Consider the following 227,926-nt stretch of genomic DNA (forward strand, 5'->3'; position numbering starts at 1 on the left):
GCAAGCCGCTGCGCGAGACCATGGCGGCAGATATCCCGCTGGCAGTCGACCATTTCCGCTATTTCGCCGGCGCAATCCGGGCGCAGGAGGGCTCGATCGGGCAGATCGACGATGACACCGTCGCCTATCACTTCCACGAGCCACTGGGCGTTGTGGGCCAGATCATCCCCTGGAACTTCCCGATCCTGATGGCGGCCTGGAAACTGGCACCGGCGCTCGCGGCGGGGAACTGTGTCGTGCTGAAACCGGCAGAGCAGACCCCGGCTTCGATCCTGTTCCTGCTTTCATTCATCGAAGACCTGCTGCCGCCGGGTGTGCTGAACATCGTCAACGGCACCGGTGCCGAGGCCGGTGCGGCGCTGGCATCGAGCCCGCGCATCGCGAAAATCGCCTTCACCGGCTCGACCCCGGTGGGCAAGTCGATCATGCGGGCCGCAGCCGACAATCTGACCAATATCACGCTGGAACTTGGCGGCAAATCGCCGAACATCTTCTTTGAAGACGTGATGGATGAGGATGACGATTATTTCGACAAGGCGCTGGAAGGCTTCACCCTTTTCGCGCTGAACCAGGGCGAGGTCTGCACCTGCCCGTCGCGCGCCCTGATTCAGGAATCGATCTATGACCGGTTCATGGAACGCGCGCTGAAAAGGGTCGAGGCCATCGTGGCAGGCGACCCGCGTCAGGCGAATACGATGATCGGCGCTCAGGCTTCGAAACAGCAATTCGATAAGATCTCGTCCTATCTGGAACTCGGCCCGAAGGAAGGCGCGAAAGTGCTGACCGGCGGCCAGGCGAACCATTTCAACGGCGATATCTCGAAAGGCTTCTATATCCAGCCGACTGTCTTTGAAGGCACCAACAAGATGCGGGTCTTCCAGGAGGAGATCTTCGGGCCGGTCGTGTCGGTGACCACCTTCAAGACCCAGGACGAGGCGATCGAGATCGCCAATGACACCGTCTTCGGTCTGGGCGCCGGGGTCTGGTCGCGTAATGCGAACACCGCCTACCGCGCCGGTCGCGCGATCGAAGCGGGCCGGGTCTGGACCAATTGCTACCATCTTTATCCGGCCGGCGCGGCCTTTGGCGGGTACAAACAGTCGGGGATCGGGCGCGAGAACCATAAGATGATGCTCGACCATTATCAGGAAACCAAGAACCTGCTGGTCTCCTACAATCCGAAGAAGCTCGGCTTCTTCTGAGCCTCAGCGTTTCCGGACAAAGCCGGGGAGAGTACTCTCCCCCGGACCCCCTCTTGCTCTCCCTGTCGGAGGGTGCATCGGGTTCCGGCCCGGGCAGCCTCTGGCCCTCCGGCCCGCCCTGGCCCGGGGACTGCCCTTTCCCGCTTTTCCGGGGCGGGCAGGACCTCAGATCCGGGGCGGGTTCTTTTCCGGCCAGCGGGTGGCGCGGTGCCAGGCTTCGCCCATGGCGAGAATCGCGGCGTCGGATCCGTGGCGGCCCGCGATCTGGATACCCGTCGGCAGGCCGTTTGCGCCGAATCCCACCGGAACCGCCAAAGCGGGCAGGCCGATCAGCGAGACCGGCACCACCACCTCCATCCAGCGGTGATAGGTGTCCATCCTTTGGCCATTGATGCTTTCGGGATAGCGCCAGTCGGCCGGGAAGGGCCAGACCTGCGCCACCGGCATCACCAGCGCATCGTAATCCGCCAGCAGCTGATGCGCGCGCGCATACCAGGCGGAGCGGATTTTCGACGCCTGGTAGAGCGCCTCTGCCGTCACGCCTGCGCCGGTCTCGACCTCCCATTGCGTTTCGGGTTTGAGCCGGGCCCAGCGGGCGGGCGTTTGGCGCTCGGCCCCTTTGCCCCCGAAATTCAGGAAGCTGCGGATCGTGACCCAGGCCTGCCAGAGATCGGCCATCGGCAGAGGGAGCGGCACCGGCACCACTTCGGCACCGAGGCTTTCAAAGGTCTTCAGCCCGGCCTCACAGGCGGCGATGATGCCTGGCTCAAACGGGATCTGACCGTTGAAATCACCAAACCAGGCAATGCGCTTCCCGTTGAGATCATCCGGCGCAGCCCTGACCGCACCGAGGTAATCCTGCACGGGCTGACCAAAGGGGGTCAGCGGGTTGGCCCCGGCCTGAACGCCCAAAAGCAGCGCGAGATCGGCGATATCGCGGGCCATCGGGCCTTCCGTCGCCATCGTGTCAAGGAAAGTCTCGGCCCCGGCATCGGTCGGGACAAGCCCCCAGCTCGGACGAAACCCGTAGACATTACAAAAGGCTGCGGGGTTTCTGAGGCTGCCCATCATATCCGAACCATCCGCCAGCGGCACCATCCGCGCGGCCAGCGCCGCCGCCGCGCCCCCCGATGACCCGCCGGCGCTTCGCGTCAGGTCATAGGGATTGCGCGTCACGCCATGCACCGGGTTGAAACTGTGGCTGCCATGCCCCCATTCCGGCGTATTGGTCTTGCCGATCACGACCGCCCCTGCCGCCCGCATCCGTGCAACGATCAGATCATCGGCCTCGGGTATGTGATCGGCGTAAAGCGGCGAGCCATAGGTTGTCCGGATGCCTTTGGTGTTCAGGAGATCTTTCACCGCCAGCGGCAGGCCAAACAGCGCGCCTTCAGGTGCCACATCGTCCAGCGCCCGCGCCTCTGCCATGATCTGGTCGGGATCGCGCAGCGAGATCACCGCATTCACCTGCGGGTTCACCGAAGCGATGCGGGCCAGATGCGCCTCCATCACCTCAGACGGTTTCACCTCGCGCCGGGTGATCAGCTGCGAGAGATCGAGAGCGGAGCAAGCGGTGAGATCCATGGCAGTCCCGTGACAATGCATTCGCCCGAAGGCTAGCAGAGGCAGCGACCCGGGTGAAAGCCCCTCAGGACAGGAAAGCACCCCCTGCAAAACCGGCATACGGGCCTGCATTTTGCGCTCTGGATTGCGGGGCGGCGCAGGCGTATATGGGGCGCATGACACAGGGCCCTGACCGCAGCGGCCTGCCCTTCATCAAGATGCATGGGGCGGGCAATGATTTCGTGGTGATCGACTCGCGGGCACGCGGCGAGGCGATGGTAACGGCTGCGCTGGCGCGCGCGCTTGGCGACCGCAACCGGGGCGTGGGCTTTGATCAGCTGGCCGAGATCCGTCCGGCGCCCGAAGGTCAGGACGGCGTGGATTTCACGCTGGATTTCTGGAACACCGATGGCAGCCGCGCCGGGGCCTGCGGCAATGCCACGCGCTGCGTCTCGGATTACGTGATGCGCGATCTGGGCAAAGATGCGGTGACGCTGATCACCCAACGCGGAACCCTGCGGGCCGAGCGGCTGAAAGATGGCCGGGTCAATGTGAATATGGGCCAGCCGCAGCTGGACTGGGCCGAGGTGCCGCTGTCACATGCTGTCGATACCGCGCATCTGCCGCTGGATGGTGCGCCGGTGGCGGTTGGCATGGGCAACCCGCATTGCGTGTTCTTTGTGCCCGATGCCGATACGGCGGATGTCGCTGGCCGCGGCCCGCGGGTCGAACATGCCCCCCTGTTCCCCGAACGCACCAATGTCGAATTCGCCAGCCTGACTGGCCCCGACAGGTTGCGCATGCGGGTCTGGGAGCGCGGCGCCGGCATCACGCTCGCCTGCGGCTCGGGCGCCTGTGCCGCGGCCGTCGCGGCGCATCTGCGCGGACTGACCGGGCGGCGCGTGACGCTCGACCTTGACGGCGGCGCGCTGGAGATAGACTGGCGCGAGGATGGCGTCTGGATGGCCGGACCGGTAGCGCTGGTCTTCGAGGGCCGTATCCCGCCCGCCTTCCTGGCGTCCCTGACATGAACGCGCCTGTTTTCGCCACCCTGGGCTGCCGCCTGAACGCCTATGAGACCGAGGCGATGAAGGAACTCGCCGCCGCCGCCGGGGTCAATGGTGCGGTCGTGGTCAATACCTGCGCGGTGACGGCCGAGGCCGTGCGCAAGGCCAAGCAGGAAATCCGTCGTCTGGCGCGGGAAAACCCCGGCGCCCCGGTGATCGTCACCGGCTGCGCGGCACAGACCGAACCCGAGACCTTTGCAGCGATGCCCGAGGTGACGAAAGTCATCGGCAATCACGAAAAGATGCAGGCCGAGACCTGGACAGGGCTGCGCGCGCCCCTCCTGGCCCCGGACCTGATCGGCGTGACCGAGAAGACGCTGGTCAATGACATCATGTCGGTGAAAGAAACCGCCGGCCATCTGATCGACGGCTTCGGCCGCCATCGCGCCTATGTCCAGGTGCAGAATGGCTGCGACCATCGCTGCACCTTCTGTATCATCCCTTATGGGCGTGGCAATTCGCGCTCGGTCCCCGCCGGCGTGGTGATCGAACAGATCAAACGTCTGGTCGACAAGGGATTTCAGGAAGTTGTCCTGACCGGTGTCGATCTCACCTCCTGGGGGGCAGACCTGCCCGCGACGCCGCGCCTTGGCGATCTGGTGATGCGGATCCTGCGGCTGGTGCCGGATCTGGCACGGCTCAGGATCTCGTCGATTGACAGCATCGAAGCCGATGAGAACCTGATGCAGGCGATCGCGACCGAAAGCCGCCTGATGCCGCATCTGCATCTCAGCCTGCAAGCAGGCGACGACATGATCCTGAAACGGATGAAGCGCCGCCATCTGCGCGATGACGCGATCCGGTTCTGCGAAGAGGCCCGCAGCCTGCGCCCCGACCTGATCTTTGGCGCCGATATCATTGCCGGCTTCCCGACCGAGACCGACGAGATGTTTGAAAACAGTCTGAAGCTGGTCTCGGATTGCGACCTGACCTTCCTGCATGTCTTCCCCTATTCGCCCCGAAAAGGTACCCCCGCCGCGCGGATGCCACAGGTGAAAGGCCCGCTGATCCGCGACCGCGCCGCCCGGCTTCGCACCGCGGGGGAAAGCGCGCTCATCCGCCATCTGGAAAGCCAGCAGGGCGCCCTGCATCAGGTCCTGACCGAAGGTGCGCATAACGGCCGCACCGGCCAGTTCACCGAAGTGAGCTTTGCCGCGCCGCAGCCCGAGGGCCGCATCATCCCGGCCCGGATCACCGGCCAGGACGGCGCGCGCCTGATCGCCACCCCGCTCTGACATCCCCGGCTGCGTCTCGGGCCGGCCCGCATCGGCTGCTCCCCGCACAGGTTCCCCTTGATGGGCCTGCGGGCGCCAGGGTCTGGTTTTCCTGAACAAATCACTTTTGATCTGGGTCTCATCACCTGTCTGTGACAGCTTGCTCAAAATTCACGCTGAGTTATGAGTCCGATGTCTTATACAAACCTGACCCTCCCCGACCGCCCGCTGAAGCTCACCCCCGGCAGCATTTCTCCTCCCGGTGCCACCCTTTTCGCGGTGATTGTCATGCTGATCGTCGGCGGCTTTCTGGCCTGGTGGCAGGGTCCGGATATCTGGCGCGACTGGCAAATCAGCCAGAACCCGGTGACGGTTGAAGACAGCGATGTCCAGAACGGCCAATGCACGACCCGCAAAGCCTTTTTCACCGATTGCGAGGCTCACGTCGCCTATAAGTACCAGGGCCAGCATTACGAATCCGATATCAGGCTGATGTTCGTCGATTTCCATAGCGGCGATTACTGGGTCGATGTGGTGATCTCGGGCGACAAGCCGCATCTGGCGACGCTGAGCCTTGGCGTGGAAAAGATCTGGAACCGGATCCTGATGCTGGCGGCCTTCGCGCTGCTGTTCTTTGGCGGCGCGGCTGCGATCCTCTGGCAACGCCTCCGGGCAGCCAGGGCGTCGCGCGCCCTCGCGCAACCCTCACGCCTGGCGCTGCTGCCGCTTGTGATCACCAATATGCAGAACCTGCGCGGCAAAACGCAGATCAGCTATCATGACAAGGACCAGCCCAAACCCGTGCTGACCACGACCCTGCGCAAGGGCGACGATCCTCTGATGGTCTGGGATGATCAGGGCAATGGTTATGGCCTTGGTGTAAAGGGCACCGGCTCCCGTCTCGCGGCCTTGCTGGACCGGGGCCTGACGCGGATCGATCTGACCGATCAGGAACGCCGTGAGGCGCTGGCCCTGCTGGACCGCGAGGAGGCCGAAAAATTCGGCCAGCCGCAGCACAGCGAAACCCCGGCCAAGAAACGCGGCGGCGGGGCCCTGCGCAATGTTCTGGCCGGGCTGGGGGTGATCCTCTTCTTCGTTCTGGCGGCGCTTGGCTGGTGGCTCTGGTATGTGACCGGCAGCCCGGACTCCCACGATCCGCTGGGAATGGAGATCAATGCGATGATGCCGGCCCCGATCAACAGCTGGGCCTGTGGCAAGCTGGAGGAGCGGTTCGGGGACCAGAATGCCCCCTATGGCTGTACTGCGGATGACTACGTCAGCTGGAAATGATCAGCGCCCCGCCGGTGGCACCCTGGGAAGCCTCCGGCGGGGATACTTAAGGACAGAAAATGATGCAGTTTTTCAACTCATTTTCTGTCTCTAAATATCCCGGGGGAGTCTCCGCAAGGAGACGGGGGCAGCGCCCCCTGCCCGGTTGCCAGTTCTCACAGGTTTCGTATGGTATCGCCGGGTTGCAGCTTCGGCTCGAACTCGATGACCTCGCCACCGATAACGCCGCTGGAGCGTTTGCCGGCAATGATCTCGGCCGCGGCGACCCCGGTTTCCAGCCGGCAGGCATCCATCGTCGCCAGCCGGCGCGGCAGACCGTCGAGCAGTTCGACCCCGTTGAACCCGGCAAGCCCGATCCGGCCCGGCACATCCAATCCCTGCTCAAGACACCATAGCAGCCCACCTGCGCCGATCATATCGTTGGAATAATACAGGAAATCGACGTCCGGGCGGCGCTTCAGCAGCGTCTCGGTCATCTCGCGCCCCTTGGCAAGCGCCGAGCCGCCGGAATAGAATTCGCGGTCCACCAGCGAGAGGCCGGCAGCGGCCAGCGCCTCTTCAAACCCTTCCAGTCGCTTCCTCGCACGGTGGTCATTCGTCGGCATATGGGTGCCGAGAAAGGCAATCTTGCGATAGCCCGCCGCGATGATCGCCTCGGCCATCTTGCGACCGGCGCGGCGATGCGAGATCCCCACCATACTGTCGACCGGTGTGCCGTCGATATCCATGATCTCGACAATCGGGATACCGGCCTGCGCCAGCATCGCCTTTGACGCCTCGGAATGTTCCAGCCCCGCCACGATCAGCCCCGAGGGCCGCCAGGACAGCATCTCATAGATGACCTGTTCTTCGCGATCGACCTGATAATTCGAGACGCCCACCACCGGCTGCAAACCGGTATCTTCCAGCGTCTTCGAAATTCCGGTCATCACCTCGGGAAAGACCATATTCGACAAAGACGGGATCACCACTCCGACCAGATTGACCCGCTGGCTCGCCAGTGCGCCCGCGATTTTATTGGGCACATAGCCCAGACGGCGCGCGGCCTCGAGGACCCTGGCCCGCGTCGTCTCTGACACATCGCCGCGATTGCGCAACACCCGGCTGACCGTCATTTCGCTGACCCCTGAAGCCTCTGACACATCGCGGAGGGTCAGGGCGCGGTGGGGTTCGGGCGGCGTAGCTTTGGTCAATGGGTGGTCCTCTGGCGGGATCTGAAACGGGCGGGCAGATCGGGGCGGGTCATGAAACAGCGCTTTCCTGATTGTTAGCGCCTCAGGAGGGGCTTGAACAGGCAGTAATCCCCTGCTAATGATAGCGCTAACAGTGAAAACTGTGATCCGGATGCTCTGTGCAAGCTCTCTATATGAGCCTCCGGACCCCTGAGGGGGGTGGTGGGCCAAATTCACCCCCCTTCACATCTTCCCCACACAGCTTTATTTTCATAAATATATCAGTAGGTTGGCGGGCTTATCGCCCAGATCACCTCGGTCTCAGCCGGGCCCGGATTGCGATAACGATGCGGCTCACGTGAGGCGAAGGAAAAGCTGTCCCCCGCCTCCAGCCGGAAATGACGGTCACCGACCCAGAGCTCCAGCTGCCCCGACAGCACCAGACCGACCTCGTCACCGTCATGACTATAGGCATCCTGTGCTTCGGCGCCGGGCGGCAGGCGCGAGCGGATCATCTCCAGCGCCATCGACATGCGCGGCGTCAGCAATTCATCGACCGCGCCGCCCTGATAGGCGACCTGGAGGCGGTTGGCCTGGCGGATGACATAGCCCTGCTCGGCTTCGGGCACCGCTTGCTCGTCGCCGGCGAAAAACCATTGCACCGTCACACCCAGATGCTGCGCAATGGAAACCAGCGCGTTGATCGAGGGTTCGGCAAGATCCCGTTCGATCTGGCTCAGATAGCCGATAGAAAGCCCTGCCCCTTCGGCCAGCTGCGCCAGCGTCTGTTTGCGCCGCTTGCGCAGCTCACGCAGCCTTTCGCCCAGGACGCGGCCCTCGGCGGCAGGCGCAGCCTTCAGGCGCGGCTCATCCGGCTTCATCCTGCATCCCCCCTCCGTCAGTAAAAAATACTATTGATTTTTTTACTTGCCCTGTCAAACCTGCCGCATCCGCCACCCAGGGAGCCCGGGCAGCCATGACCGACGCGATGTTTCCGCACCTGTTCCGCCCATTGACCATCCGGGGGCGCGAGATCCGCAACCGCATCGTCTCGACCGGGCATGACACCTGCCTGCCGGACCATGGGTTGGTGAACGAGGCCTATATCGCCTATCAGGAAACCCGCGCCAAAGGCGGCGCCGGGCTGATCGTGACCCAGGTGGCGGGCGTACATGAGACAGCGCGCTATACATCGCATCTGATCATGGCGACGACAGATGACTGTATACCGGGCTATGCCGAACTGGCGCGGCGCTGCCACAGGCATGGTGCGCGGGTGGTTTCGCAACTGTTCCATCCCGGGCGCGAAATCATGGAAAGCGCGAATGGGATGCTGGCGGTGGCATATTCCGCATCCGGCACCCCGAATGAGCGGTTCCGCAATATGCCGCGCGAAATGGATGCCGCGATGATCGCCGAAATCACGCAAGGCTATGCCGATGCGGCGCAGCGGATGTACAGGGCCGGCCTTGACGGCGTCGAACTGGTCGCCTCGCATGGCTATCTGCCGGCGCAATTCCTCAACCCCCGCGTCAACCGACGCCAGGATGACTATGGCGGGTCAGAGGGCAACCGTCTGAAATTCATGGCGGATGTGCTGGAAGCCATGCGCGCGGCAACGGGCGATGATTTCATCATCGGGCTCAGGATCTCGGCCAGTGAGAAAGACGAGGCCGGGCTGACCAATGCCGAGACGCTGGCGGCGGCAAAAGGGCTTGGCACGCGGATCGACTATCTTTCCGTCACCATTGGCACCTCGGCGACCATCAGAGGCGCGGTCCATATCGCGCCGCCGATGAACTTCCCGGCCGCCTATACGGCGCCCGAGGCCTGCGCATTCAAGGCTGCGCTGGACGTGCCGGTGTTCATCACCGGCCGCATAAACCAGCCGCAAGAGGCCGAACTGGTGATCGCGCGCGGCGAGGCCGATGGCTGTGGCATGACCCGCGCGCTGATCTGTGACCCCGAAATGCCGGTCAAAGCGGATCAGGGGCGGTTCGATGACATCCGCGCCTGTATCGGCTGCAATCAGGCTTGTATTCACCACTTCCACCGGGGCCTGCCGATTTCCTGCATCCAGCATCCCGAAACCGGGCGCGAGACGGTGTTCGGCCTTCATCCCGCAACCGCGCGACCGCGCAGGATAATGGTGATCGGCGGCGGCCCGGCCGGGCTGAAAGCGGCAGCGGTGGCGGCAGAGCGCGGTCATCACGTGACGCTTTTCGAGGCGGAACCACGCCTGGGCGGCCAGGCATTGCTGGCGCAGCTTTTGCCGCATCGCGCAGAGTTTGGCGGCATCGTGACCAATCTCACCCGCGAATGCGCGCTTGCGGGCGTCACAATCCGCAAGAATACCCGCGTCGATGCAAGCCTGTTGCGCGATTTCGCGCCGGATGCGGTGGTGCTCGCGACCGGGGCCACGCCCTATTTGCCGCCGTTTGAGACGGATGGCGAGATCAGGGTCGCCACCGCCTGGCAGATCCTGAAGCGCGAGGTGAAACCCGGTGCGCGGGTGGTGGTGGTCGACTGGCGCGCCGACTGGATAGGGCCGGGCGTGGCTGAGGCCCTGGCGCGGGACGGCGCCGGGGTCGATCTGGCGGTGAACGGGCTTTATATGGGCGAGGCCATGCCCTTCTACGTCCGCGATGCGACGGCGGCCTCGCTGCACCGGCTTGGTGTGCGGGTCACGCCCTATGCGCGGCTGATCGGCACCTTTGGCGATACGGTCTTCCTGCAGCATACCGCATCAGAGCTGCCGATTGAAATCGAAGGCGTGGATATGCTGGTTCTGTCGTCCGGGCATCTGCCCTTTGACGGGCTCAGGTCTGAGATTACGGCCCTGGGCATCGAATGTCATGGCATCGGCGATTGCGAGACCCCCCGCACCGCGGAAGAGGCGGTCTATGAGGGGATGCTGGCCGGTCGCGCCCTCTGACCTTCGCGTCAAGTCCCGCCCGGGCCTGCGCCCGGGCGGCAAGGAAGGATCAGCGCTCTGCCGCCGCCAGCGCCTCGGCTTTCGGCACAGACAGCCAGACCGCGAGGATAAAGCCCGCCACACCGCCGAGGAGCTTGCCCAGGATCAGCGGCGCAATCAGCGTCGGCTGGAAATTCGCGGTGAAAGCCAGGTGATCGCCGAAGGTAAAGGCCGCGCAAACCGCAAAGGCAATCGCCACCACCTTGTCACGCGGGCGCATCTTTTCCACCAGCCGGAACATGGCAAGGATATTGGCGCAGGCCGCGAGCAGCCCCGCCGCGCCTTCGGGCGCCACGCCGATTTTCGCGCCCAGCACCTCCATCGGTTTCGCGAGGTATTTGGTCAGAAGGTAGACCATCGGGAAGGCCCCGGCGAGCATGATGCCGATATAGCCCGCCACTTCCAGCGCGCGGAACTGGTCGGCCTCATCCGCGATGATCGGGTCAAAGCCCCAATGGCCAAAGACATTGGTAAAGAACCCGGTGAAATATTCGACGATCGAGGCCACCAGCACCAGTGTGATGCCCGCATACATGATCTTTCCGAACCACAGAAAGCCGGTGATCATTGCATCCGGCGCGAACCGCAGACCGAGCGCGATTGCGACGCAGAAGATGATCAGCGGCAGGAGGTTGCGGAATATCTCGCCAAAACCGAGCGTCAGGGCGAAATTCGCATCGGACGCGGTCGAGACCTCCGGGCGGATATCCAGCCCCGAAAGTGCGATCACCGTGCAGGAGATCAGCACCCCGACCGGCACCGAGAGAATGCCGGACATGATGCCCAGCGCCATATATTTATGGTCGGCCTTCTTCAGCATCGCGAGGCCGACCGGGATCGAGAAGATGATCGTCGCGCCCGACATGAAACCGACAACGGTCGCAATCGCCCATGCCTCGCGCGTCTGGGCAATTTTGTCGGCCAGCTGGTAGCCCCCATATCGCCCGCAATCACCGTGGTCGCGGCAATCGAAGGGTCAGCGCCCACAAGGGCGAAAAGCGGCCCGGCCGCGAATTCGATAAAATGCGAGAGATAAGGAATCGCGGCCATGATCCCGGCCACAGGAATGAAAATCGGACCGATGGAATGCAGACCCTCGGTGAACTCTTTGCCAAGCCCCTTTTCAGGATCGCGGATCGCGGCGATCGCGCCCGCGACGGCGCAGACCATGATCAGCCAGATAATATATGTTCCAATGGAAGCCATTGCTGTCCCTCCTGTTGATTATTGTTTTCATTGATAAAAGGCCGGGCCATTTCGGGCCCGGCCTGCAGTCACCTATGCTTTCACCCGCAGCGAGCCCGGATCGTAAAGCGGATCGAGATGCAGTTTCGCGGGCCGGATCTCATTGGCGACGACCAGTTCATACCGCCCCGATTGCAGGAACGCGTCGCTGACGCCCGCCTCATTACGCACATAGCCAAAGCCGATCGGGCTTTGCAGGCTGTAGCCATAGCCTCCGCTCGTCAGATAGCCGACCGGCTCGCCGTCTCTGAGGATCGTTTCACGCCCCAGCAGCACCACATCGGCATCGTCAGTGGTGAACCCGGCAAGCCGTTTGACCAGGGCGGCGCCCGCCGCAGCCTCGCAGGCTTTGCGCCCGATGAAATCGGTATCGCGTTTCAGCTTGACCGCCCAGCCAAGGCCCGCCTCGAACGGATTGTCATTCGGGGTGATGTCGGATCCCCAGGCGCGGTACCCTTTTTCCAGCCGCAGGCTTTCAATCGCGCGGTAGCCGGTCGGACTAATGCCATGCGGGGCGCCTGCCGCCATCAGCGCATCGAACACATCGCCTGTACCGGAAAGAGGCACATGCAACTCCCATCCGAGCTCGCCGACATAGGTGACCCGCAGCGCGCGGACCTGATGGCCGGCGATCTCCAGCGCACGAACCGCGCCAAAGGGGAAGGCCGCATTCGACACATCCGCCTTTGTGACCGAAGTGAGCACCTCGCGCGCTTTCGGCCCCATCAAAGACAGGGTACCATAATCCTCGGTCACATCCCGGATAGCCACATCGCCGGCAGGCAAGTGATCGGCAATCCAGGCAAAGTCATGGGTGCGCGACCCCGTCCCGCTCACGAGGTAAAATCGGTCATCGGCCAGCCGCGCCACGGTCAGATCGCATTCAATGCCGCCGCGCGAGTTCAGGATCTGGGTATACGTCAGGCGGCCCGGCGCTTTCGCCACATGGTTCGCACAGATCAGCTCCAGCGCCTCGGCCGCCCCTGCCCCGGCCACCTCATATTTCGCGAAAGACGACTGGTCGAAGACGCCAACCCCGTCGCGCACCAGACGATGTTCCCGGCCCACCGCATCAAACCAGTTCTGGCGCCCCATCGAACAGATATCACGCGGCTCTTCGCCCGGGCCGGCAAACCAGTTCGGCCGTTCCCATCCGAGTTTCGATCCGAACACCGCGCCATGGTCTTTCAGCCGCGTGTAAAGCGGCGAGGTGATGCGCGGGCGCCCGCTTTCATATTCCTCATGCGGGAAGCCGATGGTGTAATGCTTGCCGTAAGCCTCAAGCGTGCGTTCCTCAACCCAGGCGCGGTCGCGGTGCAGGCCCGAAAAGCGGCGGATATCGACCGACCAGAGATCCAGCGGCGCCTCGCCCCGCATCACCCATTCCGCCAGCGCCCAGCCCGCCCCGCCGCCCGAGGCGATGCCAAAGGCGTTGAACCCGGCGCCTACAAACATATTGGCGCATTCCGGCGCGAGACCGAGGATGAAGTTCCCATCCGGGGTGAAGCTTTCCGGCCCGTTGATCATCTGCTTGAGGCCGGTTTCCGCGAGCTTTGGCACCCGGGCGATGGCCTCTTTCATATGCTGCTCGAAATGGTCGAAATCATCATCGAAGAGCTGGAATTCCCATTGATCGGGCACATCACCACCAGGAAGCCCCGTGCGCCAGCTCTGCGGGTTCGGCTCATAGCCCCCCATCACGAGACCGCCGACCTCTTCCTTGAAATAGGTGCGCCGGTCGGGGTCGCGCAAAGTCGGCGCATCAGACGCGAGACCCTCGATCTTTTCCGTCACGATATACTGGTGTTTGACGGGTTGCAGCGGCACATTGACACCCGCTTTCGCCCCCACCTGCCGCGCCCATTGCCCGCCGCAATTCACCACCTTTTCACAGGCAATCACGCCCTGATCGGTCTCGACCGCTGTGATACGGTTCCCCTCCATCACGAATCCGGTGACGCGGACATGTTCCACCAGCTTCGCACCATGCATCCGCGCGCCTTTGGCCAACGACTGCGTGATGTCCGAAGGGCTGGCCTGCCCGTCCGTCGGCAGCCAGGAGGCACCGACCAGATCCGAAACATCCATCAGCGGCCACATCCGTTTGACCTCTTCGGGCGAGACGAGATGCATCTCCATTCCGAAGCTTCTCGCGGTGGTGGCGAGGCGGCGATACTCGGTCCAGCGATCCTCATTGGTCGCAAGCCGCAGACAGCCGGTCATCTTCCAGCCGGTTTCAAGCCCGGTCTCGGCGGCGAGTGATTTATACAGATCAACGGAATATTTCAGAACCCTGGTGATCGAGGCCGAAGAGCGCAACTGCCCCACCAGCCCCGCCGCGTGCCAGGTCGACCCCGATGTGATCTTGCCCTGTTCCAGCAGGATCACATCCGCCTTGTGATCGCGCGCCAGGTGATAGGCGGTCGAGCAGCCGATAATACCGCCCCCGATCACCACGATCTGGGCATGTGCGGGAGGGTCTGCGACATCAGGTTTTCTTTCCGTAAGCTGAGCGGTAATGGTCGAGCGCGATCTCAAACCGCGCGAGGTTTTCTTCGGTATAGGCCGGGTAATCGGTGCCGGGCGCGTTCAGATACAGCTCGGACGCCATGCTCCACATCGCCTCACGCAAAAGGCTGGCGCATTGCATCGCCGCCATAGCGCGCAAGAGGTCGCGGGACGGCGCCTCGCCGAAATAGGCGCGCAACAGCGTGTTCGTCTCGGTCACCGAAAAGCCCGCATTCGATGACACGCCGGCCAGGTCGAACATGGCCGTCGAGAATCCGGCATATTCAAAATCGATCAGCCAGAGCCGGTTGCCATCATCGAGAAAATTCGCCGGAAGCAGGTCATTGTGGCTGAAAATGATCGGCAGCGGGATCTGCGCTTCCTCCAGCTCATCAGCCAATGCGAGGTAGCGTGGCAGATCCGCCAGTTTGCGGCTGCCGCCCGTCCGCAAAGTGCGGGCATAATCGCGAATCACATGGAAGGGCCAGAAGATGAATCCCGGCCCCGAGACATGGCGCCCCATCTCGCGGTGGAAATCGCGGATCAGCCGTGCCAGCCCGTCGATATTGCCCCGCACATCACCGGCGTTGAACGTATGCGCGCTCAGGTGGCGGCTGACCATGACACCCGGCCCGGCGAATTCGACCGCCGGGGCGAAACCGGCCGCTTCAGCGGCGCGGGCGGTCATGATCTCGCGCTCGCGGATCACGTGGTGGAACGGATAATCCTTGCCAAAGCGCACCACATGGCCGCCCTGCTCATCGCGCACCAGCCAGCTTTCATTGCTGATACCGCCCAGAAGCGGCGCAATGCTGATGTCGCCCTGCCAAACTGGCAGCGCCCCGATGATCGCCGCCTTCTCTGGCGGAACTCTTGTCTCTCCGGTCATAGCCCCCCCTGCAGTCTGTCGCCGCATGTTGCGTAAGACTGGCGGTGGCTTTGGGATTGCGTCAACAAAAATGTGGATTTATGACCGATCTTGACCGGTTATTGTGGAATCGGTCATTATTTCGCGCCAAAGCTGCGCAAACGGTCACGACAACAGGGCTTTCATGGATCACTCTCCGCGTCACGGCCAGATTCTCGCGATACTGTCCGGCCAGGGAACAGCCGGAATCAACGAGCTTGCCGAACGGCTGCGTGTCTCGGCCGAGACCATTCGTCGCGATGTGAAGACACTCGCCGCGCAGGGTGAGATCGTGCGGATGCATGGCATGATCGGGCTGGCGTCGACGCTGCGTGAGGCCCCGTTCGAGCGGCGGATGCGCGAAAACCGCGCGGCGAAAGACATCATCGTGCGGCGCGCCGCCGCGACGATCCGTGACGGGGATTCGGTGATGCTGGATACCGGAACAACGACGAGCCTGCTGGCACGCGCGCTTTTGCAGCATCATCGGCTGGTGGTGGTGACGAATTCTTCAGACATTGCCCGCACACTGGCCACGGTGAACGGCAACCAGGTCTATATGGCGGGCGGCAGGCTGCGGAGCGACAGTGGCGCGTCCTTCGGGGTCTCGGCGATAGATTTTGTCAGCCGGTTCAGCGTTGATCATGCGGTGATTTCGGTCGGGGCGATCGATGCCCTGACCGGGGTGATGGATTACGATCTGGAGGAGGCGGAATTCGCCCTCGCCGTTCTGCGCTGCGGCCGCAGGCGGGTGGTGGTGACGGATGCGACGAAATTCGGGGTGCAGGGTCTGGTGCAGGTCTGCGGCTTTGACGCGATTGACGAGGTGATCTGTGACCAGCCGCCGCCGCCGGATCTCGAGGCCGCGCTGCAGGCCGGAGGCGTGCTGATCCGCGCCAGCGACTGAACCGGCGCCGCGCCCTCAGTCCCCGAGAAATTCGCGCCAGCGCCGGATCAGATAATTATGTTCGGGCATGATGGTCGACCAGACGGCGATGCGGGCGACACGGTCCTGATAGCTGCCGCCTTCGCGCCGCTCGCCGCGCCGGACCACGATCTGCCCGTCACTGCCCGCAAGATCTTCGCAGGCAGGCTCGCCCGCATACCAGAAGGCCCATTCGGCCGGCGTCAGCGTGTCGCGAAGCGGCTGGACCACCGACATGTAATAGCCCTGCCGCGCCATGATCGCCCCGGGCACACCATCGAGCCACCAGTTGAGCCAGGCATAGGCCATCTCAAGCCGCTCGCCCGACAGTGCCGCCGAAAGGCAAAGCCCGGAATGCCAGCCACGATATCCCTCGCCCGGCACCGCGTAATGCAGATCGCGCCCCATGGCCCGCATCGCGTAATAGGCGGGCGACCACAAAGCCGAGATCACCGGCCCGCCACCGCTGCCCTGTGGCGTCATCAGCCGCACCGCATCATCAGATGTCGCCCAGAAGCGTGTAAAATGACCCGACCGGCGCAGGGGCATCAGCACGGCGAAAAGTGCGTCGATCTCTTCGATGGTCAGATCGCCCGGATCGGCGATGTCGACCAGCCCGGCCGCCCGCGCCGCCAGCGCAAGCTCTACCACGCTTGCAGCCGGATCAGCGGCGAGGGCCGCGCGCCCATGCCAGCGCCCATCGAGAAGCCAGGCCCAGCTTTCGGCCTCTCCCGCGCGGCGCAACGCCGACATCTCTGGCGTCCAGACGAAGCTGTCCACGTTGTAAGTTGTTGGCAACATGGATATTTGCGGGCCTCTCCGGGCTGCGGCCAGGCTGCAAGGCTGCGATCAGATTGCGCATAAAGGAGGCTTCCGGGCCAGCTGCCAGGCTGCCGCCCATTGGCGCCGGGGCGCGTTCCGGCGATGGTCACCTCATCCCACCGCGCGAGCCGCGTCGTGTCGATCGGGCGGATCGAGGCCGCCGTCCATAAAAGATCCAGCGAATGGAACCACTGATCATAAACATCGAAGCTCTCGGGCGCCATCACGCCGCGGCGTTGGCAATCGAGCCCGTCCAGCACCTCGAACTGAATGCCGAACGGCAAATCTGCCGCCGCCCGCGCGCGCAGTTCAGGCGTCAGGGTCGCAGGTGTTCCGATCACGCGCAGTACGGTATCCGTCATAGGCCCCCCTGATGCGCCGGAATCAGCCAGGCCACCCGGCGCGGCGGCGGCAGGAGCGACAGCACCCTGAGGCGCGCCAGCGTAAGCCTCCCGATCCGCAGCAGATGGCTGCGCATCAGAACCTGCGCCGCCTCGGCTTCGTCCCGGCCCAGGTGATGCAGGATCCGCGCGTAATCGAGCAAGGCGGCCAGGTCATCGGTCAGCGGAAAATGGTGACGGAAGAGATGCGGCACCACCAACGAGATCTGATTGCGCCGGATCGAGGCCAGAAGGCGCGAATTCCGCAGACCGGCGAACATCTCCTGAAACATCGCCTGGTCGATCTGATCCAGGGCCTGGGGCTCGACCTGCGGGAAGGCGCGGATCAGCGCCGCGATCCGCGCCTCGAGCCGCGCGAGCCAGGCCCGGTCAAGGCCAGGCAGCACCTGGTCCAGCGCCGCCGGTTCCATCAGCGCCCGCATTTCCAGCGTCTCGCGCAGATCGCGCGCGGTCATCTGGCCGACGATCCAATGCGATTTGCTGTCCTTGTCGACCAAGCGCCGGTCCATCAGCCGCCAGAGCACCTCGCGCGCGACGGTCCGGCTGACATTGAAATGGTCGCCAAGCGCCGCCTCCTGAATGCGCCAGGAGCCAAAGGGCATGGCGGCGGTGATTTCCTCGCGCACCTCGTCGAAAATCCGCTCCCAGGAGGGCGAGCGGTCGATTTCCTCCGGCTCGCCGGTGAGAATCTGGTGGAGCTGGCGCAGCGCCAGCTGCACCGGCGCGGCCTGACCGACCTTAAAGCCCTGACCACCGGCCTCGAAGATCAGCCCGGCCTCGGCCAGAAGGGCCAGCGCACGGCGCACCGGGGCCCGGCTGACGCCGAGCTGCCCGGCAACCGGCGCTTCTTTCAGCACTGTCCCGGGCGGCAGCTCCCCGCTGCTGATCTTTCGGGACAGGAGGTCGCGAATCGAGACATAGAGAAAGGCCGGCCGTGACCCCGCCGCCCCCATCGACATCGCCGGCCGGGCGATCATCGGGGCAGATTCGGCAGTGTTTTGGCTCAACCGTCCGATCTTTCTGTCCATCGCATACAAAGGCCGCCCACACCCCGGCAAATACAGGGCAATTTGCCCAAAAAAGTGGCACATCCGGCACTGAGCCCGAAGTATGCGACCATGCTTTACATCTTTCCAGATATAAATTGTGCATTGCATCCCAAGAACACTTTGCTAGCGTACTTGTCAGAGTGATATCCGCTCCGGATAGTTCCCATCAGCGCCCGACCGGTCAGAAGACCCGGCAGGCCACCTCCAGCAACAGGGAGAATGACCATGACGACCAGCAAGAAACCGGGCCTCAGCCGCCGGGGCTTTATGAAAGCCTCAGCCGCCGGAGCCGGCGCGGCAGTGGGTTCGGGGATTCTCGGCGCGCCGATGATCTGGGCCCAGACGATCAAGGACATCACGCTCAACCAGGTGGGGCCCTCTTATTCGGTGATCGCCGATATCTGCGAAAAAGCCTCAGCCGATCTCGGCTTCAAAATCGTGCCCCAAACCGCTGACAGCACCTCGCTGATGGCCAAGGTGGTGAACCAGCCCGAGACCATCGACATTGCCGATCTGGAATTCTGGGCGATGCAGAAGGTCTGGCGCTCGGGCCAGCTGCAGCCGGTCGAAGTGGCGAAGATCGCGAAATGGGGCGATATCACGCCGGTGATGAAGGACGGCAAGAATTTCGACGGTTCCGCCCAGTCGATGCAGGGCACCACACCGGTCAAGGTGATGTATACCGGCGGCCCGGGCGACACCGCCTTTTCTGCCAGCCCGACCGATTTTGCCACCACGATGCCGACCATCTTCAATGCTGACACGGTCGGCATCCGCCCGGACCTGATCGGGCGCCCGGTGGAAAGCTGGGGCGAGCTGTTCAACCCGGAATTCAAGGGCAAGACCGCGCTGGTGAACATCCCGCAGATCGGCATCATGGACGCCGCCATGGCGATGGAGGCTCTGGGCGAGCTGACCTATGGCGACAAGGGCAACATGACGAAGGAAGAGATCGACACCACGATCAACCGCCTGATCGAGCTGAAGAAAGCCGGTCAGTTCCGGGCTTTCTGGTCGACCTTTGACGAATCGGTCAACCTGATGGCGGGCGGCGAGGTGGTGATCCAGTCGATGTGGTCGCCCGCCGTGACGGCGGTGAAATCGCGCGGCACCGCCTGCGTCTATCAGGGGCTGAAAGAGGGCTATCGCGGCTGGGGCCTTGGCATGGGGCTGATGAACCATCTCGAAGGCATCAAACTTGAAGCCGCCTATGAATATCTGAACTGGTATCTCTCGGGCTGGCAGGGCGCATTCATCGCGCGTCAGGGCTATTATTCCTCGGTGCCGACCACGGCAAAGGAACAGCTGACCGCGAATGAATGGGGCTATTGGTACGAAGGCCAGGCCGCGCAAGAGGACATCCTCGACCCTTATGGCGCGGTGATGGACAAGGCGGGCGCGGTGCGCGATGGCGGCTCGTTCGAGGCCCGTATGGGCAATGTCGCCTGCTGGAACACTGTGATGGATGAAGAGCGCTACATGGTGCAGCGCTGGAACGAATTCGTCTCGGCCTGATCCATTTTCCGGCGGGGTCACAGCCCCGCCGGCACTCTCACGAGGTTCATCAATGTCGCGTTCTTCCGGGCGGTCTTCGCCGCTGACGCCCTATCTCCAGGTCGCGCCGCTGGCGCTGATCATGCTGGCGATGGTGGGCATTCCGCTGATCACAGTGTTGCTTTTAAGCTTCTGGCAGACCGATGGCATCACGATCTACCCGGAATTCACCTGGGACAACTACGCTCAGGTGCTGACCTCGCCGGTCACGCTGACGCTGTTCCTGAACACGCTGAAATATGCCGCGCTGACCCTGATCGCGACCATGCTGATCGGCTTTACCTGTTCGTATTTCCTGGTGTTCCATGTGCGGAACCTGAAATGGCAGATCGGGTTGTTCTTGCTCTGCACGATTCCATTCTGGACGTCGAACGTCATCCGCATGGTGTCCTGGATCCCGTTTCTGGGCCGCGAAGGCGTCTTCAACCAGGCGCTGATATCAGCCGGGGTGATCGATCAACCGCTTGATATCCTGCTTTATTCCGACTTTGCAGTGGTCCTGACCTATATCCATCTGTTCACGCTGTTCATGATCGTGCCGATCTTCAACTCGATGGCCAAGATCAACCCGAACCTGATCGAGGCCGCCCGCGATGCCGGCGCCTCGGGCTGGCAGATCCTCTGGACGGTGATCGTACCGCTGTCTCGCACCGGGATCGCACTTGGCTCGATCTTCGTCGTCACGCTGGTGATGGGCGACTTCTTCGTCGTCCGTGTCATGAGCGGCGGACAAAGCGCATCGGTCGTCTCGGCGATGAAGAACCAGATCGACCAGTTGTTCTACCCGGAAGCTGCCGCGATGGCGGTCCTGCTGATCGTGGTCGTGTTGCTGATGGTCTCGGCGATTCTGAGGATCGTCGATATCCGCTCTGAACTGGCGAAGTGAGGGTCGAATGTCACAGGCAACCCAAAAACGCGGGCTCGGATTTTACCTGCTGGCGGCGTTTTTCGCGCTTTTCGTAATCTTCCTTTACGGCCCGATGCTGGTGATCTTCATCCTCAGCTTCCAGGGGCCAACGGGCGGGCTGACCTTTCCGTTGCGTGGCGTCTCAACCCATTGGTTCAACGACCTCTGGACCTCGACGCGCTACGGTGATCTTGGCGGCGCCTTCCGGCGGTCGATGGTTCTGGGCGCCATGTCGCTGGCCATTACCGCGATCGTCTGCCTTTTCGCCGGGCTCGCCTTCCGCAAGCGGTTCATGGGTGCAGGACCGCTGTTTTACCTGGCGATCACCAGCCTCGTGGTGCCGGGGATCCTGCTCGGCCTTGGGATTTCACAACTGTTCCAGCTGCTTGGCTTCCGGTTGAACTGGTGGCTCTCGGGCCTAGGCGCGCATCTGAGCTGGACGCTGCCTTTTGGCCTCCTGATCATGTTCGCGGTTCTGAACCGGTTCGACAGTTCCTGGGAAGAGGCGGCCCGCGATGCCGGCGCCAGCCCCTGGCAGACGCTGCGCTATGTGACCGTGCCGATCCTGTTCCCCGGTCTGATCGCGGTGGCGCTGTTCGGCTTTACCCTGTCTTACGATGAAATGCCGCGCTCGCTGCTGACGGTCGGCGGCAGGAATACCCTGCCCATCGAGATCTCAAATATGACGACGAATGTGACCACACCCGCGCTTTACGCGATTGGCACCGTGACCTCGGTGCTGAGCTTCGCTGTCATCGCGCTGGCCTTCGCCGGCATCGCCCTAATCCAGAAACGCCGTGCCCGCGCGAAGTGAGGAACTGACCATGTCTGATATAAGCCGTATTGATATCAAGGGCGTAACCAAGCTTTACGGGTCGGTGAAGGCGGTCAACAATGTTGATCTGGTGATCGAAGGCGGGTCTTATTGCTGCATGATCGGCCCCTCTGGCTGCGGCAAGACCACACTTTTGCGGATGATTGCCGGGCATGAGACCCCCTCCTCCGGCACTATTTCCATCGGGGGGCAGGACGTCACCCATGCGAAAACAGGCAGCCGAGGCACGGCGCTGATGTTCCAGAATTACGCCCTCTTCCCGCATCTTTCGCTGACCGACAACGTCGCCTTTTCGCTGCGCGTGAAAGGTGAGGCAACCGAGGCCCGCCGTGCGAAGGCGCGCGAGATGCTGGACCGCGTGCAGCTGCGCCACCTCGCGGACCGCCTGCCCTCGGAACTGTCGGGCGGACAGCAACAGCGAGTGGCGCTGGCGCGCGCCCTGATCACCAATCCAAAGGTCCTCCTGCTGGATGAGCCGCTTTCCGCGCTTGACGAATTCCTGCGCTTGCGGATGCGGGTTGAACTGAAACGGCTGCAAAACGAGCTCGGGATCACCTTCATCCACGTCACCCATACCCAACCTGAGGCCATCGCACTGGCCGACCAGGTCGTCGTGATGGATCACGGGCTGATCGAACAGGCCGCCTCACCGCGCGAAATCTACAACCACCCGCACAGCCCCTATGTCGCCCGGTTTATGGGCGGTCAGAATGTGCTGGCAGGCAAGGTCGAAAGCACCTCGGGCGATTCGGCAAGCGTCACCACCGCGGATGGGCACCGCTATGACCTGCCCTCCGCGCCCGGAGTGACCCCGGGCGCAGAAATTCGTTTCTCGGTCCGCCGCGACCGTATTCACCTCTCGCCCGATACGCCCGCGAGAAACGGGCTTACCGGCAAGGTCATCAACACCGAATACCAGGGCACTTTCGTCAAAGTCGCCCTAGATACCGGATCGCGCGAAGAATTCATCATCTACCTGCCCGATGAAGCCTGGTTCGCGCGGCCCATCACGGTCGGAGAAACTATCCATGCCAGATGGGAGCCCACCGCAAGCCACCATCTGAAAGGCACGAACAATTCCGCCGGAGCGCCTCTGGAAGACTGAGGCAAATCCGTTAACAGGAGAATAACATGGCCAAGAAAATCTACTGCGCCTTCGGCACCGATATCGATTCGGTTGCGGGCTGGATCGGGTCTTATGGCGGCGGCGACAGCCCGTCAGACATCCAGCGCGGCATCTTCGCGACAGAGGTCGGCATCCCGCGGCTGCTGCGTCTGTTCAAAAAATACGACCTCCAGACCAGTTTTTTCATCCCCGGCCACTCGCTGGAAACCTTTCCGAAAGAAATGCGGATGATTGTGGATGCAGGCCATGAGGTGGGCGCCCATGGTTACCTGCATGAAAACCCGATCGCAATGACGCCACAACAAGAGGAGGATGTTCTCGTCAAGTCTATCGAGCTGATCGACAAGCTGACAGGCCGCCCGCCGCGCGGCTATGTGGCGCCCTGGTGGGAAATGTCGAACTCGACGGCAGCTTTGCTGCAGAAATACAATTTCAGCTATGATCACAGCCAGGGCTATCGGGATTTTCAGCCCTTCTATGCGCGTGTCGGCGATGAATGGAATGTCATCGATTATACGAAACAGGCCAAAGACTGGATGCATCCGCTGAAACACGGGCGCGAGATCGATCTCGTCGATATCGCGGCCAACTGGTATGTCGACGATCTGCCGCCGATGATGTTCATGAAGAAGTCGCCCAACAGCCACGGCTTCGTCAATCCGCGCGATATCGAAGAGCTGTGGCGCGACCAGTTCGACTGGGTCTACCGCGAAATGGATTATGCGGTCTTTGCCTTCACCATCCACCCGGATGTGGCCGGGCGCCCGCAGGTTCTGCTGATGCTGGAACGGCTTATCGAATACATTAATGGCCATGATGGCGTCGAATGGGCGACGTTTGAACAGATCACCGATGACTTCCGCAAACGCTATCCGTTTGAAAGCGGTAAGCGGCCAGAGGTGATCTGAAACGGGGGCGATATGTGTTCCGCCTGTGGGTTTCCAAGCCGGCCCGGGCATTGGACTGATGCCGGGGGCTCTACCCCCGGCGACAGGTTGCGACTGCGCTTCATCCGGGTGGCCGCGATCAACCGGCTGCTCGCGCCCTGGGGGTTAAAGGCCTATGATGACGGTGTGACGCCCGGGCTGCAGCTCTTTGCACCCGGCGGCGCAAGGGAACTTGTGGCCGATCTCGACAACCTCTGGGCGGTGGCTTCCCGTATGGCCGGAACACCGGTGGACCCGCTTTCGCTGACCGTTCTCAACAATGACTGAGGCTTCCATCCAGGGGCAGAACGCCAAAGGCGATGGCCTTTTGCCACTGACTATCCTTGGCGGTTTTCTCGGGGCCGGGAAAAGCAGCTGGCTGCGCCATCAGCTGCATCAGGGTCTCCCCAGCGATCAGCATATTATCGTCAACGAGGCTGCGGGAACGCCGGTAGACAATCTGCTCCTGGGCAAGGCTACGCGGCTTACGGTCCTCGCCGGGGGCTGCGCCTGTTGCGAAGGCCTGACCATACTGATTGCGACGCTGCGCGACATCTGCGATCAGGCCAGCGGTCTGCACGCAGGAAAAACGACCGGCATCCTGCTCGAGACCAGTGGCCTCGCCGATCCGGGCGTCATCGCAAGTGCCATTGCGGCAGACCCCATTCTCGCCCGCCGACTCCGTCTGTCAGAAATAATCGTGCTCGCCGATGCGCAGCACGGGACATCGCAGCTTATGGAAGAGCCGCTGGCGCGTGCCCAGGCTGAGACAGCCGACCGCATCATAATGACCAAAACCGCATCGGCCCCGCCGGATCAGACCGCCCGTCTGCTGGCGACGCTGCGACTGCTGAACCCCGGTGCCCGGATCGAAGCGGCAGAGCTCGGGATCCCTCGTGATCTGCCCGAGCCGGGTCAGCCCTATGCGCTGCCAGCCTCCAGGGCCGACACACCGGACGCACCGATCCGGCCCTTCCGCCTGACGATCGGAGGAGCGTCGCGCGATGATGACGTTCTCGGTTGGGTGGCGCTTTCGACCTGGCTTTCCGCGCTCCTCTTCGCGCGGGGCAAAGATGTCATCCGCGTCAAGGGCGTGGTGCGGACGCCGGCGGGGCGTCTCCTGCTGCAATCCGTGCGCCATGTGATGCAGCCGCCCGAGATCCTGCCAGATATCATGCCCGAGAGCTTCGCCGGGCCGCAGCCCGAGGAAGGTGTCATCGTGCTGATAGGGCGCAATTTTGATGCCGGTCTTATCGCGCAGTCATGGGCCCGCTTTGGCGGCTGACCCGCCGGCTTTCTCCAGGGCGCGTTTCGCTTTCAGCTGACCGGATTCGAACAGCGCGACCAGCACGAGGCCCAGAACCAGCGGCAACATCAGATAGAAAAGCCGGAACACCAACAGCGCCGCCAGCACCGTCTCGGGCGGAAATTCCGGCAGGCCGGTGATCACCGCCAGCTCGAACACCCCGATCCCACCCGGCGCATGCGACAGCAGCGCCAGCGAGAAGCCGACCACGAACACCCCCATGACCACCATATATCCAGGGTTATTCGCCTCAGGCAGCGCGAAATAAAGGATACCGGCAGCAAAAAGCAGCTCCACCGGTGCAATCGTCACCTGCTTCAGCGCGATGGAAAACCGCGGGTAAGAAATGCGGAAATTACGGATCTTCAGATCCGGCAGACCAAGCGCCGAAGAAGCCAGATAGGCCACCACAATCGCCAGCGTGACCAGCGCCGCCCATTGCACCACATGCGGCGAGATATGGGTGGATACGCGCTCGCCCAGACCCGGCGTCAGGAGAAAGGCAAAGCCCAGAACGATCATCACGGCAAGGCTGAAGGTCAGCGAGCAGAAAGTGACCAGCACCCCTACTTCGGGCCCCGAAAGCCCCCTGGTCGTATAGGCGCGGTAGCGGATCACGGCGCCGGAAAAGGCAGAGGCACCAATGGTATGGGCAAGCGAATAGGTGGTCAGGGCACAGCCGACAACAAAGGGAAAGCTCACCTTTTTGCGCAGATGCTGCAGCGCGATCACGTCATAAAAGGCAAGATTGATATAACAGGCGAGCGTGCAGAGAACGATCAGCAGCCAGTGCCAGGAATTGATCGCCCCGAAGCCGGCCCAGAGCGCCTCCCAGGACATATCTTTCAGCTCATGGGTCAGAAACCAGAAAGATATCCCGATTGCCAACAGGCCGATCACCGGCCAGATGAATTTCTTCCACTTCGCGCCGCCTGACGTCGTACCTGCCACGTGCCATTGTCCTGTTGTTTTTGGCCCCGCCGGCAACAAAATAATCCCCGGCAGGTTGCCACTATTGGAACCGCATTCCATGACAAGGGCAATTCCGGTGCCCGGGAAAAATGCAGAAAATCACGAAATTCTGTTTGGCTGTCACAGCATCGCGGGCCCCGGCCAGGCCGGCGCCGCCCGAACCTGCCGCCAGGGTTGCGTGGCTTGCCACCATTGCGCGCGCTGAGCCAGCTCAGCCGGTGGTTTCCGGGCGCCTGCGAGATGTAGTACGGTGGTCAGGGGCCTGCTCAGCCCATCCTGCCCTGGTTCAGACGCACCACCCGGTCCATACGCGCGGCCAGTTCAAGGTTATGCGTCGCGATCAGCGCCCCCATCCCGGTCGAGCGCACCAGATCCATCAGCGCGCCGAAGACCTGATCCGAGGTTCCGGGGTCAAGGTTGCCGGTCGGCTCGTCGGCCAGCAAAAGCCCCGGCCCATTGGCCAGCGCGCGGCAAAAGGCCACCCGCTGCTGCTCGCCCCCCGAAAGCGCCGCAGGGCGGTGACCGGCTCTTGCTGACAGGCCGACCTTCTCAAGCAGATTGAGCGCCCGCGCGGATGCCTCCGCTTTCGACACGCCATTCGCCAGCTGCGGGATCACAACATTTTCCAGCGCGGTGAATTCGGGCAGCAGATGGTGGAACTGGTAGATGAAGCCGACATCGCCGCGCCGCGCCTCGGTCCGGAGCCTGTCAGACAGCCCGCCCATCTCGCGCCCGCCCATCACGACCCGGCCCTGATCCGGCGTATCGAGCAGGCCCGCAATATGCAAAAGCGTCGATTTCCCCGCCCCCGAAGGTGCGACCAGCGCCACGACCTCGCCTTTCGCGATCGACAGATCGACGCCGCGCAACACCTGGACTTCCGAGGGTTTCCCCTTGTTATAGCCCTTGGTGATCCCCTCGAGAACCAATGCCTCACTCATTGCGCAATGCCTCCACCGGGTCCATGCGGGCGGCGCGACGCGCCGGCAAAATCGTCACGCTGAACGACAGGCCCAAAGCCAGCGCCACCGCCGAGATCACGTCATTTGCCTGCAGTTTCGCAGGCAGAGAATAGATACCCCGGACCGAGGCATCCCAGACCGGGCTGCCATTGATCCAGGCGATCCCTGCCATGACCTGATCGACATTCAGCGCCACAAGGCAGCCAAGGCCGAGGCCCGCGATGGTGCCGATCACGCCGGTCACCGCGCCGCAGATGAAGAACACCCGCAGGATCGAGCCCTGGCTCAGCCCCATGGTGCGCAGGATGCCGATATCGCGCCCCTTGTTTTTCACCAGCATGATCAGCCCCGATACGATGTTCAGTGATGCGATCAGCACCAGGATCGACAGGATCAGGAACATCACATTGTCTTCGATATCCAGCGCGCGCAGGAACGACCCGGCTGAATCGCGCCAGGTCCAGGGATTGGCCTCCGGCCCGGCAGCATTCAGGATCGGCAGCACATAATCGTCAACCTTCTCCGGGTTTTTCACGATGATCTCGATCTCATCGGCAAATCCCTCGCGGTTCAGAAAGCTCTGCGCCTCGGTAAAGGGCATATACATCCGCACCTTGTCGATATCGTAGCGCCCGGCGGTGAAGATGTAGACGACCTCATAGGCCTTGGTACGCGGGCTGACCCCCATCGCCGTTTTGGGGCCGTTCAGCGTGATCACCCGCACCTTGTCGCCGACGATGACACCCAGATCACGCGCCAGAACCGAGCCAAGCGCGATGCCGTCGGGAAACCGGTCGATATCACCGATGGAATCGGAACCGATCCCAATTCGCGGGATCTTTGCCAGTTCCCCGGGCGAGATGCCGTAAAGATCGGCGCCGACGCTGCGCTCCCCATCCGAGACCATGACCTGGCCCCGGATCAGCGGTGCCGCACGCTCTACCCCCGGCACCCCGGCCACGCGGGCGGCGAGCGCCTCATAATCCGCGAAGCCCCGGATCTTCGCCCCGGCCTCATCGGTGCGCTCCGAAGACCAGAGCGTCACATGCGCATTGGCGCCAAGGATCGTATCGACGAATTCCTCGCGGAAGCCCGCCCGGACGGCGAGGGTCACGATCAGCGCCGCGACCGCGAGCGTAATGCCGATCAGCGAGATCCAGGTCATCACCGAGACCCCGCCCTCGGCACGGCGCGCGCGCAGATAGCGCCAGGCGATCAGCCACTCAAAAGCGGCGAAAGGTGCGGTCTTTTCAGCCATATGCCCGGTCCTCATGCCCGTTTCTTCGGTCTTGCCGGGCCGGTGCCCGTTCATTGGCGCGGAAAGTGGCCTTTGAGGCGCGAAAGGTCAAGAAAGGCTCTCGTGATCGGCGGCTGCGACAGGGGAGGTGCCAAAGCGATCCGCCAGCGCCTCGGCCCGCCGCATGTGCATCGTGGCATGGGTATAGGCCCGCGCAGTCTCCAGTGCAGCGGGGGCCAGCGCGGCCAGCGCCCTTACGTCGCCCGCCAGCGCCGCCGCCAGCGCCTCCGGCGCGCCGGGTGCGACGAGGCGGCCATTCACGCCGTCCTGTACCACTTCGCGATTGCCGGTCGTCGCGGTCGACACCACCGGCACACCTTGCGAAAAGGCGTCAAACAGGATGCGCGGCTGTTCATCGCCGGTCGTCGGCACCACCACCGCATGATAGAGGCGCAGCAGCGCCATAAAGGGCGCGCCATACTCCACCGGCTCAAGCAGCCCAAGCCGGACATGCCGCGCCTGCGCCGCGAAAGACGCGAGATCCGCGCGCATCGGCCCCTCGCCGATCACATCGACCGCCAGGGCAATACCCCGCATTTCCAGCTGCTCCAGCGCTGCCAGAAACAGCCCGATGCCCTTTTCCGGCACCAGTCGCGAGGCCATCAGAAAGCGCGGAACATCGCTTTTCGCGGCCCAGGCGGCCTGCATCTGCGCTTCGCTCAGGATCAACTCCTCCGAGATCCAGCTCGCCGGCAATACCAGCGCCCTGCCCTGCGGGCCAACGGGCAGGCTCTCGCGGTAAGCTTCACTCGTATAGACCCCCAGCCGGGCGCGGCGCATCGACCAGCGCGCGAAACTTTCCGTCAACCAGGCGCGCAGTCGCGCCTTGCGCCCCGCGCGGGCCGGATCGGGCAACCGCCAGAAGGCGCTTTCGATCACAATGACAAGCGGGCGGCGGCGCAAAACCGCAACCGGGTTGATCACCAGCCCGGGCGGCAGAGGCCATCCCGCGACGCCGGAATGCACGATCCCGGCCGCACCCACCGCGCGCCAGGCCGCCAGCACCATGCCCGGCAGGGCAAAAGCTGCACGCAGCATGCCCCCTTCCGAGCGCCCGAAAGGGCGAAACCGCAGCCGGCGTCCCGGTGGCACCACCACCCGCACCATATCCGGCCCCGGCGCGGTGATCCGCTCCTCCGGCGCCAGCACGGTCAGATCGGCAATATAGTCAAGATGTGCCCGCAGGTCATGCGCCCAGAGCCGGCCGAGCCAGACCTCCCCCTGCAGGTCGCGGTAAAACGGGATCAGGACCGAGAGCAGATAGCGCTGCGAGATCAGCGGCAGCGGTGCAGGATCGGGGGAGTCTTCGGTCATGATCTCCCCCTTTTCTCTGTGTCAGTTGGCAACGGCCCGGGCCAGAGACCCGGGCCGCGCGCGCCCTCAGCGATGGGGGGCGTAGATTTCTTCGATCCGGGCGACGGCGGCCTCCGGCGTCAGCTCTTCGCTTTCGCCGGTGCGGCGCGAGGTCAGCTCGACCACACCATTCGCCAGACCGCGCGGACCGACGGTGATCCGCCAGGGCAGGCCGATCATATCCATCGTGGCAAATTTTGCCCCTGCCCGCTCGTCGCGGTCGTCGTAAAGCGGCTCCAGCCCCTTCGCGAGCAGCGCCTTTTCAAGGCTGGCACAGGCTGCATCCGCTGCCGCATCGCCTTGCTTGAGGTTCACGATCCCGACCGGGAAGGGCGTCACGCCTTCCGGCCAGATGATGCCCTTGTCATCATGGCTGGCCTCGATGATCGCGCCCAGCAGGCGCGAGACGCCAATCCCGTGCGAGCCCATCTCGACCGGCACTTTCGTTCCGTCTTTGGTCACGACGGTCGCGCCCATCGCTTCGGAATATTTGGTGCCGAAATAGAAGATCTGGCCGACCTCGATGCCGCGCCCGACCTTGCGGTGTTCTTCCGGGATCTGATCGAAAAGAGCCGCATCATGGGTCTCATCGGTGCGGGCATAAAGCGTGGTGAACTCTTTGCAGACGCCCTCAACCTGCGTGCGGTCATCAAAATCGACCTCGCGATTGCCCAGTTTCAGCCGGGTCACGCGGTCATCATAAAAGACCTCGCTTTCGCCGGTATTCGCGAGCACCAGGAATTCATGCGTGTTGTCGCCGCCGATCGGGCCAGAATCGGCGCGCATCGGGATCGCGGTCAGGCCCATCCGCTCATAGGTGCGCAGATAGCTGACCATATGGCGGTTATAGGCATGCAGCGCGGCGTCCTTGTCGACGTCGAAATTATAGCCGTCCTTCATGTAGAATTCGCGGCCGCGCATGACGCCGAAGCGCGGGCGGACCTCGTCGCGGAACTTCCACTGGATGTGGTAGAGCGTCAGCGGCAGGTCTTTGTAGCTGTTCACATGGGCGCGGAAGATGTCGGTGATCATCTCCTCATTGGTCGGCCCGTAAAGCATATCGCGGTCATGGCGGTCCTTGATGCGCAGCATCTCGGCGCCATAGGCCTCATAGCGACCGGATTCGCGCCACAGGTCTGCGGGCTGCAGCGTCGGCATCAGCAGCGGGATGTGACCGGCGCGGATCTGCTCCTCATGGACGATCTGCTCGATGCGTTTGAGCACCCGGAACCCCAGAGGCAGCCAGGAATAGATGCCGGCGGCCTGCTGCTTGATCATGCCCGCGCGCAACATATAGCGGTGCGAGACGATCTGGGCCTCTTTGGGGTCATCTTTCAGAACGGGCAGAAAGTAGCGCGACAGACGCATGGCGGCCTCTTTGGCTCAGATGTGGCGGCAGGTATTCGCCCCCGTTCCTAGCGGCTGGCCCCTGTGCGGGCAAGAGAGCGCAGAACCTGCACATCGACACATTTCCCGCAGTGTAGAGCCATTGAAGCCGGAGATTGCATGACCAACGTCCTTTTCACCCTCTCTTTCACCGGGGAGATGCTGCTCCTGCTGGCTGGCACCGGCGCACTGATCGTGGCGCTGCTGAGCTGCCCCAGACTGTATCCTTCCTGAAAGAGGGCCATATGACCGACTGCATCAGCAAGGCGGTAGAGCAGCCAGGTGCGGAAAAGACGATGAAGGCCGTGGCCCGAGAACTCTCTTCAGATCATTGGCAACATTGACACAAAGTTGCCGAACGCTCGCGTCCAAAGGCAGATCTCGCCTTTAAGTTACTATCCTCGCAGGAAACTGCGTCAGGAACGCTCGGGCAGGCGCCGAGGATTTCATGCGCTGATACCCGAAACGTCCTTCAAAGGACGCTGAGGCCTTTATCACTTCTGGAGAAATTGGCACCGTAAGAGGAACCGAACCAGCTGGCCCCATGAGGACTGACCTCCAACTGCCCTACCGTCCTTCCCCTTGCGCCCGCAGCGTTCCACGGCAATATCTCTCCTCGTAACGAGGGAAAGGTCTGCCATGTCACTGCCGATCCAGACACAGGCGAAATACTGGGCGATCGCGGGGCTGGTGCTGATCGTCCTCCTCTGGCTGCTTGGCGATGTACTTTTGCCCTTCGTCCTCGGGGCAGCGCTGGCCTATTTCCTCGACCCGGTCGCCGACCGCCTGGAGCGGCTGGGGCTAAGCCGCGTGGCGGCGACTTCGGTGATTGCGCTGGTCGCGGTGCTGATCTTCGTGCTTCTCGTCCTGTCGATCATCCCGACCCTGATCCAGCAACTGATGGCGCTGATCGAATCCGCGCCCGAGATGTCCAAAAAGCTGCAGGGCTTCCTTGTGGACCGTTTCCCCGAACTGGCCGACCGCACCTCGACCCTGCGCCAGACGCTTGCCGAACTGGGCGAGACGGTGAAGGCCCAGGGCGGCAAAGTCGTGGGGGGCTGATCCAGACCGCATTCGGCGCGGTGTCGATCGTACTTGTCCTGCTGGTGGCGCCGGTCGTGACCTTTTATCTGCTGCTGGACTGGGACCGGATGATTGCCCGCGCCGATGCGCTGCTGCCGCGCCAGCATATCGACAGCATCCGTCAGATCGCGTCCGAGATCGACATGACACTGGCGGGGTTCCTGCGCGGACAGGTCATGGTCTGTCTGATCCTTGGCGCATTCTACGCCATCGCGCTGATGGCGGCGGGGCTGCAATATGGGCTGATCGTCGGCGCACTGGCCGGGGCGATCACTTTCATCCCCTATATCGGCGCGCTGTTTGGCGGTGTTCTCGCCATCGGCCTTGCGCTTTTCCAGTTCTGGGGCGATTGGTTTTCGATCGGCATCGTCGTGGCCATTTTCGCGGTGGGCCAGTTTGCCGAAGGCAATATCCTGTCGCCCAAGCTGGTGGGGCAATCGGTCGGGCTGCACCCTGTCTGGCTTTTGCTGGCGCTTTCGGCTTTTGGCTCGCTCTTTGGCTTTGTGGGTATGCTGGTGGCCGTTCCGGTTGCAGCGGTGATCGGGGTGCTGGTGCGCTTTGGCGTCGCGCAATACCAGAACAGCCCGCTTTTCATCGGAGAGCCGCCCGTAACACCAGCGCTGGCAAAACCGGCGCGCAGCCGCAGATCCCCCCTTAAACGCGCCGGAGACCGCGCGGAAAGCGGAGACGAGGCGTGAGCAGACAACTCGCCTTTCACCTGCCGCCCCAGGAGAATCTCGGTCGCGAGGATTACATCGTCACCCCCGCGACCGCATTGGCGCTTTGCGCGGTTGACCGCTGGCGCGACTGGCCGGGCGGCAAGATGCTGCTGATCGGGCCGGAGGGCTCGGGGAAGTCGCATCTCGCCGCGATCTGGGCCGGATCGACCGGCGCGCCGCGCATGGCCGCGCGTGATCTGGCGCAGCTGCAATCCGATCAGGATCTGCCAGAACTCGCCGCGTCAGGCGCGGTCGCGATCGAGGACGCGGACCAGATCGCCGGCGACCGCGCGGCCGAGACGGCGCTGTTCCACCTGCACAACCTGCTTTTGCCGGAAGGAAGGCTCCTTGTGACCGGCAAGACCCCGCCGCGTGACTGGGGCCTGACGCTGCCGGATCTGCTCTCGCGGCTCCAGGCCGCGGCGGTGACGCGGATTGAGGCACCTGATGATGCGCTGCTGAACGGGGTGCTGGTAAAGCTCTTTGCCGACCGGCAATTGCAGCCGCCGGCGAACCTGATCCCCTGGGCCATCGCGCGGATGCCGCGCTCGATCCGGGCGGCGCGTGTACTGGTCAGCCGAATGGACGAGCTGGCGCTGGAGCGCGGCTGCGCCCCGGGCCTGCGGCTTGCGGCCGAGATCCTGGGCGAAACGCTGCCGGAATAATCCTCTGACCATATCCGGATGACATTATTCGGTTACATATAAGTTGCATAAACTTCACAACCCTTCCCGGAAGCGCCGACATATAAGCCGCGAAATGACACAGGCAGATTTTCTCAAAACAACCGCCCCCGCGATTGTCACCCTCCCGGATGACGAGATTCATGGGCCGAAGCGCTTTTTCAACCGCGAGCTCAGCTGGCTCGCGTTCAACTGGCGCGTGCTGGAAGAGGCGGCGAACCCAGCCGTGCCGCTGCTGGAGCGGCTGCGGTTTCTGTCTATCTCTGCGACCAATCTTGATGAATTCTACACCGTCCGCGTGGCGGGGCTGCGCGCGCTGAAACGCACCGGCAATAACGTTTTTTCCGAAGACGGCCGCACCCCCGCCGAACAGCTGGAGCTGATCAGCGCCGATGCGCGGCGCCTGATGCAGGTGCAACAGACCACCTTCAAGAAACTGCGCGCCGAGATGGAAGAGGTCGGGATCATCCTGCTGACCCGGTCGAAGCTGAATGTGCGCGATCTGAAATTCCTTGAGGAATACTTCCTCTCGAATGTATTTCCGGTGCTGTCGCCCCTGGCCATCGACCCGGCGCACCCTTTCCCCTTCATCCCCAATACCGGCTTTTCGCTGGCGCTGGAGCTGGAACGGACCTCGGACCGGCGCCGGCTGAACGCGCTGCTTCCGATCCCGCAACAGGTCTCGCGCTTTATCCAGCTGCCGGGAAATCCGGGCCAGGACCGGTTCCTGCCGCTGGAAGAGCTGCTGCTTTTGCATCTCGACATGCTGTTCCCTGGCTTCTCGGATCGCGGGCATTGCACCTTCCGCGTGCTCAGGGACAGTGATCTCGAGGTCGAGGAAGAGGCCGAAGACCTTGTCCGCGAATTCGAGACCGCGCTGAAACGCCGCCGCCGCGGCGAGGTGATCCGGCTGAAAATGTCGGCGGGCGCCCCCCCCGAACTGCGACAGCTGATCATGCAGGAGATCGACGCCGACGAGGATGAGGTGATCGAAGTGCGCGGCATGATCGGTGTCGCCGATCTGAAAGCGCTGGTGCTGAATTCGCGCCCTGAACTTTTGTGGCCGCCCTTCACCCCTCGCGTGCCGGAACGGGTACGCGACCATGAGGGAAATATTTTCGCCGCGATCAAGCAAAAGGATATGCTGCTGCATCATCCTTACGAGACCTTTGACACGGTGATCCGCTTTCTGGAACAGGCGGCGCGCGACCCGAATGTGGTGGCGATCAAACAGACGCTGTATCGCACCTCCTGGGACAGCCCCATCGTCTCGGCTCTGTGCGAGGCGGCCGAGGCCGGCAAATCTGTCACCGCGCTGGTCGAGCTGAAAGCACGTTTTGACGAGGCCGCGAATATCCGGCAGTCGAGGCGGCTGGAACGGTCAGGCGCCCATGTGGTTTACGGGTTCATGAACCTGAAAACCCACGCAAAAATCTCGACCGTGGTGCGGCGCGAGGGCGACAGCCTGGTCACCTATACCCATTACGGCACCGGCAATTACCATCCGATCACTGCCAAGATCTATACCGATCTCTCGCTTTTCACCTGTGATGCGGCACTCGGGCGCGATGCGACCAAGGTGTTCAATTACCTCTCGGGCTATGTTCAGCCTCAGGGGCTGGAAAACCTCTCGATCTCGCCGATCTCGCTGAAACCGCGCCTGATCGAGCTGATCGCCGCCGAGGCCGATCACGCCCGCGCTGGCCGCCCCGCCGGATCTGGGCCAAGATGAATTCGGTGATCGATGCCGATGTGATCGACGCGCTTTGTGCTGCCTCCCAGGCGGGCGTGAAGATCAGCCTTGTGATCCGCGGCATCTGCGGGCTCAGGCCCGGCGTCAAAGGCCTGTCGGAAAACATCCGGGTGAAATCCATCGTCGGGCGTTTCCTTGAACACTCGCGCATCGTCTGTTTTGGCAATGGCTCTGGCCTGCCGTCGCAGAAGGCACGGGTCTTCATCTCTTCCGCCGACTGGATGGGCCGCAACCTCACCCGCCGCGTTGAGACCCTTGTCGAAGCGATCAACCCGACGGTCAAAAGCCAGATCCTGTCGCAGATCATGGCGGCAAACCTTGCGGATGAGGCGCAAAGCTGGGTGCTCTCCGCCGATGGCCGCTACCGTCGCGATCTGGGGGCGGCAGATGGATCCCTCTTCAACTGCCACCGCTTTTTCATGGAGAACCCGTCGCTTTCGGGCCGGGGCACCGCCGGGGCCAAGGATGCGCCCCGGATCCTGTGCGGACGCGACGACGAAACCGGGCCTGCCGCGAAAACCAGCACCGGCTGAGGCCTGATCCGGGGCCCGCGGCAGACTGATGGTTGACCTGGCCCCGCTGAGGCGCAAAACAGAAGACCTGATGATCCGTGAGATGCGATGAGCCCTGACAGCCAGACCCGCCCCGCCGCCGCACAGCATGAGGAAGAATGGGCCCCCTTTGGCCGCCCGCTCTTTCTGGACGATGGCGCGCGGGCGCTGTCCAGGGTCGGCGTGGTGGATGTGGGTCGAACTCGGTCCGGATGGTGGTCTTTGATGGCGCAGCCCGCAGCCCGGCCTATTTCTACAATGAAAAAATCATGTGCGGGCTTGGCAAAGGTCTGGTGCAAACCGGCTATCTGAACCCCGAGGGCCGGGTCCGGGCATTGAAGGCGCTCAAACGCTTTGCGCTTCTGGCCAAAGGGATGGAGATCGGCCCCCTGACCGTGGTCGCCACCGCCGCCACCCGCGAGGCGAAAGACGGGCCCGAATTCCAGGCCGATGTGCTGCGCGAAACCGGACTGAAGCTGCATGTGGTAGATGGCCCCGAAGAGGCGCGGCTTTCGGCCCAGGGCGTGCTTTTGGGCTGGCCCGATGCCAAGGGCTTGTCTGCGATATCGGCGGCAATTCGATGGAACTGGCGCGGATCGGCGATGGCAAGGTCGGCAAGCGCGTCTCGACCCAGCTTGGCCCGTTCCGGCTTTTGCAGGTGGAAGGGGCGGCGAAAAAGCGCGAGGCCCATATCGACCGCGTGCTGAAAGACGTGCAGGCGCAGCTGAAATCCGAGGGTGAGCGGATCTACCTTGTCGGGGGCTCCTGGCGGGTGATCGCGCGCCTCGATATGGAGCGGCGGAACTACCCGCTGCTTGTGCTGCATGAGTACCGCATGACGCCGGAAAGCCTTCTGGACACGCTGGACTGGATCGCGGCCTCGGATCTGGCGGTGTTGCGCGCCCGCACCGGCACCTCGGTCGAACGGATGGAACTGGTGCCGATCGCCTGCGAGGTGCTGCGCGAACTGATCAAGGTGCTGAAGCCGCGCGAGATCGACATTTCCGCCTATGGCATCCGCGAGGGGCTTTTGTATGAGCAGATGCCCGAACGGCTGCGCGAACGGGATCCGCTGATCGAGGCGGCGCGGCTGACCGAACGCAACCAGGCCCGCATTCCGGGTCTGGGCAAGAAACTTTACGAGTTCCTGCTGCCGCTGTTCAAAAGTGAAAGCGCCGAGCGGATGCGGCTGATCAAGGCCGCCTGTCTCCTGCATGACACCACCTGGCGCGCGCATCCCGATTACCGCGCCGAGGCCTGTTTCGACAATGCGACCCGCGCCAATCTGGGCGGCCTCGACCATCCGGGCCGCGTCTTCCTCGGGCTCGCACTTTTGCATCGCTATAAGAACAGCCGCGCCGGCAACCGGATGGAGGCGTTGTTCCGGCTCCTGAATGACGAGGAACTGCGCCTCGCCGAGGTGCTGGGCAAGGCGTTGCGCTTTGGGGCGATGTTTGCGGCGGATGATCCGGCCCAGGCCGGGCGCCTGACCTGGTCGCCGAAAAAGCGGCTTCTCGGGCTGGACCTGACCCAGGACGGCGTGGATCTCTTTGGTGAAGTCGCCCAGGCGCGGTTTGCCTCGCTGACCACGGCGCTGAAGGCAAAATCAAAGATCACCCCGGCCGTCAGGGACTGAGCGATGCCAGAAACCGCGCCAGACGCGCCGCCCGCAGATCTGCGCATTCTGGAGGCGGCGCCCGAAGACAGCGCCGGTATCGCCGCGCTCTGGGCGCCGTGGATCCGCGATACCGCGATCACTTTCGCCCCGACCCCGCGCAGCGCCCCGAGGTCGCGACCCTGATCCGCGACCGCAGCGCTGCCGGATACGGCTTTTTTGTCGCCCGTGACAGCGGTGGCGATCTCATTGGCTTTGCAAGCTACAGCCAGTTTCGCGCCGGGGCCGGCTATGCCCGCAGCATGGAACACACGGTGATCCTCGCCCCAAAAGCCCGCGGGCGCGGGGCGGGCCGCGCCCTGATGGCTGCGGTGGAAACCCATGCGAAAGCGCGGGGCGCGCATCTGATGGTAGCGGCGGTCTCGGGAGAGAACCCCCAGGCGCGGCTATTCCACGAGGCGCTTGGCTACCGCCATTGCGGCACCATCCCCGGCGCAGGGTTCAAATTCGGCCGCTATCTCGACCTGATTCTGCTGGCAAAGGAATTGTAAACCTCTGGTCCGTAAGCTTTGTCGGTCCACGATATGAGAATGTCGTGATGGCGCATTATTCTGACCGGACATTCTCTTTTCCCCGCGATATCGTGATTGCATGTCAATCTGGACCCGCATTGCCGAAGCCCTTGCCGCCCTAGTCCGGGGCGAGCCACTTTCCGTGGTCTTTGAACGCCTGCGCGGCGAAACCAGCCCCGAGAAATCCATCGGATTCACCATCGCTGTGATCGCGCTTGGTGCCAAAATGGCCAAGGCGGATGGCGAGGTCTCACGCGAGGAGGTCACTGCCTTCCGCCGCATCTTCACGGTTCCCGATGGGGAAGAGGCTCATGCCGCCCGCGTCTTCAACCTCGCGCGTGAGGATATCGCGGGCTTTGACGCTTACGCCCGCAAAATCGCGCGCCTCTTCAACCCCGAAGCGCGCAGGCTTTGCGCCGATGACCACCATGTGCTGCTTGATGTGCTTGAGGCGCTGTTTCAGATCGCGCTGGCCGATGGCAATTACCATCCGGGCGAAGATGATTTCCTGCGCCATGTCGCGGGCATATTCGGGCTGGATGACGGCTGTTTCAACGCGGTCCGCGCGCGTCTGGTCGAAGGCGCGCCGCGTGATCCGCATGATGTGCTGGGGATCCCGCATGGTGCCAGTATCGACATGGCCCGCAGCGCCTGGAAACGGCTGGTCCGCGACACCCATCCCGATGTGATGACCGCGCGCGGCGTGCCGCCCGAAGCGGTGCATCTGGCCGAACGCCGGCTTATCGCCATCAATGCCGCCTGGGAGGAACTTTCCGGGCGCGAAGCGGCCTGAGCGATGCCAGACGCCGCCCCCTTCCTGCCAGGCGTCCGGGTCTGCGCATCGCCACCTGGAATGTCGAATGGTTCGACCGGCTCTTTGACGATTCCGGGCGCGGCTATGAGGATCTTCAGCCCTCGGCCCGCTACGGCATCAGCCGCGGCGCGCAGCTGGGCGCGCTCGGGCTCGTGTTCACCGCGCTGGACGCCGACGGGATCATGATCATCGAGGGGCCGGACACCACGTCGAAACGGTCGACCCTGCGCGCGCTGGAATGGTTCGCGCAGAAATACGGGCTCCGGGCGCGCCGCGTGGTGCATGGGTTTTCATCGGAAACCGAACAGGAAATCGCCTTTCTCTACGACCCAGACCGCATGAAGGCGCATCATGACCCGATCGGCGAGCCGACCGGCAAGCGTGGCCCCATGGGCGAGACCACGGAAGCGCCGCGCTTTGACGGCACGTTCCGCTATGATCTCGACACCGATCATACGCCCGACACCATCCGGTTTGCCAAACCGCCGCTGGAACTGGTGCTGACCCTGCCCAACGGGCGCAGTCTGCGGCTGATCGGCGTCCATGCGAAATCGAAAAACCCGCATGGTGCGACGAACGAGGCCTCGCGCATCCGCATCTCGATCGAGAATCGCCGCAAGCAGCTGGCGCAATGTATCTGGATCCGCGAACGCGTCACCGAACATCTGACGCGGGGCGAGGACATCATCGTATTGGGCGATTTCAACGATGGCCCGGGGCTCGATGAATTTGAAAAGCTCTTTGGCCGCAGCGGGGTCGAGATCGTGCTGGGCCAGGACCGCGATCCTTCGCAGCGGCTCTTTGACCCCAATGCCGATATGGCGCTGTGTTCTCGCTTTGGCTTTTGCCCGACCACGGCGCGGTTTTACCTCGCGCCGCAAAAGCGCTGGTTCGAGGCGCTGCTGGATTTCGTCATGGTCTCACCGGGGCTGATGGTGCCGGAGCCGGAATGGCGGATCTGGCACCCGTTCCAGGATCCCCGCATCATGGCCCTCCCGGAGCTGCGCGAGGCGCTGCTTCAGGCCTCGGATCATTTTCCTGTCACCGTTGATCTGGCATTCTGAGCAGGCGGCAGCCCGCCGCCGCAGCGAGTTGTGAATTGCGCGACCGGCAAGCTGCGCGCGATACTCATCCTGTCCCTGTTCGCGCCCCTCAGGAAAGGACCCGCTATGGCCAGTATTTTCAGGCGCATCTTCGTCCGGCACAGGGCGCGCAGTATCGGGCTGAGAGCCGTCGGGCTGCGCAACATCGGTCTCGCGCTTTTCCTGCTGGCCGTGGCGCCACTGCCCTTGCCGCATCTGCGCCCGGCTCATGCCGAGGCAGAAACCGGGACCGGCCCGCGCGAGGCGGAAACCGAAAAGGGCTTTTCGCTGATCGAAGAGGGGGCGAAGCTCCTTTTGCGCGGGCTGATGAGCGAGATGGAGCCCTCTATCACCGAGCTTGAAGGCGCCGTCCGCGAGATCGTGCCGGAGCTTGAGGCGCAGATTGGTGCGCTCGGCCCGCAGCTGCGCGAGCTGGCGCAGCTGATGAAGGACGTCAGGAATTACGAGATGCCGGTAATGCTCGACAACGGTGATATCCTGATCCGCCGCAAGGATCCTCTGCCCCCTCGCCAGCGCGACAGCACCCGGCCCGAAGCGACGTCGCCGGAGACACCTCAGGAGACGCCACGGCCTCGCACCTGGCCGCCATTGCCCGGCCCGAACGGCGAGACGGAGCTCTGAGCCAGCGGCTGTCGGCGGCACTCCATCCGGTCAGAATTCTGCCGTTGATCGAATCACCGAAAAAATTAATCATCAAAAAATTAACTATGCCGGTGCTTCATTCCGATGCCGATGTTGAGCAAGGTGCCAAACGGATGCCTCCCGCCTGTTGCGTATCAAATCAAGCCCTGCACCCTCGTTCGTCAGCCCTGAAAGGTCGCGCCAGGCTTGCCGTGATATTCGGAATATTCGGACTGGCAATCCCGCTTACGGTATTTTCAGGTGCCGCCCAGACCGCAGACATGGTCAAAGACAATATGGTGCACAAGGTGGCGGCGGATTCCATGACCACGACGACCTCGGTTTACTGCACCATCGCGGGGCGGACAGATGGAGACGCAGGCCGTATCGCCTGCACAGAGCTGCTGGCCCTGCTGCAGACCATGCATCCGCAATATGGCTTTACCCTTGCGGCCGGTGCCAGCCCGCCGCCAGCCCTCGAGATCCGGATCCTGCTTGCGACGGATAATAATCTCAGCCTGGTCCTCAGCCTGACCGGCGCGGATGGCACGAGACTGGAAACAGAAAATTTCGCCGTTTCCGCCATGGATCGCAAACTTACGCCACAATTGAGAAACAACGTCTACCGCCGTGCCATCGCAGATATTTTGCCGGCGGGTTGACGCAGTTCATTTTTTTCGGAGATGAGAATGTGCTTTTTGTGCTCAACCCAATCCGACACTCCGGCAGACCTGTTATCCATCTTTGACAGTCATACCGGCGGATCTGCCGGCGGCACTCTGCCGGCCTCCCCCGCCGGCAACAGCAGTTCGGCGCCCTATACACTTGACCAGATCTCCGGCTATCTGACCGACGGATACTGGGGCTTTAACGGCGGGTCCTGGCGCGCCTTTGACATCGGCGCCTCGCGCACCATCACCTATAATACGTCAATGCTCTCGCCGCTGGCGGCGGCAATTGTCGAATATTCGCTGGATGTCTGGGCCGCAGCGACCGGGATCAGTTTCATTAATGTCGGCGTGACGCCGTCGGCTTTCACCGAAACCAGCGACGTGGGCGGCAGCACGGGGACGGCCACCGCAGTCAGCACCAATACCATCATCCAGGGCACCATCGGATCAGTCGGCGATAACGATTATTATCGGGTTACGCTGGTCGCCGGCCAGACCTACATGATCTCGCTGTCGCGGTCCGGCGGGTCCACGCTTGATCCCTATCTGGAACTTCGCAACAGCACTGGTGCTCTGGTCAGCAGTTCCGACGATCCCTCTTCCGCCGCGGCAGGTGAGTATATCACCTTCACCGCGTCCACCACGGGCACCTATTATCTTGTGGCCCGGGATTACAGCACGCGCACGGGGTCTTATGAGCTGACGATTCAGGTGGCGGCCGACCTGACCTTTAACGATGCCGATGCCAGCGGGGCCTATGCCTGGTCCGATATGACGGGCAATACGATCATCAATTCCTTTATCAACGTCCATGACAGCTGGGATACTCTGAACCTCAACGGATATATGCTGCAGACCTATATCCACGAGATCGGCCATGCTCTCGGCCTCGGACATGCCGGGCCCTATAACGGGGACGCAACCTGGGGCACTCACAACCTTTACGACAATGACAGCTGGTCGGCCACGATCATGTCTTATTTCGATCAGGCGGATAACCCGAATGATCCGGCGGCTTACGCCTTTCTCGCGACGATCATGCCGGCCGATATCATCGCAATCCAGAACCTATATGGCGCGGGATCTCTGGGCTATCAATCGGGCAACACGATCTGGGGGCCGGGCGGCAATGTCGGCGGTTACTTCCAGCAATTGCTGAACATGTGGGGCGGTCTGACAGCGGCAGACCCCCTGATCTATGCGGGGAACGACTTTGCCTTCACCGTTTATGACACTGGCGGAAATGACACGCTTAATTTCGCGGTGTTCGGCCAGAACCAGTTTATCTCTCTCGTCGAGCTGCAATATTCAAGTGTTGGCGGCGGCAGCGGCAATGTGGTGATCGCACGCGGCACTGTGATCGAAAACGCTGTTGGCGGCAGCGGAAATGATGCCATCATCGGCAACGCAGCGGCCAACCGGCTTGACGGCGGATCGGGCAACGATCTCCTGAATGCGGGGGCCGGAAATGATACGGTCATCGGCGGCGCGGGCACCGATACAGCAGTGATGGGCGTGGCCTCGGGCTCGATCACTGTCACCGGCAACGCGTCCCAGGTGGTGATCACCTCCTCTATGGGGGTCGACACTTTTATCGGGGTCGAGAATTTTCAGTTCACGAACACAACGCTGACCCTGGCACAGGTTCTGGCCCTTATCGGAAGCGGCGGGCCCAACACGCCAACGCCGGGGAATGACACACTCACCGGCACAGCCAGCAATGACACGATTAATGGTCTTGCCGGGAATGACATCATTTACGGGCTTGGTGGGACAGATGTGCTCTACGGCGATCTCGGCAATGACAGTCTCTACGGTGGTGACGGCGACGACTGGCTTTACGGCGGCGCAGGCGCTGACCACCTTTACGGCGGCGCAGGCCGTGACCGCGCCCATTACGGCGAAGCCACTGCGGCGGTGCGGGCCGATCTGCAGATCCCGACAAGCAACAGCGGCGCTGCGGCCGGCGATTGGTATTTCAGCATCGAGGATCTGGTCGGATCTGCCTTCAACGACACGCTGCTGGGTGATGCATCGGGCAATGTGATCCAGGGCGCGGGCGGCGTCGACGTGATCTATGGCCGCGACGGCAATGACACGCTTTACGGCGGCGATGGCGATGACTGGCTTTATGGTGGAGCAGGGGGTGACTGGCTCTATGGCGGTGCCGGGCGCGACCGCGTGCTGTATGCCGATGCGACAGCCGGATTGCGGGTGGATCTGCAAGCGCCCGGGACCAATACCGGCATCGCCGCCGGCGACCGTTTTTTCGAAATCGAGGATCTCATCGGATCTGCCTTCAACGACACGCTGCTGGGCGATGCATCGGGCAATATGATCCAGGGCGCGGGCGGCGTCGACGTGATCTATGGCCGCGATGGCAATGACACGCTTTACGGCGGCGATGGCGATGACTGGCTTTATGGTGGGATCGGAGCTGACTGGCTCTATGGCGGTGCCGGGCGCGACCGCGTGCTTTATGGCGATGCGACAGCCGGATTGCGGGTCGATCTGCAAGCGCCCGGGAACAATACCGGCATCGCCGCCGGCGACCGTTTTTTCGAAATCGAGGATCTGATCGGATCGGCCTTCAACGACACGCTGCTGGGCGATGCATCCGGCAATATGATCCAGGGCGCGGGCGGCAATGACGTGATCTATGGCCGCGACGGCAATGACACGCTTTACGGCGGCGATGGCGATGACTGGTTTTACGGCGGCGAGGGGGCGGATTGGCTCTATGGCGGCGCGGGTCGCGACCGCGTGCTGTATGGCGATGCGACAGCCGGGGTGCGGGTGGATCTGCAAGCGCCCGGGACCAATACCGGCATCGCCGCCGGCGACCGTTTCTTCGAAATCGAGGATCTGATCGGATCTGCCTTCAATGACACGCTGCTGGGCGATGCATCGGGCAATGTGATCCAGGGCGCGGGCGGCAATGACGTGCTCTATGGCCGCGATGGCAATGACACGCTTTACGGCGGCGATGGCAATGACTGGCTTTATGGCGGTGACGGGGTCGACTGGCTCTATGGCGGCGCCGGGCGTGATGTCTTTCTGTTTCTCTCTGCACCAGGCGCCGCAAATGCCGACCGAATCGCCGATTTCAACCCGGCCGAGGATATGATCCGGCTCGATGACGCGGTCTATTCCAGCCTGAGTGTCGGTACACTGGACGCGTCGCGCTTTGCGGTTGGAACGGCAGCCACGACTGCGGCCCATCGCATCGTCTACAGTCAGAGCTCCGGCGCGATCTTTTACGATGCGGATGGATCTGGCGCGGGTGAAATGGTGCTGATCGCAACCGTGACGGCAAACACTGCCCTTACTGCCGGTAACTTCCTGATCATCTGATCCACAGACAGAGCGCGCCCCGATGGTCACATTTCCAGCCCGACCATCGGGGCCCGGCAAACCCGAACACCTTCCGACAGCACCGCCTGACAAAACCGGGCACTTACCACATTCAACACCGCGCATTGCCCCGGGCGGCAGGTGCAGCGTCGGAGCATTGCGCGACATCGTTGTTGCGAAAATGTCGGGACCACCAGCAAAGCTTTGCTCAGGTCAAGATCCCCAGGGTGGCGGAGACAGCGCAGAGAGTATAATGGCCGGAAAGGCAGCTTTTTGGCTCCACACTGCTCCTGCGCAGCCGCTCCGGATCTTACGGAATTGGGCCGGGTGTGCTGGTAGCAGGGCCACCGACAGGTAGAGTTTAATGATCCAGAACCTAGTAGATAGTATCGCGAACCATCGGGCGAAAATCGGCATCCTCGGCCTCGGCTATGTCGGGATCCCGCTCGCGCAGCGCATCAATGAAGTCGGCTTTCCGGTATTGGGTCTTGATGTTTCAGCCGAGCGGATTGAGCAGCTGAACAGCGGCCAGAGCCCGATAAAGCATATCCCGCATCAGGCGATTGCCGCCATGCGCAACAGCGGCTTCGAAGCGACAGGTGACTTTTCCCGCGCCGCGGAATGCGATGCGCTGATCATCTGTGTCCCGACCCCGCTCAACAAATTCCGCGAGCCGGATCTGAGCTTTGTGACAGCCACGATGGACAGCATCGCGCCGTATCTGCGGGCGGGCCAGCTTCTCTCACTCGAAAGCACCACCTGGCCCGGCACCACCGACGAAGTTCTGCTGCCCTATGTCACCGATGCCGGCCTGACCCCGGGTCGTGATTTCTTCCTGGTCTATTCGCCCGAGCGCGAAGATCCCGGCAATCCCAACTTCCACACCCGGACCATTCCGAAAGTGGTCGGCGGCCATACACAGGCCTGTCTTGATGTCGGCAGTGTCCTTTACAGCGCCTTCATTGACCGCGTCGTGCCGGTCAGCTCGACCCGCGCCGCTGAGATGGTCAAGCTGCTGGAGAATATCCACCGCTCGGTCAATATCGGCCTTGCCAATGAGATGAAGATCGTCGCCGAACGAATGGGGCTCGATATTTTCGAGGTCGTCGACGCGGCGGCGACCAAACCCTTCGGCTTCACCCCCTTCTATCCCGGCCCCGGCATCGGCGGTCACTGCATCCCGATCGACCCTTTCTACCTGACCTGGAAGGCGCGGGAATACGGGCTGCATACCCGTTTCATCGAGCTGGCCGGCGAAATCAATGCTGCGATGCCCGACTATGTCATCTCGCGGCTGGTTTCGGCGCTGAACGCGCGGCAGAAATCGCTGGCAGGGGCAAAGGTGCTGGCGCTCGGGATCGCCTATAAGCGCGACGTGGACGACATGCGTGAGAGCCCTTCGGTTTTCGTGATGGAACGGCTGCGCGAATGGGGGGCTCTGGTCGATTACTCCGACAGCAATGTGCCTGTCTTCCCCAGGATGCGGGAGCATCAGTTCGACCTGAAATCTGTGTCGCTGAGCCCGGAGGTGATCGCATCATATGACGCGGTTGTCCTGCTGACCGATCACAGCGATTTTGATTATGAGATGATCCGCGACAATGCGCGCCTTCTGATTGATACCAGGGGCAAATATCGTGGTCAGGTCGCCGAGAATATCAGCCGGGCGTAAGGGGACATCGATGTCGGATGTGAAAATAGCGCAGATCGGCTGCGGCTACTGGGGCAAGAACCTTGCCCGGAATTTCGCCGAAATCGGCGCGCTCGGCGCAATCGTCGATGACCACCCGGCCACGGCAACGGCGATCTCGGCCCAGCACGGCGTGCCCGCGAGAACGCTTGACGAGGTTCTGGCTGATCCGGAAATCCACGGCCTTTCCTTTGCCACCCCGGCTGAAACCCATGCCGGCCTTGCCGCAAGGGCGCTGGCGGCCGGTAAGCATGTCTATGTTGAAAAGCCGATGGCCCTGACGGCTGCGGAATGCCGGCAGATGATCGCAGCGGCAGAGCAGGCTGACCGCGTGCTTATGGTGGGTCACCTTCTGCAATACCACCCGATCTTCGTGGCGCTGCGCGAACGCGTCCATTCAGGTGATCTGGGTGAGCTGCGCTATATCTATTCGAACCGGCTTTCCCTGGGGAAGTTCCGCGTCGAAGAGGATGTGCTCTGGTCCTTTGCGCCGCATGACATCTCGATGATCCTCGCGCTGGCGAACCGGCCGGTCGCGCAGGTATCGGCCCAGGCGGCGGCCTTCGTCAGCCCCGGAATTGCTGATATGGCCACCTGTCAGATCGGTTTCGGCGATGGGCTGCGGGCGCATGTCTTCACATCCTGGAGCCATCCGTTCAAGGAACAGCGCCTGGTGGTCGTTGGCAGCACCGGCATGGCGGTGTTTGAGGACAGCCAGCCCGACTGGGACCGCAAACTTGCCCTCTACCGCCACCGGATCGACACCAGCGGCCCGGTGCCGATCCCTGAATCGGTGCCGGCAGAATATGTCGCGGTGCCGAAGGGCGAGCCGCTGAAGGATGAATGCCGCGAATTTGTCGCAGCTATCGCGCAGGGCCGTGCCGCTCGCACCGACGGGGCGGAAGGCCTTGCAGTGATCGACGTGCTGGAGCGCGCCTCGCAAGCGATCAAAGCCGGTCACTGAGATGTTTACCGGCAATCGCATCAGGCTTTCGCGCATCGCTGCGGATCTGGGGCTTACTCTCTGGCGTGACGGCGAAATCGCCTGTGTCGGCAAAGTGCCGACGCGGCTCGACGCCCGGCTGGTGCCCGCCGGCAAAGCCGTCCATCTGGCAGATGCGGCCCGCGCAAGCGGCATCGCAGCCTATGTCGTGCCGGAAGATCTCGCCGCTTCCGTGCCGGAGGCCGCCGGGGTTATCCTCTCGGATCAGCCCGTTGCCACCGCGATGGCTGTGCATGAATATCTCTGCGATCTGCCTGGCTTTCTCTGGACCGATTTTTCCAGCGAAATCGACCCGACCGCCATCATCATGCCCGGAGCCTTCGTCGCGCCGAAGAATGTGCGGATCGGCGCAGGAACAGTCATCGGCCCGAATGCCGTCATTCTGGAGCGCAGCCTGATCGGCGCAAACTGCCAGATCGGCGCGACCGTGGTGATCGGGATGGAGGCCTTTGAGCAAAAGGCGGGCGTCAGCCCGAAAGCGCTTTTGCGCCAGGCGGGCGGCGTCAGGATCGGCGACAATGTAAGCCTCCTGCCCGGCTGCACCATCGCGCGGTCGACTTTTGGCGGCTTTAACCACATCGGGACCGAAACCAAGATCGACGCCCAGACCTATATCGCGCATGACTGTGTCATCGGCGAGCGGGTGACGATCTGCGCCTGTTGCGATATTTCGGGCCGGGTCGAAATCGGCGATGAAGCCTATCTTGGGCCGAACTGCACCATATCCAACGGCCTGCGCATCGGCCGCAAAGCAACAATCAGCCTTGGCGCTGTGGTCACCCGCGATGTCGAAGACGGCACCAGGGTCACCGGAAATTTCGCCATGCCGCATGACAACTGGCTGAAACTCATTCGCGATTACAGATAGACAGGGGCTCACCATGCAGTTCATCGACCTCGCCGCGCAGCAGGCACGGATCAAGGACAGGATCGACAGCCGGATCCAGGCTGTGCTGGCACATGGCGGCTATATTATGGGCCCGGAAGTGAAAGAACTGGAGTCGCAGCTCGCCGCCTTTTCGGGGGTCAGACACGCACTTGGCTGCGCCAATGGCACCGATGCGCTGCAACTGGCCCTGATGGCGCTCGGGGCTTCGGCCGGGGACGCGGTCTTCTGCCCGACATTCACCTTCGCCGCCACCGCCGAGATCGTGCCGCTTTTCGGGGCGAAGCCAGTCTTTGTCGATGTGCTGGAGACGAGCTTCAATATTGACCCGGCCAGCCTTGAGCGCGCCATAGCCGAAGCAAAACGTCAGGGTCTGCGCCCCGCCGGCATTATCCCGGTCGACCTTTTCGGCCTGCCCGCCGATTACGACGGGATCGAGGCGATTGCCGAACGCGAGGGCCTCTGGATCGTGGCCGACAGCGCCCAGGGGTATGGCGGTCTTTATAAGGGGCGCCGTACCGGCTCCATCGGGACCATCGCGACCACCTCTTTCTTCCCGGCGAAACCGCTGGGCTGCTATGGCGATGGTGGCGCGGTGTTCACCAATGACGATGACCTCGCGAAGCTGCTCGACTCGCTCCGGGTTCATGGCAAAGGCAGCGACAAATATGACAATGTGCGCATCGGCCTGAACTCGCGACTCGACACATTGCAGGCCGCCATTCTGCTGGAAAAGCTGGCGATCTATAAGGATGAAATCGAAAGCCGGCAGCGGGTGGCGCAGCGCTATAGCAATGCGCTGGCCAATCACTTTGCGGTTCCGGTGGTGCCAGAGGGCATGGTCTCGGTCTGGGCCCAATATACGCTGCTGGCAAAAGACACAGCCGAACGCGATGCGGCGCTTGCTGCACTCAAAGCGGCCGGCATTCCCGGCATGGTTTACTATCCCCGCCCTCTGCACACCCAGACGGCCTATCAGGATTTTCCGAAAGACCCAAAAGGCCTGCCGGTCGCCGAAAGCCTTGCCGGCCGCGTTTTCAGCCTTCCCATGCATCCCTATCTGACCGAAGCTGATCAGGATCGCGTCATTAACGCGCTTCGCGAGGCGTCATAATCTGGCGCCGGCGGTCCGGCAGGGAATGGGAAAGGGGATACGGATGGCAGATGATGTCTTCACCATCTCGGACGGTGATACGACTTATAAGCATTACTTGCCGGATCATGAACTGGACTACGTACAGAAGTTTGTACGCCAGAACGCAACCCCATATGAGCTGGAAATGCTCCGGGATATGGCAACAAGGCTGCATCCCGGAGATATTGTCTTCGACATCGGCGCGAATGTCGGCAATCACACGCTGTATCTGGCGAGCCGGGTTGGCTGCCATGTTGTGGCATTCGAACCGAATACCCATCTGGCAGAGGCCATCAGCCAAAGCGCCAGGCTGAACAACCTCTCCGAGCTGATTACTGTTAAAAATGTCGGTGTCGGCGACCGGCGCGGCAATGCACATTTCGTAAAGGAAATTCCCGAAAATCTCGGCGGTCAGAGCATTGAGATGGGGGCCGGCACGATCTCGGTGATCCCGCTCGACTCACTGAAAAAGCCCGCGCCAGTGCGTATGCTGAAGATTGATGTCGAAGGGTTCGAGATCCCGGTTTTGCGCGGCGCGAGGAAGCTGATTGCCCGTGACCGGCCGGTTATCTATGCCGAATGTCAGAATGAGGCGCAGTTCCGTGAAGTATCGGCGCTGCTTCTCGACATGGAATACCTCGTGCATTCGCAATTCAACGCCACGCCGACTCATCTCTTCATTCCGGCGGAGCAGACCAGCCTGTCCGCCTATTCGCGTGAGGTTGTAACTGAAAAGACTGGCGAGATTTACAGGCTGAACGAGCGCTACACGGAAACGCGGGGCTCACTCGACGCGGCCAGCAAAAAGTATTACAATCTCGGCCTGCGTATGAATGAGGCCACCGAAGCCGCGAAGCAAAAAGATGCGAAGATCGCGAAGGTGGAGCAGGAGATCGTTTCGCTTGGCAAAATTGCAAGCGAGCGCGACCTGAAAATTGCCAGCCTTGCGCAGGACTCCGGCAAGCTGGCGGACCAGCTGAAAGTGGCGGCGAAAGAGGCAGGCGAGACGCGGCAACTGCTGCAGATCGCCGAGGCGGCGAAGCTTGCGACCGAGCAGAAACTCGACGCAGAGCGTACCATTGCGTTGACGGAACGCAGCGCTGCCCTTGCCGAGCGCAATGCGGCAGCGGCGGAGCGCAATGCGGCCCTGGCAGAGGGCATCGTCGCGCTGGAGCGGCAGAACGCCCTTCACAGAAAGCTGGAGACCGCCGAGGCGGCTTATGCAGCTGCCCAGTCCCGCCTCTCTGCGCTCGGATCCGAGCGCGATGCGGCGCGGGCGCAAGCGGATGCTTTCCGGCAGGAGCGTGATGACGCGCAGGCCGAAATCGACATCCTGGCAAAGAAAAGCGAGGCCCAGCGTGACGCGCTGCGCAAGATCGAAGACCGTCTGACAGCGGTGCAGGCGCAAGCCGCTGAAGACCTCAGCGCGGCCCGCGCCTATGCCGTGAAGCGCGAAAATGTTGCACTCGGCCTGAAGCGCCGCATGGAGCTGGAGCTTCAGGCCGCACATGCCATAACCCGCAAAGAGCTTAACGGTGCCCGCAAAGACCTGGAAACCCGGCAGACGGCGCTTGTCGGTTCCCAGAAAGCCCTGGCTTCAACCCGCAAGGCACTCTCGGAACGCGCATCGCTGCGGCGCCACTTCAGGCTTGTTCTGCGCAAGCGTCTTGGTCTCGGCAGCGAAAAACCCGCACCGGCCACGGGCGGCAGCGCTTTCGCAGAAGGGGTGCTCAGATTTCACGACACACGTGTCATGCGCGCGCTCTCGGACACTCTTGCCCCCGCGGGCTGCGCCGCAAATTCGGCAACTGGTTGCGCCACAGGGCAAAGCCGCGCCCGCCGACGCTGCGCAACCCGATCGCACAGCAGCCCTCTGCGGCCGGTCTGCCGGGCAGCGTGGTCCCGGCCACCGCGTCTGTTTTCGCCATGACAGCCTCCGAGGCACTAGCGCCGGATCTTGCGCTGTCCTCCGCGAAGCAGCAGTCGGCCGCACTTGGCGAAGCGCTGGCGAAAGCGGATTTCATCGTGCTGGTTAACGCCTATCCCGCAGGCGATGGCGCTTATGGCGGAGAATTTATCCGGACCCGTGTCGATGCCTATGCCGAAGCGGGGCTGCTGGGATGTGTGATAGAGTTGAACGCGCGCAACCGCGACCTGCAGCAGGATCCGACCGGAACGGTTCCGGTTTTCCGGATCCCCGCTCATGAGGCAGAAGCGCTCGCCCGCAGGCTGGGCACGGTCAGGGGCACTGTCCTGGTTCATTCACCATCGCCCCAGACGCAGCAGCTGCTGCCGCAGCATATTGATGGCAAGCGGCTGGTCTACTGGTTCCACGGTTTTGAGCTGCGCGATATCCGCCGGCTGTCTTACAACTTCACCACCGAGGAACGTGAGACGCGGCGCGCAAGCCTTGATCTGACCAACCGGCAACGCTGGGAGGCGGCGCGCGCGACCTTCGCCAATCCCGATATACGGGTGATCTTCGTATCAGATTACCTGCGTGGCATCGCCGGTCGCGATGTCGGCAGTCTGCCCACGCGCTCCTCCGTGATCCACAATTTCATCGATGGGGATTATTACAGTTTCGTACCGGCCGCCCAGCGCGGCAGCGGCAGGATCCTGCTCCTGCGCCCGTTCAAGCAGCGCAATTATGCCGGCGACATTGCGACCCGGGCCGTAAAGCTTCTGGCTGATCGCCCTGGATTCGAGCGCCTCAGCTTCACCATTCGTGGCTTTGGTCCACTTTACGCCGAGAATACCGAATTCCTTCGCGGCATGAGCAATGTCACCTTGCAGGAGCAATACAGCAGCCGCGAAGAAATGAAGGCGCTTTACGCGAGCCACGATATTGCGCTTTGCCCGACGCGGCATGACACCCAGGGCGTGAGCCTCGGAGAGGCGATGGCCAGGGGCATGGCCTGTATCTCAAACGATGTCACAGGTATTCCGGAATTTGCCGGTCAGGGAGCCGCTGTTCTGGTGCGCCCGGACGATGTGCGCAGCTATGCGGATGCGATCTGGGATCTGGCGCATGACAGGCAGCGGATCGGCAGAATTGGCGCTGCCGGCGCGGAGCGTGTTCGCAGGCAATGCGGCCTGGATGCCACTATCCGCCGTGAAATCGCATTGCTCAGGGAATAATGCAAAGATGAGCATGACCTAGTCATCCCCTGATACGGCCCGGGCGACCACGTCAGACGCCGGTGTCGGGCAGCTCTTTTTTCTGGTGGAACATACAGATACCAGAGACCTGCCATTCGACAGTGCAGCGCAGATCCTGCGCCGCAGGCCCAGGCTGAGCTCTGCGACAGGCAGTATCCGGCTGCCGTCCGAACGCTTCGAGATGGATAGCTTCATCCGTGACGGAAGGCTGGCCGAGTGGCAGCCGGTGCTTTGCTGGCTTGCCGGGAAATGTGGGCCGACAGGGATCCTCGTCTGCGCCTCCGACGACCCTCTGCGCGAGTTGGGATTGTTTGGCACGGCGCTTAGGTGTGCTGGCCTATGCGGTCAGCTTTGAACAGGCACACCAGCGGATCACGCAGCGCGACTTTCCGGTCTATGGCAGTGCCCCTGTACTCATTCTTCCCGACGAGGCGGCCGATAAGGCTTTTTCCCGGGCCTCTGTGCCCTGGTATAATGGCATTCTGGCCGCTGCCGACGCCGGAAGCCTGCACACCTGGGGCCAGATCTTTCTGGTAACCGAGAAGAATGTGGTGAAGAGTACCACGACCCTTGCGAATTGCTGGCGCATCGGGCCGAAGACCTGGTTCAGCCAGGCCGAAGATCAGTTTGGCGTGGTGATCATCTCCGGCAATCCGTTTAGTGTTTTCGATTTCGCGGCCTTTGCAAAGCGCAAATGGTCGGCACGGGTGCTCCCCGATCATCGCGCCCCCTTCGCCAACACTCCGCGCATGGGGTATAAGCCCGAGGCCCGGCTATGGGCGCGCTATAGCGAAAAGGCCTACAATCTTCAGGCTGATCTGGTGACGGTCATGAATGATGACTGCGCGCTGATGGTCGGGGGCCGCGAGGATGTTCCGGTCGCGGCAGTGATGAATGGCTTTGATGACTGCAGCCTGCCCCTGCGCCGTCCGCGCCTCAGTGAAACCGATGGCCTGTTGAATTTCGTGAATGCGGGCAGGCTCTGTCCCGGCCGAAGCCCGGTTCCTCTGATCAGCGAACTGCACAGGCTGGGGCATAAATTCTGCCATGTCGGCAACCCTTCCGCACCTGAGGCCGCGTCCTTGCCCGACGGAACCATTGAAATACTGCGGCACCCGCCCCTGCCGCGAAACGCTTGAAATCACTTCCGGCGCGGATTGCGCGGTCGTTTTCGTCCATGACAACGGATTCGACACGCCGACGAAACTGTTCGATTACATGGCTTATGGGCTGGCTGTGCGATCCTGACCGATGGCGAACACGGTGCCGGCGCGACCGGTCAGATGGTCAAAGGTGTCGGGCGGGTGTTCTGGGCAAACAACCCCCCCGACGCGATTAAAGTGTTTCTCAGGGATTATCGACCCTTACCCGAGCGGCATGCACGCGAAGTCTCGGACGCGTTCAGTCGCCCGGCGAGCACGCGAAAACTGCCCGAGGATATGGCGGCTTTACTGGCAGAGGCCCGGCCCGCCAGCCGGTAGCGGCGGGCCCCGCGCACATCATCAGGCCCTGCGGCGGATCCAGTGGCGCAGCTTTGGCAGCAGGTGTGTCTTGAATGCGTAAAGCCAGGATGTGGAATTGGCCAGCATCATTGCCCTGTCGATCCGGCTCAGCCCGCCGACGAAAAGAACCGACAGCCACCTTCCGCGGCTGCGGAGCTCTTCTGCGCGGATGATGGCCTCAAGCCGGTGTCGCCCGGACGCGGTGATCTCGCGGTCAAAGCGTTCCAGAGCGAGCGCATAGGCGGCATTCCTCTCGCGCAGATTGCGGTCGGCTTCGGCAAAGCTGCGCAGCGGACCCACGGAATTTCCGGCATGAATGCGGTAATGCAGCCCGAGGCAATCCAGCGGAACCACCTGCAAATCCAGCGCTATCGCCAATGCCCGCAGCCAGCTGTCCTCGTTCGGCAGCTGTTCGGGGATAGGGAAGTAGCGTCCGGCGAAGGCGCGGTTGAAACTGATCGCGCCGCCCGCGATGTGATCCTCCATTCCCGGGCGCGGAAAGAGGATACCCGCCAGCCCGGGATGTGTGTCGGAAAAGCTGCGGTAGCGACATTGAGCCACAGAGGGAGATCCCTCTGTCATGCTGGCTGTCACGGCCGCCAGACGCGCCGGCAGGGCGCTGCCGACAAGCAGGTCATCGCCGGCAAAGAAAATAAAGGCGTCCCCCCTTGCGGCGAGAAATGCCTGATTGAGCGCCGCCGCCTTCCCCCGGCGGCCATTGCGGATCACCTGCATCGGAATGGCCGACCCGGCTGCGAAATCAGCCGCTATCGCCGCGCTCTCATCCTCGGAGCCGTCATCGACCAGCACAATCTCACATTTCAGGCCCGATGGGGGCTCTATGGATGCGAGACAGGATTTCAGAAAGGCGGCCTCATTGCGCACCGGCATGAGTATCGTAAGCAATGGCTCATCTTCGAAAGAGGCGTGCTGGGCTGCCTTCGTCATCGGTGCTATGTCCAACTGCACCCGGATCAGACCACCGGACGCGCCTGCATGTTACGATTGTGATGCGCGATCGCGTCATCCACATCATCGTAATAGGTCAGGATACCGCGCTCCAACACCGCACCGGCGCTGCACATGTTGCGCAACATCGTATCATTGTGGGAGACTACGATGGCCCCGGCATTGCTCAGCCGATCTTCCATGACTTCGTTGCATTTCGCCCGGAAGGAGGCGTCACCGACGGATGTGACCTCGTCGATCAGGTAGTAGCTGAAGGGGATGCTCATCGAGACACCAAAAGCGAAACGGGCACGCATCCCCGAACTGTATGTCCGGAATGGCATGTCAAAACTGTCGCCAAGCTCGGCGAAATCCGCGACGCTGCGCGCCAGACTGTCGCTGTCGACCCCATAGATCCGGGCGATGAAGCGGGTATTCTGTGTACCGGTCAGATCCGGGTGAAAACTGCCGGCAAAGCCGATCTGCCAGGAAATCCGGCCGCTGCTCATAACCTTGCCGCTGTCGGGCCGCATGGTGCCGCCGATAACTTTGAGCAATGTGGATTTTCCGGCGCCATTGCGGCCCAGGAGCGCAACCGAAGTGCGCGAGGGGAAGACTGCGTTGATGTTGCGGGCCACGTAATTCAGCCTGTGTCCGCGACGGAACGCCTTTGTCACCCCTTTGAGAACGATCATCCCCGATCCCGCAGGGAATAGCCGATCATCACCAGCAACGCCCATCCCAGAAGACAGATCGCGGCAAAAATTCCGGTGGTCATCGCCCGACGCGGATACAGAGGACTGTCGGCAAAAGTCGGCTCGATATGGACGGCAACATAGCGGCTGCGGCGTTCGGCTTCTGCGCGCGCGATATCATAGGCCGCAGTGGCGGAGAGAAACGCCTTCTCGGCGAATTCCCGCTCAACCGTCAGCGCCTCGAAGGTTCCCACGATCTGCACAAGGCTTGACGTGTCGCCATCGCTTACCGAGTTGCGCTCTTCGTCGATCCGCTTGCGAATGGCCGCGATACGGGAATCTGACTGGCCGATCCGCGGATCGCTCTCTGGGGGATTGTTGGAAAGCAGCATGTCCTTGGCCAGCAGCGCCTCTACCAGCTGCTGCTGCAAGATGCCCATGACGCCGCCATTGCTCGCGAGATCCAGCGTCGGGTCGATGATATTGGTTGTTGCGCGGAAAGTGCTCAGATTGCCGCGTGCCTTCTTCAGCCGCTCCCGTGACTCTTCGAGGTCAACCTCGGCATAACGCAAGGCATCTTCACGGGCAATCAGGCTCAGCCGGTCGGTCAGCGCCTGGGTTTCGCGCAGAATGGCGCCGTTGATGGCCTGGGCCTCCTGGGGCGTGAATGCGAGGCTTTCGATTCGCAGGACACCGCTGCCCTTTTCCAGTCGCACTTGCACCATGCGCTTCCAGTAATCCCGCATCTCCTCGATGCTGGCACCGTCACGAAGGGTGAAATATGTATCTCCCCGATCACGGCCAAAAATCGCCCGAAGATCCAGCTCTTTGTTGATGTCTTCGACGATTTTCTGACTGCTTAGATATTCGTGAACGATCTCAGCATCAGACGAAGAGCCGGTCGCGATCTGCCCGAGACCACTGAGCGCCTCAAGCGGATTCACGTGCTGCTCCGAACGCAGCGAGAAAGACATATGGGAGGAATACTGATCCGCCGCGATCAGATACAGATACCCTGCAACGAGTGTCACCGGCAGCAGAACAATCGCGAAAAAGGCGACAAGCACTGCCAGATGCCGCCGCCGCAGTCGGGCGGGCTGTGCCGTGGCCATGACTTTTGGCTTTTTCACCACCGTTGGCGACGCGCCTGGCGTGGGCGATTGACCCGGCGCAGGCACCACGGCCGGGATCGGCCTTACAGCGCGAATAACCGGGTCATTGACCGGAGCATGAACCGGCGCCGGGAGAGCGGGATTTTCCGTAAGTACCCGAAGCGGGGCACGGATAACAGGTTCCGCAGCCACAGCTGTCCCTTCCTCAATACCATCCGCGGGGCGTTGACTGCACCCACTTGCCTGATCTACCCTTGTAAACGTTCCAGGGGCCTGTTAGCAAGTCTGGACATCAGGATCGAGAAAATCGAGATGACCGACCAGCCAAATTCGGGCATGGTTCCGCTTACCAAAACTCCAGAACTTCACGAAAGTGGCGACTTTCGCCTCAGATTTCAAAGTCTGCGTGTTATTCTGGCGTTGCTCATCCGGGAAATGATCACGACTTTCGGGAGATCCCGGCTGGGTTACCTCTGGGCCGTGCTGGAGCCGGTTGGCGGTATCGTCGTGCTGACGCTTGGCTTTTCAATCCTGTTCAAACAGCCGCCGGTAGGAACCAGTTTCTCTTTGTTTTACGCGACAGGGTTCATTCCCTTTGCGTGTTACACAAACAGTTATGCCCAGATATCCACGGCGCTGAAAGCAAACCGGATGCTGCTTTTCTATCCGGCGGTCACTTTCATGGATGTGGTTTTCGCCCGTCTCATCCTGCTGCTCATGACCCAGTTTACCGTGGCTTTCCTCGTCTTTACCGGCATCGTGCTGCTTGAGGATACCGGAAGCCAGATTAATTTCGGCAGGGCCGTTGGCTCCCTCCTGATGGCGGTAGGGTCGGCACGGGAATCGGCCTGATCAACGCAGTTCTGTTCGAGGTGGCACCCTCCTGGCAAAACCTGTGGAGTATCCTTAACCGTCCGATTTTCTTCCTGTCCTGCGTTTTTTACTCTTTCGATGCGATGCCCGAACAGGTGCAGGTATTTCTCTGGTGGAATCCGCTGGTTCATGTGGTGGGTGAGATGAGGATGGCGTTCTACCCCGAATACCAGGGTGACTATCTCTCTCCACTCTATGTCGTCTGCCTTATGATGCTGCTCATTGCGATTGGCCTTCTGAACATGCGCGCAATGAGAAAGTTCATCATGAATAACTAGATGCTACGAATGCGCGGTAAACACGTCCGGATTTCACCGATGCCCTGCGCCTGCGATCGCGCCCCGAAGCGGTTGGGTTGAATCAGGCCATGCGTGTCTCGATGATCGTCCCCAACCCCTGCGCGCCGGATTTTCGCGTGATGAAAGAGGCCGAAAGTCTCGCGGCGGCGGGGCATGAGGTAAGTGTTTTCTGTGTTGCCGTGCCCGGACTGCCTCGGGACGAAGTGAGGGCCGGAGTGCGCTACCAGCGCCTCGAATGGAAAGGTGCATCACCGAGGCAGGCTCTTGAACAGCTTTTCCGGTGGCGCAAACAGGCCCCGACCACGACAGAGCCCAGGGCGCAGCAAGCCTCTGTGCCGTCCTCCGGGCCGCCGAACCCCGCCTCCGGTGGCTGCGTGCCGAACCCCGCGCCGAATTCCGGCAGGCTCGCAAAACTTTTGGGCGCAGAACGTGCGGCAGTCGTTCGCGCCTGGCTGCGCGACCGCAGCCAGACATTGCATCAGCCCTGGCTCGCGGCCAGTTTCGGCCGTTCTTTCGAGGCTGCGCTGATCGCCTCCCGGGCCGATGTGATCCATGCGCATGATCTGCCCGCCTTGCCGGTTGCCTCCCGGGTGGCGATGAAAACCGGCGCGGCCTTCATCTTCGACAGCCATGAACTGGAAACCCATCGCAATCCCCCGCTCAGTCCGGCCCGCAGACGGCAGGTGGAGCGCCTGGAGGCCCGGCTGTTGCCCAAAGCCGCTGCCGTGATCACGGTCGGGGACTGCATCGCCGACCACCTTGCGACGCGCTACGCCATCCCCCGCCCACTGGTGCTTTACAACACCCCGCGGGCAGCTGATCAAAGCCCTCGTTGCGACCAAGATCCCGGGTTGCGGATGCGAGCGGGCATGCCGGAGGACAGCTTCCTTCTGGTTTACACCGGAAATGTTGCGATCAATCGCGGGCTGGAAACCGTTGTCGCCGCGCTTGGCCAGTTGCGGCAAAACGCGCCGGAGCACGGTTTCGGGCGCCCTGTCTGCCTTGTCACGGTTGGACGCAGCCCGCCATCGGTGGCCGCCCGCCTCTCCCGCCTTGCGCAAGAGGCCGGTGTTATTGACAGGCTGGCAATGCTGCCCCCGGTCCCACCGGAAGATGTCTCCTGCGTGATCGCCTCCGCTGATGCCGCGATCATTCCGATCATCCCTGTGGCTTTGTCCTATCAATACGCCATGCCGAACAAATTGTTCGAGGCGCTGATGGCCGGCCTGCCGGTAATCGGCTCCGATCTCGCCGAAATGGGGCCTTTTCTGCGGGACCGGCAGCTTGGCCTGACCTTCCCTGCGGGAGACGCATCCGCGCTGGCGGAGACAATACTGACAATGGCCCGGGCGAGGCCTGGCACCTTCCGGAAGCTCGCAGCCGAAAGCATCGGCTGGGAAGCACAGGCAGAGCGTCTGGTTGAGTTCTATCAGCATCTCGACCAGGAACAGCGCGATTAAGCCACTGGCCGCTCGATATGGCCCCCTCCACGCTTGACCGGAATGTCAAAAGGGTGAAGCAATGGGCGCAATCGCAGGAGATGCAGCATGGCACAAGATCGGAGCGTTTTCATCCTGGGCTCATGCGTCACACGCGACGCTTTTGAGCTGGTGCCACATGGCTACAAGCTTGCAGGCTACATCTGCCGCACCTCTTTCGGCAGCGGCTTTGCGGCAAAACCTTTCAGCCTCTCTCTGGAAGAAATCGATCCCGCAAATGAAATGGTCAGCCAGTTCCAGCGCGCGATGGTGCACACGGATCTGACCAAGGCGCTGACACAAACGCTCCGCGACCTGCCTGCAGACACCACGATCATCGTCGACCTGATCGACGAGAGGTTTCAGTTGCTGGAACGCGAAGGAACCATCGCAACCAATTCAGTCGAGATGCAGCGTCCAAAGCCGCTGGCGCGCTACCCCGATATCAGGGTGATCAAGGCAAACACAGATGAGCATTTCGCCCTGTGGTCAAAGGGGGCGGACGAGTTCGCCGCGCTGGTGGCCGAACAGAAGCTCCGCGTTGTTCTCAACAAGGTCCACTGGTCGGCAGGCGATACGGGGGGCGGACGCTTCGATGCCACCCATGTGCAGACCCACAATGCCCATCTTGACCGGATGTATGCCTATCTTGAAAGCCGGATGGCCGTTGCTTCCGTCTCTTACCCCATGCCGTTTTCGTCCGATCATCAGCATAAATGGGCCCTCTCTCCCTTCCACTATACCCGCGACATTTACGAGAACATGATCGGAGAGCTGGACCAGATCACGCTTGCTGTCTGACATTTCGCGGCTCAGATAATCAGAAAGTGATCGGCGGTGAGCTGCGTTCCGGGCGTGACAGTTGCAAAAATCAGCATCTCGGCTGCCCCGCTGCCATCCGGGTCATAGTAAATCTGCCCAGTCGCCTGATTATAGACAATCCGGTGCGCGTCTGTGGTCGCGCCTGCGCCGATGGAAAATTGCGCGGCCCCGAGAAACCCCAGGCCCAGTGCCGTGAAGACCGCGTCATCGAGCCGGATCATATCCTCGACCGGGTTGAAATCGGCGATCCGGTCGGCATTTGCGGCGCCTGGCGCAGAGAGAAACAGAAAGACATCACGCCCGGCGCCGCCATAGAGCCAGTCGACCCCGTCACCGCCGTAAAGCCAGTCATTGCCGTCGCCGCCGTAAAGCGTGTCATTGCCATCGCGGCCATAGAGCACGTCATTGCCGCCCGCGCCCTGGATCATATTGCCCGATGCATCGCCCAGCAGCGTGTCATTGAAGGCCGATCCGACGAGATCCTCGATTTCGAAAAAACGGTCGCCGGCGGCGATGCCGGTATTGGTCCCGGGCGCTTGCAGATCCACCCGCAATCCGGCTGTCGCATCGCCATACAGCACGCGGTCGCGACCCGCGCCGCCATAGAGCCAGTCACCCCCTGCTCCACCATAAAGCCAGTCATCGCCATCACCACCGTAAAGCGTGTCATTGCCATCGCGGCCATAGATCACGTCATTGCCGCCCGCGCCCTGGATCATATTGCCCGATGCATCGCCCAGCAGCGTGTCGTTGAAGGCCGATCCGATGAGATCCTCGATTTCGAAAAAACGGTCGCCGGCGGCGATGCCGGTATTGGTCCCGGGCGCTTGCAGATCCACCCGCAATCCGGCTGGCGCATCGCCATACAGCACGCGGTCGCGACCCGCGCCGCCATAGAGCCAGTCACCCCCTGCTCCACCATAAAGCCAGTCATCGCCATCGCCGCCGTAAAGCGTGTCATTGCCATCGCGGCCATAGATCACGTCATTGCCGCCCGCGCCCTGGATCATATTGCCCGATGCATCGCCCAGCAGCGTGTCGTTGAAGGCCGATCCGATGAGATCCTCGATTTCGAAAAAACGGTCGCCGGCGGCGATGCCGGTATTGGTCCCGGGCGCTTGCAGATCCACCCGCAATCCGGCTGGCGCATCGCCATACAGCACGCGGTCGCGCCCGGCACCGCCATAGAGCCAGTCAGCTCCGATCCCACCATAAAGCCAGTCATCGCCATCGCCGCCGTAAAGCGTGTCATTGCCATCGCGGCCATAGATCACGTCGACGCCGCCCGCGCCCTGGATCATATTGCCCGATGCATCACCCAGCAGCGTGTCGTTGAAGCCCGATCCGACCAGATCCTCGATTTCGAAAAAACGGTCGCCGGCGGCGATGCCGGTATTGGTCCCGGGCGCTAGCAGATCCACCCGCAACCCGGCTGGCGCATCGCCATAATGTGCGCGGTCGCGACCCGCGCCGCCATAGAGCCAATCCGCCCCCTCGCCGCCGTAAAACCAGTCATCGCCATCGCCGCCGTAAAGCGTGTCATTGCCGCCGCGGCCATAGATCACATCGGCGCCGGCGCCGCCGTAGATCAGGTTGCCGGCCCCATCCCCCAGCAGCGTGTCGTTATAGGCCGTTCCGGTCAGCGCCTCTATGGACAGATAGACCTGCCCCTGCACCGGCCCGCCAACACCGGCGCGTATCTGCAGATCGACCCTGATCGCGGCATTGATTTCGGAAAAATCAATGTGATCGAAACCATTGCCGCCCTGGATCGTGTCCTGGCCACCACTGGCGAGGAACAGATCATTTCCGTCCGTTCCGACCAGATAATCCGCACCGGGAGTGCCTGAGATCATGCCATTCGGTGTGAGCAGAGTGTAATCGCCATGCCAGAGGTCGAAGAGCCCGGCGCTTGCAAAGCTGGCGGCCGTCAGGGGAAGACCATTGGCGGAATAGACGATCAGTTCCTCATTGCCGTAGCGGATCCTGGCACCACCTGCGATCGAGGTTATGGTCAGATCGCTCAGACTGTAGAACCTGCCCCAGGCGCTCAGATTAAGCCGGTCGATACCGGCTGGTAGTCGTGAATGTAATCCAGCGCCCCGTCGGACGAAAGCACGAAGAGATCCGCGCCAGCGCCACCATAAAGGCGGTCGACGCCCGCCCCGTCCATCAGGATGTCATCTCCGGCGCCACCATAAAGGACGTCATTGCCGGCACCGCCCGAGATCAGATCATGCCCCGCGCCCCCGGTGAGCGTGTCAGCCGCGCCCGTCCCCATCAGCGGGCCGGAAGCGCGCCGGTCTCGACATAGAGCCGGGTGACGCCTGTGCCTTCGCCGGCCACGTAGATCCAGAAGCCGGTCGCCCCTGGCTGCAAGGCCAGCGCTGCGATGTTTTGCAATGCCAGCCCGTCCTGCTGCAACATGGTGGCGGTGATGACGAAACGCCCCCCGGCAGAATCTCGAAAACATGCAGACCGCCATCGCCGCCGCCGGCAACCAGAAAGCTCCGCCCGTTGATGGTGATGGTCTCAAGCGTCACCACGGCCCGGAACCGTGTATCAAGCGTATCTATGATCTGATCCGCTACCGTCATCGTGCCTCTCGACGAAAGCGTCAGCAGCGTGATCGACGAACTGCTGCCCGAGGCGACCGCCAGATAAGCGCTGCCATGCACTTCACAAAAACGCACCGCCGAGGGGGCGCTGATGCCCAGCCCGTCGCTGGCGCCAATGCTCCCCGCAACGGTCGGCAAGCCGTTTGCCGCGAGACGCAATATGTCGACCCGGTCGGCGGACTGCGATGTCACCGCGATGAATTGCGTGGACCCGATGCCGAAGACCGCCATGCCCGATATATTGATGCCGGCCAGATCCGGCCCAAGCTGCAATGTCCCGATCCGCGTCATCACGCCATTGGTGGCCGAAACAGAATAGGTCGTGATCAGCCCGCTGCCGGTGGTGGCGGCATAGAGCAAAGTCTGATTGCCCGATGTGACCAGGGCCTGGGCCGAGATGATCCCCGCCGGCCCCCCGGCCGGGCGCGACGATCCGCGCAGCGTCCCGTCCGCATTCAGCCTGAACGAGACAAGCGTGCTGTCCTCAAGCCCCGAATAGATCAGATGCTGCGTCGCGCCGAGCTGATAGAGATCGAGCGTCGGCGGAGCAGAGAGCGTCCCGCGCGCGGCGATCTGGCCCTGGCTGGTAAGCAGCATCCCGCCCGCGCCGATCTCGAAGCTGAGCAGTCCGCCGCCCGCTCGTGTCGTCGTATACAGCATCAGCCGCGATCCGACCGTCGCCAGCAACATGTCTCCGATGCCCGAAATCAGATTCAATGGCGCATCGACAAAGGTTTGCAGTGCTCTCACCTGAAACATAGACACACACCCGTTCTTCCCCGGGCACCATCTTCACAAGGCGGGCTTTCTGCTTCCTTTTGACATTCGGGCGATATCAGGGCTTTGGTGAATGGTTTTAGACAAACTATATCAACACGCCAGGATCAGATCTGCGGGGCCGCGACCGGAACCGAGGCCGGCATTGCCTCCGGTGCCTCTTTGGGCGAAAGATAGCGAAAGGCAGGCGCGTTGCAGACCGGGGCCGCGCGTCTCCTGCCACCGGGAAGACGATGCGCCAGAGAGACGATCATGTGACCATCGTGATGGCCACCCGCAACGGGGCGGCCTGGCTGGCTGAACAGCTGAACAGTTTCGTTACGCAAAGCCATGGAAGATGGTCGCTTTTCGTCTCCGATGACGGATCAACCGATGGCACCCGCGAGATTCTCGCTGCTTTCGGCCGCAAACATCCGCTGACCCTGGTGGAGGGGCCGCGCAAAGGGGCGGCGGCGAACTTCCTCTCTGCGCTTTGCCATCCGGAGCTGCCGCAGGGGATCATCGCGCTGGCCGACCAGGACGATGTCTGGCTTAAGGGAAAGCTCGCACGCGGGCTGCGACGGATCGCGGCGGCAGAGGGACTGATGGGCGGGGCGGCACCAGTGCTTTATGCAGGCGAGAGCATGCTGGCCGACGGGGCGCTGAACACGCTCAGCCAATCGCGATCGGGACGGACCAGACCGGGTTTTGCGCCCTCGCTCGTGCAAAACCTTTTTGCCGGCCATTCGATCATGTTCACGCCAGAGGCGCTTGCGCTGGTGCGCAAGGCGGGGGTTCCCGACAGCGTCAGCTGGCATGACTGGTGGCTTTACCAGCTGATCGCGGGATGCGGCGGCGGGCTGGCACTCGACCCGACGCCGGTGGTGATCTACCGCCAGCATGGCCAGAACGCGCTTGGGGGTGCGCGGGGCACCGCGGCCGGCAAGCGTCGACTGGCGATGCTGCTGAGCGGCGAATGGGGCCGCATGATGCAGGGCCAGGCGGTCGCGCTGAGGGCGCGTGAGGCCATGCTGACAGCCGAGGCGCGCGCCACGCTGGCCGGATTTCTCGACGCACCGGCTTTTGGACCAGCGCGCGCGCTGGCCTTCCGCCGCCTCGGTATTCAGCGCAGCTCGCGTTCCGGCGATGCGGCGATGGCGATGGCGGCGATGCTGGGCCGGCTTTAGCACCAGCGCCCCACGGCCATCGTCCTGACGCCGATTGCGCCGCTCTTCGTGACCATGGCCAGCACCCGGAGCGAAACCGAGCCTTCCACCGGCGTCGCAGCCGTGAGCCAACACTCCACCGCATCCGCCAAGCCCGTGACCACAGGGGGCGATCCGACAAGGAACGTCTGCGGAAAGGTCCAGGTCAGAGCCGCTGAGGTAAAGCCCGACCCAAGCGCGGTGGAGGCATTGGTCACGGTAAGGTCCGTCTTCCAGCAGATCTGGGTGCCATCGGCAAAGCGGATAAAATCGCCATTCGCATTCGACCCGTGCTCGATCACCGCGCCGGTCGGCACGCCGCCGGTCTGACTGACGGTGCCGAGGATGTTGCTGCGCGCAAAGACCGGTGAACCGGCGCGGGTCAGGCCCTGGGGGAAATCGGGCACACCGGTTGCCGCCGCAACCTGCAACCCGGTGAACCACGTGGACCCATTGGCGCTGACCTTGACCGAGAAATCGCTGCCGCCCGCCGTCCCCATCTCGGCCCGCCCGGACCAGGCGGTCTGGAAGAGGAGGCTCGCGGTATCCCCCGCTGCAGCCTTGTTCAGCTTGAGCTGTACGCCCGCGCCCTGATGGGTCATCAGCACCGCCTCAGAGGCCACCGCAAACCGGTTCACCGCATCGGGCGCCGTGCTGACGCCCAGCCGGGCATAGCCACCCTCGATCTCGTTCGGGGTCTTCCAGGTGAGGCCGTCATAGACAGCCTCGCGCGCCTCGCCCAGCACCCAGGCCCGCCAGCCGGGCTGCGGCGCGTGGAACTGCCAGCCCGTTCCGGTCAGGACCGCAATCCGCCCCTCCTGTCCGACCCAGAGCCCGGTCGCAGTGCCTGCCACAAGGTGCCGGTCGCCAGGGGTCGCCGTCACCGGAGGCGCGGTGCGGTTGCGGTCCAGCACGGCAAGCTGCACCACGGCATCCAGCGCCAGCAGCGCCTCGTTATGGGTCACATGTTTCTGCGCCTGGGCAGGCAGGATCAGCGGCAGGCCAAGAATATCGGTGGTATCGGACATAGTTGCCTCCATGCGGGGTCAGAGCCGCAGTTAACCGCGAGGCATGTCGCGCACCGCGGGGCAGAGGCTATGAAGGCAGGGTTTAACAGAGCCTGGCCGGGCGCGCGCCGGATCCGCGCCGCGCGCAACAATTCAGGTCGCGGGGCCGCTGGTGCCGGCGCCATCTGCCGCCCGGATCACCCGGCGCGCATTGGCTTCGGCGCGGATGTTGAAGCTGATCGCCCCGATAATCACCGCGCCGCCCAGGATCACAAACGGGTCGATCCCCTCATGGAAGAAGACCGCCCCCATCAGCGCCGCCCAGATGATCTGCAGAAAGCTCACCGGCTGCGTCACCGCCAGCGGGGCCGCGGCAAAGGCCCGCGTCATCGCATAATGCCCCAGCGTCGCAAACCCTGCCCCAAGCGCCAGCGCCGCGATCTGCCACAGTGCGACCGGCTGCCAGTCGATCAGCGCCAGCGGCAGGAGCCCGATCGCCGATGTATAGGTCATCATCGCCACAATGACCCCTGCCGGCGCAAGCGCACTCAGCCGTTTCGCAATGACATAGCCGCCCGCGAACAGAAACGCCGCCCCAGCTGCGCCCAATGACCCAGGGCAATCTCGCGCAGCCCGGGGCGCAGCACGATCAGCGCCCCGGCAAAGGCCACCAATGCCACGAGGATGCGCCGCAGGCTCAGCCCCTCGCCCAGCAAGAGCCCGCCCACGATCAGCACGATCACCGGGTTGAGAAAGCCGATGGCAGAAACCTCGGCCACCGGGATCCTGGCCATGGCATAGAACCACAGGATCACCGCGCCGACATGGAAGATCCCGCGATAGCCGAAGAGCTGCCAGACCTGCGCCGGATAGCCCGCGCGCAGGATTGCGGGCAGCATCGGCAGGAAGAACACCAGCCCGACGGCAAAGCGCAGAAATGCCGATTGTGTCGCCGGCAGCGAGGTGCCGACATATTTCACTGCCCCGTTCACGCCAACCATGGCAATGCCCGAAACCAGCATCCAGATGATCCCCGCAACCGGGCGGTCGGCCTGTCTGTTCCACATCGGTCCCGGTTGCGCCGGTTTTCACGAAAAGGCAAGGGAGAGCGCTATGGCCCACATCACAAGGCCCACGCTGATCTCCAGCACGACCCAGGCGCGGGGCTTTGCGAAGACCGGTGCAAGAAAGCGCGCGCCAAAGCCAAGCGCCGAGAAAAAGCTGAACGACCCCGCCGCCGCCGCGATCCCGAAGGCAAGGCGGTGACCGTCATGCTGCGCCGAAACCGAGCCGAGCAGCAGCACCGTGTCAAGATAGACATGCGGATTGGCCCAGGTCAGCAACAGGACCGTACTCACCACCTTGCCGCGCGACACCCTGCCCGCTGCCGAGGGCACCAGGGCTTCGCCGCCCTGCATCGCGGCGCGAAATCTCAGCGCGCCGTAAACCACCAGAAAGGCCACGCCGCCCCATTTCATCACCGGCAATGCCCAGGGCGCGGCGCGGCTCATGGCACCGAAACCGGCCACGCCCAGCGTGATCAGAAGCGCATCCGAGATCGCACAGATCGCCACCACCAGGCCGACATATTCCCGCCGGAGCCCCTGGCGCAGCACAAAGGCATTCTGCGCCCCGATGGCGAGGATCAGGCTCAGCGCCGTGAAATAGCCTGACAACAGCGCCTCGAACATCTGCATCCTCCCCGGGTTTCCCAGGCCTCGCTACCGCTTGCGGGTGACATAAATCCAGTTAATGTTTCTTTGTCTGATTAAGATTGGCTTATCCCGATGCTCGACCCCGGCTGGCTTGCCGCCCTCTCTGCCATTCACCGGCGCGGCGCTTTCGACCTCGCCGCGGCGGAGCTTTCGGTGACACCCCCGGCGATCTCGCAACGTATCCGCGCGCTGGAAGAACGGGTCGGCATGCGGCTGATCCGGCGCGGCCAGCCCTGCGAGGCGACGCCGGAAGGCCTGCGGCTGATCCGCCATTTCGACGAGATCAGCCTGCTGGAGCGGCAATTGGCCCGGGATCTGCCGGCCCTTTCCGCCGGGCCGGCGCCGCTCAGGATCGCGGTCAATGCCGACAGCCTGGCGACCTGGGTGCTGCCGGCGCTGCGCGCCTGCGAGGGCGATTTTCTCTTCGATCTCGTGATTGACGACCAGGATGTCAGCCAGGACTGGCTCAGGCGCGGCGAGGTGATGGCGGCGGTGACAGCCCATCCCGGCCCCTTGCAGGGCTGTGACACGGTGGCGCTCGGGTCGCTGCGCTACCTCGCCACCGCGAGCCCGGATTTCATGGCGCGCTGGTTTGCCGGCGGCGTCACGGCGGAGGCGCTCGCCCGCGCGCCCTCGCTGATCTATTCCGGCAAGGACAGGCTGCAACAGACCTGGGCCGCGCGGATGGCCGGCCCGGTGACGCTGCCCTGCCACCGGATCGGCGCGAGCCAGGCCTTTGTCGATGCCGCGCTGCTGGGGCTGGGCTGGGCAATGAACCCGGAAACCCTGGCGCGCGCCCATATCAACGCCGGCAGGTTGCAGGAGGTAGTCGCAGATTCGGCGCTGGACGTGGCGCTTTACTGGCAGTTCCCGCGTCTGGTCGCCCCGGCCCTTGCGCCGCTGACCCGCGCGATCCGGCAGGCGGCTGCCGAAGTCCTTGTGCCCCCCTCTGCCGCCTGAGGCGCCCTTACCATCTGATCCGCGAAGGGAAGATGAATTCCTCCTCGGGCTTTGGCCCCTTCACCCCTGCCAGCCCGAAGGTGAGGCGCCTGAGCTCACCGGTGGCGGCCGATTTCAGCCCCGGATCCAGTGTTACCGGTGCGCCGATGGCGATGCGCAACGGCTTTTTCGCGCGCCTCAGAGTCTCGCGGAAGATCAGCGCCACGCGGAGCGGGTAGGAATAATGGCTCGCGATCTGGAAGAGGCGGGAATTCTGGCCATGGAACCAGACCGGCAGCACCCGGACCCCGGGCCGCGTCGCAAGGCGCGAGACGAAAGGATGCCAGGCCGGGTCCGCCGCGCGGCGCGAAAGCGGCTTTGGCGCGGTCGAGACGCCGCCCGCCGGGAAGATCACGAGCACATGCCCCGCCTCAAGCCAGTCGCTCGCCGCGCGCCGCGTCTCGGCCGAGCTGCGCCGCGCCTCCGGCCCATGGCTGAAATCGACAGGCAGCACCAGGTCCTTCGCTTCGGGCGCGTGGGCCAGCGCGGCATGAACCATCAGCTTCACATCCGGGCGGATCCGGGTGATCAGATCGCCGATCGCCAGCCCGTCCGCGATGCCGAAAGGGTGGTTCGCCACCACCAGCAGCCCGCCGGTTTTCGGGATCAGCCCCTCATCCCCGGCGGTATACTCGGTTCGCAGGCCCAGCACGCGCATCGCCTCGGCAAAAACCGGTGCCTGCGCATCGCGGCCCGGATCACTGCGCCAGTCGCGATAGAGCCGCTCGATCCGGGTCTGGCCCGAAAGGCGCTCCACCGCGCGGATCAGCCGGCGGCGCAGCGGGCTTTGATCAGGATGCGAATAGGTGAAGACCGGGCCCGCAGGGAGTGCGCCGGGAAGCCTGTTCTGCAGATCATCACAGACCCTGCCGGAGGGGTGCATTGGCAAGGCCGTAAAGCTGTCATCCCCATGCACCATCTGCCCCATGCGCCTGTCCCGTTTTGCACCGGACGCGGGTAGCGCGCCCTTCTGGCACCGCAAATTACAACCGCGAGGTGACACAGAGGTGACGGTGGCGATCATGGGAACGCGGGCAAGAAAAAACCCCGGCACGATGGCCGGGGTTCTGATCGTCGGAAAAGACGAATCTCAGAGCTGTGCGGCGACGTCGTCGGGCACGTCGAAATTATGGGTGACGGTCTGGACGTCGTCATCCTCTTCCAACAGATCCACCAGCTTCATCAGCTTTTGCGCGGTGTCGAGATCGACCTCGGTGCGCGATTGCGGGCGCCAGACAAGTTTGGCCTCGGTCGATTCGCCAAGCGTGGCCTCCAGCGCGTCCGAGACGGAGGAGAGGTCTTCGACCTTGCAATAGATCCAGTGGCTCTCGTCATCGGTCTCGACATCTTCGGCGCCGGCCTCGATTGCGGCCATCATCACCGAATCGGCATCGCCGGCCGAAAGCGGGTAAGAGATCTCGCCCAGACGGTCAAAGCTGTGCGACACCGAACCGGTCTGGCCCATATTGCCGCCCGCCTTGGTGAAATAGCTGCGCACATTCGAGGCGGTGCGGTTGAGATTGTCGGTCAGAGCCTCGACGATGATGGCGATGCCGCCCGCGCCGTAGCCTTCATAGCGGATTTCAGAATAATCCGCCGCATCGCCCATCTGCGATTTCTTGATGGCGCGGTCGATCACGTCTTTCGGCATCGAGACCGCTTTGGCGGCTTTCACCGCGAGACGCAGACGCGGGTTCTTGTCGGGATCCGGGTCACCCATTTTCGCGGCGACAGTGATCTCTTTCGAGAGCTTTGAGAACATCTTCGAGCGGATGCCATCCTGCTTGCCCTTGCGGTGCTGGATGTTCGCCCATTTCGAATGGCCTGCCATAGGGGCCTCATTCCTTCGATTTCGGTGGTGGAGTTCCTTACACCGCCATCCGGGCTTGCGGCAAGAGCCGGGGGACCAGTCCCCCGGACCCCCGGGATATTTTCAGACAGAAAATGAAGAAAACGGCTCAGAGCGGCCAGAAAATGGGGATCAGAGCCGAGCAGAGGAACATCAGGATGATGTTGAGCGGCAGGCCTACCCGCATGTAATCAGAGAAACGGTAGCCGCCGGGGCCGTAAACCATCATATTCGTCTGGTAGCCAACGGGCGTGGCGAAGGCGAGCGTGGCCGAGAACATCACCGCCACCACCAGCGGGCGCGGGTCGATGCCGAGATTGTTGGCGAGCTCAATCGCGACGGGGGTGTAGATCACGGCGACGGCGTTGTTCGAGAGGAACTCGGTCAGCACGAGGCCGAGGAAATAGACCGCAAGGATCAGGAAGAAGGGCGACAGACCCTGGAGCCAGGGCGCGGCAGCATTGACGATCATTTCGACCGCGCCGGAACGGTCGAGCCCCTCGCCCACCGCCAGCATGGCGAAGATCATCGCGAGGAGACGCCCGTCGACAAAGCTGAAAGCCTCGTCACTGTCGACACAGCGGCTGACGAGGATCACCGCGACCGCAAGGAAGGCCAGCAGCTGGATCGGCGCCACGTCAAAGGCCGAGAGAATGACGATGAAGGCCAGTGCCCCTACCGCGATGGGGGCTTTCGCGCGGCGATAGGGCTTTTCACGCGGGCGGGTGATGTCGACGAGGTCCATATCGGCGGCAAGGCGCTGGATGTCTTCGATGGCACCTTCGAGAAGCAGTGTATCGCCGACCCGTACAACCAGATCATCCAGCTGGCGCCCGATATTCTGGTTGCGGCGATGTGCGGCCAGCACATAGACGCCGTAGCGGCGGCGCAGCCGCAGGTCGCCGAGGCGCTGGCCCTCCATCCGGCAGCCGGGGCCGATCAGCACCTCGACCGTCTCGGTTTTGACCGATGACAGCTTATCAACCAGATGCACTTCGCGCCGGCGGTCGAACTCCATCAGGTCAGCCATTTCGGCGCGCAGCACCACGCGGTCGCCGGGTTCGAGCCGGACCGGCGCGAGGTCACGGCGGAGCGAGGCGTCGCCGCGCAGAACGTCGATCAGCCGCACGCCATTCCTGCGAAACAGATCAACCTCCAGCGGGGCCTGGCCAACCAGCGGGCTGTCTTCCGGGATCGCGACTTCGGTGAAATATTTCATCTTGCGCCGGTCGGTCAGCAGCATCCCCATCGACTGGCGCACCGGCAACAGGCGATTGGCAAAAAGCCCGAGGAAGACCGCGCCGACACCCGTAACCGCAAGCCCCAGCGGCAGGATCTCGAACAGCGTGAAATGCGCCATGCCCGCCTTCACCGCGACCCCGTCCACCAGCAGGTTGGTCGAGGTGCCGATCAGCGTCATCATCCCCGCCATCACTGTCATATAAGACAGCGGGATCAGAAGCTTGGACGGAGCCGTGCCAATTTTCAGCGCCAGTTGCATGACCACGGGGATCATCACCGCCACCAGAGGCGTGTTGTTCATAAAGGCCGAAGCCACCGCGATAAAGCTGAAAAGCGCCACAATGGTCAGGCGCGGCCGCCCCTCGACCGACTTCTCGGCGGTATGGATCACCTGCTCGATGGCGCCGGTGCGCACCAGCCCGCCCATCACCAGAAACATCAGCGCAATCGTCCAGGGCGCCGGGTTCGACAGCACCGATTGTGCCTCGGACAAGGGCAGGAAGCCAAGCACCATCATCACCGCTGCGGCCGCAATGGCGGTAACCTCGACCGGGATGATCTCCGAGACAAAGAGGCCGAACATCACGACAAGAACGGCCAGCGCCACCCAGGGCTGCGCGGCGGCGGAGATTTCAAACCAGAGCATCATGACCTTCAACTGAACTGACGGCCTTATAGGATGCGCCCCCTGTTCGGGGAAGAAAATTCTACAAAGCCGGTCGTCTTTGGGTCAGACTTGGTGTCGTCCCGGCCCGAACAGGGCCGAACACGCTCTGAGCGAAGAAAGTGCCGCCTGCGACGGCAGAAGGCCAGGGGCGCTCGATCAGGGGCCGGATTGCTGCAGGCGGCCGCCCTGGCGGACCATCACCACCCGGGTGGCAAGGCCGGTCCGGTCATCGGTCTCGACATAGGCCCCCGACAGCGTCGCCTCGCCCGCAGCCGGCTCGAACCGGGTCTTCGACATGCCGGTGACGAAACGGCGCATTGGCTCCAGCTTTTCCATGCCGATCACCGAATCGTAATCGCCGCACATCCCGGCATCGGACAGATAGGCGGTGCCGCCCTTCAGGATCTGCGCGTCGCCGGTGGGCACATGGGTATGGGTGCCGACAACAAGGCTCGCCTGACCATCACACCAATGCCCGAGCCCCATCTTTTCGGACGTCGCCTCGGCATGGACATCGATGATCGCGGCCTGGACACTGACGCCCAGCCGATGCGCTTTCAGCACCGGATCCACGGCGGAAAACGGATCGTCAAAGGGTTGCTTCATGAAGACCCGGCCCAGCACCTGCGCCACCAGCACCTTGCGCCCGCCCGGCGCATCAAACACCCGCGCGCCCCGCCCCGGAGCGATCCTGGAATAGTTCAGCGGCCGGATCACCCGCGGCTCAACTTCCAGAAATTGCGCCATATCCTTCTGGTCAAAGGCGTGATCCCCCAGCGTGACCACATCGGCCCCCGCCGCCAGGATCCCCTTCGCATGCTCAGCCGAAAGCCCCATGCCGCCTGTCGCGTTCTCGCCGTTCACCACGACAAAATCGAGACCCCAATCCGCACGCAACTTTGGCAGGCCGGCCGTTATTGCCGCCCGCCCGCTGCGCCCCATCACATCGCCAAGAAAAAGCAGTTTCATGACAATCCGCCTTATGCCTCTGCCCCCAGTCCTGCAAGCCCCCTTCCTGCTGACTTCGAATACTCCCGGCAGAGGTATCCGCAGCCAATCAGCAGCACCCTGTTGAGCCCCCGGGCGGAACCCGCTAACCAAAGGCCATGTCGCCAGATCAGATCCAGACGCTCTTCACCCGCCGCGATGGCAGCTTCCTCTGCGCCCGCTGGGGCCGCCCCATCGTGCCGGTGATCTTCGGCACCGATGATGCGACGCTTGCGACCGTCAAGGGTGCCATAGAGGCGATCGTCGCTCTTGCCGGCCACCGTATGGCGGAAACCGACCCCGAGCTCGGCGCCAATCTTATGGTGTTTTTTTTCCGCGACTGGGCGGAACTGCCGCAGGTGCCAAAGCTCGACCATATGATCCCCGGCCTCGGGCCGCTTTGCGAGCGGCTCAGCGCCGAGGGCGCCAACCGCTACCGTACCTTCCGTTTCGACGAGACCGGCGCGATCAAGGCAGTCTTCCTGTTTCTCAGGATGGATGAGCACCTCTCCGACATGCCCGCCCAGGACCTCGCGCTGGCCCAGGGGCAGAGGCGATGCTCTCCTTCGCCGATGGCGCCTTCAGCCAGATTTCGCCGCTGGCCCGCAGCGAGGGCAATGTGATCCTGCATCCCGATCTCGCGCTCCTGATCCGCGCCGCCTATGATCCGATCCTGCCTGCGGTGGCCCAGGATTCCGGGCATGCGCTGCGGCTGATGGCAAGAATGCTCCCCTCCCCTGACAGCAACGCAGCCCCCGATGCATGAATTCAGCCTCCGCGTCTGGTATGAGGACACCGACCTCGCCGGCATCGTCTATTACGCCAATTACCTGAAATTCATCGAGCGCGGCCGCAGTGACTGGGTCGCCGCCCGCGGCATCGACCAGATCGCTTTGCGCGACCAGCAGGACATCGTCTTCGCCGTCCGCCGGGTCGAGGCCGATTACCTGCGCCCTGCGAAATTCCAGGACGCCCTGACCGTCACCACCACCCTCACCTCGGTCACCGGTGCGCGCATCGTGCTGGACCAGGAGGTCCGGCGCCAGGACGAGACGCTGTTTCGCGCCACTGTCACGCTGGTCTGCCTGACCGGCGCCGGCCAGGCCAGCCGCATCCCGGCAGAAATCCGCGCGCGGCTCGCCCCTTCGCTGCACTGAGCCGCCGCAAAGCCGCAACTGGTGCCCTGCTCACGCCACATTCGCTAAGATGTGTTGGCATTCCCCTTGTAACGCTGCTAGAATCAGGTCTAACGACCGGCGAATACTGACCGGCGATCTTAAACGAGCAGGCGCAATGGACCCCACAACCCTCGCGACAGCCGCGCAGGAGATTGACTTCTCGCTGCTGGCCCTCTTTGCCCGTGCGACCTTTACGGTCAAACTGGTGATGATCCTTCTGATCGGCATGTCTTTCTGGGCATGGGCAATCATCATCCAAAAACACATCCTCTTCCGCAAATCCCGCGCCGAAGCCGCAGCTTTCGACCAGGCCTTCTGGTCGGGCGAGCCGCTGGACGAGCTTTACGAGCGGATCGGGCCGGAACCCCAGGGCGCCTCTGAGCGGGTCTTCGCGGCCGGCATGCTGGAATGGCGCCGCAGCCACAAGCAGGACGGCGCGCTGATCGCCGGCGCCCAGGCCCGGATCGACCGCGCCATGGATGTCGCCATCGCCCGCGAAAGCGAAAAGCTGAACAAGGGCCTGTCCTTCCTCGCGACCACCGGCTCGACCGCGCCTTTCATCGGGCTTTTCGGCACGATCTGGGGGATCAAACACTCGTTCGAGGAAATCGCGATCTCGCAGAACACCTCGCTCGCCGTCGTGGCCCCCGGCATCGCCGAGGCGCTGCTCGCAACCGGCATCGGCCTGATCGCCGCTATTCCTGCGGTGGTGTTCTACAACAAACTGAACGCAGACAGCGAACATATCCAGGGCAACTGGGAAAGCTTTGCCGATGAATTCGCGACCATCCTGTCGCGCCAGCTGGATTCCTGATCCATGGGCGCCGGGGTGATGAAAAAGTCCGGAGGCGGGGGCCGCCGTGGCCGCCGTCGCGGCTCTTCCGCCGCGATGAGCGAGATCAACGTTACGCCTTTCGTCGACGTGATGCTGGTTTTGCTGATCATCTTCATGGTGGCCGCGCCCCTGATGACCGTGGGCGTGCCGATCAAACTGCCGGAAACCGCCGCCAAAGCGATGGCCGAAGAAAAGGAAGAGCCGCTTTCCATCACCTTGACCGCCGATGGCCTGGTGATGATCATGAACAGCGAAGTCGACCCGAACGAGCTGATCCCCCGCCTCAAGGCGATCGCGGCGGAACGCACCTCGAACAAGGTCTATCTGCGCGCGGACGGCAATCTGGCCTATGAGCGCGTGGCCCAGGTGATGGGCGCGCTGAATGCCGGCGGTTTCAATGATATCGGTCTGGTGACCGACAGCCAGGGCCCGAGTTTCGGCGCCGGCGCGGCCAACTGAGGCGGATCAGCAACATGGAAGGGCGCTTCAAATCAGGCACCATCCTCTCCGGGGCAGGCCATGCCGGTCTGATCCTCTGGGTGATGATTGGCGACTGGTTCTTCTCGCCCTCCGAGCCGACGGAGCCGATGAGCGTACAGGTTACGATGGTGTCGCCGGACGACCTGGCGGACCTTGAAGCAGCGGCTGGCAAATCCTCTGCCGAACCAGCGGAGAGCAGCGAGACCATCTCCTCCCCCGATCCGGTGGAGCCTTCGGTGGACGAGCCGGTGTCGGAGCCGACGCCCGAACCCACGCCCCAGCCAGAGCCTGAGCCGCAACCGCAGCCCGAGCCGACACCCGAGCCCGCGCCGCAGCCTCAGCCGGAGCCGACCCCGGAACCCACGCCTGAACCCGAGCCGGTGATCTCAGATCCCGCGCCGCCCGATGCCGTCTTCGCGCCCGAAGAGCAGCCGATCCCGACCATGAGCACCTCGCCCCGTCCGAAACCCCGGCCGGCAGAGCGCGTCGCCCCGAACCCGGTGGTCGCGCCCGAGGACACCCTGACCGCCGAACGGCCGCAGGACCAGGTCACCACGTCGGAGGAGCCAACCCCCGAGCCCCCGCGTGAGGACCAGCAGGCGACCACCGAGGTAAACAGCGGCGATGTGCTGATCACCGAGGCGAACCAGCAGGACCGAGATGCGGAACCGCTTGGTCCGACCACTTCGCCCCGGCCGAAACCCCGGCCGAACCGCACGGCTGCAACGCCGGAGCCGACTCCCACGCCGGAACCTGCAGGCGAGACCCAGGACCAGCGCGATGCCCGCATCGCGGCCGAGGTCGCCGCAGCCGACCGCGCACAGGCAGAGGCCGAAGCCAAAGCGCGCCGCGAGGCAGCCGCCCGCGAACAGGCCGCCGCAGAAGCCGAAGCGGCAGCGATCGCCGCCGCACTCGCCGCAGCCAATACCGGTTCGGGCGGCCAGGGCCGGGCCGCCAGCGGCCCGCCGCTGAGTGGCGGCGAGATGGGCGATATCGCCGCCGCGATCGGGTCGAAATGGAATGTCGGAACGCTGAGCGCGGATGCGATGGATGCCGTGGTCGTGCTGCGCGTGACCTTTGACGAAAGCGGCAGACCCGGCAGCGATATGCCGCTGATCGAATCGCGCGGCCCCAGCCAGCAGGCGATCCAGGCCGCCTATAACGCGGCCCGCAGTGCGATTGCCCGCGCCTATCAGTCTGGCGGCATTCCGCTGCCGCCTGGGAAATATGAGACCTGGAAAGTCCTCGAATTCGAATTCGATGGCAGCGGGATGAGGCTGCGGTGATGGGCATTGCCGCAGCCCCGCAAACGCGCCCGGCTTTGCTGGGCCCTGCGGCTCTTTTCGCGCTGGCGACATTGTCAGGCGGCCCGGCCCTGGCCGATCGCGCCCTCCGCAGCAATGCAGTGGTCGAAATCTTTACCTGTGCCAATCTTCTGCCCGATAATGACACCAACCCCGAAGCGATGCATCAGATCGGCCGCGCGGTGGCGCTGGTCCATAACAGGGGCGCGCTGCCCCCCGGGTCTGAACGCGCCCGCGTCGTGCTGCGGCTTTGCTTTAACAAAAACCTCGGGCAGCCGATCATCGAAGTGACGGATTATTCCGGCCCTGTCGGAGAGGTGGCCGATGCCACACAAAAGGCCGCGATGCGCAGTCTGGAGCGGGCCCTCGCAGCAGGCACCCTGACCAAAGCACTTGGCGCGCTGGCCGGGGGCAGACCCGAGGCTGCGGTGGTCGATCTTGTCTTTGGTCCGGCTCAGGCGGAAGATCCCCGGCGGAAGATCAATGACAGACGGGCCAATGACACAGATGTCAGATGACACCGGAACCCTTTTACGCCGTGATGGGTTTACGGCGGAAGTTTTAACCAGGAGCCGCAAACCCGGCACCAGACCGGACGAGATCGGAGCGAGAGGCAGATGACCTTCACCAGAAGAAGCTTTGCGACCACCCTGCTGGCCGGGGCCGTGATGGTCCCCGCCATGGTGCGCGCCCAGAACAGTCCGACCCGGATCAGGATCGGCACCGGCGTGATAGAGCCGATGCCGATCGCTGTGCCGGCCTTCGTCGATGAAGGCGGTGCCGGGGATCTCGCGCGCAATCTCGCGCAGGTGGTGACATCGGATCTGGACGGCACCGGCCTTTTCCGCACCATCAACCGGGATGCCTATATTTCGCGCATCCAGGGTTTTGACGGCGCGATCGCCTATGAAGACTGGCGCGTGATCAAATCGGAAGTCCTGGTCGTTGGCGCGGTTTCCGCAGCCGGAGACCGCATCACCGTCAAGGTCCGCGCTTATGATATCGCGAATGGCCAGCAGTTCGAAGGTGCCGCGATGCAATTCGCCGGGACCAAAGCCGGCTGGCGCCGCATGGCGCATAAGGTTGCCGACCTGGTCTATTCGACCCTGACCGGCGAAGGTCCCTATTTCGACAGCCGTGTCGTCTATGTCGCTGAATCCGGCCCGAAAAACGCCCGCCTCAAACGCCTTGCAGTGATGGATTATGACGGCGCCAATGTGCAATATCTGACCGACAGCTCGGCCATCGTGCTGGCGCCCCGGTTCTCGCCCTCGGGCGACCGGCTGCTTTACACCAGCTATGAGACCGGCTTTCCGCGCATCACGCTGCTGAACCTTGCCAATCTCAAGCGCCAGACGCTGGCGGAACAGCCCGGCACCATGACCTTCGCGCCGCGCTTCTCGCCCGATGGCGGCTCGGTGGTGTTCAGCCTGGAACGCGGCGGCAATACCGATATCTACAAGATGAGCCTGTCCTCGGGGCAGACCCAGCAGCTGACCAATGCGCCCTCGATCGAAACCGCACCGTCCTATTCCCCGGATGGCAGCAAGATCTGTTTCGAGAGCGACCGCACCGGTGGCAGCCAGATCTATGTCATGAATGCGAGCGGTGGCGAGGGGCAGCGGATCTCGGGCGGCGCGGGGCGCAACAGCACCCCGGTCTGGAGCCCGCGCGGTGATCTGATCGCCTTCACCAAACAGAATGCCGGCCGTTTCCACATCGGCGTCATGCGCACGGACGGATCGGAAGAGCGCCTGCTGACCGCGTCCTTCCTTGATGAAGGCCCGACCTGGTCGCCCAATGGCCGCGTGATCATGTTCACCCGCGAGACCGAGGGCGGCGGCGGTCAGGCCTCGCTCTGGTCGGTCGATACCTTTGGCAGAAACCTGAAACAAATCCCGACCGAAGGCGCGGCGTCCGACCCGGCATGGTCGCCCCTGTTGCCGTAAACCGCCATTTTCGGGCCTGGGCGATCCTGCCGGATTCCCCAGCCCCCCGGAACCTGCTAACCTGGGCGGCGAAACACTGATCCGCGCTGGCCCGAGAGCCGAATTATAAGGACGAACCGATGAGCTTTATCCCCAAAGCCCTTCTTCTTGTGGCTTCGCTTGGCCTCGCAGCCTGTCAGAACCCGGACCGTTACGGTGCGGGTGGCCCAGGTGGTACGGGCGGCACCGGTGGCACCGGCGGGACGGGCTATATCGACACCAACGGGCTCGGCGATCCGAGTGATCCGCGCTCCATCGCCTATTTCAACCAGACCGTTGGTGACCGCGTGCTCTTTGCGGTTGACCAGTCCACCGTCTCGGATCAGGGCCGCCAGGTGCTGAACGGCCAGGCCAACTGGCTGAACCAGAACCCGGGCTATGCGATCATCGTCGAAGGCCATGCCGACGAACAGGGCACCCGTGAATATAACCTCGCGCTTGGCGCGCGCCGTGCGGCATCGGTGCAGCAATATCTGCTGTCGCAAGGCGTTGCAGGCTCGCGGATGCGCACGATCTCTTACGGCAAGGAACGCCCGATCGAAGTCTGCTCGACCGAGAGCTGCTATTCCAAGAACCGCCGCTCTGTGACGGTTCTCTCGGTCGGCGCCGGGTCGTAATATGATGCGGGCGAGGTTCCTTCTTCCCCTGCTGGCCCTTGGTCTTGCCACACCGGCGGCGGCGGAAAGCCTCGCCGATGTGCGGGCCGAGCTGGGCCAGCTTGCCGCTGAATTCAACGCGCTCAAAGGCGAACTCACCACCACCGGCGCTTCGGCGCGGGTGGGCGGTGTGGATGCGCTGGCGCGGATGGACACGCTTGAGGCCGAGCTGATGCGGCTGACCTCACGCACCGAAGAAATCGAGCTGCGGCTGAACCGTGTCGTCCAGGACGGCACCAACCGTATCGGCGATATCGAATTCCGCGTCTGTGACGCGGATCCGTCCTGCGATCCGATGAATATGGGCGCGACCGCGCCACTTGGCGGTGGCAGCTCTGCCGCAGCCGCCCCCGCTACACCCGCTGCCCCGTCTCAGGGCAGCACCTCCTCCGCACCAGCGCTTGCCGTCGCAGAACAGGCAGATTTTGACCGGGCCAAGGGGGTGCTCGGTCAGGGTGACTTTCATGGTGCTGCGGCGCTCTTTGAGACCTATGCCAAATCCTATCCTGGCGGGCCGCTGATCCCCGAAGCGCATTACCTGCGCGGGGAAGCCCTGCGCCAGGCCGGCCAGACCGCACCGGCCGCGCGCGCCTATCTGACCGCCTATAACACGGCGCCGGATGGGGCAATTGCCCCGGATGCGCTGCTGAAGCTCGGCGAGGCTTTCGGCCAGCTGGGCGAACGCGACCAGGCCTGCGTCACGCTGCAACAGGTGCCGCTGAACTTCCCGACCAGCCAGGCTTCGGCCCAGGCCAGTATCGCCATGCAGGGGCTCGGTTGCCCCTGAGCCCGCAGTATCGCTGGCTTGAACAGCATGAGCCGGCCGACCGTGGCCTGCTCAGATCATGCCTGTCCTTCGAGTTCCGGCAAAACGCCGGTGCTTCGAAAATCGGGGTCGCAGTCTCTGGCGGTGGCGATTCCGTAGCGCTTTTGCATCTGGTCGCCCGCGCCGCGCCGCATTGGGGCCTGAGCGCCGAAGCCGCGACCGTCAATCACCACCTGCGCCCTGAAGCCGCTGATGAGGCCGATTTTGTATCGCAGGTGGCGGCGGGCCTTGGGCTGGCGCATCAGACACTTGACTGGACCAGTCATCCGGCCACCGGCAATCTGATGCAGGCTGCCGGGCAAGCGCGGCTTGATCTGCTGGCAGCCTGGGCGAAATCGCGGGGGATCACGGATGTCCTCCTCGGCCACACCGCCGATGACCAGGCCGAGACCTTTGTCATGGGCCTCGGCCGCGCCGCAGGCCTCGACGGGCTGACCGGGATGCGCGCGCGCTTTGATCACAATGCTGTCAGCTTCTGGCGGCCCCTCTTGGGCTGGTCACGGGCCGGGATGCGCGCCTTCCTGAACCGTCATGACCTCGCCTGGTGCGATGACCCGACAAATGAAGATGACACCTATACCCGCGCGCGTATCCGCAAGGCGTTGCCCGGGCTGGCACCGCTTGGTCTGACGCTTTCCAGCCTCAGCGAGACCATCAGAAATCTGGCCGATGTGCAGGATCTGCTTCGCCACACCACCGCTGATGCCTTCGCCCGCTTTGGCCGCGAAGAGGCCGGGGCGCTGCATTTCGCCCATCTCCCCTTCACCGACAGCCCCTTCGAGCTGCAGCGCCGTCTGATCATCGCCGCAATCCGCTGGATTTCCGGCACCCGCCACCCGCCCCGCGCCGATTCCGTGCATCAGGTGCTCAGCGAGCTCTGGCGTCACCGTGGCACCACACTGGGAGGCTGCCTGATCCGTGTCGGTCCTCAGGAAATCCGTGTGACCCGCGAACCGCGGGCCGTTGCGGGTCCGCTCACCTGGCATCCCGGCGCGACCTGGGATCATCGCTGGCAGGTAACCGGCCCGTCCCTGCCCGATGCAACCCTGCGCGCGCTTGGCGCAGATGGGCTTGCGCAGATGCCGGACTGGCGCAAATCCGGCATCCGGAGGGATGCGGCCCTTGTCTCGCCCGCGCTGTGGCAGGGTGACCGGCTGGTTTCCGCCCCCCTTTTCCCGCAATTTGCCGCCAAATGGCAGGCCAGCCTTTACCCAACCTTTGGAAGTTTCATCTTATCGCATTGAACCCAGGGCCTGGATTGCTAAATTAGTATCAAATGCGGCCCTGCCCCTCTGGCTCAGCTGGCCGCCTGTCGGGAGAAATACGTGAACAACGCGCGCAACATCGCATTCTGGGTGGTCCTGCTCTTGCTGGTCCTTGCGCTTTTCCAGGTCTTCTCTGGCGGCCAGTCAAATATGGGCGCCCGTTCGCTGAGCTGGTCTGAGTTCATCACCCAAGTGGATCAGGGCCGGATTGCCTCGGTGACCCTTGACGGCGAGCGGGTGACGGTACGCACCAAGGATGGTGGCGCCTTTTCGACCATCAAGCCCGGTGACGAACAGGTGACCGACAAGCTGATCGCGAAAGGGGTCGAGGTTCAGGCCAGCCCGCAGCAACAGGGCTTCCTGTCCTCGCTGCTGGTGACCTTCCTGCCCTTCATCCTGCTGATCGGCATCTGGATCTTCTTCATGAACCGGATGCAGGGCGGCGGCAAAGGTGGCGCGATGGGCTTTGGCAAATCGCGGGCGAAACTGCTGACCGAAAAGCAGGGCCGCGTCACCTTTGACGACGTGGCCGGCATCGACGAGGCCAAGGAAGAGCTGGAAGAGATCGTTGAATTCCTGCGCAACCCGCAGAAATTCTCGCGCCTTGGCGGGAAGATCCCGAAAGGCGCGCTGCTGGTCGGCCCGCCCGGCACCGGTAAGACGCTGCTCGCCCGCGCCATTGCAGGCGAAGCAGGCGTGCCCTTCTTCACCATCTCGGGCTCTGACTTTGTCGAGATGTTCGTGGGCGTCGGCGCGTCGCGCGTGCGTGACATGTTCGAACAGGCGAAGAAAAACGCCCCCTGTATCGTCTTTATCGACGAGATCGACGCCGTTGGCCGCGCCCGTGGCGTCGGCATGGGGGGCGGCAATGATGAACGCGAACAGACGCTGAACCAGCTTCTGGTCGAGATGGACGGGTTCGAGGCCAATGAAGGGGTGATCATCGTCGCGGCCACCAACCGCAAGGATGTGCTCGACCCCGCGCTGCTGCGTCCGGGCCGCTTTGACCGTCAAATCAATGTGTCGAACCCCGATATCAAAGGCCGTGAAAAGATCCTCAACGTCCATGCCCGCAAGATCCCGCTGGGCGCCGATGTCGATCTGCGCACCATCGCGCGCGGCTCACCAGGCTTCTCGGGGGCTGACCTTGCGAACCTCGTCAATGAGGCGGCGCTGACCGCCGCCCGTGTGGGCCGCCGTTTCGTCACCATGGCCGATTTCGAACATGCGAAAGACAAGGTCATGATGGGACCCGAGCGCCGCTCGATGGTCATGTCGCAGGAAGACAAGGAAATGACCGCCTATCACGAGGCTGGCCATGCGATTGTCGGGATCAAACTGCCGAAATGCGACCCGGTCTATAAGGCGACGATCATGCCACGCGGCGGTGCGCTTGGCATGGTGATGAGCCTGCCCGAGATGGACCGCAACTCCTGGCACAAGGACCAGATGAAGGACCGGATCGCCATGGGAATGGCTGGCAAGGCCGCCGAGATCAAGAAATGGGGCGAAGACCGCGTTTCCTCGGGGGCTTCGGGCGATATCCAGAACGTCTCGGCCGTGGCGCGTGCCATGGTCATGCGGTGGGGCATGTCGGACAAGATCGGCAATATCGACTATTCCGAAGCGCATGAGGGCTATAACGGCAATACCGGCGGGTTCTCGGTTTCGGCTGAAACCAAAAGGCTGATCGAGGATGAGGTGAAAGCTATCGTCGATGAGGGCTATGCCCGCGCGATGCAGATCCTCACCGAGAATGAGGAAGAGTTCGAGCGCCTGGCCCAGGGCCTTCTGGAATATGAGACCCTGACCGGCGACGAGATCCGCAAGGTTCTCGCGGGCCAGAAACCCGGCGATGATGACGGTGCCGAAGACGCCGGCGAGGCTGCGGCTTCGGTGCTGGCGATCCCGAAAACCCGCACCTCGCGGGGGCCAAAGCCCGGAGATGCCGAACCCTCGCCGACCTGATCCTATGGATCTGTTTTTCATCAGCCGGGAAGCGCCGATCGCGCCTCCCGGCTTTTGCATATCCGCTTTACGGCAGGTGAAGGTGCCTGAGGCGAAGAGATGATTGGAAATGACATATCACTCGTTTAAGGGTGAACCATTCTGGTGGGGAGATAGCCATGTCGAGCGGAATGCAGGATGAAGCAGCCCAGGCAGCGCGTCAGGCGGCGCTGAATTATCACGAATTCCCCAAGCCGGGTAAGCTGGAGATCCGCGCAACCAAGCCGCTTGCGACCGGTCGTGACCTGTCGCGCGCCTATTCGCCCGGCGTGGCCGAGGCCTGCCTCGAAATCAAGGCCGATCCCTCCACCGCCTCGCGCTACACCGCACGCGCCAACCTGGTCGCCGTGATTACCAATGGTACAGCGGTGCTGGGGCTGGGAAATATCGGGGCACTGGCGTCAAAGCCCGTGATGGAAGGCAAGGCCGTCCTCTTCAAGAAATTCGCCAATATCGACTGCTTTGACATCGAGGTGAATGAAAACGACCCGGTCAAACTGGCGGAAATTGTCTGCGCGCTGGAACCATCCTTCGGCGCGATCAACCTTGAAGACATCAAGGCACCCGATTGTTTCATCGTTGAACGACTTTGCCGCGAGCGGATGAACATCCCTGTCTTCCACGACGACCAGCATGGAACAGCAATCGTTGTCGGCGCGGCTGCGACCAATGCGATGATCGTGGCCGGCAAGAAATTCGAAGATATCAAACTGGTGTCCACCGGTGGCGGCGCGGCAGGGATCGCCTGCCTCGAAATGCTGGTGAAGCTAGGGGTCAGACGCGAGAACATCTGGCTTTGCGATCTTGAGGGTCTCGTCTACCAGGGCCGCGAGACACAGATGACCCCGCAAAAGGCCGCCTTCGCACAGGGCAGCACCCCGGCGACGCTCGCCGAGGTCATCAGGGGCGCCGATATGTTCCTTGGCCTTTCCGGCCCCGGCGTGCTGACGGCGGACATGGTCGCCACAATGACCGCAAAGCCGGTGATCTTCGCGCTGGCGAACCCGACGCCCGAGATCCTTCCCGCCGAAGCCCGCGCCGTCGCCCCGGACGCGATCATCGCCACGGGGCGGTCGGATTTCCCCAACCAGGTCAATAACGTCCTGTGCTTCCCCTTCATCTTTCGGGGGGCGCTGGATGTCGGCGCCACCACGATCAATGACGAGATGGAGCTCGCCTGTATCGAAGGCATCGCCGCGCTGGCGCGCCAGACCACATCGGCAGAGGCTGCCGCCGCCTATCAGGGGGAACAGCTGACCTTCGGACCGGATTACCTGATCCCGAAGCCGTTTGACCCCCGCCTGATTGGCGTTGTCGCCTCAGCTGTGGCCACTGCCGCGACCAGTTCCGGCGTAGCGGCGCGGCCGCTGACCGACCCCGAAGCCTATAAGCGCAAGCTCGACGGCTCGGTCTTCCGCTCGGCACTGCTGATGCGCCCGGTTTTCGAAGCTGCCCGCACCGTCACCCGCCGCATTGTCTTTGCCGAAGGCGAAGATGAGCGTGTGTTGCGCGCAGCAAATGCGATGCTGGAGGAAACCACCGACGTTCCGATCCTGATTGGCCGCCCCGAAGTGATCGAGGCACGCTGCGAACGCTATGGCCTCGCCATTCGCCCGGGTCGCGATTTCCATCTTGTGAACCCGGAAAACGACCCGCGCTACCGCGATTATTGGGGCACATATCACGAACTGATGGCGCGGCGCGGCGTCTCGCCCGACATCGCGCGCGCGGTGATGCGCACCAATACGACCGCCATCGCCGCCGTCATGGTGCATCGGGACGAAGCCGACAGCCTGATCTGCGGCACCTTCGGGCAATATCACTGGCATCTCAACTATATACGCCAGGTGCTCGCCCGTGACGGCCGTCACGCAGTGGCTGCACTTTCGATGATGATCCTCGAAGATGGCCCGCTTTTTGTCGCCGATACCCATGTGAATGCCGAGCCCACCGCGCAGCAGATCATGGAAACCGCGATGGGCGCCGCCCGCCATCTGCGCCGCTTCGGCATCGCGCCGAAGATCGCTTTCTGCTCGCAAAGCCAGTTCGGCAATATGGACAATCGCTCGGGCCGGGTGATGCGCGAGGCACTGGAACTGCTCGACGCGCGCGAGCCCGATTTCGCCTATGAGGGCGAGATGAATGTCGACACCGCGCTCGACCAGGAGTTGCGCGAGCGGTTGCTGCCGGGCGCTCGGTTCGAAGGCGCGGCGAATGTGCTGCTCTTCGCCTCGGCCGATACGGCGTCGGGGGTGCGCAACATCCTCAAGATGCGCGCCGGTGGCCTGGAGGTCGGGCCGATCCTGATCGGGATGGGCAATAAGGCGCATGTGGTGACGCCGGCAATCACCGCGCGGGGCCTTCTGAACATGTCGGCCATCGCCGGCACGCCGGTTTCGCATTACGGCTGAGCCGGCGCGGGCAAGGACAGCGGAGAGAGAATCACCTCTCCGCTGCAAGCCGCGCCCCACTGCGAGGCTTTGCAAACTTCGCGAGATTGCGCGTCACTTATGCGGGCAAATCAGATTTTGCAAATATTTCGCAACCCAGCATCGCGAATTCTGCAAACTTAGGCTGTTCCGGCACCACTGTTGCCGGTAACAAAGTTGCGCCCTTCGACACCCTGGCATAACAAACGCTTAAGTCAGGAGGAGGACCAGGGATGGGGTATCGCGACGTCTACGCGCATTGGAAGTCCGACCCGGAAGGGTTCTGGATGGAGCAGGCCCAGGGCATCGACTGGGAAAAACAGCCCACCCGCGCGCTGAATGCCGACAACGCACCGAGTTATGAATGGTTCGCTGACGGGCTGGTCAATACCTGCTGGAATGCGGTTGACCGCCATGTCGAAGCCGGGCGCGGCGACCAGCTGGCGATCATCCATGACAGCCCGGTCACGCATCTGAAAAAGGGCATCACTTACCGCGAATTGCAAAAACGCGTGGCCAGCCTTGCCGGCGCGCTCAGGGCGAAAGGCGTGACCAGGGGCGACCGGGTCATCATCTATATGCCGATGATCCCCGAGGCGCTGGAGGCAATGCTGGCCTGCGGCCGGCTTGGCGCGATCCATTCGGTCGTCTTCGGCGGGTTCGCGGCCAATGAGCTGGCGGTGCGCATCAATGACTGCACGCCCAAGGCGATCATCGCGGCGTCCTGCGGCATCGAACCCTCACGCATCGTGCATTACAAACCGCTGCTGGATGCCGCCATCGATCAGGCCAGCCACAAACCTGAATTCTGTGTGATTTTTCAGCGCGAACAAGAGGTTGCCCAACTTATCGAGGGCCGCGACGTCGCCTGGCACAGTTTTCAGTATGGCGTTGAGCCCGCCGAATGCGTGCCCGTCGAGGGCAATCACCCGGCCTATATTCTTTATACCTCCGGCACCACCGGCGCACCGAAGGGCGTGATCCGCGCCACTGGCGGCCATCTCGTCGCGCTGAACTGGACCATGAAAGCGATCTATGACATGGCGCCTGGCGAGGTCTTCTGGGCCGCGTCAGACGTGGGCTGGGTCGTCGGCCACAGCTATATCTGCTATGCGCCGCTGATCAGCGGCTGCACCACCATCGTGTTCGAAGGGAAACCCGTCGGCACGCCGGATGCCGGCACGTTCTGGCGGGTGATCGCGGAAAACAAGGTGAAGAGTTTCTTTACCGCACCGACTGCGCTTCGGGCCATCAAGCGCGACGACCCTGCCGGGGAATTCGTCAAAGATTACAATATGAAGCATCTGAAATACTGCTTCCTCGCCGGCGAGCGCGCCGATCCCGACACCATCGCCTGGGCGGCGCGGCATCTGAACGTGCCGGTAATCGACCATTGGTGGCAGACCGAGACCGGCTGGGCCATTGCTGCCAATCCAATGGGGATTGAAGCGCTGCCCATCAAACCCGGCAGCCCTTCGGTGCCGATGCCCGGCTATGATATCCAGGTGCTGGACGAAGGCGGGCACCCGGTCGCCCCCGGCACGCTTGGCGCGATCGCCGTGAAACTACCGCTGCCTCCCGGCAACCTGCCCGGGCTGTGGAATGCCGAAGACCGTTTCAGAAAAAGCTACCTCTCTCATTTCCCCGGCTTTTACGAGACAGGAGATGCCGGTTACATCGACGAGGACGGCTATCTCTACATCATGGCCCGCACTGATGATGTGATCAATGTGGCAGGCCACCGCCTTTCGACCGGCGCGATGGAAGAGGTACTGGCCTCGCATCCGGATGTCGCCGAATGTGCGGTGATCGGGGTGGCAGACACGCTGAAAGGTCAGTCCCCCCTGGGCTTTTTGTGCCTGAACAAGGGCACCAGCCGCGCACATGGCGATGTGGTGAAGGAATGCGTGAAACTGATGCGCGACCGCATCGGCCCGGTTGCTGATTTCAAACGCGCACTGGTGATCGACCGCCTGCCGAAGACCCGCTCGGGCAAGATCCTGCGCGGCACCATGGTGAAAATCGCCGATGGCACCGAATGGAAAATGCCCGCCACCATCGACGACCCCGTGATCCTTGACGAAATCACGATTGCGCTGAAATCCATCGGCCTCGCCGGCTGATCCCGGCAGATTTGCGAGTTGCGGCGCTGTGTCCTGACCGGCACGGCGCCCTTCTCACGTCGGAACCAGGCGGGAATCCGTCCTTGACGCCGGGTCCGACAGCCTGAATGACGCGAGGCACTGGACCTGACACTCTGGTCGTGCCAGCTTACGCCATTGTGGAAGAAAGAAATTTCACTCCATGAATATTATTTCCCTGGCCTGTTTGATGGCTGAATTGATGTGCTCCCTGCCAGATTGGCAGACAGTCCGGGTGTGAGTCAGATGCGGATACCTGTTCTGCTGGTTGAAGATACGCCGTCTTTGCAATTCGTTTACCGTTCCGTCCTGACCGCAGCCGGAATGAACGTGCATCCCGCCGGCAGCGCGTCAGAGGCGCTGCAGTTGCTGCATCAGGTCAAACCCGGAGTGGTCATTCTTGATCTCATGCTGCCGGATCGTGATGGTCTGGCGCTGATGTCCGAGATGCTGGCCATTAACCCTGACCTGTGCGTTGTGGTCATGTCGGCGCAGGGATCGGTCGACCGGGCCGTAGCGGCGATGCGGGCGGGGGCCTTTGACTTCCTGCTTAAGCCCTTCGAAGAAAACCGGTTTCTCGCGGCGGTCCGGGCCGCAGTTCTGGCCGCCGAGGAAACCACCCCCGGCCAGCCGGCGCCGAAACGGCGCGCGGAGACCGCCGCCAGCAGCGATCCCGCTGCCAGCATCGGCTCCTCCGAGGCGATGAAACAGGTGCATCGGGTGATTTCATCGGTCGCGGGCTCCATCGCCACCGTCTTCATCACGGGCGAAAGTGGCACCGGCAAAGAGCTCGCGGCCATCGCCCTGCACACCCAATCCCCCCGCGCGCGCGGCCCGTTTATCGCTCTGAACTGCGGCGCAATCCCACATGACCTGCTGGAATCCGAGGTATTCGGCCATCTGAAAGGCAGTTTCACCGGCGCCATCGCCGATAAGCCCGGTGCAGCAATGGCGGCGGATGGTGGTACGCTGTTCCTCGACGAGGTTTGCGAGATGGCGCCTGCCCTGCAGACCAAGCTTCTGCGCTTCCTGCAAACCTCGATGGTGCAGCCGCTCGGTGCAACGCGACCGCAAAAGGTTGATGTCCGGATCATCTGCGCCACAAACCAAGACCCACTCGATGCGGTGCGGCGCGGGCAGTTCCGCGAAGACCTCTATTACCGCCTTCATGTGGTGCCGCTTCATATGCCACCTTTGCGGGATCGCGGCCGCGACGCTGCCGAAATCGCCGAGGTCGCGCTGCGCCGCTTTGGTGGTGAAGAGGGCAAGGGGTTCGCGGGGTTCGCGCCCGAGACGCAGCGGATCCTGTTGCGGCATCGCTGGCCAGGAAATGTGCGCCAGCTTTTGAATGTTGTGCGCAATATCGCGGTGATGCAGCCGGGTGGCCTTGTAACGCCGGATATGCTGCCCGGCGACATGCTGCGCGAAGACCCCGGTCAGAACCGGGGGGCCTCACAGCCAGATGCGCCGTCCGGGACCGCCGGGCCGCAGAGAACAGGCTTTGCGCCGGTTGCTACGGGGCTTGACTCCGCCGAGACCGCTTTCGCAGGCAAAACCCTGGCCGAGATCGAACGCATGGCCATCGAAGCGGCGCTTGCGCGACATCAGGGCTCGGTGCCCAAAGCTGCACATGACCTCGACATCTCGGTCTCGACACTCTACCGCCGGATCGAAGCCTGGAAGTCAGATCAGAGCTGACACCACGTAACCAACTGTAATATCATACAAACTGCTCTCGGATCAGCCGTTCCTCAAGGCCATGCCCCGGGTCGAACAACAGACGATAGCTGATTGCGGAATTTGAACGGACCACGACCGAGATCACATCGCGCACCGAATTGCGGCTATCCGCATCGGCCATGACCGGGCGCTTATCCGGGTCGAGCACATCGAAGCGCACCTCGGCTGTTTTCGGCAAAAGCGCACCACGCCAGCGGCGCGGGCGGAAGGCCGACATCGCCGTCAGGGCCAGAACATCGGCGCCGATTGGCAGAATCGCCCCATGCGCCGAATAGTTATAGGCGGTCGACCCGGCCGGTGTCGCCACCAGCGCGCCGTCGCAGACCAGCTCCGCCATCCGTTCGCGACCATCAATCGAAACCCGCAACCGCGCCGCCTGGGGACCCTGCCGCAAGAGCGACACTTCATTGACCGCAAGCGCGTTGGTGACCTTGCCTCGCACATTCTCGGCCTGCATCGAGAGCGGATTGAGCAGCGCCTCTTCGGCCAGTTGCAGGCGTTCGGGCAGCCCGTCATCGATATAGGCATTCATCAGAAAGCCAATGGTGCCGCAATTCATGCCATAGACCGGCAGATCGCGCCCCGATTGCGCGTGCAGCGTCTCAAGCATGAATCCGTCACCACCCAGGGCGACCACAACCGAGGCACGCCGCAGATCGATCTGACCGTAGCGGGCCGTCAGCCGCGCCAGTGCCGCTTGCGCCGCCGGGGCCTTCGACGCCGTAAACCTGATTTTTGGCTGCATCCCACCTCTCCGTCAGGTCGCAACCCTGACCCCGGCGGGGCGGAAACTCAAGGGCCGGCGCGCCCTGTCTGTCTCCCGGCAGGCGCTTCATTTGCCGCCCGGGCACCATTGCCCCCACCGCGCAATTCTCGGGGCACGCAGGGGGCGCCCGGAAAAGGCGGCGACGCCAGTCGTGACCGGCCCGGATTTCGCCGCCATATCGCAACGGGTCGCTTTCCGGCCTTTCCCTGGCAGGGTACGTGTTCTAAACAACCGGCAACCAAAAATACCATCCCGCATGGCCCAACGGAGACGAGTATGACCGCCCAGACCCGCGATTCCGGCTTTTTCACCGAATCTCTTTCCTCGCGCGACCCCGAGCTTTTCGGGGCTGTGCGCTCTGAACTTGGCCGCCAGCGCGATGAGATCGAGCTGATCGCGAGCGAGAACATCGTCTCCCTCGCGGTTCTGGAAGCCCAGGGCTCGGTGCTGACGAACAAATATGCCGAGGGGTATCCGGGCAAGCGCTATTACGGCGGCTGCCAGTATGTCGACATCGCCGAAACCCTCGCGATCGAGCGCGCGAAAGAGCTTTTTGGCTGCAAATTCGCCAATGTGCAGCCGAATTCCGGCAGCCAGATGAACCAGGCCGTCTTCCTCGCGCTTTTGCAGCCGGGCGACACCTTCATGGGGCTCGACCTGAATTCGGGCGGACACCTCACCCATGGCTCGCCGGTCAATATGTCGGGCAAGTGGTTCAAGGTCATATCTTACGGCGTGCGCCAGCAGGACCAGCGCCTCGATATGGACGAGGTGCGCAAGAAAGCCCTCGAGCACAGACCAAAGCTGATCCTGGCGGGGGGCACCGCCTATAGCCGCGAATGGGACTGGGCCGCCTTCCGGGCGATTGCTGATGAGATCGGCGCTTACCTCCATGTTGATATGGCACATATCGCGGGCCTTGTGGCCGGCGGCGTGCATGCCTCGCCGCTGCCGCATGCCCATGTGGTGACCACCACGACCCACAAGAGCCTGCGCGGCCCGCGTGGGGGTATGGTGCTCACAAATGATGAAGACATCGCTAAGAAAATCAATTCGGCGGTCTTCCCCGGCCTGCAGGGCGGCCCGCTGATGCATGTGATCGCCGCCAAAGCGGTCGCATTCGGCGAAGCGCTGCGCCCCGAGTTCAAGGCCTATGCAGCCCAGGTGAAAACCAATGCGGCAGCCATGGCGGATGAGCTGATGAAGGGCGGGATCGATATCGTCTCGGGCGGTACCGACAACCATCTTTGCCTCGCCGATCTGCGGCCCAAGAAAGTGACCGGCAAGGCGGCCGAGGCGGCGCTTGGCCGCGCCCATATCACCTGCAACAAGAACGGCGTGCCGTTTGATCCGGAAAAGCCGTTTGTGACCTCGGGCATCCGTCTGGGCGCGCCGGCAGGCACCACGCGCGGGTTCGGCGAGGCCGAATTCCGCCAGATCTCGCGCTGGATCGTCGAAGTGGTTGATGGGCTCGCCGCCAATGGCGAAGACGGCAACGGGGAGGTCGAGGCCAAAGTGAAGGCCGAGGTCCAGGCCCTGTGCGACAGGTTCCCGCTTTACCCGACCCTCTGACCACAAATGATAAACAAAAAGCGCCGAGAAACCCGGCGCTTTTTTTGTGGTGATATGAGGTCTAACTGAGGTCAGGCGCGACCGACTTGCGGGGTCGCCGCAACCGGGTGCCCGGTATAGGTGCGGTCATCCACCCGGATCACTACCGTACCATCCGCATTCTGGCTGACCATCAAACCCTGCACCGAAATGCAACTGCCGATTGAGATTGTGCGCAACATTCCTAACCTTCTCCCCCACAGGAATTTAATTAAGTTTCACTCAACATGCTCGATTTTGAAATAGATAATTTAAAGAAACGGAAACAGAAGCCGCAGAAAAGTCACAATTGTCACGGCGGCTCTTACAGCCAGTCGCGCAAAATCGGGATCAGGGGCAGGTCAGCAGGCGGCATCGGGTAGTCACGCAGCCTGTCAGGCGCAACCCAGGCGAGAACCTGACCCTCCCGCGCCACCGGAATGCCATCCCATTTGCGGCAGGCGAAAAGTGGCATCAACAGGTGGAAATCATCATAGCTGTGGCTGGCGAAGGTCAGCGGCGCAAGGCAGCTTTTCCAGGTATCGATGCCGATTTCTTCTTTCAGTTCGCGGATCAGGCAGGCCTCCGGGGTTTCACCCGGTTCGACCTTGCCACCGGGAAACTCCCACAGACCGGCGAGGCTTTTGCCTGGCGGGCGCTGTGCGAGAAGAATGCGGCCATCAGCATCAATCAGTGCGACGGCGGAAACGAGCAGGGTTTTCATATGGCTCTCAGTCTGGCCGGAGCCGGGGGCGCTGCCCCCGGCGACTGTCGGTTGGTTGAACCGGTGGCGCAAAAAATGTTCGCACCCCCGGGGTATTTACGGACAGAAAACTGTCAGGAACGATAGTCGGCGTTGATCGCGACATAGCGGTCGGTCAGATCGCAGGTCCAGACCGTGCGCCTTGCGCGGCCCATGCCAAGGCCGACATCGATCACCAGCTCCTGGCCCTTCATATAGCTGGCGCCGGCATCTTCGCTGTAGCCCGGTGATTTCCAGCCTTTTTCCGCCACAAGGATATCTCCGAAACGGATGGTAAGCCGGTCACGCTCGGCCTGGGCGCCCGATTTACCGACCGCCATCACGATGCGGCCCCAGTTAGGATCCTCGCCGGCGACCGCAGTTTTCACCAGCGGCGAATTTGCGATGGCGAAGGCCACCTTTGCCGCATCCGCATCAGTCGCGGCGCCCGAGACCCGCACCTCGATCAGCTTGGTCGCGCCCTCGCCGTCGCGCACGACCTGAAGCGCGAGATCCTGCATCACCTGGGCCAGCGCGGCATCGAATGCCTTAAGCACTGCACCTTTCAGCGGTGCGGCCTCTGACTGGCCGGTTGCGGCGACCAGCAGCGTGTCAGACGTCGAGGTGTCACTGTCGACGGTGATCGAGTTGAAACTGTCATCGACATGGCGCGAGACCAGTTTCTGCAGGCCCGCCTGGCTGATCTTTGCATCGGTGAAAATATAGACCAGCATCGTCGCCATATCGGGCGCGATCATGCCCGAGCCCTTGGCGATGCCGGCGATATGGATCGGGCCACCTTCGCCTTCGATCGTCGCGGTGGCGCCTTTGGGGAAGGTGTCGGTGGTCATGATCGCCTGAGCGGCGCCTTCAATCGCGGCCTCGGTCAGACCCTCGGTGAGATCACCGATCACGGCGGTGATCTTCTCCGCCGGCAGCGGCTCGCCGATCACGCCGGTCGAGGAAGAGAACACGCGCGTGGCCGGGATGCCGAGCGCTTTCGCGACAGCCCCCGTCACATCCGCCACCGCCTTATCGCCGATCTTGCCGGTGAAAGCGTTGGAATTGCCCGAGTTCACGATGATCGCCGCACCGTTGCCGGGCGCCGCCTTCAGAGCCAGTTTCGCCTCGCAATCCCGCACACAGCCCGAACGGGTGGTCGAACGGGTGAAGGCCCCGGCCATCACCGTGCCCGGGGCAAGCCGCACGAGCATCACATCCTTGCGGTTGCGATATTTGATCCCGGCCCCGATCGAGGCAAATTCTGCCCCCCGGATCACAGGCAGTGCCGGGAAACTGGCCGGAGCCAGCGGCGACACCGGATGCGCGGCCTTATGGACCACCGCCGCGACCTCGTTCAGCGCGCCCGAGGCCGCGCCGGAGACCGCTTCGGTCACGCGGTCTTTCAGCTTGCGCACCTTCTTCTTCAGGTTCTTCGCTTCGGCTTTCCAGTCAGTCTTTGCCATTCTATCCCCCGCCGCTCAATCAATCAGAGCGTTATTCTTCAAAAGAGCCGGATCGATGCCCTCACCCGGCTTTGTGATTGTCGCCGCGCCTGTCAGCTCGGTGATCTTCGCCGCGATTGCACGTTCCTCGACTTCGCCCGCGAGCACATCGCGCACCTCGTCCAGCGTCGGAGCCGGGCGGTCGCGGCTTTTATGAACCAGGATCAGGTGCCAGCCGAAATCGCTCTGCACCGGATCGGTCACTTTGCCTTGGGTCGCAGCCGCCACCCCATCCGCGAAGGGCTTCACCATGCGGTCCAGCGTGAACCAGCCCAGTTCGCCCCCCTGCTCTCCCGACCCCGGATCATTCGATGCTTCCTTCGCGAGGGCCGCGAAATCCGCGCCGCCATCCAGTTCGGCCTTCAGCTCCTTCGCCTCGGTCTCGGTCTCAACCAGAATATGCGCCGCACTGTATTCCTTTTGTGGCACGTAATCAGCGTATTTCTCATCCCAGGCCTTTTGCAGGGCTGCATCGGTCACCGCTGCACTGGCCACATCCGAAATCACAATACCCGAGAAATAGCCGCGCTCGGTATTGACGATCACCGCCTTGTCGCGCGGACTTTTCTGGCTATGAGCCTGGGCCAGGGCCTCCTGCTGGATCAGCTGTTCCAGAATGCCGTTGAAGAGAACGTCATCGGCGAGGCTCAGATACTGGTCGGGCAGGCTTTCCCGCAGGGCGATCATCTGGCCGAGGGTGATCTCGGTTCCGTTCACGGTTGCAACCACGGTCGCAGCGGTTTCCCCCTCTGCCAGGGCCGGCCCGTTCGCAAGCCCGGTCGCGAGCCCGGCGAAAGCAGCGGCCACCCAGAAAACGGCAGCCCCCAGACGCTTTTCTATGGCCATTTCAGCTTCTCCCGATCTGCCGCAGAGCCTGCGAACGTTGACTATGATCCTTGCAGCCCTTACATCGCGACAGTCGCGTGATCGGGGCGCAAATACGGACCTACCCGGCTTTTCTATGGAAGGCGTTAAGGGCGGGCAAGTCACAGCCTCACGAGATCACGCAGGAACGACCGCACGGAGAGATCATGCTGGGTCTGGGAACGCTCGCGAAAAAGGTCTTTGGCACCGCCAATGACCGCAAGGTCAAGGCCACTCGGTCGCTGGTCTCCAAAATCAACGCGCTCGAGCCGGAATTTGCCGCGCTGAGCGATGAGGGCCTTGTCGCGAAGACCCGGGACTTTCAAAAGCGTGTGCAGGAAGGTGGCGAGAGCCTCGACGATATCCTGCCCGAAGCTTTCGCGAATTGCCGCGAAGGGGCGAAACGTTCGCTGGGGCTGCGCGCCTTTGATGTGCAGCTGATGGGCGGGATCTTCCTGCATCAGGGCAATATCGCCGAGATGCGGACCGGCGAAGGCAAGACGCTCGTCGCGGCTTTTCCGGCCTATCTCAACGCCCTGACTGGCAAGGGCGTGCATGTCGTGACCGTCAACGACTATCTCGCGAAGCGCGATGCTGACACAATCGGCAAGGTTCATGCCAAACTCGGCCTGACGACCGGCGTGATCTACCCCTGGCAGCCCGACCCGGAAAAGCGCGCCGCCTATGCCGCCGATGTCACCTATGCGACCAATAACGAGCTCGGCTTCGACTACCTTCGCGACAATATGAAGGGCTCGATTGAAGAGATGATGCAGCGCGGCCATAATTTCGCGATTGTGGACGAGGTCGACTCGATCCTGATCGACGAAGCCCGCACGCCGCTGATCATCTCGGGGCCGAGCCAGGACCGCAGCGACCTTTATCTCTCGGTCGACCGACTGATCCCTTCGCTGGTCGAAGAGGATTTCACCCTCGACGAAAAAGCCCGCAACGTCACCTATACCGAAGCCGGCAACGACCATATCGAAGAGCTTTTGCGTGAAGCGGGCGTGCTGCCGGAAGGCCAGCACCTTTTCGCACCGGAATCGACCTCGATCGTTCACCATATGAACCAGGCGCTGCGCGCTCATAAGATGTTCCACCGCGACCAGCAGTATATTGTCCGTGACGATGAAATCGTACTGATCGACGAGTTCACCGGCCGCATGATGAAGGGCCGCCGGTTGTCGGACGGCCTGCATCAGTCCATCGAGGCGAAAGAGGGCGTGACGATCCAGCCCGAAAACGTGACGCTCGCCTCGGTGACCTTCCAAAATTACTTCCGCCTTTACAACAAGCTGGCCGGCATGACCGGCACTGCCGCGACCGAGGCGGAAGAGTTCATGCAGATCTACGGGCTGGGTGTGGTCGAAGTGCCCACCAACCGCCCCGTGGCGCGCAAGGACGAACACGATCAGGTCTACCGCACCGCCCGCGAGAAATTCCAGGGCATCGTCGAGACCATCCGCGAGGCGCATGAGATCGGTCAGCCGCTGTTGGTCGGCACCACCTCGATCGAGAAATCCGAAGAGCTTTCGGCCATGCTGAAAGCTGAAGGCATCGCGCATAACGTGCTGAACGCCCGCCAGCATGAGCAGGAGGCGAAGATTGTCGCCGATGCCGGCCGTCTGGGTGCGGTGACCATTGCGACCAATATGGCCGGACGCGGCACCGATATTCAGCTCGGCGGCAATGTCGAGATGAAGGTGATCGAAGAGCTTGACGCCAATCCGGATGCAGATCCGGTGGCGCTGCGCGCCCGGATCGAGGCGGAACATGCCGATGAAAAGGCGAAGGTGCTCGACGCCGGCGGGCTTTTCGTGCTTGCCACCGAACGCCATGAATCGCGCCGTATCGACAATCAGCTGCGCGGACGGTCGGGCCGTCAGGGTGACCCGGGGCGGTCCTCGTTCTTCCTGTCGCTGGAAGATGACCTGATGCGGATCTTCGGGTCCGAACGGCTCGACAAGATCCTCTCGACGCTGGGGATGAAGGAAGGCGAGGCGATTGTTCACCCCTGGGTCAACAAATCGCTGGAAAAGGCCCAGGCGAAAGTCGAAGGTCGCAATTTTGACGTGCGCAAGTCGCTCTTGCGGTTTGACGATGTGATGAATGACCAGCGCAAGGCCGTGTTCAGCCAGCGCCAGGACATCCTCAGGGCTGAACATGTCTCGGAAATTGCCGAGGATATGCGCCACCATGTGATCGACGACATGGTCGATGAATTCATGCCGCCGAAAACCTATCCCGACGCCTGGAACCTTGAGGGCCTGCGCGAGGCCGGCCGCCAGCGGCTGAACATGGATATGCCCATCGAGACATGGGCCGCCGAAGAGGGTGTCGATCAGGCCGCGATGGCCGAGCGCATCATCGAACACTCCGACCGCTATATGGCTGAAAAGCTTGAAGCTTTTGGCTCCACAACCATGGTGCAGATCGAAAAGCAGGTGCTTTTGCAGGCCATCGACGGCAAATGGCGCGATCATCTTCTGCGGCTGGAACACCTGCGGTCGGTGATCCATTTCCGCCAATATGCGCAGCGCGATCCGCTGAACGAATACAAGACCGAGGCGTTCCAGCTGTTCGAGACCATGCTTGGCAGCCTGCGTCTGCAGGTGACGGAACAGCTGTCGCGCATCCGCCCGCTCTCGAAAGAAGAGCAGGATGCGATGATGGCGCAATTGCTGGCGCAGCAACAGGCCGCCGCCGGGATCGAGGTCGGGCCGGCCGCTGCGCCTGCAGACCCCGCGCCCGCCGAACCCGCGCCGGCAGCCCCGCTTGCGTCAGGCTTTGACGAATCGGACCCTGCCAGCTGGGGCAATCCTGGCCGCAATGATCCCTGCCCCTGCGGATCGGGCGAGAAATTCAAACATTGCCACGGCAAGCTGGTCTGAAAATCCGGAAAAAATGACATAAAAGGGGCGGCATTAACCGCCCCTTTTCAATTCGGTGGTTCCCTTATGGGAAACATTCCACAGGCTCGCCACGGGATTGCCGCGATCTCTCGCGATATTGGCACCAATGCGGGCGATTCCGGGTATGCTGACTATGGGTACGAAACGCACTATTTTGCGCGTGACGGTGGTTCTCTTCCTTGCTCTGGGGGCGGGGCATCTTGTGCAGACGATGCATAAGAACCAGCCCGGGCAGGTGGCAAAGTCTGGTTCACTCGGTGGGCTGCAACAGGTTGTCGCCGGGGCAGAGCACCGGATCCGTCCGAAATCCGGGGATGACGCGCGCTCTGCCGTGACAGTCATCCATCCCCCGCAGATCCAGGATGAGCCCGTGGCCGCCCCTGCCCGACCTGTGCGCAGCGATGATCAGTCCGCACTGACCGGTGGCACTGACAGATTTGCAAATGTTGCGCTGCCGAGGCCTCTGGCCGCCATCACAGATCCTGGCGTCTGAGCATCACACCGCTGTGCCTGGCTCAGCTGAGGCCGGTTCCCTCCATTAAGGTGTTGAAGAATCCGGCATCGCAGCAGAAAATGGCGGTGGTGAATTAATCCCGGTGGGAAAAGATGCTAACGCGGCCAGGCGCGGCGATTTTCTTCGCTGTGCTGTCTTTCCTGTCTCACTCGCCTGTCGTGCAGCCCGCCCAGGCGCAGGATATCACGCTGATCTCGCGTGAGGGGAGTATCGTCCTGCCCGGCAGCCTTCAGGGCTATGACGGCGAGTTTTACCGGATCGAAACCGCCTGGGGGCTGCTGACCGTCGATGGCCAGGGCGTGATCTGCGAGGGACCCGCCTGTCCGGATCTGACCACCCCTCATGCCGATATCCGCGTGGTCGGCGCCCCGGATGCCGGGGCAAGGCTGTTGCCCGGCCTTTTCAGCAGCTTTGCCGCCGTGCGCGGATTGGCCTTTCGCGAAGTGGCACCGCAGAATGGTGCCTCCTGGGCGGCGCAAATCTACAAGGCACAGGATGAAACCGTCCTTGCCGATGTCTCTTTCTCGCCAATGCTGCCCGGCCAGGCCCAGGCGGCGCTGGCAAGTGGTGCCGCGGAAATGGAACTCTCCGCTTCGCCCTCGCGTGCTTCGGGAGCGCGCCCGATAGCGCTGGACGCCCTGGTGCCGGTTATGGCCCCGGGCAATCCGACGCCGAAGATCTCGACCGTAAATCTGGCGAAAGTTCTCGCCGGTCAGCTGAAGAACTGGCGCGATCTCGGCGGGCCGGACATGCCGATCGTCCTGCACGCGCTGGAGCCCGATACCGACATGACGCGCGCCCTGTCGGAACGCCTCGGCGCGCCGATAAAGGCCGATATAGTTCACCCCGATATGAAGAGCCTCGCCGAGGCGGTGGCGAAAGACCCTTGGGCCCTGGCAATCACCGGCCGTGCCGAGATGGCCCCCGCGATTCCCGCCCCGCTAGTCGACAGCTGCGGCTTTCCACTGCTGCCGCTGCCGATTTCTGTCAAAGCCGAGGACTATCCCCTGGCTTTGCCACAATTCCTGATCCCCGCCCCGCGTCGCATTCCGGTCTTCGCGCGCGAGTTCCTGGAGTTCACCGCCACCCCCCGCGCGGGCCATGTCGTATCCGCGGCCGGCTTTATCGACCGCTCGGTCGAAGCCGCGCCGATGACCCAGGACGGTCTGCGGCTGATCAATGCGATCCTCGGCGCCGGCGATGATGTGACGCTTGGCGATCTGAAACGGCTCGCCGAAGTGATGAACGGCGCTGACCGGCTGTCGCTGACCTTCCGCTTTGAAGAAAACACCTCCATTCTGGATGCGACCAGCCAGGAGAACCTGGCCCAGCTGGCGCGGATGATCGCGTCCGAGAGCTTCCCCTCCAAGACGCTGATTCTTGCCGGCTTTTCTGACGGCAAGGGCGAAGCAAGTGCCAATAAGGCGCTTTCGGCGGAACGCGCCGAACGGGTGGCCCAGGATCTGGCGGATCTCGCACCGGATCTGCGGGCGGATCAGATACCGGTGACCGAGGGCTTTGGCGAGGCGCTGCCGATGGCCTGCGATGAGACCGTCATTGGCCGCCGGCTGAACCGCCGTGTCGAATTGTGGATCGTGCCGAATTTTACGCCTGAACCGCTCTGATCAGAGATAGCCCTGCGAGCGGAAGCTCATTTCCCTTCCCTTGCCGATAACCAGATGGTCGTGAAGCGTGATGTTCAGCGCACGGCAGGCATCCTGAACCCGAAGTGTCATGGTGACATCGCAATCCGAAGGCGTCGGGTCGCCCGACGGGTGGTTGTGGACCAGGATCAGCGCCGAAGCGTTCAGTTCCAGCGCCCGTTTCACAACCTCGCGCGGATAGACCGGGACGTGATCGACAGTGCCCCGCGCCTGTTCCTCATCTGCGATCAGCACATTCTTGCGGTCGAGAAACAGGATGCGGAACTGTTCGGTCTCTCGATGCGCCATCACCGTATGACAATAATCCAGCAGCGCATCCCAGGAGGAAAGCACTGGCTGGTTGATCACCCGCGCCCGCATCATCCTCTGCGCCGCCGCGCCGACGATATGCAGCTCCAGCGCCACTGCCTCGCCAACGCCCTTCACCTGCATCAGCCGGACCAGCGGCGCCGTGACCACGCGGTTGAAATCGCCAAAGGTCTCGAGCAGCAGACGCGCCAACGGCTTTACATCCTGCCGGGGGATCGCCCGGAACAACAGCAGTTCCAAAAGCTCGTAATCGGGCATCGCCACCGCCCCGCCTTCGAGAAAACGGGTGCGTAACCTTCGGCGGTGGTCCTGGATATAGCTGGGAAGCCGTCCACCAGGCGCAGTTGCCACCGGCGTGGCAAGGGCCTCATCCCCGAAAGGGAGGAAGGGCGGCAGGGGTGATTCTGCGAAGGAATGATGCTGTGCCATGACAGCAGATTGCGGCCCAGCGGTTTAGAAAGACTTAACAACACAGTTAACCACGGAAATATCCACAACCTCATTGCAGGCAGCAAAAAGGCCGGCCCCGCCTGCGGAACCGGCCCTATATCATCAGGACTGAACGGCTCAGCCCTTCATCCCATCCCAGAAGCCTTTGACTTTCGAGAAGAAATTTGACCCCTCCGGGTTATTTTCTTCTGAGAGCTTCTCGAATTCGGTCAGCAGCTCTTTCTGGCGCGACGTCAGATTGACCGGCGTTTCGACCCGCAGCTCGATCACCATATCGCCAACCCCGCCGCCGCGCAGCGCCGGCATCCCCTTGCCCCTGAGCCGCATCTGTTTCCCGGATTGCGCTCCGGCGGGGACCTTCACGCGGCTGCGTCCGCCGTCGATGGTCGGCACTTCGACCTCGCCGCCAAGGGCGGCGCGAGCCATGGAAATCGGCACCGGGAAGAAAAGATGCACGCTGTCGCGCTGGAAGAGTGCGTGCTCTTTCACCTCGATAAAGATGTAAAGATCGCCGGAAGGTCCGCCGCGCAGCCCCGCCTCGCCCTCACCGGCGAGCCGGATGCGGGTGCCGGTCTCGACACCGGCCGGGATATTCACCGACAACTGGCGGTCTTTTTCAAGCCGCCCTGCCCCGTGGCAGTTTTTGCAGGGGTTCTTAATGATCTGACCGGTGCCCGAGCAGTTCGGACAGGTGCGCTCGACGGTAAAAAAGCCCTGCTGCGCCCGCACTTTGCCCATGCCCGAACAGGTCGGGCAGGTCTGCGGCTCGGCGCCGCCTTCTGCGCCCGACCCGTGACAAATATCGCATTGCACCGAGCCCGGCACCGAGATCGTCTTATGGACGCCCTTCCAGGCTTCCTCCAGCGACACCCGCAGGTTATAGCGCAGGTCGGATCCGCGCTGCGCCCGTTGCCGGCCACCACCGCCGCCGCCGCCCTGGCCTCGCCCGCCCATAAAGTCGCCAAAGAGATCCTCGAACACATCCGAGAACGCGCTCGCGAAATCGCCCTGCTGGTTAAAGCCGCCGCGCTGGCCACCGCCACCCATGCCGCCCTCGAACGCCGCGTGACCAAAGCGGTCATAAGCGGCCTTCTTCTCGGCATCCTTCAGAACGTCATAGGCCTCGTTCGCTTCTTTGAACTGAGCCTCGGCCTCTGGATTGTCAGAGTTGCGGTCGGGATGAAGCTCTTTCGCCTTCTGGCGATAGGCTTTCTTCAACTCATCAGCGCTGGCCCCGCGGGATACCCCGAGAACCTCGTAGTAGTCGCGTTTTGCCATAGCAAAAGCCCTCTCCTGACCGGCGAAGGGCGACCCATTGGGCCGCCCCCGTTTCCGGTCAAATCGGAATTACTTCCGCTTGTTGTCGCCAAGATCCTCGAAGTCGGCATCGACGATGGTGTCGTCATCGACCGGACGCGCCGCGTCGCCATCATCGTCGCTGGCCTCGCCGGCCTGCGCCTTGTAGATCGCTTCGCCAAGCCGCATTGCCGCCTCGGTGAGGTTCTGGATCCCCGATTTGATCTTGCCGGGATCTTCGCCTTTCAGCGCCTCTTCCAGCGGGACCATGGCGAATTCAATCGCCTCAACCGTCGACGGATCGACTTTCTCGCCGTGTTCCTTCAGCGATTTCTTCGTGGAATCGAGCAGACTCTCGCCCTGGTTCTTCGCCTCGACCAGCTCACGCCGTGCCTTATCGGCATCGGCATTGGCCTCGGCGTCGCGGACCATTTTCTCGATATCCTCATCCGAGAGACCGCCCGAGGCCTGGATGGTGATCTTATGCTCGCGATTGGTGCCCTTGTCTTTCGCCGACACCGACACGATGCCGTTGGCATCGATGTCGAAGGTCACTTCGATCTGCGGCACACCGCGCGGCGCGGGCGGGATCTGTTCCAGGTTGAACTGGCCGAGGATCTTGTTATCCGCCGCCATTTCGCGCTCGCCCTGGAAGACGCGGATCGTCACAGCCGACTGGTTGTCCTCGGCGGTCGAGAAGACCTGCGATTTCTTGGTCGGGATCGTGGTATTGCGGTCGATCAGGCGGGTGAAGACACCGCCCAGCGTCTCGATGCCCAGCGAAAGCGGGGTCACGTCGAGCAGAACCACGTCTTTCACGTCGCCCTGCAACACGCCGGCCTGAACGGCTGCGCCCATCGCCACGACTTCGTCCGGGTTCACGCCTTTATGCGGCTCTTTGCCGAAGAACTTGGTGACCTCTTCGATCACGCGCGGCATCCGGGTCATACCGCCGACCAGAACCACCTCGTCGATATCGTCCTTCGACAGGCCCGCATCTTTCAGCGCGGCCGCACAGGGCTTCATCGACTTGACGATCAGGTCGCCAACCAGGTTTTCCAGCTTCGCACGGGTCAGCTTGACCACAAGGTGGAGCGGCTGGCCCGTGTTCTTGTCCATCGAGATGAACGGCTGGTTGATCTCGGTCTGGCTTGCGCTGGACAGTTCGATCTTGGCCTTTTCAGCCGCTTCTTTCAGACGCTGCAGCGCCATTTTATCCAGCGTCAGATCGACGCCGTTGTCCTTTTTGAACTCATCGGCCAGATACTGGACGATGCGCATGTCGAAATCTTCGCCACCGAGGAAAGTGTCGCCATTGGTCGATTTGACCTCGAACAGGCCGTCATCGATTTCCAGAATGGTGATGTCGAAGGTACCGCCGCCAAGGTCATAGACCGCGATGGTCTTGGTCTCTTTCTTATCGAGACCATAAGCCAGCGCAGCTGCGGTCGGCTCGTTGATGATGCGCAGCACTTCGAGACCCGCGATCTTGCCGGCGTCTTTGGTGGCCTGACGCTGAGCGTCGTTGAAATAGGCGGGAACCGTGATCACGGCCTGGGTGACGGTTTCACCCAGATAGGATTCAGCGGTTTCCTTCATCTTTTGCAGGATGAAAGCAGAAATCTGCGAGGGCGAATATTTCTCGCCGCGCACCTCGACCCAGGCGTCGCCATTGCCCGAATCGACAATATCATAGGAGACGAGCTTCTTGTCTTTTTCGACTTCGGCATCGCCGATGCGGCGGCCGATCAGACGCTTCACCGCGAAAACGGTGTTCGAGGCATTGGTCACAGCCTGGCGCTTGGCGGCCTGGCCGACCAGACGCTCGGTCTCGGTGAAGCCGACGATGGACGGGGTGGTACGGGCGCCTTCCGCGTTTTCGATGACGCGCGGTTGCGAGCCATCCATGATGGCGACGCAGGAGTTGGTGGTGCCGAGGTCGATACCGATGACTTTGGCCATATTTGTATCCCTTTCTTCAGGCGATCTCCCCTGTCGCTGCCCGGAAACTTCGGCACAGGATCAGGGTTATGGATTGGAACGGGTGACGCATCACCCTTTGACTGGCCGTATATAGGCAGGGGCAATTCCGCCTGCAACGGGACATGGGCGGAGTCTGCGGCGATTTTTCACGATCCTGTGCCTGATCTGCACGCAATCGGGCGCCTCACAGGGCAAGGCTCAGCGCGCGTCAAGGGTGCAGCAGCCCTGGAAGGCCCGCGCCTCGCCCTTCGTCTGGCGCGCGACAAACGCTTCGAAGCCGTAAACCCGGTCGGACATGCCGTCAGAACAGGTGCCGCGCGTTACAGTCAGGCTGAAGATCTCGGCCGCCCCGCCTGCGGTTTTTCCGGCAAGGGTCACGAACCAGACCATATCCCCCGAAGGTGTGGCGAAGCGGGGTTCGGACAGATCCAGCGCCGACAGCACCGCGAGGGGTTGCGGCCTCGCCTCCGGTGCGGCCCATGCGCCGCTTTGCGTGCCGGTCCCGGCGCCACTGTTCAGGCTCCAGAACGGTTCCGTTCCGTGACAGAGGAAGGGGCGCGGAGTCGCGCGGGTCGCCACCGGCAGCGGGCGCAGATAGCGCATCGCAACCCAGCCATTGCCCTCAGCGGTGCCAACCTGACCCCATTTACCGCTTTCGCTCAGCCGGATCACTTCGACCCCTTCGGTGCCTGGCGCGATGGTGCCAAGGATCGCCGCCCCCGCCTCAGGCGCGGCCCGGATGTTCAGCACATCATCAGCGGCCACGCCCTCAACAGAATAGAGCGCGGGCAGGGTCTCGGCCCGCAAAACCGCGCCCGCAGACAGAGCGATAATGGCCAGGGCGGCAGCGGCGAGACCCGTGAGAAAGCGTCGGATCACCGGCGTTTCCCCCAGCTTGCCGAAGCATATTTGCGGGTGAAGAACTGGCCCATCAGCCCGATCATCAGACAGATCATCACCGCCCAGATCGGATATTCAATATTGGTGTAGCGCGGCTGATAATTCAGGAAAATATCGCCACGCGCCTGGTCAATCGTGTGATAGAGCGGGTTCCAGTCGAACTTGCTGCGCAGCCAGGACGAGGCCTGATTGGCCACGAACATCTTGCCCGAAGCGATCATATTCGCACGCTGATAGATCGTCGACAGAATGCCCACCAGATCCGGTTGCCAGGGCTTTGCAGCGTAGAAGATCAGCCCGATCGCCGCGCCCGAGGCCCAGGACAGGATGAACATTCCCATAGTGCCGATCGGGTCGAAGATTGTGATCGGCCGCATCACCGCATGATAGACGAACAGGATGACCCCGGCGGCGAATGTCTGCTTATACAGCGCCGCCAGCGCGGCTGAGACCACCGCGATGATCGGGTTCATCGGCGCATGCATCATCATCGCCGAAGCCGGGCTGTCCGCCGCCGCCACGGCGCCAAGCGCCTTCACATGGGTCAGGAACATGAAGACGCCCGACATCACGTAAAGGATGAAATCGCCGCGCAGCGCCAGCCGCCGCATCCCCAGCAGATCGAACATCACCACAAACAGCACCAGCACCAGCACCGCCTGCAGCACATTCATCACCAAAGCGACCACCGCATTGGAATGCGAGCCGCGCAGCTGGCGCACGGTGGCGTGGTAGATCACCTCGATAAGTTCGAAGCCGGTCCGCATATGCGAGATCCGTTGCGCCTCTGGTCGGAACATGGATGGTGCCCTTGCTGCCTCTGGCCGTCGCGCCGTGCTTCGCTACCGAACCGCGGGCAGCGCCCCCTGCGGTCGGCCGACTATCCCCTGGAAAAGCGTCTGAAACGGGGCAGTTCCTGGAAATCTCGCAGCGATTGCTTGCCGATCCCTTCCTGCGCGAGGATAAAGGGCTGCAAACCCTGTGGCAACAGGCGCCATTTCGCGCCCCATCAGACCCGACCGGAGCATTTAATGGACTTTGACCGCCTCGTCACCGTCATCCGCCGCCTCGCGCTCGAGGCCGGCGACCGGATCATGGAAGTCTATAACGGCCCGGATTTCGAGGTTAAGGCCAAGGGCGATTCGAGCCCGGTGACCGAGGCCGACGAGGCCGCCGATGCACTGATCTCGGCCGGGCTGCGCGCGGAGTTTCCGGACCTGGTGCTGATCACCGAGGAACAGGCCGCAAGCCATGCCCTGACCGCCTCGACCTTCCTGATCGTCGATCCGCTGGACGGGACCAAGGAATTCGTGCAGCGCCGCGGGGATTTCACCGTCAATATCGCCTATGTAGAAAATGGCGTGCCGCGCCATGGTGTCGTCTATGCGCCTGCAAAGGAACGGCTTTTCTATACCCTGGCCGATGGCACCGCCGTCGAGGAGGCCGGCCCCTTCAACAAAGACCTGGCCGGCGCACTGACGCCGCTGCGGGTCAATGCGGCGCCGGATAACGGCGCGCTGATGGTCGTGGCCTCGAAATCACACCGCGATGCAGCAACGGATGCTTACATCGGTCACTATGCGGTCAGGGATTCGAAAAGCGCAGGCTCCAGCCTGAAATTCTGCCTGGTCGCGACCGGTGAGGCCGATCTCTATCCGCGTCTGGGCCGTACCATGGAATGGGACACTGCCGCAGGAGATGCCGTATTGCGCGGGGCCGGCGGCGAGGTGCTGCATTTCGACAGCCACATGCCCCTGACCTACGGCAAACCCGGCTGGGACAATCCTTTCTTCATTGCCCGCGCGCCCGCAGTCTCACTTAAGGATCCGGGCTGAACCCCATTGGCTAAGGTTTGCCCAATTCAACCTGAGGCAGAATTCGCCTCACGCTTTCGCGCTGTACTTTAGCAGAATCTCGCCTAGAAACACGTTGGCGCCAAATTCAGGACAAATTGTTCTGGGAAGAGCTCAAATTGAGGTGCACATGCTGCGCCGGAATAAACACGAGTGCGATCATGAAGCCCCAAAAAGTCACTAAAGCCGTCTTCCCTGTCGCTGGCCTCGGTACCCGTTTCCTTCCTGCCACCAAGTCGGTGCCCAAAGAGATCATGACCCTCGTCGACCGCCCGCTGATCCAATATGCGATCGACGAAGCGCGGGCTGCAGGGATTACCGAGTTCATTTTCGTGACCTCGCGCGGAAAATCCGCGCTTGAGGATTATTTCGACCGCGCCCCCGAGCTTGAAAGCGAGCTGAACCGCAAGGGCAAGACCGAGCTGCTGAAGGTGCTGGAAGACACCAATATGGATTCCGGCGCCATCGCCTATGTTCGCCAGAACCGCCCGCTTGGCCTTGGTCACGCCGTCTGGTGTGCCCGCCGCCTGATCGGGGATGAGCCTTTCGCCGTGCTTCTGCCCGATGACGTGATCGCGGCAGAGCAATCCTGCCTCGCGCAGATGGTCGAGGCCTATCAGGAAACCGGCGGCAATATGGTTGCGGCGATGGAAGTCCCGCCGGAGAAAGCATCGTCCTATGGCATGCTCGATATTGCCGAGGACCGGGGCTCTATCGTGCGTGCAAAGGGGATGGTCGAGAAACCGAAGGCCGAGGATGCACCTTCGAACCTCGCAGTGATCGGACGTTACATCCTTGACCCGAAAGTGCTGCACAACCTGCATGAAACCAAGCTTGGCACCGGCGGCGAGATCCAGCTGACCGATGCCATCGCGGAAGAGGCAGGCTGGGGCGGCACCGGGGTTTACGGCTACCGCTTCCGGGGTATGCGCTATGACTGCGGCTCGAAAGCGGGCTTCCTGCAGGCAACCGTGGCTTTCGGCATGTCGCGCCCCGACCTGCGCGATGAGTTCACCGCCTATCTCAATGACATGATGGCGCAGCTGAAGGCGGCTGAGTAACCGCATGATGGCGGGCGCAGCCCCCCGCCTGACATATGCGTTCGGCGAATTGCCGGCCGCTGAAGACAGCCGCCAGAGCCTGATCGTGGCCTGGCGGTTGCGCAACCGGCGCCGCATGTTGCTGGCGCGGGCGCTGCGCAAAAGGCGCGAACTCACCCGGCTGACCGATCGCACCGGAGCGATCCGGAAAGGCGCCATCCTCTGTGCGATGGTGGTCAGGAACGAGGCGGCGCGGCTGCCCTGGTTTCTGGCACATCACCGCCGGCTCGGCGTGGATCATTTCCTGATCATAGACAATGCCAGCACGGATGGCAGCGAAGCCCTGCTGCGCGACCAGCCGGATGTCTCGCTCTGGTCCACCGCCGGCTCTTATCGCAAATCGCGCTTTGGGCTGGACTGGCTGAACTGGGTGCTGATGCGGCACGGGAATGGCCATTGGTGCCTCGTGCTCGATGCCGATGAACTGCTGGTCTACCCCTGGCACGAGACCCGGCCTCTGCCCGCGCTGACCGCCTGGCTCGAAGGCAAGGGCCACCGGTCGATGCCCGCCATGATGCTGGATCTCTACCCCGAAGACCGGTTGGGAGAGCGGCCCTATACCCCCGGCACCGACCCGCTTGATCTGTTGCAATGGTTTGATTCCGGCAATTACAGCCTCCAGGTGCAACAGCCGCTGCGCAATCTCTGGATCCAGGGGGGCCCCGCGCGCGGGCATTTTTCGCCGATGATCCCCGCCGTGCGCCAACCCTGAACAAGATACCGCTGGTGAAATGGTCCTGGCGCTATGCCTGGAACAACTCGACCCATTCACTGCTGCCGGCGCCGCTTAACCATGTCTTCGACGAGACCGGAGGCGAGATGACCTCGGGCGTTTTGCTCCACACCAAATTCCTGCCTGAAATCATTGAAAAATCCGGTGAGGAGAAAGAGCGCCGCCAGCATTTCGCCGATCCCACCCGCTTTGGCAGCTATTATGACGGGCTGATCGCCGCGCCACTGCTGAAGACCGCGCAATCACGCCGCTATACCGGCTGGCGGCAGCTGGAGGCACTTGGCCTCATGTCACGGGGGGGCTGGGTATGAGCCACCGCCCGCGGCTATCTTTCAGCCTGGTGAAATGTTTACTTTGTGACGGCATTTCTCTAGCTATCAACACAGCAATTTCCATAATGGAAACAATGCCAGAAGACAAAAGCAAGGCTATGGTGCCGGTTCATGTGAAACGCAGCCCGGGCCGTCAAGCTGCGGGACGAATACAGGCCCGACGCCCGGCGTTCGGGGGCAGCACTTCCGGCTGCGACCGGAGGCCCGCATGAGCCTGACCGGATCCTACCGTCTGCGCCTGCGCCGCAAGCGGCTCATCGGCCGCGCGATGTTGCGGAGCCGCGAGCTGCGCCCGATTGCGCTGCGCACCGATACGATCCGCAGCGGCGCCGTCCTGCTTTTTTGCACGCTGAGAAACGAACGGATTCGCCTGCCCTGGTTTCTGAGCTACTACCGCGATCTCGGCGTAAGCCATTTCTTTTTCGTGGATAATGACAGCGACGATGGCAGCCGCGACTATCTCGCGAGCCAGCCGGATGTCTCGCTCTGGTCCACGAAGGCAAGCTATAAGAACAGCCGTTTCGGCATGGACTGGATCACCGCGCTGCTGCGGCGCTACGGTCATGGCCACTGGTGTCTGACCGTCGATGTCGATGAATTCCTGATTTACCCGTTTTGCGAGACGCGCCCCCTGCGCGCGCTGACCGACTGGCTCGACACCAGCGGCATCCGTGCCTTTTCGGCAATGCTGCTGGATATGTATCCCAAAGGCCCGGTCCAGGATCAGCCCTACCGCGAGGGCCAGAACCCTTTCGAGATCGCGGAATGGTTCGATTCCGGCAATTATACGATCAGCCGCAACTGGGGCTATGGCAATCTCTGGATCCAGGGCGGGCCAAGGGCGCGCACCTTCTTTGCCACCAATCCGCGCGCCGCACCAGCGCTGAACAAGGTGCCGCTGGTGCGCTGGCACAAAAGCTATGCCTATATCAGTTCGACCCATATGCTGCTGCCGCGCGGGCTGAACCTCGCCTTTGACGAATGGGGGGGCGAAAAGGCCTCAGGTTGCCTTCTTCATGCCAAGTTCCTGGATACATTTGCAGCCAAGGCGCAGGAAGAAATGGCGCGCGGTGAACATTATGCCGACAGTCGTGAATACAAGGCCTATCTGGAGGGGCTGAAGCAACAGCCCGATTTCTGGTGCAAATGGAGCGAGAAATACATCAACTGGCGCCAGCTGGAGATTCTGGGCCTCATGTCCAAGGGGAACTGGGCATGAGTACCGGGAAGAGCAGCCCGGGGCAGAACAGTCTGGGCTTCGTTATGCTCTGCCATACCGCGCTGCATCGCGCGGCACAGGTGGCGCGCTACTGGGCCGAACGCGGCTGCCCGGTGGTGATCCATGTCGACCGCTCGACCGCGGATGCCAAATTCGACTTCCTGTGCGATGCGCTTAAGGATCTGCAAAACATCCGCTTTTCGCCGCGCCATATCTGCGAATGGGGCACCTGGGGAATTGTGGCCGCCACCCAGGAAGCAAGCGAGCTGATGCTGAAGGATTTCCCCGAGGTGCGCCATGTCTGCCTTGTCTCGGGATCCTGCCTGCCGCTGCGCCCGATCGAGGAATTTCGCGACTATCTCGACGCCCGGCCGCGCACCGATTTCATCGAAAGCGTTACCACCGCGGATGTCGGCTGGACGGTCGGCGGGCTGAATGCCGAACGGTTCACGCTGCGCTTCCCGTTTTCCTGGCGCAAGAACCGCTGGCTTTTTGACACTTATGTCGAGCTGCAGCGCCGGCTGAAAGTACGGCGCAGAATGCCGCTGAACCTTGTGCCGCATCTGGGCAGCCAATGGTGGTGCCTGACCCGCCAGACGCTTTCGGCGATCCTGGAAAGCCCCGACCGCGCCAGCTATGACACCTATTTCCGCCGCGTCTGGATTCCGGATGAAAGCTATTTCCAGTCGCTGGTGCGGCTGTTTTCCACCAGCGTCGAAAGCCGCTCTCTGACCCTGTCGAAGTTCGATTTCCAGGGCAAACCGCATGTTTTCTACGATGATCACCTGCAGCTCCTGCGCCGCTCGGATTGCTTTATCGCGCGCAAGATCTGGCCGCGGGCGAACCGGCTCTATAACACCTTCCTGCATCCCGACGCCGCCAGCCAGCCCCGCGCCGAGCCCAATCCCGGCAAAATCGACCGGCTTTTCGCCAAAGCGGTCGAACGCCGTACCATGGGCCGCGCCGGGCTTTACATGCAGTCACGCTTCCCCAATCGTGAACAGTCAAACGGCCGCACCGCCGCCGCCTATTCGGTGTTTGAGGGCTTTTCCGAACTGTTCGAGGATTTCGACACCTGGCTTTCCCGGGTCTCGGGCACCAGGGTCCATGGCCATCTCTTCGCCCCGGAAGGTGTCGAATTCGCCGGCGGTGAGGTGATCTATAACGGCTCGCTGAGCAATTCCGCGCGGCTGCGCGACTACAACCCGCGCAGTTTTCTGACCAGCCTGATCTGGAACACCAGGGGCGAACGGCAATGCTTCCAGTTCAGCCCGCGTGACAGCCAGAAGATCATCCCTTTTATCGCCGGCGATCCCCATGCGCAGATTTCAGTCGTCTCCGGCGCGTTCTCGGTTCCCCTGTTCCACTCCAACCTGAATTTCAGCGAGATCAGGGCCGAAGCGGCCCGGCTTCAGCGCATCGAGGCCGAAATGCTGACTCTGTTGCGCGCCCCCGATGTGAAGGCGCGCGTCAGGGTCTGGAACCTCGCGGAATTCGTCGAGAACCCGATGGAACCGCTGCAAATGATTGTTGACGAAATCAGCCCGCGTTCGCTCAGGCGCCTGACCGAGGTGCCACGCCTCAGGGATCTGACCGGCTTTGGCCGGTTCCTGCAAAACCTGCGCAACCAGGGGATGAAGCCCGAACTGATGGGCGATTTCCCCGCCGGCGGCGAGATCCCCGGCCCCGGCAACCGCCGCCCGCGCCCCTATCTGGTGAAGTGACCCCCAATGTCTGACACAGCCGCGGCGGGGCCGCGCTTTACCTCATTCGTCATGCTGGCTGAGATGCGGACCGGCTCGAATTTCCTCGAAGCCAATCTGAACGCACTCGAGGGCGTCACCTGCCTCGGCGAGATGTTCAACCCGCGCTTCATCGGCGGCTCAAAGCGGCAAGAGGGCTTTGGCTATGATATGGAGGCGCGCGAGAAGGATCCGCTGGGCCTGTTGCGTGCCATGCGTGACCAGACCCCGGGCCTTTCGGGCTTTCGCTATTTCCACGATCACGACCAGCGCATCCTGCCCGCCGTGATGGAAGATCCGGCCTGCGCCAAGATCATCCTGACCCGTAACCCGCTGGAAAGCTACATTTCCTGGCAGATTGCCCGCGCGACCGAGCAATGGCGGCTGACCAATGTGAAGAACCTGAAAACCGCCCGGGCTGAATTTGAGCCCGCCGGGTTTGAGGCCCATCTGGAAAATGTGCAGGAGTTCCAGATCCGGCTGATGCACAGGCTGCAGGTCTCGGGCCAGACCGCCTTTTATATCGATTATGAGGATATTCAGGATCTCGATGTCCTGAACGGGCTTGCGGCCTGGCTGGGCGTCAGCGCCCGGCTTGAGGCGGTTGACGCATCGCTGGTCAAGCAAAATCCCGGCGCGATTTCCGACAAGGTGACCAATCCGCAGGTGATGGAAGAGGCGCTGTCGCGGCTGGACCGTTTCAACCTCGCACGGACGCCGAATTTCGAACCCCGCCGCAGCGCCGCCGTGCCGTCTTTCATCGCCTCAGACCAGGGCCGCCTGCTCTATATGCCGGTCAAGGGCGGGCCGGTGGCCGAAGTGACGGCCTGGCTTGCAGCACTTGGCGATGTGAGGGGCGAATTCACCCGCAAATCGCTGCGCGACTGGGAAATGTCGCATCCCGGCAATCTGAGCTTTACCGTGCTGCGCCATCCGCTCTTGCGCGCCCATACCGCCTTTCTCCACCTGATCGTCTCGGGCCGCCTGAAAGAGCACCGCAATGCGCTGATCCGCGCCCATCGCGCCGAACTGCCGCCCAAAGGCCAGGATTTCGCCGATACTGACAGCCACCGCGCGGCCTTCCTGGCGTTTCTGCGTTATGCAAAACTCTCGCTGAGCGGCCAGACCAGCCAGCGCGTCGATCCGCACTGGGCGAGCCAGACCGCTATTTTGCAGGGCTTTGCCGGGCTGCGCAGCCCCGATCTGGTGATCCGCGAAACGCGGCTGAGCAGCGGGTTTACGCATCTCGGCGCGGAACTCGGCTTCAAACCGCCGCCCCTGACCATAGACCCCGAACCCGCCCGCGCACTTGAAAGCATCTGGTGCGAAGAGCTGGAGACCGCCGCACAAGAGGCCTGGAGCCGGGACTATACCGCATTTGGTTTCGACCGCTGGAAGATCTGACGCATCCGCATCTGGTTGCGGGAGATGCCTCCGGCGGGGATATTCAGAGACAGATGAAATCGGCTTTTCATCTGTCCTTAAATATCCCGGGGGAGCCTCCGAAGGAGGCGGGGGCAGCGCCCCCGGCAACGCCGGCCAAAAAAGATTGCCGCAGTTGACCGGGACGGGGTGGAGGATTAGTTCCATCTGGCATCCGTGTGAAAGTGACCCAATTGGCTATTCATCTGCATCAGAACGACCTGCCCGACGGGCTCGACCTCGGCGCGGTCGTCGCTATCGACACCGAAACCATGGGGCTTGATCCACGCCGCGACCGGCTGTGTGTGGTGCAGCTCTCGGATGGCAAGGGCGACGCGCATCTGGTGCAGATCGCGCGCGGCCAGACTTCGGCCCCCAATCTGGAACGGCTGCTGACCGATCCGGCGGTGCTCAAGCTCTTCCATTTCGGCCGGTTCGACATTGCCGCCATGAAGCGCGCCTTTGGTGTCACCACCGCTCCGGTCTGGTGCACCAAGATCGCCTCCAAGCTGATCCGCACCTATACCGACCGTCACGGGCTGAAATACCTGCTTGCCGATCTGGTTGGTGTCGATGTGTCGAAACAGCAGCAGACCTCGGACTGGGGATCGGCGGAGCTGACCGAGGCACAAAAGGAATATGCCGCGTCAGATGTGCTTTACCTGCACCGGCTGAAAGCGGCGCTGGAGGAGAAACTGATCCGCGAGGACCGGCTGGAGCTGGCGGAGAAGCTTTTTGCTTTCCTGCCGGTGCGGGCTGAAATGGATCTGCTGGGCTGGGATGATCTGAATGACATCTTCCACCATTGATCCGGCCGCCCTGCTGGCCACCGGCCAGCGGGTGATCCGGCGCGAGGCCGGGGCGCTGGACGTCCTGGCCGGAGCCATCGGCCAGAGTTTCACCGATGCGGTCGCGCTGATCCTCAAGGCAAGCGGGCGCGTGGTCGTTTCGGGCATGGGAAAATCGGGCCATATCGGCAAGAAACTTGCCGCGACCTTTGCCTCGACCGGCACGCCGGCGCAATTCGTGCATCCGGCTGAGGCCAGCCATGGCGATCTTGGCATGATTGCCGAAGGCGATGTCCTTCTGATGCTGTCGAATTCCGGCGAGACGCCGGAGCTTGCCGATATGCTGGCCCATGCACGCCGCTTTGGCATTCCGCTGATCGGCATTGCGGGCCGCGAGGGGTCGACGCTCTTGCGCGAGGCCGATGTGGCGATCCTGTTGCCGACTGTGCCTGAGGCCTGTGAGACCGGCATCGTGCCGACCACGTCGACCACGATGACGCTGGCGCTTGGCGATGCGCTGGCGATTGCGCTGATGGAACATCGCCGGTTCACGCCTGACCATTTCCGCACCTTCCATCCGGGCGGCAAGCTGGGGGCGCGTCTGCTCAGGGTGCGAGATCTGATGCACCGTGACCCGCCGCTGATCGCCCCTGACACGCCGATGCCTGACGCGCTGATCACCATGACCCGGGCCGGGTTCGGCGTGGTCGGCGTGGCCGGTGCCGACCGGCATCTGCAGGGCATCATCACCGATGGCGACCTACGGCGGCATATGGACGGGCTTTTAAGCCTCAGCGCCGGTGAAGTGATGACCGCCCGCCCGCTGACCATCGCACCCGAGACCCTGGCGGTCGAGGCGCTTGGCCTGATGAATGAGCGCAAAATCACCTGTCTGATGGTGACCGACCCGACCGGGCTGGCAGAGGGGACCCTGCATATCCATGATTGCCTGCGCGCAGGCGTGGCCTGAAACCGGAGGACGGATGCCAAGGCTCGACCGACATTCCCGGCTGGTCGGCTGGCTGAAAGTGGCGCTGCCGCTTTCGGCGCTGGCGCTCTTGTCGACGCTGTTCCTGCTGGCCGACCGCATCGATCCGACCGCCGCGATCCGCTATGCAGAAGTTGATGTCGAAGATCTCGTGCGCGACCCGCGGATGACCGCGCCGACATATGCCGGCACCACCTCGGACGGCAGCGCCATCACCATGACCGCCAGCGCCGCGCGACCCGCCACTGGCACCCGCACCGCCGGGGCCAGCGATGTTGTGGTGCGCCTTGATATGCCGGGCGGCGGCAGCACCGATATCCGCGCCAAAGATGCCGAACTCGACACCGGCACCGATCAGCTGCGGCTTTCGGGCGGGGTCGAGATCGACACATCCTCGGGCTTTCATATCGTCACCGAGCGGCTGACCACCGCGCTTGACCGGTCAGGCGCCGCAAGCGACAGCGCGGTCACCGCAAGCGGCCCCCAGGTCACCATTGACGCCGACAGCTTCACCCTGACACAGCAAAGTGACACCGGGGCCGCCTCCCCCTATCTTCTGGTTTTCTCAGGCTCGGTAAAGCTGGTATATGAGCCAGGCGCACCAGGACGCGAAACGGATACACCATGACACCGATTGCCCGCCTTTTGCTTTCGCCGCTGACGCTCATTCTGGCGCTGGCTGTATCGCCCGTCTTTGTGCAGCCCGTTTTGGCGCAGGGAGCGACAATCTCTTTCGGCCCTATGACCCAGGACACCAGCCTGCCGGTCGAGATCAAGGCCGATACGCTTTCGGTGAACAATGCCGATGGCTCGGCGGTGTTTTCAGGCAATGTCCTCGTAGGCCAGGGCGAGATGCGCCTGACTGCGGCAGAAGTGCGGGTCGAATATGCCGCCGACAGCCGGGCGATCAGGCGTCTTCACGCCACCGGAGGTGTAACCATCGCCAGCGCGCAGGATGCCGCCGAATCACGCGAAGCGGTCTATGAAATCGACAGCGGACTTGTCGTCATGACAGGTGATGTGCTGCTGACCCAGGGCGCCAGCGCGCTTTCCGGGCAAAAGCTGACGATTCGGATGAAATCCGGTACCGGCCTGATGGAGGGCGGCGTTTCGACCACCTTCCTGCCCGGAGCCAACTGATGGTTCTTGCTGATAATGTGCAGCCGCCGGCGGCCCGGGACGCGACCGAATCCGCCGGGCTGCAGATCCGCAACCTTCGGAAAAGCTACAAGAAACGCCCTGTTATCCGCGATGTGACAATGGATCTGCGGCGCGGCGAAGTGGTGGCGCTTCTGGGCCCCAATGGCTCGGGCAAGACCACCTGTTTCTATTCCATCGCCGGTCTTGTGACGCCCGAAGGCGGCCAGGTGCTGATTGACGGGCGCGATGTGACGCCTTTGCCGATGTATCGCCGTGCGCGGCTTGGGATCGGCTATCTGCCGCAGGAGGTCTCGATCTTTCGCGGCCTTTCGGTCGAGGACAATATCCTCGCCGTCCTGGAAATCGCCCATGCCGACCGCCACAAACGGCGCGAGCGGCTGGAGGAGCTGCTGTCGGAATTTTCGATCACCCATCTGCGCCAGGCCCCTGCCCTGGCATTGTCGGGCGGCGAGCGCCGGCGGGTCGAAATCGCGCGCTGCCTTGCCGCTGATCCGAAATATCTCCTGCTTGATGAACCCTTCGCCGGGGTCGATCCGATTGCGGTGAATGAGATCCGGCACCTGGTCCAGGACCTGAAATCGCGCGGCATCGGGGTGCTGATCACTGATCACAACGTGCGAGAAACGCTGGGTATCGTCGACCGCGCCTATATCCTGCATGACGGCAAGGTGCTGATGTCCGGCACCACCGATGAAATCGTCCGGGACGAGACCGTCCGCCGCGTCTATCTGGGCGAAAATTTTCGTATGGCCTGAGCCATTTGCGCGATCTCGTGCAGAGGCCTGACGATTCGGTTGACAGGCCGCGCGCGCTGTCACCAAATGGTCATATGAGCGCAAGCATTGCCCACCGCGACCGAGGTCAGGGCGGCCGTAAATGGCCCCGCCGCCTTGCGGTCCTTCCCACCAGCCCCCAGATCAGAAAGACGACCCGACAGACGACATGTCTTTGAAGACCCGGGTTCGTGACAGCATGTTCACCGGCCCGGCCCTGAAAGCAGAGGAGTTATCATGCGCTACCAGATCAGCGGCAAACAAATCGACATCGGAGAGGCCCTGACCACTCATGTCAAAGCCGAAATTGGCGAGTTGATCGAAAAATATGCGCAGCGTGCCACCGATTGCCTGGTGGTCTTCTCGCGCGCGGCGCATGAATCCGTCTGCGAGACGACGATCCACCTGGCCACCGGCCTGAATGTCTCGGCCAAAGGCAATGCAACGGAAATCTATGCCGCTTTCGAGAGCTGCCGCGAACGTCTGGACAAGCAGGTGCGCCGCTACAAGCGCCGGTTGCGCAGCCATCACGTCGATCGCAAGGGGCCAGTTGAATTCGGCGCCGCCTCGTCCTATATCCTCGCCCCATCCGAGGAACACGAGGATGCCGAGCCAGAAACCCTTGCTCCGGTCGTAGTTGCCGAGATGGAGACGAAGATTCCTTCGATCACCGTCGGCGAGGCCGTGATGCAAATGGAGCTGGCGGGGCAAAAAATGCTCGTGTTTCGCAATGAAGGCCATGGGGGCGTGAACGTGGTGTATCGTCGAGACGACGGCAACATCGGCTGGATTGACCCTCGCAACAGCGGGTGACGGGCCGGTGCCCTTCCCTGCCTGACCACAGGATTTCTGCTTTCTCATGGAACTATCCAGTCTTCTCGTCCCCTCTGCCGTCCGCGTGGTCGGCCAGTTCACTTCGAAGAAACGCCTCTTCCAGGAGCTGGGGGATATCGCGCAATCGGCCTGGAACATCCCGGCCGATCCCGCAGTAGACGGGTTGCAGGAACGTGAGACGCTGGGTCCGACCGGCGTGGGGCATGGCATCGCCCTGCCCCATGCACGGATCGAAGAACTCGACCGTATCGCCGGTATTTTCATCCGGCTGGAAAAGCCGCTGGATTATGATTCAGTCGACCGCCAGCCGGTGGATCTGATCTTCTGCCTGCTCGCGCCAAAGGATTCCGGGGTCGACCACCTGAAGGCACTCGCCCTGGTCAGCCGCACTATGCGCGACCAGAGCGTGGTCTCGAAACTGCGCTCTAACACGGATCCCGCAAAGCTGCACGCGATCCTCGTAGAGGCGCGCAGCACTCAGGAAGCGTAATTTCGCGCGCGGGCGGCAGCCGGGGGCTTCACCCCCGGAACCGCAGAGTAATTTCCTCAAGAGGAAGCAGGCTGTCTTCCTCTTGACTTAAATCCTCAGCTCACTGCCAGGCTCAGCTAAAGCGCTGTCGCGGAACGTGTGTCCCGATTTCGGGGATTACGCGCGATATCACCCCAGCACGAGGATCAACGCACCCTTTGCGAGACGCAGCGGGTGAAAGCCGAAGTTCGCCTCGGGGACGCCATCCAACTCTGGCCCGCCGCACACCACGGGGTCACCTGCCGGCTCCGGCAGACGCGCGGTGGCGCGGGCGCTGCGCATAGCAACCATGACGCGAAAGCCATGCCGGCCTTTGATCCTGATCAGGCACCGCGCCGCCCGGGCACGAGGACAGGGCGTCGCCCAAAGGAGGCAGCCTTTGTGATCACAACTGAGTACAATCCGCGCCCCGCAGAGGCTCGTTGATCATCACAATGTCGCGCTGACGCCGCGAAACCATGGAAAAGCCGACATTTTCCTGCCGGTTTCGTCTGTTATGGGGTTGTAATCCAGGGCCTGTATCTTCCATTTTGGAAACAACTTCCCCCCGGTTTTCCCCGGAAACCTTCCGCGCCTTGTCAGCCATGACAAGCGAATCGCCGCAACCGAGCCCTCCGGGGCACGGAGAGCGGCGTGTAAGAGTGTGGTTTCAGGCGCGCGCGGGGGCATGGATATGACAAGCGACAAAACAGGAGTGACGGCCACAGAATGATCGAGCAGAACCTGATCCTCATTCTCGTGTTGCTGCCGTTTCTGGCAGCAATTGCCGCAGCCACGCTTCCGGTGAATTCGCATGGCGCGGCCGCCTGGGTCTCGGGCCTTTCGCTTGCCGGTGGCCTTGTGATCCTGATCACGCTTTACCCGCAGGTCTCGGAAGACGAGGTGGTGCGCAGCCTTGTGCGCTGGCTGCCGATCCTCTCGATCAACCTGAATTTCCGGATGGATGGTTTCGCCTGGATGTTCACCTTCATTGTGCTGGCGATCGGCATTCTGGTGGTGATCTATGCGCGGTTCTATCTGGCCAAAACCGATCCGGTGCCACGGTTTTACAGCTTTCTGATGGCGTTCACCGGCGCGATGATCGGGATGCTCCTTTCGGGCAATATCCTGATGCTGGTCGTGTTCTGGGAACTGACCTCGATCATGTCCTTCCTCCTGATCGGCTACTGGCATCAGAGCCAGTCGGCCCGCGACGGTGCCCGGATGGCGCTGATCGTGACGGCGGGGGGCGGCGTTGCGCTGACAGTTGCGATGCTGGTTCTGGGCCAGATCGTTGGCGGCTATGACCTTGATCTGGTGCTGCGCTCGGGTGAGATCATCACCGCGCATCCGCTCTATCCGGTGGTGCTGGTGCTGTTCCTGATCGGCGCTTTCACAAAATCGGCGCAGTTCCCGTTCCATTTCTGGCTGCCCGGTGCCATGGCCGCGCCGACGCCGGTTTCGGCCTATCTGCATTCCGCGACCATGGTGAAGATGGGGGTCTTTCTGCTGATCCGCTTCCAGCCCAGCCTTGGCGCCACCGATCTGTGGTTCTGGCTGGTTTGCGGCATCGGGATGCTGACCTTCACGCTGGGCGCCGTGATCGCGCTGTTCCGCCATGACCTGAAGGGGTTGCTGGCCTATTCCACCATCTCGCATCTTGGCCTGATCACCGCGCTTGCGGGTATGGGGACCGAAGGGGCGATCATCGCCGCCATCTTCCACATCTGCAATCACGCCGCCTTCAAGGCGTCTTTGTTCATGACCGCCGGGATCATCGACCATGAGACCGGGACGCGTGATCTGCGCAAGCTTTCGGGCCTGCGAAAGGCGCTGCCGGTGACCTGTGTGCTGGCGGTGATCGCCTCGGCCGCAATGGCCGGTGTGCCGCTTCTGAACGGGTTTCTCTCGAAAGAGATGTTCCTGACCGAGACCATGGCCTCGCATGGCGGCAATGTGCTGGACACTGCCTTGCCCTGGATCGCCGCCTTCGCCTCGGTCTTCTCCGTCGCCTATTCGCTGCGCCTCGTGATGGAGGTGTTCTTTGGCCCCGAGGCAAAGAACCTGCCCAATGAGCATGTGCATGAGCCGAAACACTGGATGCGCTTCCCGGTCGAGCTGCTGGTCGCGGTCTGTGTGGTGGTGGGTCTCCTGCCCTGGCTCGCCGATCCGATCCTGAATGTCGCGGGCCGCGCGGTTCTGGGGCCGGATATGCAGGATGCCCATGTCGCGATCTGGCACGGGTTCAACACGCCGCTGATGATCAGCATTTTCGCGCTCGCCGCAGGCGCGGCGCTTTGGGTCACGGCACGGGGCTGGATCAATGCCGGACCCGAGGGTCCGCCGGTCCTGTACCGGATTCGCGCCCAGAAGATTTATGAATGGCTGCTGCTCAGGCTCACCTGGGTCTGGCCGCGTGCGCTGCACCGGCTGTTTGGCACCGAGCGGCTGCAGACGCAGCTCAGGCTTCTGGTGGTGCTTGGGATCTGCGCGGCTGCGGTCGCGGTCTGGGGCGACCTTGCCCCGGCGCAAAAGCGGATCGGCAATGACCTGAACCCAGCTTTCGCGATCATGTGGCTGGTCGGTGGCGCCTGTGCCATCGGCGCGGCCTGGCAGGCGAAATATCACCGTTTTGCGGCGCTGGTGCTGCTGGGCGGCGCCGGGCTCATCACCTGCGTCACCTTCGCCTGGTTCTCGGCGCCGGATCTGGCCGTGACCCAGCTGGTGGTCGAGATTGTGACTACGGTTCTTCTGCTGCTGGGTCTGCGCTGGCTGCCGAAACGGCGCGAAGAGATCGCGGGCGATGACCTTCTGATCTCAAAGGCGCGGCGCGGGCGTGACCTGATCATTGCCGCCATTGGCGGCGGCGGGCTGGCCGCGCTGGCCTGGGTTGTGATGACCCGGCCCCTGGTCCCGAATATCGGCGACTGGTTCCTCAGAAACGCCTATTACGAGGGCGGCGGCACCAATACGGTGAACGTGATCCTCGTCGATTTCCGCGCCTTTGACACTTACGGCGAAATCACGGTTCTGGCGATTGTGGGCCTGACGGTCTATGCGCTGCTGCGTCGCTTCCGTCCCGGATCCGAAAGCATCGGCGCGCCCGAGCAACAACAGGGCTATGCTGCCGACCGGCTTGAGAATTTCATGCTGATCCCTTCGGTGATCATGCGCTGGATGTTCCCGGTCACCCTGGTGATCGCAGCCTATCTGTTCTTCCGGGGCCATGACCTGCCCGGCGGCGGATTCTCGGCCGGCGTCACGGTCGCGATCGGGCTTTTGCTGCAATATATCGCGTCGAATGTGCGCTGGATCGAGGCGCGGATCATCATCCTGCCGATCCGCTGGATGGGATTTGGCCTGCTGATCGCCACCGCAACCGGCATCGGGGCCTGGCTTTTCGGCTATCCGTTCCTCACCGCACATGCGCGCTATCTTGATGTGCCGCTGATCGGCAAGGTGCCGATGGCAACCGCGATGGCCTTTGACCTTGGCGTCTTCCTTGCGGTGGTCGGCGCGACCGTGCTGCTGCTGATCGCGATTGCCCACCAGAGCCTGCGCGCCGCGCGTCTGCGCGAGCTGGAAGAGGAAAAGGCAGAAGAGAAAGCCGCGAAACAGAAAGGGGCCGCCTGATGGAAATCGTGCTTTCTGCCGCCATCGGGGTGTTCGCCGCATCGGGCATCTGGCTTTTGCTGCGCCCGCGCACCTTTCAGGTGATCATTGGCCTGTGCCTTTTGTCTTACGCGGTCAATATCTTCATCTTCTCGATGGGGCGCCTGACCATCGGCAAGCCCGCGATCATGCCGAAAGGCGGCTGGATCAATGCCGCCGAATATGCCGACCCGCTGCCCCAGGCGCTGGTGCTGACCGCCATCGTCATCAGCTTTGCCACCACGGCGCTGTTTCTGGTGGTCATGATCGCCTCCAAGGGTCTGACCGGCACCGACCATGTCGATGGCCGCGAACCCGACCGCAGCGGTGAGACCAAATGATGCTTGCGACCGAACACCTGATCATTGCCCCGATCCTGATCCCGCTGATCGCGGGTGCCCTGATGCTGCTTTATGATGAGAGCCAGCGGAAGGCGAAGCTCGGGATCTCGATAGGTTCGACCATTGCGCTTTTGTTTGTCGCGATCGAACTGCTGAACCGCTCCAAAGGCTCGCCTTTGTCGGGCGGCAATGAGATCAGCTTTTACCTATTGGGCGACTGGGCGGTGCCCTTTGGCATCATCCTGGTGCTGGACCGCCTGTCGGCTCTGATGCTGCTTCTGGTCGCGCTGCTGGCGATCCCGACGATGATCTATGCCGGCGCCAACTGGCACAAGCAGGGCCAGCATTTCAATTCGATGTTCCAGTTCCTGCTGATGGGGCTGAACGGCGCGTTTCTGACCGGCGATATCTTCAACCTCTTCGTGTTTTTCGAAGTGCTGCTGGCGGCGTCCTACGGGCTTTTGCTGCATGGATCGGGCCAGGTGAAGGTGCGCGCCGGGATCCACTACATCGCGATGAACCTCGCCGGTTCTTTGTTCTTCCTGATCGGGGTTTCGCTGATCTATGGCGTCACCGGCACGCTTTCGATGGCGCATCTGTCGCAGATGGTGGTCAATATCCCCGCGAGCGAGCGGCCGCTGTTCCATGCCGGGGCGGCGATCATGGGGGTCGCGTTTCTGGTGAAAGCCGGTCTCTGGCCTTTGTCCTTCTGGCTGCCGATCACCTATATGGCCTCGGCCGCGCCGGTCGCGGCGATGTTCTCCGTGATGACCAAGGTGGGCGTCTATGTGATCCTGCGCCTTTCCATGCTGTTCTTCGGTCTCGGCGCCGGGGCCTCGGCAGGTTTTGGCGCCGAAGTGCTGATCTGGGGCGGCATGGCCACGATGGTTTTCGGGATGCTGGGCGTGTTGAGCAGCCAGAGCCTTGGCCGTATGGCCGCGCATCTGGTGCTGATTTCCTCGGGAACCGTGCTGGCGGTGATCGGCCTTGCGCTTTCGGGGGGCGGCAGTTCGATGCTGTCGGGGGCGCTTTATTATATGGTGTCTTCGACGCTCGCGACCGCGACGCTGTTTCTGCTGCTGGAGCCGATGAGCCGCGAAGAAGGCGGTATCGCCGCCATGCTGGCCCTGACCGCGGACGCTTACGGGCTGGAAAAGGACGAGGATGAGGATGAAGAGGTCGGTCTGGCGATTCCCGGCACCATGACCATTCTGGGCCTCAGCTTTGGCGTCTGTCTGCTGGTGCTGGCGGGGCTGCCGCCTTTGTCGGGCTTTATCGGCAAAGTTGCGATCCTGTCGGGGATGCTCGGGGTCGGAGGCGTGCCCGCCTATCTGACCTGGACTTTCCTCGCGGTGCTGATGATCTCGGGCTTTGCCACCATCCTTGGCCTGGTGCGGATCGGGATCCAGACCTTCTGGGCCTCAGATTCGAAACCTCCCAAGGTGCTGGCGATGGAATTCGCGCCGGTGATCCTGCTGGTCGCGATGATGCTCGCGATCACGGTCCGCGGTGATTCCGTGCTGCGCTATACCGATGCCACCTCGCGCGCGCTGCATGACCCGCTGGTCTATTCCGACGGGGTGTTCTCGACCCGGCGGACCGTGGGCGCGGAGGACCAGGAATGACCAGGCTCTTCCCGCATCCCCTTCTGACCTGCGCGCTGCTGCTTTTGTGGCTTTTGCTGACCAGTTTCTCGCTGGGCAATCTGGTTCTGGGCTTTGGCGTGGCCGCACTGGCCTCGCGGGCCTTTGCCGCCATCGAGCCGGATCGGGTGAAGCTGCGCGCGCCCATGGCCCTGCTGAGGCTCTTCTTCATCGTCGGGCTCGACATCATGCGGTCGAATTACGCGGTGGCCCGGCTGATCCTGACCGGCGGGCGACATGGCAAACGGCATTCCGGCTTTGTCGAGATCCCTCTGAGGCTGCGCGATCCGGCGCCGCTTGCGCTTTTGGCGATGATCGTCACCGCCACGCCGGGCACCGCCTGGCTGGAATATGACGAAGCGACCGGCACACTTCTGCTGCATGTCTTCGATATGATCGAAACCGATGACTGGGTGGAACTGATCGGCACCCGCTATGAGTCCCTGTTGCTGGAGGCCTTTCCCGCATGAGCGCCCTCGTCATGTCCGTCGCCCTGAGCTATGCCCAGATCGCCCTTGCACTGGCCGCTTGTCTTGGGGGCTACCGGCTGCTTTACGGGCCGCGCGCCCAGGACCGGGTACTGGGGCTTGATACGTTTTACGTCACCGCGATGCTTTTGTTTGTCGTGACCGGGATCCGGGTCGGATCGCCGTTTTTCTTTGAGGCGGCGATGGTGATCGGCGTCTTGGGCTTTGTCGCCACGGTCTCGCTTGCGAAATTCCTGATCCGGGGCGAGGTGATCGAATGACCTATCTCGAAACGCTTCCTGCCTGGATTGCGCTGCCGGTGGCTTTCTTTCTGGTGCTTGGCTCCACGCTGACGCTTTTGGGCACCATCGGTCTTGCGCGGCTGCACAGCTTTTACGACCGGCTGCACGCACCGACGCTCGGCACCTCCTGGGGGGCGGCGGGGATCCTGCTCGCCTCTATGATTCTGGTCAGCTGGACCGAGGGCCGCGCGGTTCTGCACGAGCTGGTGATCGGAATTTTCCTGATGATCACCACGCCGGTCACACTGATGTTCCTTGGCCGTGCCGCGCTGCACCGCGACCGGATCGAGGGCACTCCCGGCATCCCCGGGGCCGTCGCGCGCTCGGATGTGCCGATCGGGCCGGTCTCGCCGCCCGAGGGAGAAGCCGCCTTTGCCGATCCTGCGGATGCGCCGGGTGAAGACTGAGACCGAGGACTGCGGCGGCCGCTCACAGCTGCCGGAAATGACAAAGGGCAGCCCCTGAACGGCCGCCCTTCTGCATTGTGATATGCGGACTCTGTATCATTGGAGATCCGGGACTGTCTGGCTCTGGCTTCGTGGCGCGGGTGGCGTCTGGCTGCCTGCTGCGAAGCTTGCGGGATGGTTGGCTGCCTGGCTGGCCGGACCGCCCGAGGCGGTCTTTCGCGTGCGGGGAGGCGGAGAATCCTGGCTGTCCAACTGGCTGGATGATCATGGGGGCTGGCCTGGGTGGCTTTGGGCTGCCGGGCGCGCTGCCGTCATCTTGCTGGCGGGGATTTTGTCGAGAGCTGGCTGACCCTGGCGCTTTGGCTAACGGCTGGCTTGCTGTCGTTGAGAATCGTTCTAAACCGGAAAATCGGATCCGTCAAGAAAAAATCGAATGGTTTCAAATAGTTGACTATTTTACCTGGGTGTTTGGCGAAAAGTGAAACACTCGGAAATCTGTAGAATCGGTCCCCCAACCACCGCCCTGCCCCAACGCCGGTACCCAACCGAAGAACCTGGGCCTGACAGCTAGGCAGACCAAGAAGCACCGGTTAAGGTGAGCCAGACAAAACCTGTTACACATCCGTTACATCGTGGTTATGTCCCCGATACATACCGGCTCTAGGCAGGCGGCGTCAGACATTCAATCCTGCCCCGGCCAATCCCGGCCAGGACAGGTCAAGCGGAGATCATAACAGTGACCCTCATCAACCGCCGTTCATTTGTCCGGGGCGCCGCTGTCGCCTCGCTCGCCGCCCCCCTCGTGTCGCGTGGTGCGCTGGCGCAGGGCTTGTCGGGCTCGGTCAATATCTTTGCCTGGGCCGGCTATATTTCCGACGACCTGCTGGCCGCTTTTGAAAAGGCCACCGGTATCAAGGCGATCTATACGCCCTATGGCACCAATGACGAATTGCTGAACCAGATGCGCGCCTCGAATGGCACCGGCTATGACATCATCTGGCCGGCGGTCGACCGCGTGCCGAACTATGTAGAATTCGGCCTCCTGAAAGAAATCGACGATTCGAAAGTCGAATGGGACAAGTGCCTGCCCTCGGCTGCGAAATCCTCGGAAGTGCTGGGCGCCGTGGTTGACGGCAAGCGCTACCAGGTTCCGACCGACTGGGGCACCGAGGCGCTGGCCTTCGACAGGAACGATAACCCGCTGGAGTATGGCACCGCATCCTACGGCGACATCTGGAAGCCGGAATCGGCTGGCAAGGCCACCGTGCGCGGCCATTCCGGCCTTGTCGGCCTGGCGCTGTGGATGGAATCGGAAGGCAAACTGCCGCATCCCTTCCTCGACAGCTTCAAAGACGAAGCCATCATGAAGGCCAATTACGACGTCGTGCTGGCCGAAGCGATTGCCCGCAAGGGAAATATCATCCAGTTCTGGTCGAATGAGAATGAGGCCCAGGGCGCGTTCCGCACCAATGGCGCCAAGATCGGCCAGACCTGGGACAGCTCGGCTGCGACCCTTGCGAAGGAAGGCCTGCCGGTTGGCTTCATTGCGCCGAAAGAAGGCGCCCTTGCCTGGATGGAAGGGATCTCGATCCCGACCGGCGCGCAGAATGTCGATCAGGCCTATGCTTTCCTGAACTTCATGCTGTCTCCCGAGGCCGGCGCGCTTTACGCCAATCACACCTCGATCAACTCGACCGCCGTCGGCGCCGAGGCGCATCTGTCGGAAGCCTCGCGCACCTTCTTCACCGGCGCCTATCCGGGCGACGCGCTGGAGAAGCTGTGGTGGTGGCCGGTGCAGGAAAACTGGTTCGTTGCCCTGCGCAACGAATACCAGGACAAGTTCCTCTCGGCCTGATCTGGCCTTTCACAAGACCCGCTGCGGCGCGCAACCTCGCGCCGCAGCCTTTCCATTGAGCAACTGGTGAGAGAACCCGCATGTCGCATTCGGTCGAACTGATCGACGTTGAACAGGCTTTTGGCGATGTGAAGGCGGTTCACCACTTCTCGGCCCATATCGCCGGGGGGGAATTCTTTTCGATCCTGGGCCCTTCCGGTTGCGGCAAGACGACACTGTTGCGCCTGATCGCGGGCTTTACCGAGCCAACTGCGGGCCGCGTGCTGATCGGCGACAAAGATATGGCCGGCATTCCGGCAGACCGTCGCCCGACCGCGATGATCTTCCAGTCGCTCGCCTTGTTCCCGCTGATGCCGGTCTGGGAAAATATCGCTTTCGGGCTTGAGGCGCGCGGCGTTCCGAAAGCGCAGCGCCGCAAACGCGCGGAAGAATTGCTCGAGCTGATCGCGCTGCCCGGATACGGCGACCGCATGGTGCATGAACTCTCCGGCGGTCAGCGCCAGCGGGTCGCCATCGCCCGCGCGCTGGCGGTAGAGCCGCAGGTCCTCTTGCTGGACGAGCCGCTTTCCGCGCTGGATCTGAAACTGCGCCAGCATATGCGGGCGGAACTGCGCGCCCTGCAAAAACGCACCGGTGTCACCTTTATCTATATCACTCATGACCAGTCCGAAGCGCTGGCCATGTCTGACCGTGTGGCGGTCATGAATGCGGGCGTGTTGCAACAGATTGCCACCCCGCAAGAGCTTTATGCCAATCCCGCCACGCCCTTCACGGCGCGCTTTGTCGGCGAAACCAATGGCATCATCGGCACTGTGCGCGGGCTTGAGGCTGGCCTCGCCACCCTCACCACCGCCGAGGGCCGTTTCACCGGGCGCGCCGGCGCCGGCCTTGAAGATGGCGGGCGCGCCAGCATCTTCATCCGCCCCGAAGCCATGGCGATGAGCCGCATCGCGCTGCCCAACAGTCTGAGTGCGCGCGCCGTTTCGCTGGAATATGAAGGGGCGAGCGCCATGCTGCGCGCCGTCTCGGAACATGGCCAGGAATTGCTGGCCACCGTCCCGAACCGCCAGCTTGGCGAGGCCCCGCAAGCGGGCGAACAGGTCTGGCTGAGCTTCCAGCCCGAAGAGGCACTGATCCTTTCCGAGAAGGGCGCCGCCGCATGACTGAAATGATCAAACGTTTCGGGCCGGGCCTTGGCGGGTTTTTCATCGCCTTGGTCGCGCTCTGGATCATCGGCATGGTGCTGGCGCCCAATCTGATGATGCTGAACTTCTCGCTGAAGCCGATGCTGTTTCCCAATGACATCGGCGGGCCGAAGGATGTTTATACGGTCGACAATTACACCGCGCTGTTTGGCGACAAGGTCCATCGGGCGATCTTTCTGAAAACCGTCTGGGGCTCGGGCCTCGTCATGCTTGCGACGCTGGCGATCACCTATCCGCTGGCCTTCTGGATGGCCAAGGTCGCGACCATCCGCGGCGCACGCGCCATGCTGATTGCGCTGATCATTCCCTTCTGGATCAATGAGGTGCTGCGGACGCTGGCCTGGTTCATCATCCTTTCCTTCAACGGCCCGCTGAACGCTTTCCTTCTCTCGATCGGGCTGATCGACGCGCCGGTGCGCTGGCAGGGCGACTTCGGCGTGCTGGCCGGAATGGTCTATGCCTATATCCTCTTCATGCTCTTCCCGATCTACAATTCGATCTCGACGCTGGAGACGGCACAGCTTGAGGCCGCGAAGAACCTTGGCGCCTCGACCTGGCGGATCCACTGGCGGATCGTAATCCCCCATGCCAAAGCCGGGATCGCGACCGGCTGCGTCTTCACCTTCATGCTGGCGGCCGGGTCTTATGTGGCACCTGCGCTGCTCGGATCGCCGGGCTCGCGCTGGTTCACAGAGATCATCTACAACTGGTTCTTTGAAGGCGGAAACTGGAACCGGGGCGCCGCTTACGCGCTGGTGCTGCTGGTTCTGTGCATGGCCGTGGTGATGGTCACGCTGAAGATCTTCCGTGTTAATCTGGCGGATGTTGCGAAATGACGATGACAAGCCCCGTCACCGCCCGCCCCGCCGCCCGCTCTGTCACGGCCTTCGACCGCCTGTCGCGCGCTTTGCCGAAACTGCTGTTCATCGCCTATCTGACACTGTTTCTGGCCTATCTCTTCCTGCCGCTGATCATTATGTCCGCGGCAACCTTCAACACCTCGAAGTTCCCGACGGTCACGCCCTGGCTTGGCACCACGATGGGCTGGTTTCAGGAGCTGTGGAACGACAAGGCAATGTGGAAGGCGCTGTGGCTTTCCCTCGGGATCGGCCTCGCGGTGGTTGCTTTCGCTTTGCCGGTCGGCACTGCCGCCGCCTTGTTCCTCACCAGCCTCGATGTCCGCGCAAGGGGAATTTTCTACGCGGTCATGGTGTCGCCCCTGCTGACGCCCGGCGTGGCCATCGGGATCGCCACGCTGATCCTGTGGCGCCAGGCCGGGATCGGTGGCGGCACCTTCCTGATCGTGCTGGCCCAGGCGACATTCATCACGGCCTATGTCATGCTGATGGTGGTCGCGCGGCTGCAAAGGTTCGACCGCGCCCAGGAAGAGGCCGCGCTTGGCCTTGGCGCGTCGAAATGGATGATCTTCCGCCGGGTTCTGCTGCCATTCCTGAAACCGGCGCTGATCGCGGCGGCGTTCATCGCCTTCCTGCAATCCTTCGAGAACTACAACACGACACTGTTTGTCCGTGGCACCGACACGCCGCTGACCGTCTATATCGCAACCAAGGTCCGCACCGGGCTGACGCCTGCCGTCAACGCCCTTGCCCTGATCCTGATCGCGCTTACGATTGTCACAGCCCTGGTGATGGAGCTGAACCGCCGTCGCAAAGAAGGCGGGCGCAAAGAAGGCTAAGCCAGCGCGGCGGCAATGCGCTCTGCAAGCCGCCGCGCGACCTGCTCTTTGTGCATCCGGGGCCAGGTCTCGGCGCCCTGATCCGTGATCAGCACCACCGCGTTTTCCGTCCCGCCCATGATCCCGGTGGCGGGCGAGACATCATTCGCCACGATCCAGTCGCAGCCTTTCCTGAGCCGTTTCGCCGTCGCGTGTTGCACCACATCGGTGGTCTCGGCCGCAAAACCGACAATGAGGCGCGGGCGCGGGCTGCCTTTGGACACCCCCGCCAGAATATCCTCATTCTCGGCAAATTGCAGCGCGGGCAGATTCCCGGTGCCATCCTTCTTGATCTTCTGCGCGCCCTGATTGTCCACGCGCCAATCGGCCACCGCCGCCGCCATCACCGCCGCATCCGCCGGGAGCGCAGCCTTCACCGCACGCGCCATCTCTGCCGCCGTCTCGACCGCGACCACATCAACACCCTGCGGCGGCGGCACGCTTGCCGGGCCGGTGACAAAGGTCACCCTCGCCCCCAGATCCCGCAGCGCGCCCGCAATCGCCGTGCCCTGCGCGCCGGAGGACCGGTTCGCAATATAGCGCACCGGGTCAATCGGCTCATGCGTCGGGCCGGAGGTCACCAGCACATGTTTGCCCCGCAAGGGCTTTGGCCCGAAAGCAGCCTCGATCGCCGCAAGGATCACCGCAGGCTCTGCCAGCCGCCCGGCGCCGAACTCGCCGCAGGCCATCTCGCCCTGGTCAGGGCCAACCACCAGCACACCATCCTGTTGCAGGGTCGCGAGGTTGCGCTGCGTCGCCGGGTGGTGCCACATCCGCACATTCATCGCCGGCGCGATCATCACCCGTTTGTCGGTTGCCAGAAGCAGGGTCGAGGCCAGGTCATCCGCCCGGCCCGTCGCCATCTTTGCCATAAGATCAGCGGTCGCCGGCACGACAACCAGCAGATCCGCCGCCCGCGACAGCTGGATATGGCCCATTTCGGCCTCATCCATCAGATCGAACAGCTCCTGGTAATGCCGTTCCCCCGCCAGCGCCGAGAGCGACAGAGGGGTTACGAATTCCGCCCCGGCTTTTGTCAGGACCGGGGTCACCGACGCGCCCGCCTTGCGCAGCAGCCGCACCAGCTCCAGCGCCTTATAGGCCGCGATGCCGCCACCCACGATCAGAAGAATGCGTTTACCGGCAAGCATGACTGGCCCTCCATTGCGAAAGGGAACTTAGGTTGCATGCGGCGGGAACTCAATCGTCACGCCGCTGGCACATCGCGGCGCCTGCGCTATAGTCGCGCCATGACCCTGCTCCCTCCCTTGACCCTGATCACCGGTGGTGCCCGTTCCGGAAAATCCGCCTGTGCCGAGCGCCTTGCCTTCGGGTCGGGGCTGCAGCGGCGCTATATCGCCACAGCCCAGGCCTTTGACGCCGAGATGGCCGAGCGTATCCGCCAGCATCGCGAAGACCGTGGCCCGGACTGGGAGACCTTCGAGACCCCGTTCGACGCCGCCCCTGCCGTCGCCGCCGCGCCCGGGGGCAGTGTGACGCTGTTTGACTGCGCGACGCTCTGGCTGACCAATCATCTTCTGGCGGAGAATGACATTGGCAATGAGACCGAGGTGCTCCTGATCGCACTGGCCGCCGCACGCGGTCCGGTGATCATGGTCACAAATGAGGTCGGTCAGGGCATCGTTCCCGGCGACGCGCTGTCTAGGCGGTTTCGCGATGAACAGGGGCGGCTGAACCAGCGCCTGGCGCAGCAGGCCGGGCTGGTCGTCGCGGTGATGTGCGGCCTGCCACTGGCCCTGAAAGGAACGCTCCCCGAGGTGGCGCGATGAGCCGCTTCTGGCTGGTACGTCATGGCCCGACCCATGCGAAAGCGATGGTGGGCTGGACCGATATTCCCGCCGATCTGTCGGATCATGCGCAGATCGCGCGGCTGAACGCTTATCTGCCGGATGTCCCGGTCGTGTCCTCGGACCTGTCGCGCGCGATCTGCACCGCCGACTGTCTCGCGCCCCGCCTGCGCCTGGCCCATGACCCGGGCCTGCGCGAGATCAATTTCGGCGCCTGGGAGATGAAGACCTATGCCGAGGCCGAAGTCTCAGACCCTGCCCTGATCCGCGCCTTCTGGGACCAGGCTGGTAGCCCACGCGCGCCAGGCGGAGAGAGCTGGGACGATCTGACCGCCCGGATCGGATCTGCGCTGAACCGCCTGGCCGAACAGGCCGATGAGCTGATCATCGTCGCCCATTTCGGCGCGATCCTTGCGGCGGTGCAGCTGGCAGGCGGTCTCACCGCGGCTGAGGTGCTGTCGCATAAAATCGATAACCTCTCGGTAACCTCAATCAGTTTACGCCCGGGCCAGCTGCATCAGATCAATCACATTCCGTGATGGATCCGGCCACAATTCAGCATTTCCCTTCCCGGCCACGCCCCGCCAGTCTGCGCGCCAAAGGAGACCCGGGATGAGTTACGATCTGGTGATCGGCGACCGCGCCTATTCCAGCTGGTCGCTGCGTGGCTGGCTGTTGTTTGAGGCATTTGGAATTCCGGTGCGGTTGCACACGGCCCGGCTCTATTCAGATGAATTGCCGCGCCTGCTTGCCAGTTATGCGCCCTCGCGCACCGCCCCGACCGCACGGATGCCCGAAGGCACCGTGGTCTCGGAAAGCCTCGCCATCGCCGAGGAACTGGCCAGCCGCCACCCAGAGGCCGGCCACTGGCCAAAGGATCCCGCCCATCGCGCCACGGCCCGAATGCTGGCCTCGGAAATGCATGCTGGTTTCGGCGCGCTGCGCGACTATTGCCCGATGAATCTGCGGGTGTCCTACCAGGACGCGCAACCGCCCGAGGCAGTGCTGAAAGACCTCGCACGCCTCGAGGTGATCTGGGATCACGCACGCCGGGTCTCTGGCGGGCGCGGTCCCTGGCTTTTCGGCGACTATTCGGCAGCAGATGTGTTCTTCGCGCCGGTTGCGGCCCGGATCGCGGGCTACAACCTGCCGGTCGGTGCGGCGGCGAGCGCTTATGTGAACGCACATCTCGCGCATCCGTCATTCCGGCGCTGGCGCGCAATGGGGCTGGTGGATGGCGCGGATCAACAGGTTTACCGCCGCGACTGGCCGCGCCGCGACTGGCCCGGCCCGGTGCCGCTGCCCGCGAAGGCCGTCACGGGAACCGAAGCCGAGAACGCGGCCTGCCCCTATTCCGGCAAGCCGGTGACGCATGTTCTGGAACTGGCCGGGCGTCGGCTCGGGTTTTGCAATGCGTTTTGCCGCGACAAGACCGCGGCCGATCCGGAAGCCTGGCCCGCCTTCATGCCGCTGCTCCGGGGTGTTGCGGCGTGAGGGGAGAACGACGTTCCTGAAGGCAATTTCGTTAACCCTTCGCTAACCAGTCTTCGCGCAAGCTGACCCCCTTCGGGCAAGGGGAAGCGCGCATGATCGCCAGCGTCTATAGCGTGGCTTTTGAAGGGGTTGAGGCGCGGCTGGTCGAGGTGCAATGCGCGATCCAGGGCGGGGCCGCGGCTTTCATGCTTGTCGGAATCGCCGACAAGGCGGTCAGCGAATCGCGCGAAAGGGTGCGCAGCGCGCTGCAATCTTTGTCCATCGCGCTGCCCAACCGGCGCATCACCATCAACCTCGCGCCGGCGGATCTGCCGAAAGAGGGCAGCCATTTCGACCTGCCGATTGCGCTGGCGCTGCTTGCCGCCATCGACATCCTGCCCCGCGATGAGGTCGCGCGGGTCCTTGCCCTGGGCGAGCTGTCGCTGGATGGCCGCCTGCTGCCGGTCGCCGGCGCTCTGCCTGCGGCGCTTGCCGCTGCCGAAGAGGAATGCACCCTGCTCTGCCCCAGTGCCTCCGGTGCGGAAGCGGCCTGGGTAGGCGCGACCGAGGTTATCGCCGCTGCGTCACTGGCCGAGGTGGTACGGCATTTCACCGGTCAGGCGGTGCTGGCGCCACCGCGCCCGGGAGAGATCCGGGCTGGCACCGCCGGGCCTGACCTGCGTGAGGTCAGAGGCCAGGAACGCGCCAAGCGTGCGCTTGAAATCGCGGCCGCCGGGCGCCACCACCTCATGATGACCGGCACGCCAGGATCAGGGAAAAGCATGCTCGCCGCGCGTCTCCCCGGGCTTTTGCCCGGGTTGAGCCCGGCCGAGGCACTGGAAACCTCGATGATCCATTCCCTTGCGGGGCTGTTGACCGGCGGTGGCATTTCGCGCAGCCGCCCGTTTCGCACGCCGCATCACACCGCGTCGATGGCGGCGATGTCAGGGGGCGGGCGTGGCGCGAAACCGGGCGAGATCAGTCTTGCGCATAACGGTGTCCTGTTTCTTGATGAATTGCCCGAGTTTTCCCGCCAGGTGCTGGAAGTGCTCCGCCAGCCGATCGAGACCGGCGAAGTGACCGTCGCCCGCGCAAATGCGCATATCCGCTATCCGAGCCGTTTCCAGCTGGTGGCCGCTGCCAATCCCTGCCGCTGCGGCTATCTCACCGACCCGTCCCGCGCCTGCGCAAGGGTGCCGGTTTGCGGGGCGGAATATCTGGGGCGGATCTCCGGCCCGCTGATGGACCGGATCGACCTGCGAATTGAAATACCGCCGGTCGCTTTCACGGATCTTGACCTGCCGGCGAATGGCGAAAGCTCTGCCGTGGTCGCGGCCCGGGTGCAGTCCGCGCGCGATGTCCAGGCCGATCGGCTGGGGGCCGAGGGGCAGACCAATGCCGATCTCGCCGGCGAATCGCTGGAGCGCTTTGCCAGCCCCGATGCCGGGGGCCGCGCGCTGATCGGCCTGCTGGCCGACCGCATGGGATTGTCTGCGCGTGGCTATCACCGCCTGTTGCGGGTCGCCCGATCAATCGCGGATCTCGAAGGCAGCGACGCGCTGCGCCGCAACCATATTGCCGAAGCGGCCTCTTACCGGCTTTCGCCCGGCGCAATCGGATAGGGTCAGCCCGCGCGCTTCGCTTCAATCACCTGCCAGATTTTCTCGGCGGCATTGGTGCCGTCAAAGCGCTCCAGCTCCTGGATGCCGGTGGGCGAGGTCACGTTGATCTCGGTCAGCCAGTCACCGATCACGTCGATACCGACGAAGATCTGGCCATGTTCGCGCAGGGTCGGGCCGATGCGGCGGCAGATCTCGAGATCGCGGTCGCTGAGCCCGATCTTCTCGGGCCGCCCGCCCACATGCATATTTGAACGCGTCTCACCCGCCTGCGGCACCCGGTTGATCGCACCAACCGGTTCACCATCAACCAGAATAACCCGCTTGTCGCCCTTGGCCACGGCGGGGAGGAATTTCTGTACGATCATCGGTTCACGCGACATCGAGGTAAAGAGCTCGTAAAGCGACGAAAGGTTGCGGTCATTCTCATCCAGCCGGAACACACCGGCGCCGCCATTGCCGTAAAGCGGCTTGAGAATGATGTCGCCATGCCGGGCTTTGAAGGCGCGAATCGTTTCAAGGTCGCGGGCAATGGCCGTCGGGGGGTGAGGTCGGGGAACCGCAGCACGAGCAGCTTTTCCGGGAAGTTCCGGACCCAGAACGGATCATTGACCACCAGCGTTTTTGGCTGGATCAGATCGAGCAGATGGGTCGTGGTGATATAACCCATGTCGAAAGGCGGGTCCTGGCGCAGCCAGACGACATCAAAATCGGCAAGATCGACCTCGGTTTCCTCCCCGAAACTGACGTGATTGCCCTTTTCGCGGCGCAGCTCGATCCATTGACCGCGCGCGATGACTCGCCCCTCGACAAAGGCCAGCCGGTCGGGGGTATAGAAAAACAGCCTGTGCCCACGGATCTGGGCTTCCAGCGCGATGCGGAAAGTGGAATCGGCGTCGATATTGACCGACCCGATCGGGTCCATCTGAAGGGCGACCTTGAGTGCCATAACATGCTCCGGCTGTTCTGCCCCTTTGATGACGCAAGGCGGCAGCCGATGCAAACCCGTCTGTGCCTTTTGCCAGGCTTTGGATCAGAGAAAAAAGGCGGCCTCTGCGATGTCGATGCGCCCGAGGCCATCAACCAGCGCCAGATCAAAACGCATATCCACAATTGTCATCGGATCGCGGCCGCCCAGGTGGACTTCCCGGAGATATTCCTCGGCGCAGGCGCCAAGCCGGATCTGCTGCGCGCGCCCGAAATACCCGGCTGCGATATCATGACTGCGCGCGCTTTTGACTTCGACGACAGCGAGATCATCGCCTTTGCCGGCAATAATATCAACCTCGCCAGCCATCCCACGCCAGCGCCTGGCGAGGATCTTATAGCCCTGAGCCTGGTACCTGCGGGCAACCGCCTCTTCAGCCGCGAGGCCGGTCAGATGGCTGCGCAATCCGCGCCTTGCCCGGGCGCAGGGAACAAGTTCATCGTGAACGAAATCGAGGGGCATGGCTGGTCCTGCGTCATTCGGGTTTCTGACTGCGCGCAAGGGCCATCTGATAGACATCTCGCCGCGGCACATTCAGAGTTTGCGCGACAAATGCTGCTGCATCCTTAACGCGCATCGTTGCAAGGGCCTGATCCAGCGCCAAGGCGATGGCGTCAGGTCCGGCCTGTTCGGGCGCGCCGCGATCGACAACCAGCACAATCTCGCCTTTTGGATCCTGATCACCAAGACGTTCCAGCACTTCGGCCAGCGACCCACGCAGGATTTCTTCGTGTCTCTTCGTCAGTTCGCGGCACACGGCAACCGGTCGGTCCGGCCCGCAGATCGCGATCAGCTCCGCAAGCGTCTTACGGATCCGGCGGGGCGATTCGTACAGGACCAGGGTCGCATCCCCGCGCGTGGCCCCGGTGAGAAACCGCTGCCTCTCGCCTGCAGCGGCCGGCGGAAAGCCCGCGAAGAGGAACCGGTCGGTCGGCAACCCGGCCACCGCCAGAGCGGCCAGGAGCGCCGAGGCCCCGGGGGCGGCCAGCACCTTTGCCCCCGCCTCCACCGCCGCCCGCGCCAGGCCAAAGCCCGGATCCGAGATCAGCGGTGTCCCCGCTTCCGAGGCATAGGCCACCGATTTCCCCTCGGCGAGAATCCCGGTGATCCGCGATGCGATGCCTTTCTCGTTATGGTCATGCACCGCGATCAGCGGTCGTCCCTCCAGCGCGATGCCGTGGATCTCCATCAGGTGCCGGAGCGTCCTGGTATCCTCGGCCGCCAGCACATCGGCCCCGGCAAGGATATCCAGCGCCCTGAGCGTGATGTCACGCGCCGCCCCGATCGGAGTGGCGACCATATGCAGACCAGGCTCGACCCGACCGGCGGAGGCCCGCCAGCGGGGAGAATTTTCCGAACTTCCCACCATCTCATTCCTCTGCGCGCGTTTACTTCGATCCCGGAAACAACTAACCTTCGCGCTGTCGTCGCGCCCTTGTTCAGGGCGGTTCCCGCGTGAGGAGACCTGATGTTGTCCGCATTCCCGATGGCCCGCAAGTCCCTGGGCCGGTTCCTTTTTGTCTTCTTCGCGCTCTTTGCTGCCGCCTGCGTTCCGCAAGGCGGTGGCGGCGGCACGCCCGGCAAATCCGACCGTTCAAAGCCGGTACAGGTTGCCTTGCTGGTGCCGGGCGGGTCGGGCCAGGCCAGTGACCAGGTCCTGGCTAACAGCCTGACCAATGCTGCGCGCCTTGCTGCGGCAGATCTTTCGGGCGTCAAAATCGATCTTCGCATCTACCAGACAGGCGGCAACCCGTCGCAGGCTTCTGCCGCCGCGATCCAGGCTGTGGCCGAAGGCGCCGAAATCATCCTTGGCCCGGTCTTCGCGCAGGAAGCCAATGCCGCAGGCGTCGCCATGGCCGGCAAGGGCATCAACGTTCTCGCCTTCTCGAACAATGTCGATATCGCCGGCGGCAATGTCTTTGTGCTGGGCCCGACATTCGACAATGCGGCCCGCCGCATGGCCACTTACGCGGTCAGACAGGGCCGCAACCGCATCATGATCGTGCATGAGAAGAACAGCGCAGGCGAGGCCGGCAAGCGCGCCATTCAGCGCGGGGTCTCGGCCGCAGGCGGCACGGTCGTGGGGGTGTCCGGGTATGATTTCAGCCAGCAAGGCGTATCGGCTGCCGCGCCGGGCATCGTTGCCACCGTGCGCGAGACCGGGGCCTCGGCCCTGTTCCTGACCGCGGATACCGCAGGCGCGCTGCCGCTTTTGAGCCAGCTGCTGCTGGACAATGGCCTTGACCGCAATGCCGCGAAATTCCTTGGCCTGACCCGCTGGGATGTGCCGGCCCAGACCCTCGGTCTGCCGGGGATCCAGGGCGGCTGGTTCACCCTGCCCGACCCCAATCTCTATGCACAGTTCCAGAACCGCTACCAGGCCTCTTACGGCGCAGCGCCGCATCCAATTGCCGGTCTCGCCTATGACGGGATCGCTGCCATCGGCGCGCTGGCGCGGCAGGGCAACGATCTGTCCGCAGGCTCGCTGACGCAGAATGCCGGTTTCGTGGGCGTCTCCGGCATCTTCCGGCTGCGCAGCAATGGCACCAATGAACGCGGCCTCGCCGTCGCCGAAATCCGCAACAATCAGGTGGTCGTGATTGACCCTGCGCCCCGCAGCTTCTCCGGCGCCGGGCTCTGATCCCGCCCCGCGCAAGCGGGCAGGACAGGGCGCCTCTGGAACCGGCCCTGAACCGGACGACAAGGCAGCCGGATTTGTTCCGGCTGTCATTCCGCTTTTGCTGCCCGAAGACGCGATCATCGACACAGAGGCCGTGACGGCCGCGATCATCGCCGATCTTGCGCCCGGGCTTGACGGAAAGGCCTTGCGCGCCGTTGCGGTCGCGCATCTGGCTGCGGCAAAAACCCGCGCCAATGCCGCCCTGGCCGAGGCATTCCGCGACCATCCGGCCGAGGCAAGACCGCTGATCTCGGCCCAGGCATGGCTGACGGATCAGCTGGTGATCATCGCCTTCACCATCGCGCAAAAGCTGCATCCGGTGGCGATCCCGACCGATGCCGAACGGCTCGCGATCCTCGCGGTCGGCGGATATGGGCGCGCCGAGATGGCGCCGCATTCCGATATCGACCTTCTGTTCCTGACCCCGATGAAAACCACGCCATGGGCGGAATGCGTGGTTGAATCAATGCTTTACATGCTCTGGGATCTAAAGCTGAAGGTCGGTCATGCGGTCCGCACCATCCGCGATTGCCTCCGCCTTGCGCGCGAAGACATCACGATCCGCACCGCGATGCTGGAGAAACGCTTTATCACTGGCGATGAGGCCCTGTCGGCAGAGCTGGCCGAAAAGCTCTGGAATGAGGTCTTCCGCAAAACCGGGCCTGAATTCATCGAGGCAAAACTTGCGGAGCGAGCCGAGCGCCACCGCCGCCAGGGCGGCCAGCGCTATGTGCTGGAACCCAATGTCAAAGAGGGCAAGGGGGGGCTGCGCGACCTCCAGACGCTGTACTGGATCGGCAAATATCTGCACAGGGTGCCGAAAGCGGCGGGGCTGGTGAATGCCGGCCTCTTCACCCGCGAGGAATATGAGACCTTCCGCGCCGCTGAGGATTTCCTCTGGGTGGTGCGCAGCCATCTGCATTACATCACCGGCCGTCCGACCGATCAGCTGACCTTCGATCTCCAGCCCGAGGTGGCGTTGCGCATGGGCTATAAGGACGCCCGTGGCCGGCGCGCGGTCGAGATCTTCATGCAGGATTACTTCCGCCATGCCACCCGCGTCGGCGAACTGACCCGCATCTTCCTGACCGGGCTGGAGGCACGGCACGCCAAGCGCGAGGCCTCGCTGATGGGGCTGTTCAAGCTGACCAAACGCGTCCGTCCAGGCTATCGCCTGGTTCAGGGCCGGATCGACGTGGTGAACCCGGCAGAGTTCCTGAAAGACAAACTTAATCTGTTGCGGGTTTTTGAGGAAGGGCTGCGGACCGGCTATCTGCTGCATCCGAATGTCATGCGCCTGGTCACCGCGAACCTCGCGCTGATCGATGACGAGATGCGCGAAGACCCCGAGGCGGCGCGGATCTTCCTCGATCTGTTGCTGAAACATGGCAACCCGGAACGCAGCCTGAGGCGGATGAACGAGTTGGGCGTTCTGGCCGCGTTCATCCCTGAATTCGAGCCCATCGTCGCGATGATGCAGTTCAACGTCTACCATTCCTACACGGTGGATGAACACACGATCCAATGCATCTCGACCCTGGCGCAGATCGAGCGCGAAGAGCTGATCGAAGAGCTGCCGCTGTCATCGGAAATCCTCAAGACCGGCGTGAGCCGCAAGGTGCTTTATGTCGCGCTTTTGCTGCATGATATCGGCAAGGGCCGGCCCGAGGATCATTCGATCCTTGGCGCCCAGATCGCCCGGCGGGTGACGCCGCGTCTTGGGCTGAATGATGAAGAATGCGAGACGGTCGAATGGCTGGTGCGCTGGCACCTCCTGATGTCCGACATGGCGCAGAAACGCGATATCGGCGATCCGCGCACGGTCAGGGATTTTGCCAAAGCGGTAAAGACCCGTAAACGCCTTGACCTGCTCACGGTGCTGACGGTCTGCGATATCCGGGGAGTCGGGCCGAACACCTGGAACAACTGGAAAGCGATGCTGCTGCGTCAGCTCCACCAGGTCACCGCCGAGGCGCTGGAGGCGGGGCTGGAAACCGTCAACCGCGAGAACCGTGCCGATGAGGCGAAGCGGGCCCTGCGTGAGGCCCTGCCCGACTGGGACGCCAAAGACCTGCGCGCCGAGACGCAACGCCATTACCCGCAATACTGGCAGGGGCTTGAAACCTCGACCCAGGCCGTTTTCGCGCGGCTGCTGCTCGGGATCGGCGATGACGAAATCCGGATCGATCTGGAGCCGGATCTTTCGCGCGATGCCACCCGCGCCTGTTTCGCGCTGGCCGATCACCCCGGCATCTTCTCGCGACTTGCAGGCGCACTGGCACTGGTGGGCGCGAATGTGGTCGATGCCCGCACCTATACGTCGAAAGACGGCTATGCCACGGCGGTGTTCTGGGTTCAGGATGCCGAGGGCCACCCCTATGAGATCTCCCGCCTGCCCCGGCTGCGCGGCATGATCGAAAAGACGCTGCGTGGCCAGGTCGTGGCGCGCGAGGCCCTGAAAGATCGCGACAAGGTGAAACGGCGCGAGCGGGAATTCCGCTTTCCGACCCATATCACCATCGATAACGAAGGCTCGGATATCTACACGATCATCGAGGTCGATACCCGCGACCGCCCGGGTCTGCTTTATGACCTGACCAGGACGCTGGCGAATAACAACATCTCGATCGTTTCGGCGGTGATCGCGACTTACGGCGCCCAGGTGGTCGACACATTCTATGTGAAAGACACGTTCGGGCTGAAACTGCACGAAAAACGGCGCCAGGAAGCGCTGGAAAAAAAGCTGCGCCAGGCGATAAGCGATGGTGCGGAACGGGCGCAGGCCCAGGGCTGAACAACACAGATCGCAGACGCGAGGAGCAGATCCCGAAATGAAACCGATCCGGCTGGTGGCGGGCTTCCTCACCGTAGGCTTCTGGACGCTGATTTCACGCGTCGCGGGCCTCGTGCGAGATATGTTCATGGCGGCCTATCTTGGCGACGGGCCGGTCAGCCAAGCGCTGGTCGCGGCGCAATCCTTGCCAAACATGTTCCGCAGGCTCTTTGCCGAGGGCGCCTTCAACATGGCCTTCGTGCCGATGTATGCCAAAAAGCTTGAGGCGGGCGAGGATGCCAATGGCTTTGCCCGCGACGCGTTCTGGAGCCTGGCGGCCTTTCTCGCGGTCTTTTCGGCGGTCTGTATTGTGGCGATGCCGGTGCTGGTCTGGATCCTTGCGGCCGGGTTCGAGGTGGATACCCGCTTTGATCTGGCGATCACCTATGGCCGGATTGCCTTCCCCTATATCCTTTTCATCTCGCTGACCGCGCTTTTGTCCGGCGTGCTGAATTCGATGGGGCGGTTCCTCGCGACCTCGGCCGTCACGGCGCTTTTGTCGCTGACGATGATCGCGGGCATGCTGCTTGCGCGCCGGTTCGGCTGGGATATGGGCGTCACGCTGGCCTGGGCGATTTCGATTTCCGGCGTGTTGCAGCTTGTGGCCGTGTGGCTGGCGCTGAAGCGACTTGGCTTTTCGCTGCCCTTCCAGCTCCCGAAATGGACGCCCGAGCTGAAGCGCCTTGCCATCATCGCCGCGCCCGCGGCGCTGGCGGGGGGCGTGGTGCAGGTCAATCTCGTCGTTGGCCGCCGGGTGGCGAGCTATACCGATGGCGCCATGACCTGGCTTTACAATGCCGACCGGCTTTATCAGCTGCCGCTGGGCGTGGTGGGGATCGCGATTGGCGTCGTCCTGCTGCCGGAACTGGCGCGGCGCCTGCGGGCATCGGATGCCGAGGGCGCGCGGTTCAGTTTCTCGCGCGGCGCGGAATTTGCGCTTTTGCTGACCCTGCCCGCCGCTGTGGCGCTGATCGTGATCGCGCGGCCCATCATCGGCGTGATTTTCGAGCGTGGCGCCTATAGCGCCCATGCCGCCGACAATACCGCGCTGGCACTGGCGATTTACGGCGCGGGCCTGCCGGCCTTCGTGCTGCACAAGGTCCTGCAACCGCAGTTTTACGCCCGCCATGACACCAGGCGCCCGTTCAATTATGCCGTGGTCGCGATGGTGGTGAACCTGGTTGTCGCCGTTGCGCTGATGCCGCTGATCGGCTTTCTCGCGGCGGCGATTGCGACCACGGTTTCGGCCTGGATCATGGTGGTCCAGCTCTGGCTCGGCTCGCGCAGCATGGGGATCTCGGCCACAATGGATGACCGGTTCCGCAAGCGGCTGCCCCGGATCATCCTGTCTTCGCTGCTGATGGGTGCGGTTCTGCTTGGACTGGTCTGGGTCCTGGGTGATGCCGTGACCGAAAAAGGCACCCGGACGCCTTTGCTTCTGGTCCTGGTTCTGGCGGGGATGGCGAGCTATTTCCTTGCCGCCACCCTCACCGGCGCCATGAACCTCGCCGATCTGAAATCCTCGCTCAGACGCGGCAAGCGGGCGTGAACCTCAGCGCGCCACCATGGCGCGCTGATTGATCAGAAGCGATGCGATCACCACCACAACCCCGGCGATCTGCAGCGCCGAGGGCATGATCTGCAACAAGGCCGCATCCAGCACCAGCGCCGTTACCGGCGTCAAAAGGATCAGGGGCATGATCGCGACCGCCCCCACGGCCTCGATCCCCCGGAACCACAACAGGAACGGGATCCCGGTCAGCACGATGGCAAGGATCACAAAGGCCACGATGTTCAGCCCGGTCAGCGGCCCCTGGAAATCGCCGATCAAAAGCGCGACCAGCGTCAGTTCGATACCGCCGATCAGCAACTGCCAGGCGGTGAAAGAGGTGATGCTGATCCCCGGGCTGCCCCAGCGGCTGAGGAGCACACCCCCGAGCGAGATCGACAGCACACAGCCCAGCATCGCGGCGACCCCGATCCCGTCAATCGCCGCGCCGTCCTTCAGCACCACCATCGCCACGCCCGCAAGGCCCAGAAGCACCGCGAAGAATTGCAGCCCTGTTGGCCTTCGGTGCAGGATCGCCCAGGCCATCAACAGCACGAGCACGGGCCCAAGCGCCTGAAACACCGCCGCGACACCACCCTGGAGCCGCATCGCCCCGATGAAAAACAGTCCGAAGAAAAACCCGACATTCAGCGTGCCGAGGACGATCATCCGGCCCCACCAGCCCGCCTTAGGCAATTCACGGCTCAGAAGAAACAGAAAGCCCGCACCGCCCACGGCCCGCACCGCGCCGGCCATTTCCGGATGCGGCGGCAGCCAGCGCCCGGCCAGCATATAGGTAAAGCCCCAGAGAATGGTGCAGATGGCGGCTCCGGTTTTTGGTCCGATCATGGGTCTTTCCTGCGGCGCTTGTGATGCGCCCCTCTGTCACCCATCTCCGCCACAGGCGCAACCGACCGCCGCGCGCAGCCAGAATGCCCGGGCCGCACCAAGCGCGCTCAGCGGTTGCGCAGCCGTGCGCGAACCCGACCCCAGCCGCCGGGGCTGACAAGGAAGGACAGCGCGAAACCGGCGGCGAAACCGGCCACTTCGGCGATCCATTCAAAGCCGCCGCCGAACAGCACGCCGAACAGAAGCTGCACAAACAGAAGCATCCCGATCAGCGTGAAGGCGCGATAGCCATTCGAGCCGGTCCCGATCAGCTGCACCCACAAAAGGAAGGTAAAAGCGCCGATCAGCCCGTAAACCCCGGAATAGGCCCCGATCAGCGGGTAATTGTCATAGGGCACCAGGGCGATAAAGGCGAAAGCCCCGGCCCAGCTTGCCCCGTAGAACACGCCCAGGACAGCCCACCAGCGGAAGACCTCGCCGACCATCTTGCCAAGCGCCAGCAACAGAACCACCGCAAACAGCGCGCTGGTCGTGGTCTGATGCACGAAGGGGAAGGCGACAAAGCGCAGCGCCAGTTCGTCCCAGACCCGGTTGGCCCAGAAATACTCAACGACATTGCGCGCCACCGCGTAATCCATCAGGGCGCTCTGGCGCCAGCCAATGCCGCCCGGCCCTCCGATCACCCCGGCCTCGGCGAGACCCAGCACGATCTCGGCCGCGATCATCGGAAGCGCCAGCACCCAGACGACCCAGGGCAGCTGGTTGATCGGGCTGGCATTCGGATCGGTATCATACATGCGGCACGCATCCCCTTCGGGCGCGATGTTGACGCCCCTCCTGCGAAGCCTTACGCCGTGCAGGTCAGTTTTTCCAGACGGAGAGCATCATGTCCTCGCAAGACACCCAGGGTCAGGGCGGCTCCAATCCAGGGTTCACGCCGCGGATCTTTTCCGGCATCCAGCCCTCGGGCGGTATGACGCTGGGGAATTACCTCGGCGCGCTGAAGCGGTTTGCCGAAAAGCAGGATGAGGGGATCGAGACGATCTATTGCGTCGTCGATCTGCATGCGATCACCGTCTGGCAGGATCCCGAAAAGCTGCGCCACCAGACACGCGAGATCACGGCGGCCTATCTGGCCAGCGGCATCGACCCGGCGCGCTCGATCATCTTCAACCAGAGCCAAGTGACGGGACATGCCGAGCTGGCCTGGATCTTCAACTGCGTCGCCCGCATCGGCTGGATGTACCGGATGACGCAGTTCAAAGATAAAACGGCGGGCAAGAATGCCGAAAATTCCAGCCTCGGCCTCCTGGCCTATCCGTCCCTGATGGCGGCGGATATCCTGCTTTATCACGCGACCGGCGTGCCGGTGGGCGAAGATCAGAAACAGCATCTCGAGCTGACCCGCGACATTGCCGCGAAGTTCAACCATGACTATGGCGTCAACTTCTTCCCGATCACCGAACCGCTGATCGAAGGCTCGGCCACCCGCGTGATGTCTTTGCGCGACGGCACGAAAAAGATGTCGAAATCCGACCCGTCAGATGCCAGCCGCATCAATCTGACGGATGATGCGGATACGATCGCGAAGAAGATCCGCAAGGCGACCACCGATCCGAACCCGCTGCCCGAGACAGTTGAGGGGCTGAAGGACCGGCCCGAGGCGAAGAACCTCGTGAATATCTACGCGGCCCTGGCCGGGGTCAGCGCCGAAGCGGTGATCCGGGAATTCGCCGGCGCGCAATTTGGCACCTTTAAGCCGCGCCTCGCCGATCTGGCGGTGGCAAAGCTTTCGCCGATCACCGAGGCGATGAACCGCTATATGCAGGACCCGGCCGGGATCGACCGCATCCTTGGCGAAGGCGCTGACCGCGCCGATGCCATTGCCAGCCCGATCCTTGCCAGGACGAAAGAGATTGTCGGCATGATTGGCTCGCGCGGCAGGTGACTGGCCGCATGGCCACACTGTCACACGCCTGAATCGGCGCGCTGGCAGGATCCGAGTCGCTTCGGGAGGTCCTGTCCCCCTTTGCCGGTGTGGCATCCCCTGCCCGTCCGGCACCACCCGATGACCTGGCCCCCGTGCACTCTGCGCGGGGGTCATTTTCTGCCTGCGGGCGCCTTTGCCATTTACACCGCGCCCGCCGGTCACCATGATAAGCGCGTTGTAACAACACGCCGCGCCTCAGCGGCTATCTCCCATGAAAATGACAGGTTTTGACCGGCTGGCAGGCGAAGTCTGTGCCAAATGCGGTTTCTGCGGCTCTGGCCATACCGGGGTCTTCGTGCATTTTACCGATTTTCTTCCGGAAACCGGCCCGGTCACAGCCGAAGACTTCACCGACTGGCTGCTGATCGCCGATGGTTACGATCCGGCAAGACAGGCAGAGGTCTTTGAAAAGTTCAGAGCCATCTTCCGTCCTATCTTCATAAAGCATATGGGCACCGACTGCGTGGATGCCGGCTTGCTTTATTATTCTCCGGGCAGCAGCGACGGCCCCTTTCATCCACGCCGCTGGGCCAGACCGGGATCCGGGCCGAAACGCTGACCCGGATTGCGGCCTGTCCCGCAAGAATCGCAATTACCTGTGGAAAGCCCGGTTTTCCACAGGGTCCTCCACAACAAACTGCTTTACATGATTCGCGGAACGAATCAGGATAAATCAATATCTGGTGGGAGCTGTGGGTAAATCCGCATACCCTTGCAGGTTCCCCAGCTTCTGGTGGTTATCCACAGGGCAGAAGCGTCATGATGAGGCCGGGCATGTCACTTTCCGAAGATTATCTGCTCTCGGATGAGATCCATCCCATCGACATCGTCGAGACGCTGGCCGCGAGCAATGCCTGGGAATTCGACCGCGTCACCGATGACCAGATCGCCATGGCGGTCGAGGGCCTGTGGCGCACCTATTCGCTGACCCTCGCCTGGTCCGACCAGGACGAGACCCTGCGCCTGATCTGCACCTTCGAGATGGAGCCCCCGAGGGCCGCATGGCCGAGCTTTACGAGCTGATCAACCGTTGCAATGACACGGTCTGGACCGGCGGTTTCACCTGGTGGGATGATCAAAGACTGATGGTCTGGCGCTATGGCCTCTGCCTTGCCGGCGGCCAGATGGCCGGGCCGGAACAGATCGACAAACTGATTTCCTCGGCGGTGCTGGCGGCGGAACGGTTTTACCCGGCCTTCCAGCTGACCCTTTGGGGGGACCGCGCGCCGGTCGATGCGATGAAAGTCGCCATTGCAGAGGCTTACGGCCGCGCCTAACCTCGCCGCCCGAACGGGCGGAAAGGCAGGACCATGTCAGCTGATATCAAAATCGAACACGGGCTTTTGCTGCTTGGCTGCGGCAAAATGGGGTCGGCGCTGTTGAAGGGCTGGCTGGATTTCGGCGTACCTGCCAGCAATGTCTGGGTGACCGAGCCGCATCCCTCGGACTGGCTGAAAGCGACCGGAGTGCATCTGAACAAAGGCGTGCCGGATCGCGCGGAAATCGCCATACTCGCTGTGAAGCCGCAGATGATGGGTGCCGCGCTGCCAGGGCTGATGGCGCTTGGGAATGGCGAAACGCTGTTCATCTCAATCGCCGCCGGGACCACAATTGCCACGCTGGAACAGGTACTTGGGTCGAGGACACCGATCGTCCGGGTAATGCCGAATACCCCCGCAATGGTCGGGCGTGGCATTTCGGGCCTTGTCGGCAATGCCTATGCCTCTGCCGCGCAGATCGCGCAATCACGGCTGTTGATGCAGGCCGTGGGCGAGGTGGTCGAGCTGGAGACCGAGGCCCAGATCGATGCGGTGACGGCCGTTTCCGGCTCTGGCCCGGCCTATGTCTTCCATCTGATCGAAGCGCTGGCTGCCGCCGGTGAAGCCGAGGGCCTTTCCCCCGGGGTCGCGATGAAACTGGCGCGGGCGACCGTCACCGGCTCGGGCGAGCTGGCCTATCGGTCGGAAGACAGCGCCGAACAGCTGCGGATCAATGTAACCTCGCCCGGCGGCACCACCGCCGCCGCCCTTGCGGTGTTGATGGAACCGGAAACCGGCTTCCCGGCGCTTTTGAAACGGGCGGTGAAAGCAGCGGCGGACCGGGGCCGGGAATTGGGCAAGTGAGCGCGGAAATGACAGATCAGATCAGCTATGACGACTTTGCGAAGGTGGATATCCGGGTGGGCCGGATCATCGAGGCCGAGCCCTTCCCCGAGACGCGCAAACCCGCTTTCAAACTGCGCATCGATTTCGGGCCTGAGATTGGGGTGAAACGGTCCTCCGCCCAGATCACCAGACACTACACGCTTGAGGGGCTTATTGGTCGCCAGGTGCTGGCGGTGGTGAATTTCCCGCCGCGCCAGATCGGGCCGGTGCGCTCTGAAGTGCTGGTGCTGGGCGTGCCGGATGAGGCGGGAGAGGTGGTGCTACTGACCCCCGGCCATGAGGTTCCGCTGGCCGGGAAAATGTTCTGACAAACCGCTTGCCCCTCTAGTGACTAGAGGGATTAGAACTGATTCGATGATAAAAGGCCGCTGCCGGTTCCCACCGGGCAGTGGCCGGAGGATCGGTGATGCAAGAGACGAACAGACGTGAATGGCAGGTGGGGGGCATGGATTGTGCCTCCTGCACGGTGAAGGTGACGAAGGCGGTTGAAAAGCTGCCCGGCGTTGGCGATGTCCGCGTCGCGCTGATGAGCGAGCGGCTTTCGGCAACGCTGAGCGAGGGTGGTGCCAGCCCCGAAGAGGTCGAAGCGGTTGTGCGCCGCCTTGGCTATGAGATCAGCGCCGGCAAGGGTGGCCCGACGACGGCGCGGCGTGATCACGCGGATCATGACCACGATCACGGCGGGGCGGGAGAAGACCCCGGTCATGGCGCTCCAGATCATGGCGCCCCGGGACATGTTCATTCGCATGACGATCCGGCAGATCGCGGCAAGGCCTGGTATGCGACGGCCAAAGGGCGGCTGGTGATCTTCACCGGCATCCTGCTGGCGCTGGCCTGGATTTTCGAACTGCTGACCAGTGCCGAATATGGCTATTGGGCCTTCCTCGCCGCCTGTGTGATCGGCGTCGCCCCGGTCGCGAAACGCGCTTTCGAAGCCTTGCGGATGGGTCAGCCCTTCACGATTGAAAGCCTGATGACCATTGCCGTCATCGGCGCGCTTTTCATCGGCGCGGCGGAAGAGGCGGCGCTGGTTGTCTTCCTCTTCGCGGTGGGCGAGGTGCTTGAAGGCGTTGCGGCCAACAAGGCGCGTGACGGCATCCGCGCGCTGGCGAACCTCGTGCCGAAAACCGCCTTGCTGGAAGAGGGCGGCACGACGCGGGAGGTCCCGGTCTCGGCGCTTGCCATCGGGCAGACGGTCCTCGTGCGCCCCGGCGACCGCATCCCGGCAGATGGCACGATCCTTGAAGGGTCCAGCGGCATTGATGAAAGCCCTGTCACCGGCGAGAGCATCCCCGTCAGCAAAGGCCCCGAAGATGCGGTTTTCGCAGGCTCGATCAATACCGAAGCCGTGCTGCGCATCTCCGTCAGCCGCGAGGCCTCGGACAATACCATCGCCCGCATCATCCGCCTTGTCGAAGAGGCGGAAGAGGCACGCGCCCCGACCGAACGCTTCATCGACCGCTTCTCGCGGCTTTACATGCCGGCCATTGTCGGGCTGTCTGCACTGGTGATCCTGATACCACCGCTTGTGGGCGGCGGCCACTGGGACACCTGGATCTATCGTGGTCTTGCGCTGTTGCTGATCGGTTGCCCCTGCGCGCTGGTGATCTCCGTGCCGGCCTCCATCGCCTCGTCGCTCTCTGCTGGCGCGAAAAAGGGGCTGCTGCTGAAAGGCGGTGCCGTGATCGAAGCTGCAGCCACCGTGCGCCGCATCGCCTTTGACAAGACCGGTACGCTGACGCATGGCAAGCCCGTCGTGACCGATCTGGTGCCGGCGCCGGGGGCGACCGAGGCCGAACTTCTCGCGGTTGCAGGCGCCGTCGAGACCGGCTCGTCCCACCCGCTGGCCCGCGCGGTGCTGGATCGCATAGCGGCCGCGGGCATCACCGCCCTGCCCGCACGTGAAGCCCGGGCGATCATCGGCAAGGGCGTCGAGGCGATGGTCGCAACGCCCGGGGGCGAGGTCAGGGCCTGGGTCTCATCCCCGCACCACGCGCATGCAACCGGCGGCATCGACGCCGCCCTGAGCACCCGCGCCGGCACGCTGGAATCCGAAGGCAAGACCGTGGTTGCGGTCTATGACGAGACGCGGGCCCTCGGCCTGATCGCCATGCGCGACGAGCCCCGCAGCGACGCTGCTGATGCGATGCGGCAATTGCGGGCGATGGGGATCGGCGCGACCATCCTCACCGGCGACAATCCCCGCACCGCTGCCGCCATCGCTGGTGGCCTCGGGATGGAGTTCCGCGCCCAGATGATGCCCGAAGACAAGCTTGCGGTGATCCGCGAGATGGGGGCGGAAGGCGGCGTCATGATGATCGGCGACGGCATCAATGACGCACCGGCGCTGAAACAGGCAGGCGTGGGCGTCGCTATGGGCTCGGGCACCGATGTGGCTCTGGAGACGGCGGATGCCGCGATCCTGCGCGACCGGGTCTCGGATGTGCCGGCGCTGATCCGGCTGTCGCGCGCGACCATGGCGAATATCCGGCAGAACATCACGCTGGCCCTGGGGCTGAAGGCGGTGTTTCTGGTGACTTCAGTGCTGGGGATCACCGGGCTCTGGATCGCCATCCTCGCCGATACCGGCGCAACTGTGCTGGTGACGCTGAACGCGCTGCGGCTCCTGGCCTATGATCCGGGGCGCGAGGGCTGAGATGGCAACGCCGCCTGCTTAAGTCGGCGCGGTCGCGCCAGAGCGCCACGCGGGGGGTCCGGGGGGTCTTAACCCCCCGGCCTTGCCAGAGAAACCACCTTCACCCGCGCGCAAGCCGCGCCAGCCAGGCCCGACCCAATCGTGCGGTTCCTGCGGCGAAATGCGGCGCCATAGCCTGGGGCTCCGGCGCTTCGATATGACTGCCGATCCAGGCCAGAAGCGCCATCCGCCTGAGCATGACAAATGTGTCGATCTCGCGCTCCTCCTCTTCCGACAAGGGCGCGATGTCGCGATACCCCTCCACCCAGGCCGCGCGCAAAGCCGGAACCTGCGGGTGATCCTCCATAAAGCTCACCGCCGCCGCAAAGTCGTAAAGATACCAGCCAAGCCCGGAATCGTCGAAATCAATCAACACGGTACGTGCCCCGTCGATCAGCAGATTGGTCAGCCGCATATCGCCATGGATCAGCCCATAGCGCGCCTGCCCCTTGCCCCAGGCCGCCAGCCGCTGGCAGACAATCTGCTCTGCCTCCTCCAGCACTTCTCGGATCTCAGGCGTGACATTCGGGCCTGCGCGCCAGTCTCCCCAGGTGGCGCCCTCGCCGAACACCGCTGCCTCATCCCAGACCAGCCGCTCCAGCGGTTGCGCCGATTGCCAGCCCCGCGCATGGATATGGGTTCTGGCCGCAATCGCCCCGAGGCTGCGAAACGGCGCCACCAGATCATCATCCGGCCCCGGCTGTCGGCCCGGCGCGAATTCGAACATCACCATGTAGCGCCCGCCCGGCTGGCCCGGCGCAAATCCCGGCACCTGCGCCTCCTGCACCAGTGCGCCATTCACCCCGGCGATCACTGCGGGCGTATCTATCCCGGCGTCGCGCGCCAGCGCCTGGCTCCAGTCCAGTTCCTGGCATATGCCGGTCCGCGTGTGATAGCCTGGCCGATGAACCCGCAGCACCGCACGAAACACCCCCGCCTCCACCAGCCAGGTCAGGTTTTCAGCGATGTTCAGGAGGCTCACTTCCGCTCCAGCCGGCACCGGCCAGAGCGGCAAAGCCGCTTCCACCATCTGGCGGATCACCGCCAGCTCGTCTTCCAGCGCCATATTGGTCCTGGCCAAAACCCGTATCCCCCTGCGCGGTCCCACCGTCTCATGCGGCTCTCACGGCTCACAGGTTTCACCGCATGGCCAGCACTCTTCAAGCGCGAATCCCCAGGGCCCTTGTGGTTTCCGCCGCGCGCGCGCCGCCTCACCTCGGGCAAAGCCATACCCCACCGCCCTCGCCCGGTCGGCGCCTCACTTCGTGCTGGCCGAGAGTGCCCTCCGCTCAGACCGGCCAGAAAATCGCGGCGCCGCAGCCGGTCGGCATTGGTGCCAAAGCGCCCGGACGCGGGATGGACATGGGAAACCATGAGGTCGGTGGTCTCAGCTGATAAGACCAGCCCCTGCCCGCTGTCTGAGGAAGACCTGGAAAAGCCACAGCGGTGCGGGCTCCCGCTGATCTGGCCGGCCAGGGACATGGTGCGGGTCGCGCCAGAGCCCGGAGCCAATGGCCGACCGGCGTTATTCAGCGCGGAGGACGATCACAAAACCGTCCGGGCGACTGTTTTCCTGACGACAGCTTGCCAGTTTGGTTTGATGGTGAAGCTTCTGTTCGGGTTGCCATTTCGACAGATCAAGCCAAGGTCCGCCACGGGTTCGGGGCCCCCTGGCGCGGCGGCGGGCTGACGCGTATTCTCTCGATGGCCTGCCCTGCCGCGCGCACCCGCTGCGAGACCCTCAAAGCCACACAGCGCCCGGGACGACTTCGTCGGACTTACTCGGCGCGACTGGCGCCATGTGTCTTTGGCGCCATGTGTCTTTCTCGACCAGGAAAACCCGGTCCGGATATCACGCCCGAAGCAGGATCAGAGTTGCATCAGGTCAGCGGGGAAAGGGGCATCTCCTGCTGGTGCCAGACGTCTGCAAAAACGCCCAGAGACCATCCCGATAAGCAGGGCCGCAATCACCGGCCTTCACAGACTTCCGGTCAGGTGGCGGATCGCACAAAACGTCGCCACCCCGACCGGCATGACGCAAATCGTCGTGACAGGCGAGCGCTTCGACAGCCGCGCATTGCCGCAAATGCCGGCCATGCACCCGCTGAGGAGAATCCAGGGCCAGGACGCCAGCCTGTCAAACCCGCAACCAGACCCACAATGCCTAACGCAAAGGTGAAGCCCATTGCCGCCAGCACCGCGCCCGTCACGCCCTCCCGCGACGATCCCCCCTGCCCCGGGGGTCCGCTTGTGCAACGTCATCAGATGGATCATCGCAAGCCCGATCAGCCCACTACCCGCAAGGCTCGCCCAAAGGCGGAAGCCGGGCTTGCCGGCCTGCCGTCTTTGTCGGGCATGGCGGTCACTCCCAGACGGTTTTGAACAGATCGAGCGGTATTTTCAGATAGCGCGTGCCATTGGCCTCACGCTCCGGCAGACGGCCTGCATTGGTGTTCACCTGAAGCGCATGCAGGATCAGTTTCGGCATCGGCAGGGTCGCATCGCGCGCCTCGCGGACCGCGACGAAAGCGGCCTCGCCAGGGTATTTCGAGAGATGGATATTCGTTGCCCGCTGTTCAGCGACGGTGGATTCCCAGGCCGCCTCGCGCCCGCCCTGGCGGTAATCATGGCCGGTGAAAAGCCGTGTCGCATCGGGAAGTGCCAGGATCTCCTGGATCGAATGCCACAGAACCCTGGCGCTGCCGCCGGGGAAATCGGCCCGCGCCGTGCCGGTATCGGGCATGAAAATCGTGTCATGGATGAAAGCCGCATCGCCGATCACATAGCTGACTGACGCCATGGTGTGACCAGGCGAGAACATCACCCTGGCTGGGATTTCCCCGACCATGAATGTGTCGCCCTCGTCATAGAGCCTGTCCCATTGCGATCCGTCTGCGGCCAGATCGCGGTTGTAAAACCCGTTCCACAGCGCCTGAACCTTTGTCACCTTCGCCCCGATCGCTATGGGCGCGCCGGTCTGTCGTTTCAGGTAATCCGCGGCCGAGAAATGGTCGGCATGGGGATGGGTGTCGAGGATCTGGTCAAGCCGGTATCCCCGCTCTGCGACAAAGGCCAGCAGGCGGTCGGCCTCGATTGTGGCGGTCGCGCCCGACTTCTCGTCATAATCCAGCACCGGGTCGATGATGACACAGGCCTTTGTGGCGGGGTCTGCCACCACATATTGAACCGATCCGGTGCGGGCTTCGTAAAAGCCGGTGACCTCAGGACGTGGTATCATAGCTGCCTCTTCATTCCGGACAAGTACAGGCAGCCTGTCGGCTCAGGCAGAAACATATGTTTTTCCGCAGACAGGAAATCACGGAAGGGAACAATATTCTACCCGATCAGCTCATACAGGACGCTCTTCCTTTCAGATACAGGAAATCCGGGATCAGATCACGCGATCATTGCCGCCTCAGACAGGAATCTGCGCGCCGGTGGGTCGGGAAAAGCTGTCATCCACCAGGGCGGCACCGCGCATGCCAAATCCGGGTTTACGGGCCGGGCTACATGGCTGCGCTACCCCTCGGACAAGCGCGCCCGCCCCGCCGCACGGGACACAAAGCCGCGCAGCCTTGCCACCCCAGCGGATCGGGGTTGGATCGTGCCTCGGTCAGGGGGGTGAGATTTGCCGCGATCCGGGCCTCGGCGGCGCCACAGATCGCAATCATCTGGTCAAAGCTTTGCCGCGCCATCTGGCCCAAGGTGAACACGCCAGGATGTTCAAGGAGAATCGCGTCAAACCCCGCTATTCCCAAACCGGCCAGCGCCTCGCGGATCTGGCGCGCAAGGTCAGAGCCCGATTTAACACTGGGCAGGATCAACACCCTTGCGCCGCAGGCCTTCTGCGGCGGCGCCAGTTCCAGCCCGGTAAAACCCTTCTCGCCGATCTGTCCCAGGTCGGAACCATAGGCCTTGCGCCAGATCGCCGGCAGCACCGCAGAGATCGCGTGCCTCGCCTCCCCATCGGCTATTGCCGCACCATGCAGCACGAGACCCGGATCCTGCCCGAGGTGACGCCTACCACCGGCGTCACTTATGCGGTGCCGGTGCTCCCCTGGGCTGCGGGGGGGTGCCTGATATCGACCTGATCTCGACCGTCGGACAGGATCACGTCGATGTCGTGATCCTGTCGAAGAAGACGATCCGGGACATCGCGATCTTTACCCCGAAGAGCTGGTGATGCGCCCGAAACGGACGATGATGAAATGACATTCCTGCTGGCGGATGCGTCGAAATTGGGCTTTACCGCGCTGAACTATGTGACTGATCTGACCGAATTCGACCTGATCCTGGTGGCGCGAAACGTGCCGGAGGCCAGCCTTCATCGACAGCGCGACGGCGGGGCAAATGTCGGGCTGGTCTGACAGGCCTTTATCCCGCCAAAGCGCTTGATCCCGAAGCACTTGCCAGGTGTTATTGCGCTGTCCGGAACGGAGAGCGCGATGCAAGACAAACTGATCCCGACCCATTTGCCTGCCGCCCTGCTATGCGGCCTCCTCCTGTCAGCGCCCCTCGCGACCCATGCAGCCGAGATCTCGCTCATTGACCCCGCCTTGCGCGATGCGGCGGGGCTGGTATCGGGCAGCTGCAGCCTTCGCCTGAAAGGCGGGATCGAACCGGGAGATGCCGGCCGGCTTGAGGCCATTCTCGAAGATGACAGCATCGAGCGCGGACGCCCGACCAGTCTGCTGTCCGGGACCGGGGCCGAGGGCCAGGTGCTTTGCCTCAACAGCGCCGGAGGCGATGCCTCTGAGGCGCTGGCACTGGCGAAGGTGATCCGCGACAGCGCGCTTGCGACCGTGGTGCCGGATGGCGCGGAGTGTTTCGGCGCCTGCGCAGTCGCGTTCATGGCCGGGTCAGTTGCCTCCTCGAATTCGGGGGGCGGCGCGCGGATGCCAATGCGGGCGCTCCATACCGGGGGAAGGCTGGGCTTTCTGGCGCCCGATTTGCCCGATGGCAATGCCGTGCTGGACTATATGGCCGGGCTGACCGACCTGTTTTCCGGCATCGACAGCTATACGCCCACCGCCCGGTTCCATCCGCAGCTCATGGTCGGGATGCTCTCGCATCGTGATCCGGCCCATCCCTATATGATCAACACCACCGGCAAGGCCGGCCTCTATGACATCCGGCTTGCCGGAGTGCCGCCCATCGAGACCGATGAGGCCACCTGGATGCGCGCCTGCAACAATCTCTCGCTGCAGGCCAGGGGCTGGCAGGACGCGACCGATCCGGATCTGAGTTCCTGGGCCTGGCAGGTCAATCTGCCCGAAGAGGGCTATGAGCCCGAAGCCCGCCTGCCCCCCGCGACCTGGGACCTGCCGGTCGGGGGCGCGGATGAGACAGCGCCGCCCTTCTTCCGTGAAGTTCTGTCGCGGCATCACCAATGCCTGTTCTACCATGATGCCCCGGCCACGCCGCCCTATACCGCCTGGTTTGAACGGGTGAGCGAAGATTCGATGCCGCAGTACCGCCTGTTCGATCTCTGGCAGACGCTGCCGCATTACACGCCGCTGGCCGAATTGCGGGCTATGGCACGGGTGGAGCCCGCCGATTTCCGCACGCTTTACGCCAATCCGCCGGTGGACGCGCCCCATCCTGACCTGCCCGGGGTCGAGGCTTTCGCGCCCGGGCACTCGGTGCTCCTGGAAAGCGAAGAGGGACGTATTGCCTATTGGCTTGGCGAAAATGGCGCCGGCAGGGCCTATGCCTCAGGCGCGCCCGCCGCCGGTTTCCGCTACCGGATTGAGGCGGATCAGTTTTGTGTGACCCGCGAGGCGGCGGCCGAAACCTGTGGCCGGATCGTCAGCGCTGAGGATGGCGGGGCGCTTCTGAGAACCGCGACAGAGGATCTTACGATCCTCTGGATGCGGCCCGGCGATATCGGCCCGCTGTCGGCAAACTGACAGCCAGGCGTCGCGCATTTCACGACCATCGCAGGTTCAGGGAGAAACCCGGGGGCAGTCACGCCCCCGGGGCAGAATTACGGAGCCGGTGCGTCAGGCGGGGTCACCTCTGCCGGAGCATCCGGTGCCGCAGCTGGCCTGTCTTGCCCCTGGCCGGATTTGTCACGTTTAAAACCGGCCCCGCCTTTTTCGCGATCTTTGCCCCGATCCTTGCCATGGGCTTTATGGTGCTCACCGCCCCGGCCCTTTGCATGATCGCGGTCTTTGCCGGGGCCCGCTGCCGGGGTCGCGGCCAGCTTTTCGGCCAGCGGCGTGATCGCCTCGACACAGGCGGCAATTGCGGTCTCGCCACATTGTACGCTGATGGTCCGCCCGGCCCCGAAATCGAGCCGGATCATCGGAGCCCGCGCAAAGCGCGCGCCGTGACCGGAGCCGGGGCCTGCCCCCTGGTCAGCATTTTGCGCCGGGGCCGGCCCTGTAGCCTCCTGGGAAAACGCGCTCAGCGGCATCAGGGCAAGGGCACCGGCCAGCGCGGCCGGAAGAAGCTTAAGTCCTGCCATGGGAGATACTCCTTTTCATGGTCTGTTCGTTCTGGATCACGACTGTTCCACGCCCTGCCCAGGGGTTTCCGTCGGCAAGGCACCTGCGGGGCGGGAAGCGCCAGGCGGCGATCCGCCGGGCTCAGACGGCAACGCCCCGATCTGCTCCGCAGGCGCGGTGTGCCGCGCGACTTGACGCATGGCCTCTGACCAGGTCATTGCAGGATCATGTCGGACGAGATCGTTGAGCAGCCCGAGGAAAAGAAGCCGGTGGTCCGAAAACCACGGAAAAAACCCGCGGCAGGCGCGACGGGCGCTAAAAGCACGCGGCGGCGCGGGGCGTTTGCGCAGCTCCGGCGTTGGGCGCTGCGGGCGGTTCTTGGCGTCGTGGGCTTCTTCCTTGTGCTGATCATTCTGTTCAGCTTCCTGCCGCCGCCGATCAATATCTATCAGATGCAGGAAAAATGGCGGCTTGGCGCGATTGACCGGCAATGGGTGTCCTGGGACGAGATCGCGCCGGTGATGGGCCGTGCGGCCGTGGCGGCAGAAGATGCGAATTTCTGCAACCACTGGGGCTTTGACATGACCGCGATCCGGGACGCGATCAATTCGGGATCGAACCGGGGTGCATCCACCATCACGCAGCAGGTGGCGAAGAATGTCTTCCTCTGGCATGACCGCTCATACGCCCGCAAAGCCGCCGAAGCCGCGCTCACCCCGGTGATCGAGCTTTTCTGGTCGAAAGAGCGCATCCTCGAAGTCTATCTGAACGTGGCCGAATTCGACGAGGGCGTGTTCGGGGTCCAGGCGGCGGCGCGGCATTATTTCGGGGTCGATGCGAAAAACCTGTCAGCCTTGCAGGCGGCACGGCTGGCAGCGGTGCTGCCGGATCCGAAACGCCGCTCGGCCTCGAAACCCTCGGCTTTTGTGCGCAAAAGGACCGCCTCGATCATATCAGGCGCCGATACGATCCGCGCCGATGGCCGCGCCGGCTGTTTTCAGTAGCGCGCTTTTGCCGCTCTGACCGGTGCCGGGATTGATCGCCAGGCCCGCAGGGTCTAGGACAGGGGGAGTTTGCGGGCAGTAACCAGATGAACCGTCTTTATCACGTCCCCCTTTCCCCCTTTTGTCGCAAGGTGCGGCTGACCTTGGCCGAGAAGAAAATCGAGGTCGAGCTGGTCGAGGAACGCTACTGGGAACAGGGCCAGGATTTCCTGCGGCGCAATCCGGCGGGGAAAGTGCCGATTCTGCGGCTGAACGGGCGACTTCTGAGCGAAAGCCAGGCGATTTGCGAATATATCGACGAGACGGTTCTGGTGCCGCCGCTGGTGCCGAGGGATCCCGAACTGCGCTATGAGATGCGCAGGCTCTGTACCTGGTTTGACGACAAGTTCCATCACGAAGTGACGTCCAAGCTGCTTTACGAGCGGGTGAACAAGAAGCTGACGAAAGAGGGCTATCCGGATTCGAAGAATGTGAAATCCGGGTCGAGCAAGATCAAGTATCACCTTGATTATATGGCCTGGCTGCTGGACCGGCGGTCCTGGCTGGCCGGAGATGTGATGACGCTGGCGGATCTGACGGCGGCGGCGCATCTGTCGAGCCTTGATTATATCTCGGATGTCGACTGGCACCGGCATGAGGTGGTCAAGGACTGGTACGCCAAGATCAAGTCGCGCCCGTCCTTCCGGACGCTGCTGGCGGATCAGGTGCCGGGTTTCCCGCCGCCCCGGCAATATACCGATCTGGATTTCTGAAGCTGGCCGGGTGGGGGCCAGCCCCCACACCCCCGGAGTATTTGAGCCAGGATGAAAAGCAACAATCCCCTCCCTTTGAAGGAGCGGCTGCGGGAGCAGGCGCTGGCAGAGGGATTCTCGAAAATGGGGATCTGCGCGCCGGATGCGGTGCCGGGAACGGCGGCGCGGCTGAGGGAATTTCTGGAAGCCGGGCGACATGGGTCCATGGGCTGGATGGCAGAGCGCGAGCACTGGCGGGGCGCGCCCGGGGCGCTCTGGCCGGAAGCGCGATCGGTGATCATGCTGGCGGAGGTCTATACGCCTGAAGAAGATCCGCGCGCGGTGCTGGAACAGCGCGACCGGGCGGCAATCTCGGTCTATGCCCAGGGCAAGGATTACCATGATCTGGTCAAGCGGCGGCTGAAACGGCTGGGGCGCTGGCTGCTGGACCAAACGGCGGGCGAGGAGATCAAGGTTTTCGTCGATACCGCGCCGGTGATGGAGAAGCCACTGGCCGAGGCGGCGGGTCTGGGCTGGCAAGGGAAACATACGAACCTCCTCAGCCGCGATCTGGGGAACTGGTTCTTTCTCGGCTCGATCTTCACCACGCTTGATCTGCCGAAAGATGCCGCAGAGGTCTCGCATTGCGGCTCCTGCCGGGCCTGTCTGTCCGCCTGCCCTACCGATGCCTTTCCCGCGCCCTATCAGCTGGATGCGCGGCGCTGCATTTCCTATCTGACCATCGAGCATAAGGGTCCGGTGGACGAAGACTTGCGCGCCCGGATGGGCAACCGGATCTATGGCTGCGATGATTGTCTTGCCGCCTGCCCCTGGAACAAATTCGCGCAGCAGGCCAAAGAGATCGGCTATCAGCCGAAGGTCGGGGCACCAGAACTCGCCGAGCTTGCGACGCTGGATGATGCCGGATTTCGCGCGCGCTTTGCCGGCAGCCCGATCAAGCGGATCGGCCGCGACCGTTTCATCCGCAACGTGCTTTACGCCATCGGCAATTCGGCAGACGCTGGCCTCGCCAGCGCCGCCGGGGCGCTGTGTGCGGACCCGGATCCGGTCGTTGCCGATGCGGCGAGATGGGCCCTGAGCCGGCTGACCAATTCCGGGCCCGGCCGCTGACCAGGCCGGAACCGGCCGGATGGGGTGAGGCTCGCGGAAAACGCCTGATTGCAGGCTTGGGATATAAGGCGGCCTGTGCCAGACTGCCTGCGGTAACGCAGCACATGTGAGGAGGACGTTATGAGCAGGCATCTTGCCGACAAACGCACAGCCACCACCGGCGCGAGGGTCAAGGCCTTTCTGAACATCGCCCGCAGCAAGGGCGAGACCGGGCGCGACACATTCCACAAGCCGCGCGAGGGCGCCGGCCCCGCCCGGATGCAGCAATTCCTGCGGATCGCACGCGGCCGCACGGTCTGAGCCCCATTCGGATGACCAGGCGCTCGGATGCCCCGGCCCGGCCATAAGCACCGGGCCATTTCAAAGGAGTGAGCATGTCTGTCGACGTGAAATACAAGACTTCGGCCAAAGCCACGGGCGGCGGCCGCAACGGGGTGGCAGGGCTCGAGAACGGCCAGCTCACCGTCACCATGGCCAGCCCGAAAGAACTGGGCGGATCGGGTCTCGGGCATAATCCCGAAGAGCTGTTCGCCACCGGCTATGCCGCCTGCTATCTGGGTGCGATGCGCTTTGCAGCCGGGTCCGAAAAGCTGGGAACGGTGCCGGATACGGCAACCGTGAAGGCAGAGGTCGGGATTGGCCCGCGTTCGGACGGGGGATTTGGCCTGAAGGTGACGCTGACGGTCAGCCTGCCGGGCCTGGAGCGCGACGTGGCCGAAAAGATCGTCGAGCGCGGGCATTTCATCTGCCCCTATTCCAATGCGACCCGGGGCAATATCGAGGTCGAAACCGTTCTGGCCTGAGCCGGTCGGAACGGATCGGGCCGGATCCGGCTTGACGATGACAGCATCTGCACCTATCTGGGCGGCAGGGTTCCGGTCCCTGCCGCCTGCAGGCTTTTCGCCACGGTGAAACCGGAAAGACCGATCCGCCGCTTCTGTTTCAGGCCGGGTTCGATGGCAATGCAGGCTCCATCCCAGATCTCCCGGCGCTCTGAATAAGGATGCCAAGGCAGATGGAACACAGAGTTTCTGCAATACCAGGCCTCGAAGAGGCAAAGACGCAGGCGAAAGCCCTGCGCAGTGAACTGGCCCGCCAGGGTCAGGAGATCAGCCATTCCGCCGCGCTGGAACTGGTGGCAAAGGCGCATGGCTTTCACGACTGGAACACGCTTCATGCAAGGGCCGGCAACCGGCCACAGCCGCCGGTGCGACTGGGAGACATCACTGCCGGGCGCTATCTGGGTCAGGATTTCCTCGCCGAGGTGATCGGGGTCACGGCGCTGTCCGAGGGCCGTTATGAGGTCGAGTTGCAGCTGGATCAGGCGGTCGATGTGGTGACATTCGACAGTTTCTCGAATTTCCGCAGCCGGATCCGCAAAGTGGTCGATGCCTCGGGGCGATCATTTGACCGCACCTCAGACGGAGCGCCGCATCTGGTCCTGCGCGCGCCTTAAACACGACAGCCTCGGATTGCAGAACGCAGCTCGGGTCACCAGATTCACGCGCCGCAATATGCCGTTGCCCCCTATGCGTGTCTCTGTATCTGAAATCCCCGGTGAAACGCTGATCTTACAGCGCAAGGCGGTCCTGCGCGCCATGGCAAGGGTCTGTCGCGACGGACCAAACAAAAGCGGCGGAGCAAATGCTCCGCCGCTTTCCATTTCATGATGCCAGGCATTACGCGCGGACGTGGCGCTCATAGGTTTCCGCGATGTCGCGGGCGATAGCACCGACTTCGAATTTAAAGCCGCCAATCTCACCGACCGGGGTGACCTCGGCGGCGGTGCCGGTCAGCCAGCATTGTTCGAAATCGGCAAGCTCGGTCGGCATGATATGGCGCTCATGCACGGTGAGGCCCTTTTCCTTCAGCAGACCGATCACCGTCTGGCGGGTGATGCCATTCAGGAAGCAATCGGGCAGCGGCGTATGCACTTCGCCATCTTTGACGAAGAAGATATTCGCGCCGGTCGCCTCGGCGACATAGCCGCGGTAATCCATCATCAGCGCGTCCGAGCAGCCCTTGGCCTGGGCTGCGTGTTTCGACATCGTGCAGATCATGTAAAGACCTGCGGCCTTGGCGGCGGAGGGGATCGTCGCCGGATCCGGGCGGCGCCATTTCGAGATGTCGAGCTTCGCGCCCTTCATCTTGGCGTCGCCGTAATAGGCACCCCACTCCCAGCCCGCGATCACCAGGCGCACCGGGTTGCCGACAGCCGAGACACCCATCTCATCGCCCGCGCCCCGGAAGGCAATCGCGCGCACATAGGCATCGGTCCAGCCATTCGCCTTCAGCATTTCGTATTTGGCGGCCTCGATTTCCTGCACCGAATACGGGATCTCCATATCGAGGAGTTCCGCCGATTTGCGCAGCCGCATCGAATGCTCGACACCTTTGAAAATCTTGCCATTATAGCAACGCTCGCCCTCGAAAACCGAGGATGCGTAATGGAGCGCATGGGTCAGGACGTGGACATTCGCCTCACGCCAGGGGACGAGCTTTCCGTCCATCCAGATCCAGCCATCACGATCGTCATATGCCGCCATATCCCGGCCCTCCATTTTTACGAAAGTTGCGCGACACCCATGCTGCAAGTGCATTATCTTGCGCCAACCTGTCGACTCGCTACGCTTCATGACTTGGAAAGTCAACAAGGCTGACGTAAGTTGTCCTGAAATAGGAGGCTGACCATGTCTCAATTTTCTGGGTCTCAATTTTCTGGATCTCAACTTTCTGGCACCGCTCCGGGTGGCGGCGGCGAGAACCTGCTCTTCCTGACCGATGAGCAGCTGCGCAAAGGCATCGAGGCGATGTTCTTCGCCTATCGCGGCTTTACCGCCGATCCGGACCGGATCCTCGAGACGATGGATTATGGCCGCGCCCATCACCGGGCGGTGCATTTCATCCATCGCAGCCCGGGGACAACGGTGTCGAACCTGCTGGGGATCCTTGGCGTGACCAAGCAAAGCCTGAACCGGGTGCTGCGCAGCCTGATCGATGACGGCCATGTCCGCAGCGAAAAGGGCCGCCGCGACGGGCGCGAGCGGCATCTTTTCCTGACCGAAAAGGGCGAGGCAATGGAGAAAAGCCTGTCGGATGCGCAACGTGCGCGGATGCGGGCAGCGTACCGCGCGGCGGGGCCGGTGGCGGTGCAGGGCTTCCGGCAGGTGCTTGAGGCAATGATGGACCCGGGCCTGCGCGACTATTACAACCGTCTGAGAGATGGCGCCTGAGGCGTTGCAAAGGGAGAGCGACGCATGACTGGAGCCGCGCAGCATCTGGCGGATATTCACCTTCTCGTGGTCGATGACGACGAGCGGATCCGGGTCCTGTTGCAGAAATTCCTCGTGCGCAGCGGCTATATGGTTACTGTGGCAAAGGATGCAGCCCAGGCGCGGCGGCTGCTGGCCGGGCTGGAATTCGACATGCTGATCCTTGATGTGATGATGCCCGATGAGGATGGCATCGCGCTGACCCGCGATCTGCGCAAAAAGACCTCGGTGCCGATCCTTCTCCTGACCGCACGGGGCGAGACGGCGAACCGGATCGAGGGGCTGGAGGCGGGGGCGGATGATTACCTCGCCAAGCCCTTCGAGCCGAAGGAGCTTTTGTTGCGGGTGGCCGCGATCCTGCGCCGGGTGCCGCAGGTGAGCGAGGCCGATCAGCCGCCAAAAATGCTGCATATGGGCCAGGTGCGCTATGATATGGACCGGGGCGAATTGTGGCGGGGGCCCGAACTGGTGCGGCTGACGGCAACCGAGGCCGCTTTGATGCGGCTGTTTGCGGCAAGCGCAAATGAGGCGATCTCGCGCGAGCGGCTGGTCCTCGACATGGGCCGCGAGGAAGAGGCGCAGGAACGGGCGGTCGATGTGCAGATCACCCGGCTCAGGCGCAAGATCGAGGATGATCCCAAGGTGCCGCGCTATTTGCAGACGGTACGGGGCGAGGGCTATATGCTGGCGCCAGACTGAGGCGGCCGAACGCGGGGGGCCTGCCCCCGCACCCGCCGAAGTATTTAGGTCAGGAGGAAGGGGCATTGATGCTGGTTTTCTCAGATGGTGCTTTCGCGCGGCATCTGGTGCCTGAGGGGCATCCGGAGCGGCCGGAGCGGATGGCTGCAGTCGCGCGGGGCCTCGCCGGGCTTGAACTGGAAACGCGGCCCGCACCTTTGGCATCAGAGGCAGAGCTCTTGCGCTGTCACCCGGCGGATTATGTCGCCCGGGTCAAGGCAGCCGTGCCTGCAACTGGCCTCAGAGCGATTGATGGCGATACCTGGCTCTCTCCGGGGTCATGGGAGGCAGGGCTTCGTGCCGTGGGTGGCGCCTGTGCAGCGGTGGATGCGGTACTTGGCGGCGAGGCACGGGCGGCTTTTGTGGCGGCGCGCCCGCCGGGCCATCATGCGGAAGCGGCGGTTGCGATGGGGTTCTGCCTTTTCGGCACTGTGGCGATTGCGGCGAGGCGGGCGCTGGATCATCACCGGCTGACCCGCGTCGCGGTGCTGGATTTCGACGTGCATCACGGCAACGGGACGCAGGATCTGTTATGGGATGAGGCGCGGGTGCGCTTTGTCTCTTCGCAGCAGATGCCGCTTTTTCCCGGCACGGGATATGCGGATGAGCGCGGCGCGCATCGGCAGATCACCAATCTGCCGCTTAACCCCGGATCGGACGGGCGGGCGATGTGGGCGGCCTGGGCGCCGGAGCTGGAGCGGCTCCGGGCCTGGAAACCAGAGCTGATCCTGCTCAGCGCCGGGTTTGACGCGCATATCGACGATCCGCTGGGGGGCCTCGGCTGGACGACGGCGGATTTCGCCCGGCTGACGCGCGCGATTGCCGATCTCGCAGCGGGCTGCGGTGCAGGGGTCGTATCCTGCCTCGAAGGGGGCTATGATCCGGGCGCGCTGGAAGATACTGTCCGCGCGCATGTGAGCGAGCTGAGCAGGACCCCCCGATGAGCCAGAAACCCGTTGCGGAAATGAGTTTTGAAGAAGCCATGGCGGCGCTGGAATCGGTTGTCGGCCAGCTGGAGCGTGGCGATGTCGCGCTGGAACAATCTATCAGCCTTTATGAATTCGGCGACAGTCTGAAAAAGCACTGTGCCGCGAAACTCGCCGAGGCCGAGGCGCGCGTCGAAATGATCCGCGTCCAAGAAGGTCGCGCCACCGGCACCGCTCCGGCGGAGGGGCTGTGAGCTTTCCCGAACTGCTGAAGGCCGATGCCAGCCGGGTGCAGCTCTGGCTGCGCGATATGCTGGCCGGGCGCGCCGATCTGCCGGTGATTGCAGCGATGCGCTATGCGCTGAAGGGCGGCAAGGGGTTGCGCGGTTTTCTGGTGCTGGAATCGGCACGGCTTTTCGGGGTCGACCCGAAAGCTGCGCTGCCCGTCGCGGCCGCGGTCGAGGCCCTGCATGCCTATAGTCTGGTCCATGACGACCTGCCGGCGATGGATGATGATGACCTGCGGCGCGGCTTGCCGACCGTACATGTGAAATGGGATGAGGCCACCGCGATCCTGGCCGGTGATGCCCTGCAGACCCTCGCATTTGAGGCGTTGACCGATCCGGTGATCGGAGCAGCAGAGCGGCGAATTGCGCTGGTTCAGGCCCTTGCAAAGGCCTCGGGCGCCGAGGGGATGGTACTGGGTCAGGCGCTGGATATTGCTGCCGAGACCGCCGGTCGCACGTTGTCGCTGGCAGAGATCACCGCGCTCCAGGCAGGCAAGACCGGCGCACTGATCGGTTTTTCGGCCAGTGCCGGGGCGCTGATTGCCGGCGAAGACCCGGCGCCTTTGCGGGCCTATGCCGCGGCGCTTGGCCTTGCGTTCCAGATCCATGACGATGTCCTTGATGTCACGGGCGATGCCGGCATCACCGGCAAGCGCACCGGCAAGGATGAGGGGCGCGGCAAGGCCACTTTCGTCTCGCTTCTGGGGCTTGAACCGGCCCGTGCCCGCGCCTCCGGACTGATCCGCGAGGCCGAAGCCGCGCTTTCTCCCTATGGGGCGCGGGCCGAAAATCTTGTCGCCGCCGCCCGTTTCACCATATCAAGACAGGCCTGACCCCACAGGCCGCGCCGCTTCCCAGGAGCCTCCCCATGGCAGCATCCTCCACCATCCTCGACCGGGTGCATTTCCCGTCCGATATGAAGGCGCTTTCCGATGCCGAATTGCGCCAGCTGGCCGATGAGGTACGGGCCGAGACGGTTGCAGCAGTCTCGGTGACCGGCGGCCATTTGGGGGCGGGGCTTGGCGTGGTCGAGCTGACAGTGGCGCTCCATGCCGTGTTCGACACGCCGAAGGACAAGCTGATCTGGGATGTCGGCCATCAATGTTACCCGCATAAGATCCTGACCGGGCGGCGCGACCGGATCCGCACGCTCCGGATGGAGGGCGGGCTTTCGGGATTCACCAAACGCTCGGAAAGCCCCTATGATCCGTTCGGCGCGGCGCATAGCTCGACCTCGATCTCGGCGGCGCTTGGCTTTGCGATGGCGGCGGATCTGGGTGGTGATGCCGGAGATGCGATTGCGGTCATTGGCGATGGCTCGATGTCGGCAGGCATGGCCTTCGAGGCGATGAACAATGCAGGCGCGCTGAAAAAGCGGCTTTTCGTGGTGCTGAACGACAATGAGATGTCGATCGCGCCGCCGGTCGGTGCGCTCTCGGCCTATCTCAGCAAGCTTTACGCGGAAGCCCCGATGCAGGATCTGAAAGAGGTTGCAAAGGGCTTTGTCTCGCTGCTCCCGGGCCCGCTGCAGGAAGGCGCGAAACGCGCGAAAGAAATGCTCAAGGGCATGGCGGTGGGGGCACGCTGTTTGAGGCGCTTGGCTTTACCTATGTCGGGCCGATTGATGGTCATGATCTCGACCAGCTGCTGCCCGTCCTCAGGACGCTGAAGGCGCGATCGCATGGGCCGGTCGTGCTGCATGTGCTGACGAAAAAGGGCAAAGGCTACGGCCCGGCTGAGAATGCGCCGGATCGGGGCCATGCACGGGCGAAATTCGACCTGGTGACCGGCGAGCAGAAAAAGACGCCCTCCAACGCCCCGTCCTATACGAAAGTCTTCGCCGAAAGCCTGATCCAGGAGGCCGAACGCGACGAAAAGATCGTCGGCGTGACGGCGGCAATGCCGGATGGGACCGGGCTGGATCTGTTCGGGGCACGCTTCCCGCGCCGGCTGTTCGATGTGGGGATCGCCGAGCAACATGCGGTCACATTCGCCGCCGGGCTGGCGGCGGGGGGATGAAGCCTTTCTGCGCGATCTATTCGACCTTCCTGCAGCGTGGCTATGACCAGGTGGTGCATGATGTCGCGATCCAGCGTCTGCCGGTGCGCTTTGCGATTGACCGGGCGGGGCTGGTCGGCGCAGATGGCGCGACCCATGCGGGCTCGTTCGACGTGGCCTTCCTTGCAAACCTGCCGGGGATGGTGGTGATGGCTGCGTCCGATGAGGCCGAGCTGAAACATATGGTCGCCACGGCCGCGGCCTGGGATGAAAGCCCGATTGCCTTTCGCTATCCGCGGGGCGAGGGCATGGGCGTCGAGATGCCGGCGCGGGGCGAGATGCTCGAGATCGGCCGCGCCCGGCTGCTGCAAGAGGGCAACCGGGTGGCGATCCTTTCCTTCGGGACCCGGCTTGCCGAGGTGCTGAAAGCCGCCGAAGCGCTGAGCGCGCGCGGCCTCGCGCCAACCGTGGTGGATGCGCGCTTTGCCAAGCCGCTGGACCGCGATCTGATCCTGCGGCTGACCCGCAACCATGAAGCGCTGATCACGGTCGAAGAAGGCGCGGTAGGCGGTTTCGGCAGCCATGTGGCGCAGCTGCTGGCAGATGAGGGCGTGTTCGATGGCGGGCTGAAATACCGCTCGATGGTGCTGCCCGATATCTTCATCGACCAGGCCAGCCCCGAGGCAATGTACCGCGTCGCCGGTATGGATGCCGCCCGGATCGAAGCCAAAGTGCTCGAGGTGCTGGGCATTGCCAGCGCCAGAAACCGGGCCTGAACGCTGCGCCCTGAACCCGTTTCCTTTCAAGGAAACGGACAAATTCCTGTAAAGGAATTTTGCCGAAATCTTTAAAGATTTCGGGTCACAGGCCCAGGGGTTTCAGCAATCCGTCAAACGGCGTCCAGTCGTCGATCTCCAGCCGTACCACCAGTGTCAGGACTTTCAGGCGGAAGGCCGGTGGCAACCGCGCCGCATCCTTCTCGGTCGTGACCAGCTGCGCGCCGAGCAGCACCGCCTCGGCCTCCAGCCGCGCGATCAGCGCGGGCGAGAGCTTCTGGTGATCATCCAATGCCTCCGCCCTGACCAGCTCGGCCCCTTCGGCCCTGAGCGTCGCAAAGAACTTCTCCGGATTGCCGATGCCGGCAAAGGCGAGCACACGCTCCTGCCGCCAGTCCATCCCATTTGCAGCGGCACGAGCCGGCCCGACAGCCTTGGGATGCCACCCAGGGCCCGCCCCAGATCAGATCGAACCGCGTCTGGGCCGCCGTGTCACCGATCGCAAGCACCGCATCTGCCCGCGCCAGACCCGCCGCCACCGGCTCGCGCAATGGCCCCGCCGGGATGCAGAGCCCATTGCCGAAGCCCTGGCCCGCATCCACCACCACCAGTGACAGATCCTTCACCACCGCAGGGTTCTGATGCCCGTCGTCGAGCAAGATCACTCCGGCACCATCTGCGACCGCAGCCTTCACCCCTTCGGCGCGGTCCTTCGCCACCCAGACCGGCGCGAAAGGCGCGATCAGCAGCGGCTCGTCACCGGTCAGATCGGCGGCATGCCGGGTCACATCGACCCGCAAGGGGCCATTGGCTGATCCGCCATAGCCGCGGGTGACCACCTGGACCTGATGCCCCCGCGCAGTCAGATGCGCGATCAGGGCCATGACGGTCGGGGTCTTGCCGACGCCGCCCGCGTTCAGATTGCCGACGCAAATCACCGGCACCGGCGCGCGGTATCCGCCCGCCTGCCGCAGCCGCCGCGCGGTTGCCGCCGCATAAATTCCGCCCAAAGGCTGCAGGAGCCGCGCCTTCAGTCCCGGCGCGTCCGGCGGGTTGTCCCAGAACCCCGGTGCGCGCATCAGATCCGCCCCTGCGCTTTCGCCGCCGCCAGCGCCTTGCGCAGATCGGCGAGCACGGCCTCGGTCACCTCGGCCCCATCCGAGACCACGCCCCAGGCGGCCTGCGCCAGACGCGCGGTGCGGTCGGGCGCCAGAAGATCGCCAAGCGCCTCGCTCAGATCGCGGATCGAGGCCACCGCGCGCGCTGCCCGCCCCACCAAGCCGCCCGATCTGCGGACCAAACCCCCCCGGTCGCGGCCCGTGCAGGATCGCCGAGCCAAGCGCCGCCGGTTCGAGGCCACCGCGCGCGCTGCCCGCGCCGCACCAAGCCGCCCGATCTGCGGACCAAACCCCCCGGTCGCGGCCCGTGCAGGATCGCCGAGCCAAGCGCCGCCGGTTCCAGCGGGCTGGTCAAAAGCCCGGTGCCCGACAGGCCGCCGCCCAGATAGCTGACCGGCGCCAGCCTGTACCACAGACCAAGCTCGGCGGCATCATTCACGATATAGATCGCGGTCTCGGTCTCGGGCTCTTCTTCGTCACTGCGCGAGGCGGTGACCCAGCCCTGTTCTGCAAGTTCCCGCGCCAGCGGCGCGGCCCGTGCGGGATCTTCCGGCATAACGATCAGCAACAGGCGGTGCGCCAGCTGCATCGCATATTGCTGTGCCGCCAGCACCGCGCCCTCCTCAGAGCGCGGCACCCGCGCGCCGAACCAGACCGGCCGCGTCATCATCGCGGTCGCCAGATATTCCCGCTCTGCCTCGAGGCAGGGAAGCGCGAGCGAGCTTTCCTCCATCCGGCCCGCGCTGACCACCCGCGCAGGCGGGATGCCGGCGCGCCGCCAGGCCCGCATCGCCGCCTGGTCAATCGCATAGACCTGGGACAAGGCCGAAACCGAGCGCCGCATCGCGCCCGGGATCCAGCTTTCATGCCCGCGCAGAAACCAGGGATCGCTGGCATCCGCCATGATCAGCATCAGCTGCCGCTCGGCACATTCATGCAAAAGCGCCGGCCGGATCTCGCCTTCGGAAAACACAACCGCATCGGGGCGCCAATGGTCGAGAAAGTCGCGCACCGTCTGCGCAGCGTCTTCCGGGGCCTGGTCAAAGATCACACCCTTCGCCCGCGGGCCGCCGCTTTCGCCGGTCATCAGCACGGCGACGCCATCTTCTTCGATCAGCCGCCGCGCCAGCTCGCGCATAGCCGAAAGCGATGCCTGGCCCGGCACATGCAGCCAGATCAGCCCGCCCAGCGGGCGGGCCGGACGCTCTGCATGGCTGTGTCTCCGGCGACCCGTTGCCGGCCACCAGCCTCTCGACGGCGCGGTCGCCATGGGTCAGCCGGCCTGAGCCGCCGGCGCGGTCAGCTCTTCGTCCCGCAGACGATGAAGATGCGCGATGAAATATCGGGTATGGGCATCATCGACCGTGCGCTGCGCCTCGGCCTTCCAGGCGACATAGGCGCTGTCATAATCGGGGAACATGCCGACAATATGGATCTTGTCCGCATCGCGGAACTGGGTCGAGTCCGGCGAGACCAGCTCGCCGCCAAACACCAGATGAAGTCTCTGCGCCATGGTATTCCTTCCCGTCAGCGGGCCCGTCAGCGGGGCGGTCCTTCAGCAGCGCCGGACCGCAGTCACCGGCCGGATGCCGGGCGCAGTCTACAGTGCCACGACTGCGGGGAAAAGACGGCGGGCGGTCCTGAGGAAACTCTTACCTTGATATGAACGCCTTCGCCGATCACAATGCGCGCAAATGCCCGTAATCGGGCCGTTCCAGGAGAATTAATGATGGATCTTAGTAATATTTCAGGCACAAACGCCGTCCTGGTGGCGATTGCCGTCTTTGTCATCCTCTGCATTTTTCTGGGCGTCCGCATCGTTCCGCAATCGGAAAAACATGTGGTCGAACGCTTTGGCCGGCTGAAATCCGTATTGGGGCCGGGGATCAATTTCGTTGTGCCCTTCCTGGACCGCATCGCCCATCGCGTTTCGGTGCTGGAGCGTCAGTTGCCCACCGCCAGCCAGGACGCCATCACCGCCGATAACGTGCTGGTCAAGGTGGAAACCTCGGTCTTCTACCGCGTGACCGAGCCGGAAAAGACCGTCTACCGGATTCGCGATATCGACGGCGCCATCGCCACCACCGTCGCCGGCATCGTGCGTTCGGAAATCGGCAAGCTGGAACTGGACCAGGTGCAATCGAACCGCAGCCAGCTGATCGAGCGGGTGCGCGAGCAGGTTGCCGCCATGGTCGATGACTGGGGCGTCGAGGTGACCCGGGCCGAGATCCTTGATGTCAATCTCGATGACGCGACGCGATCGGCGATGTTGCAACAGCTGAACGCGGAACGCGCGCGGCGCGCGCAGGTGACCGAAGCCGAGGGCAAGAAACGCGCGGTCGAACTGCAGGCCGATGCCGAGCTCTACCAGGCGGAACAGCAGGCGAAAGCCAAGCGCGTCACCGCCGAGGCCGAGGCCTTCGCGACCTCGGTGATCGCCGCCGCCATCGCCGAGAATGGCATCTCTGCGGCGCAGTATCAGGTGGCGCTGAAACAGGTCGAGGCGCTGGAAGCCGTGGCCAAAGGCCAGGGCAAACAGACCATCCTGATCCCGGCCCAGGCGCTTGAGGCCTTCGGAAATGCATTCAACATGCTTAAGGCCAGGTGATGGAACAGATCTGGAGCACCTGGTGGAGCTGGATCGTGCTGGGCCTGGCGCTCGGCATGGTCGAGGTGATCGTGCCGGGCTATATTTTCGTAGGCTTCGCGGTCGGCGCGGCGCTGACCGGGCTGGTCGTGCTGGTCGGGATCCCTGCCGGGCTGCCAATGCTCCTTGCGATCTTTGCGGTGCTGTCGCTGATTTCCTGGCTGGTGATCCGCCGGCTGCTGGGCACCCGCGACGGCCAGGTGAAGACCTGGGACCGCGATATCAACGACAATCCGTAAGCCGGTCATGGCCGGCTTCAACGGCGCAAAAGCCGCGTTTTTTCACCTGAACGGTGGTGAAGCGCGGCTTTTGACTTATCTGCGCGACGACTTCCCGCATCTGCCCTGGCCGGGCCACTGGGACCTGCCCGGCGGCGGGCGCGAAGGGGCAGAGACCGCCGAGGCCTGTCTGCTGCGCGAGCTTTGGGAGGAATTCGGCCTTACCCTCCCTGCCACGCGACTGCTGCACCGGGCTGAATTTCCGCCCATGACCGGCGGCGGCCTGCCGGGGGTCTTTTTCGCTGCGGAAATCACCATATCTGAAATCGCCGCGATCCGCTTCGGCAGCGAAGGCCAATGCTGGGAGATGATGCGGCTCACCGACTATCTCAGCCACCCCCGCGCCATCCCGGCACTATGCGCGCGGCTGCGCCATGTCGCGCCTCTGTTTGGCATAACGCCTTAGCGGAGCCGTCAGACGCCAAGCCCGCGCATGAAGCCATGATGCAAGGCAGGCGGCGCTGCGACAACGCCATCGCTTTGCGGCACCCTGCGGTTGAACACCAGATCCGCACCGTGGCGGTCGGTAACCCTGCAGCCCGCCGCCGCCGCGATCAGGCTGCCCGCCGCCGCATCCCATTCCCAGGTCTGGCGCAGCGTCAGCATGGCATCCGCCCGCCCCTCGGCCGCCAGACAGAGCCGGTAGGCCAGTGACGAGCGGAACACCCGGTTCACATCCGGGATGCCGCCCGGCCATTGCGCCGGGTCAAGATTGACGCGGTTGGTCATCACGCTGGCCCCGGTCAGATCCGCGCGCGAAGACGCCCGGATCTCGCGGCCATTGCACAAAGCCGGCCCGCCAAGCCGCGCGCTATAGGTCAGATCGCGGGCCGGCAGATGCACCACCCCCGCCACGACGATCCCGCTCCGTACAAGCGCCAGCGACAGCGCGAATTCCTTTTCTCCGGCGAGAAAGGCGCGGGTGCCGTCGATCGGGTCAACGATAAACACATCCTCATGCCCCAGCCTTTCGAGGTCATCCGGGGTTTCCTCGGAGAGCCAGCCGTAAGAGGGTCGCGCCGCCATCAGCGTCTCGCGCAGGCTGCGGTCAACCGCGAGATCGGCCTCGGAAACCGGGCCGGCATCATCGGGCTTTTCCCAGGCTTCGGGCGCGCGCCGCCAGTAGATCAGCGCGATCGGCCCCGCCGCCCGGGCGGCGCGTTCCAGCAGATCGAGATCTTCGGCATCCCTGTCAGGCCCCAGATCACGCCCCAGATCACGCACCGGCAATGGTCATTCCGTCGATCAGGATCGAAGGCACCCGTATCGCAAGATGCGGGCGCGCATCATTGGCCTGGACGATCCGCCGCAGCATGTCGCGCAGATTGCCCGCGATGGTGCATTCATGGACCGGATGCGAGAGGCGGCCCTTCTCGACCCACCAGCCCGACGCCCCGCGCGAGTAATCGCCCGTGGTCGGGTTGATGGTCGAGCCGATCAGCGAGGTGACCAGCAGCCCCGTCCCCATCTGCGCGATCAGATCGTCGCGGCTGGCGGCGCCCGGCGTCAGCTCCAGATTGGTCGTGCCCGGCGAGGGGGGCGCCGAAGGCCCGCGCATCGCATTGGCGGTCGGGCGCAGTTTCAGCCGCCGCGCAGTGGCGAGGTCGAGCACCCAGCTTGTCAGCACCCCATCCGCCACGAAATCCTTTGCCGAGGTCGCCAGCCCTTCGGCGTCAAAAATCCGCGAGGATGATCCGCGTTTGCGCAGCGGGTCTTCGCGCAGGCTGACCCCCGCCGGCAGCACCGGCTGATCCAGCAGATCGCGCGCCCAGGAGGCGCCGCGCGCCACTGCCTCGCCATTGATCGCGCCCAGCAGATGTCCGATCAGCGAAGAGGCGATCCTCTCATCATACAGAACCGGAAAAGTACCCGTCGGCGGTTTGACCGCGCCGAGCCGTTGCAGCGCCCGTTCTGCCGCGAGCCTGCCGATCCCGGCGCCATCGGGCAGATCAGTGGCCCAGGGCCGCGCTTCACCGGCGTAATCCCGTTCCATCGCGGTGCCAGAACCGCAAAAGGCCACGACCGACCGGCTGTGACCGCTGCGGCCATAACCGCCGGCAAAGCCGTTCGACTGCGCAAGATGCAGGGCGCGGCGCGAAAAGGTGGCCGAGGCTTCGGCCTGGGTGATGCCGTCGGCCTCGAGCGCTGCCGCTTCGAGCCCGCGCGCCGCCACTTCCAGCGCCGCCGCATCCGGGTCGGCACCGCCATCCTCCAGCTCCAGCCACGAGGACTCGCGCAGCTGCGCCAGATCGGCGGGGTCAGCCAGACCGATCGCCGCATCCTCCGGTGCCTCACGCGCCATCGCAACGGCGCGTTCCGCCAGCGCTGCAATCGTCACTGCGGAAATATCAGAGGCCGACACGCAGGCCTGGCGCTGGCCGATCAGCACCCGAAGCCCGATATCAGTGCCTTCGGCGCGTTCGGCCTGTTCCAGCTGGCCCTGACGGATATCGACCGAAAGCGCCGTGCCGCGCACCGCAAGCGCATCGGCCTGGTCGGCCCCGGCGGCGCGGGCGGCTTTCAGAAGATCATGGGTCAGTTCGGCAAGATCGGGCGCGGACATGCGTTATCCTTTGTGGGGCAAGGCAGAGGTAATCTGCCCCGCCCCCTGGCGCAAGGGCTGGCCCCGGCGCGGCGGCAGGGCAAACTCCGGCGGTTTCAGCGGATTTTGATCCCGTTGAGGAACAGACCCTTCTCGCGAAACTCGACCTCGGTATTCAGCGTATCCGGCGCTTCACCGGCGCGCCCCACCATCATAAGTGCTGCCCGTGCGCCCTGGACATCTTCGGCGCTGATCTGACCGGCCTTCGCCATCAGGTCGATCAGCCCATAAGCGCCTGTGGTCAGGATCGAGACACGGCCCGAAGGCAGCGGCAATCCGTCAAAAGTCACCAGATCCGAGAAATCAAAGCCCAACCCGCCCTGGCCGGTCGAGAGAACCCCAAGGCCCGCGAGTTTCATCTCGTTGATCTTAAAGCTGAACTCGGTAAAGGGCTGACCCGCATCGACCGGCGTCCAGCCGGGTTTCAGCATCGCTGGCTGCACCCCGTAACGGCCGCCCAGATCCAGCGCGAGGGTCAGCGGCTCATGCGGCAGCTCGGTGCCATTGCTGATCAGATGCCACATCTCATCCGACATGGTGATGTCACGCATCACATAGGCCGCCGACCAGTCCTGGGGTTTGGTCAGCCCGTTCAGCCCGGCCTCAAGGCCGATCCGGTATTCGCCGATCCCGTAGCTCATGCTGTGCGCCGGGAAATCGGGAATATCGCCGGTCAGCAGGAACTGCGTCCCTTTCAGCACCGTGGAATAGCCGATCTTCGTCGCATCAACCCCAAGCGCGAGATCCAGCGTGGCAAAGCCGATATCCCAAGTCGTCGGCGTGGTCGCGGTTCCGGCGGTGATTTCCGTTACGTCACCGGTGAATTCCGCATCCCCCAGCGAAAGGCTGACCTTGCCGCGCATCCCTGCATCAAGCAGCGCAAGCCAGGCCGCGACCGGGAAATCCCCGCCCGCCATCGCCGCCTCAGCCTCCTGGAGCGCAGGCGAATTGACCGGCATTGCGCCGGAAAAGCCCGCCGAGGATTTCCCCAGCCGGGCCGCCATCTCAGCACTGCCCGAGGCGTTTTTGCCGACCGCAACCCGGGCATTCAGCGTGTCAAAAGACACCGCCGCATCAATCAACGGCACATCCGTCGCAAGATCCTGCAGATAGCGCAGGACAAAGCTGTCCAGCACGACACTGGCGGTCACCGCGCCCTTTTCGGGCGGGATCGCCGGCACGAACCGGTCAAGTGTCAGCGTCATCGTCGGTGCCGCCGCCTGGAATTCTGCGCGTTCGCCCAGCCCCTGCACCGCAAGGTTCAGATCCGGTGCATCGACGGTGATGAACACCTTCTCTGGCCCGTTCTCTGGCCCGGAGTCCGCCCCGGGCGCATCGGCAGGCGCGTCGGGCAGCTCGAACATCAGCGGGAACCGGTCGGGAAGGATCACCGCCACCGACCCATCGGCCTGGTTGACCAGCTTCATCACCTCAAGCTGCAACATCCCCGTCTCATCGCCCATGTCGAGGCGCAGGTCCTGGAGCACGAGCTGGTTGCCCTCGCGGCTTTCGCTGGCGCTGAGCGTGCCGCCCGCCAGAGCGACACCATCCTGCCAGGCCGCCCACAGCTCCTGAGCGGTCACGCCCTGGGCCCAGGCCGCCGGCGGAAGGGCGGTCATCACGACCAGGGAACCGGCAAGGGCGGCAGAGTTGCGCAACAAAGAGGACATGTCAGGAGATTCCAAAAGACGAAGAGAGTGTTCCGGAGGACGGGCCCCCGGGCGGCGAAACGGGTTACAAAAGTTGCTGGCCGTTGACGAAGAGGCCCTTGTTGCGGAACTCGATTTCAGTCGTCAGCTGATCGGGGCCCGCGCCCGGGCGGGTGAACATGGCCATCCCCATGCGAATACCCGTCAGGTCGTTGGCGCTGACAATCCCAAGGGCCACCAGCTTGTCGATAAGTGCTGACACCCCCGCCAGATTGACCGTGATCCTGCCATCGGGCGCCGGAAAACCCTGGAAGGTCGTGGTATCGGTATTGTCGAAGCTCAGCGCGCCGCTGGCATCGAGTTGCGCGCCAAGCAGCTTTGCCAGACCCTGTTTCAGGTCGATCTGGTCGATGCGGGCCGGCGCTACGCTGGCGGAAGGATCCGCCGTCAGGTCCGGCGCGAAGACATCCTGCAGCCAGGCCCCCTTGCCGGTCAGGTCCACGATCAGCGTCGCCGGGTCGCGCGACAGTTGCGAGGTCGGGTCCGCAAGGCCCCAGACATAGTCCGAGACGGTTACGTCGACGAGGCGGCTCAGAAAGCTGAAATCGCCCGACAACCCGTCATTTGCGAGCGGTATCCCCATACGCAGCGTCACCTCGGTAAAGGCCGTCGCCACATCGGTCAGCCCTTCGGCCGGCGCCTCCATCCGGACATCGCCGCCCAGCAGCGAGACGCCCCAGTCAAAGCGCGCACCGTCAAACAGCAGGCCCAGATCACCGCCATCAAGCTTTGCGGTAAAGCCGCTGGTGGCCCCATCGGTCACCTCGAGCTGCGCCGTCAGCGCCCCGAATTCCGTCTGGCTGTCAAAGGCCAGCCCTTCTGCCAGGGCCGCCCTGATGTCGGTCAGCTTATCGGCCGGCAGCAAGGCGCCGCTGAAGGCCGTTTTCAGGCGCGCAAGGGTGACGGTTCCGGAAAACCGGGACCCAGCCTCTTCCGCCCCGCCCGCTTCTGCCCAGCCCGTCTCCTTGCCCGAGACATTCAGGGTCATCGGCCCCAGAACCATTTCGGACCGGACCGAGGCAGGTTCGCCATCTTCCTGTACCAGCTGGTATTTGCCGGACATCTGTTCGCCGGTCAGCTGCCCCTGAACATCCTGAAGATCGCCCGCTTCATCGCGCAATTCGGTCAGCTTCGCCTCGAACCCGGCGATGGTATAATCATAGGTGATCGCATCCACTGTGCCCGACGCGATCGTTTCGGCCCCGGTCTGGCGGATCTCGGCCTTTAGAACCGGGCCGTCTGCCGCGCTGTCTTTCACCATGTATTCAACGCGGATCACATCTGACATGGTCACCGCAACGGTGCCGTCCCTGCGCCCGGTCAGGGTCAGCCGGTCGGCCTGCATCTGTATATTTGCAGGCCCCCCGGGATCGCCCGCGCGGGTCTCGAGGCCGGTGATCACCAGCGCATCGCCCTCACGGGTCTCAGAGGCGGCGGTGACAGACCCGCCCCCCCGCGACGCTGGCCTTCCAGCTGTCCCAGACCTCTTCGGGGGTCAGCGCCCAGGCCGCCTGAGACGGAAGAACAAGCGCCAGCACAGTTGCCGCAGAAATGGTCCAGCGCGTCATCCTCAACCCCGATGCGGAAAATCACTGCCATATCGTCGGTCCTGGCCCGGGGCGCGTCAAGTGGAGGTTGACATAGCTTGACTGCGATTCGATTGACATTTTCGACAGTCAGGCAAAGCAGACAGCCAGGGATAAGCGTGATGATTGCAACCGAAGACCAGGGCGCGCTGCGGATCATCCGCCTGAGCCGCGCCGACAAGGCCAATGCGCTGACCCGTGAGATGCTGGACGCGGTGGCGCTGGCCGCAGAAACCGCCTGGGCGGCGGGTGTGAAAGCCCTCGTCCTGACCGGCGAGGGGCGGGTCTTTTCTGCCGGTGCCGATCTTGAGGCGATGGGCCAGGGGCTGGGGCGCGACCCGGCCTGGGAACGGGCTTCGGGCGCGATTGCCGCTTTCCCCGGCCTGTCGGTTGCGGCGCTGAACGGCACGCTGGCGGGCGGCGCCTTTGGCATTACGCTGGCCTGTGATCTTCGCATTGCCGTTCCGGGGGCGAATTTCTTCTACCCGGTGATGCGGCTTGGCCATCTGCCGCAGCCCTCAGACCCCGGGCGCCTGATCGCGCTGATCGGCCCGGCCCGGGCGCGGATGATCCTGATGGCCGGGGCGAAAATCGGCGCGGAAGAGGCGCTGTCCTGGGGGCTGATCGACCGCATCACCCCGGCGGAAAACCTGATGGAGACAGCCGCTGACCTTGCGAAAGACGCGCTTGCCGCACCGGCCATCCATCTTGAGACCATCGCCCGTATGACGCGCTGAAAAGGCTCAGCGCCCCTCGGCCCGATCGGTCACCTCAGACGGATAGGGCACGCTGGTGATCTCGCCAAGGATCGCCAGCGCCCCGGTGATCAGCGCCCGGATGCCGTCGCGGTGTTCGGGATCGATCCCCTCCGCGCCCTCGGCCCGGAGCTGCCAGGCTGCAGCCGGTCAGACTGAAGGCGCCCAGACTGAAGGCGCTCAGCCGGAGAGCCCCGCGCGGGCAGAACCGTATCGGCCACCGCCACGCAGTGAAAAGCGACGGTCAGCATCAGCCAGCGCGCCTGGGCAAAGCTCAGCCCGCGCGACCCGGCCAGCTCCTCCTGATGCGCCACGATCTTTTCTGTCATCTCGCGCGTGATCATATCGCCCCGCAAAAGCCAGGGCGCGATTCCGGGATGGGCCCCGACCAGGCCCCAGATTGAAGTCGCGAAATCCCAAAGCCATGAGGCCAGCGGCACCTCGGGGCCCGGGCGTGGAAATTCCCATCGCAGAAAGGCGGCCTCGGCCACAAGGCTGCGCAGATCCGCAAGGCCCCGCACATGTTTATACAGCCCCATATGGCTGACCCCGAGCCGCGCTGCGACCCCCACGACCGTCAGATCGTTCAACCCGATGGCGATGCCGGCATCGGCGATCCTGTCGCGGGTGATGGTTGCCGGTCGGCCCCTGGCGGGCGGGGACGGGCTGAGACTCATGGCTTTCCCTTTTGCAGCGGATCGGGCTTCCGGCTGTGCTGAAGCTTTGAAAGCGTAACGCATAATCATAATTTATCCAATATATTCTATAGCTTGTCGCAAGGTGTCGCGAGAAGTTGACGGTTTTGGTCAATTAGATTATAGGGCTGCAACCAGTTTTAGTTTAGCATCATGCAACTAAATCCCGCAGGGACAATGATCATGAACCAGCCTGACCCGCATTCTGACGTGCATTCCCGGTCCATCGGGCGCTTCGTCCCCCTTTCTCCGCTCCACCGCCGGGGCAGCACATCGTTGCTGCTGACGTCGATGCTGGCCGGGTTCGCGCTTTTGCCGGTCTCTGGCCTGCCTGCCGCCGCCCAGGCCGTGACCGAAGACGAAGAGGCCGCAAAGCAAGACGGCGCAGTCGCGCTTGGCACCATCATCCTGCAAGGCGGCGGCACGCCGGCGCCCTATGCCGGAGGTCAGGTGGCCACCGGCAGCGCGGTGGGCCTTCTGGGCAATAAGGACGTGCTCGATACGCCTTACAGCACGGTCGCCTATACCGAAGACTTTGTGCAGAACCGCGAGGCCCAGGATGTCGGGGCGGTGATTGGCGCGACCGACCCTTCGGTCTATGTCCCCAACAAACGCAATATTTTCGAGACCTATACGATCCGGGGTTTTTCCGGATCGGCCGATGATCTGACCTTCGGCGGGCTGATCGGCATGGCCCCCAATATGCGCGGCACGACCGAGATGGCCGAGCGGGTGGAAGTGCTGAAAGGTCCTTCGACCTTCCTTTACGGCATGCCCCCGGGCGGCAGTGTCGGCGGCGCGGTGGCGTTGCAACCCAAACGCGCGGGTGATGAGCCCCTGACCCGCCTCACCTCGACCTACAGCTCTGACAGCCTTTACGGCATTCATGCCGATATCGGCCGCCGCTTTGGCGCGAATAAGGAATGGGGCATCCGTGTCAACGCGGTCTCGCGCGATGGCGACACGGCGGTCGATGGCGAGAAGCATGGGATGAATATGGGCGCGCTCGCGCTGGACTGGCGGGGCGAGCGCGCCCGGGTCTCGCTGGATTATTACAATATCCGCGAGAAGATGCGGGGCATCAACTATTTCGGCGTCTCGGCCGGGGCCGCCGTCACGGTGCTGCCCGAGCCGCGCGACGGCTCCAACACCCTCGCCGCGCCCTGGTCGTTCAACACCAATTCGACCGAGACCGTCCTGCTGCGCAGCGAGATCGATCTGACGGACAGCATCACCGCCTGGGCAGCCTATGGCCATAAATCGGGCGGCTATGACGCGCTGATCACCTCGAGCCAGATCACCAGCAATGCCGGCGCGCTTTCGGTCAGCGGTGTGCGGTCGCAACGTCAGGGCAGCCAGAATTCCGGCGAGGTCGGCGTTCGGGGCAGCTTTGTCACCGGATCGGTCGGCCATGACTGGGTCGTGACCGCAACCAGCTACGATTCCTCGAACACCTTCAAGGATCGCCGTTTCGCGGTCAGTTCGGTCACCAATATCCAGAACCCCGACTGGGGTCCCGCGCCGGATCTGACCGCCTATAATGCCAGCGGCCCGACATCGATCATGGATCTGAAGCTGGCCAGCCTCGGCCTGTCGGATACGCTGAAATTCATGGATGACCGGCTGCAGGTGACGCTTGGCCTGCGCTATCAGACGGTGAAAAGCGCGAGCACCGCGATCAGCGCCACGGGCGTCCATACTCCGGGTGCACGCTACGATTCCAGCAAGACCTCGCCCGCCATCGCCTTTGTCTGGAAGGCCAGCGAGCAGCTGTCTTTCTACGGCAATTATATCGAGGGCCTGAGCGCCGGTCAGGCCGCGCCTGCCACCGCCGTGAATGCGGGCGAGGTGCTGCCGCCCTACCAGACCAGACAGGTTGAGATCGGCGCGAAATGGGATCTGGGCCGCCTGACCACCACAGTCGCACTGTTCCAGATCGAAAAGCCCAGCGCCTATCTTGATCCGGTCACGCTGATCTATGGCACCTTTGGCGAGCAGCGCAATCGCGGGATCGAGCTGAATGCGTTCGGCGAGGTCCAGGACGGGTTGCGGCTCATCGGTGGGGTATCTTACACCGATGCCAAGGTGACGAAAGCCAGCACCGCGGCCACCACCGGCAAGACTGCGGCGGGCACGCCTGCTTTCATGGCCAAGCTCGGGGTGGAATATGACCTGCCCTCGCTTCCCGGCCTGACGCTGAACGCCAATGTGAACCATACCGGCAAGCGATATGCCAATAATACCAACACGCTGTCGCTGCCGTCGTTCACAGTGCTCGATATCGGCGCGCGCTATGAGACCGAAGTCCGTGGCAACCCGCTGACGCTGCGCGCCACGGTGCAAAACGTCACAAACGAGGCCTATTGGGCCGGCGGCAGCCTCGCGGGCGGCTATGGCGCGCCGCGCACGGTGCTGCTGTCGGCGTCGGTCGATTTCTGACCGGACCTTCGCTGACCAGCCCCCCGCAACCGCCTCCGGGCAGTGCGGGGGCTTTCCATTCCGTTCCCGCATCGGCCTGACCAGATGACGCGCCTTGCGCTGCCCCTGATATTCCTTGCGCTCTGCCTCGCCTCAATCCTGACCGGGGTGAGCCGCATGAGCCTCGCTTCCCTCTGGTCGTTCGAGACCGGGGCCTGGCTTACCCTGACGGCAAGCCGGTTGCCGCGTCTTGCGGCGGTGGTGCTCAGCGGCGCCGGGCTGGCGGTTTGTGGCATCATCCTGCAGCAGATCCTCAGAAACCGCTTTGTCGAACCCGCCACCACCGGCGGGCTGGAGGCCGCGAAACTCGGGATCCTCGTCGCGATCACCCTGGCGCCGGGGCTGGGCCAGGTCAGCCGCATGGTGCTGGCGATGATGTTCTGCCTGGCCGCGAGCCTGATCTTCGTCGCGATCATCAGCCGCATCCGGTTTCGCGACACGGTTTTCGTGCCGGTTGCCGGCCTGATCTACGGCGCCGTGCTGGGGGCCATAGCCGAATTCTACGCCTGGTCGCATAACATCCTGCAAGACATGCAGGGCTGGATGCTGGGCGATTTCTCGCGGATCGTGCAGGGCAATTACGAGATCATCTGGCTGATCCTGCCGGTCGTCGTGGTGACCTATGCCTTTGCCCGCCGCTTCACCCTGCTGGGGATGGGCGAGGAAACGGCGACCAGCCTCGGGCTCAGCTATGGCACCATGGTGGCGCTTGGCCTTTTGCTGGTTTCAGCCACGGTGGCGGCGACGGTGATCGCGGCCGGGACCATTCCCTTCGTCGGACTGGTGATCCCGAACCTTGTGCGGCTGACCCATGGTGACAATCTCGCGCGGACCCTGCCGCTTGTCGCAACCGGCGGCGCCACATTGCTGCTGGCCTGCGATTTGATCGGGCGCGTGGTGATCTGGCCCTATGAGGTGCCGGTCGGGCTGACGGTCGGCGGGATCGGCGGGCTGATCTTCCTCGCTTTGATCCTTCGGAGGGGGAAATGACCCGCCCCCTTGCGATCACCGCAGCGCTGATTGCTCTGGCCCTGCTTTATGTGGCTTTGGGGTCGGGCCTCGATTTCGGCTATGTCATCCCGCGCCGCCTGATCAAACTTGCCGCAATGGTGACCGGCGGCATTGCGGTCGCACTGGCCTCGATCACCTTCCAGACCCTTGCCGGAAACCGCATCCTGACCCCCGCAGTCATGGGCTATGAGGCGGTCTGCCTGATGATGCAGGCGCTGCTGGTTCTGATCCTCGGCACCGGGAGCCTGATACTCTGGGGCGGTCAGGGGTCGATCCTGATCACGCTGGCGGCCATGCTGGCCTGGTCTTTCCTGCTGCATCACTGGCTGTTTCGCCGCGCGCGGGGCGATATCTGGTTCCTGATGCTGGTGGGAATCGTGCTGACCATGGTGATTTCCACCTTCACCCAGTTCATCCAGCTGCGGATCAGCCCGGGCGAGTTCGCGGTCTTCCAGGGCTTTGCCCAGGTCTCATTCGAAAGGGTCGAGACCACGCGTCTGATCATCTCTGCCCTCGCCCTGACCCTGGTCGCGGCGCTGATCTGGCGGCGCGTGCCGGTGCTGGATGTGATGGCGCTTGGCCGCGACCAGGCGATCTCACTGGGCGTCGACCACGCGCGCGAGACCCGCCATCTTCTGGCGCTGATCGCGGTCCTGGTGGCAGTATCCGTCAGCCTGATCGGCCCCACCGCGTTCATGGGGATCTTCGTTGCCAATGCCGCCCGCGCCATGGCGCGCGGTCCCGGCCACCGCCAGACGCTGCCTGTTGGAGCGGCCGTGGCCATCGGGCTTTTCCTGCTGGCCGAGCTGGCAGCAGCCCAGGTCTTCGACCACCGCACCACGGTCGGCATCCTGATCAACCTCACCTGCGGCGCCTGGTTCCTGCTGTTGATGCTGCGCCGCCGGAGCTTTGCATGACCCCGGACACCGCCATGATCACCACCACTGACCTCTCGATGAAACATGGCAGCCGCCTTGTGCTGTCAGGCCTGACGACGGCTTTCCCCCAGGGACAGCTCAGTGCGATCATCGGGCCGAACGGCGCCGGAAAGTCGACGCTTCTGATGCTGATGGCCCGCCTTGCGCGCCCTTCCGGCGGCAGGGTCACCGTCGCGGGCCAGGATATCGCCACGATCGCACCTGCCGCTTTCGCCCGCCAGGTCGCGACGCTGCGCCAGTCGCCCGGCGTCGATCTGCGCCTCACGGTCGGGGATCTGGTCGCCTTTGGCCGCTTTCCCTATAGCCGGGGCCGCCTTGATGCCGCCGACCGCCGCGCGATAGACGAGGCCATTGCGCGGCTCGCGCTCGACCCGTTGCGCGACACGCTGATCGACGAGCTGAGCGGCGGCCAGCGCCAGATGGCTTTCCTTGCCATGACCATCGCCCAGGACACGCCCTGCCTTTTGCTCGACGAGCCGCTGAACAATCTCGATATCCGTCATGCCGCCGGCATCATGCGCGCGCTGCGTGACCTTTGCGCGGATCGTGGCCGCAGCGTAATCGCGGTGATCCATGACATCAATTTCGCCGCCAACAGCGCCGACCATATCCTCGCCTTGAAATCCGGGCGGCTGCATTCCGCAGGCCCGGTCGATCACGTCATCACCGAGGCCAATCTGCAAGACCTCTACGGTCTCGATTTCCGGATCCTTCCACGCCCGCAGGGGCGGATCTGCGATTATTTCACCCCGAAAGGAGAACCGGCATGACCCGTTCCAATCCGCTCAGCCGCTGGCTTGTCCTGCTGGCGGCCAGCTGCCTGCTTGCCCCCTCTGCCGCGCCCGCCGAAACCGAACCGCAGCAGTTCCTGCCGGTGACGATTGAGCACGCGCTTGGGACCACCGTGATTGAGAGCCGCCCCGAACGTGTGGTGGCGCTGGATATGAACGAGCTGGATTTCCTCGACCGGCTTGACGTGCCGGTGGTTGGCACCGCCAAGGATTTCGTGCCGCATTTCCTGGCGAAGTACCGCGATGACCCTGCGGTGGCCGATGTGGGCATGATCGTGCAGCCCAATGTCGAAAAGGTCCATGCGCTGCATCCGGACCTCATCCTGATGACCTCGCTCCAGGCCGCGCATTACCCCGAGATGAGCAGCTTTGCCCCGGTGATCCATTATGATGTCGATTACCGCGACAGCAGCTCGGGCCATATCCAGGTGGTCGAGGACCACTTCCTGACGCTGGCACGGATCTTTGGCAAAGAGGATCTGGCGAAAGACGAGATCGCCGCGCTGGAAGCCAGGATCGCTGCGCTCCGCGGCCTGACCGAAGGTCGCCCGGAGCGCGCATTGCTGGTCTTGCATAACAATGGCGGCTTTTCGGCCTTTGGACTTAAATCGCGCTATGGCTTTGTTTTTGATGCCTTTGGGGTAAAGGCGGCCAATGAGGCGGCCGAGACCGGGCTGCATGGCCAGCCCGTCACCAGCGAATTCATTCAGGCCACCAACCCCGACATTATCTATGTGATCGACCGCACCGCCGTGATGGAACACCGCCCGGTGCTGGATGCCGCCACCATCGAAAACCCGCTTTTGCGCGAGACCGCGGCCTGGAAGGCGGGCAAGGTGATCTTTGTCGACCCCGAGGCCTGGTATACCACGGCGGCCAGCATCACCCCGCTTGAGATCATCATCGACGATATCCGCAAGGGCTATGAGTAACGGCCAGCCCCGCGCAGACCGCACCCGGGCGCGCGTGGTCCTTGCCATGCCTGCCCCGGGCTGCGAAACCCCTGACGTCGCTTTCCCTGCGAAAAGGAACCGGTTCGATGCTGCAAAAACCCGTCGCACAGGGCCTCTACGAAATCGTCCACTCAGCCCGCCAGGGCGCGGTATTTGTCGCCTCTGCCGGGGGGCGCGGCGAGGCCGGCCCGCCGGCGCAGATCCTGAAACTCGACCCGGAACCCTGGAGCCACTGGCCCGGATCACTCTGCCGGGCAAAGGCTTTGGCCTTGCGCTCGATGATGCGGCGGACCGGCTTTACATCACCGACGCGACCGATGCCTCGGTCACCGTGGTCGATACCGCGACGAGCACGGTGACGGGCCAGGTGCGGCTGGCGGATAAGACCACCGATGAAGAGGGGCGCACGGGCTTTCCCTTCCATTGTCGTGAACTTGCGCTGGATACGATCGCGGGAAAGCTCTACGCGCCCTGCCATTCGATGCAGGACAGCGTGCTTTGCGTGATCGACACCGCCCGGCTTGAGGTCGAGGCCCGGCTGACAGGTTTCGGCTTTGTCGCGACCGGCATCGCGACCGACCCGTCGCGCCAGCGGCTCTTCATCTCGAATGCCGAGGGCCAGGTGATAACCGTCGCAACCGACATGCCGCAGATCACCAGGACTGTGGCGACAGCGGGGGATCAGCTGATGAACATCGCGCTGGACCCGGCGGGAGGCAGGGTTTTCGCGACCGATCAGGGGCATGAGTTCTTTGAAACCCTCTGGGCGCGGCACCTGCCAGGCTACAGCCGCAAAGGGTCAGGGAACCAGCTTCTGGTTCTCGATGCCGAGACCGGTGCAACGATCCGCCAGATCCCGACCGGCGCCGGCCCGCTTGCGGTGCTTTATGACGCAGGCCGGCAGCTGATCTGCGTCACCGAGCGCAGCGGCGCGGCGGTCGGCCTCTTCGACAGCGAAAGCTACGCGCTGAAAGACCGGATCACGCTTGAGGGGCACCCGAACAGCCTCGCCCTCGATGACCGCAACGGCATTCTTTACGTGACGACCAAACAGGGCGAGACCGGCAGGCCGGAAGAAACCGACCTGGTGGCGCGCATCGCGCTGTAATACCACCCTGCCCTTGCCCGTTCCGGTCTTCGCAGGCAAGAAAGGCCAAGGTTGCACGGGGTGAACAAGATGGATCACGACACAGACGCCCTGGTGATCGGGGCCGGCCCCGCCGGGCTTATGGCGGCGGAGGAGCTCGCGCGGGCCGGGCGCCGCGTGGTGATCTGCGAGGCAAAGCCCAGCCCCGCGCGCAAATTCCTGATGGCCGGGAAATCCGGGCTGAACCTGACCAAAGACGAGCCGCTGACCGCGTTCACCGCACAGTACAGCCCGCCCGACTGGCTGGCGCCGATGCTTGCCGCCTTCGGGCCAGGCGAGGTGATGGAGTTCGCGCGCGGCCTGGACCAGGAGGTGTTTACCGGATCTTCCGGCCGGGTCTTTCCGGTGGCGATGAAGGGCTCGCCATTGCTGCGCGCATGGCTTGCACGGCTGGCATCCCTCGGGGCAGAACTGCGGCCCCGCTGGCGCTGGAAAGGGTTTGAGGGTGCAGGCTGTGCCTTTGACACGCCAGAGGGCCGCCGGGTGCTGACGCCCCGCGTCACCGTGCTGGCTTTGGGCGGCGCGAGCTGGGCGCGACTTGGGTCGGATGGCGCCTGGACGCCCTGGCTGGCCGCACAAGGCGTAGAGATTGCGCCCTGGCAGCCCGCAAATATGGGGCTGTCGGTCGGCTGGTCGGCCCATATGGAACGCCATTTCGGCCAGCCGGTCAAAGGCGTGCCCCTGAGCGCCGGTGGCGTGACCAGCCGCGGCGAATTCGTGGTCTCGGCGCGGGGTCTCGAAGGGGGCGGCCTTTATGCGCTGTCACGCCCCTTGCGGGAGGGCGCAGATCTTGTGCTGGATCTGCTGCCTGCGCTGTCAGAGCCTGAGATTGCGGCGCGGCTGGCGAAGATGCGGGCCGGCGAAACTCTGGTGAACCGGTTGCGCAAGCTGGGCCTTGCGCCGGTGCTGGTGGCACTGGTGATGGAATTCTCGCGCGATGTTCCGCTTGCGGCGCTGAAACGGCTGGTGATCCGCCATGACGGCCCGCGCCCGCTGGATGAGGCGATCTCGGTCGCGGGCGGTATCAACCGATCCGCTCTGAGCCCGGATCTGGAGCTGAGCGCCCTGCCCGGGGTCTTTGCCTGTGGTGAGATGCTGGACTGGGAAGCACCGACCGGCGGCTATCTGCTGACCGGCTGCCTTGCTACGGGCCGATGGGCGGGGCAGGCAGCGGCGCGCTTTGGCTGAGGGTGCAAGCGGGGCTTTTACCCCCCCGCAGAGAATTTGAGTCAGGAGGAGCGCATATGGTCGCAGAACCTGTGATGGCGGCCAACCGGTGACTTTCCACCTCGCTCTCTCTTGCGAGACGGTGCGGGCGAAGGGGCCAGGGGCAGGCTTCGCCAGGCCGCTTTACTGCAACGGGATCAGATAACGCTCAGATCCGGTCTTTGCGTGCGGCGGTGGCGGCATCTCCGGTATTGGGCGTGCCCGCCGGCTCGATCAGCAGGATCGAGGCCTCTTCCGCCGCCATCGGGCAATGTTCGACACCTTTCGGAACGACGTAAAGTTCGCCCGGATTCAGCGTGACATTGCCATCCCTGAGCTGGATCGTGACCTGGCCGTCAAGCACCAGGAAGAAATCATCAGTATCGGGATGCGCATGCCAGGTGAACTCGCCTTTGATCTTCACCAGCATGACGTCATGGCCATTGAAATCGCCGATGATTTTCGGCGACCAATGGTCCTGGAACAGCGCAAGTTTGTCGCGCAGGTTGATCGCGACAGGCGCTTTGCTCACCGGCTCAGCCCGCCCGGCAGGTTCGGCAGGTCAAGCGCGCCAAAACCGTAATGTTTCAGCCAGCGCAGGTCGGATTCAAAGAAGGCGCGCAGATCGGGGATGCCGTATTTCAGCATCGCAATCCGGTCGATCCCCATGCCAAACGCAAAGCCCTGCCATTTATCGGGGTCGATGCCGCCGGCCGCCAGAACCTTCGGGTGCATCATGCCAGAGCCGAGGATCTCCATCCATTTGTCGCCCTCGCCGATGCGGAGCTGGCCGCCCACATTGGAATAGCGGATATCGACCTCAGCCGAAGGTTCGGTGAAGGGGAAATGCGAGGCGCGGAACCGCAGTTCCACCTTATCGACCTCGAAAAAGGCGCGGCAGAATTCTTCGAGCACCCATTTCAGATTGGCCATCGAGATGTCGCGGTCGATGGCCATGCCTTCGACCTGGTGGAACATCGGCGTATGGGTCTGGTCCATATCCATGCGGTAGACCCGGCCCGGGGCAATGACGCGGATCGGCGCGCCCTGGTCCAGCGCCGCGCGGATCTGCACGGGGCTGGTATGGGTGCGCAGCACATGCGGCGGGCGGTTGTCGCCTTCGGCGCGATGCATGAAGAACGTGTCATGCTCCTGGCGCGCGGGGTGTTCCGGCGGGATGTTCAGCGCGTCGAAATTGTACCAGTCGCTTTCGACCTGGGGGCCTTCGGCGACGGAAAAGCCCATATCGGCGAAGATCGCGGTCAGCTCGTCCATCACCTGAGAAACCGGATGGATGGTGCCCTGACGGCGCGGGCGGCCCGGCAGCGTGACATCAAGCCATTCGGATTTCAGCCGCTCGTCCAGCGCCGCATCGGAAAGCGCGGATTTGCGGGCGCGAAGAGCGGTGTCGATCTCGGTCTTCAGCTCGTTCAGATGTGCGCCGGCAGCCTTGCGTTCCTCCGGGTCCATCTTGCCCAGACCCGCCATCAGCGCGGAAATCTCGCCCTTCTTGCCAAGCGCGGCAAGGCGCACCTCTTCCAGTGCGGCCTCATCGGCGGCACCGGCCACGGCTCCGATATATTTGCCACGGATTTCGGTCAGATCCATCGGAGCCCCCGGGTTAGATACGGCTGAATTGCGGCTCTGGGACTAGCCGGGCGGGGCCGCGATTGCAAGGGTCGCAGGGTCCGGGATTTGCGGTTCAAAAGGTCCGGCGCCGCGCTCAGTCGCCATAGGGGGGCGGCAGTTCGGAGGAGGGGCAGAAACTGTATTCCAGATCCATCAGCCCGTCGAAGAGGTGAAATGCCTGCTGATTGCGGATCTCGATCACGCCTTCGTTCAGGCTTTCAAGGCCGGTCTCCGCCTCGGCGCAGGTCACGGCATAGCTGTAGCGCGCACCGCCCTCAGAGGTGAGGCCTTCGAAACTGCACATCCCATAGCGATTGTTGAAACCGCCCGCATGAAGGTAGATCAGCGTCGCGTCATTGCCGCTGCCACATTCTTCTCCGGCCTCGACATAATAGCCCTCCTGCAGCGGCAGACCCTCCGCAGCCAGGGCAGGGATAGCCAGAAGCGGGCTGAGCAATGCGGCGGCGATGGCTGGGACAAAGCGGTGAGACATCTGTTCTTCCTTCGAAAACTGTCGCTCCATGCCTGGCTATGGACGGGTACAAAGACAAATGACATTGCCCGTCATGGGGTATGAGCGGCAGGAAACGGCGCAAAAGAAAACCCGCGCCAAAGCGCGGGTTTCCGGATCGTTTCGCGTGTCGGCAGGCCGGATCAGGCCAGAGCAGCGCGGGCCTTGTCGGCGATTGCGTTGAACGCCTCCGGCTCATGCACGGCGAGATCGGCGAGGACTTTGCGGTCCACTTCGATACCGGCTTTCGCCAGACCGTCAATCAGGCGCGAATAGGTGAAGGCCGGGTCGAACAGGCGGACAGCAGCGTTGATACGCTGGATCCACAGCGCGCGGAACTGCCGCTTGCGGACCTTACGGTCGCGGGTGGCGTATTGCTGCGCCTTGTCAACGGCTTGCGTTGCAGTGCGGAAATTCGTCGAACGGGCGGCATAGTAGCCCGAAGCCGCCTTGATCACCTTGCGGTGGCGGGCGTGGGTCACCTTACCGGATTTAACGCGGGACATCTTTGTCTCTCCTTACCGGTTATAGGGCATGTATTTTTTGACGATCTTCGCGTCGGAATCGTCCAAGATCATGGTCCCTGTCGCCTGACGGATGAAGGTCGTCGAACGTTTGATCATGCCGTGGCGCTTACCGGCCACACCGGCCTTCACACGCCCCGAGGCGGTGAAGGAGAACCGCTTTTTAGCAGCGGATTTCGTCTTCATTTTGGGCATTTTACACTCCAGTGTTTTCACGCGCGACGCGGCATGCCACTTCCGCCGGTCTCGCGGTTCTTCCGAAGCCGTCCCTATAGGGGGTTCCGTCTCGCGGGGCAAGGGCCAATCGGCCCCGCCCGTCAGGGCATCTGCCGCTGGTCCGTCAGGGCATCTGCGCAGCCGCCCGTCAGGGCAAATAGCGGGCGACGACGGTGAGCATGACACCGGGAATTTCCGCCGGCCGGTAGCCGCCGGGCTTTTGCGTCCAGGCCACAATCAAAAGCGCCGCCGAGAGGACCACCATAAGTGTTCCCATCCGCGGCGCCCTTCCGTCGACCCAGCCTGCAAGCATCGTGGGGATGGTAAGAACCGCCATCACGATTCCCACCGTCAGCAACAGATCCGAATCCACGTTGCCCCCGCCCAAAAACCTTTGTTCGGGTTCAGGTTAGCCGGGATCGACGCGCGAAATCAATCTTTCATCACAGGGCGCAACCCTGAGAATATTGGTCGAACCGGGCACGTTGAACGGCACGCCCGCCGTGACCACGATCTGATCTTTCTCATCGGCGAAGCCAGCCGAACGCGCGGCGCGGATCGCGGACAGCACCGCGCCCTTGAAGCGCTCCTGTTCCGGTACGATCACGCAATGCACCCCCCAGGTCAGCGCAAGACGGCGCGCGGTCGAGACCAGCGGCGTCAGCGCGATCACCGGCACATGCGGCCGCTCGCGTGCGACAAGGCTCACGGTCTGGCCGGACTGGCTGAAGCAGGTGATGGCCTTGATATCGGTGGCCTCGGCGATCTCACGCGCGGCGGCAACGATACCATCGGCCACGGTCTCGCGCTTGACCACGCGGCTGGCGTCGATGATCGAAAGATAGGTCGGATCGGCCTCGACCGAACGCGCCACATTGTCCATCGTGGTGACGGCCTCGATGGGGAACTTGCCGGCAGCCGATTCCGCCGAGAGCATCACCGCATCGGCGCCCTCATAGATCGCCGTCGCCACATCCGAGACTTCGGCGCGGGTCGGCATCGGGTTTTCGATCATCGATTCGAGCATCTGGGTCGCAACGATCACCGGCTTGGCCGCCGCGCGCGCCTTACGGACAAGGCGCTTCTGGATCGGCGGCACCGAATAGACCGGCAGCTCGACACCAAGATCGCCGCGCGCCACCATGATCCCGTCAGAAACCGCGAGGATTTCTTCATAGGCCTTCACCGCCGCCGGCTTTTCGATTTTCGAGAGGATCGCGGCGCGGCCTTTGGCAAGGGCGCGGGCTTCAAGCACGTCTTCGGCGCGCTGCACGAAGGAAAGCGCCAGCCAGTCGACACCCAGCTCGCAGACGAATTCCAGATCCTTGCGGTCTTTCTCGGACAGAGCCGCCAGCGGCAGCACCACGTCCGGCACGTTCACGCCCTTGCGATTCGAGATCACGCCGCCGACTTCGACCACGCAATCGGCGAAATCCTTGCCGCATTCCCGGACTTTCAGTCGGATCTTGCCATCATTGACCAGCAGCGTCGCGCCTGGCTCCAGGGCTGCAAAAATCTCGGGATGCGGCAATTGCACCCGGGTCGCATCGCCCGGCGTCGCGTCGAGATCGAGGCGGAATTTCCCACCATCGGCGAGATCATAGCCGCCATCCGTGGCAAAGGCGCCAACCCGCAGTTTCGGCCCCTGTAGATCGGCCAGAATGCCGATCGGACGGCCAAGATCATGTTCGACCTGGCGAATGATGGTATGACGTTCACGGATGTCGTCATGGGTGCCATGGCTCATATTCAGGCGGAACACATCGGCTCCGGCAGTGAACAGCTGGCAGATCATGTCATAGGTGCTGGAAGCCGGGCCCAGCGTTGCCACAATCTTCACGTTACGGTGACGGCGCATATGCCATCCTCCTGTCTCGGGTTTCGCGTTACGATGTGGGCCAACCGCGTTATGGCGCAGAATGTTAGCGCCCGCAACAGAACGATTTGTGACGCTGGCCCTTTCCTTCCCCTGGCGCTCGACCAGGGCGTGGGGTTAGGATAGCCCGGTGAAATATCGGGCAGATTAACAGGCGGGATCAGCAGACCAATGCAGCATGAGGCGTTCCGGATCGAGGGGGAAGACCGCCCCGGCCCCTGGCTGGTGACCTGTGACCATGCGACAAACCGGGTGCCGGACTGGGTCGCGGGCGGCAGTCTCGGCCTTCCCGCCGCTGACATGGCGCGCCATATTGCCTTTGACCCCGGCGCCCTCGGCCTGTCGCGCGCTTTGGGCGCAGCGCTGGACAGCCCGGTGATTTCCTCGGATTTCTCGCGGCTGGTGATCGACCCGAACCGGGGCGAGGATGATCCGACGCTGGTGATGCGGCTTTATGACGGATCGGTCATTCCCGCGAACCGCCACATCGGCCAGGACGGGATCACCGAACGGCTCAACCGGCTTTACCGCCCCTATCATGCTGCGCTGGAGCAGTTGGCGGCGACGCCCTCGTCTTCTCTCTCTCCCGCCGGTCCGCGCGCGATTGTGGCGATCCATTCCTTCACACCCTGCCTGCGCGGCCGCCCGCCCCGGCCCTGGCATGTCGGCGTGCTGCATTCCCATCTCGACAGCCGGCTCTCGGCGGCGCTGCTGGCAGAACTGGCCTTTGAGACCGATCTCTGCATTGGCGACAACGAGCCCTATTCCGGACATCTTCCCGGCGATTCCATCGACCGCCACGCCCTTGACCATGGGCGCCACAATACTTTGATCGAATTGCGCAACGACCTGATCGAAACGCAACCGCAACAGGCGGCCTGGGCCGCAAGGCTCGCCCCGATCCTGTCCCGCGCCCTGACCCGCGCCCTTACGGAGACCAGCCATGTCTGACACACCGATCATCGACGACCAGACCCGGACGGAACTGGAGGCCGCCACCTTCCGCGCCCTGATGCATCACCTGCTTGAGGCGAGGCCCGATGTGCAGAATATCGACCTGATGACGCTGGCCGGTTTTTGCCGGAACTGCCTGAGCCGCTGGTATCAGGAGGCCGCCGCTGAAAAGGGCATCCCCCTGACAAAAGATGCAGCGCGTGAACAGGTTTACGGGATGCCCTATGCCGATTGGGTGGCCGCGAATCAGACAGAAGCCGGGCCAGAGAAGCAGGCCGCCTTCCGCGACGCCTTTGCGCAGAACGTCCCCGGAAAGAGCTGAGCTTCGCCCCGCCGGCGTTGCAACAATCACACCCTGGGCGGTCCGCCGTTTCTATTCGGAGAACAGTCAGACAACCATTCGCTGATCCGCTTGACTCGCGGTTACGCTCTGCGCATCGCTTTTCAAATTATGTCAATTTTTGGGCAGTGGGGGTTGTTGTTATGGAATTGCTGTTTCTTCTACCGGTTCTTTTGGTTGGCGGGATCTTTGTCGCACTTGACGACAATGATGACGATGAGGATCGCGACGCGCCGGACCATCCGCATGTCCAGGAAGGGACCGAAGGGAATGATACCCTGACCGGCAGCGGTGAGAATGACATCCTGCGCGGCCATGGCGGCATGGATTTGCTTTATGGCGGCGGCGGCGCAGACCGGCTTGAAGGCGGCGAGGGCGATGATGCGCTCTATGGTGGCACAGGCAATGACACATTGCTGGGCGGCGACGGCAATGACCGGCTGTTCGGCGAACTTGGCGACGATACCATCTATGGTGGCGAGGGCGATGATTACGCCGAGATCCTGGCCGGACAGGGCAATGATCACTTCTTTGGTGGCGCGGGAAGCGATACGCTGAATGCCTCGCAGTCGGATGGGGACATTCTTGCCCGTGGCGGCGCCGGGCGCGACATCATGCATACCGGCAGCGGTGACGACACGCTTTACGGCGATGCCGGCAATGATGCGCTGCGTTCGCTGGCCGGGTCGGATGTCTTCTATGGCGGCGTGGGCAATGACTATATCCGCTCGGTCGATCTGAACCCGGATTTCATCGGCAATGACCAGCTCTTTGGCGGTGACGGCAATGACCGGCTGACCGCCGATGGCGGTGATACGCTGACCGGCGGCGCGGGCCGGGATATCTTTGAGCTTGATCATCGCGGGCTGGGCGAAGGCGTGATGACGGTCACCGATTACGACCCTGCCGAAGATCAGCTGCATATCCATGTGCTTGAAGGACCGGAGCTGCCGGACGTCGCACTTCGCGCCAGCGAGTCGGGCACCGGCACCATCGTGACTGTGAACGGCGTGGATGAGGTGCTGCTGGAAAACATCGCACCTGCTGATGTGAACAGCGATGATTTCTTCATTACCCGCCATGACACGCCGGTTCCGGTTCCGACCCCGGTCGCCGCAGGCGAGCCGCTGATTTCGGTCAACTGACCGCCGGCTCACCACAGTCCGGCATAACAAAGGGCCGCCCCGTCACCAGGGCGGCCCTTTTCCTTGCGGCGCTTTTCCGGCGCGCTGCGGTCCGTCAGACGGCCGCCTTGTTCATCTCGTCGAGATAGATCTCACGCATCCGCGCCGCGACCTTTCCGGGCTTGCCACCGCCAATCGCTGCGCCATCCAGCTCGACCACCGGCATCACAAAGGCCGAAGCCGAGGTGATGAAGGCCTCATCCGCCGCCTTGGCCTCTTCGACGGTGAAAAGCCGCTCTTCGATCTCGAACTGCGCCTCTTTGGCGAAGCGCAGCACCGCCGCGCGGGTGATCCCGTGCAAAATATCCGACGACAGCGGCCGGGTGATGATCTTATTCCCTTTGACGATATAGGCGTTGTTCGAGGTGCCCTCGGTCACATGGCCATCCTCGGTGAACCAGGCATCATCGACCCCCGCCTTTTTCGCCATCATCTTGCCCATCGACGGGTACAAAAGCTGCACCGTCTTGATGTCGCGCCGGCCCCAGCGGATATCGGGTATCGAAATGACCTTCAGCCCGGTCTTCGCCTGCGGATTGTCGGCAAGGCCCTTCTTCGACTGGGTAAACAGCACCACGGTCGGCGCCACCCCCGGCCCCCAGGCGAAATCGCGATCCCCGGGATTGCCACGGGTGACCTGAAGGTAAACCATCCCCTCGGTGATATTATTCACCTTCACCAGCTCGCGATGCACCGCGAGCCAGTCTTCGGCGCTCAGCGGATTGTCCATCTCCAGCTCGTCCAGCGAGCGCTGGAGCCGCGCGATATGGCCGCCGAAGTCGATCAGCTTGCCATTCAGCACCGAGGTCACTTCGTAAACCCCGTCCGCCATCAGGAAACCACGGTCGAAAATGGAAACCGTGGCCTCGGTTTCGGGCAGATACTGGCCATTCACATAGACGGTGCGGGTCATGAGACTATCCCCAGAGTTGGCGTTCGGGCGGATGAAGCTGCGACAGATCGTAATGCAGCGGGTGGGGCCGGTCTTCTGCCAGCAAAAGCGGCCCGTCAAGATCTACATAAGCCGCGCCCTGCGCCAGCAACACCGCGGGCGCCATCGCGAGCGAGGATCCGACCATACAGCCAACCATAATGCCAAAGCCCTGCGCCTGCGCCGCTGCGCGCAAGGCCAGCGCCTCGGTCAGCCCGCCGGTCTTGTCGAGCTTAATATTGATCACATCATAGCGGCCTCTCAGTGCGGCGAGGCTTTCACGGTCATGGCAGCTTTCATCGGCACAGACCGGCAGCGGGCGGGCCATTTCCGCCAGCGCCTCATCCTGCCCCGCCGGAAGCGGCTGTTCAACCAGCACCACCCCCATCTCCACGAGACGGGGCGCAAGTTCCTGATAGACCTCCGGCGTCCAGCCCTCATTCGCGTCGATGATCAGCTTTGCTGCGGGCGCACCGCGCCGCACCGCCTCAAGCCTGGGCATGTCATCCGCCGTGCCGAGCTTGATCTTGAGCACCGGCCGGTCTGACGCCGCCCGCGCCGCCGCCTCCATCGCGGCGGGCTCCGCCAGCGAAAGCGTGAAGGCCGTCGTCACCGGGGCGGGTGCCGGCAGTCCCGCCAGCTCCCAGGTCCGGCGCCCGGAGGCCTTCGCCTCCAGATCCCAGAGCGCGCAATCAACCGCATTGCGCGCAGCCCCCGCCGGCAGCGCCTGTTGCAGCCCGGCCCGCGTGATTCCGGGCGGCAGGCCCGCAATCTCAGCCAGCACCGAGTCGAGGCTTTCGCCATAGCGCGCATAGGGCACGCATTCACCCTGCCCGGTGGCGCCCCCCCGCGTCACCTGGACCGTTACCACCTGCGCCTCGGTTTTCGAGCCACGGCTGATGGTGAACACCTGCGCGAGGCGAAAACGGGCGGTCGTGGCGGTGAGCATCGCGGGGGTCTCCTGTCCCGGCGACACTTTCCGCGCCGCCGGAAAAGGGCAAGTGAAAAACTGCGCCGCTTTGCGGCATGGATTTTCTGCGCACGCAAATTCTCCTTGCAAGTGCAAAAGCAACAATCTAACAAAACCATCAAGAATATCGTAATATGATTGCCAAAGGACGCGCCCATGAGCTTTCGCCTCCAGCCCCCGCCCCCGCTCGTCCCAATCGCTGCCAGCTTTTTGGTCCGGGCTCACGGCCGACGCTGTTTGAGAAGATGGCGGCCTCGGCGGCGGATGTGATCAACCTTGATCTCGAGGATTCGGTGGCGCCGCAGGACAAGGATCAGGCGCGGCAGAATATCATCGAGGCGGTGAATACCATCGACTGGGGGAAAAAGACGCTCTCGGTCAGAATCAACGGGCTGGACACGCCCTGGTGGTATCGCGATGTTGTCGATCTGCTGGAACAGGCGGGCGCGCGGCTGGATCAGATCATGATCCCAAAGGTCGGTTGCGCCGCCGATGTCTATGCGGTGGACGCGCTGGTCACCGCAGTTGAACGCGCCAAGGGCCGCAAAAAGCCGATCAGCTTTGAAGTGATTATCGAAACCGCCGCCGGCATCGCCCATGTCGAAGAAATCGCAGCCTCCTCCCCCCGCCTGCAGGCCATGAGCCTCGGCGCCGCCGATTTCGCGGCCTCGATGGGGATGCAGACCACCGGCATCGGCGGAACCCAGGAAAACTACTATATGCATCGCGAAGGCGCCAGATACTGGTCCGACCCCTGGCATTGGGCCCAGGCCGCCATCGTCGCCGCCTGCCGCACACATGGTGTGTTGCCGGTCGATGGTCCCTTCGGCGACTTCTCGGATGATGAGGGGTTCCGCGCTCAGGCTCTGCGTTCGGCCACCCTGGGGATGGTCGGGAAATGGGCGATCCACCCGAAACAGGTGGCGCTCGCCAATGAGGTTTTCACGCCATCCGAGGCCGCCGTAACCGAGGCGCGCGAGATCCTCACTGCGATGGAGACCGCCAAAGCTGCAGGCCAGGGCGCCGCGACTTACAAAGGCCGGCTGATCGACATCGCCTCAATGCGCCAGGCCGAAGTGATCGTTCGGCAGACCGAAATCATTGCCGGACGGTGAAGAGAATCCGTTGACACACTGCTTTTACAATGTGCAACATCACCTCAACCAGGCCCGTCCCTGAGGCGGATTGGAAATGAACACCCGCGCCGCGACCACAGGGAGAGGAGGCCCTGCGCGGCAAATGGGAGGAAGCGCACCCCGTGGCGAAAGCTGCGGGGTGTTGCCATTTCCGGCGCCCCATTTTTGGCGCCCCATTTTTGGCGCCGCGCCTCTGGCAGGCTGCGGAAGCCTCCGGCGGGGATATTTAAGGACAGATGAAATCGGCATGCTCTCTTCGCCTTTTCATCTGTCCTTAAATATCCCGGGGGTGAGCGGCACAGCCGCGAGGGGGCTGGCCCCCTCTGCTTCTCGGCCTGCCACGCGCGGCGTCAGTTGCACTTTGCGCCCGCCCCCTCCATATAGGAGGCGATCAGAATAAGGGTCCAGCGCATGATCTATCTCGATTTCGAAAAGCCCCTGGCCGAGATCGAAGGCAAAGCCGAGGAATTGCGGGCGCTTGCCCGGAAGGATTCGGCGATGGATGTCACGCGGGAAGCCGAAGCGCTTGACCGCAAGGCCGAGACCGCTTTGCGCGATCTCTACAAGAATCTCTCTGCCTGGCAGAAATGCCAGGTGGCGCGCCACCCGGACCGGCCGCATTGCCAGTCCTATATCGACGCGCTCTTTACCGAATATACCCCGCTCGCCGGGGATCGGGCCTTTGCCGATGACCATGCAGTCATGGGCGGTATTGCGCGATTCAATGACCGGCCGGTGATGGTGATCGGGCATGAAAAGGGCCATGATACCAAGACCCGGATCGAACATAATTTCGGCATGGCCCGCCCCGAAGGCTATCGCAAGGCGATCCGGCTTATGGATCTTGCCGACCGCTTCAGCCTGCCGGTGGTCACGCTTGTCGACACGCCCGGCGCCTATCCGGGCAAGGGCGCGGAAGAGCGCGGCCAGTCCGAGGCCATTGCGCGTTCGACCGAGAAATGTCTCTCGCTCGGCGTTCCGCTGATCTCGGTGATCATCGGTGAGGGTGGCTCGGGCGGCGCCGTAGCCTTTGCGACCGCGAATCGCGTCGCAATGCTCGAGCATTCGGTCTATTCGGTCATCTCGCCGGAAGGCTGCGCCTCGATCCTGTGGAAGGATGCCGAGAAGATGCGCGAGGCGGCCGAAGCACTGCGCCTGACCGCCCAGGATCTGCAAAAGCTCGGCATTGTGGACCGCATCATCAAAGAGCCGGTCGGCGGCGCGCAGCGCGCGCCCTCGGAGGCGGTCGATGCGGTTGGCAAGGCGATTGCCGCGATGCTGGCAGAACTGACCGACAAGAAGCCGGCAGCCCTGCGCAAAGACCGCCGGCAGAAATTCCTCGACATGGGATCTCGCGGCCTGGCGGCCTGAGCACAGGCCCGCCGCGCCCCTCTCCACCAGAACTGCACCTGCTGATCAGGTGGCCCCTGGTCGTCCGGAAATGCCGGCGACCAGGTTTTGCCACATGTGACCCATATTAATACCTCACTCTTTAGGAAAATTCGATCAGAACGCTCCGGAAGGGTCTGATTGTGCCAGTAACGAATCTCATTGTGAACGGAACCTTCGATCAGGGCAGCACCGGCTGGTCCGGCACCGATCTGGAGACCGGTTACAATGAGGGCACCTATCTCGGGAATGGGTCGCCGAACCGTGTTGCCGAGATGGATGGCGCCAGCAACCAGATCACGGTGATGTATCAGGTGGTGCATATCGACCATGCCGGCCCCGTCCCGCTGGAATTCCGCACCGCGCTGCGCGAGGGCCAGCCGCTCGCCAACAAGGAAGGCTTCCGCGTCGATATTGTCGACTCAAACGGCAAGGTCATCTTTACGAAATCGATCTATCCCCAGGGTCAGAGCTGGGAACATTACAGTCTCAATATCGACTTCCCGAGCGCCGGAGATTACCGCGTCAGCTTTACCGAGCTTGGGGTGAACAACAGCTACGGCGCGATCATTGATGACATCTCGATGCTGGTCTGTTTTGTGGCCGGCACGCTGATCGCGACACCTGATGGCCAACGCCCCGTCGAGGATCTGCGCCCCGGTGATCTGGTCTTCAATGCCGAGGGCGATGCGCTGCCGGTGATCTGGACAGGGGCGCGCAGGGTCTCGATGGAAGACCAGATTGTCGATGAAAGCCTGCGCCCGGTCGTGTTCGAGCCCGGTTCGCTGGGCAAGGGTCTGCCGGAGCGGCGGCTTGCGGTTTCGCCGCAGCACCGGATGATGGTCTCGGGCTGGAAGGCCGAGCTTTGGTTCGCGGAATCGGAAGTGCTGGTGCCGGCGATCTCGCTGGTGAATGGCGATACCATTCGCCAGACCACCGCCGATGAGGATGTGACCTATGTGCATTTCCTCTTTGAGGGTCACGAAATCGTCCTCGCCGAAGGGTGCCCGAGCGAGAGTTTCCATCCTGGCGACCATTCGCTGAACGGGCTGGACCGCGCCGCGCGCGACGAGGTCCTCGCATTGTTCCCCGAATTGAATACCACGCCGGTCATCGCTGCGCGTCAGGTCATTCGCCGCAAGCTGGCCTCGGTTCTCGCGAACTGAACGGGCGCGCTTTCGGGGTCAGTCCTGCGGCGCAGAAGGTGGCGCTGAGGGCGGCGAGACCGGCGTCAGGCGAAAACCGGCCTCGGCCATCAGCCTGTTGGAATTGCTTTCGATCTCGTCCTCGATACGCGCAAGAAACTCGGGCAGGGGGAGCCCCGGCGCGATGCGCGGCAGGAATTCTATCACCGCAACGCCCGGTTTGCGCAGGATGCTGCGCTTTGGCCAGAAGACCCCAACATTGGTTGCCACCGGCACACAGGGCTGGCCAAGCTGTTGATAAAGCAGCCCGGATCCGGCTTTATATGGCTTGACCACCCCCGGCGCGACGCGGGTGCCCTGCGGGTAGATCACCAGCTGCCCCGGATCCGCGCTTCCCTTCGCCACATCCGCTTTCATCTTCGCGATCGCCGCACCACGCCGGCCGCGATCAACCGGGATACAGCCGATCCTGAGCGCATATTGCCCGAGGAAAGGCGTATAAATCAGCTCGCGTTTCATGATGAATTTCGGGCGCGGCAACGTGCCGAAAATCACCAGAATGTCGAAAAAGCTCTGATGTTTTGCGGCGACGATCACCTCGTCCTGCGGCACTTCACCACGGATCTCGGTGCGCAGGCCGCACAGGATCCGCACCGAGGCGATCACCCAGCGGGCGTAGAAATGGCAGGCGGCAAAGGCGCCGTCACGCGACATCAGCGCCCAGGGTGCGAAGAGCACCGCGACCACGGCCAGCATGACATACATCTGGATCACGAAAATCAGCGACAACAGCCAGCGAAACACGATCATCTGAATTCCCTCAGCTTGCGCAGGGCGGCATAGCGGGTCGAGAAAAAAGCCACGAGCCCGACCAGCGGCGGCAGGATAAAGGGCAAAAGCCAGCCAGCGCCGGTAAAACCAAGACCGGTCAGGAAGGCGCCGGCAGTATCGGCCCCAGGCAGGAACAGCATGCCGATCACCCCGGCCACTGCACCGGCACAGGCGCCGGCAAAGGCCCGCAGCGTGAAACGCCGCACGAAAGCGCGGGCAATATACTGGTCGCGGGCGCCCACCAGCCGCAAGACGCGCACAACCTGGGCATTGGCCTCAAGCGAGGCACTTGCCGCCAGCGTCACCATCGCGGCCATAGCGGTGCCGATCAGCACGATCGACAACAGGCCCAGCAGCCGCAGCTTCGAGGCGGCCTCGGCCAGCGGACGGCGCCAGCGGGTATGATCATCGAGCACTGCACCGGGCGCCTCGGCGCTGAGCCTCTGGCGCAGCCCCTCGGCATCATACCCAGGGTCGGCCTCGGTCACCTCGATCAGGCGCGGCAGCGGCAGTTCCTCGACCGGCAGCTCGGCCCCGAACCAGGGTTCCAGCAAAGCGCGGTTTTCCGCATCGGTGAGGGCGCGGGCGGCTTCGACCCCCGGCGTCGCGGCCAGAAGCGTCAGGATCGCCGCCGTCTGCTGCTCCATCTGCGCGGGCGGCGCCGAAAGGCGGATCGTCGAGGTCCGCGCCAGTGCATCCGACCAGCGCCCGGCCAGCCGGTCTGATGCCAGCGACAGCGCCATCGCGAAAACGCAGAGAAAGGTCATCGCGGCGGCGGTGAAGGATGTCAGCCAGGCGGTGTGGCCCGAAGGCGGCACCACACGGTCAGATCGTGCATCCGGAGACATCAGGGCAAGGGCGCGGGCAATCGGTCTGGGCAGTTTCACAGATCTGCCCCCGCCAGCTGAATCCGACGCTTTGAGATTCGCAGCACCCGGGTCGGGATCTGGTTCTTGGCCTGGCGGATCAGGTTCAGATCATGCGTTGCGATCAGGATCGTCTTGCCCATCCGGTTCAGTTCGACCAGCAGCGTCAGCAGCCTGAGCGACATTTCCCAGTCGACATTGCCCGTGGGCTCATCGGCCAGAATGATATCGGGGCCCATGATGATCGCCCGTGCCAGGGCCGCGCGTTGGCGTTCGCCGCCGGAAAGCGAGGGCGGCAGCGCATCGGCCAGATGCGACAGGCCGACCCATTTCAAAAGCTCGTCCAGATCGCCGCTTTCGCTGCGCCGCCCCGCCACCGTCAGTGGCAATTGCACATTGGCGGCAAGCGGCAGATGGTCGAGAAACTGCACATCCTGATGCACCACCCCGATCCGCCGGCGCAGGTTCGCCACATCGTCACGCGGCAGCGATTTCACCTCGCGGTCAAACAGGGTGACATGACCAGACGTGGGAAGAAGCTCGGCATAGGCAAGCTTGAGGAATGTCGTCTTGCCCGACCCCGAGGGCCGGTCAGAAAGTGAAACGACCCCGGCGCCAGCTTCAGCGTCACATCCGACAGAAGCTCGCCCCCGCCGTAGTTATAGGCTGCACTTTCAAAGGCAATCACTGCCCGATCCCCCTGCGATGCCTCCGCGACACCCCTGCGATACCACTGCGCGCCCGAGCTTTATGCGCGCTCACTCTGACAAACCATGACTTAATTCGCACGGCTCTCAGGGATTGTTCAAGTCCGGGACACATAGTCTTGGACGATTGCAGGATTATTGTTAGAAGAGAAAAGGGCTTAGCTTGGGGCGGGGTTTTTCATGTTACTGGCATGTCCAAATTGTGACGCCAGATACGATGTGCCGGATAGTGCGATCCCGGAGGCCGGGCGCGACGTTCAGTGCTCGAATTGCGGCCATGCCTGGTTCCAATTGCCGGCTGAGTCGCTCTCAGACGGTATGGCTGGTGCCTTTGCGGAAGATCTGACAGGTGCTGATTTCGCCGACACCTCCGGCGGCGAAGGCAATACTGCTGAAAGATCAGCAAAAAATTACGAGGCGGCCGCTGTTTCAAGAGGGCCCAATGTCGTCGCGGGTATCTCAGATGTGCCGGAGGCGGAGGTCTCGCAACAACGCGCAGCCCCCGTGCACAGCGCCGACCAGTTTGGCGCCGACCTGACTGGCACCGATGCGCTGAAAGCCGCACTGGCCGGCAAGGCTGCGGCCACGCCGGTCGCTCCCCCGGCCCCTGCGCCAGAGCCGGTGCGCCGTGACCTGGACGAAGCTGTGCTGGAAATCCTGCGCGAAGAAGCCGAACGCGAGGCCAGCGCCCGCAAAGCCGAAGCGCAGCGCAACACAAATCGCCGGGCCGAGGCCGATACCGGGCTGCAATCGCAGCCCGAGCTGTCAATACCCGCGCCCACGCCGGAAATGACCGCCCAGCAAAAGCGCCTGGCCATGCTGCGCGGCGAAGATCTCGACGAGCCGGATCCCGAACCCGCCCGCCCGACGGCGCGGCGCGATCTCTTGCCCGATGTCGAGGAAATCAATTCCACATTGCAGCCCGATGACAACCGCTTCGATCCCGAAGCCGAGGTGGATTCGCTGCCGGATCTGACCCGGGGCAGTTTCCGCACCGGCTTCCTTCTGGCGATTCTGGTGCTGGTGATCGCAGCGCTGCTCTATGTTTTTTCCGACCGTATCGTCGCGGCGGTACCGGCGCTGGAAGGCGCATTGCAGGCCTATGTTCTCTTTGTCGACAACCTGCGCAACTGGCTCAATTCGCTGATGGATGATGCGACTCAGGCTCTGACAGGCGATCCGCAGACCGGCGGCTGAGACCCGGGCCCGTTTCCGGGAAGGCCAATACCCTGAAAAACCGCGCCGGTGTGTCCGGCGCGGTTTTTCTATGCAGGTTTTCGCCGCCGGTCGTCAGAACAGATCAAGCAGGCGCTTCAGATAGTCGAGTTCGGCATCCGGGCGCCCCGCCTCGCCCGACCGGCGGCGGATCTCGTCCAGCAGCTCCTGCGCGCGCTGATCGGGGTTGTTCTGCACCATATTGCGGTCCGACCCGATCCGGGCCGAATCGCCCGGCTCGCGCCCGAGCGGATCGACCGCATTCGGGTCCACGCGGCGGGCGTCGCGCGGCTCCTGGTTGCCGCCTTCGGCCCCGGGTTCGCGTTCCAGATCGGCCAGCGCATCGCCGAAATCGCGCATGCCCTGACGCAGCCGCTCCATCGCTTCGGCCTGTTTGTCGAGCGCGCCGGCAAGATCACCCTGACGCAGCGCCTCTTCGGCCTCGCGCATCGCGCGTTCGGCCTCGCCCAGCCGCTCACGCCCCTCTTCGCCCTTTTCCGAGCCGTCGCCCGGCAACTTGCCGTTCTGCATCTCGTTGAGCTTGTCGCGAAGCTCGCGCTGACGATCCGCCAGTTCGCCCGGGTCTGTGCCCGGCTGACCATTCCGGCCGCGCTGCATGTCGCGGTAGGCGTCATCCGAGAGACCCTGCTGGTCTTTCAGAGTCTCGCCAAGGTCTTTCATCGTGCCCTGGCCCTGGCCTTCACCGCCCTGTCCCTGGCCCTGGCCCTGCTGCACCTGGAGGTTCTCCATCAGCTGGCGAAGCTCTTCCATCAGCGCCATCGCTTCAGCGGTCTTACCCTCTTTCATCAGCCGCTCGATCTCGTCGAGCATCTGCTGCAACTGGTCCTGGGTGATGGTCTGGCCACCCTGCTGGGCGCCCTCTCCATCCTGGCGGTCGCCATTCTGCTGCGCCTGCTGACCCAGTTCCTTGAGATATTCGCGCATCGCCTGCTGCATCTCTTTCATCAGCTGGTCGATTTCTTCGGGTGACGCGCCATTGCGCATCGCCTCTTCCAGCTGGTCCTGGGCGCGCTGCAGCCGCTCGAAAGCATTCCCCAGATCGCCCTCTTCGAACATGAAGGCGATATCCCAAAGCTCTTTCACCACCTCGTCACGCTGCCCATCGGTCAGCGGCAGCGCCATCGCATCGGCCTGGCGCACCAGCACCCTGAGCCGTTTCGCGGCATTCTGCGAACGCGTCAGTTCCTCGGGCCGGTTGCCAATGGCTTTCAAGAGCTCCAGCGCGCGCGGCAGATTTTCGCGGTTCCACAGAATATCGCGCCGCATCTCGATCACCGCATTGGCCATCGGATCGAAAAAGCGCTTGCCGGGCAGCGTCACCTCATAGGGCGCGGCGCTGCCCTCGTTCCCGGCAGCGTCGAGCGCGGTGAACACCATGCTGACCGGCATATTCGAGAAGACATGTTCCGAAAGATCATCGACCAGCGTCTGGGTGATCTCGGTCCGGTTGCCCTTCATCGGCATCGGCAGGTCGAGCGTGACCGGCTCCCAGATCTCCGGATCTATCTCCAGACCGTAGCGGCGGGTGACTTTCTCGGGTTGCAGGCTGATCGTCACGCGGCCGGCGGTGACGCCGTAATCGTCGCTTGCCTTGAATTCCTGTTTGAACCGGCCATCCGCCTCGCGGCCCATCTCACCCGAAACGGCGATGGTGGGCGCGGTGTCGGGCGTGGCGATGACCTGCCAGTCGCGCCCGCCCGGGCCGCCAATGGCGAGGCGACCAGACTGGCTGACCACCAGCTCGGTCAGGCCTTTCAGCCCTTCCGGGATCGCCGCGGCGGCCTGACTTTCAGAGCCAGGGCTTTCCGGGGCGGGCCGAGCGACCTGGGCGATGGTCTGCTCGATCTGCGCCTCCGCGTTGTCGCCATAGACGCGGATCTGGATGCGGCTGCCAACCGGCACCTCGAATTCGCCCGCCGTGATGTCATTGAGGTAAAGCACCGGCTTGCCGGTATAGGCCGGGGGCCGCGCCCAGCCTTCCCAGACCGGGCCGGAGGGAATGGCCTGGGCGGGGCCGGGGCCAATGGCCACCACTTCGGCCGCGCGCCAGAACGATCCGAACAGGGCCGCCATCACCGCCGCCGTGAGCGCAACATAGCGCAAAGACCAGCGGTCACGTGACGCGAGTTGCAGATCCGGCGGCACCGCGCGCGCCGCGCGGGCCTTTTCCGCCATCCGCGCCAGGTGAACCCGCCAGACCGCCGACGATTGCGCATCATCCGCCCCGATCGCCTGGCTGTCGCGCAAAGTCGCAATGGGGCGCCCGGGCAGCGACGCATCAAGGCGGATCAGCGCCTCATCCGAAGTCGGGCGGCGGAATTTCCGGAAGCCCCAGATCAGCGAGGCCAGCGCCAGAAGGGCCACCAGCCCCAGCCCGATCTGCACCTGCAAGAGCGTTCCGACCTCATGCAGCCCGAAAGCCGCCGCCGAAAACGCCAGCAAAAGCACGGTCCAGAGCGGCCAGAAAGCACGGGCCAGACGTTCGGCCCAAAGCCCCGCCAGCGTCAGACGACGCGGCCATTTCAGCGCGTTAAGCGCTGCTGCGGTCGCGGTGTCGCTGTTCGGCGGGGCCTGTCGCGCTGCCATCCGGTCTCCCTTCGCCACGTGCCCCGAAGGGTCTCGCGGAGGTTACTGATCCTTCATCCACGCGGGCAGTCTATCGCGCGCGAGGATTTCGTCAAAGGTAGGGCGTTCCCGAATGACAGCGAATTGATGCCCATTGACAAGAACTTCGGGAATCAGCGGGCGGGTATTGTATTCGCTGGCCATCACCGCGCCATAGGCCCCCGCCGACCGGAAGGCGACCAGATCGCCGTCGCTCAGCAGCGGCAGATCGCGGGCTTTCGCGAAAGTGTCGCCGGTCTCGCAGACCGGGCCGACCACGTCGAAGGGTTGCGTCGGATCACCTGGCGCCCCCTCAACCACCGGCACGATATCGTGCCAGGCGTCATACATCGACGGGCGCACCAGATCATTCATCGCGGCGTCGAGGATCAGGAAATCCCGCCCCTCGCCGTTTTTCACATAGATGACCTCTGAGACGAGGATGCCGGAATTGCCGGAAATCAGCCGTCCCGGCTCGATCTCGATCTCGCAGCCGAGATGGCCGAGCTTGCGCCGGATCATCTGGCCATATTCGACCGGCAGAGGCGGCGCCTCATTCGAGCGCGTGTAAGGAATGCCCAGCCCGCCGCCAAGGTCGAGCCGGGTGATCTCATGCCCGTCCGCGCGCAGCACTTCGGTCAGTTCGGCCACCTTGTCGAAAGCGGCCTCAAACGGCGCGAGCTCGGTCAGCTGACTGCCGATATGCACGTCGATGCCGACGACTTTCAGGCCCGGAAGCTTCGCAGCCTCGGCATAGACCTCGCGCGCGCGGGCAATGGGGATGCCAAATTTGTTCTCGGACTTGCCGGTTGCGATCTTGGCATGGGTTTTCGCGTCGACATCGGGGTTCACGCGGACGGTGATCGGGGCCAGCTTGCCCAGTTCAGTCGCGATTTCAGAAATTGCCCGCATCTCGGGCTCAGATTCCACGTTGAACTGGCGGATACCGCCTTCCAGCGCGGTACGGATCTCGTCACGGGTCTTGCCAACGCCTGAAAAAACAATGCGTTCGCCCGGCACGCCAGCGGCTTTCGCACGCAGATATTCCCCTTTCGAGACCACATCCATCCCGGCACCAAGATCGCCCAGCACCTTGAGCACCGCGACATTCGACAGCGATTTGATCGCGAAACACACCAGATGCGGCAGCGGCGACAGCGCCTCGGAAAACAGGCGGAAATGGCGGGTCAGGGTCGCGGTGGAATAGACATAGAACGGCGTGCCGACCTCGGCCGCGATCTCGGGGATCGCCACTTCCTCGGCATGAAGAATACCGCCCTGGTAAAGGAAATGATCCATGCCCTGCCCTTTCGCATCCCGCATCCGCGCCTTGCTATAGCAGAGCGCCGCAAGAGCGCAATTCGGCGATGGCCCGGAAGGGGGTGGCTCAGAACCCGGTGCTGAGGCGAATCGGCCCGAATCTTGTGCCGACATAACCGCCGCCGGTACTGGCGCCGACCGTCACCCCCGCCACATTGGCCGAAGCGGACGGAATCACGGTGCCGGTCCGCGACACATGAAGCCCAAGCGTCGGGTCATAGACCACCTGACCATCCGCCAGCGGGTCGCGTCTGGGCGCGCAACCCGCCAGAATGATGCAAAGGATCAGGCCCGCCCGGATCATCTCAGAAACTATGGCTCGCGCCGAGCCTCAGGCTGCCCGAAAAGCTGACCTTTTCGTCAGGATGCTTTGGCTCGCCCGCGACGCCGCAGGCGGCCAGAAGAACAGTCACTGCGAGAGACGCAATCAGACGCATCGGAAACTCCCTTTTCCGGATCGTGGCTCAGGCGAGCAGCGCTTTCCAGCGCGCGATCTGTTCGCGCACCCTGACCGGCGCGGTTCCGCCATAAGACACGCGCGAATTGACCGAATTTTCTACGCCCAGCACAGTGAAGACCTCATCCGTGATGCCAGGGTGAACGGATTGCATCTGGTCAAGGCTCAGATCCGGCAGGTCGATCCCCGCTTTTTCCGCCATGCCGACCAGGGTGCCGGTGACGTGATGCGCTTCGCGGAAGGGCAGGTTCAGGCGGCGGACCAGCCAGTCCGCCAGATCGGTCGCGGTCGAGAAGCCGGAGGCCGCCGCGAGCGTCAGGCTGTCGCGGTTCGCCGCCATATCCGAGACCATACCGGTCATGGCCGCAAGGCCCAGCATAAGGTTGTCAGCCGCGTCAAAGACCTGCTCTTTGTCTTCCTGCATATCCTTGGAATAGGTCAGGGCAAGGCCCTTCATGATGGTGAACAAAGCAACGGTCGCGCCGAGAATACGTCCGAGTTTAGCGCGCAAAAGCTCTGCCGCATCGGGGTTTTTCTTTTGCGGCATGATCGACGAGCCGGTCGTCCATTTGTCGGAAAGACGCACGAAACGGAACTGCGCCGAGGACCAGATCACCAGCTCTTCGGCGAACCGCGACAGATGCATCGCAGTGATCGAGGCCACGGACAGGAATTCCAGCGCGAAATCGCGATCTGATACCGAATCAAGGCTGTTCGCGGTCGGACGGTCGAAACCGAGCGCTTCGGCGGTCATATGACGGTCTATCGGAAAGCTGGTCCCGGCCAGGGCAGCGGCCCCCAGCGGGCTTTCATTCATACGTTTGCGCGCATCTTCGAACCGCGAGCGGTCGCGGGCAAACATCTCGACATAGGCCATCATGTGATGGCCCCAGGTCACCGGCTGCGCAGTTTGCAGATGGGTAAAGCCCGGCATGACCCAGTCGACCCCCTGCTCTGCCTGGGCGACAAAGGCGCGCATCAGCGCGCTCAGACCGGAAATCGCCGCATCGCACTGATCACGCACCCAAAGGCGGAAATCGACCGCAACCTGGTCATTTCTCGACCGCCCGGTATGCAAACGCTTGCCCGCCTCGCCCACGATCTCGGTCAGGCGACTTTCGATATTGAGGTGGATATCCTCCAGCTCGACCCGGAACGGAAAATTACCAGCCTCGATTTCTGACAAGACGGTGAGGAGGCCTTCCCGGATCACCCCGGCATCGCTATCGGTAAGAATGCCCTGAGCCGCCAACATCGCGGCATGGGCGCGCGAGCCAGCAATGTCCTGGGCATAGAGCCGCTTGTCGAATCCGATCGAGGCGTTGATCGCCTGCATGATCGCATCCGGCCCTTCGGCAAAACGCCCGCCCCACATCTGGTTTGCGGCTTTGGACTGGTCCTCAGTAGACATGCTGGGCCTCGGAAAGATGGAGTTGGTGATGCGGCTGTTTCTGGCGGCTCTTTATACCGCGCTGGCGCTTGGTGCAAATGCAGCACTTGCTGAGAGTGCGGGAGGCGACGTGGCCAGCCTGCGCGAGGGCGACATGAAGAAGCTCCAGCTGCATGACGCCCCGATCGACCTGCCTGCGGCAGAGCTGGTCACGCTCGACGACACGCCCGCCTCGCTGGAAGATTACCGCGGCAAATGGGTGGTTCTGAATTTCTGGGCAACCTGGTGCGCGCCCTGCCGGGCCGAAATGCCATCCCTGAACCGGCTGCAGCTGGCCCTGCCCGACATCGCCGTCGTGCCGGTCGCGACAGGCCGGAATGAGCCCGCCGCGATCAGCCGCTTTTACGCCGAAGCCGCGATCACCAGCCTGCCGGTCCTGCGCGACCCGAAATCTGCGCTTTCGAGCCGGATGGGGGTGATGGCCCTGCCGGTCACCGTGATCCTGAACCCGGAAGGCCAGGAGGTCGCCCGGCTGATCGGTGATGCGGAATGGGACAGCGTGACTGCGCAATCCGTGCTTTCAGCGCTTGTTGCCAGCCACTAGGGCGCGGCGACTAAAGGGTTTACCTTAACCTTCGCCCGGTGATTCACGGTCCTTCGACGAGGGGCGGGAGCCTCGTGCGAACCTGATATCCGATGACAAGCGGGCCTTTTTCGAATGGTTCATCTGTGCTGTCCGGCACCCGAACCGGGGCACCCTGGCGTGACCTGCCCGAAGGGTTCGGCAGGTGGTCCCCGGTGTACCGGCAGTTCCGCCGCCGGACGCTCGCAGGGCCGTGGGAGGACATCCCGGACGCGGCCCGAACCACGCGGGGATTGCGCCAGACATACTGCCGATGGCCGACATCGAAAAGGCCACGCGCCACCCGGCCAAGCGTGACCGGTGGGGGGATCCGGGCCGTTCAGGAGGTGGGGTCTCGACGAGGGTCCTTCGCCCTTTGTAAGCCGCGCTCGCTTCCCGATGAGAACCGGAAAGATATTGCGCGCCGTAACGCCCCGCCCATGATACTGATGCGCAAGCCAGTCGACATGTTGATCTGCACCTTTCGCAACATGATCAGCCGCTGCTTCCTAACAGAAGCAGGCAGTTGGCCGAGGTAGCCCGCATCAGCCTGTGACTCTACGACTTGCCTGCCTGACCCGGCCATGACCGTTTTGTGCAACAAAACGGGCCGATTTCCTGAAAGAAATCGATTGCGCTTACAGATCGAATGTCGCGAAGACCGGGACGTGATCCGAGGGTTGCTCCCAGCCGCGCGCCGCGCGCAGGATTTTTGACCCGTGGCCGGCATTCGAGATATCGGGTGTCGCCCAGATATGATCCAGACGTCGCCCCTTATCGGCCCCATCCCAGTCTGCGGCACGGTAGCTCCACCAGGAATAGAGCTTGCCTTCAGTAATATCCTGACGGGTGATATCGACCCATTTCCCCGCATCCTGCGCAGCACCCAGATGCTCGACTTCGATGGGCGTGTGGCTCACGATCTTCAGGAGCTGCTTATGGCTCCAGACATCATCCTCGCGCGGCGCAATATTCAGATCGCCGACAAGGATCGCCTTCTCCGGTCGGTCAGCATGGAAGGCATCCCGCATCTCGGTCAGGAAATCGAGCTTCTGGCCAAATTTCACATTCTGCGCCCGGTCGGGAATATCACCTCCCGCCGGCACATAGAAATTATGGATGGTCACGCCATTTTCCAGCTTTGCCGCCACGTGCCGTGCATGGCCAAGTGCCGCATAATCGCGATCCCCCGCATCTTCGAGCGGCAGTTTCGACAGGATCGCAACACCGTTATACCCCTTCTGCCCACGCGCCACCAGGTAGCGATAGCCAAGCGCCGCGAAGCCTTCGGTCGGGAATTTGTCGATCGGTGTCTTGATCTCCTGCAGGCAAAGCACATCCGGCGCGCCTTCTGACAAAAGCTTTGACACCAGCCCTTCGCGCAGGCGCACGGAATTGATGTTCCAGGTGGCAAGGGTAAAGCTCATCTCTCTCTCCGGCAGTCATGATCCGGCGCGGAGACTAGGCCGATGGCTGCGCAAAAGGAAGCCCGGCACCGCAGATGAGAAACGCGAGATACCGGGCATAAGTCCAACAGGGAGGTTCGGATAAGATAACACGAATCCGGGCATCACACAGCCTGGGGAAATCCCTGATCTACGGATCGGCAGAAAATCGTGCAAGGCCGCCACATAAGCCCGCATATAAGGCCCAGGCATGCGGATTGCGGCGCACCGCAGGGCAAAAAAAGGCCGGGCAAGAGCCCGGCCAGTCCAACAGGGAGGATGCCGTGTCATAACCCCGACACGACAAGGGGAACTCTTGCACAACACAATGTCACGCTGACATCGCATCACCTGGCAATCATGCGCCGCAATCCATTAACACGTCGTGAATCAAGCGACATTATGGCGAATTCTAACGACTTTTCACTGGACGGCGAAAACACCACAGTTCACGCCACAAGCCTGTAGCCGCCGCTCTCGGTCACCAGCAGCCGCGCGTTCGAGGGATCGGGCTCGATCTTCTGCCGCAGCCGGTAGATATGCGTCTCAAGCGTATGGGTCGTGACCCCGGCATTATAGCCCCAGACCTCATGCAACAGCACATCGCGTGCCACCACGCCCGATTGCGCGCGGTAGAGGAATTTCAGGATATTGGTCTCTTTCTCGGTCAGGCGGATCTTCTTGTCCTTCTCATCCACCAAAAGCTTTTGCGCCGGACGGAAGCTGTAGGGCCCAAGCTGGAACACCGCGTCTTCCGACTGTTCATGGGTGCGCAGCTGCGCCCGGATCCGCGCCAGAAGCACCGGGAATTTGAACGGTTTGGTCACATAATCATTCGCGCCGGAATCAAGCCCCAGAATGGTATCGGCATCGGTATCGTGACCGGTCAGCATCATGATCGGGCATTTCACGCCGGATTTGCGCATCCGGCGGCACAGCTCGCGCCCATCGGTATCGGGCAGCCCGACGTCGAGAATCACCAGGTCATAGATCGCGGCCTTGGCCTTCTCCATCCCCTCGGCGCCAGTGCGCCCCTCGAAGACGTCGAAATCCTCAGTCATCACCAATTGTTCAGACAAGGCTTCCCGCAGGTCGTCATCGTCATCCACCAGAAGAATTTTGCGAAGCTGGGCCATGATACGGTCCTTTCGTTTGCTTGGGAAAGAGATGCGCCGCGTTCACATTTCCCGCAAGATTTGCGACAAGGGAGTCACGGCCTCGTGTCGCAGGAGCAGGAAATATTTCAATTCTGTCATCCTGCGCCCAGATAAACGGGGTCAGGAGACGCGATATGACAGCAGCTGCCGGTGGCTTTTCTTCTCTCGGACCCGATATCACCGAGCGCCTTTCGCGCGCGCGCGGCGATTTGCGGATGGGTGTGCCGGTGGTGCTGGCGGGCGAGGGCGAGGCCGCGCTTGCCGTCGCCATCGAGCCGCTGGAGCCGCCGCGCCTGAGCGCCTTGCGCAGCTTTGGCGAGCCCGAACTGGCGCTGACAGCCTGGCGGGCCGAAACGCTGAAGGCCTTTGCCTGTGACGGCGACATCGCCCGGATCGCAGTGCCATCGGGCGCCGATACCGCCTGGCTCAAGGCCATCGCAGATCCTCAGGATGATCTGCGCGTGCCGCTGAAGGGGCCGGTGCGGGGGCTTTATGGGGGCTCGGGCGCGCTGCACCGGGCGGCAGTGTTGCTGGCGAAATCGGCGCATCTTTTGCCGGCGGCCCTGCTGGTGCGGGTTGAAAACCCGCTGCTGTTGGCCGCCGATCACGGGCTGACCTTCCTCAGGATCGACGAGGCACTGCCGGCCCTCTCGCGGCTGGCACCGCTTGCCGACGTGGTCTCGGCGCGGCTGCCAATGGCATTGGCCGGTGCGGGGCGGCTCCATATCTTCCGCCCCGATGACGGCGGCGACGAACATTATGCGATCGAAGTCGGCCAGCCCGCGCGCGACCGTCCGGTGCTGGCGCGGCTTCATTCCGCCTGTTTCACCGGTGACGTTCTGGGCTCGCTGAAATGCGATTGCGGCCCGCAGCTCCATGCCGCGCTTGCCCAGATGGGCGACGAGGGGCGGGCGTCCTGCTCTATCTGAACCAGGAGGGTCGCGGCATTGGCCTCGCGAATAAAATGCGCGCCTATTCGCTGCAGGATCAGGGCTTTGATACGGTCGATGCCAATCACCGGCTGGGGTTTGAAGATGACGAGCGTGATTTCCGCATCGGCGCCGAACTGCTGCGCGGTCTCGGATTTCGCGAGGTGCGGCTTTTGACCAACAACCCGCGCAAAGTGGCAATGCTGGACAGCTGCGGGCTGAAAGTGGTCGAGCGTGTGCCGCTGAAGGTCGGAAAGACCCGCGAAAACGCGGCCTATCTGGCCACCAAGGCCGCCAGATCGGGGCATTTGCTGTGATCCACCCGGGACAGACCGCTGATGACCTTGTGCTGAGCCCTACAGGGCTTTTGTTCCGGGGTCGCCGTTTCGCCTGCACCATCGGGCGTGGCGGCATCTCGCGCGATAAACGTGAGGGCGATGGGGCGACGCCTTTCGGGCTGCATCATATCGTTGGCGGCTTCTACCGCCCCGACCGGCTGGCCCGGAGCGCTGTTCCTGCCTGGGCGGAACCGCTGATCCCGGGCGATCTCTGGTCAGATGACAGCCGCGATCCGGCCTATAATTCCCATGTCCGGGCGCCGCATGGTTTCTCGCATGAGGATCTGCGCCGCGCAGACCCGCAATATGATCTGGTGCTGGTCACCGACTGGAACTGGCCCGATGCGACACCCGGCCGGGGATCCGCGATCTTCCTGCATTCCTGGCGCCGCCCGGGCTGGCCCACCGCCGGCTGCGTCGCCTTTGCACAGCCCGATCTTTTGTGGATCGCGCGGCGCATCCGCCCCGGGACAAGGCTGATCGTGCCCTATTTCGCCTAGGCACGATCCCCGAAAATCGCCGAGCCGACGCGGATATGGGTTGCCCCATGCGCCACGGCAAGCTCGAAATCCGAGCTCATCCCCATCGAGAGCCCCTCGACCCCGTTGCGCGCCGCGATCCCGGCCAGCATTTTAAAATGCGGCACCGGATCTTCGCCATCGGGCGGAATGCACATCAGCCCGACGACCGGCAGATACATCGCGCGGCAGGCCGAGATGAAATCATCGGCCTGGCCCGGCAGGATACCGGCCTTTTGCGGCTCTTCGCCGGTGTTGATCTGGATGAAAATATCGGGGCTGGCGCCGCGCGCATTGGCAAGGGTCGCCAGTCGCTCGGCCAGCGAGGGGCGGTCAACGGAATGGATCGCATCGAAAAGATCGACCGCGACCTTTGCCTTGTTGCTTTGCAAGGGCCCGATCATATGCAGCTTTACGCCGGGGTATTTTGCCTTCCAGATGGGCCATTTGAAAGCCGCCTCCTGGACGTAATTCTCGCCGAAGACGCGCTGGCCTTCATCCAGCACCGCCTCGACCCGCGGGCCGGGCTGTACTTTCGAAACCGCAATCAGCGTAACAGAGCCCGCTTCGCAGCCCGCGGCCAGTTCGGCGGCGCGCAGCCTTGCGGTGATCCCGGTAAGTGACATTGCCCGCACCTTTGCTGCCTCAGAACGCGCCCTGATTACAACGCCCGGGCACAGAAGGGAAACGCCGGAAATGAAAAGAGCGGGCAATGCCCGCTCTTTCCAAAGATATTGATCCGTTAAGATCAGAAGTCGAAGCGAACGCCGACGTCTGCAACGGTCTGGCCAGCGAAGCCCGACTGGATCGCGCCCGAGAGGCGTGCGCCTTCGCCGAGCGAGTAGTCAGCGCCGATGCCGTATGCGGTGTCTGCACCCGAGAGGTCCAGGTCCGAAACATAGGCTTTCAGCGTGGTCGCGCCGAAGGTGTAGTTACCGTAGAGGGTAACTTGCGAAACGTCATCGACGCTGTCGTCGTAGTTGTAGTAGTTCAGGCCGACATTGCCGTCGCCGAAGTTATACGCACCACCGATGAAGTAGGTGTCGAAGTCAGCGATGCCAGCCGAGTTCAGGTTGATCGCAGCAGCAACCGAGATCTGGCCATTCGACCAGTCAGCAGCAAGGCCGATTTCTTCCTTGACGCCCACGCCAGCAATGCCGTGCGAGAACGAGGAAAGCGGGCCATTCAGGTCAGCGACGTACTGGTCCGGATCAATGTACGAGAAGTACAGATTCACGTCAGCGATCGAGTAGGTCGCTGCAACGCCCTGGTAGCCGCTGTTCTGGCTCTTGGAGTTGTAAGCGAAGAACGGGTTGACCGAGTCGCCGAACGAGCTGTCTTCGTAGCCCATTTCCGAATCATAAGTCAGGCCAACCGAGTCCCATGCGGTGTCGACGTTGCCAACCTGAACCGTCAGGCCTTCGTAGCCAACCGAGAAACGGGCTGCGTTGCCATTGGTCTGGGTGTCGCCGTCATCGTACTGCAGGCGCAGACGTGCACCGAAGGTCACGCCGACGTCGGTTTCAGTGGTTGCATCGACGTTCAGACGCAGACGCGACGAGATGATGGTGTTTTCCAGGTCGGTGCCGCGGTCTTCGACATATTGCAGACCGAAACGACCGTAGCCCGAAATGGTCACGTCAGCGGTAGCAGCCGAAGCGCCGGCAACCAGTGCGGTGGTTGCGATAAGAAGCTTTTTCATCGTATTCCCTCGATTGACTTCCAAGGATGGCCCAACTCAGGGGAATCCGAATTGGGTATGGATTGTATTTCTGCCTCTCAGGGCCTGATTGCAACGATGATGCCGCGCCCCGCCCGGAAACGCCTCGGCTGTGGTGCAGCAAAGTCACAGTCCTTTTTGCCCGCTGACAGCAGGCCGTCCGGGGCCGGGTGGCACCGGTTCTCCGCCCGGAATGAGGCCTCTGGTATTGGCACATTACAGCAGCATCACAGGCATCGCACCGCCGCCCCCTGGGCCATGCCGGCCAAAAAGCCTTGTTCCACACAGGTGGCTAAGCTAGACAGCCGTTTAAGTTAAACGGGAGTTTCCGATGGCTCTGGCGAAATCCGCGCGCAGCCTGCTTTGTGGCGGCCTGCTTGTTACCCTTGCGGCCTGCGGCGGCAATACTGGTGGAACCGCGGACGGGACCCGCGCCGGGGCGAGATCCGGCAATCAGGGCGCGGCAGAACTGGGCAATTCCCGCGAAAGATCAAACCGCGCAGGCGGCACGATCTGGAATCTCTTCGGCAATGGCGAAGATCCAAACACCACTGTCGAGGTGAACAAGTACATCTGGCAGGCCTCGCTAGAAGTTCTGAATTTCCTGCCGATCGAAAGCATTGACCCCTTTACCGGCGTGATCGTCACCGGCTATGGTCGCCCGCCGGGTGGTGGCCGTGCCTACCGCGCCACGATCTATGTGCAGGATCCGGCACTTGAGGCACGCAGCCTGAAGCTCGCATTGCAAAGTCAGGGCGGCGGCGCCGTGGCACCCGAGACCGTTCGCGCGGTGGAGGATGCGATTCTCACCCGGGCGCGGCAGCTCCGGGTCCGGGACAGCAAACTCTGATCACAGCCAGGATCGGGACGACCTGAGGCGACTTCGGCCGCCTTTTTCATGTCACGGGAAAATTTGTCCTGCTGCGAGGCGCCGCCGGGGTCAGCGCCCCGCCCGCGCCGCGATCCGCAGAAAGACGCGCTCGACCAGCGCAAGCCCCGGCACTTTCATCGTCGAGCGCAGCGTCAGGTCCGCCTCGACCAGATCGGCGATGGCGGGTTCCAGGCTGAGCATGCCCCATTTCCTGAGCTGCCCCTGCATCCGATCCCGGCGCGGCCCGAAGACCCGCGCCTTTTGCAAGCCATTGCCTGCGCCGCCCGGATCGCTTGCCGCAAGATGCAGTGTGCGGAAATACCGTAACGCCTGGATGCAGAGGGTTACCGGCAATACGCCCTGCCCTCCCAGCCGCAGCATCAGCATACCGACCTGGCGGCTTTGCCCCTCGGCCACGGCATTCAGGAGCTCGTCCACCTCGGCGTCAATCGTTGCCGGTGCCAGTGCCGCGACCTCATCCGGCGTCAAAGGCGTCGGATCCTGCCATTTATACAGCGCGATCTTCTCAAGCGTCTGCCGAAAGTCACCCGGATCCAGCGCCCGCGCAAGCTGCGTCAGATCATCCATCACCGCCGCCGGGATCTGCGCGAGCCCGGCTCTGGCCAGTTCGGCTTCGATCTCTTCGCGGGTTGGCGGATCGTCATAAAGCCCGATGCAAACCGCATGGGGCATCTTTTCAAACAATGACTTAAGTGCCGATTTGCCCTTCAGGTCGCCCGCCGTGGCAACGATCACCGCATCGCCCGGCTTCCAGTCCTTCAGCGCCTCGGTGAAGGTGGCGGTCAGCCCGTCGGTTGCATCCTCGACAAAGGCCACACGGGGCCCGGGGAAGAAACCAACCGCCTTGACCGCATCCGACAGCGCCGCCTGGTCCTTGCGCAGATCCGCGCCCGACATGCGCGCAAGCCGCATCTCGGCCTCGCCCTCGGGCCCGATCAGCGCCAGAATCGCCGCCTGGCGCTTCAGCGCGACCCGCATCGTATCGGCACCAAAGATCAGCAGCCCCGCACGGCTGGGGTCAGGCTTTGCCATGTAACGATTGGCCTCGGCGCCGCGCAGCAGCATCAGCCGGCCGAAGGGCTGGAGGCGCGTGCGCTGTTGCGCCGTTGCAGCGCCGCCATTTCCGCGATCAGCCGCGCCACGACCTGATCGGCAAGAATCGACATCAGCCGGCTTTGCGCATCTTCCTCTGCCGCCAGCATCGCCACGGTCGAGCCGGTCGCGTTGAAGGCGGTGAAGCTTTGCGCCCGCCCGCTTGCGAGCACGGTGCCGCTGAGCGTATCCGAGATGCGGAAGGTCACGACGCCGGAAATATTGTAGCGCGTGGTACGGTTGTCTGCGGTGACGCCGACGCCGTCCGTTTTGGTCGTGATGGCATAGTCGAGGTCATAAAGATGGCGCTCGGGCCGCCCGAGACGCTCCTCGATTCGCTGCACAAAGGCAAAAGCCTCTTTGGTATCGGGGTCGGCTGCGCGCACCTGGCCCAGCAGGGCCTCGGCCGGTCCGCCCTTCTTATAGGCGGGGGTAAAGCCGCAGGCGGCAAGCGCCAGCGGCATCAGCAGGAAGGTCCGCCGGTCAGTCCCCACAGGTTCAGCCCCTTGATACCGTCACGCGACGACGTTGATGATGCGCCCCGGCACCACGATGATCTTCTTCACCGCATTGCCACCGAGGAATTTCACCACATCCTCATGGGCCAGCGCCAGCTTTTCAACCTCGGAAGCGGCAAGATCCTTCGGCACGCTGATTTCCGCACGTTTCTTGCCGTTGATCTGGATCGGCAGCGTGATCACATCATCGACCAGCAGCGCCGGGTCGGCTTTCGGCCAGCCAGCCTGAGCACAAAGCCCTTCGCCGCCCTGCATGGCCCAGATTTCCTCGGCCAGATGCGGCGTCATCGGCTGCATCAGTTGCGCCAGCACCCGCATCGCAGCTTGCGCGACCAGCGCCGAGGCATCGGCTTTCGCCAGCGTATTGGTCAGCCCGTAAAGCACGGCAATCGCCTTGTTGAAGGCAAAGCCCTCGATCGACTTCGTGACCTCGACCACCGCCCGCGCCACCGCCTTTTGCAGCTCGAGGTCACCGGTGCCGGCATAATCCGATGGCATCGAGGCGACGCGGTCCGACAGCGTCCAGACGCGGGTCAGGTGCTTGCTGGTGGCATCGGCGCCCGAGGCCGTCCATTCGATATCCCGCTCGGGCGGGCTGTCCGACATCACGAACCAGCGCGCGGTATCCGCGCCATATGAGGCGATGATATTCATCGGATCGACAACGTTTTTCTTTGATTTCGACATCTTGGCCGAAGGGATCACCTCGACCGACCTGCCATCGGCAAGGGTCACACCGCTGTCCTGGCGGATCACATCTTCAGGCAGGTGATAGACCGGGCGGCCCTTGTCATCGGTGGTCTTGTAGATCTCATGCGTGACCATGCCCTGCGTGAACAGCGCATCGAACGGCTCGCGCGATTTCGCGGGCAAATGGCCGGTCACATTCATCGCCCGCGCAAAGTAGCGCGAATACAGAAGATGCAGGATCGCGTGTTCGATGCCGCCGATATACTGGTCGACATTCATCCAGTATTCCGCGTCAGCCGCCACAGTCGGCGTGGTGGCGCGCGGCGCGGTAAAGCGGGTGAAATACCAGGACGAATCGACGAAAGTATCCATCGTATCCGTCTCGCGCTTTGCCGCCTGGCCGCATTTCGGGCAAGGGACATCGCGCCAGGTCGGGTGGCGGTCCAGCGGATTGCCGGGCTTGTCGAAGCTTACATCATAGGGCAGCTCGACGGGGAGGTTCTCTTTCTTCTCGGGCACCACGCCGCAGGTCGGGCAATGGACCACCGGGATCGGGCAACCCCAGTAGCGCTGGCGCGACAGGCCCCAGTCGCGCAGGCGGAATTTGGTCACGCCCTCGCCAAAGCCCTTTTCTTCGGCCAGCGCGATGGCATCGAGAATACCCTGTTCACCGGTTTTGACCCCGGCCCCGGCGACATTGCGGATATAGGTGACGCGCTCGGATTTCGCCGGGACGAAGGGTTCCGTGAGCACCGTCTCGGCTCCGCCTTCCGGGACAAAGACCGGGATGATCGGAAGGCTGTATTTGGTCGCGAATTCGAAGTCGCGCTGATCATGGCCCGGGCAGCCAAAAATCGCGCCGGTGCCGTAATCCATCAGGATGAAATTCGCGATCCAGATCGGCAGCTCGACGGAAGGATCCAGCGGATGGCGCACCCGCACGCCGGTGTCGAAGCCGATCTTTTCAGCGGTTTCGATCTCTTCGGCGGTGGTGCCGCCCTTGCGGCATTCGGCGGCAAAGGCCGCGATGGCCTCGTTCTTCCCGGCCAGCACTTTTGCCAGCGGATGATCGGCCGAGATCCCGGCAAAGCTCGCGCCGCCCAGCGTATCGGGGCGGGTCGTGTAGACTTCCAGCTTTTCAAAGCCTTCCGGCGCATTCACCGTCTCGAACGCGAATTGCAGGCCCTGCGATTTGCCGATCCAGTTCGCCTGCATCAGCCGCACTTTCTCCGGCCATTTCTCCAGCCCGTCGAGCGCGCTCAGCAGATCATCGGCCATGGCCGAGATCTTGAAGAACCACTGCGTCAGCTCTTTGCGTTCAACCAGCGCGCCCGAGCGCCAGCCGCGCCCGTTCTCGACCTGCTCATTGGCGAGCACGGTCATATCGACCGGGTCCCAGTTGACGACGGCGGCCTTGCGATACACCAGCCCGGCCTCGAGCATATCGAGGAACATCGCCTGTTGCTGGCCGTAATATTCCGGGTCGCAGGTGGCAAACTCGCGGCTCCAGTCGATCGACAGGCCCAGCGGTTTCATCTGGTCCTTCATCACGGCGATATTGCCATAGGTCCAGTCTTTGGGATGGCCGCCCCGCTCCATCGCCGCGTTTTCCGCAGGCATCCCGAAAGCATCCCAGCCCATCGGATGCAGCACCGAAAAGCCGCAGGACGACTTATAGCGCGCGACCACATCGCCCATCGTGTAATTGCGCACATGGCCCATATGGATGCGCCCCGACGGATAGGGGAACATCTCAAGCACGTAATATTTCGGCTTTGCCGGGTCGATTTTCGCCGTGAAAACCCCGGCCTCATCCCAGGCGGATTGCCATTTCTTCTCGATCTGACCGGGTTCGTAGCGCGACATGGGATGAGCCTCTGTATCTGACAGAGAGGGAATTACCCCTCCCGGCGTCAGAGGTAAAGGATCACAGCATCAGCTCCATATCGCGATGGGCAATTGCCGCATCCTGGTATTCCGGCCCGAAGGCCCGAAAGCCAAGTGCCTCGTAAAAACCAAGCGCATGGAGCTGCGCGCCAAGCTTCGCGCGGGTGACACCGGGCTGCGCGCGCAAAACCGCCACCGCCTCGCGCATCAGCGCCTGGCCAATGCCGCGACCACGCGCTTCGGCCAGCACACAGACCCGGCCGATCTTGCCGGTCGCACCGTCGATCAGGATGCGCGCGGTCCCGAGCGGCTGGCCGTCTGTGGCCAGCAGATGCAGCGCCTCGCCATCACGCCCGTCGACCTCATCGTCCTCGGAAACCGCCTGTTCCTCGATGAAAACGCGGCGCCGCAGCGCCTGACAGGCGGCCAGGTCATCGGTAAGCGCAACCCGGATCATGCGAAATACTCCCTGAGAATGCGGCTGTAGATCGCTTTGAGCTGGTGGATCTGCGCGATTTCGACCCGCTCATCGACCTGGTGCATGGTTTTTCCAACCAGCCCGAATTCGACCACCGGGCAGTGATCCTTGACGAAACGCGCATCCGAAGTGCCGCCGCTCGTGGAGTATTCCGGAGCAACCCCGGTCTCGGCCTGCACCGCGCGGCGGATCATCGCGGAAAATTCGCCCGGCTCGGTCAGGAAGCTGTCGCCGGAACTTTTGACCTGCACCGTAATCTTCACCCCGGTCTCAGCAGCCACCGCAGCCGCATGAACCTGCAGCCAGGCCGCAATGCTTTCGCCGGAATGCAGGTCATTATAGCGAATATTGACCGTAGCCGTGCCGCGCGCCGGGATCACATTGGTGGCCTTATTGCCGCAATCAATCGTGGTGATCGCGAGGGTCGAGGCGTCGAAATGATCTGATCCCGCGTCCAGCGGCTCCGCCTCCAGCCGCGCCATCAGCTTCACCAGCGCCGACATCGGGTTCTTCGCGCGATGCGGATAGGCGGAATGGCCCTGCACCCCTTCGGCGGTGAACCAGGCGGTGACGCTGCCACGCCGGCCGATCTTCATCATCTGACCCATGACATCGGGGCAGGTCGGCTCACCCACCAGGCAATGCGTCATCCGCTCGCCCTGCTCTGCCATCCAGTCCAGCAGCGCCACGGTTCCATGTTCGGCAATATCTTCTTCATCACCGGTGATCGCGAGGATCACCGCGCCGTCGGGCGGGGTCTCGCGCACGAAATCCACCGCAGCAGCGGCAAAGGCCGCCACACCGGATTTCATATCGGTGGCGCCACGCCCATACATCCAGCCATCGACCACGGCCGCGCCGAAAGGGTCCTGCGACCAGGCCGCGAAATCCCCCACCGGCACCACATCGGTATGACCGTTGAAGCCGAATGACCGGTTCGCACCTCGCGTGCCCCAGCGGGCATAGAGATTGGAAATCCCACCGCGATCGACCCGCGTACAGGCGAACCCGGCCTCGCTCAGCACTGCCTCCAGCAAGACGAGCGCGCCGCCCTCTGCCGGCGTTACCGAATTGCAGCGAATCAGCTCTGCGGTCAGCTTAGCCGGGTCAACCGGGGTGAATTCGGTCATGGCGGTCTCCTTCAGGCGCTTGCGACAGCCATAATCCGGGCCGCCGCGCGGAGCAACCGGCGCCTCAGTCCGCCCCCCCTGCGCCCCCGGCCGCAACTGCCTCAACCGGCGAAAGCACAATCGCTGTCGCATTCTTCACCGTCAGAACCACGCCCGGCAACAGCCCGACCCGCGTCCGCGCTTCGGCCCGGAAGGCCGCGTCGATATTTGCGATGCCGCCCAGCACCTGCAACAGGGCCGGCGAGGTGCCGAGATTGTTATGCCCCGCCCCCTGATTATAGGCGGCGGTGTCGTAATAGGTGACCTCAAGATCAGAGATCGCCCGCAGATCCGTCAGGTTGCCCAGCCGGTCAGGCGCGCCTGCGATGCGCGACGAGATGTTCAGGATGGTGTCACGGGTGCTGCCAAAGATCAGGAAGGGCTGTGGCAGTTTCCCCATCGCATGGGCCTGGGCGCGGAACAGGTCAACATCGAGATCGGGCGAGATCAGGATCACCCCCGCCATGCGGTCCATGACCTTGCGGTCGCCGCGGATCGAGGCCTGACGCAGAGTTTCCATCGTCAGGGCGCCACCCATCGAATGGGCCACGATGATGATCCGCTCCGCCCCGGCTCCGGCAACCTCACGGAGCAAGGCCTCAAGCCCGTCGCGACCGAACAGAGCGGAATCGCGGTCATAGACATAGCCAAGCGCCGATCCGCGCGAGGGCCAGGCATAATGCACCGCCACACCCGGCACTTTCAGATCGTAATGCATCTGCGCGACGCGGTAGATGCTTTCTGCCATGGTATTGTTGAATCCATGCACATAGACGGTCACGTCACGACTGCCGCGCTGCCCCAGGTTCTTCGCCAGCTCTTTGCGGAAATCGCCTGCCGTTGCGAATTGCTGATCCGCGAGCGTCAGGAAATCCTTCGCGGGATCCGCCCGCTTCACCGATTTCGGCCAGGTGACCTCGCCCACCTTATGATCACGCGGCATCAGGATATCATAGCGCATGAAGCTCGCGAAATCCGACCGCGCGAACCCGAATTCACCATTCTCTTCGCGCCGCGACGTGCCGACATAAATCGGCACCCGGATCGACACCTCTTCCGCCGTCGCGATCTTTTCGGGCGTCAGCTCTTCAAGCATCACGAAGTTCCCGCGCGGCGCGCAGGAGGCGAACAGGACAAACGCCAAAAGGGCAACAAAAATTCTCATGCCCCTTTCCTGACCGGCCTGCCGCAACCGGTCAAGCCCCGCCGCTTCACCAGATGTTTCAATCCAGTCAGGAATTGCCCTTCCCCGTCATAAAAGCACGCAGGAGGAGGCGGGGGCAGGCCCCCGCCCGCAACGTCACAACACGTAGCGGGAAATATCAGCCGAGCGCGCCAGGCCGCCGACATTCTTTTCGACAAAGGCCTCATCCACCACCACCGCCTCACCCGGGCGGTCCGGCGCGGTGAAGGAAAGCTCCTCGAACACCCGCTCCATCACCGTGTAAAGCCTGCGTGCCCCGATATTCTCGACCGAGCGGTTCACTTCGGCCGCGAGCGCCGCAATCGTCGCGATCCCGTCTTCGGTAAAGCTGACCGCCACCTCTTCGGTCGCCATCAGCCCGGTATATTGCCGGGTCAGCGCATTGTCAGTCTCGGTCAGGATCCGGACAAAATCACCCTCGGTCAGTGCCTCAAGCTCGACCCGGATCGGCAGACGGCCCTGCAATTCAGGCAGCAGGTCCGAGGGTTTGGCGATATGGAAGGCGCCAGAGGCGATGAACAGGATATGATCGGTCTTCACCGGCCCGTATTTGGTCGAAACGGTTGTTCCTTCTATCAGCGGCAGCAGATCACGCTGCACGCCTTCGCGGGACACATCTGCGCCCCGCGCCTCGGATTTCGCACAGATCTTGTCGATCTCATCAAGAAAAACGATACCATCGGCCTGCACCACCTGCAGCGCGCGCGCCTTCACCGCCTCGTCATCCAGAAGCTTGTCGGCCTCCTGGCCCAGCAGCAGATCATAGCTGTCCGCCACCGTGACCCGCTTTTTTGTCGAGCGCTGAAACGCCTTGCCGAACATCTCCTGCAGGCCCTGAAGCTGCATCTCCATCCCCTGGCCGCCGCCCATCATCGGCATGGCGGGCACCGGGTCCTGGACCTCGATCTCGATCATGGTCTCGTCCAGCTCACCCGAGCGCAGCTTTTTGCGAAACATCTCGCGGGTCTGGTCGCGTGCATCCTTGCCGGCAATCGCCTCGATCACCCGCTCCTCGGCGGCGCGTTTCGCCTTTTCGCGCACCTCATCGCGCATCATCGCGCGGGTATCGACGATGGCGACATCCATCAGATCACGGATGATGCTTTCCACATCGCGGCCGACATAGCCGACTTCGGTGAATTTAGTCGCCTCGACCTTGAGGAACGGCGCTTTCGCGAGCTTCGCCAGCCGGCGCGAGATCTCGGTCTTGCCGACCCCGGTCGGCCCGATCATCAGGATGTTCTTCGGGTAAACCTCGTCGATCAGATCGGCGGCGAGGCGATTCCGGCGCCAGCGATTGCGCAAGGCCACAGCCACGGCGCGCTTGGCATCTGCCTGGCCGATGATGAAACGGTCCAGTTCCGAGACGATTTCGCGGGGGGTCAGGTCGGTCATACTTCAGGCCTCGAATAGGGAGGAAGCCGGTCTTTGCCGGGAAAGTCGGGAAGGGTGCGCATCAGCCAGCCGCGCAGCTGCACCCACCAGGTGCCGATGGCGGTGATCAGCGCGCCCAGAAGCAGCAGCGCAAAGGCCCAGGAGCCGAAATCGCCGCCCCCCGTCGCCCAGACGATCACGAAGGCCATATAGCCAATGGCAGCCGAGACAAACGAGCGCCGGTCGATCACCAGCGCCAGCCCGGTGATGATCAGCAGCGCGACCAGCAAAAGCACCATGCCACCCGAGCCGTAGAGCGTCACCGCCACGGTATTGACCAGCGCGAAAGCCGCCAGCAGATGCAGCCAGAAGGCCGTTGCGGCATTCCTTCCCAGCCGGTGCGGGTCGCGCATGTCAAACCACATCCCCGCAAGGAAAGCCGCGATCCCGAAGCCCAGCGTCGCGAAAGCAAAGGCCGGGCTTTCGCGCAGATCAAAGAGCCCGTTCATGCCGCCGGAACGCGTCCCGATGGCGAGCCCGATCAGCGCATCGGTCGAGGTGGTCAGCGCGTAAAGCGTCAAAAGCGCAAATCCGCCCAGCACGAACATCGAAAACGGCAAGCGGAACCGGCGATACCAGGCCGCCATGCCCAAAGTCGCCACCAGTGGCGGCAGCATCAGAAGGCCCCGGGACGGCTGGCCGGCGTTTTGCAACACAAGTGTGGTGACCGCGATCAGCAAACCGCCGCCAAAAACCAGTGCCAGCACCATCGACGGCAGGTTCATCCGCCGCCTCAGCGTGAAATACTCTGCCCACCACCAGGCGATCCCTGCCGCAATCAGCGGCAGAACAATGGCGATTGTCGCGCCTCCGGCCCAGGCGATCCAGGAAAGCGTGCCTGAGAGCAGGATGATCAGGCCAAGCGAGATGAAGATCTCGGAAAAGCCTTTGAAAAACTCAAAAGGCTCGTCTTCCGCCGGCATTGCCGCGCGCCGACCGGCGCGGGCCGCGACCAATGTCGACAAAGACGCGGCCTGAGCCTCGGTCAGGATACCGGCCTGAACGCCGGCGCGAAGGTCATCAGAGGTCATTTGCGGATCGTCTCCACCGTCAGATTGCCATTGGTGTAGACGCAGATCGACGCGGCAATCGCCATGGCTTTGCGCGCCACATCCTCGGCCGGAAGATCGCTCTCCATCAGCCCGCGCGCGGCGGCGAGCGCGAAGTTGCCGCCAGACCCGATG

206 protein-coding genes and 14 pseudogenes (2 of these 220 running past the window's edge) are annotated in these 227,926 nt (G+C 63.2%); 129 read left to right on the forward strand and 91 right to left on the reverse strand.

Annotation, left to right across the window (positions count from 1 at the left end; all coding sequences use genetic code 11):
* Positions 1-1,202 carry the 3' portion of an aldehyde dehydrogenase family protein gene (locus QNO18_RS01190; protein ID WP_283176194.1) on the forward strand. The gene continues 316 nt to the left of window position 1, outside the view, so only the last 1,202 of its 1,518 coding nucleotides appear in the window; its start codon lies beyond the left edge, outside the window; it ends in the stop codon at positions 1,200-1,202.
* A 165-nt stretch (positions 1,203-1,367) separates the two neighbouring features.
* Here the strand turns inward: QNO18_RS01190 and QNO18_RS01195 are convergent, their stop codons facing one another.
* Positions 1,368-2,786, reverse strand: coding sequence for an amidase (locus QNO18_RS01195; RefSeq protein WP_283176195.1), 1,419 nt, complete (start codon positions 2,784-2,786; stop codon positions 1,368-1,370).
* 155 nt (positions 2,787-2,941) lie between these two features.
* On the opposite strand from QNO18_RS01195, the gene dapF reads away from it, so the two are divergent.
* The 3 genes from dapF to QNO18_RS01210 all read left to right on the forward strand — a co-directional run bounded on the left by dapF (position 2,942) and on the right by QNO18_RS01210 (position 6,336).
* Entirely contained in the window at positions 2,942-3,796 is an 855-nt protein-coding gene (gene dapF / locus QNO18_RS01200; RefSeq protein ID WP_283176196.1) for a diaminopimelate epimerase, read from the forward strand.
* A complete protein-coding gene (gene mtaB / locus QNO18_RS01205; RefSeq protein WP_283176197.1) occupies positions 3,793-5,067 on the forward strand; it encodes a tRNA (N(6)-L-threonylcarbamoyladenosine(37)-C(2))-methylthiotransferase MtaB in 1,275 nt (424 codons plus the stop codon). The genes dapF and mtaB overlap by 4 nt, the downstream gene beginning before the upstream one ends.
* A 171-nt stretch (positions 5,068-5,238) precedes the next feature.
* Positions 5,239-6,336, forward strand: a complete 1,098-nt coding sequence (locus tag QNO18_RS01210; protein WP_283176198.1) for a hypothetical protein — start codon at positions 5,239-5,241, stop codon at positions 6,334-6,336.
* A 155-nt stretch (positions 6,337-6,491) separates the two neighbouring features.
* Here QNO18_RS01210 and QNO18_RS01215 read toward each other — a convergent pair whose 3' ends face one another.
* Together QNO18_RS01215 and QNO18_RS01220 are read right to left on the reverse strand one after the other, a co-directional pair.
* Positions 6,492-7,529 carry a LacI family DNA-binding transcriptional regulator gene (locus QNO18_RS01215; protein ID WP_283176199.1) on the reverse strand — a complete coding sequence of 346 codons (1,038 nt, stop codon included), beginning with the start codon at positions 7,527-7,529 and terminating at the stop codon, positions 6,492-6,494.
* 260 nt (positions 7,530-7,789) lie between these two features.
* A complete protein-coding gene (locus QNO18_RS01220; protein WP_283176200.1) occupies positions 7,790-8,389 on the reverse strand; it encodes a cupin domain-containing protein in 600 nt (199 codons plus the stop codon).
* A gap of 95 nt (positions 8,390-8,484) precedes the next feature.
* Between QNO18_RS01220 and QNO18_RS01225 the strand changes: the two genes are divergently transcribed.
* Positions 8,485-10,443 (forward strand): FAD-dependent oxidoreductase, encoded by a 1,959-nt coding sequence (locus QNO18_RS01225; protein ID WP_283176201.1) that lies wholly within the window; start codon positions 8,485-8,487, stop codon positions 10,441-10,443.
* Between the two features lie 49 nt (positions 10,444-10,492).
* On the opposite strand, the gene eutH (QNO18_RS01230) is transcribed toward QNO18_RS01225, so the two are convergent.
* The 4 genes from eutH (QNO18_RS01230) to QNO18_RS01245 all read right to left on the reverse strand — a co-directional run bounded on the left by eutH (QNO18_RS01230) (position 10,493) and on the right by QNO18_RS01245 (position 15,124).
* Entirely contained in the window at positions 10,493-11,407 is a 915-nt protein-coding gene (eutH, locus tag QNO18_RS01230) for an ethanolamine utilization protein EutH (RefSeq protein WP_349293876.1), read from the reverse strand.
* Positions 11,296-11,688 carry an ethanolamine utilization protein EutH gene (gene eutH, locus QNO18_RS01235; RefSeq protein WP_283176202.1) on the reverse strand — a complete coding sequence of 131 codons (393 nt, stop codon included), beginning with the start codon at positions 11,686-11,688 and terminating at the stop codon, positions 11,296-11,298. The genes eutH (QNO18_RS01230) and eutH (QNO18_RS01235) overlap by 112 nt, the downstream gene beginning before the upstream one ends.
* A 72-nt stretch (positions 11,689-11,760) precedes the next feature.
* Positions 11,761-14,265: an FAD-dependent oxidoreductase gene (locus QNO18_RS01240; protein ID WP_283176203.1), complete on the reverse strand. Its 2,505-nt coding sequence runs from the start codon at positions 14,263-14,265 to the stop codon at positions 11,761-11,763.
* Entirely contained in the window at positions 14,216-15,124 is a 909-nt protein-coding gene (locus QNO18_RS01245) for a phosphotransferase family protein (RefSeq protein WP_283176204.1), read from the reverse strand. The genes QNO18_RS01240 and QNO18_RS01245 overlap by 50 nt, the downstream gene beginning before the upstream one ends.
* A gap of 163 nt (positions 15,125-15,287) precedes the next feature.
* Here QNO18_RS01245 and QNO18_RS01250 point away from each other — a divergent pair, with 163 nt between their 5' ends.
* Complete coding sequence (locus tag QNO18_RS01250; RefSeq protein ID WP_283176205.1) at positions 15,288-16,049, forward strand: DeoR/GlpR family DNA-binding transcription regulator; 762 nt, start codon at positions 15,288-15,290, stop codon at positions 16,047-16,049.
* 15 nt (positions 16,050-16,064) lie between these two features.
* On the opposite strand, the gene QNO18_RS01255 is transcribed toward QNO18_RS01250, so the two are convergent.
* The 3 genes from QNO18_RS01255 to QNO18_RS01265 are packed head-to-tail and all read right to left on the reverse strand — an operon-like array spanning position 16,065 to position 18,297.
* Positions 16,065-16,820 (reverse strand): extracellular solute-binding protein, encoded by a 756-nt coding sequence (locus tag QNO18_RS01255; RefSeq protein WP_283176206.1) that lies wholly within the window; start codon positions 16,818-16,820, stop codon positions 16,065-16,067.
* On the reverse strand, positions 16,712-17,251 hold the full coding sequence (locus QNO18_RS01260) for a hypothetical protein (RefSeq protein ID WP_283176207.1): 540 nt from the start codon (positions 17,249-17,251) through the stop codon (positions 16,712-16,714). Before QNO18_RS01260 ends, QNO18_RS01255 begins: the two co-directional genes overlap by 109 nt.
* Complete coding sequence (locus QNO18_RS01265; protein ID WP_283176208.1) at positions 17,248-18,297, reverse strand: GntR family transcriptional regulator; 1,050 nt, start codon at positions 18,295-18,297, stop codon at positions 17,248-17,250. The genes QNO18_RS01260 and QNO18_RS01265 overlap by 4 nt, the downstream gene beginning before the upstream one ends.
* Before the next feature lie 267 nt (positions 18,298-18,564).
* Between QNO18_RS01265 and QNO18_RS01270 the strand changes: the two genes are divergently transcribed.
* The 7 genes from QNO18_RS01270 (at position 18,565) to QNO18_RS01300 (ending at position 24,972) form a co-directional block, all read left to right on the forward strand.
* Positions 18,565-19,854, forward strand: a complete 1,290-nt coding sequence (locus tag QNO18_RS01270; RefSeq protein WP_198836594.1) for an extracellular solute-binding protein — start codon at positions 18,565-18,567, stop codon at positions 19,852-19,854.
* Between the two features lie 52 nt (positions 19,855-19,906).
* Complete coding sequence (locus QNO18_RS01275) at positions 19,907-20,779, forward strand: ABC transporter permease (protein ID WP_092899540.1); 873 nt, start codon at positions 19,907-19,909, stop codon at positions 20,777-20,779.
* Positions 20,780-20,786: 7 nt separating this feature from the next.
* Positions 20,787-21,614, forward strand: coding sequence for an ABC transporter permease (locus QNO18_RS01280; RefSeq protein WP_283176209.1), 828 nt, complete (start codon positions 20,787-20,789; stop codon positions 21,612-21,614).
* A 10-nt stretch (positions 21,615-21,624) separates the two neighbouring features.
* The gene (locus QNO18_RS01285; protein ID WP_283176210.1) at positions 21,625-22,740 is read left to right on the forward strand and encodes an ABC transporter ATP-binding protein; all 1,116 of its coding nucleotides are present in this window, start codon (positions 21,625-21,627) and stop codon (positions 22,738-22,740) included.
* A gap of 26 nt (positions 22,741-22,766) precedes the next feature.
* Entirely contained in the window at positions 22,767-23,669 is a 903-nt protein-coding gene (locus tag QNO18_RS01290) for a polysaccharide deacetylase (RefSeq protein ID WP_092899546.1), read from the forward strand.
* 87 nt (positions 23,670-23,756) lie between these two features.
* On the forward strand, positions 23,757-23,975 hold the full coding sequence (locus QNO18_RS01295) for a hypothetical protein (RefSeq protein ID WP_249497435.1): 219 nt from the start codon (positions 23,757-23,759) through the stop codon (positions 23,973-23,975).
* Entirely contained in the window at positions 23,968-24,972 is a 1,005-nt protein-coding gene (locus QNO18_RS01300) for a GTP-binding protein (protein WP_283176211.1), read from the forward strand. Before QNO18_RS01295 ends, QNO18_RS01300 begins: the two co-directional genes overlap by 8 nt.
* Here QNO18_RS01300 and QNO18_RS01305 read toward each other — a convergent pair.
* From QNO18_RS01305 to proS, 5 genes are all read right to left on the reverse strand, one after another.
* Positions 24,949-25,944: a lysylphosphatidylglycerol synthase domain-containing protein gene (locus QNO18_RS01305; RefSeq protein ID WP_216279363.1), complete on the reverse strand. Its 996-nt coding sequence runs from the start codon at positions 25,942-25,944 to the stop codon at positions 24,949-24,951. The two genes, QNO18_RS01300 and QNO18_RS01305, sit on opposite strands and share 24 nt — an antisense overlap.
* Before the next feature lie 287 nt (positions 25,945-26,231).
* Complete coding sequence (locus QNO18_RS01310) at positions 26,232-26,906, reverse strand: ABC transporter ATP-binding protein (RefSeq protein ID WP_283176212.1); 675 nt, start codon at positions 26,904-26,906, stop codon at positions 26,232-26,234.
* Positions 26,899-28,185 carry a lipoprotein-releasing ABC transporter permease subunit gene (locus tag QNO18_RS01315; protein WP_283176213.1) on the reverse strand — a complete coding sequence of 429 codons (1,287 nt, stop codon included), beginning with the start codon at positions 28,183-28,185 and terminating at the stop codon, positions 26,899-26,901. Before QNO18_RS01315 ends, QNO18_RS01310 begins: the two co-directional genes overlap by 8 nt.
* 87 nt (positions 28,186-28,272) lie before the next feature.
* Positions 28,273-29,538, reverse strand: coding sequence for a glycosyltransferase (locus QNO18_RS01320; protein ID WP_283176214.1), 1,266 nt, complete (start codon positions 29,536-29,538; stop codon positions 28,273-28,275).
* A gap of 66 nt (positions 29,539-29,604) precedes the next feature.
* Positions 29,605-30,945 (reverse strand): proline--tRNA ligase, encoded by a 1,341-nt coding sequence (gene proS / locus QNO18_RS01325; protein WP_283176215.1) that lies wholly within the window; start codon positions 30,943-30,945, stop codon positions 29,605-29,607.
* Between the two features lie 657 nt (positions 30,946-31,602).
* On the opposite strand from proS, the pseudogene QNO18_RS01330 reads away from it, so the two are divergent.
* The 17 genes and pseudogenes from QNO18_RS01330 to QNO18_RS01410 all read left to right on the forward strand — a co-directional run bounded on the left by QNO18_RS01330 (position 31,603) and on the right by QNO18_RS01410 (position 53,517).
* A pseudogene (locus tag QNO18_RS01330) lies at positions 31,603-32,744 on the forward strand (AI-2E family transporter).
* Positions 32,741-33,430: a chromosomal replication initiator DnaA gene (locus tag QNO18_RS01335; RefSeq protein WP_283176216.1), complete on the forward strand. Its 690-nt coding sequence runs from the start codon at positions 32,741-32,743 to the stop codon at positions 33,428-33,430. Before QNO18_RS01330 ends, QNO18_RS01335 begins: the two are co-directional and overlap by 4 nt.
* 94 nt (positions 33,431-33,524) lie before the next feature.
* Positions 33,525-35,734, forward strand: a pseudogene (locus QNO18_RS01340) (RNA degradosome polyphosphate kinase).
* Positions 35,735-35,821: 87 nt separating this feature from the next.
* Positions 35,822-37,388 (forward strand): annotated as a pseudogene (locus tag QNO18_RS01345) (Ppx/GppA family phosphatase).
* A gap of 98 nt (positions 37,389-37,486) precedes the next feature.
* Entirely contained in the window at positions 37,487-37,918 is a 432-nt protein-coding gene (locus QNO18_RS01350; RefSeq protein WP_283176217.1) for a GNAT family N-acetyltransferase, read from the forward strand.
* A 100-nt stretch (positions 37,919-38,018) separates the two neighbouring features.
* On the forward strand, positions 38,019-38,732 hold the full coding sequence (locus QNO18_RS01355; RefSeq protein WP_283176218.1) for a molecular chaperone DjiA: 714 nt from the start codon (positions 38,019-38,021) through the stop codon (positions 38,730-38,732).
* A 41-nt stretch (positions 38,733-38,773) separates the two neighbouring features.
* Positions 38,774-39,817, forward strand: a complete 1,044-nt coding sequence (locus tag QNO18_RS01360) for an endonuclease/exonuclease/phosphatase family protein (RefSeq protein WP_283178718.1) — start codon at positions 38,774-38,776, stop codon at positions 39,815-39,817.
* A 105-nt stretch (positions 39,818-39,922) separates the two neighbouring features.
* Positions 39,923-40,477 (forward strand): hypothetical protein, encoded by a 555-nt coding sequence (locus tag QNO18_RS01365; protein WP_283176219.1) that lies wholly within the window; start codon positions 39,923-39,925, stop codon positions 40,475-40,477.
* Between the two features lie 44 nt (positions 40,478-40,521).
* Positions 40,522-41,139 carry a hypothetical protein gene (locus tag QNO18_RS01370; RefSeq protein ID WP_283176220.1) on the forward strand — a complete coding sequence of 206 codons (618 nt, stop codon included), beginning with the start codon at positions 40,522-40,524 and terminating at the stop codon, positions 41,137-41,139.
* Positions 41,140-41,166: 27 nt separating this feature from the next.
* Positions 41,167-44,502 (forward strand): M10 family metallopeptidase C-terminal domain-containing protein, encoded by a 3,336-nt coding sequence (locus QNO18_RS01375; RefSeq protein WP_283176221.1) that lies wholly within the window; start codon positions 41,167-41,169, stop codon positions 44,500-44,502.
* A 364-nt stretch (positions 44,503-44,866) separates the two neighbouring features.
* On the forward strand, positions 44,867-46,174 hold the full coding sequence (locus QNO18_RS01380; protein WP_283176222.1) for a nucleotide sugar dehydrogenase: 1,308 nt from the start codon (positions 44,867-44,869) through the stop codon (positions 46,172-46,174).
* 10 nt (positions 46,175-46,184) lie between these two features.
* Complete coding sequence (locus tag QNO18_RS01385; RefSeq protein ID WP_283176223.1) at positions 46,185-47,156, forward strand: Gfo/Idh/MocA family oxidoreductase; 972 nt, start codon at positions 46,185-46,187, stop codon at positions 47,154-47,156.
* 1 nt (position 47,157) lies between these two features.
* Positions 47,158-48,063, forward strand: a complete 906-nt coding sequence (locus QNO18_RS01390) for a DapH/DapD/GlmU-related protein (RefSeq protein WP_283176224.1) — start codon at positions 47,158-47,160, stop codon at positions 48,061-48,063.
* A 13-nt stretch (positions 48,064-48,076) separates the two neighbouring features.
* Positions 48,077-49,195 carry a DegT/DnrJ/EryC1/StrS aminotransferase family protein gene (locus QNO18_RS01395; protein WP_283176225.1) on the forward strand — a complete coding sequence of 373 codons (1,119 nt, stop codon included), beginning with the start codon at positions 48,077-48,079 and terminating at the stop codon, positions 49,193-49,195.
* 43 nt (positions 49,196-49,238) lie between these two features.
* On the forward strand, positions 49,239-51,146 hold the full coding sequence (locus QNO18_RS01400; RefSeq protein WP_283176226.1) for an FkbM family methyltransferase: 1,908 nt from the start codon (positions 49,239-49,241) through the stop codon (positions 51,144-51,146).
* Positions 51,143-52,357 carry a glycosyltransferase family 4 protein gene (locus QNO18_RS01405; RefSeq protein WP_283176227.1) on the forward strand — a complete coding sequence of 405 codons (1,215 nt, stop codon included), beginning with the start codon at positions 51,143-51,145 and terminating at the stop codon, positions 52,355-52,357. Before QNO18_RS01400 ends, QNO18_RS01405 begins: the two co-directional genes overlap by 4 nt.
* 350 nt (positions 52,358-52,707) lie before the next feature.
* Positions 52,708-53,517 carry a hypothetical protein gene (locus QNO18_RS01410; protein ID WP_283176228.1) on the forward strand — a complete coding sequence of 270 codons (810 nt, stop codon included), beginning with the start codon at positions 52,708-52,710 and terminating at the stop codon, positions 53,515-53,517.
* Between the two features lie 363 nt (positions 53,518-53,880).
* Here QNO18_RS01410 and QNO18_RS01415 read toward each other — a convergent pair whose 3' ends face one another.
* From QNO18_RS01415 to QNO18_RS01425, 3 genes are read right to left on the reverse strand one after another with little or no spacing between them, the layout of a single operon-like run.
* Complete coding sequence (locus tag QNO18_RS01415) at positions 53,881-54,828, reverse strand: glycosyltransferase family 2 protein (RefSeq protein WP_283176229.1); 948 nt, start codon at positions 54,826-54,828, stop codon at positions 53,881-53,883.
* 26 nt (positions 54,829-54,854) lie between these two features.
* A complete protein-coding gene (locus QNO18_RS01420; RefSeq protein WP_283176230.1) occupies positions 54,855-55,523 on the reverse strand; it encodes an ABC transporter ATP-binding protein in 669 nt (222 codons plus the stop codon).
* Complete coding sequence (locus QNO18_RS01425) at positions 55,520-56,653, reverse strand: sugar transporter (RefSeq protein ID WP_283176231.1); 1,134 nt, start codon at positions 56,651-56,653, stop codon at positions 55,520-55,522. The genes QNO18_RS01420 and QNO18_RS01425 overlap by 4 nt, the downstream gene beginning before the upstream one ends.
* Before the next feature lie 294 nt (positions 56,654-56,947).
* Between QNO18_RS01425 and QNO18_RS01430 the strand changes: the two genes are divergently transcribed.
* The 4 genes from QNO18_RS01430 (at position 56,948) to QNO18_RS01445 (ending at position 60,086) form a co-directional block, all read left to right on the forward strand.
* Positions 56,948-57,487 carry a hypothetical protein gene (locus QNO18_RS01430; RefSeq protein ID WP_283176232.1) on the forward strand — a complete coding sequence of 180 codons (540 nt, stop codon included), beginning with the start codon at positions 56,948-56,950 and terminating at the stop codon, positions 57,485-57,487.
* 170 nt (positions 57,488-57,657) lie between these two features.
* Positions 57,658-57,786, forward strand: a complete 129-nt coding sequence (locus QNO18_RS01435; RefSeq protein ID WP_283176233.1) for a hypothetical protein — start codon at positions 57,658-57,660, stop codon at positions 57,784-57,786.
* A 101-nt stretch (positions 57,787-57,887) separates the two neighbouring features.
* Positions 57,888-59,267, forward strand: coding sequence for a glycosyltransferase family 4 protein (locus QNO18_RS01440; RefSeq protein WP_283176234.1), 1,380 nt, complete (start codon positions 57,888-57,890; stop codon positions 59,265-59,267).
* Between the two features lie 87 nt (positions 59,268-59,354).
* On the forward strand, positions 59,355-60,086 hold the full coding sequence (locus QNO18_RS01445; RefSeq protein WP_283176235.1) for a DUF6270 domain-containing protein: 732 nt from the start codon (positions 59,355-59,357) through the stop codon (positions 60,084-60,086).
* Positions 60,087-60,097: 11 nt separating this feature from the next.
* Here QNO18_RS01445 and QNO18_RS01450 read toward each other — a convergent pair whose 3' ends face one another.
* The 3 genes from QNO18_RS01450 to QNO18_RS01460 form a co-directional block, all read right to left on the reverse strand.
* Positions 60,098-61,963, reverse strand: coding sequence for a calcium-binding protein (locus QNO18_RS01450; protein ID WP_283176236.1), 1,866 nt, complete (start codon positions 61,961-61,963; stop codon positions 60,098-60,100).
* A gap of 194 nt (positions 61,964-62,157) precedes the next feature.
* Entirely contained in the window at positions 62,158-62,388 is a 231-nt protein-coding gene (locus QNO18_RS01455) for a hypothetical protein (RefSeq protein WP_283176237.1), read from the reverse strand.
* A complete protein-coding gene (locus QNO18_RS01460; RefSeq protein WP_283176238.1) occupies positions 62,369-63,484 on the reverse strand; it encodes a hypothetical protein in 1,116 nt (371 codons plus the stop codon). The genes QNO18_RS01455 and QNO18_RS01460 overlap by 20 nt, the downstream gene beginning before the upstream one ends.
* A gap of 251 nt (positions 63,485-63,735) precedes the next feature.
* On the opposite strand from QNO18_RS01460, the gene QNO18_RS01465 reads away from it, so the two are divergent.
* On the forward strand, positions 63,736-64,668 hold the full coding sequence (locus QNO18_RS01465; protein WP_283176239.1) for a glycosyltransferase: 933 nt from the start codon (positions 63,736-63,738) through the stop codon (positions 64,666-64,668).
* Here QNO18_RS01465 and QNO18_RS01470 read toward each other — a convergent pair.
* The 4 genes from QNO18_RS01470 to QNO18_RS01485 all read right to left on the reverse strand — a co-directional run bounded on the left by QNO18_RS01470 (position 64,665) and on the right by QNO18_RS01485 (position 67,384).
* Positions 64,665-65,714: a DUF2793 domain-containing protein gene (locus QNO18_RS01470; RefSeq protein ID WP_283176240.1), complete on the reverse strand. Its 1,050-nt coding sequence runs from the start codon at positions 65,712-65,714 to the stop codon at positions 64,665-64,667. The two genes, QNO18_RS01465 and QNO18_RS01470, sit on opposite strands and share 4 nt — an antisense overlap.
* A gap of 132 nt (positions 65,715-65,846) precedes the next feature.
* Complete coding sequence (locus QNO18_RS01475) at positions 65,847-66,302, reverse strand: DMT family transporter (RefSeq protein ID WP_283176241.1); 456 nt, start codon at positions 66,300-66,302, stop codon at positions 65,847-65,849.
* The gene (locus QNO18_RS01480; RefSeq protein WP_283176242.1) at positions 66,242-66,760 is read right to left on the reverse strand and encodes a DMT family transporter; all 519 of its coding nucleotides are present in this window, start codon (positions 66,758-66,760) and stop codon (positions 66,242-66,244) included. The genes QNO18_RS01475 and QNO18_RS01480 overlap by 61 nt, the downstream gene beginning before the upstream one ends.
* A gap of 21 nt (positions 66,761-66,781) precedes the next feature.
* Entirely contained in the window at positions 66,782-67,384 is a 603-nt protein-coding gene (locus tag QNO18_RS01485) for a LysE/ArgO family amino acid transporter (RefSeq protein WP_283176243.1), read from the reverse strand.
* A 96-nt stretch (positions 67,385-67,480) separates the two neighbouring features.
* Between QNO18_RS01485 and QNO18_RS01490 the strand changes: the two genes are divergently transcribed.
* Positions 67,481-68,368 carry a LysR family transcriptional regulator ArgP gene (locus tag QNO18_RS01490; protein ID WP_283176244.1) on the forward strand — a complete coding sequence of 296 codons (888 nt, stop codon included), beginning with the start codon at positions 67,481-67,483 and terminating at the stop codon, positions 68,366-68,368.
* A gap of 7 nt (positions 68,369-68,375) precedes the next feature.
* On the opposite strand, the gene QNO18_RS01495 is transcribed toward QNO18_RS01490, so the two are convergent.
* The 4 genes from QNO18_RS01495 to QNO18_RS01510 all read right to left on the reverse strand — a co-directional run bounded on the left by QNO18_RS01495 (position 68,376) and on the right by QNO18_RS01510 (position 73,134).
* Entirely contained in the window at positions 68,376-69,335 is a 960-nt protein-coding gene (locus QNO18_RS01495) for a lysophospholipid acyltransferase family protein (RefSeq protein WP_283176245.1), read from the reverse strand.
* A gap of 162 nt (positions 69,336-69,497) precedes the next feature.
* A complete protein-coding gene (locus tag QNO18_RS01500; RefSeq protein ID WP_283176246.1) occupies positions 69,498-70,238 on the reverse strand; it encodes a YebC/PmpR family DNA-binding transcriptional regulator in 741 nt (246 codons plus the stop codon).
* A gap of 127 nt (positions 70,239-70,365) precedes the next feature.
* Positions 70,366-72,144, reverse strand: a complete 1,779-nt coding sequence (locus QNO18_RS01505; RefSeq protein WP_283176247.1) for an SLC13 family permease — start codon at positions 72,142-72,144, stop codon at positions 70,366-70,368.
* Positions 72,145-72,321: 177 nt separating this feature from the next.
* Positions 72,322-73,134: a TIGR00282 family metallophosphoesterase gene (locus QNO18_RS01510; RefSeq protein WP_283176248.1), complete on the reverse strand. Its 813-nt coding sequence runs from the start codon at positions 73,132-73,134 to the stop codon at positions 72,322-72,324.
* A gap of 137 nt (positions 73,135-73,271) precedes the next feature.
* Between QNO18_RS01510 and QNO18_RS01515 the strand changes: the two are divergent.
* The 14 genes and pseudogenes from QNO18_RS01515 (at position 73,272) to QNO18_RS01580 (ending at position 89,959) form a co-directional block, all read left to right on the forward strand.
* Positions 73,272-73,918, forward strand: a pseudogene (locus tag QNO18_RS01515) (hypothetical protein).
* Positions 73,911-74,309 (forward strand): tol-pal system-associated acyl-CoA thioesterase, encoded by a 399-nt coding sequence (ybgC, locus tag QNO18_RS01520; protein WP_283176249.1) that lies wholly within the window; start codon positions 73,911-73,913, stop codon positions 74,307-74,309. Before QNO18_RS01515 ends, ybgC begins: the two are co-directional and overlap by 8 nt.
* 136 nt (positions 74,310-74,445) lie before the next feature.
* Entirely contained in the window at positions 74,446-75,144 is a 699-nt protein-coding gene (gene tolQ, locus QNO18_RS01525) for a protein TolQ (RefSeq protein WP_092899623.1), read from the forward strand.
* Positions 75,145-75,147: 3 nt separating this feature from the next.
* Entirely contained in the window at positions 75,148-75,624 is a 477-nt protein-coding gene (locus tag QNO18_RS01530; protein WP_198836637.1) for an ExbD/TolR family protein, read from the forward strand.
* Between the two features lie 14 nt (positions 75,625-75,638).
* On the forward strand, positions 75,639-76,931 hold the full coding sequence (locus tag QNO18_RS01535; protein ID WP_283176250.1) for a hypothetical protein: 1,293 nt from the start codon (positions 75,639-75,641) through the stop codon (positions 76,929-76,931).
* Positions 76,931-77,467, forward strand: coding sequence for a hypothetical protein (locus QNO18_RS01540; protein ID WP_283176251.1), 537 nt, complete (start codon positions 76,931-76,933; stop codon positions 77,465-77,467). Before QNO18_RS01535 ends, QNO18_RS01540 begins: the two co-directional genes overlap by 1 nt.
* 99 nt (positions 77,468-77,566) lie before the next feature.
* Positions 77,567-78,898: a Tol-Pal system beta propeller repeat protein TolB gene (gene tolB / locus QNO18_RS01545; protein ID WP_283176252.1), complete on the forward strand. Its 1,332-nt coding sequence runs from the start codon at positions 77,567-77,569 to the stop codon at positions 78,896-78,898.
* 119 nt (positions 78,899-79,017) lie between these two features.
* Positions 79,018-79,554 carry a peptidoglycan-associated lipoprotein Pal gene (pal, locus tag QNO18_RS01550; RefSeq protein WP_283176253.1) on the forward strand — a complete coding sequence of 179 codons (537 nt, stop codon included), beginning with the start codon at positions 79,018-79,020 and terminating at the stop codon, positions 79,552-79,554.
* Between the two features lie 4 nt (positions 79,555-79,558).
* Positions 79,559-80,380: a tol-pal system protein YbgF gene (gene ybgF / locus QNO18_RS01555; RefSeq protein WP_283176254.1), complete on the forward strand. Its 822-nt coding sequence runs from the start codon at positions 79,559-79,561 to the stop codon at positions 80,378-80,380.
* A complete protein-coding gene (gene tilS / locus QNO18_RS01560) occupies positions 80,371-81,663 on the forward strand; it encodes a tRNA lysidine(34) synthetase TilS (RefSeq protein ID WP_283176255.1) in 1,293 nt (430 codons plus the stop codon). Before ybgF ends, tilS begins: the two co-directional genes overlap by 10 nt.
* An 81-nt stretch (positions 81,664-81,744) precedes the next feature.
* Positions 81,745-83,652: an ATP-dependent zinc metalloprotease FtsH gene (gene ftsH / locus QNO18_RS01565; RefSeq protein WP_283176256.1), complete on the forward strand. Its 1,908-nt coding sequence runs from the start codon at positions 81,745-81,747 to the stop codon at positions 83,650-83,652.
* A gap of 158 nt (positions 83,653-83,810) precedes the next feature.
* The gene (locus tag QNO18_RS01570) at positions 83,811-86,102 is read left to right on the forward strand and encodes an NADP-dependent malic enzyme (protein WP_283176257.1); all 2,292 of its coding nucleotides are present in this window, start codon (positions 83,811-83,813) and stop codon (positions 86,100-86,102) included.
* Between the two features lie 251 nt (positions 86,103-86,353).
* The gene (locus QNO18_RS01575; RefSeq protein ID WP_283176258.1) at positions 86,354-88,243 is read left to right on the forward strand and encodes a propionyl-CoA synthetase; all 1,890 of its coding nucleotides are present in this window, start codon (positions 86,354-86,356) and stop codon (positions 88,241-88,243) included.
* A gap of 264 nt (positions 88,244-88,507) precedes the next feature.
* Positions 88,508-89,959: a sigma-54 dependent transcriptional regulator gene (locus QNO18_RS01580; protein WP_283176259.1), complete on the forward strand. Its 1,452-nt coding sequence runs from the start codon at positions 88,508-88,510 to the stop codon at positions 89,957-89,959.
* A gap of 22 nt (positions 89,960-89,981) precedes the next feature.
* Here the strand turns inward: QNO18_RS01580 and QNO18_RS01585 are convergent, their stop codons facing one another.
* Positions 89,982-90,746 (reverse strand): NAD kinase, encoded by a 765-nt coding sequence (locus tag QNO18_RS01585; protein ID WP_198836647.1) that lies wholly within the window; start codon positions 90,744-90,746, stop codon positions 89,982-89,984.
* Positions 90,747-91,043: 297 nt separating this feature from the next.
* On the opposite strand from QNO18_RS01585, the gene glyA reads away from it, so the two are divergent.
* Positions 91,044-92,339, forward strand: a complete 1,296-nt coding sequence (gene glyA / locus QNO18_RS01590; protein WP_283176260.1) for a serine hydroxymethyltransferase — start codon at positions 91,044-91,046, stop codon at positions 92,337-92,339.
* A 71-nt stretch (positions 92,340-92,410) separates the two neighbouring features.
* Here glyA and QNO18_RS01595 read toward each other — a convergent pair whose 3' ends face one another.
* The 4 genes from QNO18_RS01595 to QNO18_RS01610 all read right to left on the reverse strand — a co-directional run bounded on the left by QNO18_RS01595 (position 92,411) and on the right by QNO18_RS01610 (position 95,450).
* Complete coding sequence (locus QNO18_RS01595; protein WP_283176261.1) at positions 92,411-92,560, reverse strand: hypothetical protein; 150 nt, start codon at positions 92,558-92,560, stop codon at positions 92,411-92,413.
* 122 nt (positions 92,561-92,682) lie between these two features.
* Entirely contained in the window at positions 92,683-93,081 is a 399-nt protein-coding gene (locus QNO18_RS01600) for a (deoxy)nucleoside triphosphate pyrophosphohydrolase (protein ID WP_092899649.1), read from the reverse strand.
* Between the two features lie 113 nt (positions 93,082-93,194).
* On the reverse strand, positions 93,195-94,565 hold the full coding sequence (gene argJ / locus QNO18_RS01605; protein WP_283176262.1) for a bifunctional glutamate N-acetyltransferase/amino-acid acetyltransferase ArgJ: 1,371 nt from the start codon (positions 94,563-94,565) through the stop codon (positions 93,195-93,197).
* A 15-nt stretch (positions 94,566-94,580) separates the two neighbouring features.
* Complete coding sequence (locus tag QNO18_RS01610; protein ID WP_283176263.1) at positions 94,581-95,450, reverse strand: peptidylprolyl isomerase; 870 nt, start codon at positions 95,448-95,450, stop codon at positions 94,581-94,583.
* A 185-nt stretch (positions 95,451-95,635) separates the two neighbouring features.
* Between QNO18_RS01610 and secA the strand changes: the two genes are divergently transcribed.
* From secA to QNO18_RS01625, 3 genes are all read left to right on the forward strand, one after another.
* Positions 95,636-98,362, forward strand: a complete 2,727-nt coding sequence (secA, locus tag QNO18_RS01615) for a preprotein translocase subunit SecA (RefSeq protein ID WP_283176264.1) — start codon at positions 95,636-95,638, stop codon at positions 98,360-98,362.
* 154 nt (positions 98,363-98,516) lie between these two features.
* Positions 98,517-98,876 (forward strand): hypothetical protein, encoded by a 360-nt coding sequence (locus tag QNO18_RS01620; RefSeq protein ID WP_283176265.1) that lies wholly within the window; start codon positions 98,517-98,519, stop codon positions 98,874-98,876.
* A gap of 113 nt (positions 98,877-98,989) precedes the next feature.
* A complete protein-coding gene (locus QNO18_RS01625) occupies positions 98,990-100,522 on the forward strand; it encodes a phosphate ABC transporter substrate-binding/OmpA family protein (protein WP_283176266.1) in 1,533 nt (510 codons plus the stop codon).
* Here QNO18_RS01625 and radC read toward each other — a convergent pair whose 3' ends face one another.
* From radC to QNO18_RS01650, 5 genes and pseudogenes are all read right to left on the reverse strand, one after another.
* Positions 100,523-101,299, reverse strand: a complete 777-nt coding sequence (radC, locus tag QNO18_RS01630; protein ID WP_283176267.1) for a DNA repair protein RadC — start codon at positions 101,297-101,299, stop codon at positions 100,523-100,525. It abuts the gene before it with no gap.
* A gap of 138 nt (positions 101,300-101,437) precedes the next feature.
* Positions 101,438-102,598, reverse strand: a complete 1,161-nt coding sequence (gene dnaJ, locus QNO18_RS01635) for a molecular chaperone DnaJ (RefSeq protein ID WP_283176268.1) — start codon at positions 102,596-102,598, stop codon at positions 101,438-101,440.
* A gap of 69 nt (positions 102,599-102,667) precedes the next feature.
* Positions 102,668-104,584 (reverse strand): annotated as a pseudogene (gene dnaK, locus QNO18_RS01640) (molecular chaperone DnaK); the annotation flags it as partial.
* Positions 104,585-104,797: 213 nt separating this feature from the next.
* Positions 104,798-105,478 (reverse strand): SH3 domain-containing protein, encoded by a 681-nt coding sequence (locus QNO18_RS01645; RefSeq protein ID WP_283176269.1) that lies wholly within the window; start codon positions 105,476-105,478, stop codon positions 104,798-104,800.
* Positions 105,475-106,266, reverse strand: coding sequence for an ABC transporter permease (locus QNO18_RS01650; protein WP_349293823.1), 792 nt, complete (start codon positions 106,264-106,266; stop codon positions 105,475-105,477). Before QNO18_RS01650 ends, QNO18_RS01645 begins: the two co-directional genes overlap by 4 nt.
* 264 nt (positions 106,267-106,530) lie before the next feature.
* On the opposite strand from QNO18_RS01650, the gene cysQ reads away from it, so the two are divergent.
* The 14 genes from cysQ to QNO18_RS01715 all read left to right on the forward strand — a co-directional run bounded on the left by cysQ (position 106,531) and on the right by QNO18_RS01715 (position 118,934).
* Positions 106,531-107,334, forward strand: coding sequence for a 3'(2'),5'-bisphosphate nucleotidase CysQ (cysQ, locus tag QNO18_RS01655; RefSeq protein ID WP_283176271.1), 804 nt, complete (start codon positions 106,531-106,533; stop codon positions 107,332-107,334).
* Between the two features lie 179 nt (positions 107,335-107,513).
* On the forward strand, positions 107,514-108,413 hold the full coding sequence (galU, locus tag QNO18_RS01660) for a UTP--glucose-1-phosphate uridylyltransferase GalU (protein ID WP_283176272.1): 900 nt from the start codon (positions 107,514-107,516) through the stop codon (positions 108,411-108,413).
* Positions 108,414-108,417: 4 nt separating this feature from the next.
* Positions 108,418-109,164, forward strand: a complete 747-nt coding sequence (locus QNO18_RS25570) for a glycosyltransferase family 2 protein (protein WP_349293824.1) — start codon at positions 108,418-108,420, stop codon at positions 109,162-109,164.
* A gap of 14 nt (positions 109,165-109,178) precedes the next feature.
* Positions 109,179-109,496, forward strand: a complete 318-nt coding sequence (locus QNO18_RS25575; protein ID WP_349293825.1) for a hypothetical protein — start codon at positions 109,179-109,181, stop codon at positions 109,494-109,496.
* 229 nt (positions 109,497-109,725) lie between these two features.
* Complete coding sequence (locus QNO18_RS01670; RefSeq protein ID WP_283176273.1) at positions 109,726-110,736, forward strand: glycosyltransferase family 2 protein; 1,011 nt, start codon at positions 109,726-109,728, stop codon at positions 110,734-110,736.
* Entirely contained in the window at positions 110,733-112,460 is a 1,728-nt protein-coding gene (locus tag QNO18_RS01675; RefSeq protein ID WP_283176274.1) for a beta-1,6-N-acetylglucosaminyltransferase, read from the forward strand. The genes QNO18_RS01670 and QNO18_RS01675 overlap by 4 nt, the downstream gene beginning before the upstream one ends.
* 6 nt (positions 112,461-112,466) lie before the next feature.
* Complete coding sequence (locus QNO18_RS01680; RefSeq protein ID WP_283176275.1) at positions 112,467-113,882, forward strand: nodulation protein NodH; 1,416 nt, start codon at positions 112,467-112,469, stop codon at positions 113,880-113,882.
* Between the two features lie 212 nt (positions 113,883-114,094).
* Positions 114,095-114,709, forward strand: coding sequence for a ribonuclease H-like domain-containing protein (locus QNO18_RS01685; protein WP_283176276.1), 615 nt, complete (start codon positions 114,095-114,097; stop codon positions 114,707-114,709).
* A complete protein-coding gene (locus QNO18_RS01690; protein WP_283176277.1) occupies positions 114,690-115,658 on the forward strand; it encodes a KpsF/GutQ family sugar-phosphate isomerase in 969 nt (322 codons plus the stop codon). Before QNO18_RS01685 ends, QNO18_RS01690 begins: the two co-directional genes overlap by 20 nt.
* A 13-nt stretch (positions 115,659-115,671) precedes the next feature.
* Positions 115,672-116,304, forward strand: coding sequence for an LPS export ABC transporter periplasmic protein LptC (gene lptC / locus QNO18_RS01695; RefSeq protein WP_283176278.1), 633 nt, complete (start codon positions 115,672-115,674; stop codon positions 116,302-116,304).
* The gene (locus tag QNO18_RS01700) at positions 116,301-116,816 is read left to right on the forward strand and encodes an LptA/OstA family protein (protein WP_249497300.1); all 516 of its coding nucleotides are present in this window, start codon (positions 116,301-116,303) and stop codon (positions 116,814-116,816) included. Before lptC ends, QNO18_RS01700 begins: the two co-directional genes overlap by 4 nt.
* Positions 116,816-117,592, forward strand: a complete 777-nt coding sequence (lptB, locus tag QNO18_RS01705) for an LPS export ABC transporter ATP-binding protein (protein WP_283176279.1) — start codon at positions 116,816-116,818, stop codon at positions 117,590-117,592. The genes QNO18_RS01700 and lptB overlap by 1 nt, the downstream gene beginning before the upstream one ends.
* 255 nt (positions 117,593-117,847) lie before the next feature.
* Complete coding sequence (gene raiA, locus QNO18_RS01710) at positions 117,848-118,423, forward strand: ribosome-associated translation inhibitor RaiA (RefSeq protein ID WP_092899688.1); 576 nt, start codon at positions 117,848-117,850, stop codon at positions 118,421-118,423.
* Positions 118,424-118,469: 46 nt separating this feature from the next.
* Complete coding sequence (locus QNO18_RS01715) at positions 118,470-118,934, forward strand: PTS sugar transporter subunit IIA (RefSeq protein ID WP_283176280.1); 465 nt, start codon at positions 118,470-118,472, stop codon at positions 118,932-118,934.
* A 168-nt stretch (positions 118,935-119,102) separates the two neighbouring features.
* Here QNO18_RS01715 and QNO18_RS01720 read toward each other — a convergent pair whose 3' ends face one another.
* A complete protein-coding gene (locus QNO18_RS01720) occupies positions 119,103-119,264 on the reverse strand; it encodes a hypothetical protein (RefSeq protein WP_283176281.1) in 162 nt (53 codons plus the stop codon).
* A 417-nt stretch (positions 119,265-119,681) separates the two neighbouring features.
* On the opposite strand from QNO18_RS01720, the gene QNO18_RS01725 reads away from it, so the two are divergent.
* The 10 genes from QNO18_RS01725 to QNO18_RS01770 all read left to right on the forward strand — a co-directional run bounded on the left by QNO18_RS01725 (position 119,682) and on the right by QNO18_RS01770 (position 130,519).
* Positions 119,682-122,585 (forward strand): monovalent cation/H+ antiporter subunit A, encoded by a 2,904-nt coding sequence (locus QNO18_RS01725; protein WP_283176282.1) that lies wholly within the window; start codon positions 119,682-119,684, stop codon positions 122,583-122,585.
* Positions 122,585-122,944: a Na+/H+ antiporter subunit C gene (locus tag QNO18_RS01730; protein WP_092899698.1), complete on the forward strand. Its 360-nt coding sequence runs from the start codon at positions 122,585-122,587 to the stop codon at positions 122,942-122,944. Before QNO18_RS01725 ends, QNO18_RS01730 begins: the two co-directional genes overlap by 1 nt.
* Complete coding sequence (locus QNO18_RS01735) at positions 122,944-124,569, forward strand: monovalent cation/H+ antiporter subunit D (protein WP_283176283.1); 1,626 nt, start codon at positions 122,944-122,946, stop codon at positions 124,567-124,569. Before QNO18_RS01730 ends, QNO18_RS01735 begins: the two co-directional genes overlap by 1 nt.
* Positions 124,566-125,057, forward strand: a complete 492-nt coding sequence (locus tag QNO18_RS01740) for a Na+/H+ antiporter subunit E (RefSeq protein WP_283176284.1) — start codon at positions 124,566-124,568, stop codon at positions 125,055-125,057. Before QNO18_RS01735 ends, QNO18_RS01740 begins: the two co-directional genes overlap by 4 nt.
* On the forward strand, positions 125,054-125,335 hold the full coding sequence (locus tag QNO18_RS01745) for a K+/H+ antiporter subunit F (RefSeq protein WP_283176285.1): 282 nt from the start codon (positions 125,054-125,056) through the stop codon (positions 125,333-125,335). Before QNO18_RS01740 ends, QNO18_RS01745 begins: the two co-directional genes overlap by 4 nt.
* Positions 125,332-125,763 carry a monovalent cation/H(+) antiporter subunit G gene (gene mnhG, locus QNO18_RS01750; protein WP_092899706.1) on the forward strand — a complete coding sequence of 144 codons (432 nt, stop codon included), beginning with the start codon at positions 125,332-125,334 and terminating at the stop codon, positions 125,761-125,763. The genes QNO18_RS01745 and mnhG overlap by 4 nt, the downstream gene beginning before the upstream one ends.
* Positions 125,764-126,499: 736 nt before the next feature.
* Complete coding sequence (locus tag QNO18_RS01755; RefSeq protein WP_283176286.1) at positions 126,500-127,618, forward strand: extracellular solute-binding protein; 1,119 nt, start codon at positions 126,500-126,502, stop codon at positions 127,616-127,618.
* An 80-nt stretch (positions 127,619-127,698) separates the two neighbouring features.
* Entirely contained in the window at positions 127,699-128,781 is a 1,083-nt protein-coding gene (locus tag QNO18_RS01760; RefSeq protein ID WP_283176287.1) for an ABC transporter ATP-binding protein, read from the forward strand.
* Positions 128,778-129,659 (forward strand): ABC transporter permease, encoded by an 882-nt coding sequence (locus QNO18_RS01765; protein WP_283176288.1) that lies wholly within the window; start codon positions 128,778-128,780, stop codon positions 129,657-129,659. The genes QNO18_RS01760 and QNO18_RS01765 overlap by 4 nt, the downstream gene beginning before the upstream one ends.
* On the forward strand, positions 129,656-130,519 hold the full coding sequence (locus QNO18_RS01770; protein WP_283176289.1) for an ABC transporter permease: 864 nt from the start codon (positions 129,656-129,658) through the stop codon (positions 130,517-130,519). The genes QNO18_RS01765 and QNO18_RS01770 overlap by 4 nt, the downstream gene beginning before the upstream one ends.
* Here QNO18_RS01770 and coaBC read toward each other — a convergent pair.
* Positions 130,516-131,709: a bifunctional phosphopantothenoylcysteine decarboxylase/phosphopantothenate--cysteine ligase CoaBC gene (coaBC, locus tag QNO18_RS01775; protein WP_283176290.1), complete on the reverse strand. Its 1,194-nt coding sequence runs from the start codon at positions 131,707-131,709 to the stop codon at positions 130,516-130,518. The genes QNO18_RS01770 and coaBC overlap by 4 nt on opposite strands.
* 99 nt (positions 131,710-131,808) lie before the next feature.
* Between coaBC and cobU the strand changes: the two genes are divergently transcribed.
* The 4 genes from cobU to QNO18_RS01795 all read left to right on the forward strand — a co-directional run bounded on the left by cobU (position 131,809) and on the right by QNO18_RS01795 (position 135,461).
* Positions 131,809-132,348: a bifunctional adenosylcobinamide kinase/adenosylcobinamide-phosphate guanylyltransferase gene (cobU, locus tag QNO18_RS01780; RefSeq protein WP_283176291.1), complete on the forward strand. Its 540-nt coding sequence runs from the start codon at positions 131,809-131,811 to the stop codon at positions 132,346-132,348.
* Positions 132,345-132,905 (forward strand): histidine phosphatase family protein, encoded by a 561-nt coding sequence (locus tag QNO18_RS01785; RefSeq protein WP_283176292.1) that lies wholly within the window; start codon positions 132,345-132,347, stop codon positions 132,903-132,905. Before cobU ends, QNO18_RS01785 begins: the two co-directional genes overlap by 4 nt.
* 73 nt (positions 132,906-132,978) lie before the next feature.
* Positions 132,979-133,860 carry a glutathione S-transferase gene (locus QNO18_RS01790; protein WP_283176293.1) on the forward strand — a complete coding sequence of 294 codons (882 nt, stop codon included), beginning with the start codon at positions 132,979-132,981 and terminating at the stop codon, positions 133,858-133,860.
* Positions 133,861-133,952: 92 nt separating this feature from the next.
* The gene (locus tag QNO18_RS01795; protein WP_283176294.1) at positions 133,953-135,461 is read left to right on the forward strand and encodes a YifB family Mg chelatase-like AAA ATPase; all 1,509 of its coding nucleotides are present in this window, start codon (positions 133,953-133,955) and stop codon (positions 135,459-135,461) included.
* Between the two features lie 2 nt (positions 135,462-135,463).
* Here QNO18_RS01795 and gshB read toward each other — a convergent pair.
* The 3 genes and pseudogenes from gshB to rsmI all read right to left on the reverse strand — a co-directional run bounded on the left by gshB (position 135,464) and on the right by rsmI (position 137,815).
* Positions 135,464-136,407, reverse strand: a pseudogene (gene gshB, locus QNO18_RS01800) (glutathione synthase).
* A gap of 84 nt (positions 136,408-136,491) precedes the next feature.
* A complete protein-coding gene (locus QNO18_RS01805; RefSeq protein WP_283176295.1) occupies positions 136,492-136,908 on the reverse strand; it encodes a YraN family protein in 417 nt (138 codons plus the stop codon).
* Positions 136,909-136,921: 13 nt separating this feature from the next.
* Entirely contained in the window at positions 136,922-137,815 is an 894-nt protein-coding gene (gene rsmI / locus QNO18_RS01810; protein ID WP_283176296.1) for a 16S rRNA (cytidine(1402)-2'-O)-methyltransferase, read from the reverse strand.
* Between the two features lie 99 nt (positions 137,816-137,914).
* Between rsmI and QNO18_RS01815 the strand changes: the two genes are divergently transcribed.
* The 3 genes from QNO18_RS01815 (at position 137,915) to murJ (ending at position 143,508) form a co-directional block, all read left to right on the forward strand.
* Positions 137,915-139,087, forward strand: a complete 1,173-nt coding sequence (locus QNO18_RS01815) for a penicillin-binding protein activator (RefSeq protein ID WP_283176297.1) — start codon at positions 137,915-137,917, stop codon at positions 139,085-139,087.
* Between the two features lie 88 nt (positions 139,088-139,175).
* A complete protein-coding gene (locus QNO18_RS01820; RefSeq protein ID WP_283178719.1) occupies positions 139,176-141,920 on the forward strand; it encodes a [protein-PII] uridylyltransferase in 2,745 nt (914 codons plus the stop codon).
* 37 nt (positions 141,921-141,957) lie between these two features.
* A complete protein-coding gene (gene murJ, locus QNO18_RS01825) occupies positions 141,958-143,508 on the forward strand; it encodes a murein biosynthesis integral membrane protein MurJ (RefSeq protein ID WP_283176298.1) in 1,551 nt (516 codons plus the stop codon).
* Between the two features lie 3 nt (positions 143,509-143,511).
* On the opposite strand, the gene QNO18_RS01830 is transcribed toward murJ, so the two are convergent.
* Both QNO18_RS01830 and QNO18_RS01835 read right to left on the reverse strand, forming a co-directional pair.
* Entirely contained in the window at positions 143,512-144,357 is an 846-nt protein-coding gene (locus QNO18_RS01830; RefSeq protein WP_283176299.1) for an EamA family transporter, read from the reverse strand.
* Positions 144,358-144,464: 107 nt separating this feature from the next.
* On the reverse strand, positions 144,465-145,154 hold the full coding sequence (locus QNO18_RS01835) for a rhomboid family intramembrane serine protease (RefSeq protein WP_283176300.1): 690 nt from the start codon (positions 145,152-145,154) through the stop codon (positions 144,465-144,467).
* An 89-nt stretch (positions 145,155-145,243) separates the two neighbouring features.
* Between QNO18_RS01835 and trpS the strand changes: the two genes are divergently transcribed.
* From trpS to QNO18_RS01865, 6 genes and pseudogenes are all read left to right on the forward strand, one after another.
* Positions 145,244-146,305 carry a tryptophan--tRNA ligase gene (gene trpS, locus QNO18_RS01840; protein WP_283176301.1) on the forward strand — a complete coding sequence of 354 codons (1,062 nt, stop codon included), beginning with the start codon at positions 145,244-145,246 and terminating at the stop codon, positions 146,303-146,305.
* 337 nt (positions 146,306-146,642) lie between these two features.
* A complete protein-coding gene (locus QNO18_RS01845) occupies positions 146,643-146,906 on the forward strand; it encodes a hypothetical protein (protein WP_283176302.1) in 264 nt (87 codons plus the stop codon).
* Between the two features lie 215 nt (positions 146,907-147,121).
* Positions 147,122-147,624, forward strand: a pseudogene (locus QNO18_RS01850) (YbjN domain-containing protein).
* A gap of 33 nt (positions 147,625-147,657) precedes the next feature.
* Entirely contained in the window at positions 147,658-148,470 is an 813-nt protein-coding gene (gene proC, locus QNO18_RS01855; protein ID WP_283176303.1) for a pyrroline-5-carboxylate reductase, read from the forward strand.
* A gap of 8 nt (positions 148,471-148,478) precedes the next feature.
* Positions 148,479-148,820 (forward strand): tRNA-binding protein, encoded by a 342-nt coding sequence (locus QNO18_RS01860; protein ID WP_283176304.1) that lies wholly within the window; start codon positions 148,479-148,481, stop codon positions 148,818-148,820.
* Positions 148,821-148,918: 98 nt separating this feature from the next.
* Positions 148,919-151,168 (forward strand): heavy metal translocating P-type ATPase, encoded by a 2,250-nt coding sequence (locus tag QNO18_RS01865; protein ID WP_283176305.1) that lies wholly within the window; start codon positions 148,919-148,921, stop codon positions 151,166-151,168.
* Positions 151,169-151,268: 100 nt separating this feature from the next.
* Here the strand turns inward: QNO18_RS01865 and QNO18_RS01870 are convergent, their stop codons facing one another.
* Complete coding sequence (locus QNO18_RS01870; RefSeq protein WP_283176306.1) at positions 151,269-152,288, reverse strand: phosphotransferase; 1,020 nt, start codon at positions 152,286-152,288, stop codon at positions 151,269-151,271.
* Between the two features lie 310 nt (positions 152,289-152,598).
* On the opposite strand from QNO18_RS01870, the pseudogene QNO18_RS01875 reads away from it, so the two are divergent.
* Positions 152,599-152,843: pseudogene (locus QNO18_RS01875) on the forward strand (hypothetical protein); the annotation flags it as partial.
* A 726-nt stretch (positions 152,844-153,569) separates the two neighbouring features.
* Here QNO18_RS01875 and QNO18_RS01880 read toward each other — a convergent pair.
* Entirely contained in the window at positions 153,570-154,445 is an 876-nt protein-coding gene (locus tag QNO18_RS01880; RefSeq protein ID WP_283176307.1) for an MBL fold metallo-hydrolase, read from the reverse strand.
* A 268-nt stretch (positions 154,446-154,713) separates the two neighbouring features.
* The gene (locus QNO18_RS01885) at positions 154,714-155,199 is read right to left on the reverse strand and encodes a hypothetical protein (RefSeq protein ID WP_283176308.1); all 486 of its coding nucleotides are present in this window, start codon (positions 155,197-155,199) and stop codon (positions 154,714-154,716) included.
* 216 nt (positions 155,200-155,415) lie between these two features.
* Between QNO18_RS01885 and QNO18_RS01890 the strand changes: the two genes are divergently transcribed.
* A complete protein-coding gene (locus QNO18_RS01890) occupies positions 155,416-155,574 on the forward strand; it encodes a hypothetical protein (RefSeq protein WP_283176309.1) in 159 nt (52 codons plus the stop codon).
* A gap of 78 nt (positions 155,575-155,652) precedes the next feature.
* Entirely contained in the window at positions 155,653-157,116 is a 1,464-nt protein-coding gene (locus QNO18_RS01895; RefSeq protein ID WP_283176310.1) for a hypothetical protein, read from the forward strand.
* Positions 157,117-157,193: 77 nt separating this feature from the next.
* On the opposite strand, the gene QNO18_RS01900 is transcribed toward QNO18_RS01895, so the two are convergent.
* A complete protein-coding gene (locus tag QNO18_RS01900; RefSeq protein ID WP_283176311.1) occupies positions 157,194-157,676 on the reverse strand; it encodes a hypothetical protein in 483 nt (160 codons plus the stop codon).
* A 207-nt stretch (positions 157,677-157,883) separates the two neighbouring features.
* On the opposite strand from QNO18_RS01900, the gene mtgA reads away from it, so the two are divergent.
* The 6 genes from mtgA to QNO18_RS01930 all read left to right on the forward strand — a co-directional run bounded on the left by mtgA (position 157,884) and on the right by QNO18_RS01930 (position 161,978).
* Entirely contained in the window at positions 157,884-158,660 is a 777-nt protein-coding gene (gene mtgA, locus QNO18_RS01905) for a monofunctional biosynthetic peptidoglycan transglycosylase (protein ID WP_283176312.1), read from the forward strand.
* An 86-nt stretch (positions 158,661-158,746) separates the two neighbouring features.
* A complete protein-coding gene (locus QNO18_RS01910; RefSeq protein WP_092899762.1) occupies positions 158,747-159,412 on the forward strand; it encodes a glutathione S-transferase family protein in 666 nt (221 codons plus the stop codon).
* Between the two features lie 51 nt (positions 159,413-159,463).
* On the forward strand, positions 159,464-160,522 hold the full coding sequence (gene queG / locus QNO18_RS01915) for a tRNA epoxyqueuosine(34) reductase QueG (protein WP_283176313.1): 1,059 nt from the start codon (positions 159,464-159,466) through the stop codon (positions 160,520-160,522).
* A gap of 120 nt (positions 160,523-160,642) precedes the next feature.
* Complete coding sequence (locus tag QNO18_RS01920) at positions 160,643-160,822, forward strand: hypothetical protein (protein WP_092899766.1); 180 nt, start codon at positions 160,643-160,645, stop codon at positions 160,820-160,822.
* 74 nt (positions 160,823-160,896) lie between these two features.
* On the forward strand, positions 160,897-161,325 hold the full coding sequence (locus QNO18_RS01925) for an organic hydroperoxide resistance protein (protein WP_283176314.1): 429 nt from the start codon (positions 160,897-160,899) through the stop codon (positions 161,323-161,325).
* 212 nt (positions 161,326-161,537) lie between these two features.
* Positions 161,538-161,978 (forward strand): glyoxalase superfamily protein, encoded by a 441-nt coding sequence (locus tag QNO18_RS01930; RefSeq protein ID WP_283176315.1) that lies wholly within the window; start codon positions 161,538-161,540, stop codon positions 161,976-161,978.
* Positions 161,979-162,201: 223 nt separating this feature from the next.
* Here the strand turns inward: QNO18_RS01930 and QNO18_RS01935 are convergent, their stop codons facing one another.
* Positions 162,202-163,068: a branched-chain amino acid aminotransferase gene (locus QNO18_RS01935; RefSeq protein ID WP_198837760.1), complete on the reverse strand. Its 867-nt coding sequence runs from the start codon at positions 163,066-163,068 to the stop codon at positions 162,202-162,204.
* A gap of 144 nt (positions 163,069-163,212) precedes the next feature.
* Between QNO18_RS01935 and QNO18_RS01940 the strand changes: the two genes are divergently transcribed.
* The 6 genes and pseudogenes from QNO18_RS01940 (at position 163,213) to dxs (ending at position 168,519) form a co-directional block, all read left to right on the forward strand.
* Positions 163,213-163,755 (forward strand): MarR family transcriptional regulator, encoded by a 543-nt coding sequence (locus tag QNO18_RS01940; protein ID WP_283176316.1) that lies wholly within the window; start codon positions 163,213-163,215, stop codon positions 163,753-163,755.
* A 24-nt stretch (positions 163,756-163,779) separates the two neighbouring features.
* A complete protein-coding gene (locus QNO18_RS01945) occupies positions 163,780-164,493 on the forward strand; it encodes a response regulator (RefSeq protein ID WP_283176317.1) in 714 nt (237 codons plus the stop codon).
* A gap of 68 nt (positions 164,494-164,561) precedes the next feature.
* On the forward strand, positions 164,562-165,476 hold the full coding sequence (locus tag QNO18_RS01950) for a histone deacetylase family protein (protein WP_283176318.1): 915 nt from the start codon (positions 164,562-164,564) through the stop codon (positions 165,474-165,476).
* Entirely contained in the window at positions 165,473-165,712 is a 240-nt protein-coding gene (locus QNO18_RS01955; protein ID WP_092899778.1) for an exodeoxyribonuclease VII small subunit, read from the forward strand. Before QNO18_RS01950 ends, QNO18_RS01955 begins: the two co-directional genes overlap by 4 nt.
* Positions 165,709-166,578, forward strand: a complete 870-nt coding sequence (locus tag QNO18_RS01960; protein ID WP_283176319.1) for a farnesyl diphosphate synthase — start codon at positions 165,709-165,711, stop codon at positions 166,576-166,578. Before QNO18_RS01955 ends, QNO18_RS01960 begins: the two co-directional genes overlap by 4 nt.
* Before the next feature lie 35 nt (positions 166,579-166,613).
* Positions 166,614-168,519: pseudogene (gene dxs, locus QNO18_RS01965) on the forward strand (1-deoxy-D-xylulose-5-phosphate synthase).
* Positions 168,520-168,604: 85 nt separating this feature from the next.
* Here dxs and lpxK read toward each other — a convergent pair.
* The 4 genes and pseudogenes from lpxK to QNO18_RS01985 all read right to left on the reverse strand — a co-directional run bounded on the left by lpxK (position 168,605) and on the right by QNO18_RS01985 (position 171,150).
* Positions 168,605-169,598 (reverse strand): annotated as a pseudogene (lpxK, locus tag QNO18_RS01970) (tetraacyldisaccharide 4'-kinase).
* Positions 169,598-169,774: a hypothetical protein gene (locus QNO18_RS01975; protein ID WP_283176320.1), complete on the reverse strand. Its 177-nt coding sequence runs from the start codon at positions 169,772-169,774 to the stop codon at positions 169,598-169,600. The pseudogene lpxK and the gene QNO18_RS01975 overlap by 1 nt, the downstream one beginning before the upstream one ends.
* Complete coding sequence (locus QNO18_RS01980) at positions 169,753-170,907, reverse strand: glycosyltransferase N-terminal domain-containing protein (RefSeq protein ID WP_283176321.1); 1,155 nt, start codon at positions 170,905-170,907, stop codon at positions 169,753-169,755. The genes QNO18_RS01975 and QNO18_RS01980 overlap by 22 nt, the downstream gene beginning before the upstream one ends.
* A gap of 3 nt (positions 170,908-170,910) precedes the next feature.
* Positions 170,911-171,150 carry a DUF4170 domain-containing protein gene (locus tag QNO18_RS01985; protein ID WP_092899785.1) on the reverse strand — a complete coding sequence of 80 codons (240 nt, stop codon included), beginning with the start codon at positions 171,148-171,150 and terminating at the stop codon, positions 170,911-170,913.
* A gap of 216 nt (positions 171,151-171,366) precedes the next feature.
* On the opposite strand from QNO18_RS01985, the gene QNO18_RS01990 reads away from it, so the two are divergent.
* The 3 genes from QNO18_RS01990 to QNO18_RS02000 are packed head-to-tail and all read left to right on the forward strand — an operon-like array spanning position 171,367 to position 172,968.
* Positions 171,367-172,245 (forward strand): SPFH domain-containing protein, encoded by an 879-nt coding sequence (locus QNO18_RS01990; protein WP_198839236.1) that lies wholly within the window; start codon positions 171,367-171,369, stop codon positions 172,243-172,245.
* The gene (locus tag QNO18_RS01995; protein ID WP_283176322.1) at positions 172,245-172,523 is read left to right on the forward strand and encodes a hypothetical protein; all 279 of its coding nucleotides are present in this window, start codon (positions 172,245-172,247) and stop codon (positions 172,521-172,523) included. Before QNO18_RS01990 ends, QNO18_RS01995 begins: the two co-directional genes overlap by 1 nt.
* A 7-nt stretch (positions 172,524-172,530) precedes the next feature.
* A complete protein-coding gene (locus QNO18_RS02000) occupies positions 172,531-172,968 on the forward strand; it encodes an NUDIX hydrolase (protein ID WP_283176323.1) in 438 nt (145 codons plus the stop codon).
* An 8-nt stretch (positions 172,969-172,976) separates the two neighbouring features.
* Here the strand turns inward: QNO18_RS02000 and QNO18_RS02005 are convergent, their stop codons facing one another.
* The 5 genes from QNO18_RS02005 to QNO18_RS02025 all read right to left on the reverse strand — a co-directional run bounded on the left by QNO18_RS02005 (position 172,977) and on the right by QNO18_RS02025 (position 178,441).
* Positions 172,977-173,792, reverse strand: coding sequence for a 3'(2'),5'-bisphosphate nucleotidase CysQ (locus QNO18_RS02005; RefSeq protein WP_283176324.1), 816 nt, complete (start codon positions 173,790-173,792; stop codon positions 172,977-172,979).
* Positions 173,779-175,125, reverse strand: coding sequence for a TldD/PmbA family protein (locus QNO18_RS02010; RefSeq protein ID WP_283176325.1), 1,347 nt, complete (start codon positions 175,123-175,125; stop codon positions 173,779-173,781). The genes QNO18_RS02005 and QNO18_RS02010 overlap by 14 nt, the downstream gene beginning before the upstream one ends.
* 95 nt (positions 175,126-175,220) lie before the next feature.
* Positions 175,221-176,834 carry a DUF2125 domain-containing protein gene (locus QNO18_RS02015; RefSeq protein WP_283176326.1) on the reverse strand — a complete coding sequence of 538 codons (1,614 nt, stop codon included), beginning with the start codon at positions 176,832-176,834 and terminating at the stop codon, positions 175,221-175,223.
* 64 nt (positions 176,835-176,898) lie between these two features.
* Positions 176,899-178,275: a DUF2125 domain-containing protein gene (locus QNO18_RS02020; protein ID WP_283176327.1), complete on the reverse strand. Its 1,377-nt coding sequence runs from the start codon at positions 178,273-178,275 to the stop codon at positions 176,899-176,901.
* 22 nt (positions 178,276-178,297) lie between these two features.
* Positions 178,298-178,441 (reverse strand): hypothetical protein, encoded by a 144-nt coding sequence (locus tag QNO18_RS02025; protein ID WP_283176328.1) that lies wholly within the window; start codon positions 178,439-178,441, stop codon positions 178,298-178,300.
* A gap of 140 nt (positions 178,442-178,581) precedes the next feature.
* Here QNO18_RS02025 and QNO18_RS02030 point away from each other — a divergent pair, with 140 nt between their 5' ends.
* The gene (locus QNO18_RS02030) at positions 178,582-179,196 is read left to right on the forward strand and encodes an enoyl-CoA hydratase/isomerase family protein (RefSeq protein WP_283176329.1); all 615 of its coding nucleotides are present in this window, start codon (positions 178,582-178,584) and stop codon (positions 179,194-179,196) included.
* Positions 179,197-179,285: 89 nt separating this feature from the next.
* Here QNO18_RS02030 and QNO18_RS02035 read toward each other — a convergent pair whose 3' ends face one another.
* Entirely contained in the window at positions 179,286-179,891 is a 606-nt protein-coding gene (locus QNO18_RS02035; RefSeq protein ID WP_283176330.1) for a TetR/AcrR family transcriptional regulator, read from the reverse strand.
* A 294-nt stretch (positions 179,892-180,185) separates the two neighbouring features.
* Here QNO18_RS02035 and QNO18_RS02040 point away from each other — a divergent pair, with 294 nt between their 5' ends.
* From QNO18_RS02040 to QNO18_RS02070, 7 genes are all read left to right on the forward strand, one after another.
* Positions 180,186-182,348, forward strand: a complete 2,163-nt coding sequence (locus tag QNO18_RS02040) for a TonB-dependent siderophore receptor (RefSeq protein WP_283176331.1) — start codon at positions 180,186-180,188, stop codon at positions 182,346-182,348.
* 84 nt (positions 182,349-182,432) lie between these two features.
* A complete protein-coding gene (locus QNO18_RS02045) occupies positions 182,433-183,377 on the forward strand; it encodes an iron chelate uptake ABC transporter family permease subunit (RefSeq protein ID WP_283176332.1) in 945 nt (314 codons plus the stop codon).
* Complete coding sequence (locus QNO18_RS02050) at positions 183,374-184,315, forward strand: iron chelate uptake ABC transporter family permease subunit (RefSeq protein WP_283176333.1); 942 nt, start codon at positions 183,374-183,376, stop codon at positions 184,313-184,315. Before QNO18_RS02045 ends, QNO18_RS02050 begins: the two co-directional genes overlap by 4 nt.
* A complete protein-coding gene (locus tag QNO18_RS02055) occupies positions 184,312-185,106 on the forward strand; it encodes an ATP-binding cassette domain-containing protein (protein WP_283176334.1) in 795 nt (264 codons plus the stop codon). Before QNO18_RS02050 ends, QNO18_RS02055 begins: the two co-directional genes overlap by 4 nt.
* The gene (locus tag QNO18_RS02060) at positions 185,103-186,059 is read left to right on the forward strand and encodes a siderophore ABC transporter substrate-binding protein (protein ID WP_283176335.1); all 957 of its coding nucleotides are present in this window, start codon (positions 185,103-185,105) and stop codon (positions 186,057-186,059) included. The genes QNO18_RS02055 and QNO18_RS02060 overlap by 4 nt, the downstream gene beginning before the upstream one ends.
* Entirely contained in the window at positions 186,052-187,188 is a 1,137-nt protein-coding gene (locus QNO18_RS02065) for a hypothetical protein (protein ID WP_283176336.1), read from the forward strand. The genes QNO18_RS02060 and QNO18_RS02065 overlap by 8 nt, the downstream gene beginning before the upstream one ends.
* A gap of 69 nt (positions 187,189-187,257) precedes the next feature.
* A complete protein-coding gene (locus QNO18_RS02070) occupies positions 187,258-188,415 on the forward strand; it encodes a TIGR03862 family flavoprotein (protein ID WP_283176337.1) in 1,158 nt (385 codons plus the stop codon).
* A 187-nt stretch (positions 188,416-188,602) separates the two neighbouring features.
* Here the strand turns inward: QNO18_RS02070 and QNO18_RS02075 are convergent, their stop codons facing one another.
* The 7 genes from QNO18_RS02075 to pyk form a co-directional block, all read right to left on the reverse strand.
* Positions 188,603-188,965, reverse strand: a complete 363-nt coding sequence (locus QNO18_RS02075) for a cupin domain-containing protein (protein ID WP_283176338.1) — start codon at positions 188,963-188,965, stop codon at positions 188,603-188,605.
* Positions 188,962-190,035 (reverse strand): phenylalanine--tRNA ligase subunit alpha, encoded by a 1,074-nt coding sequence (pheS, locus tag QNO18_RS02080; RefSeq protein ID WP_283178720.1) that lies wholly within the window; start codon positions 190,033-190,035, stop codon positions 188,962-188,964. Before pheS ends, QNO18_RS02075 begins: the two co-directional genes overlap by 4 nt.
* Positions 190,036-190,156: 121 nt before the next feature.
* Entirely contained in the window at positions 190,157-190,555 is a 399-nt protein-coding gene (locus tag QNO18_RS02085; protein WP_283176339.1) for a hypothetical protein, read from the reverse strand.
* 161 nt (positions 190,556-190,716) lie between these two features.
* The gene (gene rplT / locus QNO18_RS02090) at positions 190,717-191,079 is read right to left on the reverse strand and encodes a 50S ribosomal protein L20 (protein WP_092899821.1); all 363 of its coding nucleotides are present in this window, start codon (positions 191,077-191,079) and stop codon (positions 190,717-190,719) included.
* Positions 191,080-191,091: 12 nt separating this feature from the next.
* Positions 191,092-191,292 (reverse strand): 50S ribosomal protein L35, encoded by a 201-nt coding sequence (gene rpmI, locus QNO18_RS02095; protein ID WP_092899823.1) that lies wholly within the window; start codon positions 191,290-191,292, stop codon positions 191,092-191,094.
* Between the two features lie 169 nt (positions 191,293-191,461).
* Positions 191,462-191,686, reverse strand: a complete 225-nt coding sequence (locus QNO18_RS02100; protein ID WP_283176340.1) for a hypothetical protein — start codon at positions 191,684-191,686, stop codon at positions 191,462-191,464.
* Between the two features lie 36 nt (positions 191,687-191,722).
* Positions 191,723-193,171, reverse strand: coding sequence for a pyruvate kinase (gene pyk / locus QNO18_RS02105; RefSeq protein ID WP_283176341.1), 1,449 nt, complete (start codon positions 193,169-193,171; stop codon positions 191,723-191,725).
* Positions 193,172-193,360: 189 nt separating this feature from the next.
* Here pyk and QNO18_RS02110 point away from each other — a divergent pair, with 189 nt between their 5' ends.
* From QNO18_RS02110 to QNO18_RS02120, 3 genes are all read left to right on the forward strand, one after another.
* Positions 193,361-194,140, forward strand: a complete 780-nt coding sequence (locus QNO18_RS02110; RefSeq protein WP_283176342.1) for an N-formylglutamate amidohydrolase — start codon at positions 193,361-193,363, stop codon at positions 194,138-194,140.
* On the forward strand, positions 194,133-194,465 hold the full coding sequence (locus QNO18_RS02115) for a DUF1244 domain-containing protein (protein WP_283176343.1): 333 nt from the start codon (positions 194,133-194,135) through the stop codon (positions 194,463-194,465). Before QNO18_RS02110 ends, QNO18_RS02115 begins: the two co-directional genes overlap by 8 nt.
* Positions 194,466-194,626: 161 nt before the next feature.
* Positions 194,627-195,628: a calcium-binding protein gene (locus QNO18_RS02120; protein ID WP_283176344.1), complete on the forward strand. Its 1,002-nt coding sequence runs from the start codon at positions 194,627-194,629 to the stop codon at positions 195,626-195,628.
* 94 nt (positions 195,629-195,722) lie between these two features.
* On the opposite strand, the gene QNO18_RS02125 is transcribed toward QNO18_RS02120, so the two are convergent.
* Positions 195,723-196,580 carry a D-amino-acid transaminase gene (locus QNO18_RS02125; protein ID WP_283176345.1) on the reverse strand — a complete coding sequence of 286 codons (858 nt, stop codon included), beginning with the start codon at positions 196,578-196,580 and terminating at the stop codon, positions 195,723-195,725.
* A gap of 4 nt (positions 196,581-196,584) precedes the next feature.
* Positions 196,585-197,547: an N-acetyl-D-Glu racemase DgcA gene (gene dgcA, locus QNO18_RS02130; protein ID WP_283176346.1), complete on the reverse strand. Its 963-nt coding sequence runs from the start codon at positions 197,545-197,547 to the stop codon at positions 196,585-196,587.
* 177 nt (positions 197,548-197,724) lie between these two features.
* Between dgcA and QNO18_RS02135 the strand changes: the two are divergent.
* From QNO18_RS02135 to QNO18_RS02145, 3 genes and pseudogenes are all read left to right on the forward strand, one after another.
* Positions 197,725-198,683 (forward strand): annotated as a pseudogene (locus QNO18_RS02135) (L-malyl-CoA/beta-methylmalyl-CoA lyase).
* 432 nt (positions 198,684-199,115) lie between these two features.
* A complete protein-coding gene (locus tag QNO18_RS02140; protein WP_198837935.1) occupies positions 199,116-200,075 on the forward strand; it encodes an acetyl-CoA carboxylase carboxyltransferase subunit alpha in 960 nt (319 codons plus the stop codon).
* 182 nt (positions 200,076-200,257) lie between these two features.
* Complete coding sequence (locus tag QNO18_RS02145; protein WP_283176347.1) at positions 200,258-201,259, forward strand: Hint domain-containing protein; 1,002 nt, start codon at positions 200,258-200,260, stop codon at positions 201,257-201,259.
* Between the two features lie 18 nt (positions 201,260-201,277).
* Here QNO18_RS02145 and QNO18_RS02150 read toward each other — a convergent pair whose 3' ends face one another.
* From QNO18_RS02150 to QNO18_RS02160, 3 genes and pseudogenes are all read right to left on the reverse strand, one after another.
* On the reverse strand, positions 201,278-202,048 hold the full coding sequence (locus QNO18_RS02150) for a lysophospholipid acyltransferase family protein (RefSeq protein ID WP_283176348.1): 771 nt from the start codon (positions 202,046-202,048) through the stop codon (positions 201,278-201,280).
* Positions 202,045-202,917 carry a cell division protein FtsX gene (locus QNO18_RS02155; RefSeq protein WP_198837962.1) on the reverse strand — a complete coding sequence of 291 codons (873 nt, stop codon included), beginning with the start codon at positions 202,915-202,917 and terminating at the stop codon, positions 202,045-202,047. Before QNO18_RS02155 ends, QNO18_RS02150 begins: the two co-directional genes overlap by 4 nt.
* Before the next feature lie 35 nt (positions 202,918-202,952).
* Positions 202,953-203,623 (reverse strand): annotated as a pseudogene (locus QNO18_RS02160) (ATP-binding cassette domain-containing protein).
* 199 nt (positions 203,624-203,822) lie between these two features.
* On the opposite strand from QNO18_RS02160, the gene QNO18_RS02165 reads away from it, so the two are divergent.
* The gene (locus QNO18_RS02165) at positions 203,823-204,839 is read left to right on the forward strand and encodes a zinc-ribbon domain-containing protein (RefSeq protein WP_283176349.1); all 1,017 of its coding nucleotides are present in this window, start codon (positions 203,823-203,825) and stop codon (positions 204,837-204,839) included.
* A 93-nt stretch (positions 204,840-204,932) separates the two neighbouring features.
* Here QNO18_RS02165 and QNO18_RS02170 read toward each other — a convergent pair whose 3' ends face one another.
* The 5 genes from QNO18_RS02170 to argH all read right to left on the reverse strand — a co-directional run bounded on the left by QNO18_RS02170 (position 204,933) and on the right by argH (position 210,670).
* On the reverse strand, positions 204,933-207,464 hold the full coding sequence (locus tag QNO18_RS02170; protein WP_283176350.1) for a DUF4175 domain-containing protein: 2,532 nt from the start codon (positions 207,462-207,464) through the stop codon (positions 204,933-204,935).
* Positions 207,465-207,506: 42 nt separating this feature from the next.
* Positions 207,507-208,781 (reverse strand): diaminopimelate decarboxylase, encoded by a 1,275-nt coding sequence (gene lysA, locus QNO18_RS02175; RefSeq protein WP_283178721.1) that lies wholly within the window; start codon positions 208,779-208,781, stop codon positions 207,507-207,509.
* 88 nt (positions 208,782-208,869) lie between these two features.
* Complete coding sequence (locus QNO18_RS02180) at positions 208,870-209,106, reverse strand: hypothetical protein (RefSeq protein ID WP_283176351.1); 237 nt, start codon at positions 209,104-209,106, stop codon at positions 208,870-208,872.
* A gap of 1 nt (position 209,107) precedes the next feature.
* On the reverse strand, positions 209,108-209,239 hold the full coding sequence (locus QNO18_RS02185; RefSeq protein WP_283176352.1) for an argininosuccinate lyase: 132 nt from the start codon (positions 209,237-209,239) through the stop codon (positions 209,108-209,110).
* 27 nt (positions 209,240-209,266) lie between these two features.
* The gene (gene argH, locus QNO18_RS02190; protein WP_283176353.1) at positions 209,267-210,670 is read right to left on the reverse strand and encodes an argininosuccinate lyase; all 1,404 of its coding nucleotides are present in this window, start codon (positions 210,668-210,670) and stop codon (positions 209,267-209,269) included.
* 25 nt (positions 210,671-210,695) lie between these two features.
* On the opposite strand from argH, the gene QNO18_RS02195 reads away from it, so the two are divergent.
* Positions 210,696-211,253, forward strand: a complete 558-nt coding sequence (locus tag QNO18_RS02195; protein WP_283178722.1) for a TlpA disulfide reductase family protein — start codon at positions 210,696-210,698, stop codon at positions 211,251-211,253.
* An 82-nt stretch (positions 211,254-211,335) separates the two neighbouring features.
* Positions 211,336-211,780, forward strand: a pseudogene (locus QNO18_RS02200) (transposase); the annotation flags it as partial.
* A 129-nt stretch (positions 211,781-211,909) separates the two neighbouring features.
* Here QNO18_RS02200 and QNO18_RS02205 read toward each other — a convergent pair.
* Together QNO18_RS02205 and QNO18_RS02210 are read right to left on the reverse strand one after the other, a co-directional pair.
* Positions 211,910-212,698, reverse strand: coding sequence for an exodeoxyribonuclease III (locus QNO18_RS02205; RefSeq protein WP_283176354.1), 789 nt, complete (start codon positions 212,696-212,698; stop codon positions 211,910-211,912).
* Positions 212,699-213,165: 467 nt separating this feature from the next.
* On the reverse strand, positions 213,166-213,852 hold the full coding sequence (locus tag QNO18_RS02210; RefSeq protein ID WP_092899859.1) for a response regulator transcription factor: 687 nt from the start codon (positions 213,850-213,852) through the stop codon (positions 213,166-213,168).
* 155 nt (positions 213,853-214,007) lie between these two features.
* Between QNO18_RS02210 and ribA the strand changes: the two are divergent.
* Together ribA and QNO18_RS02220 are read left to right on the forward strand one after the other, a co-directional pair.
* Positions 214,008-215,119: pseudogene (ribA, locus tag QNO18_RS02215) on the forward strand (GTP cyclohydrolase II).
* Between the two features lie 29 nt (positions 215,120-215,148).
* Positions 215,149-215,640: a L,D-transpeptidase family protein gene (locus tag QNO18_RS02220; RefSeq protein WP_283176355.1), complete on the forward strand. Its 492-nt coding sequence runs from the start codon at positions 215,149-215,151 to the stop codon at positions 215,638-215,640.
* On the opposite strand, the gene QNO18_RS02225 is transcribed toward QNO18_RS02220, so the two are convergent.
* Positions 215,637-216,284 (reverse strand): YggS family pyridoxal phosphate-dependent enzyme, encoded by a 648-nt coding sequence (locus tag QNO18_RS02225; RefSeq protein ID WP_283176356.1) that lies wholly within the window; start codon positions 216,282-216,284, stop codon positions 215,637-215,639. The genes QNO18_RS02220 and QNO18_RS02225 overlap by 4 nt on opposite strands.
* A gap of 122 nt (positions 216,285-216,406) precedes the next feature.
* Positions 216,407-217,360: a porin gene (locus tag QNO18_RS02230; RefSeq protein ID WP_283176357.1), complete on the reverse strand. Its 954-nt coding sequence runs from the start codon at positions 217,358-217,360 to the stop codon at positions 216,407-216,409.
* Between the two features lie 349 nt (positions 217,361-217,709).
* Here QNO18_RS02230 and QNO18_RS02235 point away from each other — a divergent pair, with 349 nt between their 5' ends.
* Positions 217,710-218,228 (forward strand): DUF3576 domain-containing protein, encoded by a 519-nt coding sequence (locus tag QNO18_RS02235; RefSeq protein WP_283176358.1) that lies wholly within the window; start codon positions 217,710-217,712, stop codon positions 218,226-218,228.
* A gap of 90 nt (positions 218,229-218,318) precedes the next feature.
* On the opposite strand, the gene holA is transcribed toward QNO18_RS02235, so the two are convergent.
* From holA to hslV, 9 genes are all read right to left on the reverse strand, one after another.
* Positions 218,319-219,335 carry a DNA polymerase III subunit delta gene (gene holA, locus QNO18_RS02240; RefSeq protein ID WP_283176359.1) on the reverse strand — a complete coding sequence of 339 codons (1,017 nt, stop codon included), beginning with the start codon at positions 219,333-219,335 and terminating at the stop codon, positions 218,319-218,321.
* Positions 219,335-219,856, reverse strand: a complete 522-nt coding sequence (gene lptE, locus QNO18_RS02245; RefSeq protein WP_283176360.1) for an LPS assembly lipoprotein LptE — start codon at positions 219,854-219,856, stop codon at positions 219,335-219,337. Before lptE ends, holA begins: the two co-directional genes overlap by 1 nt.
* 21 nt (positions 219,857-219,877) lie before the next feature.
* On the reverse strand, positions 219,878-222,436 hold the full coding sequence (leuS, locus tag QNO18_RS02250) for a leucine--tRNA ligase (RefSeq protein WP_283176361.1): 2,559 nt from the start codon (positions 222,434-222,436) through the stop codon (positions 219,878-219,880).
* Between the two features lie 61 nt (positions 222,437-222,497).
* On the reverse strand, positions 222,498-222,911 hold the full coding sequence (locus QNO18_RS02255) for a GNAT family N-acetyltransferase (RefSeq protein ID WP_283178723.1): 414 nt from the start codon (positions 222,909-222,911) through the stop codon (positions 222,498-222,500).
* A complete protein-coding gene (dapE, locus tag QNO18_RS02260) occupies positions 222,911-224,065 on the reverse strand; it encodes a succinyl-diaminopimelate desuccinylase (protein WP_283176362.1) in 1,155 nt (384 codons plus the stop codon). Before dapE ends, QNO18_RS02255 begins: the two co-directional genes overlap by 1 nt.
* A 64-nt stretch (positions 224,066-224,129) precedes the next feature.
* On the reverse strand, positions 224,130-225,269 hold the full coding sequence (locus QNO18_RS02265; protein WP_283176363.1) for an alpha/beta fold hydrolase: 1,140 nt from the start codon (positions 225,267-225,269) through the stop codon (positions 224,130-224,132).
* A gap of 135 nt (positions 225,270-225,404) precedes the next feature.
* The gene (gene hslU, locus QNO18_RS02270; RefSeq protein WP_283176364.1) at positions 225,405-226,703 is read right to left on the reverse strand and encodes an ATP-dependent protease ATPase subunit HslU; all 1,299 of its coding nucleotides are present in this window, start codon (positions 226,701-226,703) and stop codon (positions 225,405-225,407) included.
* The gene (locus QNO18_RS02275) at positions 226,700-227,773 is read right to left on the reverse strand and encodes a hypothetical protein (RefSeq protein ID WP_283176365.1); all 1,074 of its coding nucleotides are present in this window, start codon (positions 227,771-227,773) and stop codon (positions 226,700-226,702) included. The genes hslU and QNO18_RS02275 overlap by 4 nt, the downstream gene beginning before the upstream one ends.
* A protein-coding gene (gene hslV, locus QNO18_RS02280) for an ATP-dependent protease subunit HslV (RefSeq protein ID WP_283176366.1) crosses the window boundary here: on the reverse strand, positions 227,770-227,926 show its 3' portion. Its footprint extends 401 nt past the window's final position; 157 of the gene's 558 nt are visible here — the last part of the coding sequence; the start codon falls outside the window, past its right edge — the gene reads right to left on this strand; its stop codon occupies positions 227,770-227,772. Before hslV ends, QNO18_RS02275 begins: the two co-directional genes overlap by 4 nt.

The sequence above is a fragment of the Gemmobacter sp. 24YEA27 genome (genome assembly GCF_030052995.1).
In the GTDB taxonomy this organism is placed as follows: Bacteria; Pseudomonadota; Alphaproteobacteria; order Rhodobacterales; family Rhodobacteraceae; genus Pseudogemmobacter.

Bases quoted from the DNA above. Each gene is read 5' to 3' on its own strand.
- QNO18_RS01600 (WP_092899649.1), bottom strand. From the start codon at position 93,081: ATGAAAACCCTGCTCGTTTCCGCCGTCGCACTGATTGATGCTGATGGC.
- QNO18_RS01250 (WP_283176205.1), top strand. From the start codon at position 15,288: ATGGATCACTCTCCGCGTCACGGCCAGATTCTCGCGATACTGTCCGGC.
- QNO18_RS01880 (WP_283176307.1), bottom strand. From the start codon at position 154,445: ATGATACCACGTCCTGAGGTCACCGGCTTTTACGAAGCCCGCACCGGA.
- holA (WP_283176359.1), bottom strand. From the start codon at position 219,335: ATGCTGCTGCGCGGCGCCGAGGCCAATCGTTACATGGCAAAGCCTGAC.
- QNO18_RS01570 (WP_283176257.1), top strand. From the start codon at position 83,811: ATGTCGAGCGGAATGCAGGATGAAGCAGCCCAGGCAGCGCGTCAGGCG.
- QNO18_RS01400 (WP_283176226.1), top strand. From the start codon at position 49,239: ATGGCAGATGATGTCTTCACCATCTCGGACGGTGATACGACTTATAAG.
- QNO18_RS01865 (WP_283176305.1), top strand. From the start codon at position 148,919: ATGCAAGAGACGAACAGACGTGAATGGCAGGTGGGGGGCATGGATTGT.
- QNO18_RS02155 (WP_198837962.1), bottom strand. From the start codon at position 202,917: ATGTCTCCGGATGCACGATCTGACCGTGTGGTGCCGCCTTCGGGCCAC.
- QNO18_RS01920 (WP_092899766.1), top strand. From the start codon at position 160,643: ATGAGCAGGCATCTTGCCGACAAACGCACAGCCACCACCGGCGCGAGG.
- QNO18_RS01735 (WP_283176283.1), top strand. From the start codon at position 122,944: ATGCTTGCGACCGAACACCTGATCATTGCCCCGATCCTGATCCCGCTG.
- QNO18_RS01760 (WP_283176287.1), top strand. From the start codon at position 127,699: ATGTCGCATTCGGTCGAACTGATCGACGTTGAACAGGCTTTTGGCGAT.
- QNO18_RS01420 (WP_283176230.1), bottom strand. From the start codon at position 55,523: ATGATCGTTCTCAAAGGGGTGACAAAGGCGTTCCGTCGCGGACACAGG.
- QNO18_RS01990 (WP_198839236.1), top strand. From the start codon at position 171,367: ATGGATCTTAGTAATATTTCAGGCACAAACGCCGTCCTGGTGGCGATT.
- QNO18_RS01195 (WP_283176195.1), bottom strand. From the start codon at position 2,786: ATGGATCTCACCGCTTGCTCCGCTCTCGATCTCTCGCAGCTGATCACC.
- QNO18_RS02170 (WP_283176350.1), bottom strand. From the start codon at position 207,464: ATGGCAGCGCGACAGGCCCCGCCGAACAGCGACACCGCGACCGCAGCA.
- QNO18_RS02265 (WP_283176363.1), bottom strand. From the start codon at position 225,269: ATGAGAATTTTTGTTGCCCTTTTGGCGTTTGTCCTGTTCGCCTCCTGC.
- QNO18_RS01455 (WP_283176237.1), bottom strand. From the start codon at position 62,388: ATGGGGACGGGCGCGGCTGACACGCTCACCGGGGGCGCGGGGCATGAT.
- ybgC (WP_283176249.1), top strand. From the start codon at position 73,911: ATGCATGAATTCAGCCTCCGCGTCTGGTATGAGGACACCGACCTCGCC.
- QNO18_RS01540 (WP_283176251.1), top strand. From the start codon at position 76,931: ATGGGCATTGCCGCAGCCCCGCAAACGCGCCCGGCTTTGCTGGGCCCT.
- QNO18_RS01460 (WP_283176238.1), bottom strand. From the start codon at position 63,484: ATGTTTCAGGTGAGAGCACTGCAAACCTTTGTCGATGCGCCATTGAAT.
- rplT (WP_092899821.1), bottom strand. From the start codon at position 191,079: ATGTCCCGCGTTAAATCCGGTAAGGTGACCCACGCCCGCCACCGCAAG.
- QNO18_RS01770 (WP_283176289.1), top strand. From the start codon at position 129,656: ATGACGATGACAAGCCCCGTCACCGCCCGCCCCGCCGCCCGCTCTGTC.
- QNO18_RS02125 (WP_283176345.1), bottom strand. From the start codon at position 196,580: ATGACCCGCACCGTCTATGTGAATGGCCAGTATCTGCCCGAAACCGAG.
- QNO18_RS01440 (WP_283176234.1), top strand. From the start codon at position 57,888: ATGATCGTCCCCAACCCCTGCGCGCCGGATTTTCGCGTGATGAAAGAG.
- QNO18_RS02070 (WP_283176337.1), top strand. From the start codon at position 187,258: ATGGATCACGACACAGACGCCCTGGTGATCGGGGCCGGCCCCGCCGGG.
- lptC (WP_283176278.1), top strand. From the start codon at position 115,672: ATGCCAAGGCTCGACCGACATTCCCGGCTGGTCGGCTGGCTGAAAGTG.
- QNO18_RS01980 (WP_283176321.1), bottom strand. From the start codon at position 170,907: ATGGCGACCGCGCCGTCGAGAGGCTGGTGGCCGGCAACGGGTCGCCGG.
- QNO18_RS01955 (WP_092899778.1), top strand. From the start codon at position 165,473: ATGAGCCAGAAACCCGTTGCGGAAATGAGTTTTGAAGAAGCCATGGCG.
- QNO18_RS01415 (WP_283176229.1), bottom strand. From the start codon at position 54,828: ATGACGAAGGCAGCCCAGCACGCCTCTTTCGAAGATGAGCCATTGCTT.
- QNO18_RS01765 (WP_283176288.1), top strand. From the start codon at position 128,778: ATGACTGAAATGATCAAACGTTTCGGGCCGGGCCTTGGCGGGTTTTTC.
- dnaJ (WP_283176268.1), bottom strand. From the start codon at position 102,598: ATGGCAAAACGCGACTACTACGAGGTTCTCGGGGTATCCCGCGGGGCC.
- QNO18_RS02030 (WP_283176329.1), top strand. From the start codon at position 178,582: ATGATTGCAACCGAAGACCAGGGCGCGCTGCGGATCATCCGCCTGAGC.
- QNO18_RS01435 (WP_283176233.1), top strand. From the start codon at position 57,658: ATGGCGTTCTACCCCGAATACCAGGGTGACTATCTCTCTCCACTCTAT.
- QNO18_RS01730 (WP_092899698.1), top strand. From the start codon at position 122,585: ATGGAAATCGTGCTTTCTGCCGCCATCGGGGTGTTCGCCGCATCGGGC.
- QNO18_RS01355 (WP_283176218.1), top strand. From the start codon at position 38,019: ATGTCAATCTGGACCCGCATTGCCGAAGCCCTTGCCGCCCTAGTCCGG.
- QNO18_RS01815 (WP_283176297.1), top strand. From the start codon at position 137,915: ATGTTGTCCGCATTCCCGATGGCCCGCAAGTCCCTGGGCCGGTTCCTT.
- QNO18_RS01310 (WP_283176212.1), bottom strand. From the start codon at position 26,906: ATGAGTGAGGCATTGGTTCTCGAGGGGATCACCAAGGGCTATAACAAG.
- QNO18_RS01290 (WP_092899546.1), top strand. From the start codon at position 22,767: ATGGCCAAGAAAATCTACTGCGCCTTCGGCACCGATATCGATTCGGTT.
- QNO18_RS02045 (WP_283176332.1), top strand. From the start codon at position 182,433: ATGACGCGCCTTGCGCTGCCCCTGATATTCCTTGCGCTCTGCCTCGCC.
- QNO18_RS02275 (WP_283176365.1), bottom strand. From the start codon at position 227,773: ATGACCTCTGATGACCTTCGCGCCGGCGTTCAGGCCGGTATCCTGACC.
- QNO18_RS01380 (WP_283176222.1), top strand. From the start codon at position 44,867: ATGATCCAGAACCTAGTAGATAGTATCGCGAACCATCGGGCGAAAATC.
- QNO18_RS01995 (WP_283176322.1), top strand. From the start codon at position 172,245: ATGGAACAGATCTGGAGCACCTGGTGGAGCTGGATCGTGCTGGGCCTG.
- QNO18_RS01375 (WP_283176221.1), top strand. From the start codon at position 41,167: ATGTGCTTTTTGTGCTCAACCCAATCCGACACTCCGGCAGACCTGTTA.
- QNO18_RS01485 (WP_283176243.1), bottom strand. From the start codon at position 67,384: ATGTTCGAGGCGCTGTTGTCAGGCTATTTCACGGCGCTGAGCCTGATC.
- QNO18_RS01245 (WP_283176204.1), bottom strand. From the start codon at position 15,124: ATGACCGGAGAGACAAGAGTTCCGCCAGAGAAGGCGGCGATCATCGGG.
- proS (WP_283176215.1), bottom strand. From the start codon at position 30,945: ATGCGTCTGTCGCGCTACTTTCTGCCCGTTCTGAAAGATGACCCCAAA.
- QNO18_RS01300 (WP_283176211.1), top strand. From the start codon at position 23,968: ATGACTGAGGCTTCCATCCAGGGGCAGAACGCCAAAGGCGATGGCCTT.
- QNO18_RS02115 (WP_283176343.1), top strand. From the start codon at position 194,133: ATGTCTGACACACCGATCATCGACGACCAGACCCGGACGGAACTGGAG.
- lptB (WP_283176279.1), top strand. From the start codon at position 116,816: ATGGTTCTTGCTGATAATGTGCAGCCGCCGGCGGCCCGGGACGCGACC.
- QNO18_RS01220 (WP_283176200.1), bottom strand. From the start codon at position 8,389: ATGAAGCCGGATGAGCCGCGCCTGAAGGCTGCGCCTGCCGCCGAGGGC.
- QNO18_RS02060 (WP_283176335.1), top strand. From the start codon at position 185,103: ATGACCCGTTCCAATCCGCTCAGCCGCTGGCTTGTCCTGCTGGCGGCC.
- QNO18_RS02085 (WP_283176339.1), bottom strand. From the start codon at position 190,555: ATGTCTCACCGCTTTGTCCCAGCCATCGCCGCCGCATTGCTCAGCCCG.
- QNO18_RS02185 (WP_283176352.1), bottom strand. From the start codon at position 209,239: ATGCGTCTGATTGCGTCTCTCGCAGTGACTGTTCTTCTGGCCGCCTGC.
- QNO18_RS01890 (WP_283176309.1), top strand. From the start codon at position 155,416: ATGACATTCCTGCTGGCGGATGCGTCGAAATTGGGCTTTACCGCGCTG.
- QNO18_RS01225 (WP_283176201.1), top strand. From the start codon at position 8,485: ATGACCGACGCGATGTTTCCGCACCTGTTCCGCCCATTGACCATCCGG.
- QNO18_RS02065 (WP_283176336.1), top strand. From the start codon at position 186,052: ATGAGTAACGGCCAGCCCCGCGCAGACCGCACCCGGGCGCGCGTGGTC.
- QNO18_RS01430 (WP_283176232.1), top strand. From the start codon at position 56,948: ATGACCGACCAGCCAAATTCGGGCATGGTTCCGCTTACCAAAACTCCA.
- ybgF (WP_283176254.1), top strand. From the start codon at position 79,559: ATGCGGGCGAGGTTCCTTCTTCCCCTGCTGGCCCTTGGTCTTGCCACA.
- QNO18_RS02140 (WP_198837935.1), top strand. From the start codon at position 199,116: ATGATCTATCTCGATTTCGAAAAGCCCCTGGCCGAGATCGAAGGCAAA.
- QNO18_RS02000 (WP_283176323.1), top strand. From the start codon at position 172,531: ATGGCCGGCTTCAACGGCGCAAAAGCCGCGTTTTTTCACCTGAACGGT.
- QNO18_RS02015 (WP_283176326.1), bottom strand. From the start codon at position 176,834: ATGTCCTCTTTGTTGCGCAACTCTGCCGCCCTTGCCGGTTCCCTGGTC.
- QNO18_RS02055 (WP_283176334.1), top strand. From the start codon at position 184,312: ATGACCCCGGACACCGCCATGATCACCACCACTGACCTCTCGATGAAA.
- QNO18_RS01945 (WP_283176317.1), top strand. From the start codon at position 163,780: ATGACTGGAGCCGCGCAGCATCTGGCGGATATTCACCTTCTCGTGGTC.
- raiA (WP_092899688.1), top strand. From the start codon at position 117,848: ATGCGCTACCAGATCAGCGGCAAACAAATCGACATCGGAGAGGCCCTG.
- dgcA (WP_283176346.1), bottom strand. From the start codon at position 197,547: ATGCTCACCGCCACGACCGCCCGTTTTCGCCTCGCGCAGGTGTTCACC.
- dapE (WP_283176362.1), bottom strand. From the start codon at position 224,065: ATGACCGAATTCACCCCGGTTGACCCGGCTAAGCTGACCGCAGAGCTG.
- QNO18_RS01595 (WP_283176261.1), bottom strand. From the start codon at position 92,560: ATGTTGCGCACAATCTCAATCGGCAGTTGCATTTCGGTGCAGGGTTTG.
- QNO18_RS01490 (WP_283176244.1), top strand. From the start codon at position 67,481: ATGCTCGACCCCGGCTGGCTTGCCGCCCTCTCTGCCATTCACCGGCGC.
- QNO18_RS01830 (WP_283176299.1), bottom strand. From the start codon at position 144,357: ATGATCGGACCAAAAACCGGAGCCGCCATCTGCACCATTCTCTGGGGC.
- QNO18_RS01715 (WP_283176280.1), top strand. From the start codon at position 118,470: ATGGAACTATCCAGTCTTCTCGTCCCCTCTGCCGTCCGCGTGGTCGGC.
- rpmI (WP_092899823.1), bottom strand. From the start codon at position 191,292: ATGCCCAAAATGAAGACGAAATCCGCTGCTAAAAAGCGGTTCTCCTTC.
- QNO18_RS01805 (WP_283176295.1), bottom strand. From the start codon at position 136,908: ATGCCCCTCGATTTCGTTCACGATGAACTTGTTCCCTGCGCCCGGGCA.
- QNO18_RS01275 (WP_092899540.1), top strand. From the start codon at position 19,907: ATGTCGCGTTCTTCCGGGCGGTCTTCGCCGCTGACGCCCTATCTCCAG.
- QNO18_RS02210 (WP_092899859.1), bottom strand. From the start codon at position 213,852: ATGGCCCAGCTTCGCAAAATTCTTCTGGTGGATGACGATGACGACCTG.
- glyA (WP_283176260.1), top strand. From the start codon at position 91,044: ATGACCGCCCAGACCCGCGATTCCGGCTTTTTCACCGAATCTCTTTCC.
- coaBC (WP_283176290.1), bottom strand. From the start codon at position 131,709: ATGCTTGCCGGTAAACGCATTCTTCTGATCGTGGGTGGCGGCATCGCG.
- QNO18_RS01260 (WP_283176207.1), bottom strand. From the start codon at position 17,251: ATGACGGATACCGTACTGCGCGTGATCGGAACACCTGCGACCCTGACG.
- QNO18_RS01835 (WP_283176300.1), bottom strand. From the start codon at position 145,154: ATGTATGATACCGATCCGAATGCCAGCCCGATCAACCAGCTGCCCTGG.
- pal (WP_283176253.1), top strand. From the start codon at position 79,018: ATGAGCTTTATCCCCAAAGCCCTTCTTCTTGTGGCTTCGCTTGGCCTC.
- QNO18_RS02225 (WP_283176356.1), bottom strand. From the start codon at position 216,284: ATGTCACTTACCGGGATCACCGCAAGGCTGCGCGCCGCCGAACTGGCC.
- QNO18_RS01680 (WP_283176275.1), top strand. From the start codon at position 112,467: ATGTCTGACACAGCCGCGGCGGGGCCGCGCTTTACCTCATTCGTCATG.
- tolQ (WP_092899623.1), top strand. From the start codon at position 74,446: ATGGACCCCACAACCCTCGCGACAGCCGCGCAGGAGATTGACTTCTCG.
- QNO18_RS01620 (WP_283176265.1), top strand. From the start codon at position 98,517: ATGGGTACGAAACGCACTATTTTGCGCGTGACGGTGGTTCTCTTCCTT.
- QNO18_RS01940 (WP_283176316.1), top strand. From the start codon at position 163,213: ATGTCTCAATTTTCTGGGTCTCAATTTTCTGGATCTCAACTTTCTGGC.
- tolB (WP_283176252.1), top strand. From the start codon at position 77,567: ATGACCTTCACCAGAAGAAGCTTTGCGACCACCCTGCTGGCCGGGGCC.
- QNO18_RS01925 (WP_283176314.1), top strand. From the start codon at position 160,897: ATGTCTGTCGACGTGAAATACAAGACTTCGGCCAAAGCCACGGGCGGC.
- dapF (WP_283176196.1), top strand. From the start codon at position 2,942: ATGACACAGGGCCCTGACCGCAGCGGCCTGCCCTTCATCAAGATGCAT.
- QNO18_RS01900 (WP_283176311.1), bottom strand. From the start codon at position 157,676: ATGGCAGGACTTAAGCTTCTTCCGGCCGCGCTGGCCGGTGCCCTTGCC.
- QNO18_RS02120 (WP_283176344.1), top strand. From the start codon at position 194,627: ATGGAATTGCTGTTTCTTCTACCGGTTCTTTTGGTTGGCGGGATCTTT.
- QNO18_RS02010 (WP_283176325.1), bottom strand. From the start codon at position 175,125: ATGTCCGCGCCCGATCTTGCCGAACTGACCCATGATCTTCTGAAAGCC.
- QNO18_RS01210 (WP_283176198.1), top strand. From the start codon at position 5,239: ATGTCTTATACAAACCTGACCCTCCCCGACCGCCCGCTGAAGCTCACC.
- QNO18_RS01700 (WP_249497300.1), top strand. From the start codon at position 116,301: ATGACACCGATTGCCCGCCTTTTGCTTTCGCCGCTGACGCTCATTCTG.
- QNO18_RS01720 (WP_283176281.1), bottom strand. From the start codon at position 119,264: ATGGTTGCTATGCGCAGCGCCCGCGCCACCGCGCGTCTGCCGGAGCCG.
- mnhG (WP_092899706.1), top strand. From the start codon at position 125,332: ATGACCTATCTCGAAACGCTTCCTGCCTGGATTGCGCTGCCGGTGGCT.
- QNO18_RS01610 (WP_283176263.1), bottom strand. From the start codon at position 95,450: ATGGCCATAGAAAAGCGTCTGGGGGCTGCCGTTTTCTGGGTGGCCGCT.
- QNO18_RS01390 (WP_283176224.1), top strand. From the start codon at position 47,158: ATGTTTACCGGCAATCGCATCAGGCTTTCGCGCATCGCTGCGGATCTG.
- QNO18_RS01315 (WP_283176213.1), bottom strand. From the start codon at position 28,185: ATGGCTGAAAAGACCGCACCTTTCGCCGCTTTTGAGTGGCTGATCGCC.
- leuS (WP_283176361.1), bottom strand. From the start codon at position 222,436: ATGTCGCGCTACGAACCCGGTCAGATCGAGAAGAAATGGCAATCCGCC.
- QNO18_RS01740 (WP_283176284.1), top strand. From the start codon at position 124,566: ATGACCAGGCTCTTCCCGCATCCCCTTCTGACCTGCGCGCTGCTGCTT.
- QNO18_RS01675 (WP_283176274.1), top strand. From the start codon at position 110,733: ATGAGTACCGGGAAGAGCAGCCCGGGGCAGAACAGTCTGGGCTTCGTT.
- QNO18_RS01465 (WP_283176239.1), top strand. From the start codon at position 63,736: ATGCGCCAGAGAGACGATCATGTGACCATCGTGATGGCCACCCGCAAC.
- lysA (WP_283178721.1), bottom strand. From the start codon at position 208,781: ATGGATCATTTCCTTTACCAGGGCGGTATTCTTCATGCCGAGGAAGTG.
- QNO18_RS01585 (WP_198836647.1), bottom strand. From the start codon at position 90,746: ATGCAGCCAAAAATCAGGTTTACGGCGTCGAAGGCCCCGGCGGCGCAA.
- QNO18_RS01690 (WP_283176277.1), top strand. From the start codon at position 114,690: ATGACATCTTCCACCATTGATCCGGCCGCCCTGCTGGCCACCGGCCAG.
- QNO18_RS01285 (WP_283176210.1), top strand. From the start codon at position 21,625: ATGTCTGATATAAGCCGTATTGATATCAAGGGCGTAACCAAGCTTTAC.
- QNO18_RS01470 (WP_283176240.1), bottom strand. From the start codon at position 65,714: ATGTCCGATACCACCGATATTCTTGGCCTGCCGCTGATCCTGCCTGCC.
- QNO18_RS01785 (WP_283176292.1), top strand. From the start codon at position 132,345: ATGAGCCGCTTCTGGCTGGTACGTCATGGCCCGACCCATGCGAAAGCG.
- QNO18_RS02110 (WP_283176342.1), top strand. From the start codon at position 193,361: ATGCAGCATGAGGCGTTCCGGATCGAGGGGGAAGACCGCCCCGGCCCC.
- rsmI (WP_283176296.1), bottom strand. From the start codon at position 137,815: ATGGTGGGAAGTTCGGAAAATTCTCCCCGCTGGCGGGCCTCCGCCGGT.
- QNO18_RS01500 (WP_283176246.1), bottom strand. From the start codon at position 70,238: ATGGCAGGCCATTCGAAATGGGCGAACATCCAGCACCGCAAGGGCAAG.
- QNO18_RS25570 (WP_349293824.1), top strand. From the start codon at position 108,418: ATGATGGCGGGCGCAGCCCCCCGCCTGACATATGCGTTCGGCGAATTG.
- QNO18_RS01745 (WP_283176285.1), top strand. From the start codon at position 125,054: ATGAGCGCCCTCGTCATGTCCGTCGCCCTGAGCTATGCCCAGATCGCC.
- QNO18_RS01935 (WP_198837760.1), bottom strand. From the start codon at position 163,068: ATGGCGGCATATGACGATCGTGATGGCTGGATCTGGATGGACGGAAAG.
- QNO18_RS01930 (WP_283176315.1), top strand. From the start codon at position 161,538: ATGGAACACAGAGTTTCTGCAATACCAGGCCTCGAAGAGGCAAAGACG.
- QNO18_RS01505 (WP_283176247.1), bottom strand. From the start codon at position 72,144: ATGCTCTGGTTTGAAATCTCCGCCGCCGCGCAGCCCTGGGTGGCGCTG.
- secA (WP_283176264.1), top strand. From the start codon at position 95,636: ATGCTGGGTCTGGGAACGCTCGCGAAAAAGGTCTTTGGCACCGCCAAT.
- QNO18_RS01510 (WP_283176248.1), bottom strand. From the start codon at position 73,134: ATGAAACTGCTTTTTCTTGGCGATGTGATGGGGCGCAGCGGGCGGGCG.
- QNO18_RS01405 (WP_283176227.1), top strand. From the start codon at position 51,143: ATGACAGCCTCCGAGGCACTAGCGCCGGATCTTGCGCTGTCCTCCGCG.
- QNO18_RS01280 (WP_283176209.1), top strand. From the start codon at position 20,787: ATGTCACAGGCAACCCAAAAACGCGGGCTCGGATTTTACCTGCTGGCG.
- QNO18_RS01650 (WP_349293823.1), bottom strand. From the start codon at position 106,266: ATGCGGACCGGCTTCGAACTTATCGAGGTGATCTACCACGCCACCGTG.
- QNO18_RS02035 (WP_283176330.1), bottom strand. From the start codon at position 179,891: ATGAGTCTCAGCCCGTCCCCGCCCGCCAGGGGCCGACCGGCAACCATC.
- cysQ (WP_283176271.1), top strand. From the start codon at position 106,531: ATGGACTTTGACCGCCTCGTCACCGTCATCCGCCGCCTCGCGCTCGAG.
- QNO18_RS01495 (WP_283176245.1), bottom strand. From the start codon at position 69,335: ATGGGGCAGATGGTGCATGGGGATGACAGCTTTACGGCCTTGCCAATG.
- QNO18_RS02180 (WP_283176351.1), bottom strand. From the start codon at position 209,106: ATGATCCGGGCGGGCCTGATCCTTTGCATCATTCTGGCGGGTTGCGCG.
- QNO18_RS02205 (WP_283176354.1), bottom strand. From the start codon at position 212,698: ATGAGCTTTACCCTTGCCACCTGGAACATCAATTCCGTGCGCCTGCGC.
- QNO18_RS01950 (WP_283176318.1), top strand. From the start codon at position 164,562: ATGCTGGTTTTCTCAGATGGTGCTTTCGCGCGGCATCTGGTGCCTGAG.
- QNO18_RS01450 (WP_283176236.1), bottom strand. From the start codon at position 61,963: ATGATCTCAGGCACTCCCGGTGCGGATTATCTGGTCGGAACGGACGGA.
- QNO18_RS02050 (WP_283176333.1), top strand. From the start codon at position 183,374: ATGACCCGCCCCCTTGCGATCACCGCAGCGCTGATTGCTCTGGCCCTG.
- galU (WP_283176272.1), top strand. From the start codon at position 107,514: ATGAAGCCCCAAAAAGTCACTAAAGCCGTCTTCCCTGTCGCTGGCCTC.
- QNO18_RS01445 (WP_283176235.1), top strand. From the start codon at position 59,355: ATGGCACAAGATCGGAGCGTTTTCATCCTGGGCTCATGCGTCACACGC.
- QNO18_RS02165 (WP_283176349.1), top strand. From the start codon at position 203,823: ATGTTACTGGCATGTCCAAATTGTGACGCCAGATACGATGTGCCGGAT.
- QNO18_RS01270 (WP_198836594.1), top strand. From the start codon at position 18,565: ATGACGACCAGCAAGAAACCGGGCCTCAGCCGCCGGGGCTTTATGAAA.
- QNO18_RS01625 (WP_283176266.1), top strand. From the start codon at position 98,990: ATGCTAACGCGGCCAGGCGCGGCGATTTTCTTCGCTGTGCTGTCTTTC.
- QNO18_RS01255 (WP_283176206.1), bottom strand. From the start codon at position 16,820: ATGTCGGCGTTGCGCCGCGCGGGAGAGGCCGAAAGCTGGGCCTGGCTT.
- argJ (WP_283176262.1), bottom strand. From the start codon at position 94,565: ATGGCAAAGACTGACTGGAAAGCCGAAGCGAAGAACCTGAAGAAGAAG.
- QNO18_RS01535 (WP_283176250.1), top strand. From the start codon at position 75,639: ATGGAAGGGCGCTTCAAATCAGGCACCATCCTCTCCGGGGCAGGCCAT.
- mtgA (WP_283176312.1), top strand. From the start codon at position 157,884: ATGTCGGACGAGATCGTTGAGCAGCCCGAGGAAAAGAAGCCGGTGGTC.
- mtaB (WP_283176197.1), top strand. From the start codon at position 3,793: ATGAACGCGCCTGTTTTCGCCACCCTGGGCTGCCGCCTGAACGCCTAT.
- pyk (WP_283176341.1), bottom strand. From the start codon at position 193,171: ATGCGCCGTCACCGTAACGTGAAGATTGTGGCAACGCTGGGCCCGGCT.
- QNO18_RS01910 (WP_092899762.1), top strand. From the start codon at position 158,747: ATGAACCGTCTTTATCACGTCCCCCTTTCCCCCTTTTGTCGCAAGGTG.
- QNO18_RS02235 (WP_283176358.1), top strand. From the start codon at position 217,710: ATGGCTCTGGCGAAATCCGCGCGCAGCCTGCTTTGTGGCGGCCTGCTT.
- cobU (WP_283176291.1), top strand. From the start codon at position 131,809: ATGACCCTGCTCCCTCCCTTGACCCTGATCACCGGTGGTGCCCGTTCC.
- proC (WP_283176303.1), top strand. From the start codon at position 147,658: ATGTCAGCTGATATCAAAATCGAACACGGGCTTTTGCTGCTTGGCTGC.
- argH (WP_283176353.1), bottom strand. From the start codon at position 210,670: ATGTCTACTGAGGACCAGTCCAAAGCCGCAAACCAGATGTGGGGCGGG.
- QNO18_RS01480 (WP_283176242.1), bottom strand. From the start codon at position 66,760: ATGTGGAACAGACAGGCCGACCGCCCGGTTGCGGGGATCATCTGGATG.
- QNO18_RS02230 (WP_283176357.1), bottom strand. From the start codon at position 217,360: ATGAAAAAGCTTCTTATCGCAACCACCGCACTGGTTGCCGGCGCTTCG.
- trpS (WP_283176301.1), top strand. From the start codon at position 145,244: ATGTCCTCGCAAGACACCCAGGGTCAGGGCGGCTCCAATCCAGGGTTC.
- QNO18_RS01670 (WP_283176273.1), top strand. From the start codon at position 109,726: ATGAGCCTGACCGGATCCTACCGTCTGCGCCTGCGCCGCAAGCGGCTC.
- QNO18_RS01530 (WP_198836637.1), top strand. From the start codon at position 75,148: ATGGGCGCCGGGGTGATGAAAAAGTCCGGAGGCGGGGGCCGCCGTGGC.
- eutH (WP_283176202.1), bottom strand. From the start codon at position 11,688: ATGGCTTCCATTGGAACATATATTATCTGGCTGATCATGGTCTGCGCC.
- QNO18_RS01320 (WP_283176214.1), bottom strand. From the start codon at position 29,538: ATGACCGAAGACTCCCCCGATCCTGCACCGCTGCCGCTGATCTCGCAG.
- QNO18_RS01895 (WP_283176310.1), top strand. From the start codon at position 155,653: ATGCAAGACAAACTGATCCCGACCCATTTGCCTGCCGCCCTGCTATGC.
- QNO18_RS01790 (WP_283176293.1), top strand. From the start codon at position 132,979: ATGAGTTACGATCTGGTGATCGGCGACCGCGCCTATTCCAGCTGGTCG.
- queG (WP_283176313.1), top strand. From the start codon at position 159,464: ATGAAAAGCAACAATCCCCTCCCTTTGAAGGAGCGGCTGCGGGAGCAG.
- QNO18_RS01395 (WP_283176225.1), top strand. From the start codon at position 48,077: ATGCAGTTCATCGACCTCGCCGCGCAGCAGGCACGGATCAAGGACAGG.
- hslU (WP_283176364.1), bottom strand. From the start codon at position 226,703: ATGACCGACCTGACCCCCCGCGAAATCGTCTCGGAACTGGACCGTTTC.
- QNO18_RS01985 (WP_092899785.1), bottom strand. From the start codon at position 171,150: ATGGCGCAGAGACTTCATCTGGTGTTTGGCGGCGAGCTGGTCTCGCCG.
- QNO18_RS02150 (WP_283176348.1), bottom strand. From the start codon at position 202,048: ATGATCGTGTTTCGCTGGCTGTTGTCGCTGATTTTCGTGATCCAGATG.
- QNO18_RS01385 (WP_283176223.1), top strand. From the start codon at position 46,185: ATGTCGGATGTGAAAATAGCGCAGATCGGCTGCGGCTACTGGGGCAAG.
- QNO18_RS01580 (WP_283176259.1), top strand. From the start codon at position 88,508: ATGCGGATACCTGTTCTGCTGGTTGAAGATACGCCGTCTTTGCAATTC.
- QNO18_RS01860 (WP_283176304.1), top strand. From the start codon at position 148,479: ATGACAGATCAGATCAGCTATGACGACTTTGCGAAGGTGGATATCCGG.
- murJ (WP_283176298.1), top strand. From the start codon at position 141,958: ATGAAACCGATCCGGCTGGTGGCGGGCTTCCTCACCGTAGGCTTCTGG.
- QNO18_RS02025 (WP_283176328.1), bottom strand. From the start codon at position 178,441: ATGACGCGCTGGACCATTTCTGCGGCAACTGTGCTGGCGCTTGTTCTT.
- QNO18_RS01575 (WP_283176258.1), top strand. From the start codon at position 86,354: ATGGGGTATCGCGACGTCTACGCGCATTGGAAGTCCGACCCGGAAGGG.
- QNO18_RS01725 (WP_283176282.1), top strand. From the start codon at position 119,682: ATGATCGAGCAGAACCTGATCCTCATTCTCGTGTTGCTGCCGTTTCTG.
- QNO18_RS01795 (WP_283176294.1), top strand. From the start codon at position 133,953: ATGATCGCCAGCGTCTATAGCGTGGCTTTTGAAGGGGTTGAGGCGCGG.
- radC (WP_283176267.1), bottom strand. From the start codon at position 101,299: ATGGCACAGCATCATTCCTTCGCAGAATCACCCCTGCCGCCCTTCCTC.
- QNO18_RS01365 (WP_283176219.1), top strand. From the start codon at position 39,923: ATGGCCAGTATTTTCAGGCGCATCTTCGTCCGGCACAGGGCGCGCAGT.